224 protein-coding genes, 1 tRNA gene, 1 other RNA gene, 1 pseudogene and 1 riboswitch (1 of these 228 cut by a window edge) are annotated in these 226,204 nt (G+C 60.6%); of the genes and pseudogenes, 101 read left to right on the forward strand and 126 right to left on the reverse strand.

Annotated features, from left to right (window positions below; translation table 11 throughout):
• Window positions 1–30 precede the first annotated feature (30 nt).
• Both H7H48_RS16235 and H7H48_RS16240 read right to left on the reverse strand, forming a co-directional pair.
• Entirely contained in the window at window positions 31–279 is a 249-nt protein-coding gene (locus tag H7H48_RS16235) for a hypothetical protein (protein ID WP_229450106.1), read from the reverse strand.
• Window positions 280–708: 429 nt separating this feature from the next.
• A complete protein-coding gene (locus H7H48_RS16240; protein WP_255664013.1) occupies window positions 709–1,500 on the reverse strand; it encodes an IclR family transcriptional regulator in 792 nt (263 codons plus the stop codon).
• Between the two features lie 194 nt (window positions 1,501–1,694).
• Between H7H48_RS16240 and H7H48_RS16245 the strand changes: the two genes are divergently transcribed.
• The 8 genes from H7H48_RS16245 to H7H48_RS16280 all read left to right on the forward strand — a co-directional run bounded on the left by H7H48_RS16245 (window position 1,695) and on the right by H7H48_RS16280 (window position 10,790).
• Complete coding sequence (locus H7H48_RS16245) at window positions 1,695–3,266, forward strand: ABC transporter substrate-binding protein (protein ID WP_370633422.1); 1,572 nt, start codon at window positions 1,695–1,697, stop codon at window positions 3,264–3,266.
• Between the two features lie 100 nt (window positions 3,267–3,366).
• A complete protein-coding gene (locus H7H48_RS16250) occupies window positions 3,367–4,218 on the forward strand; it encodes an alpha/beta hydrolase (RefSeq protein WP_229450109.1) in 852 nt (283 codons plus the stop codon).
• The gene (gene ggt, locus H7H48_RS16255; protein ID WP_229450110.1) at window positions 4,215–5,828 is read left to right on the forward strand and encodes a gamma-glutamyltransferase; all 1,614 of its coding nucleotides are present in this window, start codon (window positions 4,215–4,217) and stop codon (window positions 5,826–5,828) included. The genes H7H48_RS16250 and ggt overlap by 4 nt, the downstream gene beginning before the upstream one ends.
• 21 nt (window positions 5,829–5,849) lie before the next feature.
• Window positions 5,850–6,824 (forward strand): ABC transporter permease, encoded by a 975-nt coding sequence (locus H7H48_RS16260; protein WP_229450111.1) that lies wholly within the window; start codon window positions 5,850–5,852, stop codon window positions 6,822–6,824.
• Window positions 6,825–6,830: 6 nt separating this feature from the next.
• Window positions 6,831–7,763, forward strand: a complete 933-nt coding sequence (locus H7H48_RS16265) for an ABC transporter permease (protein WP_229450112.1) — start codon at window positions 6,831–6,833, stop codon at window positions 7,761–7,763.
• Window positions 7,760–8,734 (forward strand): ABC transporter ATP-binding protein, encoded by a 975-nt coding sequence (locus tag H7H48_RS16270; RefSeq protein ID WP_229450113.1) that lies wholly within the window; start codon window positions 7,760–7,762, stop codon window positions 8,732–8,734. The genes H7H48_RS16265 and H7H48_RS16270 overlap by 4 nt, the downstream gene beginning before the upstream one ends.
• Complete coding sequence (locus H7H48_RS16275; RefSeq protein WP_229450114.1) at window positions 8,731–9,759, forward strand: ABC transporter ATP-binding protein; 1,029 nt, start codon at window positions 8,731–8,733, stop codon at window positions 9,757–9,759. Before H7H48_RS16270 ends, H7H48_RS16275 begins: the two co-directional genes overlap by 4 nt.
• On the forward strand, window positions 9,756–10,790 hold the full coding sequence (locus H7H48_RS16280) for an AbrB family transcriptional regulator (RefSeq protein WP_229450115.1): 1,035 nt from the start codon (window positions 9,756–9,758) through the stop codon (window positions 10,788–10,790). The genes H7H48_RS16275 and H7H48_RS16280 overlap by 4 nt, the downstream gene beginning before the upstream one ends.
• A gap of 77 nt (window positions 10,791–10,867) precedes the next feature.
• On the opposite strand, the gene H7H48_RS16285 is transcribed toward H7H48_RS16280, so the two are convergent.
• The 9 genes from H7H48_RS16285 to H7H48_RS16325 form a co-directional block, all read right to left on the reverse strand.
• Window positions 10,868–11,212: a RidA family protein gene (locus tag H7H48_RS16285; RefSeq protein ID WP_229450116.1), complete on the reverse strand. Its 345-nt coding sequence runs from the start codon at window positions 11,210–11,212 to the stop codon at window positions 10,868–10,870.
• Window positions 11,209–12,369 carry an FAD-binding oxidoreductase gene (locus tag H7H48_RS16290; RefSeq protein WP_229450117.1) on the reverse strand — a complete coding sequence of 387 codons (1,161 nt, stop codon included), beginning with the start codon at window positions 12,367–12,369 and terminating at the stop codon, window positions 11,209–11,211. Before H7H48_RS16290 ends, H7H48_RS16285 begins: the two co-directional genes overlap by 4 nt.
• Before the next feature lie 9 nt (window positions 12,370–12,378).
• Window positions 12,379–13,764, reverse strand: a complete 1,386-nt coding sequence (locus H7H48_RS16295) for an NAD(P)/FAD-dependent oxidoreductase (RefSeq protein ID WP_229450118.1) — start codon at window positions 13,762–13,764, stop codon at window positions 12,379–12,381.
• Window positions 13,761–14,060 (reverse strand): (2Fe-2S)-binding protein, encoded by a 300-nt coding sequence (locus tag H7H48_RS16300; RefSeq protein ID WP_229450119.1) that lies wholly within the window; start codon window positions 14,058–14,060, stop codon window positions 13,761–13,763. The genes H7H48_RS16295 and H7H48_RS16300 overlap by 4 nt, the downstream gene beginning before the upstream one ends.
• Window positions 14,044–15,150: an FAD-binding oxidoreductase gene (locus H7H48_RS16305; protein ID WP_229450120.1), complete on the reverse strand. Its 1,107-nt coding sequence runs from the start codon at window positions 15,148–15,150 to the stop codon at window positions 14,044–14,046. The genes H7H48_RS16300 and H7H48_RS16305 overlap by 17 nt, the downstream gene beginning before the upstream one ends.
• Window positions 15,147–15,947 carry an ABC transporter permease gene (locus H7H48_RS16310; protein WP_229450121.1) on the reverse strand — a complete coding sequence of 267 codons (801 nt, stop codon included), beginning with the start codon at window positions 15,945–15,947 and terminating at the stop codon, window positions 15,147–15,149. The genes H7H48_RS16305 and H7H48_RS16310 overlap by 4 nt, the downstream gene beginning before the upstream one ends.
• A complete protein-coding gene (locus H7H48_RS16315; RefSeq protein ID WP_229450122.1) occupies window positions 15,944–16,804 on the reverse strand; it encodes an ABC transporter permease in 861 nt (286 codons plus the stop codon). The genes H7H48_RS16310 and H7H48_RS16315 overlap by 4 nt, the downstream gene beginning before the upstream one ends.
• Window positions 16,801–17,859, reverse strand: coding sequence for an ABC transporter ATP-binding protein (locus H7H48_RS16320; RefSeq protein WP_229450123.1), 1,059 nt, complete (start codon window positions 17,857–17,859; stop codon window positions 16,801–16,803). The genes H7H48_RS16315 and H7H48_RS16320 overlap by 4 nt, the downstream gene beginning before the upstream one ends.
• A gap of 148 nt (window positions 17,860–18,007) precedes the next feature.
• Entirely contained in the window at window positions 18,008–19,057 is a 1,050-nt protein-coding gene (locus tag H7H48_RS16325) for an ABC transporter substrate-binding protein (protein ID WP_229450124.1), read from the reverse strand.
• A gap of 109 nt (window positions 19,058–19,166) precedes the next feature.
• On the opposite strand from H7H48_RS16325, the gene H7H48_RS16330 reads away from it, so the two are divergent.
• Window positions 19,167–20,096, forward strand: a complete 930-nt coding sequence (locus tag H7H48_RS16330; RefSeq protein ID WP_255664021.1) for a LysR substrate-binding domain-containing protein — start codon at window positions 19,167–19,169, stop codon at window positions 20,094–20,096.
• A 63-nt stretch (window positions 20,097–20,159) separates the two neighbouring features.
• Window positions 20,160–21,263: a LacI family DNA-binding transcriptional regulator gene (locus H7H48_RS16335; protein WP_229450126.1), complete on the forward strand. Its 1,104-nt coding sequence runs from the start codon at window positions 20,160–20,162 to the stop codon at window positions 21,261–21,263.
• On the opposite strand, the gene H7H48_RS16340 is transcribed toward H7H48_RS16335, so the two are convergent.
• Window positions 21,235–22,098 (reverse strand): PfkB family carbohydrate kinase, encoded by an 864-nt coding sequence (locus H7H48_RS16340; protein WP_229450127.1) that lies wholly within the window; start codon window positions 22,096–22,098, stop codon window positions 21,235–21,237. The two genes, H7H48_RS16335 and H7H48_RS16340, sit on opposite strands and share 29 nt — an antisense overlap.
• Window positions 22,099–22,198: 100 nt before the next feature.
• On the opposite strand from H7H48_RS16340, the gene H7H48_RS16345 reads away from it, so the two are divergent.
• The 16 genes from H7H48_RS16345 (at window position 22,199) to cydX (ending at window position 40,294) form a co-directional block, all read left to right on the forward strand.
• Complete coding sequence (locus H7H48_RS16345; protein ID WP_229450128.1) at window positions 22,199–23,200, forward strand: SIS domain-containing protein; 1,002 nt, start codon at window positions 22,199–22,201, stop codon at window positions 23,198–23,200.
• A 114-nt stretch (window positions 23,201–23,314) separates the two neighbouring features.
• Entirely contained in the window at window positions 23,315–24,313 is a 999-nt protein-coding gene (gene dctP, locus H7H48_RS16350) for a TRAP transporter substrate-binding protein DctP (RefSeq protein ID WP_229450129.1), read from the forward strand.
• Window positions 24,314–24,479: 166 nt separating this feature from the next.
• Window positions 24,480–24,953: a TRAP transporter small permease gene (locus H7H48_RS16355; protein WP_229450130.1), complete on the forward strand. Its 474-nt coding sequence runs from the start codon at window positions 24,480–24,482 to the stop codon at window positions 24,951–24,953.
• Window positions 24,950–26,224: a TRAP transporter large permease gene (locus H7H48_RS16360; RefSeq protein WP_229450131.1), complete on the forward strand. Its 1,275-nt coding sequence runs from the start codon at window positions 24,950–24,952 to the stop codon at window positions 26,222–26,224. The genes H7H48_RS16355 and H7H48_RS16360 overlap by 4 nt, the downstream gene beginning before the upstream one ends.
• An 8-nt stretch (window positions 26,225–26,232) precedes the next feature.
• On the forward strand, window positions 26,233–27,168 hold the full coding sequence (locus tag H7H48_RS16365; protein WP_229450132.1) for an ornithine cyclodeaminase family protein: 936 nt from the start codon (window positions 26,233–26,235) through the stop codon (window positions 27,166–27,168).
• A 110-nt stretch (window positions 27,169–27,278) separates the two neighbouring features.
• Window positions 27,279–27,477: riboswitch (cobalamin riboswitch) on the forward strand.
• Between the two features lie 157 nt (window positions 27,478–27,634).
• Complete coding sequence (locus tag H7H48_RS16370; RefSeq protein ID WP_229450133.1) at window positions 27,635–28,693, forward strand: LLM class flavin-dependent oxidoreductase; 1,059 nt, start codon at window positions 27,635–27,637, stop codon at window positions 28,691–28,693.
• Window positions 28,690–29,679, forward strand: coding sequence for an ABC transporter substrate-binding protein (locus tag H7H48_RS16375; RefSeq protein ID WP_229450134.1), 990 nt, complete (start codon window positions 28,690–28,692; stop codon window positions 29,677–29,679). The genes H7H48_RS16370 and H7H48_RS16375 overlap by 4 nt, the downstream gene beginning before the upstream one ends.
• 21 nt (window positions 29,680–29,700) lie before the next feature.
• Window positions 29,701–30,870 carry an iron ABC transporter permease gene (locus H7H48_RS16380; protein ID WP_229450135.1) on the forward strand — a complete coding sequence of 390 codons (1,170 nt, stop codon included), beginning with the start codon at window positions 29,701–29,703 and terminating at the stop codon, window positions 30,868–30,870.
• Entirely contained in the window at window positions 30,867–31,658 is a 792-nt protein-coding gene (locus H7H48_RS16385; protein ID WP_229450136.1) for an ABC transporter ATP-binding protein, read from the forward strand. Before H7H48_RS16380 ends, H7H48_RS16385 begins: the two co-directional genes overlap by 4 nt.
• A gap of 191 nt (window positions 31,659–31,849) precedes the next feature.
• A complete protein-coding gene (locus H7H48_RS16390; protein ID WP_229450137.1) occupies window positions 31,850–33,169 on the forward strand; it encodes an O-antigen ligase in 1,320 nt (439 codons plus the stop codon).
• A gap of 169 nt (window positions 33,170–33,338) precedes the next feature.
• Window positions 33,339–33,911, forward strand: a complete 573-nt coding sequence (locus H7H48_RS16395) for a GbsR/MarR family transcriptional regulator (protein WP_065817386.1) — start codon at window positions 33,339–33,341, stop codon at window positions 33,909–33,911.
• A complete protein-coding gene (gene cydD, locus H7H48_RS16400; protein ID WP_229450138.1) occupies window positions 33,908–35,668 on the forward strand; it encodes a thiol reductant ABC exporter subunit CydD in 1,761 nt (586 codons plus the stop codon). Before H7H48_RS16395 ends, cydD begins: the two co-directional genes overlap by 4 nt.
• The gene (cydC, locus tag H7H48_RS16405; protein WP_229450139.1) at window positions 35,665–37,356 is read left to right on the forward strand and encodes a thiol reductant ABC exporter subunit CydC; all 1,692 of its coding nucleotides are present in this window, start codon (window positions 35,665–35,667) and stop codon (window positions 37,354–37,356) included. The genes cydD and cydC overlap by 4 nt, the downstream gene beginning before the upstream one ends.
• Window positions 37,357–37,402: 46 nt before the next feature.
• The gene (locus H7H48_RS16410; protein ID WP_229450140.1) at window positions 37,403–38,980 is read left to right on the forward strand and encodes a cytochrome ubiquinol oxidase subunit I; all 1,578 of its coding nucleotides are present in this window, start codon (window positions 37,403–37,405) and stop codon (window positions 38,978–38,980) included.
• Window positions 38,981–38,985: 5 nt separating this feature from the next.
• Window positions 38,986–40,143 carry a cytochrome d ubiquinol oxidase subunit II gene (cydB, locus tag H7H48_RS16415; protein WP_229450141.1) on the forward strand — a complete coding sequence of 386 codons (1,158 nt, stop codon included), beginning with the start codon at window positions 38,986–38,988 and terminating at the stop codon, window positions 40,141–40,143.
• Between the two features lie 31 nt (window positions 40,144–40,174).
• Window positions 40,175–40,294: a cytochrome bd-I oxidase subunit CydX gene (cydX, locus tag H7H48_RS16420; RefSeq protein WP_229450142.1), complete on the forward strand. Its 120-nt coding sequence runs from the start codon at window positions 40,175–40,177 to the stop codon at window positions 40,292–40,294.
• Window positions 40,295–40,337: 43 nt separating this feature from the next.
• On the opposite strand, the gene H7H48_RS16425 is transcribed toward cydX, so the two are convergent.
• Entirely contained in the window at window positions 40,338–41,636 is a 1,299-nt protein-coding gene (locus H7H48_RS16425; protein WP_229450617.1) for a mechanosensitive ion channel family protein, read from the reverse strand.
• A 119-nt stretch (window positions 41,637–41,755) separates the two neighbouring features.
• Here H7H48_RS16425 and H7H48_RS16430 point away from each other — a divergent pair, with 119 nt between their 5' ends.
• The 5 genes from H7H48_RS16430 (at window position 41,756) to H7H48_RS16450 (ending at window position 48,092) form a co-directional block, all read left to right on the forward strand.
• Entirely contained in the window at window positions 41,756–43,783 is a 2,028-nt protein-coding gene (locus H7H48_RS16430) for a hydantoinase/oxoprolinase family protein (RefSeq protein WP_229450143.1), read from the forward strand.
• A 100-nt stretch (window positions 43,784–43,883) separates the two neighbouring features.
• Window positions 43,884–46,067 carry a malate synthase G gene (locus tag H7H48_RS16435; RefSeq protein ID WP_229450144.1) on the forward strand — a complete coding sequence of 728 codons (2,184 nt, stop codon included), beginning with the start codon at window positions 43,884–43,886 and terminating at the stop codon, window positions 46,065–46,067.
• 62 nt (window positions 46,068–46,129) lie between these two features.
• Complete coding sequence (gene tsaB / locus H7H48_RS16440) at window positions 46,130–46,810, forward strand: tRNA (adenosine(37)-N6)-threonylcarbamoyltransferase complex dimerization subunit type 1 TsaB (protein WP_229450145.1); 681 nt, start codon at window positions 46,130–46,132, stop codon at window positions 46,808–46,810.
• Window positions 46,810–47,295 (forward strand): GNAT family N-acetyltransferase, encoded by a 486-nt coding sequence (locus tag H7H48_RS16445; RefSeq protein WP_229450146.1) that lies wholly within the window; start codon window positions 46,810–46,812, stop codon window positions 47,293–47,295. The genes tsaB and H7H48_RS16445 overlap by 1 nt, the downstream gene beginning before the upstream one ends.
• An 11-nt stretch (window positions 47,296–47,306) precedes the next feature.
• Window positions 47,307–48,092: a 1-acyl-sn-glycerol-3-phosphate acyltransferase gene (locus H7H48_RS16450; RefSeq protein ID WP_229450147.1), complete on the forward strand. Its 786-nt coding sequence runs from the start codon at window positions 47,307–47,309 to the stop codon at window positions 48,090–48,092.
• Between the two features lie 40 nt (window positions 48,093–48,132).
• Here the strand turns inward: H7H48_RS16450 and H7H48_RS16455 are convergent, their stop codons facing one another.
• The gene (locus H7H48_RS16455) at window positions 48,133–48,879 is read right to left on the reverse strand and encodes an alpha/beta hydrolase (RefSeq protein WP_229450148.1); all 747 of its coding nucleotides are present in this window, start codon (window positions 48,877–48,879) and stop codon (window positions 48,133–48,135) included.
• A gap of 102 nt (window positions 48,880–48,981) precedes the next feature.
• Between H7H48_RS16455 and H7H48_RS16460 the strand changes: the two genes are divergently transcribed.
• The 9 genes from H7H48_RS16460 (at window position 48,982) to H7H48_RS16500 (ending at window position 58,389) form a co-directional block, all read left to right on the forward strand.
• Window positions 48,982–49,905, forward strand: a complete 924-nt coding sequence (locus tag H7H48_RS16460; RefSeq protein ID WP_229450149.1) for a LysR family transcriptional regulator — start codon at window positions 48,982–48,984, stop codon at window positions 49,903–49,905.
• 26 nt (window positions 49,906–49,931) lie between these two features.
• Window positions 49,932–51,344, forward strand: a complete 1,413-nt coding sequence (gene miaB / locus H7H48_RS16465; protein WP_255664028.1) for a tRNA (N6-isopentenyl adenosine(37)-C2)-methylthiotransferase MiaB — start codon at window positions 49,932–49,934, stop codon at window positions 51,342–51,344.
• A gap of 59 nt (window positions 51,345–51,403) precedes the next feature.
• Window positions 51,404–52,372, forward strand: coding sequence for a PhoH family protein (locus H7H48_RS16470; RefSeq protein WP_007010171.1), 969 nt, complete (start codon window positions 51,404–51,406; stop codon window positions 52,370–52,372).
• Between the two features lie 13 nt (window positions 52,373–52,385).
• Window positions 52,386–52,889 carry an rRNA maturation RNase YbeY gene (ybeY, locus tag H7H48_RS16475; RefSeq protein ID WP_229450150.1) on the forward strand — a complete coding sequence of 168 codons (504 nt, stop codon included), beginning with the start codon at window positions 52,386–52,388 and terminating at the stop codon, window positions 52,887–52,889.
• A gap of 162 nt (window positions 52,890–53,051) precedes the next feature.
• Window positions 53,052–53,972, forward strand: coding sequence for a hemolysin family protein (locus H7H48_RS16480; RefSeq protein WP_229450151.1), 921 nt, complete (start codon window positions 53,052–53,054; stop codon window positions 53,970–53,972).
• Window positions 53,973–54,062: 90 nt separating this feature from the next.
• On the forward strand, window positions 54,063–55,646 hold the full coding sequence (gene lnt, locus H7H48_RS16485) for an apolipoprotein N-acyltransferase (protein WP_229450152.1): 1,584 nt from the start codon (window positions 54,063–54,065) through the stop codon (window positions 55,644–55,646).
• A gap of 132 nt (window positions 55,647–55,778) precedes the next feature.
• Window positions 55,779–56,192 (forward strand): helix-turn-helix domain-containing protein, encoded by a 414-nt coding sequence (locus tag H7H48_RS16490; RefSeq protein ID WP_229450153.1) that lies wholly within the window; start codon window positions 55,779–55,781, stop codon window positions 56,190–56,192.
• A gap of 184 nt (window positions 56,193–56,376) precedes the next feature.
• Window positions 56,377–57,657 carry a methionine adenosyltransferase gene (gene metK, locus H7H48_RS16495; protein ID WP_229450154.1) on the forward strand — a complete coding sequence of 427 codons (1,281 nt, stop codon included), beginning with the start codon at window positions 56,377–56,379 and terminating at the stop codon, window positions 57,655–57,657.
• A 30-nt stretch (window positions 57,658–57,687) separates the two neighbouring features.
• Window positions 57,688–58,389: a tRNA (guanosine(46)-N(7))-methyltransferase TrmB gene (locus tag H7H48_RS16500; protein WP_229450155.1), complete on the forward strand. Its 702-nt coding sequence runs from the start codon at window positions 57,688–57,690 to the stop codon at window positions 58,387–58,389.
• Between the two features lie 7 nt (window positions 58,390–58,396).
• On the opposite strand, the gene H7H48_RS16505 is transcribed toward H7H48_RS16500, so the two are convergent.
• Entirely contained in the window at window positions 58,397–58,561 is a 165-nt protein-coding gene (locus tag H7H48_RS16505; RefSeq protein WP_229450156.1) for a hypothetical protein, read from the reverse strand.
• Between the two features lie 264 nt (window positions 58,562–58,825).
• Between H7H48_RS16505 and rimP the strand changes: the two genes are divergently transcribed.
• The 10 genes from rimP (at window position 58,826) to H7H48_RS16555 (ending at window position 71,796) form a co-directional block, all read left to right on the forward strand.
• Window positions 58,826–59,515 carry a ribosome maturation factor RimP gene (gene rimP / locus H7H48_RS16510; RefSeq protein WP_229450157.1) on the forward strand — a complete coding sequence of 230 codons (690 nt, stop codon included), beginning with the start codon at window positions 58,826–58,828 and terminating at the stop codon, window positions 59,513–59,515.
• A gap of 1 nt (window position 59,516) precedes the next feature.
• Complete coding sequence (gene nusA, locus H7H48_RS16515; RefSeq protein WP_229450158.1) at window positions 59,517–61,172, forward strand: transcription termination factor NusA; 1,656 nt, start codon at window positions 59,517–59,519, stop codon at window positions 61,170–61,172.
• Window positions 61,173–61,308: 136 nt separating this feature from the next.
• Window positions 61,309–61,944 carry an RNA-binding protein gene (locus tag H7H48_RS16520; RefSeq protein WP_229450159.1) on the forward strand — a complete coding sequence of 212 codons (636 nt, stop codon included), beginning with the start codon at window positions 61,309–61,311 and terminating at the stop codon, window positions 61,942–61,944.
• The gene (infB, locus tag H7H48_RS16525) at window positions 61,941–64,526 is read left to right on the forward strand and encodes a translation initiation factor IF-2 (RefSeq protein ID WP_229450160.1); all 2,586 of its coding nucleotides are present in this window, start codon (window positions 61,941–61,943) and stop codon (window positions 64,524–64,526) included. Before H7H48_RS16520 ends, infB begins: the two co-directional genes overlap by 4 nt.
• A gap of 137 nt (window positions 64,527–64,663) precedes the next feature.
• The gene (rbfA, locus tag H7H48_RS16530; RefSeq protein WP_229450161.1) at window positions 64,664–65,068 is read left to right on the forward strand and encodes a 30S ribosome-binding factor RbfA; all 405 of its coding nucleotides are present in this window, start codon (window positions 64,664–64,666) and stop codon (window positions 65,066–65,068) included.
• Window positions 65,068–66,003, forward strand: a complete 936-nt coding sequence (gene truB, locus H7H48_RS16535) for a tRNA pseudouridine(55) synthase TruB (RefSeq protein ID WP_229450162.1) — start codon at window positions 65,068–65,070, stop codon at window positions 66,001–66,003. Before rbfA ends, truB begins: the two co-directional genes overlap by 1 nt.
• Before the next feature lie 138 nt (window positions 66,004–66,141).
• Window positions 66,142–67,821 (forward strand): sensor histidine kinase, encoded by a 1,680-nt coding sequence (locus H7H48_RS16540; RefSeq protein WP_229450163.1) that lies wholly within the window; start codon window positions 66,142–66,144, stop codon window positions 67,819–67,821.
• 156 nt (window positions 67,822–67,977) lie between these two features.
• Entirely contained in the window at window positions 67,978–68,247 is a 270-nt protein-coding gene (gene rpsO / locus H7H48_RS16545) for a 30S ribosomal protein S15 (protein ID WP_007010185.1), read from the forward strand.
• Between the two features lie 309 nt (window positions 68,248–68,556).
• Window positions 68,557–70,710, forward strand: coding sequence for a polyribonucleotide nucleotidyltransferase (gene pnp / locus H7H48_RS16550; protein WP_229450164.1), 2,154 nt, complete (start codon window positions 68,557–68,559; stop codon window positions 70,708–70,710).
• Between the two features lie 72 nt (window positions 70,711–70,782).
• Entirely contained in the window at window positions 70,783–71,796 is a 1,014-nt protein-coding gene (locus H7H48_RS16555) for a class I SAM-dependent methyltransferase (RefSeq protein ID WP_229450165.1), read from the forward strand.
• A 19-nt stretch (window positions 71,797–71,815) separates the two neighbouring features.
• Here H7H48_RS16555 and fabI read toward each other — a convergent pair whose 3' ends face one another.
• The 3 genes from fabI to fabA are packed head-to-tail and all read right to left on the reverse strand — an operon-like array spanning window position 71,816 to window position 74,427.
• On the reverse strand, window positions 71,816–72,634 hold the full coding sequence (gene fabI, locus H7H48_RS16560; protein WP_229450166.1) for an enoyl-ACP reductase FabI: 819 nt from the start codon (window positions 72,632–72,634) through the stop codon (window positions 71,816–71,818).
• 9 nt (window positions 72,635–72,643) lie between these two features.
• Window positions 72,644–73,864, reverse strand: a complete 1,221-nt coding sequence (gene fabB, locus H7H48_RS16565) for a beta-ketoacyl-ACP synthase I (protein WP_229450167.1) — start codon at window positions 73,862–73,864, stop codon at window positions 72,644–72,646.
• A 50-nt stretch (window positions 73,865–73,914) separates the two neighbouring features.
• Window positions 73,915–74,427 carry a 3-hydroxyacyl-[acyl-carrier-protein] dehydratase FabA gene (fabA, locus tag H7H48_RS16570; protein WP_229450168.1) on the reverse strand — a complete coding sequence of 171 codons (513 nt, stop codon included), beginning with the start codon at window positions 74,425–74,427 and terminating at the stop codon, window positions 73,915–73,917.
• Between the two features lie 263 nt (window positions 74,428–74,690).
• Here fabA and irrA point away from each other — a divergent pair, with 263 nt between their 5' ends.
• Complete coding sequence (irrA, locus tag H7H48_RS16575) at window positions 74,691–75,119, forward strand: iron response transcriptional regulator IrrA (protein WP_255664029.1); 429 nt, start codon at window positions 74,691–74,693, stop codon at window positions 75,117–75,119.
• A 14-nt stretch (window positions 75,120–75,133) separates the two neighbouring features.
• Here irrA and H7H48_RS16580 read toward each other — a convergent pair whose 3' ends face one another.
• Window positions 75,134–75,688, reverse strand: coding sequence for an SH3 domain-containing protein (locus tag H7H48_RS16580; RefSeq protein WP_229450169.1), 555 nt, complete (start codon window positions 75,686–75,688; stop codon window positions 75,134–75,136).
• 162 nt (window positions 75,689–75,850) lie between these two features.
• Here H7H48_RS16580 and H7H48_RS16585 point away from each other — a divergent pair, with 162 nt between their 5' ends.
• Window positions 75,851–76,852, forward strand: a complete 1,002-nt coding sequence (locus H7H48_RS16585; protein ID WP_229450170.1) for a D-glycerate dehydrogenase — start codon at window positions 75,851–75,853, stop codon at window positions 76,850–76,852.
• A 244-nt stretch (window positions 76,853–77,096) separates the two neighbouring features.
• On the opposite strand, the gene H7H48_RS16590 is transcribed toward H7H48_RS16585, so the two are convergent.
• The 10 genes and pseudogenes from H7H48_RS16590 to H7H48_RS16635 all read right to left on the reverse strand — a co-directional run bounded on the left by H7H48_RS16590 (window position 77,097) and on the right by H7H48_RS16635 (window position 87,179).
• A complete protein-coding gene (locus H7H48_RS16590; RefSeq protein ID WP_229450171.1) occupies window positions 77,097–77,867 on the reverse strand; it encodes a molybdopterin-synthase adenylyltransferase MoeB in 771 nt (256 codons plus the stop codon).
• Window positions 77,868–77,898: 31 nt separating this feature from the next.
• Complete coding sequence (gene recF, locus H7H48_RS16595; protein ID WP_229450172.1) at window positions 77,899–79,068, reverse strand: DNA replication/repair protein RecF; 1,170 nt, start codon at window positions 79,066–79,068, stop codon at window positions 77,899–77,901.
• 23 nt (window positions 79,069–79,091) lie between these two features.
• Entirely contained in the window at window positions 79,092–80,210 is a 1,119-nt protein-coding gene (dnaN, locus tag H7H48_RS16600) for a DNA polymerase III subunit beta (protein ID WP_229450173.1), read from the reverse strand.
• 282 nt (window positions 80,211–80,492) lie between these two features.
• A pseudogene (dnaA, locus tag H7H48_RS16605) lies at window positions 80,493–81,926 on the reverse strand (chromosomal replication initiator protein DnaA); the annotation flags it as partial.
• A gap of 972 nt (window positions 81,927–82,898) precedes the next feature.
• Entirely contained in the window at window positions 82,899–83,165 is a 267-nt protein-coding gene (gene rpsT / locus H7H48_RS16610) for a 30S ribosomal protein S20 (RefSeq protein WP_223019305.1), read from the reverse strand.
• 162 nt (window positions 83,166–83,327) lie between these two features.
• Window positions 83,328–84,101: an enoyl-CoA hydratase gene (locus H7H48_RS16615; protein WP_229450175.1), complete on the reverse strand. Its 774-nt coding sequence runs from the start codon at window positions 84,099–84,101 to the stop codon at window positions 83,328–83,330.
• Window positions 84,102–84,133: 32 nt separating this feature from the next.
• Window positions 84,134–85,027 (reverse strand): bifunctional DNA-formamidopyrimidine glycosylase/DNA-(apurinic or apyrimidinic site) lyase, encoded by an 894-nt coding sequence (gene mutM, locus H7H48_RS16620; protein WP_229450176.1) that lies wholly within the window; start codon window positions 85,025–85,027, stop codon window positions 84,134–84,136.
• 338 nt (window positions 85,028–85,365) lie between these two features.
• Window positions 85,366–85,998, reverse strand: a complete 633-nt coding sequence (locus H7H48_RS16625) for a TadE/TadG family type IV pilus assembly protein (RefSeq protein WP_229450177.1) — start codon at window positions 85,996–85,998, stop codon at window positions 85,366–85,368.
• A gap of 32 nt (window positions 85,999–86,030) precedes the next feature.
• Window positions 86,031–86,579, reverse strand: coding sequence for a TadE/TadG family type IV pilus assembly protein (locus H7H48_RS16630; protein ID WP_229450178.1), 549 nt, complete (start codon window positions 86,577–86,579; stop codon window positions 86,031–86,033).
• Window positions 86,580–86,738: 159 nt separating this feature from the next.
• A complete protein-coding gene (locus tag H7H48_RS16635) occupies window positions 86,739–87,179 on the reverse strand; it encodes a pilus assembly protein N-terminal domain-containing protein (protein WP_255664031.1) in 441 nt (146 codons plus the stop codon).
• 312 nt (window positions 87,180–87,491) lie between these two features.
• Here H7H48_RS16635 and H7H48_RS16640 point away from each other — a divergent pair, with 312 nt between their 5' ends.
• From H7H48_RS16640 to H7H48_RS16680, 9 genes are all read left to right on the forward strand, one after another.
• The gene (locus tag H7H48_RS16640; protein ID WP_223019311.1) at window positions 87,492–87,662 is read left to right on the forward strand and encodes a Flp family type IVb pilin; all 171 of its coding nucleotides are present in this window, start codon (window positions 87,492–87,494) and stop codon (window positions 87,660–87,662) included.
• A 143-nt stretch (window positions 87,663–87,805) separates the two neighbouring features.
• Window positions 87,806–88,327 (forward strand): prepilin peptidase, encoded by a 522-nt coding sequence (locus H7H48_RS16645; protein WP_229450179.1) that lies wholly within the window; start codon window positions 87,806–87,808, stop codon window positions 88,325–88,327.
• A 225-nt stretch (window positions 88,328–88,552) separates the two neighbouring features.
• Complete coding sequence (gene cpaB / locus H7H48_RS16650; protein WP_229450180.1) at window positions 88,553–89,368, forward strand: Flp pilus assembly protein CpaB; 816 nt, start codon at window positions 88,553–88,555, stop codon at window positions 89,366–89,368.
• A 47-nt stretch (window positions 89,369–89,415) separates the two neighbouring features.
• Window positions 89,416–90,957, forward strand: coding sequence for a type II and III secretion system protein family protein (locus H7H48_RS16655; protein WP_370633423.1), 1,542 nt, complete (start codon window positions 89,416–89,418; stop codon window positions 90,955–90,957).
• Window positions 90,958–90,986: 29 nt separating this feature from the next.
• The gene (locus H7H48_RS16660; protein ID WP_229450181.1) at window positions 90,987–91,715 is read left to right on the forward strand and encodes a CpaD family pilus assembly lipoprotein; all 729 of its coding nucleotides are present in this window, start codon (window positions 90,987–90,989) and stop codon (window positions 91,713–91,715) included.
• 14 nt (window positions 91,716–91,729) lie between these two features.
• Window positions 91,730–93,010 carry a CpaE family protein gene (locus H7H48_RS16665; RefSeq protein ID WP_229450182.1) on the forward strand — a complete coding sequence of 427 codons (1,281 nt, stop codon included), beginning with the start codon at window positions 91,730–91,732 and terminating at the stop codon, window positions 93,008–93,010.
• Between the two features lie 19 nt (window positions 93,011–93,029).
• On the forward strand, window positions 93,030–94,547 hold the full coding sequence (locus H7H48_RS16670) for a CpaF family protein (RefSeq protein ID WP_229450183.1): 1,518 nt from the start codon (window positions 93,030–93,032) through the stop codon (window positions 94,545–94,547).
• 41 nt (window positions 94,548–94,588) lie between these two features.
• Window positions 94,589–95,602: a type II secretion system F family protein gene (locus tag H7H48_RS16675; RefSeq protein ID WP_229450184.1), complete on the forward strand. Its 1,014-nt coding sequence runs from the start codon at window positions 94,589–94,591 to the stop codon at window positions 95,600–95,602.
• A gap of 3 nt (window positions 95,603–95,605) precedes the next feature.
• On the forward strand, window positions 95,606–96,595 hold the full coding sequence (locus H7H48_RS16680; protein WP_229450185.1) for a type II secretion system F family protein: 990 nt from the start codon (window positions 95,606–95,608) through the stop codon (window positions 96,593–96,595).
• A gap of 60 nt (window positions 96,596–96,655) precedes the next feature.
• Here the strand turns inward: H7H48_RS16680 and H7H48_RS16685 are convergent, their stop codons facing one another.
• A complete protein-coding gene (locus H7H48_RS16685; protein WP_229450186.1) occupies window positions 96,656–97,480 on the reverse strand; it encodes a tetratricopeptide repeat protein in 825 nt (274 codons plus the stop codon).
• Between the two features lie 121 nt (window positions 97,481–97,601).
• On the opposite strand from H7H48_RS16685, the gene H7H48_RS16690 reads away from it, so the two are divergent.
• The 3 genes from H7H48_RS16690 to H7H48_RS16700 all read left to right on the forward strand — a co-directional run bounded on the left by H7H48_RS16690 (window position 97,602) and on the right by H7H48_RS16700 (window position 100,279).
• Window positions 97,602–98,981, forward strand: a complete 1,380-nt coding sequence (locus H7H48_RS16690) for a M17 family metallopeptidase (protein WP_229450187.1) — start codon at window positions 97,602–97,604, stop codon at window positions 98,979–98,981.
• 96 nt (window positions 98,982–99,077) lie between these two features.
• Entirely contained in the window at window positions 99,078–99,428 is a 351-nt protein-coding gene (locus H7H48_RS16695; RefSeq protein WP_229450188.1) for a MarR family winged helix-turn-helix transcriptional regulator, read from the forward strand.
• The gene (locus H7H48_RS16700) at window positions 99,425–100,279 is read left to right on the forward strand and encodes an NlpC/P60 family protein (RefSeq protein ID WP_229450189.1); all 855 of its coding nucleotides are present in this window, start codon (window positions 99,425–99,427) and stop codon (window positions 100,277–100,279) included. The genes H7H48_RS16695 and H7H48_RS16700 overlap by 4 nt, the downstream gene beginning before the upstream one ends.
• On the opposite strand, the gene H7H48_RS16705 is transcribed toward H7H48_RS16700, so the two are convergent.
• From H7H48_RS16705 to H7H48_RS16745, 9 genes are all read right to left on the reverse strand, one after another.
• Window positions 100,276–101,226 carry a glyoxylate/hydroxypyruvate reductase A gene (locus H7H48_RS16705; protein ID WP_229450190.1) on the reverse strand — a complete coding sequence of 317 codons (951 nt, stop codon included), beginning with the start codon at window positions 101,224–101,226 and terminating at the stop codon, window positions 100,276–100,278. The two genes, H7H48_RS16700 and H7H48_RS16705, sit on opposite strands and share 4 nt — an antisense overlap.
• Window positions 101,227–101,243: 17 nt before the next feature.
• A complete protein-coding gene (locus tag H7H48_RS16710; RefSeq protein ID WP_229450191.1) occupies window positions 101,244–102,875 on the reverse strand; it encodes an ABC transporter ATP-binding protein in 1,632 nt (543 codons plus the stop codon).
• Window positions 102,872–103,372 (reverse strand): PIN domain-containing protein, encoded by a 501-nt coding sequence (locus H7H48_RS16715; protein ID WP_229450192.1) that lies wholly within the window; start codon window positions 103,370–103,372, stop codon window positions 102,872–102,874. Before H7H48_RS16715 ends, H7H48_RS16710 begins: the two co-directional genes overlap by 4 nt.
• Window positions 103,372–103,617 (reverse strand): hypothetical protein, encoded by a 246-nt coding sequence (locus H7H48_RS16720; RefSeq protein WP_229450193.1) that lies wholly within the window; start codon window positions 103,615–103,617, stop codon window positions 103,372–103,374. Before H7H48_RS16720 ends, H7H48_RS16715 begins: the two co-directional genes overlap by 1 nt.
• Before the next feature lie 46 nt (window positions 103,618–103,663).
• Window positions 103,664–104,815, reverse strand: a complete 1,152-nt coding sequence (locus H7H48_RS16725) for an ABC transporter permease (RefSeq protein WP_229450194.1) — start codon at window positions 104,813–104,815, stop codon at window positions 103,664–103,666.
• Window positions 104,815–105,927, reverse strand: coding sequence for a microcin C ABC transporter permease YejB (locus tag H7H48_RS16730; RefSeq protein WP_229450195.1), 1,113 nt, complete (start codon window positions 105,925–105,927; stop codon window positions 104,815–104,817). The genes H7H48_RS16725 and H7H48_RS16730 overlap by 1 nt, the downstream gene beginning before the upstream one ends.
• A 54-nt stretch (window positions 105,928–105,981) precedes the next feature.
• Complete coding sequence (locus tag H7H48_RS16735; protein WP_229450196.1) at window positions 105,982–107,859, reverse strand: extracellular solute-binding protein; 1,878 nt, start codon at window positions 107,857–107,859, stop codon at window positions 105,982–105,984.
• Window positions 107,856–109,736 carry an extracellular solute-binding protein gene (locus H7H48_RS16740; protein WP_229450197.1) on the reverse strand — a complete coding sequence of 627 codons (1,881 nt, stop codon included), beginning with the start codon at window positions 109,734–109,736 and terminating at the stop codon, window positions 107,856–107,858. Before H7H48_RS16740 ends, H7H48_RS16735 begins: the two co-directional genes overlap by 4 nt.
• Before the next feature lie 152 nt (window positions 109,737–109,888).
• Window positions 109,889–110,656, reverse strand: a complete 768-nt coding sequence (locus H7H48_RS16745; protein WP_229450198.1) for a cytochrome c family protein — start codon at window positions 110,654–110,656, stop codon at window positions 109,889–109,891.
• Window positions 110,657–110,853: 197 nt separating this feature from the next.
• On the opposite strand from H7H48_RS16745, the gene H7H48_RS16750 reads away from it, so the two are divergent.
• Window positions 110,854–111,600 (forward strand): 3-deoxy-manno-octulosonate cytidylyltransferase, encoded by a 747-nt coding sequence (locus H7H48_RS16750; protein WP_229450199.1) that lies wholly within the window; start codon window positions 110,854–110,856, stop codon window positions 111,598–111,600.
• Window positions 111,597–112,472: a prephenate dehydratase gene (locus H7H48_RS16755; RefSeq protein ID WP_370633411.1), complete on the forward strand. Its 876-nt coding sequence runs from the start codon at window positions 111,597–111,599 to the stop codon at window positions 112,470–112,472. The genes H7H48_RS16750 and H7H48_RS16755 overlap by 4 nt, the downstream gene beginning before the upstream one ends.
• 17 nt (window positions 112,473–112,489) lie before the next feature.
• Here the strand turns inward: H7H48_RS16755 and nudC are convergent, their stop codons facing one another.
• Window positions 112,490–113,434 (reverse strand): NAD(+) diphosphatase, encoded by a 945-nt coding sequence (gene nudC / locus H7H48_RS16760; RefSeq protein WP_229450201.1) that lies wholly within the window; start codon window positions 113,432–113,434, stop codon window positions 112,490–112,492.
• Between the two features lie 30 nt (window positions 113,435–113,464).
• Window positions 113,465–113,884 (reverse strand): HIT domain-containing protein, encoded by a 420-nt coding sequence (locus H7H48_RS16765; protein WP_229450202.1) that lies wholly within the window; start codon window positions 113,882–113,884, stop codon window positions 113,465–113,467.
• A 130-nt stretch (window positions 113,885–114,014) separates the two neighbouring features.
• On the opposite strand from H7H48_RS16765, the gene ffs reads away from it, so the two are divergent.
• From ffs to H7H48_RS16790, 5 genes are all read left to right on the forward strand, one after another.
• An RNA gene (gene ffs, locus H7H48_RS16770) (signal recognition particle sRNA small type) lies at window positions 114,015–114,111 on the forward strand.
• 72 nt (window positions 114,112–114,183) lie between these two features.
• The gene (locus H7H48_RS16775; RefSeq protein WP_370633412.1) at window positions 114,184–116,070 is read left to right on the forward strand and encodes a DNA polymerase III subunit gamma/tau; all 1,887 of its coding nucleotides are present in this window, start codon (window positions 114,184–114,186) and stop codon (window positions 116,068–116,070) included.
• 17 nt (window positions 116,071–116,087) lie between these two features.
• The gene (locus H7H48_RS16780; RefSeq protein ID WP_229450204.1) at window positions 116,088–116,411 is read left to right on the forward strand and encodes a YbaB/EbfC family nucleoid-associated protein; all 324 of its coding nucleotides are present in this window, start codon (window positions 116,088–116,090) and stop codon (window positions 116,409–116,411) included.
• 48 nt (window positions 116,412–116,459) lie between these two features.
• The gene (gene recR, locus H7H48_RS16785; protein ID WP_229450205.1) at window positions 116,460–117,065 is read left to right on the forward strand and encodes a recombination mediator RecR; all 606 of its coding nucleotides are present in this window, start codon (window positions 116,460–116,462) and stop codon (window positions 117,063–117,065) included.
• 59 nt (window positions 117,066–117,124) lie between these two features.
• On the forward strand, window positions 117,125–118,315 hold the full coding sequence (locus H7H48_RS16790) for a lytic murein transglycosylase (protein ID WP_229450626.1): 1,191 nt from the start codon (window positions 117,125–117,127) through the stop codon (window positions 118,313–118,315).
• Window positions 118,316–118,836: 521 nt separating this feature from the next.
• Here H7H48_RS16790 and H7H48_RS16800 read toward each other — a convergent pair.
• On the reverse strand, window positions 118,837–119,502 hold the full coding sequence (locus H7H48_RS16800) for a GntR family transcriptional regulator (RefSeq protein WP_229450207.1): 666 nt from the start codon (window positions 119,500–119,502) through the stop codon (window positions 118,837–118,839).
• A gap of 312 nt (window positions 119,503–119,814) precedes the next feature.
• Here H7H48_RS16800 and H7H48_RS16805 point away from each other — a divergent pair, with 312 nt between their 5' ends.
• The 6 genes from H7H48_RS16805 (at window position 119,815) to H7H48_RS16830 (ending at window position 126,040) form a co-directional block, all read left to right on the forward strand.
• Window positions 119,815–121,272, forward strand: coding sequence for an aldehyde dehydrogenase family protein (locus tag H7H48_RS16805; RefSeq protein ID WP_229450208.1), 1,458 nt, complete (start codon window positions 119,815–119,817; stop codon window positions 121,270–121,272).
• Window positions 121,273–121,288: 16 nt separating this feature from the next.
• Complete coding sequence (locus H7H48_RS16810; RefSeq protein ID WP_229450209.1) at window positions 121,289–122,548, forward strand: FAD-binding oxidoreductase; 1,260 nt, start codon at window positions 121,289–121,291, stop codon at window positions 122,546–122,548.
• A 12-nt stretch (window positions 122,549–122,560) separates the two neighbouring features.
• Window positions 122,561–123,562 carry a 4-hydroxyproline epimerase gene (locus H7H48_RS16815; RefSeq protein ID WP_229450210.1) on the forward strand — a complete coding sequence of 334 codons (1,002 nt, stop codon included), beginning with the start codon at window positions 122,561–122,563 and terminating at the stop codon, window positions 123,560–123,562.
• Window positions 123,563–123,571: 9 nt separating this feature from the next.
• A complete protein-coding gene (locus tag H7H48_RS16820; protein ID WP_229450211.1) occupies window positions 123,572–124,684 on the forward strand; it encodes a cis-3-hydroxy-L-proline dehydratase in 1,113 nt (370 codons plus the stop codon).
• Window positions 124,685–124,687: 3 nt separating this feature from the next.
• A complete protein-coding gene (locus H7H48_RS16825; RefSeq protein WP_229450212.1) occupies window positions 124,688–125,716 on the forward strand; it encodes a proline racemase family protein in 1,029 nt (342 codons plus the stop codon).
• 120 nt (window positions 125,717–125,836) lie between these two features.
• Window positions 125,837–126,040, forward strand: coding sequence for a hypothetical protein (locus H7H48_RS16830; protein ID WP_229450213.1), 204 nt, complete (start codon window positions 125,837–125,839; stop codon window positions 126,038–126,040).
• A gap of 104 nt (window positions 126,041–126,144) precedes the next feature.
• On the opposite strand, the gene rpsU is transcribed toward H7H48_RS16830, so the two are convergent.
• The 6 genes from rpsU to cysG all read right to left on the reverse strand — a co-directional run bounded on the left by rpsU (window position 126,145) and on the right by cysG (window position 131,362).
• Window positions 126,145–126,372, reverse strand: a complete 228-nt coding sequence (gene rpsU, locus H7H48_RS16835; protein ID WP_007010888.1) for a 30S ribosomal protein S21 — start codon at window positions 126,370–126,372, stop codon at window positions 126,145–126,147.
• A 296-nt stretch (window positions 126,373–126,668) separates the two neighbouring features.
• Window positions 126,669–127,190 (reverse strand): DUF934 domain-containing protein, encoded by a 522-nt coding sequence (locus H7H48_RS16840; RefSeq protein WP_229450214.1) that lies wholly within the window; start codon window positions 127,188–127,190, stop codon window positions 126,669–126,671.
• A 10-nt stretch (window positions 127,191–127,200) separates the two neighbouring features.
• Window positions 127,201–127,965 carry a phosphoadenylyl-sulfate reductase gene (locus H7H48_RS16845; RefSeq protein WP_229450215.1) on the reverse strand — a complete coding sequence of 255 codons (765 nt, stop codon included), beginning with the start codon at window positions 127,963–127,965 and terminating at the stop codon, window positions 127,201–127,203.
• Window positions 127,940–129,610: a nitrite/sulfite reductase gene (locus H7H48_RS16850; protein WP_229450216.1), complete on the reverse strand. Its 1,671-nt coding sequence runs from the start codon at window positions 129,608–129,610 to the stop codon at window positions 127,940–127,942. Before H7H48_RS16850 ends, H7H48_RS16845 begins: the two co-directional genes overlap by 26 nt.
• Window positions 129,611–129,626: 16 nt before the next feature.
• A complete protein-coding gene (locus H7H48_RS16855; RefSeq protein ID WP_229450217.1) occupies window positions 129,627–129,935 on the reverse strand; it encodes a DUF2849 domain-containing protein in 309 nt (102 codons plus the stop codon).
• Complete coding sequence (gene cysG, locus H7H48_RS16860; protein ID WP_229450218.1) at window positions 129,935–131,362, reverse strand: siroheme synthase CysG; 1,428 nt, start codon at window positions 131,360–131,362, stop codon at window positions 129,935–129,937. Before cysG ends, H7H48_RS16855 begins: the two co-directional genes overlap by 1 nt.
• 226 nt (window positions 131,363–131,588) lie before the next feature.
• Here cysG and H7H48_RS16865 point away from each other — a divergent pair, with 226 nt between their 5' ends.
• On the forward strand, window positions 131,589–132,035 hold the full coding sequence (locus tag H7H48_RS16865; protein ID WP_223019348.1) for a host attachment protein: 447 nt from the start codon (window positions 131,589–131,591) through the stop codon (window positions 132,033–132,035).
• An 84-nt stretch (window positions 132,036–132,119) separates the two neighbouring features.
• Here H7H48_RS16865 and H7H48_RS16870 read toward each other — a convergent pair whose 3' ends face one another.
• The 6 genes from H7H48_RS16870 to H7H48_RS16895 all read right to left on the reverse strand — a co-directional run bounded on the left by H7H48_RS16870 (window position 132,120) and on the right by H7H48_RS16895 (window position 139,007).
• Window positions 132,120–132,863: an SDR family NAD(P)-dependent oxidoreductase gene (locus H7H48_RS16870; RefSeq protein ID WP_229450219.1), complete on the reverse strand. Its 744-nt coding sequence runs from the start codon at window positions 132,861–132,863 to the stop codon at window positions 132,120–132,122.
• Between the two features lie 75 nt (window positions 132,864–132,938).
• Complete coding sequence (locus H7H48_RS16875) at window positions 132,939–135,170, reverse strand: transglycosylase domain-containing protein (protein ID WP_229450220.1); 2,232 nt, start codon at window positions 135,168–135,170, stop codon at window positions 132,939–132,941.
• A 111-nt stretch (window positions 135,171–135,281) separates the two neighbouring features.
• On the reverse strand, window positions 135,282–135,899 hold the full coding sequence (locus H7H48_RS16880; protein ID WP_229450221.1) for a ribonuclease D: 618 nt from the start codon (window positions 135,897–135,899) through the stop codon (window positions 135,282–135,284).
• Window positions 135,900–135,915: 16 nt separating this feature from the next.
• The gene (locus H7H48_RS16885) at window positions 135,916–137,298 is read right to left on the reverse strand and encodes a dipeptidase (protein ID WP_229450222.1); all 1,383 of its coding nucleotides are present in this window, start codon (window positions 137,296–137,298) and stop codon (window positions 135,916–135,918) included.
• A 128-nt stretch (window positions 137,299–137,426) separates the two neighbouring features.
• Entirely contained in the window at window positions 137,427–138,419 is a 993-nt protein-coding gene (locus H7H48_RS16890; RefSeq protein WP_229450223.1) for a BMP family protein, read from the reverse strand.
• Window positions 138,420–138,695: 276 nt separating this feature from the next.
• Window positions 138,696–139,007: a hypothetical protein gene (locus H7H48_RS16895; protein WP_229450224.1), complete on the reverse strand. Its 312-nt coding sequence runs from the start codon at window positions 139,005–139,007 to the stop codon at window positions 138,696–138,698.
• 230 nt (window positions 139,008–139,237) lie between these two features.
• Between H7H48_RS16895 and H7H48_RS16900 the strand changes: the two genes are divergently transcribed.
• Window positions 139,238–139,327: transfer RNA gene (locus H7H48_RS16900), tRNA-Ser, on the forward strand.
• Between the two features lie 128 nt (window positions 139,328–139,455).
• On the opposite strand, the gene H7H48_RS16905 is transcribed toward H7H48_RS16900, so the two are convergent.
• The 8 genes from H7H48_RS16905 to H7H48_RS16940 form a co-directional block, all read right to left on the reverse strand.
• Window positions 139,456–140,274, reverse strand: a complete 819-nt coding sequence (locus H7H48_RS16905) for a DNA adenine methylase (RefSeq protein WP_229450225.1) — start codon at window positions 140,272–140,274, stop codon at window positions 139,456–139,458.
• A gap of 130 nt (window positions 140,275–140,404) precedes the next feature.
• Window positions 140,405–141,379: a phage late control D family protein gene (locus tag H7H48_RS16910; RefSeq protein ID WP_229450226.1), complete on the reverse strand. Its 975-nt coding sequence runs from the start codon at window positions 141,377–141,379 to the stop codon at window positions 140,405–140,407.
• Complete coding sequence (locus tag H7H48_RS16915; RefSeq protein WP_370633413.1) at window positions 141,379–141,639, reverse strand: tail protein X; 261 nt, start codon at window positions 141,637–141,639, stop codon at window positions 141,379–141,381. The genes H7H48_RS16910 and H7H48_RS16915 overlap by 1 nt, the downstream gene beginning before the upstream one ends.
• On the reverse strand, window positions 141,636–142,064 hold the full coding sequence (locus tag H7H48_RS16920; RefSeq protein WP_229450227.1) for a phage tail protein: 429 nt from the start codon (window positions 142,062–142,064) through the stop codon (window positions 141,636–141,638). Before H7H48_RS16920 ends, H7H48_RS16915 begins: the two co-directional genes overlap by 4 nt.
• Window positions 142,065–142,080: 16 nt before the next feature.
• Entirely contained in the window at window positions 142,081–144,429 is a 2,349-nt protein-coding gene (locus H7H48_RS16925) for a phage tail tape measure protein (RefSeq protein ID WP_229450228.1), read from the reverse strand.
• 83 nt (window positions 144,430–144,512) lie between these two features.
• A complete protein-coding gene (locus H7H48_RS16930; protein WP_229450229.1) occupies window positions 144,513–144,986 on the reverse strand; it encodes a hypothetical protein in 474 nt (157 codons plus the stop codon).
• A 5-nt stretch (window positions 144,987–144,991) separates the two neighbouring features.
• On the reverse strand, window positions 144,992–145,510 hold the full coding sequence (locus H7H48_RS16935; RefSeq protein ID WP_229450230.1) for a phage major tail tube protein: 519 nt from the start codon (window positions 145,508–145,510) through the stop codon (window positions 144,992–144,994).
• Window positions 145,511–145,524: 14 nt separating this feature from the next.
• A complete protein-coding gene (locus tag H7H48_RS16940) occupies window positions 145,525–146,799 on the reverse strand; it encodes a phage tail sheath subtilisin-like domain-containing protein (protein WP_229450231.1) in 1,275 nt (424 codons plus the stop codon).
• A gap of 123 nt (window positions 146,800–146,922) precedes the next feature.
• Here H7H48_RS16940 and H7H48_RS16945 point away from each other — a divergent pair, with 123 nt between their 5' ends.
• Together H7H48_RS16945 and H7H48_RS16950 are read left to right on the forward strand one after the other, a co-directional pair.
• Window positions 146,923–147,768 carry a glycosyltransferase family 25 protein gene (locus tag H7H48_RS16945; RefSeq protein ID WP_255664034.1) on the forward strand — a complete coding sequence of 282 codons (846 nt, stop codon included), beginning with the start codon at window positions 146,923–146,925 and terminating at the stop codon, window positions 147,766–147,768.
• Between the two features lie 54 nt (window positions 147,769–147,822).
• Window positions 147,823–148,587, forward strand: coding sequence for a hypothetical protein (locus H7H48_RS16950; protein ID WP_229450233.1), 765 nt, complete (start codon window positions 147,823–147,825; stop codon window positions 148,585–148,587).
• A 4-nt stretch (window positions 148,588–148,591) separates the two neighbouring features.
• On the opposite strand, the gene H7H48_RS16955 is transcribed toward H7H48_RS16950, so the two are convergent.
• The 30 genes from H7H48_RS16955 to H7H48_RS17100 form a co-directional block, all read right to left on the reverse strand.
• A complete protein-coding gene (locus H7H48_RS16955; protein ID WP_229450234.1) occupies window positions 148,592–149,092 on the reverse strand; it encodes a hypothetical protein in 501 nt (166 codons plus the stop codon).
• 11 nt (window positions 149,093–149,103) lie between these two features.
• The gene (locus tag H7H48_RS16960) at window positions 149,104–150,072 is read right to left on the reverse strand and encodes a hypothetical protein (RefSeq protein ID WP_229450235.1); all 969 of its coding nucleotides are present in this window, start codon (window positions 150,070–150,072) and stop codon (window positions 149,104–149,106) included.
• Between the two features lies 1 nt (window position 150,073).
• The gene (locus H7H48_RS16965) at window positions 150,074–153,346 is read right to left on the reverse strand and encodes a DUF4815 domain-containing protein (protein WP_229450236.1); all 3,273 of its coding nucleotides are present in this window, start codon (window positions 153,344–153,346) and stop codon (window positions 150,074–150,076) included.
• Between the two features lie 9 nt (window positions 153,347–153,355).
• The gene (locus H7H48_RS16970) at window positions 153,356–153,841 is read right to left on the reverse strand and encodes a hypothetical protein (protein ID WP_229450237.1); all 486 of its coding nucleotides are present in this window, start codon (window positions 153,839–153,841) and stop codon (window positions 153,356–153,358) included.
• A 2-nt stretch (window positions 153,842–153,843) separates the two neighbouring features.
• A complete protein-coding gene (locus H7H48_RS16975) occupies window positions 153,844–154,644 on the reverse strand; it encodes a phage tail protein (protein WP_229450238.1) in 801 nt (266 codons plus the stop codon).
• Window positions 154,641–155,501, reverse strand: coding sequence for a baseplate J/gp47 family protein (locus tag H7H48_RS16980; protein ID WP_229450239.1), 861 nt, complete (start codon window positions 155,499–155,501; stop codon window positions 154,641–154,643). The genes H7H48_RS16975 and H7H48_RS16980 overlap by 4 nt, the downstream gene beginning before the upstream one ends.
• A complete protein-coding gene (locus H7H48_RS16985; protein WP_229450240.1) occupies window positions 155,498–155,884 on the reverse strand; it encodes a GPW/gp25 family protein in 387 nt (128 codons plus the stop codon). The genes H7H48_RS16980 and H7H48_RS16985 overlap by 4 nt, the downstream gene beginning before the upstream one ends.
• Window positions 155,885–155,887: 3 nt before the next feature.
• Window positions 155,888–156,094 (reverse strand): hypothetical protein, encoded by a 207-nt coding sequence (locus tag H7H48_RS16990; protein WP_229450241.1) that lies wholly within the window; start codon window positions 156,092–156,094, stop codon window positions 155,888–155,890.
• 12 nt (window positions 156,095–156,106) lie between these two features.
• Window positions 156,107–156,634, reverse strand: coding sequence for a phage baseplate protein (locus H7H48_RS16995; protein ID WP_229450242.1), 528 nt, complete (start codon window positions 156,632–156,634; stop codon window positions 156,107–156,109).
• Window positions 156,627–157,160: a hypothetical protein gene (locus tag H7H48_RS17000; RefSeq protein ID WP_229450243.1), complete on the reverse strand. Its 534-nt coding sequence runs from the start codon at window positions 157,158–157,160 to the stop codon at window positions 156,627–156,629. Before H7H48_RS17000 ends, H7H48_RS16995 begins: the two co-directional genes overlap by 8 nt.
• Complete coding sequence (locus H7H48_RS17005; protein ID WP_229450244.1) at window positions 157,157–157,636, reverse strand: phage virion morphogenesis protein; 480 nt, start codon at window positions 157,634–157,636, stop codon at window positions 157,157–157,159. The genes H7H48_RS17000 and H7H48_RS17005 overlap by 4 nt, the downstream gene beginning before the upstream one ends.
• The gene (locus H7H48_RS17010) at window positions 157,633–158,052 is read right to left on the reverse strand and encodes a gp436 family protein (protein WP_229450245.1); all 420 of its coding nucleotides are present in this window, start codon (window positions 158,050–158,052) and stop codon (window positions 157,633–157,635) included. Before H7H48_RS17010 ends, H7H48_RS17005 begins: the two co-directional genes overlap by 4 nt.
• Before the next feature lie 124 nt (window positions 158,053–158,176).
• The gene (locus H7H48_RS17015) at window positions 158,177–158,530 is read right to left on the reverse strand and encodes a hypothetical protein (RefSeq protein WP_229450246.1); all 354 of its coding nucleotides are present in this window, start codon (window positions 158,528–158,530) and stop codon (window positions 158,177–158,179) included.
• A 95-nt stretch (window positions 158,531–158,625) separates the two neighbouring features.
• Window positions 158,626–159,600 (reverse strand): capsid protein, encoded by a 975-nt coding sequence (locus H7H48_RS17020; protein ID WP_229450247.1) that lies wholly within the window; start codon window positions 159,598–159,600, stop codon window positions 158,626–158,628.
• Window positions 159,601–159,629: 29 nt separating this feature from the next.
• Window positions 159,630–160,004, reverse strand: a complete 375-nt coding sequence (locus H7H48_RS17025) for a hypothetical protein (protein ID WP_229450248.1) — start codon at window positions 160,002–160,004, stop codon at window positions 159,630–159,632.
• A complete protein-coding gene (locus tag H7H48_RS17030; RefSeq protein ID WP_229450249.1) occupies window positions 160,001–161,089 on the reverse strand; it encodes a phage protease in 1,089 nt (362 codons plus the stop codon). The genes H7H48_RS17025 and H7H48_RS17030 overlap by 4 nt, the downstream gene beginning before the upstream one ends.
• A gap of 227 nt (window positions 161,090–161,316) precedes the next feature.
• Complete coding sequence (locus H7H48_RS17035) at window positions 161,317–162,057, reverse strand: hypothetical protein (RefSeq protein ID WP_229450250.1); 741 nt, start codon at window positions 162,055–162,057, stop codon at window positions 161,317–161,319.
• Between the two features lie 126 nt (window positions 162,058–162,183).
• Window positions 162,184–163,389 (reverse strand): phage minor head protein, encoded by a 1,206-nt coding sequence (locus H7H48_RS17040; RefSeq protein ID WP_229450251.1) that lies wholly within the window; start codon window positions 163,387–163,389, stop codon window positions 162,184–162,186.
• Between the two features lie 3 nt (window positions 163,390–163,392).
• Window positions 163,393–164,982, reverse strand: a complete 1,590-nt coding sequence (locus H7H48_RS17045) for a DUF935 domain-containing protein (protein ID WP_229450252.1) — start codon at window positions 164,980–164,982, stop codon at window positions 163,393–163,395.
• Window positions 164,982–166,631: a hypothetical protein gene (locus H7H48_RS17050; RefSeq protein ID WP_229450253.1), complete on the reverse strand. Its 1,650-nt coding sequence runs from the start codon at window positions 166,629–166,631 to the stop codon at window positions 164,982–164,984. Before H7H48_RS17050 ends, H7H48_RS17045 begins: the two co-directional genes overlap by 1 nt.
• Window positions 166,624–167,238 (reverse strand): DUF3486 family protein, encoded by a 615-nt coding sequence (locus tag H7H48_RS17055; protein ID WP_229450254.1) that lies wholly within the window; start codon window positions 167,236–167,238, stop codon window positions 166,624–166,626. Before H7H48_RS17055 ends, H7H48_RS17050 begins: the two co-directional genes overlap by 8 nt.
• Window positions 167,239–167,240: 2 nt before the next feature.
• Window positions 167,241–167,537 carry a hypothetical protein gene (locus H7H48_RS17060; protein WP_229450255.1) on the reverse strand — a complete coding sequence of 99 codons (297 nt, stop codon included), beginning with the start codon at window positions 167,535–167,537 and terminating at the stop codon, window positions 167,241–167,243.
• Window positions 167,537–167,872, reverse strand: a complete 336-nt coding sequence (locus tag H7H48_RS17065) for a DUF2730 family protein (RefSeq protein WP_229450256.1) — start codon at window positions 167,870–167,872, stop codon at window positions 167,537–167,539. The genes H7H48_RS17060 and H7H48_RS17065 overlap by 1 nt, the downstream gene beginning before the upstream one ends.
• Window positions 167,872–168,189 carry a TraR/DksA C4-type zinc finger protein gene (locus tag H7H48_RS17070; RefSeq protein ID WP_370633414.1) on the reverse strand — a complete coding sequence of 106 codons (318 nt, stop codon included), beginning with the start codon at window positions 168,187–168,189 and terminating at the stop codon, window positions 167,872–167,874. Before H7H48_RS17070 ends, H7H48_RS17065 begins: the two co-directional genes overlap by 1 nt.
• Window positions 168,093–168,626: a hypothetical protein gene (locus tag H7H48_RS17075; protein ID WP_229450258.1), complete on the reverse strand. Its 534-nt coding sequence runs from the start codon at window positions 168,624–168,626 to the stop codon at window positions 168,093–168,095. The genes H7H48_RS17070 and H7H48_RS17075 overlap by 97 nt, the downstream gene beginning before the upstream one ends.
• On the reverse strand, window positions 168,626–169,579 hold the full coding sequence (locus H7H48_RS17080) for a glycoside hydrolase family protein (protein ID WP_229450259.1): 954 nt from the start codon (window positions 169,577–169,579) through the stop codon (window positions 168,626–168,628). The genes H7H48_RS17075 and H7H48_RS17080 overlap by 1 nt, the downstream gene beginning before the upstream one ends.
• A gap of 150 nt (window positions 169,580–169,729) precedes the next feature.
• Window positions 169,730–170,128 carry a helix-turn-helix domain-containing protein gene (locus tag H7H48_RS17085; protein WP_229450260.1) on the reverse strand — a complete coding sequence of 133 codons (399 nt, stop codon included), beginning with the start codon at window positions 170,126–170,128 and terminating at the stop codon, window positions 169,730–169,732.
• Window positions 170,125–170,328: a hypothetical protein gene (locus tag H7H48_RS17090; RefSeq protein ID WP_229450261.1), complete on the reverse strand. Its 204-nt coding sequence runs from the start codon at window positions 170,326–170,328 to the stop codon at window positions 170,125–170,127. Before H7H48_RS17090 ends, H7H48_RS17085 begins: the two co-directional genes overlap by 4 nt.
• Before the next feature lie 42 nt (window positions 170,329–170,370).
• A complete protein-coding gene (locus H7H48_RS17095) occupies window positions 170,371–170,634 on the reverse strand; it encodes a hypothetical protein (RefSeq protein WP_229450262.1) in 264 nt (87 codons plus the stop codon).
• Window positions 170,631–171,263, reverse strand: a complete 633-nt coding sequence (locus H7H48_RS17100) for a gp16 family protein (protein WP_229450263.1) — start codon at window positions 171,261–171,263, stop codon at window positions 170,631–170,633. Before H7H48_RS17100 ends, H7H48_RS17095 begins: the two co-directional genes overlap by 4 nt.
• Window positions 171,264–171,331: 68 nt before the next feature.
• Here H7H48_RS17100 and H7H48_RS17105 point away from each other — a divergent pair, with 68 nt between their 5' ends.
• Window positions 171,332–172,126 carry a hypothetical protein gene (locus H7H48_RS17105; RefSeq protein WP_229450264.1) on the forward strand — a complete coding sequence of 265 codons (795 nt, stop codon included), beginning with the start codon at window positions 171,332–171,334 and terminating at the stop codon, window positions 172,124–172,126.
• A gap of 2 nt (window positions 172,127–172,128) precedes the next feature.
• Here H7H48_RS17105 and H7H48_RS17110 read toward each other — a convergent pair whose 3' ends face one another.
• Genes H7H48_RS17110 through H7H48_RS17165 form a run of 12 tightly spaced genes read right to left on the reverse strand, consistent with a single transcriptional unit; the run spans window position 172,129 to window position 179,018 of the window.
• Complete coding sequence (locus H7H48_RS17110; RefSeq protein WP_229450265.1) at window positions 172,129–172,782, reverse strand: DUF3164 family protein; 654 nt, start codon at window positions 172,780–172,782, stop codon at window positions 172,129–172,131.
• 4 nt (window positions 172,783–172,786) lie between these two features.
• Window positions 172,787–172,924, reverse strand: a complete 138-nt coding sequence (locus H7H48_RS17115) for a hypothetical protein (protein WP_229450266.1) — start codon at window positions 172,922–172,924, stop codon at window positions 172,787–172,789.
• A 27-nt stretch (window positions 172,925–172,951) separates the two neighbouring features.
• Complete coding sequence (locus H7H48_RS17120; protein ID WP_229450267.1) at window positions 172,952–173,095, reverse strand: hypothetical protein; 144 nt, start codon at window positions 173,093–173,095, stop codon at window positions 172,952–172,954.
• On the reverse strand, window positions 173,095–173,397 hold the full coding sequence (locus H7H48_RS17125) for a hypothetical protein (protein ID WP_229450268.1): 303 nt from the start codon (window positions 173,395–173,397) through the stop codon (window positions 173,095–173,097). The genes H7H48_RS17120 and H7H48_RS17125 overlap by 1 nt, the downstream gene beginning before the upstream one ends.
• Window positions 173,394–173,684 (reverse strand): hypothetical protein, encoded by a 291-nt coding sequence (locus H7H48_RS17130; RefSeq protein ID WP_229450269.1) that lies wholly within the window; start codon window positions 173,682–173,684, stop codon window positions 173,394–173,396. Before H7H48_RS17130 ends, H7H48_RS17125 begins: the two co-directional genes overlap by 4 nt.
• 2 nt (window positions 173,685–173,686) lie before the next feature.
• Complete coding sequence (locus tag H7H48_RS17135) at window positions 173,687–174,730, reverse strand: AAA family ATPase (RefSeq protein ID WP_229450270.1); 1,044 nt, start codon at window positions 174,728–174,730, stop codon at window positions 173,687–173,689.
• 36 nt (window positions 174,731–174,766) lie between these two features.
• Window positions 174,767–176,773, reverse strand: a complete 2,007-nt coding sequence (locus H7H48_RS17140) for a transposase domain-containing protein (RefSeq protein WP_229450271.1) — start codon at window positions 176,771–176,773, stop codon at window positions 174,767–174,769.
• A complete protein-coding gene (locus H7H48_RS17145; protein ID WP_206994396.1) occupies window positions 176,770–177,234 on the reverse strand; it encodes a hypothetical protein in 465 nt (154 codons plus the stop codon). The genes H7H48_RS17140 and H7H48_RS17145 overlap by 4 nt, the downstream gene beginning before the upstream one ends.
• Window positions 177,231–178,049: a ParB/RepB/Spo0J family partition protein gene (locus H7H48_RS17150; protein WP_229450272.1), complete on the reverse strand. Its 819-nt coding sequence runs from the start codon at window positions 178,047–178,049 to the stop codon at window positions 177,231–177,233. Before H7H48_RS17150 ends, H7H48_RS17145 begins: the two co-directional genes overlap by 4 nt.
• The gene (locus tag H7H48_RS17155; RefSeq protein ID WP_229450273.1) at window positions 178,049–178,417 is read right to left on the reverse strand and encodes a hypothetical protein; all 369 of its coding nucleotides are present in this window, start codon (window positions 178,415–178,417) and stop codon (window positions 178,049–178,051) included. The genes H7H48_RS17150 and H7H48_RS17155 overlap by 1 nt, the downstream gene beginning before the upstream one ends.
• Window positions 178,414–178,728, reverse strand: coding sequence for a hypothetical protein (locus H7H48_RS17160; RefSeq protein ID WP_229450274.1), 315 nt, complete (start codon window positions 178,726–178,728; stop codon window positions 178,414–178,416). The genes H7H48_RS17155 and H7H48_RS17160 overlap by 4 nt, the downstream gene beginning before the upstream one ends.
• The gene (locus tag H7H48_RS17165) at window positions 178,725–179,018 is read right to left on the reverse strand and encodes a helix-turn-helix transcriptional regulator (protein ID WP_229450275.1); all 294 of its coding nucleotides are present in this window, start codon (window positions 179,016–179,018) and stop codon (window positions 178,725–178,727) included. Before H7H48_RS17165 ends, H7H48_RS17160 begins: the two co-directional genes overlap by 4 nt.
• A gap of 195 nt (window positions 179,019–179,213) precedes the next feature.
• Between H7H48_RS17165 and H7H48_RS17170 the strand changes: the two genes are divergently transcribed.
• Entirely contained in the window at window positions 179,214–179,687 is a 474-nt protein-coding gene (locus tag H7H48_RS17170) for a helix-turn-helix domain-containing protein (protein ID WP_255664094.1), read from the forward strand.
• A 428-nt stretch (window positions 179,688–180,115) separates the two neighbouring features.
• Here H7H48_RS17170 and H7H48_RS17175 read toward each other — a convergent pair whose 3' ends face one another.
• Window positions 180,116–181,000 carry a serine protease gene (locus H7H48_RS17175; RefSeq protein WP_229450277.1) on the reverse strand — a complete coding sequence of 295 codons (885 nt, stop codon included), beginning with the start codon at window positions 180,998–181,000 and terminating at the stop codon, window positions 180,116–180,118.
• 1,136 nt (window positions 181,001–182,136) lie between these two features.
• Between H7H48_RS17175 and H7H48_RS17185 the strand changes: the two genes are divergently transcribed.
• From H7H48_RS17185 to H7H48_RS17200, 4 genes are all read left to right on the forward strand, one after another.
• Window positions 182,137–185,217, forward strand: coding sequence for a hypothetical protein (locus tag H7H48_RS17185; RefSeq protein WP_229450278.1), 3,081 nt, complete (start codon window positions 182,137–182,139; stop codon window positions 185,215–185,217).
• A 206-nt stretch (window positions 185,218–185,423) separates the two neighbouring features.
• A complete protein-coding gene (locus H7H48_RS17190; protein ID WP_229450279.1) occupies window positions 185,424–189,242 on the forward strand; it encodes an autotransporter domain-containing protein in 3,819 nt (1,272 codons plus the stop codon).
• Window positions 189,243–189,272: 30 nt separating this feature from the next.
• Window positions 189,273–189,878, forward strand: a complete 606-nt coding sequence (locus H7H48_RS17195) for an invasion associated locus B family protein (protein WP_229450280.1) — start codon at window positions 189,273–189,275, stop codon at window positions 189,876–189,878.
• Window positions 189,879–189,909: 31 nt separating this feature from the next.
• Window positions 189,910–190,275 (forward strand): hypothetical protein, encoded by a 366-nt coding sequence (locus H7H48_RS17200; RefSeq protein ID WP_370633415.1) that lies wholly within the window; start codon window positions 189,910–189,912, stop codon window positions 190,273–190,275.
• Window positions 190,276–190,548: 273 nt separating this feature from the next.
• Here the strand turns inward: H7H48_RS17200 and H7H48_RS17205 are convergent, their stop codons facing one another.
• The 7 genes from H7H48_RS17205 to dctP (H7H48_RS17240) all read right to left on the reverse strand — a co-directional run bounded on the left by H7H48_RS17205 (window position 190,549) and on the right by dctP (H7H48_RS17240) (window position 196,853).
• Entirely contained in the window at window positions 190,549–191,133 is a 585-nt protein-coding gene (locus H7H48_RS17205; RefSeq protein WP_255664035.1) for a TetR/AcrR family transcriptional regulator, read from the reverse strand.
• Complete coding sequence (locus tag H7H48_RS17215; RefSeq protein ID WP_229450281.1) at window positions 191,130–191,666, reverse strand: dihydrofolate reductase family protein; 537 nt, start codon at window positions 191,664–191,666, stop codon at window positions 191,130–191,132. The genes H7H48_RS17205 and H7H48_RS17215 overlap by 4 nt, the downstream gene beginning before the upstream one ends.
• A gap of 87 nt (window positions 191,667–191,753) precedes the next feature.
• Window positions 191,754–192,653, reverse strand: coding sequence for a hydroxymethylglutaryl-CoA lyase (locus tag H7H48_RS17220; protein ID WP_229450282.1), 900 nt, complete (start codon window positions 192,651–192,653; stop codon window positions 191,754–191,756).
• Window positions 192,650–193,927 (reverse strand): hydroxymethylglutaryl-CoA reductase, degradative, encoded by a 1,278-nt coding sequence (locus H7H48_RS17225; protein ID WP_229450283.1) that lies wholly within the window; start codon window positions 193,925–193,927, stop codon window positions 192,650–192,652. The genes H7H48_RS17220 and H7H48_RS17225 overlap by 4 nt, the downstream gene beginning before the upstream one ends.
• Before the next feature lie 14 nt (window positions 193,928–193,941).
• Window positions 193,942–195,255, reverse strand: a complete 1,314-nt coding sequence (locus H7H48_RS17230) for a TRAP transporter large permease subunit (protein ID WP_229450284.1) — start codon at window positions 195,253–195,255, stop codon at window positions 193,942–193,944.
• On the reverse strand, window positions 195,252–195,755 hold the full coding sequence (locus H7H48_RS17235; protein ID WP_229450285.1) for a TRAP transporter small permease subunit: 504 nt from the start codon (window positions 195,753–195,755) through the stop codon (window positions 195,252–195,254). Before H7H48_RS17235 ends, H7H48_RS17230 begins: the two co-directional genes overlap by 4 nt.
• A gap of 63 nt (window positions 195,756–195,818) precedes the next feature.
• The gene (dctP, locus tag H7H48_RS17240) at window positions 195,819–196,853 is read right to left on the reverse strand and encodes a TRAP transporter substrate-binding protein DctP (protein ID WP_229450286.1); all 1,035 of its coding nucleotides are present in this window, start codon (window positions 196,851–196,853) and stop codon (window positions 195,819–195,821) included.
• Between the two features lie 128 nt (window positions 196,854–196,981).
• Between dctP (H7H48_RS17240) and H7H48_RS17245 the strand changes: the two genes are divergently transcribed.
• Window positions 196,982–198,388, forward strand: a complete 1,407-nt coding sequence (locus H7H48_RS17245) for a PLP-dependent aminotransferase family protein (RefSeq protein ID WP_229450287.1) — start codon at window positions 196,982–196,984, stop codon at window positions 198,386–198,388.
• A gap of 36 nt (window positions 198,389–198,424) precedes the next feature.
• Here the strand turns inward: H7H48_RS17245 and H7H48_RS17250 are convergent, their stop codons facing one another.
• The 3 genes from H7H48_RS17250 to H7H48_RS17260 all read right to left on the reverse strand — a co-directional run bounded on the left by H7H48_RS17250 (window position 198,425) and on the right by H7H48_RS17260 (window position 201,885).
• Window positions 198,425–199,522, reverse strand: coding sequence for a Xaa-Pro peptidase family protein (locus tag H7H48_RS17250; protein ID WP_229450288.1), 1,098 nt, complete (start codon window positions 199,520–199,522; stop codon window positions 198,425–198,427).
• 89 nt (window positions 199,523–199,611) lie between these two features.
• On the reverse strand, window positions 199,612–201,198 hold the full coding sequence (locus tag H7H48_RS17255) for an ABC transporter substrate-binding protein (RefSeq protein ID WP_229450631.1): 1,587 nt from the start codon (window positions 201,196–201,198) through the stop codon (window positions 199,612–199,614).
• Window positions 201,199–201,219: 21 nt separating this feature from the next.
• The gene (locus H7H48_RS17260) at window positions 201,220–201,885 is read right to left on the reverse strand and encodes a helix-turn-helix domain-containing protein (protein ID WP_229450289.1); all 666 of its coding nucleotides are present in this window, start codon (window positions 201,883–201,885) and stop codon (window positions 201,220–201,222) included.
• Between the two features lie 232 nt (window positions 201,886–202,117).
• On the opposite strand from H7H48_RS17260, the gene H7H48_RS17265 reads away from it, so the two are divergent.
• The 8 genes from H7H48_RS17265 (at window position 202,118) to H7H48_RS17300 (ending at window position 209,562) form a co-directional block, all read left to right on the forward strand.
• Window positions 202,118–203,194 carry an ABC transporter permease gene (locus H7H48_RS17265; protein WP_370633416.1) on the forward strand — a complete coding sequence of 359 codons (1,077 nt, stop codon included), beginning with the start codon at window positions 202,118–202,120 and terminating at the stop codon, window positions 203,192–203,194.
• Entirely contained in the window at window positions 203,191–204,087 is an 897-nt protein-coding gene (locus tag H7H48_RS17270; protein ID WP_223004617.1) for an ABC transporter permease, read from the forward strand. The genes H7H48_RS17265 and H7H48_RS17270 overlap by 4 nt, the downstream gene beginning before the upstream one ends.
• Window positions 204,084–204,929 carry an ABC transporter ATP-binding protein gene (locus H7H48_RS17275; RefSeq protein WP_229450290.1) on the forward strand — a complete coding sequence of 282 codons (846 nt, stop codon included), beginning with the start codon at window positions 204,084–204,086 and terminating at the stop codon, window positions 204,927–204,929. The genes H7H48_RS17270 and H7H48_RS17275 overlap by 4 nt, the downstream gene beginning before the upstream one ends.
• Window positions 204,926–205,678: an ABC transporter ATP-binding protein gene (locus H7H48_RS17280; RefSeq protein ID WP_229450291.1), complete on the forward strand. Its 753-nt coding sequence runs from the start codon at window positions 204,926–204,928 to the stop codon at window positions 205,676–205,678. The genes H7H48_RS17275 and H7H48_RS17280 overlap by 4 nt, the downstream gene beginning before the upstream one ends.
• A 12-nt stretch (window positions 205,679–205,690) precedes the next feature.
• Window positions 205,691–206,188, forward strand: a complete 498-nt coding sequence (locus H7H48_RS17285) for a GAF domain-containing protein (protein ID WP_229450292.1) — start codon at window positions 205,691–205,693, stop codon at window positions 206,186–206,188.
• Between the two features lie 90 nt (window positions 206,189–206,278).
• Window positions 206,279–207,610, forward strand: a complete 1,332-nt coding sequence (gene hisD, locus H7H48_RS17290) for a histidinol dehydrogenase (RefSeq protein ID WP_229450293.1) — start codon at window positions 206,279–206,281, stop codon at window positions 207,608–207,610.
• 102 nt (window positions 207,611–207,712) lie between these two features.
• On the forward strand, window positions 207,713–208,885 hold the full coding sequence (locus H7H48_RS17295; protein WP_229450294.1) for a transporter substrate-binding domain-containing protein: 1,173 nt from the start codon (window positions 207,713–207,715) through the stop codon (window positions 208,883–208,885).
• Between the two features lie 98 nt (window positions 208,886–208,983).
• On the forward strand, window positions 208,984–209,562 hold the full coding sequence (locus H7H48_RS17300) for an AAA family ATPase (protein WP_229450295.1): 579 nt from the start codon (window positions 208,984–208,986) through the stop codon (window positions 209,560–209,562).
• Here the strand turns inward: H7H48_RS17300 and H7H48_RS17305 are convergent.
• The 6 genes from H7H48_RS17305 to H7H48_RS17330 all read right to left on the reverse strand — a co-directional run bounded on the left by H7H48_RS17305 (window position 209,519) and on the right by H7H48_RS17330 (window position 213,725).
• A complete protein-coding gene (locus tag H7H48_RS17305; RefSeq protein ID WP_229450296.1) occupies window positions 209,519–210,208 on the reverse strand; it encodes a class I SAM-dependent methyltransferase in 690 nt (229 codons plus the stop codon). The genes H7H48_RS17300 and H7H48_RS17305 overlap by 44 nt on opposite strands.
• 7 nt (window positions 210,209–210,215) lie before the next feature.
• Complete coding sequence (locus H7H48_RS17310) at window positions 210,216–211,103, reverse strand: NAD(P)/FAD-dependent oxidoreductase (protein WP_229450297.1); 888 nt, start codon at window positions 211,101–211,103, stop codon at window positions 210,216–210,218.
• Window positions 211,104–211,106: 3 nt separating this feature from the next.
• A complete protein-coding gene (locus tag H7H48_RS17315; RefSeq protein WP_229450298.1) occupies window positions 211,107–211,550 on the reverse strand; it encodes an Rrf2 family transcriptional regulator in 444 nt (147 codons plus the stop codon).
• Window positions 211,551–211,649: 99 nt separating this feature from the next.
• Window positions 211,650–212,045 (reverse strand): Fur family transcriptional regulator, encoded by a 396-nt coding sequence (locus H7H48_RS17320; protein WP_229450299.1) that lies wholly within the window; start codon window positions 212,043–212,045, stop codon window positions 211,650–211,652.
• On the reverse strand, window positions 212,042–212,863 hold the full coding sequence (gene znuB / locus H7H48_RS17325; protein ID WP_229450300.1) for a zinc ABC transporter permease subunit ZnuB: 822 nt from the start codon (window positions 212,861–212,863) through the stop codon (window positions 212,042–212,044). The genes H7H48_RS17320 and znuB overlap by 4 nt, the downstream gene beginning before the upstream one ends.
• Window positions 212,856–213,725: a metal ABC transporter ATP-binding protein gene (locus tag H7H48_RS17330; protein ID WP_229450301.1), complete on the reverse strand. Its 870-nt coding sequence runs from the start codon at window positions 213,723–213,725 to the stop codon at window positions 212,856–212,858. The genes znuB and H7H48_RS17330 overlap by 8 nt, the downstream gene beginning before the upstream one ends.
• Window positions 213,726–213,865: 140 nt before the next feature.
• On the opposite strand from H7H48_RS17330, the gene znuA reads away from it, so the two are divergent.
• Complete coding sequence (gene znuA, locus H7H48_RS17335; RefSeq protein ID WP_229450302.1) at window positions 213,866–214,930, forward strand: zinc ABC transporter substrate-binding protein ZnuA; 1,065 nt, start codon at window positions 213,866–213,868, stop codon at window positions 214,928–214,930.
• A gap of 174 nt (window positions 214,931–215,104) precedes the next feature.
• Window positions 215,105–216,328, forward strand: coding sequence for a zinc metallochaperone AztD (aztD, locus tag H7H48_RS17340; RefSeq protein WP_229450303.1), 1,224 nt, complete (start codon window positions 215,105–215,107; stop codon window positions 216,326–216,328).
• A gap of 70 nt (window positions 216,329–216,398) precedes the next feature.
• On the opposite strand, the gene H7H48_RS17345 is transcribed toward aztD, so the two are convergent.
• Entirely contained in the window at window positions 216,399–216,596 is a 198-nt protein-coding gene (locus H7H48_RS17345) for a CsbD family protein (RefSeq protein WP_229450304.1), read from the reverse strand.
• 165 nt (window positions 216,597–216,761) lie between these two features.
• On the opposite strand from H7H48_RS17345, the gene H7H48_RS17350 reads away from it, so the two are divergent.
• Entirely contained in the window at window positions 216,762–218,132 is a 1,371-nt protein-coding gene (locus H7H48_RS17350; RefSeq protein WP_229450305.1) for a cytochrome P450, read from the forward strand.
• A gap of 95 nt (window positions 218,133–218,227) precedes the next feature.
• The gene (locus tag H7H48_RS17355) at window positions 218,228–221,635 is read left to right on the forward strand and encodes a DNA methyltransferase (RefSeq protein ID WP_229450306.1); all 3,408 of its coding nucleotides are present in this window, start codon (window positions 218,228–218,230) and stop codon (window positions 221,633–221,635) included.
• A gap of 811 nt (window positions 221,636–222,446) precedes the next feature.
• On the opposite strand, the gene H7H48_RS17360 is transcribed toward H7H48_RS17355, so the two are convergent.
• Entirely contained in the window at window positions 222,447–222,815 is a 369-nt protein-coding gene (locus H7H48_RS17360) for a YraN family protein (protein WP_229450307.1), read from the reverse strand.
• Window positions 222,805–223,713 carry a 16S rRNA (cytidine(1402)-2'-O)-methyltransferase gene (rsmI, locus tag H7H48_RS17365; RefSeq protein ID WP_229450308.1) on the reverse strand — a complete coding sequence of 303 codons (909 nt, stop codon included), beginning with the start codon at window positions 223,711–223,713 and terminating at the stop codon, window positions 222,805–222,807. Before rsmI ends, H7H48_RS17360 begins: the two co-directional genes overlap by 11 nt.
• A gap of 88 nt (window positions 223,714–223,801) precedes the next feature.
• Here rsmI and H7H48_RS17370 point away from each other — a divergent pair, with 88 nt between their 5' ends.
• Window positions 223,802–225,019, forward strand: a complete 1,218-nt coding sequence (locus tag H7H48_RS17370) for a penicillin-binding protein activator (protein WP_229450309.1) — start codon at window positions 223,802–223,804, stop codon at window positions 225,017–225,019.
• Between the two features lie 3 nt (window positions 225,020–225,022).
• On the opposite strand, the gene hemW is transcribed toward H7H48_RS17370, so the two are convergent.
• Window positions 225,023–226,186, reverse strand: a complete 1,164-nt coding sequence (gene hemW, locus H7H48_RS17375; RefSeq protein WP_229450310.1) for a radical SAM family heme chaperone HemW — start codon at window positions 226,184–226,186, stop codon at window positions 225,023–225,025.
• Window positions 226,183–226,204 carry the 3' portion of an RdgB/HAM1 family non-canonical purine NTP pyrophosphatase gene (gene rdgB, locus H7H48_RS17380; protein WP_229450311.1) on the reverse strand. 626 nt of this gene lie beyond the right edge of the window, so 22 of the gene's 648 nt are visible here — the last part of the coding sequence; its start codon lies off the right edge, out of view — the gene reads right to left on this strand; its stop codon occupies window positions 226,183–226,185. The genes hemW and rdgB overlap by 4 nt, the downstream gene beginning before the upstream one ends.

Consider the following 226,204-nt stretch of genomic DNA (forward strand, 5'->3'; position numbering starts at 1 on the left):
CCAGCCCCCCCGGGTAGCCTCACGCCAGCTTCATTCAACCACGTGCAACAGTGAATTGCTCACCTTGTGCTCGATCCCCCGTGCCTCCACGGCCAGGGGCAGCTGTAAGACAAATGATTCCGAACAAACGAATCGCGAAGGCCCACCGTTGAATGTGTTGATGAAGCCGTATTGCGCGGGTTTGCCGAGCCCGGTGTCGTGCCACTCGACACCACGACGCCGTTGCCAAACGAGGATGGCACTCGATGTCAGTTCCGACCCATTGTCGCTGACCACCATGCAGCATAGCCGCGCTGTTCTGCGATGGCATCCAGTTCCTGAGCCACGCTTTCGCCCGACAGCGCGTTGTCGATGATCGTTGCCCGTCACGCGTGGCGGAAGCTTTCGATAACGCACAGGATACGGAAGCGTCGTTCGTCAAAACGCGTACAGGACACAAAGTCGAGTGACTATCTCTGGTTCCCTTCTTCCGGGATCGCCATGGATCCCCGTGGGCCCAAGCCCCGCTTACGGATGCCGGGTTTGCAGCAAAGAACAACCGCCGACATAGCGGCTTGGTATTCGTTCAAGATACCGATGTTCTGTTCTTCCGAGAATAGCGAGCGCTTGATGAACTGTCTCCTTCATTGAGGAACAGGCTTGCGCATAATCGAGAACATCTCAGGCGAGCAGGTCATAAGCGTCCGCGCCCGGCGCTGTCCGCACTGCCTAGAAAGACAAAGGCTCCCGCGCCCGGCCCGCGCCATCGTCTTCCCTCCAGCCCAAAGCATGTGAGAGCCGCGATGCCGACATCGTGGTCAGCCGGATAATGTGTTCAAGTTCAGATTCCTGAATCCTGAACGCCGGAGCTACCACGTGCACCGTTGCGACCACTGAATTGTCCAGAGTAAAGACGGGGGCGGCGCACGATACCTGATGGTCGCTGACCTCACCGCGGCTGACACAATAACCCTGGCGGCGAATCCGTGTGAGCTCGGCAAGAATGGCTTTGCGGGAGCGTGGCGTGTTTGCAGTAAGCGCGGCGGGTCTCAAGGGAACGCATTTATCGATGAACGCCTGTGGCTGGAAGGCCAACAGACACTTGGGCGAACCTGCATAGAGAGGACGACGGCGTCCCACATTCGCGTGCACCCTCAGGTCCCGCGAAGGCTCGGCCTTCGCGACGCACAAGGCTTCCATGCCATCGATCGTCCTCAGCTGCACGGTCTCGTTCACCCGCTGGCACAGTTCTTCGAGAATGGGCGTTGCCAGGCGGATCATATCAGTTTGCGAGCTGGCGGTGATTCCCAGAACCAGCATGGCATCGCCCAGGCCATAAGCGCCGTCTTTCGTCCGCTTTACGATCTGACGCTGTTCCATTGTATGCAACAATCTATAGGCGCGTGACTTGTTGAGCCCTGTTTTTCGGGCGAGATCCGTCACGCCGATGTTCGGCTTTCGGGCCACTTCCATAAGAAGGTCCAATGCCTTATCAACTGATTCTACTATATAATTTTGCATAGCGCTCTTAATCGAAGTCGATCTCTTTCAGGGTATTTTATGCGTTTTATCTGACGAAACAAGTGCAGAATAAGTTTGACAGCCTCGTTTGCTCGACTGTTTACTCAGGCCTGTTGAAGAACACGAAGTTCAAAAAATCGCGGCCGGTCGAAGGCCACCGCGAAACAACCAGGGGGAAGAGATTGACCAAATTCATGACCCGGCGGAGTTTTCATGCCTCGGTGATTGCGCTGATCGCTGCTGGCGCCATTCCCGCATCCGCTCAGGAGGCCGCGCTTTCAATCGGCATGGCCGCGCCCATCACCTCGCTTGATCCGCATGAGGATTCCAACTCACCGAACAACGCCACCAGCCGCCACATCTGGGACAGTCTGATCAATCGCGGCGGCTCGGCGGAAAACAAACCCCAGCTCGCAACGGAGTGGGAGGTCGTCGACGACACGCACTGGCGTTTCAAGCTTCGCGAGGGTGTTACCTTTCACGACGGCTCATCCTTTGACGCTGAGGACGTCGTGGTTTCGCTCATCAGAGCCCGCGACAAGGAGAGCCAGGCCTTTGCCTCCTACACCCGCAACATCGCCAACGTGACTGCCGAAGACGACCACACCGTCGTGGTCGAAACGACGGTCCCGGATCCGATGATCCTGAATTCGCTCAGCCGCATTCGCATTATCAGCTCGGAATTTGCCGACGCACCGGTTTCCGATTTTGAGAACGGTCCCGCGGCAGTTGGTACGGGCCCCTTCAAACTGGTCTCCTACACACCGGGGGACCGGATCGAACTGGAGCGGAATGAGGATTACTTCGCCGGCCCGGCGGACTGGTCCCGTGTGACCCTGCGGCTTGTACCCGACGATGGTGGCCGTCTCGCGTCCCTTCTGGCCGGGGATCTGGATCTGATCGAGAACCTTCCTGCAGAGGGTGTGGCGCGGGTCGAGTCCAATGATGATCTGAAAATCATCCGCGGTCAGTCCACCCGCCTCGTTTATCTTGGTATGGATGTTTCGCGCGATCAAACACCCTTTGCCACCGCAAAGGATGGGTCGCCACTGGACAGCAACCCCTTCAAGGATGCTCGCGTACGCAAGGCGCTGCTGATGGCGATGAACCGCGAGGCCATCGTTGATCGTGTCATGCAGAAGAACGGCACGGTTGCCCATCAATTCGTTGCCGAGGGCTTTTTCGGACATTCCGACGAGGTTGAGGAGGTCGGCTACGACCCGGAGGCTGCGAAGGCCTTGCTTGCCGAAGCTGGTTATCCAGACGGTTTTGCCCTTACCATTCACGGCCCGTCCGGACGTTATGTGAATGACAGCGAAGTCTTGCAGGCCGCAGGCCAGATGTTCTCGCGCATCGGCATCGACACCAAGGTGGAAGTGATGCCCTGGTCGGTTTATTCAGGCAAATATTCCGATGGTGAGTATTCGCTCTTCCTTGGCTCCTGGGGCGTGAACACCGGAGAAGTCTCCAATCCGGCGCTGGCTCTTGTGGCAGCACGGAACGCTGACAAGGGCACCGGACGCTACAATGGCGGAGGCATCGATGTTCCCGCGATCAATGAGCTTCTGGATCAGGCGACGTCCACGCTCGATGAAGAGGCAAGAGAGCCTCTCCTTCAGAAAGTCTCGGCGGCGACGTTCAACGATGTCTGGCTGTTGCCGATGCACTACGAGAATGTGGTGATGGGTGCGAAGAACGGCATCGAGTTCAAACCGCGCGGGGACAAATACACGCTCGCTTATGAAGTGCACAAAGCAGGCGAGTGACGCACACTTCGCGGGAGGCGCCTGGTTCGCCTCCCGCATAGCTCTCCCATTATAGGGCGTTCCTTCGGGCCCGCCTGCATTAAACATCTCAGGAGTACACATGCAGGAGCTTGCATCCAGCGGTGCGGCTTTGCGCGCGCGCGCCATCTATGACTATGGTGAGACCGCAATCATAGCGTCCAGCATCGATCCCCGGTTCCACATGATGCTCTACGTCCCCCCGGCGGCGGCCGAGGGGAAAAAGGTCGATTTGCTCGTTGCCGTCCACGGAACCGGCCGAACCTCGGCTTTCGAGTTTCGTGACGGGTTCGCGGAATTCGGTCTTTACAATGACTGCGCGATCCTGTGCCCGATCTTTCCGGTCAATGTGCGCGGTGATGGAGCGCGCTCGGGCTACAAGTACATGCAGGAAGGCGACATCCGTTACGACAAGGTTCTTTTGTCCATGGTCGAAGAGATGTCCGGGAAGTATGGGCAGGACTGGTCGAAGTTTGCGATTTTCGGCTATTCGGGTGGCGGTCATTTCGCGCACCGCTTCGCCATCCTCCATCCAGAAAAACTATGGGCTGCAAGCATCGGTGCACCTGGATCAGTGACGCTCCTCGATCCGGACCGCGATTGGTGGGTTGGCGTGCGGGACGTGGCCGAACGCTTCGGCAAACCCTTCGATGCATCAGCCCTCGCACGCGTCGCAGTTCACATGGTTGTCGGTGATGCAGATCTCGAAACCTGGGAGATCGCCCATGCACCCGGCTCGGCCTATTTCATGGAAGGCGCCAATGACGCCGGTGCCACCCGACCCGAACGGCTGCGCAGTCTCAAGGCTTCCTTCGAGGCGGCCGGGGTAAATGTGACTTTCGACCAGCTTCCGGGCGTGGCGCATGATCGGATGAAATGCATCGGCCATACGAAAGCTTTCCTGACCCGCACTCTCAAGGATATGCGCGCATGAACCGCAACGCTACGATTGTTGCTCCGCAACCAGAGGCAGTCGAGGCCGGCGCCGAAGTGCTGGAACGTGGCGGAAACGCCATTGATGCGGCACTAGCATGTGCGTTCGTTCAGGGCGTTGTCGATCCGCAGATGTGCGGCATTGGCGGCTTCGGATCGATGCAGGTCTACATGCCGGATCGCGGCATCCACGAGATGCTGGAATTTTATGCGCTCGCCCCCTCCGCGGCGACACCCGATATGTGGCTCGACAAGCTTCTGGGCCAAAGCCGGGACGGGTTTGGCTTCATCCTTGAAAACAACATCTCCGAGATCGGCTATCTGGCCTGTTGCACCCCTGCTTCGCTCAAGGGATATGAGCGCGCCCTGAAAGATTACGGCACCTGGGATTGGGGCGACCTCATTGCGCCAGCCATCAAATATGCCGAAGAGGGCTTCAAGATTCGGCCGCACATGCACTGGTACTGGACCAAGGACCAGACTGGTGACGGGCAGGTGAACACGCTGGACAAGCTGCGATATTCGCAAACCGGTCAGCGCGTCTATTTCCACAGCGACGGCAGACTTCGCGAGGTCGGCAACATACTGACCAATCCTGATCTCGGGCGTACACTGCGACGGATCGCAGAAAGCGGCTCTTCAGACATATTCTATCACGGTGAGATCGCCGAGCAGATTGCGGCGGATTTCGCGGCCAATGGCGGATTGATCGCGATGGATGATCTCGCACAGTACGAAATCACCAAAGCAGCGCCGGTTTGGGGCAGCTACCGCGGTCGCCGGATTGCCTCCAGCCCTCCGCCGGGTTCCGGCTTTCCCATGATCGAATTGCTGCACATTCTGGAAAACTTTGATCTCGCCGCGATGAAGCACGGCTCCACAGACTATGTGCGCACGCTGTTCGAGGCGATGAAACGCATGACCATCGACAAGGACAAGCATATGGGCGACCCCGCCTATGTAGATGTTCCGGTGGAGGAGCTGCTGTCCAAGGAGCACGCTGCGGAACTCGCCGCGCAGATCAAGCGGGGAGAGCGCGCCAGCGTGGAACGGCTTGATATGTCGCAGCGGGACACCACGCATATCTCGGTGGTGGACAAGCAGGGCAATGCCGTGGCTTTGACCCATTCGCTGGGAAGCCCCTCCGGCGCCATCACGGAGGGGTTGGGCTTCATGTACAACGGCTTGATGAGCCGCTTTGATCCGCGACCGGGCAAGGCCGCATCGATTGCACCCCGCAAGCGCAGGGCGAGTTCAGCGGCACCGACGATCGTGTTTGAAGGCGACAGTCCCTCGATCGTCATTGGTGCACCCGGCGGCAGCTACATTGCGCCGACGGTTGCCCAGGGGATCATCAACATGATCGACTTCGACATGAACATCCATGCCGCGGTTTCCGCACCGCGTTTGGTCGGCGTGTCCAACAGCATAGACATCTGCAACCGCATCCGGCGTTCGGTGGCTGAAGAGCTGCGTGAGCAAGGCTATGAAGTGTTGCGCTCGCCACAAGCTTATGCGTTCGCCGCGCTGCATGGTATCCGGATAACGGACGGGGTCTCTTCCGGCGCTGCAGATCCGCAGCGTGACGGTATGGCGATCAGCGTCGACTGAGCCGGAAAGCGACAACAAACCATGGTCACCACCCTCATACGACGTATAATTCAGGCTGGGTTCGTCATTCTTGCGATGACGGTAATCGTTTTCCTTGGTGTGAACGTTATCGGCAACCCGGTCGACATTCTCATCAACCCCGACCTGAACCAGGCTGAGCGGCTGCGTGTGATCGAGAGCCTGGGGCTGGACCGCCCGTTGTGGCAGCAATATCTGAGCTTCCTGCACGGTCTCACGGAAGGGAATTTCGGCAACAGCTTTGTCTATTCCAAGCCGGCGCTCGATGTGATTCTTGAGCGCTTGCCCGCGACGCTGGAGCTGGCGCTCTGTGCAATGGTGATCGCGATCGTCGTTGGCCTGCCTCTGGGGCTCTATGCCGGCCTTTATCCGAACCGGGTCTCCTCACGGGTTATCATGACCGGCTCCATTCTCGGCTTCTCGCTGCCCACCTTTTGGGTGGGGCTCATGCTGATCCTGCTGTTTGCCGTCCAGCTCGGCTGGTTGCCGTCCAATGGGCGCGGCGAGACCGCAATGTTGTTTGGGGTTCGCTGGTCTTTGCTCACGTGGGATGGGCTCTCGCACCTGCTGCTGCCTGCATTGAACCTCGCCCTGTTCAAGACGTCGCTCATTCTCCGGCTTACCCGGGCGGGCGTGCAGGAGGTCATCATGCAGGATTACGTCAAGTTCGCCCGCGCCAAGGGTTTGCGGGAAAACCGCATCATTCTGGTGCACATACTGAAGAACCTGATGATACCTGTCGTAACGATCATCGGACTGGAGTTTGGCTCTTTGATCGCGTTCTCCGTGGTGACCGAGAGCATATTTGGCTGGCCGGGCATGGGGAAGCTCATCATCGACAGCATCAACCTGCTCGATCGCCCGGTAATCGTCGCTTACCTGATGATGATGGTGGTGCTCTTTGTCTCGCTGAATTTCATCATTGATGTCTGTTATACACTGCTGGACCCGCGGGTTCGGCTGGATGGCAAAGGCTGAAGCGCCATGGAGTCGAAAATCGCCACTGAAGCTGAAAGCCCCACTGCACAGACTGGTCAGCGCCCGATCAGCAGGCGTATCTGGCCCGCGCTGCGTCACTTCTTCTCGTCGCCGGCGGCACTTGTCGGATGCATCGGTTTGGTTGTCGTGCTGTTCACCGCCATCTTCGCGCCGTGGATCGCTCCCCAGAACCCCTATGATCTGCTGCAACTCGACATTATGGACAGTCGTCTGCCCCCCGGTTCGGAGAGTTTCTCAGGTGTGCCCTATCTGTTGGGAACCGACGGCCAGGGCCGCGATATCCTTTCCGGCATCATGTACGGGCTGCGCACCTCCCTGATCGTCGGCATTGCGTCGGCATTCGCGGCCGCACTTATCGGCACCACTTTGGGGCTCATGGCTGCTTATCTTGGGGGACGTACCGAGAATTTCATGATGCGCCTGGTGGATCTGCAATTGTCCTTCCCCACCATTCTCATGGCGCTGATGGTGCTTGCGATCCTGGGCAATGGCGTGACGAATGTCGTATTGGCAATCATCGTCGCGGAATGGGCGACCTATGCCCGCACGGCGCGTGGGACGGCGCTGGTAGAACGGGAGAAGGAATACATCGATGCGGCGCGCTGCTTGCGCGTTCCCGGTCGTCGCGTGCTCTTGCGCCACCTTCTGCCCAACTGTCTTGCCCCGATCATCGTGATCGCCACCATGCAGGTCGCCCGCGCCATCGGGCTTGAAGCGACCCTTTCCTTTCTGGGGCTGGGCGCATCAGTCACCCAACCCTCCTTGGGAATGCTGATCTCCAACGGGTACCAGTATCTTCTCTCTGGTCTCTACTGGATCAGTTTTTACCCTGGCATCGCCCTGCTCATCACGATCGTATCCATCAATCTGGTGGGTGATCGGCTTCGCGATGTGCTCAATCCGAGGAATGCCCGATGACCGCGCTGCTTGAAGTTCGCAACCTCGTCACCGAATTTCCCGGTGAGGCGGGAAACGGCCTGCGCGCGGTGGATGACGTGTCGTTTCGTCTGGGGCGCGGTGAGGTGCTGGGGCTGGTGGGCGAGAGTGGTTCCGGCAAAAGCGTCACGGGGTTTTCCATCATGGGGCTGGTGGACTGGCCTGGGCGTGTGACGGGCGGGCAGATCCTGTTTGATGGTGAGGATATCGCCAATGCTGACGCGGAAACCCGCCGTTCCCTTAGGGGCCGACGTATCGCCATGGTGTTCCAGGATCCCATGATGACGCTCAATCCCGTTTTGCGGATCGGCACGCAGATGACCGAGGCATTGCATGCCCATGAACGCATGAGCAGCGCGGCTGCGCGTGAGCGGGCCCGTGATGCGCTGGGGCTTGTGGGTATACCCAGTCCGGAGGAACGCCTGGACGCCTATCCTCACCAGTTCTCGGGCGGTATGCGTCAGCGCGTGGCGATCGCGATTGCACTGCTTCATCGACCCGATCTCATCATCGCGGATGAGCCGACCACCGCGCTCGACGTCACCATCCAGGCACAGATCATTTCCGAGTTCCAGAAATTGACGGAAGATCAGGGGACGGCGGTCATCTGGATCACCCACGATCTCGCAATCGTTTCCGGTCTCGCTGATCGCATTGCGGTCATGTATGGCGGCCGCATTGTGGAGACGGGCAATATCGAAGATGTACTGGTCGCGCCCAAACATCCTTACACGCACGGTTTGATCCGCTCTGTGCCTTCACAAAACAGTCGCGGCCACAGATTGGCGCAAATTCCCGGGGTGACACCAAGCCTCGCGCGGATGCCCGAAGGATGCGCGTTCCGCACCCGTTGTGAGCGCGCAACAGACGCCTGCACCGCGCGGCCGGGACGCTTTGGGGACGTGCTGGCCTACCACCGCTGCTTTCATCCCCACGAGGAGGCTTTGGTATGACAATGGCAGAGACCGTCGCCGGCGCCTCCACGCCGCTGCTTGAACTTCGCCAGGTGTCCTGCCGTTTTGGCGCGCGACCTGACCTTGCTGCCCGGATTGCAATTGCACTCGGTGCGGCCAAACCTTTCCCGATTATCCATGCGCTGGACAAAGTGGATCTGACGATCCGCAAGGGGGAAGTGCTGGGTCTTGTCGGAGAGTCCGGTTGCGGGAAGTCGACGCTCGGCAGAATCGCCGCAGGAATATTGCCGCCATCGGCGGGACAGGTTTTCTGGAAGGGTGAGGACCGGGCCACGTTGCGTGGAAGCCGGCAGCGGGATGCCGATCTCGAAGCGCAGATGATCTTCCAGAATCCGATGGCAGCGCTCAATCCAAGGATGACGATCGAAAAACTGGTGGCCGAGGCCCCAAGCATCCATGGCCTTATCAAAGGCAGCACCAGCAGCTATGTGGATGACTACCTGACCAAGGCGGGGTTTGATCCGGCGATGAAGAAGCGCCTGCCGCACCAGTTTTCTGGGGGGCAGAGGGCGCGGGTCAACATTGCGCGTGCGCTTGCGGTACAGCCGGATTTTCTTGTCTGCGATGAAAGCGTCGCAGCGCTCGATGTGTCCATTCAGGCGCAGATACTCAATCTGTTCATGGATCTGCGAGAGCAGCTGGATCTGACCTATCTGTTCGTCAGCCATGATCTGGGGGTCGTGGAGCACATCTCCGACCGGGTTGCGATCATGTATCTTGGACGGGTCATTGAGGAAGCGCCTGTGGCCGAGATTTTCTCCCGGCCAAACCATCCCTATACCCAGCAATTGCTGGCTGAGGTGCCACGCATCAGACCAGGAAAACGACGCTTTGCTGCAATGAAGGGGGAGCTGCCGAGCCCCCTCAATCCGCCGAAAGGCTGCCACTTTCATCCGCGCTGCCCGCACGCACATGAGCGATGCAGAGTAGAAGTTCCTCAAAAGCGCGAGATTGCCCCGGGGCACGTTTCGGCATGCCATCTGAACGACAAGCAGGCGGTATGAGCGGAACAGGACGCATTCCCGGCTTCATCCTTGCCTTGCTGCTTGGCGCCACGGGCGGAGCGCTCTTCACCTGGATCGGGATGCCGCTTTCCTGGATGCTTGGCTCGATGACCGCCTGCGGCATTGCATCAATCATGAGTCTGCCGGTTCGCGGTTCCACTCTCGCCCGCCCGCCCATGTCGGCCGTGATCGGAACCATGCTGGGTTCCCAGTTCGGGCCGCACACTCTGGAGAGTGCAGCGATGTGGTGGCCGGCACTCCTCGCATTGGCCGCTTATCTCGCGGTGGCGGCTGTTCTGTGCAATGTCTACCTGCGCCGCGTCATTCATCTCGATCGGCGCACGGCCTTCTTTTCGGCAATGCCGGGCGGGCTCGTTGATATGGTGTTGCTTGGCGCGGAAAAGGGCGGTGACGAGCGGACCATCGCTTTGATGCACTCTTCACGCATCTTTCTGGTTGTGCTGAGCCTTCCGCCACTGATGACGTTGATTACGGGAGCTGATCCGGGCGCACGTGTGGCAACCTGGCGACCACTCTCCGACATGGGATCGGCTGATGTGTTCTGGTTCATCGCAACACTCGGGGCCGGGATCGGGCTCGGAAAATTGCTGCGATTGCCGGCGCCATATCTGATAGGTCCAATGCTGGTGAGCGCGGGGCTGCATTGGACGGGTGCCTCTGGTTTCGTCGTGCCAAGCACGGTTATGGCCGTAGCGCAGGTGGTTCTTGGAACCGTCGTCGGTTGCCGCTTCGCCGGCACCGCGCCAAAGCGCATTCTGCATATTCTGATGACCTCTGCCGGCGCTACGGCAATCCTGCTTTCGGTGGCCGTCATCTTTGCTTTCGCACTCCATCGGATCATTGAAGTGCCGGTCGAAGGAATCCTGCTGGCTTTTGCACCCGGTGGGCTTGCTGAGATGAGTCTGGTTGCGCTCGCGTTGAATCTCGAGGTGGCGTTTGTGGTGGTCAGCCATATAAGCCGCATCGGTATGGTCATTCTTGCGGCGGGCCTGCTCGCATCCAGGGATTGAACATGGTCTGGTTGAACCACTTCCGGCCATCATTATGGCCGGAAGGTTTCTCCAGACAGTCTAGCGGCAGAACACGTTTAGCGTGCCGCTGAGACCACCACTTCGATCAAGGTGTCCTTGCCCAGCTCGGCCACCCCGATCGTCGCTCTCGTGGGCAGGTGTTCCGCCGGCATCCATTCCAGCCAGGCCTCGTTCATACCCTCTTTTTGCGAGAAGTCGGAGATGTAGATCATTGCGGTGAGAAGGTTCTCCTTCGAAGATCCCACCTGTGCCAGGAGGGCATCGATCTTGGCGCAGATCTGTTCTGTCTGCCCTTTCATATCCAGCGACTTGTCATCGGCGACAAGGCCTCCGAAATACAAGACGCCATTGTGCTCGACGACCCGATGGTTGATGCGGGTCTGAATATGTCTCTTGATCATGAGAGTTCCTTCTGTGCTCTGGTTGGATCTTGCGGAAAGCGCTTGATTGAAAATGGCTTGATCGGAGCCTGGGTGCTGCCGGTGGCGATCAATTCCGCCATGATGTCGCCGACTCCCGGTCCGAGCTGAAATCCGTGAGCGGAGAAGCCAAAGGCGTGGAAAGCACCCGGCGCGTGTGCCGCGGGCCCGATAACCGGTATGCCATCCGGCATCAGCCCCTCGATTCCCGCCCAGGAGCGAACGATCTGTGCGCCACGCATCACGGGGAAGATGTCCATCGCGGTCTGCGCGGAATGACGCAATTCGGACATCTGCATATGTGTTCGATTGTTTGCCGGCTCCGGCACTCCCGGTCGGCCACCGCCGATAACGACTGTGCCGTTTGGCATCTGTTTGAAGGAGAGCGGACGGCCCGCCGCTCCGACGACCGCGGTACAGAATGGGCGCAGTCGTTCCGTGACGATCATCATTGGAGCATAGGCTCTTACGGGGGCATGATCGCCGATCTGCCGTGCGATCTCGCCTCCCCAGGCCCCGGCGCAATTCAGAACGAAACGCCCTGTAAACTCCTGCGCTCCAGCTTGCACCTTCCACTCCTCTCCGGACCGGGAAACGCGTTCGACAGGCGTGTGCTCCAGAACACGCACGCCCATCTGTTGGGCCTTGCGCTGAAAGGCGAAGGTCGTTTGGTATGGCTGGGCAAATCCGTCATCGAGAGATGCGATGGCACCGACACAGTGTTGGGCGACCGCCGGCAGATACGTGCGCATTGTCTGCCGGTCCAGTATCTGCTCATGGGTGTAGCCCAGGCTGTTGAGTTCCGCGACGCGCCCACGCAAGGTTTCGAGCTCTTCTGCAGTTTCTGCGACCTTGATCTGCGGAGACGGTTGAAAACCACAATCGTCATCCAGCAGGTCCGCGATGCGGCGCCAGATGGACATGGAATGAAGCGAAAGCGGAATTTCCGCGACGTGCCTGCCGAGCTTTCGCACGCCCCCGGCGTTCACTCCCGAAGCGTGCCGGGCCACCGTGTCCTTCTCGAAAACGATGACCTGAAGACCGCGCATCGCTGCGTGCAGAGCTGCGGAGCAGCCATGAATACCGCCGCCGATCACAAGAAGGTCGGCGGTCCTATGCTGAAGTGATGCCATCGCCATGATGTAGCCTCAGAGCGGTTCGTCACGCGTCGGTTCGCGTTCGAGCTGAGCCAGTTCGGAAAGGAGAAGTGGTTTCAGCGGTGGGCGCAGGCGATAATATCCGATGGACTGCGGGTTCTCCTTCCGCCGCTCCGCTATGATGGAGCTGACCGCGAGCCCGCACATCCGACCCTGACAAGGTCCCATGCCGCTTCTCAGGAAGGATTTGATCTGGTTGGGGCCGGGCGCTCCGAGATCGACAGCTTCGCGGATGGCCCCGGCGGTCACTTCCTCGCAACGGCACACGAGAACGTCGTCGTGAGGCACCATGACTTCGTCAGACGGCGCGTAGAGCGTCTCCAGAAACGGCCTGATGGCTTCGTCGCGGCTGAGCTTTTTCTGCAGCGCCCGGATTTGGGTGCCTTTGTCGTCCCCCAGCTTCTGCGCAACACGAAGGGCGACAATCCTGCCTCGGATTTCTGCGGAGTTCGCCCCGGCTATTCCGGCTCCGTCGCCTGCGACGAAGACGTTCTCCACGCTGCTTTCGAAAAACGCGTCCAGTTTTGGAATGAAACAGCGCTGGCTCTCACTCCATACATGGTCGCAGCCAAGCAGACGCGTTGCCTGCTGATTGGGGACGACACCCTGGTGCAGCGCGACGCTGGTTGTCTCAATACGGTGTGCCCTGCCGTGGGCGGAAAAACACACTGCCTCGGCGCGTTGGGCGCCTTCTATGCGAATATCTCGGGCGCCGGTGTAATGCGGCACGCCAGCGCGCCGGATTTGCCGCATCATCGCCATGCCCTTGCGCAAGTAAGAGAGCGCCGAGAGCGCACGCGGAAGATGCCGGGCAGCCTTGAGGTAGTGGCTTCTGTCGATGGTTTCGATAATGGCCTTCGGTGGCCCGCCCGCCTCGATCATCTGTTGTGCAAGCAGGTAGAGCAGAGGCCCGCTTCCGACGAGCACGACATCGTCGCCCACACCGCCATGAGCCTTGAGGAGGATCTGCAACGCACCTGCTGTCGTAACGCCCGGGAGGGTCCACCCGGGCATTGGCGTGGGGCGTTCCACCGCGCCCGTTGCGATGAGGAGATGCCGCGTTGAAATCTGGGAAGAGCCGCCATTACGCGAATAATCGATGCTGAGATCGGGGTTTATGTTCCAGACAGTGGCTTCAGGAATGTAAGTGGCGTTGGAGGCGCGAAACGCCTGAGCGATCGACAAGCCTTTCCCGTAATCCGGGCCCAGCAATTTCCGACGTTCCTCCGGCACGGTTTCAATCCCGCGGTAGATTTGGCCGCCGGGAGCGGGCTGTTCGTCAAGCAGGATGACGGAAAGGCCGGCATTTGCGGCTTCCGTCGCAGCCGCCATTCCCGCCGGGCCGGCACCGATAATGGCAAGGTCACACGCATTCATTCGATTTCAACTCCAATGGCACCTTTCTGGCGGCGCACTGACATGCCTTCGCGCACGGCCACCATGCAGGCCTGGCGGTTCGGAACCCCGTCAATCTCGACCAGGCATTCAAAGCACACGCCCATCAGACAGAAGGGGCCGCGCTGGCTTTGGGAAACTGGCGTGTCGCGGAAGTGGGTTTCACCTGCAAGCATCAGCGCGGAGGCGACGGTGTCCCCGGGGGCTGCATCGATGGAACGGCCTTCGAAGGTGAAGGAGACCTTTCCGTTTTTGGGGGCGTTAATGCGCTTGAACATTCAGTCTCTCTGTAGAAAAGGCAGACATGGGTTCTTCCAGCCGGCCGCGAGCGATCATGGGGGCGAGCGTGCGTGCGTGCGCACCCGCCAGGGTGACGCCGGAGTGGCAATTCACCGAGAAAACGCCTGGATGGCTGTCGGATTGTTGGTAGATGGGAAAGCCATCCGGGCTCATGACGCGCAGCGCCGCCCACGAGCGCACAAGCCGCAAATCCTTCAGAAAGGGGAAGGAGCGGATTGCCCGGGTCGCGATATCCGCCATGATGCCGGTGCGCGAGGTCAGGTCAAAACCTGCATCCTCGTGGCTGTCGCCGAGAAGGAATGAGCCCTCGTCAGTCTGCCGGATGAACACAGTCGGCATGGAGAATTTCATCTCCGTGCGCTCGGTTACCAGGATCTGCCCTTTCTGAGGAAAAACCGGAACCTCCAGGCCGACGAGAGGGCCAAGTTTGCGGTTTCCAAGGCCTGCAGCCAAGACAACCTTGGCTCCTTTGAAGGAGCCCGCCGCGGTGGTTACGCGGTAACCGGAGCCATCTTTTTCAATGTTCTCGACGCGTGCCTCGTTTCGATAGGCCCCGCCGAAACGCGTGATGCTTTCGTGCAGTGCTCTCAAAAGGTAGAGCGGACTTGCATGTCCATCATGGGGTGACCAGCTTGCGCCCACGACCTCCGGGCCGATGCCGGGCAGCATCTTTATCAGCTCGTCACGCTTGATCATCACTGCCCCGTAATCGGAGCCGTGGACATTGTGCATGCGCTTGATGAGAGCGGATTGCCGCTCCCAGGCTTCCTCTGAGAGGCAGAGATGGACACCACCGGCCTTGTGATAGGCGGTGTCGACGCCGGTCTGTTCCTGAAGCTCCTCGGAAAAATCAGGCCACACGTCCGCCGAATGCCGGCTCCACCGTGCGTATTCGGGCATGCCTTCGCCTTTGGACTGGACCCAGACAAGACCAAAATTCCCGCGCGAGGCCCGGAATGCCACATCGCCTTCGTCCAGAACCAGAACCTTTTCGCCAAGCCTGCCAAGCCCGTGGGCCACGGCTGCGCCGACCAGGCCACCACCGACAACGATTGTGTCGTAGTTCATCGCGCTTCTCCTCCGATCAGCAGCCTGTCCAGTCCGTAGAGCTTGTTGACTGCGAGCATCAGCAACACCGTCAATAGGATCACCATTGTTGATATCGAGGCGATCAGAGGATCAGTCGTCTGGGTGATGTGCGAGAAGAGTCGCACCGGCAGTGTGGTGGTTGACGGGTTCACGATGAACACTGTCACGGTGAGTTCGTCAAAGCTGGTTATGAAAGCCAGCACCCAGCCTCCCACCACGCCCGGCAGGATGAGCGGCAGTGTCACACGGCGAAACACTGTCCAGTGCGATGCACCGAGCGAGGTTGCGGCCATTTCAATGGATCGATCGACCCCCGTGACGGAGGCTAGCACCAGCCGCAGCACGAAGGGCGTAACGATCACGGCATGGCACAGAACGAGCCCTAAAAAAGTGCCGTTGATATCGAACAGGCTCAGAAAGCGCAGGAACGCGACACCAAGAACCACGGTCGGCACCGTGAGCGGCGACAGGAAAAGCGCCTGCAATGCGTCGCGCCCGCGGAAGCGCTCCCGCCCGATAGCGAGTGCCGCCGGCACGGCAAGAAGCGTCGACAATGTGGCTGATGCCAGTCCAAGCTCCAGGCTGATCCAGGCCGCGTCGATGAAATCGGGATTGTCGAGGATCGCCTTGAACCAGCGAAGCGAAATCGCGCTCGGGGGGAACTCCAGATAGCCCGTGGGCGTGAAGGAAACCCCGATCACCACGAGGAGCGGGCCCATCATGAACAGTGCGAAGAGGGCATTGAAACAGAGGGCCAGAAAGCCATTGCGATTCATTCGAAGACCCCCGAATAGCGGCGTTCCACCAATTTGTTCCAGGCGATCATGATGGTCAGGACCGACACCAGAAGCAGGATCGCGATAGCGGCACCCAACGGCCAGTTGAGCGTGTTCAAAAACTCGTCATAAACAGTTGTCGAGACCACCTTCACGCGCCGCCCACCCAGCACTGCCGGGGTGGCGAAGGCGCTGGCAGAAAGCGAAAACACGATAAGCGAACCGGACAGAACGCCAGGCATGGCCTGCGGCAGAACGATGCGCATGAAAATGGTGAATGGCCCCGCGCCAAGCGATTCCGCCGCCCGCTCGGTGGCGGGATCCTGGCGCTGAAGCGCGGCCCAGACTGCGAGGATCATGAACGGGATCATGACATGAACCAGGGCGACGACAATCCCGGTGGATGTGTACATCATGCGGATGGGTGAGGTGATAAGCCCGATGTCACGCAGGAATTCGTTGATAACCCCCTTGTTGCCCAGCAGGATCGCCCAGCCCAGCGTGCGCACCACAACAGATATGAGAAGAGGACCGAGCACGATGAGCAGCATGAACGAACGCCAGGCGGGTTTCATGCGGAAGAGAATATATGCCTCCGGTAGCCCGAGCACGGCGCAGATGGCCGTGGTGATGAAGGCAATCAGAAAGGTGCGGCCGAAGATCTCGTAGAAATAGGTGTCGCTCAGCACCTCGGCGTAGTTCTCCAGCCCGAACGTGTTCTCGATGCCTCCATAGAAAGAGAAGCTGTTGAAGCTGAGCAGGAAAGTCATCGCCAGTGGCGTAACGAGCAAGGCCGCGAAGAGCGTCAGTGCCGGAGCACTGAGAAACCAGGGTGTCGCTTTGCCGGAAACCGTCATGATGCCTCTCCGCGTGGTAGGAGCCGCATGGCCTCCGGCTTCCAGGAAAGGTGAAGGCGTTCGCCTATGCCGGCCTCGCGTCGACCCAGATTGCGCTGCATGACAAGCAGTTTTCCGATGGGCGTATCGACCCGGAAAAGCCAGTGATCCCCCAGGAACACCCGCTCGACCACGTCGCCGGAAAGGGTTGCCTGGACCTCATCGGTCAACTCGATACGTTCGGGGCGAAGTGAAAGCTCGACAGGCCCGTCCGGCAGATCAGTGTCGGGACCTGGAAGGCGGACATCGTCAATGATGATGTCTATCTTCTTGCCCTTTCTCCGCAGAACGGCCGGAAGGCTGTTTGTCTTGCCGAGAAATGTCGAGATGAATGACGTTGCCGGCTTCTCATAGACGTCGAACGGACTGTCTTCCTGAATGAGGCGTCCGCTTTGCATGACCGCGACCCGGTCGCTCAATGCCATGGCTTCCGATTGGTCGTGCGTGACGAGGAGAGTGGTGACCCCGGCCTCCTGTTGAATTCGGCGGAGTTCAAGCTGCATTTCCTCGCGCAGCTTCGCGTCGAGATTTGAGAGCGGCTCATCGAGCAGAAGGAGCTCCGGCTCGATCACAAGCGCGCGGGCGAGCGCCACACGTTGCCGTTGTCCACCACTCATATTACGCGGGAAGCGGTCTCCCAGGTGTGACAGGTGAACAAGGTCGAGCGCATCGGAAACGCGCCGCCGCCGCTCGTCGGCTGGCACATTGCGCATCTCCAGTCCGAAACCCACATTCTGTTCGACCGTCATGTGGGGGAAAAGTGCGTAGGTTTGAAACACGATGCCAAGCCCACGTTTCCGCGCCGGGACGGCGCCGAGATCACGGCCGTTCAGCATGATCTTGCCGGAGGTGGGTTGGGTAAAGCCTGCGATCATCTGCAGCGTGGTCGTCTTGCCGCATCCCGAAGGCCCTAAAAGCGAGACGAACTCTCCGCGCTCGATGCTCAGATTGAAGTCCTCGACGGCGACCACCGCATTGTAGCGCTTGTTTAATGCTTGAAGCTCAAGAAAAGCCATTGTCAGCCCGTGATTGAAAGCTGGTTGATCCATCATCGCCGCGCCCGCAGGGCAACGTCAGCCCCGGGGGCGAAGCCACCCGGTCTCCGCCAGATGGCGGCAGCGGTAACTTCGCCCGGAACGGGGATGACGATTTCCAGGGTTGCGATCAGCGTTCGATTTCGCGTGCCCAACGCTTGGTCCACTCTTCGCGGGCCGGGTTGATCGTGTCCCAGTCGACGGCAATCAGCTTGCCGATCTGCTCAGGCCCGTAAGGAAGCGAGGCAGCCAGCTCCTCCGGCAGCTCGGCATTCTTGTTGACCGGACCAGAGCCCATGGCATCGGCGAGGCGCACCTGGATTTCCGGTTCTAGCAGGAAGTCAACGAAGGCGTTGGCCAGATCGGACACATCGCTTTCGACCACTGGACATGCAGCCAGCATAAGAGCGACAGCGCCCTCCTTGGGATAAGCGAACTTTGCCGGAAAGCCTGTGTCGGCAAGGGACTTTGTACGGCCCGAACCCCAGATCGAGAGGGCGATTTCCTCCGATTGGAAGAGCTCGGACATCTTGCCGGATGAAGGCTCGAACACCAGGATGTTGGGCGCGACCTTTTCCGCCATGGTGCTGAAGCCAGGGTCGATATTCTTTTCCCCGCCACCATTCAGGCGCGCCATCATCACAAGCGTGTGCAGGCCATATGTATTCGAGATCGGCGGGATGGACAGGATCTGGCTGTATTTTTCGTCCGCCAGGTCCATCCAGCTTGACGGCGGCTCCCAACCTTCGCGTTCAAACCACGCGGTGTTGTAGGTAAAGCCGGTGGCCACAAAGCCGATCCCGATCGAATTGGGCCCAAGCTTCGCGATGTCATAAATGTCATCGCCCGGTGTGGAGGATGTCATGGGCGCGCAGAAGCCGAGAGCGTCGGCCTGATACATCGGACCGTCGTCAAGAATGACAACATCCAGCTCCTGATTGCCCTTCTGCGCTTGGAGTCGTGCAAGGTTCTCCGTGGAGTTTCCTGGCACGAATTGGATCTTGACCTCATGTCGGCTTTCGAATTCAGGGATGATGAGTTCCTTCATCAGCGTTTCGAAAGACCCTCCATACCCCCCGACGGTCAGCGTCTTCTCCTGCGCCAGTGCAGCCCCGGTGGCCAAGACCGAGCAACTCGCAGCCAGCATTCCATGCGCCAGCGATCGCCAAATCCTATTCATTGTCTTCCCCTTTGTTCTTGTGCGGTGGCGCGCCTATTCAAAGGAGACGGCATCTGAATTTCAAATCATATTATTTGCCCTCGGTATTCCAAAAGGTTATGTCTTTGCGATGCGCAAAACCAATGTCCGACAAATCGAAGCCTTCAATGCTTTCATGACGAGTGGCTCTGTGACCAAAGCCGCAGAGGCGTTGCATGTCAGCCAGCCGGCTGTGAGCAAGCTATTGAAACTTTTCGAGGATTCCTGCGAGATAAGGCTGTTCAATCGCGAGACGGGCCGTCTTGTTCCGACACCCGAGGCACGGGTGCTCTACACGGAAACGGCCAAGCTGGAGGCAGGTGTGCTCCGGGTGCACAAGGCTGCGCGGGAGATTCGCGAGTTCGACCGGGGGCAGCTAACGATTGTCGGGTTCCCTGCCATCGGTCTTCAGCTCATACCGCGTGTTGTGGCCGACATGCTTGGTCGTGACACGGGGCTTAAAGTCACCCTCCTGACGCGCACTTCACCCAGCATTGCGGATGTGATGCTCACGCGATCAGCGGATTTCGGCCTTTCGCTGGTGCCTGCCACCCACAGCATGCTTCACTGCGAACCCTTTGCGCAGTTGCCGATGATCTGTGCGCTTCCGGCAGACCATCACCTGGCCAGCAAGCAGGTGGTTTCACTGCGGGATCTTTGTGACGACCCGTTCATCGCGCTGGGGCGAAGCGACATGTCTTACCCGGCAATCTATGAAGCCTTCCACGCAATCGGGATCAGTCCACGTGAGGTTGCCGAGGTTCAAATGCTGGAAGCCGCCTGCGCCATGGTGAGTGCCGGTTTTGGTGTCTCGATCATCTCCAGTCTGGCCCTCGTTGCGCCCCAGGACCCCAGAGTCGTCTTCCGCCCGCTCGCCGAGCGCATTGAAACGTCCATCTGGCTGATCACGTCGCACGTGCATGAGTTGCCGCTCGTGGGACGCGAGGTGATCAACCGCATACGGGATGCGGTTTCCCGGATAGACATATCCCAAACGCTCATTCCAGCTTCCAGGAACTGATTGATGAAAGAGGTGGCTTGCCGGAGCGGCGGCTTTGCGAGATAGAGGGCCCGGAGGGTCGCTGTGACACAGGATAAAAGCCGCAAGGTTACGATCGCGGAGGTTGCCAGACTGGCAGGGGTGGGCACGGCCACCGCCGGCCGGGTTCTGGGCGGCTATGGCTACAGCAGCGAGGATGTGCGCAATCGCGTTCAGGAAAGCGCCCGCAAGCTCGGCTATCGACCCAACCAGCTTGCGCGCAGCCTGATCACCGGCGTGACCAAGACGATCGGTGTCGTTGCCGGGGATATCCAAAGCCCGTTTTATTCCAGCGTTCTCCGTGGGATCTACGATGTTTCGCGTGCCGAGGGCTTCGGCATTCTGCTGACCGGCAGCGATGAAGACCCCCAGAAGGAGATTGAGGCCGTAGAGCTGCTCATCCAGAAGCAGGTGGATGGTCTGATTGTTGCCCCGGCTCAATTGTCAGGCGCGAAACACCTTCAGGCTTTTGTCGCCACAGGGAAGCCCCTGGTCCAGATCGACCGTATTGTCGAAGGATTGGACACCGATGCTGTGACTGTCGACAATGTGTCGGCGTCCAGACGCTGCACGGCTGAGCTTATTGCGGCCGGCCACCGGCGCATCGGTATCGTGGCCGAACTCGAATGGTGGCAGGGCGGGAATCTCGAGGATTTTATCGCCGGCGTCTTGGCGGGCACGGTCTTGCCGGATCATCTGTTTCCCAGTTGGCAACGCCTGCTTGGCTATCTGCAGGCGCATCTGGAGGCCGGAGTATCCGTCGATCCGGCACTTGTGGCACGTGTCGGCACCTATTCGGTCGATGCTGCCACTGAAGCCATAGCATCCTGTTTCCGAAACACTGCCCCCCCCACCGCGTTCTTCTCCACCGATGGCCTGATGTCTGCTGCGCTGATGGGCGTATTGAAGGAAAAGCGGCTTTCGATTCCGGAAGACATCTCACTGGTGTGCTTCGACGACCTCGACTGGATGCAATTCCACGAGCCGACGATCAGCGCCGTTGTGCAGCCGACAAGAGAGGTCGGTGAAAGAGCCGCGCGGCTGGTGCTCGACCGCATCGTCGATGGCGCGCGGTCGCCATCCCGTTCTGTGTTGAAGGCCGACCTGATTCGGAGAGAGTCTATTCAGCCGCCGGCGAGCTCTGGTTGAGCGTGGCTCGCGCCATCTCGAGTTGTACCGGGAGATCGATGGGCACCCCATAGCCGACGGCCCCATAGTAGGAGCAGGTTTTGGCAGCCGCCGCGGCAGCGGCCGACAGCGTGTCGCCTGGATTTTCCTTCGTCATGAGACCGACCAGGGTTCGGGCGATGAAAGTGTCGCCGGCGCCAAGAGTGTCCACCGCCTCAACTGAAACAGCTTGCATGTCGTATTGCGTGTCGCCGTTAAGGAGAACGGCGCCATCGCGCCCTCGGGTTGCCAGCACCCATTGCGCGCCTGCATTTCTTATCGTTCGGGCAAGCTCCACCGCATCCTTCTGTGAGAGATGGCTGGTGGAAACGGACGCCAACAGGCACAACGGAGCGACTTGAGCGATATGGTCCGCTTCGTGACGAACGGCAAAATCATAGGAAAGAGCTGTTCGCTGAGCGATCTCCGGAAGCCATGGGTCAAGCGCGCTGCTTTGGCCCACATGGGCAACGTCAAATCCTGACAGGAAATCGAAATCGTCCATATCGGGGATGAAGCGCGAGACGCCGAAATCATTGTTGAGGAACACCCTGTCCCCGTCCACATGGCCGATGACACAATAGGCCGTGATACCTTCGACAGTGCGCAGTCGTTCTATGCCAACGCCTTCCTGCAGCAGAACATCGCGCATATGCCTCCCCGCCGCGTCGTCGGCCATAGCGCCGACATAGGCGCTATCGGCGCCGAAGCGGCGGGCAAAGACGGATACATTGTAGCAATTTCCTCCCGGATACATCAGCCCGTTGGAGAGGTAGCAGTCGACATCATTGTCTCCGATCGCCGCGATTCGAACCATTTTTCTCTATTCCGATTGACAAGATGTGAGAACGTTCCCACAATGGCCCCATGGTGTCAACAAGGTCTCCGGTAAGGGGAGGCTGTGCAGAGGAATTGGTATGAAGCGTGAATTGAGCCCGGATGTGCAGATGGCCCTGGAGGCGATCGGGCAACGCGAGATCACCCATGTGTTTCTGGTTGCTTGCGGTGGATCCCTGTCGATCATGTACCCGGGAAAATACTTTATCGATCGGCATTTCGAGACGATCACGTCCGATCTCTACAATGCGGATGAATTCATTTGCCGCCATCCCCGTCATCTGGGCGAGAAGGCGCTGGTGATCCTCTGCTCGCAGACGGGCACCACGCGGGAAACCGCGAACGCTGCCAGGTTTGCGCGTGAGAACGGCGCTGTGACCGTGGCCATGACGCTCGATCCTCAATCCCCTTTGGCCGAGGCGGCAGACCATGTGGTGCGCTACGATGCGCCCTACACAACTGGTGTTCCGATCGACCCTGCAGACAGCAATTACGCTGTTCTCTACATGATTTTGGCGGGCCTTTTGCGCCAGCGGGAAGGGCGCGATGTTGTCTCCTCGCTTTTGTCCAGTCTCGGCAATCTGCAGTCGGCCATCGATCAGGCAAAGAGCGTCTATGAAGATCGCTTCGAAACCTATGCGGACCGGTTCAAGGACAGTTCGGTCATCTACACCGCGGCCAGTGGCGCCGATTATGGGGCGGCTTACTCCTTCGCCATCTGCGTGTTGATGGAAATGCAGTGGATCAACTCGCAGGCCATTCATGCGAACGAGTTCTTTCACGGGCCTTTCGAGGTCGTCGATGAAAACACCAATGCCATTCTTCTCATAGGGATGGATGAGACGCGGCGCATCGAAGAGCGCACGCGCGACTTTCTCTACCGGTTCGGTGATCGCGACAGGATCATGGTTCTGGATGCAGCCGAGCTCGATCTGAATGGGATCGACGCGGCGTTCCAGGGCTATCTCGTGCCACTGATCTTCTTCGATGCCCTTTGGGGGTTTGCCTACAAGCTCGCCCAGCGCCGCAATCACACCATGCTCGAAGCGCGGCGCTACATGAAGAAGATCCACGATTACTGAGGGGAAAATCTGAGCGCGGCGGTGGAAACATTGCCGCCGCGAACGCAGGGAGAAGGCGCTCATTGCATGAGACGGGCGCGCCAAAACGGAGGAGCAATCATGGGGAACAGAAACATGAACTTGATCAAACGTCGAACCATGCTGGGCAGCATGGCAGCTGGCGTGGCGATGGCGGTTTTACCTGCCGCTCATGCCGCGGAAGTCACCTTGCGCATTGCCTCGGTCAATCCGCCCACAGCGGATTCGGTTGTCATGGTGGAAAAGGTAGCCGAACGCATCACCGAGCGTACTGAAGGCCGCGTCGCCTTCCAGCTTTTTCCTTCGGGGCAGCTTGGCTCGACCAGTGATTCACTGGAGCAGGCAAGCCAGGGACAGCCCATAATCACCTTTACCTCGGCCTCCTTCATGGCCACTTTCGGCGTACCGGAACTGTCCGTCGTTGAAGGCCCGTTCATCATTGACGACAGTGAACAGGGGGAGCGCCTCGCCAATTCGGACCTGATGCAGGGCTACTATGACCAGTTGGCTGAAAAGGCGGCAATCCGGGTTCTTGCGATCAACTGGTTCGATGGGCCCCGTCACATGATCGGTGATGCACCCTATGTGGAGCCGTCCGATCTGAAAGGTGTGCGGATGCGGGTGCCACCGGTGGAAACATGGCTGAAGACATTCGAACCCCTTGAGGTCATTGCGACGACGGTCGAGGCGGCGGAGGTCTACTCGGCTTTGTCGCAGGGCGTTGTGACAGCTGCCGAGGCGCCATTGACCGGCCTTCGTGCGAGCCGCTGGTATGAACCGGCAAAACACCTCACTTTGACCGGGCATTTCAACCTCTTCACTGGATGGGTGATGAGTGAGGCTGCCTATCAGTCGATCAGCGATGAGGACCGCGCGATTCTCGTGGAGGAGTTCCGTCAGGGCGGGCGCGAGTTGACAACTCTGTCGGAAGAGAAGGCCGCGGAGATCCGCAAGGAGTTTGAAGCCGCTGGCGTCACGTTCCACGAGGCCGACATCGATGCCTACCGCAAAGCGACGGCTGGCTTCTACAATAGCTTTCCGCAATGGCCTGAAGGGCTCTACGACAAGGTCCGTGCCGCCGCTACCGGAAATTGACTTGAGGGTCGCTTGAGGGTCGGTGGTGTGTTGGGGCAATCCGTGATTGCCATCGACCCCAAGTGAACGGCGGTGGTGTTCTCAACAGCGGGACATCGTCGCCGATCACTTGACCTGACAACATAACAATGCGGGCGAGGGGATCCCGGGAGGAAAGGTGAGGGGAGTGCTGCACAGGTTCTTTTCCGTTGTTGGTTCGGTCATCCCGGCCATTCTGCTGGGCGTTGTTCTGCTGGTCGTAAGCGCCAATGTTCTCGCGCGCGGCTTGTTTGGCCTCACCTTTCACGCAGCGCATGATCTCGCGCTGGTGGCCTTTGCCGGTGTCGTGTGGTTCGGCGTCGTCGGGGCGGCCCTCAATGGCCAGCTCTTTGGGGTGAGCTTTTTCTCCAACCGCTTGCCACCCCGTTGGCGCCTTGCTGTGCAGTTGCTGGTCCACGTCATTGTCACCGTCATTGCACTCGCGGTGATCGATGCCGCACAGGCACAGATCGCCACGGCGCGCTTTACACGCTTTCTCGCTCTGGGTTGGCCAAAATGGATCGTCTCTGCAGGACTCCTGGCAGCCATGGCCGTGCTGATCCTCGTTCAGATCACACAGGCGTGGGAGCGTTTGAAGGCGGGTCCGGAGGATCGGCCTTGACCCTCATTGCGATTGTCTTCCTGCTGCTTCTTGTTCTCGGAACACCGATCGCCTTCGTTCTGCTGGGAACATCGGTCGCCTATTTCGCCGTGAACCCGATGATGGCGAGCATTGTGGCTCAACGCATGTCCTCGGCACTGGAATCCTTTCCGCTTCTGGCCGTCCCCTTCTTCGTGGTCGCGGGCGCCGCCATGGCCCGTGGCGGCATTGCCGAGCGCCTTTATGGTTTTGCCAATGCGCTGGTGGGGCATTGGTGGGGTGGTCTGGCGCAGGTGGCCGTGATGAACTCCCTGTTTCTGGGTGCGATGTCGGGATCATCCAATGCCGACGCCGCGATCGATGCACGCACCATTGCTCCGATCATGCGCGACAAGGGCTATTCCAACGGTTTTGCCTCCGTCATCAGTGCGGCATCCGGCGCCATTGCGCCGATCATGCCGCCAAGCATTGGCCTCATCATCTACGGCTTGCTCACCAACACTTCGATCGGGCGGCTTTTCCTTGGTGGGGTCGTTCCGGCCTTCCTGATCACGGGCGCTTTGTTGCTGACGGTGCGGCTGATTGCCAAGCGCCGCGGATACCGGCCGGAACGCGAGACGAGGGCACCCGCGACCGAAGTTTTCAGCCGTGGCCGTGCTGCCCTGTGGGCGCTCGCCATGCCTGTCATGCTCATCTTCGGTTTGCGAACCGGATGGTTCACACCCACGGAGCTGGGCGCGATCGCGGCCATCTATGCGTTCGCCGTCGGCCTCGTCATCTACCGGGGGATAGGCCTCGGAGATACTTATGCATTGCTTCGCGAATCCGCCCACACCACTGCCAGCGTTCTGTTCATCGTCGCCTCTGCAAGCGTGTTTTCGATGATCCTTGCCCTGGAGCAAATTCCCCAGCAGATCGTCGGTGCGCTATTGCTTGTCTCCGACAATCCGCACGTGGTCCTTCTAATCATCATGCTGGGGCTGCTTGCTCTTGGAACGGTTCTGGAAGGGTTGGCTCTGCTCGTCATTCTTGCGCCATTGCTTCTGGAGGTCACGCGCCTGCTCGGGATCGATCCCGTCCATTTCGGCGTGCTCCTCGTTTTGAACACAACCATCGGGTCGCTGACGCCGCCGGTTGGAACGGTTCTCTATACGGTTTGCGCCATCACCCGTTGTTCGGTGGAGGAATACACCCGCGAGGCCTTACCGTTCCTGGCGGCGCTTATCGCGGTTCTGCTTCTTCTGGCCTTCTTTCCGCCGCTGGTCACAGCCCTGCCCAACCTCCTGTTCTGAGACGTCTCATGCGATACATCGATGCTCAATCCGTGCACGAAACCCTCGACTACGCCTCCTTGATCGATGCGCTCGAACAGGCGCACCGCGGCGTCATGCCGGAGACGGCAAACCTGATTGCGGACGAGCCGAACGGCGGTGCGAACAAATTCGTGACCCTTGTCGGCTGGCAGCAGAAGGATGTCATCGCAGTCAAGATGGTCGGGGTATTCCCTCAGAACCTGTCCCTCACGCCGCCACAAGCCTCGGTGCAGGGCCTCGTATGCGTGTTTGATGCCCGCACCGGTACCCCCCTTCTGGCCGCCGATGGCGAGGCCATGACCTTTCGCAAGACAGCCGCCGATTCCGCCCTGGGCGCTCGGCTTTTGGCAAGGCAGGATGTAGAAACGCTGCTGGTCGTCGGGGCAGGCGGGCTTGCGCCACATATGATCGAGGCCCACTGCACTGCCCGGCCCGGCATAAAGCGTGTCCTGATCTGGAATCGCACGCATGAGCGGGCGAAAGCGCTTGCCTTGTCGATTGAGGGCCCGACAAGCGCCGAGGCTGTCAACGACCTCGACGAAGCCGTCCGCCTGGCCGACGTCATCTCCTGCGTCACAATGGCGGAGGAACCGCTGGTGAAGGGGCGCTTGCTGAAACCGGGTGCCCATCTTGACCTCGTGGGCGCTTACCTTCCGCACATGCGCGAAACGGATGATGATGCCATGAAACGCGGCACGATCTTTGTTGATACCAGGCAGGGCATGGAGGGGGCGGGCGATCTGGCGCGTCCGGTCCGCGCCGGCGTGATTGGCTGGGAAGACGTGCAGGCCGATTTCTTTGATCTCTGCGCCGGCCGGAAAACCGGACGACAATCACAAGAAGAAATTACTGTGTGCAAGAATGTCGGCGGGGCCCATCTGGATCTGTTTACCGCCCGGCTTCTTGCAGACCGCGCCGGCTGATTGACGCATCGTTTCTCTTTCGCAGAACCTGCTTGTCCCTGGTGACAATCCATGGCGGGATAACCGCTTCCCGATGGTTGAGCGTGTTGCGCTGCGCACGCTTCGCCGGTAGGGTCACTGGTGCATGCGGTTCCGCATTCTGCGGATGAAAAGGGAACCCGGTGCGATCTCCCTTGGGGGATCAAATCCGGGGCTGCCCTCGCAACTGTAAGCGGCAAGTTCTTTCCAATGCCACTGGCGCAAGCCGGGAAGGCGGAGGGAACGTCCGAGCCGCAAGCCAGGAGACCTGCCTCATGCATTGACCATGAACGCCGGACGAGGTGCGCCGGCAGGAGGACCAGCATGCATGCAGGCACGGCCTTGCCGGCGACAAAACGGTGTTTCACGTTCGATTTGACTCGATATGTTATACCATTTCGGATAAACGATCCCCGATCTCGTGATTTTCTCTCTGGGGGTGCCTTGAATGCGCGTTGATCTGGCCGGGTTCGCCCGCGAAGGGACGCTGGGCGATCATGCCGCCCTGATGCGCCTCGTAGAGCGCGCCGACGCGCTGGGCTTTGGCGGTATCTGGTTCAATGAATTCCATTTCTCCCGCGACAGGCTGCCCTATCCCTCCACGCTGCTGCTGGGGGCAGACATTTTGGCGCGGACCGAGCGCCTGCGGTTCGGCACGTCGATCCTCGTCCTGCCGCTCTATCACCCGCTTCTTCTGGCAGAACAGATCGCGCAGCTCGACTTTCAGAGCGGCGGTCGGATCGATGTGGGCATTGGACGAGGCACGGAACCTTCAACATTCAGTGCGCTGGAGATTGAGCGGGACGAAGCGCATCCGCGCTTCTGCGAAGCACTGAGAATCATGATTGAGGCATGGACAAAGCCACATTGCTCCGCCGATAGCGGTCCATGGACATTCTCCAATGTCGCAGTGGGGCCACCTCCGGTTCAGAAGCCGCATCCACCCATCTATGTTGCTGGCGTCTCGGAGGAAACCGTCGACATCGCCGCGCGGCACGGCTTTCCGCTGCTTCTCAGCCTGGAGCCCAATGAGGCGCGGCAATTGCCCGTGCTTCATGCTGCGCTCAAACGGCATGGCGGGTCGCGTGCGGTCCTCAAAGCCTCCTCGCTTTCGCGATACGTGGTGATCGCACCGACGCGTGCTGAGGCCAACGACCGGGTCGACACACTCCTGGAGGTGCTGAACAGGCGCCGCGCCGAACGGGCACTGTCGCGCGGGCTCAAGCCGCCAAAGCCACGCAGCCGCACTGAAATGCTGGCCGATTTCACCATCGCGGGAACGCCTGAGGACTGCCATTCACAATTGCAGGCGCTTTCCGCACGCACGGGATCGCAAAGCATCCGCTGCCTTTTCAGCGCCAACGGCCTGATCGCCAACGATGTGGCGCTCCAGGGGATGGAGCTCTTCGCCAGAGAGGTTCTCCCGCATCTGGAAGGGCAGTTGCCCTCTACAACCCAATCCGACAACGCCGCCTATGAGCCGGCTTTCCAAGGAGTTTGTTCATGAACCGTATTGCGGGTTTCCGCGCGCTTGCTGCCGCAGGCGTCTTCATCATTTCGGCCCCTGCGCTCGCAGGCGAACCCGGTTTTCCCTATACGGATGAGAATTGCGGGGTCACCACAGTCTATGAAGCACCCCCGACGCGGGCCGTGACGCTCAGCAACAATGCCACGGAGTTGATGCTTGCTCTTGGTCTTGAGGAACGCATGGCAGGCACTTCCTACATGGCAAACCTGAAGATCAGCCCGCAATATGAGGAAGCCTATAACCAGGTTCCGGTGCTGTCGCCGCTCGTCGCCACCACGGAGCAACTCATCGAGGTGGAGGCCGACTTTGTTTATGCCGGCTATCCTGACGGGTTCAGCGAGAGCCGGCATACGCGCGACCAGTTGCACGATCTGGGAATGAAAACGCGGCTCAACACCGAAGGGTGCAATCTCGGAAAATTCGGTTTCGATGAGCTCTATGAAGAGATCCGATCCGTGGCGGCCATATTCGGCGTTCGGGAGCGTGGCGAAGCGCTGATCGCCGACATCGAGGAGCGGCTTTCCGCCGTGGAAGAGAAGCTTGCTGGCGTGAAGGCCTTGCCGGTGTTCATCTTCAATGGCGGCGAATCGGCGCCCCGTGCTGTTCTCGGAAACACCATGCTGTCGCATGTGGTGTCGCGGGCCGGTGGTGAAAACATCTTTGGCGACGTGGCAAATCGTTATGGGCAGGTCTCCTGGGAGCAGATTGCCGAGCGCGCGCCGGTTTATATCGTGGTCTATTATTCCGGAACCGCCGGCGGGCAGGTGGTGGGAGATCCGGCCGGCGAACTGGGCAAGGGCCGGATCGAGACCCTGAAAGCCAACCCGACGGTGAAGGGTGTGCCGGGCATTGCCGGCGAACACTTCGTGACGATCGATTCCGTCTGGGGACAGCCGGGGCCGAGCTCCATTGATGCGGTGGAGAAGCTGGCGCGTGCCTTCCACCCAGACCGCATGGGCGATTAACGGGCCGGGCGGAACCGAAACATGCACGCACCCGTCCCGAAGCAGAACGATCCGGACAGCCATGAAGCGCTGCTGGCAGTATTGCAGTCAGCGCCACCCACCCATGGGGTGAATATTCGTTCAATGAGTGTCGCACCCTCAGTGGTTGGCGGGGCTTCGGGCTACGCTCTGGTCATTCTCCTTATGGCGACGTTGCTTGCAACTGTGGCCGTTGCCGGGTTGATGCTCGGTTCCGTGCCCATTCCCGGCGGGACGGCCGTTGCCATCCTTGCCAATCTCGCTCTCGGCGACACTCTGGTGGAGCCCTACTGGCGCGCCGTCCATGAGACAATCGTTGTCCAAACCCGCATGCCGCGCGTCGTGCTTGCTGCTCTGGTTGGTGCAAGCCTCGGTGTTACTGGAATGACCATCCAGTCAATCGTGCGCAACCCGCTGGCGGGCCCGAGCATTCTGGGTGTTTCGTCCGGTGCGGCAACGGGAGCGGTGGTGGTGATGCGTTGGGGGCTCTTGGGCTTCGGCGTGTTCACACTGCACATTTCGGCCTTTCTGGGCGGGCTTGTCACGCTCTTTGCTGTGTTCTGGGTGGCCCGAACGGGCGGACACATAACGCCGACCCGCCTTGTGCTGGCCGGTGTGGCGATGAGCGCGATCCTCAGTGCGCTTACAAGCCTGATCGTGCTTACATCACCCGATCCACAGCTTGCCTCACGGGTGCTTTTCTGGACGCTGGGCGGGTTTGGCACGGCACAGTGGAAACTGATCCCCGTTCCACTTGCCGCACTGGCGATTGGGCTTGGCGTGATGCTGGTGCAGGCCCGACGGCTCAACCTCCTGATGGCGGGAGACGAGAGTGCGGTGGCGCTCGGCCTCAATGTCCAGCGCTTTCGCCAGACCATGTTCGTGCTCGCGGCAGCGCTTATCGGCATCACCGTCGCCGTGGCCGGGGTCATCGGTTTTGTCGGCCTCATCATGCCGCACATCGTGCGGTTTCTTGTCGGGGCGGATCATCGACGCGCATTGCCTGCGGTGGCACTGCTGGGCGCAAGCTTCACTATTGGTGCCGATCTCGTCGCCCGGACGGTGATCGCACCACTGGAACTGCCTGTCGGGATCGTCACGGCGCTGGCGGGCGGTCCCTTCTTCATCTGGCTCTTGCGGCGCGATGCGCGTGGACTGGGCGGTTCACGATGAGTGTTCGGCCCGGCACGCTCGATCTGCGGTCAGTCACCGTCAAAGCCGGCAGAAAAACTTTGGTGGACCGTGTGTCGATCCATGTTCGCGAAGGCGAGATGGTCGGCCTCATCGGACCGAATGGGGCGGGAAAATCGAGCCTGTTGCGCACCGCTTATCGCATCAACAAGCCCGCCTCAGGCACGGTCCATGTGAATGGGGAGGACGTCTGGCGCCAACCCACAGAATGGGTGGCGCGCAATGTGGGTGCCGTTCTTCAGGACATGCCGGCAGACTTTCCGTTAACGGTGCGCGATGTGGTGGCCATGGGGCGCTCGGCGCACAAGAAGCTCCTGGAGCCAGATACGGCCCATGACCACGCACTTCTTGCGGCGGCGATTGCGCTGATGGGGCTGGCTCCGTTTCAGGATCGCGCTTTCCGCACACTCTCCGGTGGCGAACGTCAGCGCGTTCTCGTTGCACGAGCCCTGGTGCAACAGCCGAGCATCCTGGTGCTTGATGAGCCGACGAACCATCTCGACATTCACCACCAGCTCCAGCTCCTGCATTTCTTGCGTGGGCTCCAAACCACTGTGGTGGCCGCGCTCCACGACCTCAACCTTGCCGCCATGTTCTGCGATCGTCTTTGTGTGCTCGATCAGGGCCATCTGGTGGCTGAGGGAACACCTGAATCTGTTCTCACATCGGATCTGCTTCGGCGCGTCTACCGCATCGAAGCGACCATCGCTCGGCATCCGGAGACGGGAAATGTCTGGGTCATGCCATCGGCAGCGCCGCCCATTGGATAGGCGCGAGGGGTTGGCCGGGTTTGGATTGGACGACCCAACTCCTGGTATAATTAACGCTGTCTTAAGCGCTGCCACGCTTTATGGAACAGGCGCAACAGGTTTCGCCTTTACAATGACGCACGAGCAAGACTTCCCTACCTTTCACGGCGCAGCGCGCATGGTTCGCCGCCCGACAGGATATGTGTGAAGCGATGAACAGCGTTGCAGAACAGCGTTGGCATGGATCGTCATCCCTGGCGCGTATGGTCGCGACAGGTCAGCCCTCAACTGTCATCGCAGCGGTGCTGCTCACGGTATTGATGGTTTCATTTCGGCCGTTTCAGCCTTCTGGTGCGCAACTCGCCGGGGATGGTGGTGACATCGTCAATCAGCTCGGTTTCGGTGCGCTGGGTGGGATCGCCGTGATGTCACTTCTGATGCTGGTGGACCGACGGGTGCTGGTATCGTTGCTCAGCCCCTGGTGGCTATTGCTTCTGGGGTTTGTGGGCCTTGCCACTCTCAACACTCCGGCGCCGAGTGACACGATCCGTACGGTCGCCTTCTCGATCATTGGAATTGTCACGGTAGCAGCGGTCCTGACACTGCCGCGCGATGCGGATGCGTTTTCGAGTGTTCTGGCATGTGCGGGTTTTGTGATCCTCGGCCTTTCCTACTTCGGTGTTATCGCTCTGCGCGACGTGGCCGTTCATCAGGCCTATGATCTGGAAGCACAACATGCCGGCCTTTGGCGGGGCGTCTTCACACACAAGAACATCGCCGGGCCAGTAATGGCTGGTTTGGCCTTTGCCGGCCTTTATCTTTGGCGACGCGGATGGCGCTGGTCTGGCGGCTTAATGGCTCTTCTGGCGATGATCTTTGTCTTCCACACCGGGTCCAAAACAACCACCGCCACCGTTCCGTTGGCGGGGATGCTGATCGCGTTGCCTGGCATATTTGGTCTCCGGTTTCTGGTGCCGCTCCTCGTGGTCACTGCAGTCAGTGCGCTAGCGGTCGCCACCCTCGGCATCGTCTTTATCGGCCCGGTCAGGGAACTGGCCGCGACACTTGCGCCTGACCTGACCTACACCGGACGAACACCGGTCTGGGATTTTGCCGGCGACATGATCGCCCAGAGGCCGATCTTTGGATACGGTTTCGACAATTTCTGGCTGACAGAGCTCGTTTTCACCTCAGACCAGCCGTTCGACCGACCTTGGGATATTCGCGGCATTGTGCATGGCCACAATGGCTATATCGATATTGCTCTCGGTATGGGGCTTCCCGCCCTTGCTGTAGCTGTTTGCGCTTTTCTTCTCGTGCCGCTCCGCGATTACATGCGCACACCGCATTATCGCGAAAACATCTTTCTCGCCGACTTCTTCATGATGGTGGTGACGTTCAGCATGTTCAACGCATTCCTCGAAAGCTTCTTCTTTCGCCGGACGGACCCGGTGTGGATGTTCCTCGTTCTGGGCGTCTTGGGGATGCGGCTCGTGGCACGTTTCAAGGTACCCACGCGTTCAGCGCGCTGACGAGGTCTTTCACCTTTCCGGTATCGCGTCGCATTGCCGTTGCTCGCGTCGGATGCCAGACCTTGCCTGCTGCATAACGGCGCACCATTCCATCCACGCTTGTCAGAACACATGCGCGCTCGTACATGAATTTCAGTAATTTCTGAAATTCATGTCAGGATGGCACGTTATGAACCTCCCACCCCTCCTGCAATCCTTCGTGTTGCACTTTGGAGAAATGGGCAGCCGCTGGGGCATCAACCGCACGGTGGGGCAGATTTATGCGCTGCTTTACGCGTCTTCCAAGCCTCTCTGCGCGGATGACATCGTCGATGCATTGTCCATTTCGCGGTCCAATGTCTCCATGAGCCTGCGCGAGCTTCAGGCTTGGAATCTCGTTATCCTGAAGCATATTCCCGATGACAGGAGGGATTATTTCACGACACCGGACGATGTCTGGCAGATTCTGCGGACGCTGGCTGAAGAGCGCAAGAAGCGCGAGGTCGATCCCACGCTTTCGGTCCTCCGCGAGCTTCTGATGCAGACACCCGGCAGCGAGGAAGAGCGCCACGCCCAGGCCCGCCTCGCCGAGATGCAGACCCTCATCGAGCAGTTGACGAAGTGGTATGACGATGTGAAGCATCTGGAAACGGAGCAACTGGCGACCTTGCTGAACCTCGGTGCAAAGGTAACAAGACTGCTCGACGCCAAGGACCGCATTGTCTCGCTCGGCCGCAAGCGCACGGAGCCGAAGACGTCATGACAACGCTCGACGCCGGCATTGGAAGACGCCCCCAGCGGGCATCCGGGCGTACCGCAGCGGTGATGCCGCAGGCCCAGCCGGGCAAGGTTGCGGAAACCTTGTCTGCACGCGGTGGGATCAGCAGAGCTGCAGTGTTTCTTCAAGGGGCTGCGTCGCTGCTCTGGCTTCCGCAGGCGGGTCTGCTGGCGCTGGCGGTCGGAGGCATTGCCGCCGGTAGAGACGCTTCCACGGCATGGCTGCCGGCCCTTGGCATTCTTGTTCTCGGCATCGCGCGTGCGGTGATGGATGGCGCGGGCAGTCGGCTGGCATTTCGTCAGGCGCGGAGCCAGTTGAGCGTGTTGCGCAACGAGGCGGTCGCGGCCCTTGCCGAAACCTCGCCGCTCGATGCTACGCGGCCGTCATCCGGGCTTGCCGCAAGCATCCTTGCCGAGCAGGCTGAGGCCATTGTGCCCTATTTGGCCCGCTTCCGTCCGGCGCGCTTCAAGGCGATAATCGTGCCCTTGGCGACCCTTGCCTGCGTTTTGGTGTTTTCGTGGGCGGCGGCGCTGGTGCTGCTCATCGCGGCACCGCTGATCCCGATCTTCATGGCTCTGGTCGGCTGGCGCGCCAAGCAGGCAAGCGAAGAGCAACTCGCCGAGATGGGCAGTATGAATGCCTTCCTCATGGACAGGCTGCGTGGACTGACAACGATCCGCAGTTTCGACGCCGTGGATCGCACGGCAACGCAGCTGCGTGCCAGTGCCGAAGACCTTCGAAGCCGCACGATGGCCGTGTTGCGCATTGCGTTTCTTTCCTCCGCCGTGCTGGAACTCTTTGCCGCACTCGGCGTCGCCATGGTTGCCGTCTATGTTGGGTTTCACCTGCTTGGTGAACTGAATTTCGGCGCATGGGGCGGCAAGCTCTCTCTGGCCGAGGGGCTGTTCATCCTGCTTCTGGCGCCGTCCTTCTTCGAGCCGCTGCGCGATCTCTCCGCTGTCTGGCATGACCGGGCATCGGGCGAGGCTGCTTTCGACGCGTTGAAGAAGCTGGCCGCGTCGGGGCGAAAGACCCTCGTCGCGTCTTCCGCGAAGGGCGGTCGGATCGGGACTGGCGGGGCGCTGTCGCTGTCCGTCGAAAAGCTTGTCTTCCACCACGCGGAAGGGGCCGCCCCGGTCTTTCACGATTTCGACCTTGAGGTGGAGCCCGGCGAGCGCATCGCGCTTGTTGCGCCGAGCGGCGAGGGAAAATCCACACTGCTTGCGCTCATTGCGGGACTGGTCGTGCCGGAGAGCGGGACCATTCGCATCGGCGGACTGCTCGTGGATGGCGCAAATGCCGCACACCTGCGCGCCTCCATCGCCTGGATCGGGCAGGATCCGCACATCTTCCCCGGCACGATCAGGAGCAATGTAACAATGGGCCGCGCCGATGTGGATCCGGCGCGCGTTTCGGCGGCGCTCGAGGCGGTAAGCCTGTCGGACCTTGCGGCTCGGCGCGGGCCGGCGATGATCGGCGAAGGCGGCTTTGGCCTTTCCGGTGGCGAGGCACTCCGGTTGGCGCTGGCGCGCGCTAGCGCGACGCCGCAGGCCGGTTTGGTTCTGGCCGATGAACCGACCGCTCATCTCGACCGTGAAACCGCGCGCGAGATCAACGAAAGCCTTTTGCGCGTTAGCAGCGGCAAGACGCTGGTCGTTGCCACGCATGATCCCGTGCTTGCCGCCCGCATGGATCGCGTCATCACACTGAACGCACCCGAAACGGCAGGAGCCAGGTCATGACCGGCAATCGCAATCTTCGCGCTGTCGCTTCGCTCTTCTGGTCCGGCAACCGCAACAGGCTTCTGGCCGGCGCACTCCTATCGCTTGCCACCGTTTTGTGCGGCATCGCGCTTCTTGGGCTCTCGGGCTGGTTCATCACGGCGACGGCCATCGCCGGGCTTTCGCTGGCGACAGCCCTCGCATTCGATGTGTTTGCACCATCCGCCGGCATTCGCTTCCTGGCGCTCGCCCGCACGGCATCGCGCTATGGCGAACGCATCGTCACCCATGATGCAACGCTGGAAGTGCTGGCCGAACTGCGCGAAAGGCTGTTTCGCGGCTGGGCGGTCGCAGGTGCCGCGCGCGCCATGGCAGCGCGGCCGGCCCGTCTACTTTTCCGGCTGACCAACGACATCGACGCGCTGGACTCGCTTTACCTGCGCGTGCTCGTGCCGCTGTTCTCGGCAGCCGGTGCGGCCGTTGTCGCCGGGCTGGCGCTTGGGTTCATCGACATCCGGCTTGGCGTCGCTTCTACCCTGTTCCTGCTGGCGGTTGGGATCGGTGTCCCGGCGCTCGCTGCGCGCCGCGCCAAAAAGCCGGCACGCCGCCGCGCGCACGCGCTTGAGGTTCTTCGTGCCCGCAGCATTGACCTTGTGCGCGGGCAAAGCGAGCTCGCCATGGCCGGGCGGATCACGGCCCAGCGTGAGGCAATTGCCAAGGCCGACCGGCGCCTGGCCGAGGCCGACGATGCGATGAACAGGACGGAAACGAGCGTCAGCATCACGCTCGGCATCGCTGGCGCGGTGCTGATCGCCGCGATTCTGGTCGCCGGCGCGGGACTCGCGGAGGCCGGGCGCATCAGCGCACCCGTCGCCGCACTGGCACTGCTCATCGGCCTGACCGCGACAGAACCGTTTGCTGCCCTGCGGCGTGGTGCTGTCGAGCTTGGTCGCACACTGACAGCCGTCCGCCGTGTCGGGCCACGGCTGAGAGCACAAGATAATACGCCGGCAAATAATGAACCGGACGCCGCGCAGGCGGCGGCATATCTGACGCATGTTACCGCGGCGCACCCGGGTGCGGCCTATCCGGCGCTTGCCGGTGTTTCGCTGCAGATCGAACAGGGTGAACGCATCGCGGTGATTGGTGCTAGCGGGGCCGGCAAGTCATCGCTGCTGGCGGCTCTCGCCGGCGAGATGACGCTCGTCGATGGCGCGGTCGCCAGCCTTCCCTCAATCCTGTTTACACAGCGCACGGAGCTGTTCAGCGACACGCTGCGCGGCAATCTCGCGCTGGCCAACCCAAGGGCCAGCGACGACGAGATGCATGCCGCGCTGGAAGCGGCAGGCCTGTCACGTTTGCTGCAACGCTTGCCGAATGGGCTCGACACCATGCTGGGCGAGGGCGGGGCGGGTCTTTCCACCGGGCAGGCCCGGAGGCTTGCGCTGGCCCGGCTGTTGCTGCGGGACGCGCCGGTCTGGTTGCTCGACGAGCCCACCGAGGGGCTGGACCGTGAAACCGCCAACGACGTGATCGCGCGGGTAGGACGATTTGCGGCCGGCAGAACGCTCGTGGTGTCGACACACATCCGCCGTGAGGCCGAAGGCGCAGACCGCATTCTGCGCATGGAACGAGGTCGCATCCTTGCCGAGGCGCGCCGCGGCACCGCTGAATACAGTTTTCTGCTCGACGGTCTGAGACCGGAATGAGCGCTTCCCCCCGACGACCAAAGGAGCCGGACAGCCGGATGGTACAATGGAACTGAACATCGTCGATCTCTCGCGGTTGCAATTCGCGATCACCGCGCTCTACCACTTTCTGTTCGTCCCGCTGACGCTCGGACTGTCGGTGCTGGTCGCCATCATGGAGACGGTTTATGTGATGACGGGCCGCACCATCTGGCGGCAGATGACGAAATTCTGGGGCACGCTCTTCGGCATCAATTTCGTGCTCGGCGTCGCCACAGGCATCGTCATGGAGTTCCAGTTCGGCATGAACTGGAGTTATTACAGCCACTATGTCGGCGATATCTTCGGTGCACCTCTGGCCATTGAGGGCCTCATGGCCTTCTTCCTGGAGGCGACCTTTGTCGGGCTGTTCTTCTTCGGCTGGGACAAACTCTCCAAGCTTGGCCACCTTGCCTCGGCATGGGCGGTCGCCATCGGCTCCAATTTCTCGGCACTCTGGATCCTGATCGCAAACGGCTGGATGCAGAACCCCGTGGGTTCAGCCTTCAATCCACAGACCATGCGCATGGAAGTCACGGATTTTTACGCCGTGCTCATGAACCCGGTGGCGCAGGCGAAGTTCGTTCACACCGTCTCGGCCGGTTATGTCACGGCCTCGGTTTTCGTTCTGGGCGTCTCCGCCTGGTACGTGCTCAAGGGCAGGCATCTGGAGCTTGCCAAGCGCTCAATGACTGTTGCTGCTTCTTTCGGTTTGGCGGCTGCTCTCTCGGTCGTGGTGCTGGGCGATGAAAGCGGCTATCTCGCCACCGAACATCAGAAGATGAAGCTCGCCGCCGTTGAGGCCATGTGGGAGACGGAGCCGGCGCCGGCTTCCTTCACGGCGTTCGGCTTCCCGGACCAGGAAGCACGCGAAACGCACTATGCCGTACACATCCCCTGGGTGATGGGCATCATCGCGACGCGCTCGCTTGATACGCAGATCCCGGGCATCGATGAGCTGGTCGAACACGCGGAAGAGCGCATCAGAAACGGCATCGTCGCCTATGATGCCCTGCAGAAAATCCGCGCCGCCGGCAGCACGGATGCCATTCCCGACGATGTGAAAAATGCATTTGAAGAAAGCGGTGCGGACCTCGGATACGCGCTGCTTCTGAAGCCCTATCTCGATGATCCGCGTGAAGCGACGGACGCGCAGATCGCGCAGGCGGCAAACGACACGGTTCCAAACGTGCCGACGCTGTTCTGGACCTTCCGCATCATGGTTGGTCTGGGCTTCTTCTTCATCCTGTTGATGGGAGTGTTCTTCTATCTGTCGGCGCGGCACAGGCTCGACCGCTATCCCTTCCTCCTGCGCATCGCGGTCTTTGCCATCCCGCTTCCGTGGATCGCCGCCGAATGCGGCTGGATCGTCGCGGAGTTCGGGCGTCAGCCATGGATTATCGAGGGCGTTCTGCCCACGGCCGTGGCGGTATCGAACCTTGGCGCTTCCACGGTGCTGATGACGATCATCGGCTTCTCGCTGATCTACACCGTGCTGTTCATCGTCGAAATGACGCTGATGCTGCGCGCCATTCGCAAGGGGCCTGAACCAGACGAAGAGCCCGAGGCCGAGTTCGGCCCCCGCGCCTTCGTTCCGGCGGAGTAAGAACAATGATCCTGCACACTCTTATCGACTATGAAACGCTGCGTGTGATCTGGTGGGGGCTGCTCGGCGTGTTGCTGATCGGCTTTGCCGTCACAGACGGTTTCGACCTTGGGACCGGAACGCTCCTGCCCTTCGTGGCGAAGACCGACACGGAGCGCCGCGTCGTGATCAACGCCGTCGGCCCCGTCTGGGAAGGCAATCAGGTCTGGCTGATCCTGGGAGGCGGCGCCATCTTTGCGGCCTGGCCGCCGCTCTATGCGGTGTCCTTCTCGGGCTTCTATCTGGCCATGTTCGCCGTGGTCTTCGCGCTCATCCTGCGTCCCGTGGCGTTCAAATATCGGTCGAAGCGCGAGAACCCCGCCTGGCGAACCACCTGGGACTGGGCGCTGTTCATTGGCGGATTCGTGCCCGCGCTGATCTTCGGCGTTGCGGTGGGCAATGTCCTGCAGGGGGTGCAGTTCCGGCTCGAGAATGACCTGCGGATATTCTACGAAGGCACGACATTGTTCGAGTTGCTCAACCCGTTTGCGCTCCTGTGCGGTCTGCTCTCGGTGGCGATGCTCATCATGCATGGCGCATCCTGGCTGATGGTGAAGACCGAGGGACCCGTTGCCGCGCGCAGCCGCACATTCGGCAGCATCGCTGCCATTGCCACGATCGTGATCTTTGCGCTCGGCGGTCTCTGGCTTTGGGCTGGCATCGATGGTTACCGCATCACCAGTGCCATCGTCACCGACGGCCCGTCCAACCCGCTTGCCAAGGCCGTTGTGCAGGCAGAGGGGGCATGGTTCGACAACTACGCAGAATATCCATGGATGATGATCGCACCGGCCCTCGGTTTTGCCGGCGCGGCCCTCGCGCTCGTTCTGTTCCGCGCGCGGCGTGAGGTGCCGACACTTCTGGCCAGCGCGATGTCGATCATCGGCATCATATCCACCGTCGGCCTGTCGATGTTCCCCTTCATCCTGCCGTCTTCCATCGCACCGGGAGCCAGCCTGACGGTGTGGGACGCCTCGTCGAGCCACCTAACCCTGTTCATCATGCTGGTTGTCACGGCGTTTTTCATTCCCTTGATCGTCGCCTACACGAGCTGGGTCTACAGGGTGCTTTGGGGCAAGGTAGACAAGAACGAAATCGAGCAAGGCAAGGGGCACGCTTACTGAGCGCTGCCGTGAGACAAAAGGAGTTCACGACATGTGGTATTTTGCATGGTTGCTTGGCTTCCCACTCGCCGCAGCTTTCGCTGTGCTCAACGCGATGTGGTATGAGCTGATGGACGACGCGGCGAAGAAAAAAGAAGCCAAAACGCAATGAACCGCCAGACGCCGGCCTCGCGCCGGCGTTTTGCACTCTGCGCTCAGTCGGCGATCTGTCCGCCTGCCGGGCGTTTCATGATCACTTCGCGGTGCGGATAGGGGATCTCGATCCCGTTTTCCTTCAGCGTGTCCCAAAGCGCGAGCAACACTTTGCCGCGCACATTGGTGAGCCCCTGCTGTGGATCGCGGATCCAGAAGCGCAGCACGAAATCGAGCGAGGATTCACCGAACCCCGTCAGCCAGCAGACCGGCCTCCGGTCCGCGTCCACACGGCCGACACTCATGGCCGCTTCGATGGCAAGGGCCGAAACCTGATGCGGGTCGGCCTCGTAGGAAACGCCAAACGGCACGTCGAGGCGCACCATCTCGTCGCTGAACGACCAGTTGATCACCTGCTGGGTGATGAAATCCTCATTGGGAATGAGATATTCGCGACCGTCGCGGGTGATGACCGACACGAACCGCGCCCTGAGCTCGCGGATCCAGCCGAATGTATCGCCGAGCGTGATCGTGTCGCCCGGTTTGATGGACTTGTCGAGCAGGATGATGATGCCCGAGATGAAGTTGGAAACGACCTTCTGCAGACCGAAGCCAAGCCCCACGCCGACTGCGCCGGAAAAGACGGTGAGAGCGGTCAGGTCCACACCGACGGTGGATAGCGCGATAGCACCGGCGGCGATGACAAGACCGATCTTGACCAACTTGCCCAGTAGCACGCGGATGGATGGGGTGAGCTCGTCGGATCGTTGAACACGCTCATCGAAATAATTGCCAAGTGCGATGGCGAGCCAGACCGTGCCCGTGAGAAGCACGGCCGCTTTGAGCAGCACCAATGCGCTCAAACGGGTCGTGCCGAGTGGCAGGGCCAGCGTGTCAAGAAATGCGGCTGCCTCGTCGTCGACGCCGAGAATGACAATGGCCGCATAGGTCCACGCGATCCAGCCGATGGTTCTGGCAAGCAGCCGGTTGCGGATGATGCGCGACACCACCGAGGTGAAAAGCCAGGCGAGCGAGAGCGAGAGGGCAAGCGAGAGCAGCAGGGTCCGGCTCGGCCAGGTGAGCGAGCGCAACACCGTCAGCACCACGAAAAGCAGGATAACAAACAGGATCCAGTCGGTGCGCCGCATCAGCGCCACGATGACGCGCAGGAGACCCTGATGGCCCTTGATGCGTCGAGCGCGCGCTTCAAGGCTGTTTTCCAATCTGCGTGACGCCAGCTTTGCGACAATGAACAACAGCCCAATGATCGCGAGCTGGTAAAAGGTCCAGGGATTGGCGAGATTCACGAGCTTGGCTTGCACCCAATTCGCAATCTCGATCAAAAGGTCCACGAACGCCATCCCTGCAGTGTAGAGCAAATTCTGTCGGTGTGGAAACAGAGCGCGCCGCAAAACTGCGGCTAAAACAATCAGATGGCGTTATGGTGCCAAAACGCATTGTCGCGTGGCCGGGGCCTGTCATGATCCAAAAGGGGACATCGGACGAAGCGCTGTTGCTGGGGATAGACACCGGCGGCACCTACACAGATGCTATTCTGTTCTGCGAGCGATCGGGGGTTGTTGGCAAGGCGAAAGCGTTGACGACACGGCACGATCTGGCAGAAGGCATCGCGGGTGCTGTTGATGCCGTGCTGGCGAAGGCGTCCGCACCTGTGCGCCGGATTGGCCTCGTCTCCATGTCGACGACCCTCGCCACCAACGCGCTGGTGGAAGGTCAGGGCGGCCGCGTCGCGCTGGTGATGGTCGGGTTCTCGGAAACCGATCTTACCCACGCAGGGTTGCGCAATGCACTGCGGTCCGACCCGGTAATATTTTTACCGGGCGGACATGACGTGCACGGCAATGAAACGCCGCTGGAGATGGGGCGGCTTGAAGCTCAAATTGATGCGCTGGCAAAAAATGTGACGGCCTTTGCCGTCTGTGCCTATTTCGCGGTACGCAACCCTGCTCATGAGATTGCTGTCAGGGACTTCATCCGTGCTCGCACCGATCTGCCGGTCACGATCAGTCATGAGCTTTCCGCCCAGCTTGGCGGCCCACGCCGCGCGCTGACAACCCTTCTCAATGCGCGGCTCATCGCATTGATCGATCGCCTTGTGGTTGCCACTGAGAGTTTTCTCAAACAGCGTGGCATTCGCGCTCCGCTGATGGTGGTGCGGGGAGATGGCGCGCTCGTTTCGGCGGAGTTCGCCCGCAGCAGGCCCATCGAGACCATCCTGTCCGGCCCGGCTGCCAGTCTGGTCGGCGCGCGGTACCTGACAGGGCTCGACCGCGCCATCGTTTCCGATATCGGTGGTACGACCACTGACATTGCCGTCCTCGAAAACGGTCAGCCACGCATCGATCCGCAGGGGGCGACTGTGGGCGGTCATCGCACCATGGTCGAGGCGGTGGCAATGCGCACGTTCGGGCTTGGCGGAGATTCCGAAGTGAGCATCGAGGAGGGCGGGTTGAGCGGTCGCCTTGTGCTCGGACCACGCCGGTTGATCCCTTTATCACTGGCCGCTCATCTTCATCGAGAGCAGATCCTCAACGTTCTCCAGAAGCAGCAGAGCAGATCTCTCACCAACCGTCTGGATGGGCGGTTCGTGTGCCAGAGTGGTATGCCGGCGCGCCACGCGGCGGGCCTCTCGCAGAACGAGGGTGCCCTCTATGCTCGGTTGGGGCAACAGCCGGTTGCGCTGGAAACAGTCCTTCATTCGAGCGCACAGCTGGCGCCGCTCAACCGCCTCGTCGCGCGTGGTCTTGTCTCCTTGATCGGCTTTACTCCGACCGATGCCGCCCACGTTCTTGGGCAGCAGACCGGATGGGATGCGGAGGCGGCGCGTCTTGGCGCAGCGCTCTTCGCCAGACGACGCGATGGCAGCGGGCAGCCGCTCGCATTGGATGCGGATGCCTTCTGCGAACGTGTGCTGGCGCTTCTTGCGCGCCGCTCTGCCGAAGCTGTTCTTGAAACGGCTTTATGTGAGGCCGGACTCGACGGCAGATCGCTCATCGAGCACGAGCTTTTACGCCGGGCGCTCGACGGGGAGCAGAGCGTTGCGCGTTTCCAGGTTTCGCTCGACCGTCCCGTAATTGGCTTGGGAGCCTCTGCACCCTTGCATTACTCTGGGCTGGGAAAATTGCTCCGCGGGGATTGTGTGCTGCCAGAGCATGCAGATGTGGCCAATGCCATTGGCGCTGTTGTTGGCCGTGTGAGTGTGAGATGCGAAGCGCATATCGGGCAACCGCGAGAAGGCGTCTACCGGGTGCGCGTTGCGGAAGAATTGCATGATTTTGCAGATGAGGAAGAGGCAATGGCCTTTGCCGAGCAGGTGCTGAAGCGCGATCTGCGCGACAGGGCACGTGGAGCGGGCGCTGAACAGGCCGAAGTGCACGTCACCCGAGAGGTCAATGCAGTTGATGTCGAGGGCGTGCGTCGGTTTCTGGAAGCGCGGATTGTCGCGTTGGCCTCTGGGCGTCCGCGAATGACACGCAACCGCGTCTGAGATTGAAACTTCTTTCGCCATCCGACGAATTGACCCCGTGCCGCTGGCGTGGTGAAAGCAGTGCATCATGTCTGACATCGGGAAGAGGAGTGTCTGCCAAATGGAAAATCGCGTTGAGCTTCATGGGTTGAAGGTTGCGGAAGAGCTGCGTGATTTCGCCGTAAAAGAGGCGCTCCCCGGCACGGGTGTAGACCCCGACAAATTCTGGAAGGCGCTTTCGGATATCGTCCGCGATCTGGCGCCGAAAAACCGCGCCCTGCTCGCAAAACGCGATGCGCTGCAGGAAAAGATCGACGCTTGGTACAGGGAAAACGGCGCACCTGCCGATCAGGAAGCCTATCAGGCCTTCCTGCGCGAGATCGGCTATTTGTTGCCGGAAGGTGAGGCCTTCTCCGTCTCAACACAAAATGTCGATCCGGAAATCGCCAGCGTCGCCGGTCCTCAACTCGTCGTGCCGGTTATGAATGCGCGCTATGCGCTCAACGCGGCCAATGCGCGCTGGGGCTCGCTCTACGATGCGCTTTACGGCACAGACGCCATTTCCGAGGAGGACGGCGCGGAAAAGGGCAAGGGTTACAATCCCAAGCGCGGTGAAAAGGTCATCGCCTGGGCCCGCGCCTTCCTCGATGGCAGCGCGCCGCTCGATGGTGTTTCCTGGACGGAAATTACCGGTCTTTCGGTCGTCGATGGCCAGCTTGTTGCCAAGACCGATAGCGGTGAAGCGCGCCTGAAGGATGCTTCGAAATTCGTCGGTTATCGGGGTGGGGCCGATCAGCCGACCGCCGTTCTGCTCGCCACCAATGGCATGCATGCGGAGGTCGTGATCGACCGCAACCACCCGATTGGCAAGACCGACAAGGCGGGCATTGCCGATGTGGTGCTGGAATCGGCTCTGACCACGATCCAGGATTGCGAGGATTCCGTTGCCGCCGTGGATGCGGAAGACAAGGTTGTCGTCTATCGCAACTGGCTCGGCCTGATGAAGGGCGACCTCGAAGAACAGGTAACGAAGGGCGACAAGACCTTCACCCGCCGCCTCAACCCCGACCGCGAATACACCGCGCCCGATGGCGGCACGCTCACGCTGCCCGGCCGTTCGCTGATGCTGGTGCGCAATGTCGGTCACCTGATGACCAATCCGGCCATTCTCGACGCCGATGGCAACGAGGTGCCGGAAGGCATTATGGACGCGCTCTTCACCGCCGCCATCGCGCTGCACGATGTCGGGCCGAATGGCCGCCGCATGAACAGCCGCGCGGGCTCCATGTATGTGGTGAAGCCGAAGATGCACGGGCCTGAAGAGGTGGCCTTCGCGGTGGAATTGTTCGGCCGCGTCGAGAAAGCACTCGGCATGGCGCCCAACACCATCAAGATGGGCATTATGGACGAGGAGCGGCGCACCACGGTGAACCTCAAGGAGTGCATCCGCGCCGCGCGCGAGCGGGTCGTCTTCATCAACACCGGCTTCCTCGACCGCACGGGCGACGAGATCCACACCTCCATGGAAGCCGGCCCGATGATCCGCAAGGGCGACATGAAGCAGGCCGCCTGGATCTCGGCCTATGAGAACTGGAATGTCGATATCGGCCTTGAGTGTGGTCTTTCCGGCCACGCCCAGATCGGCAAGGGTATGTGGGCCATGCCCGATCTGATGGCGGCGATGCTGGAGCAGAAGATTGGCCATCCGAAGGCCGGTGCCAACACGGCATGGGTGCCGTCACCCACGGCGGCCACCCTCCACGCCACGCATTATCATCAGGTGGATGTGCATGCGGTGCAGGCCGAGCTGAAGAACCGCAAGCGCGCTGCACTCTCCGACATCCTCTCGGTGCCGGTGGCCACGCGGCCCAACTGGACGCCTGAGGAAATCCAGAAGGAGCTCGACAACAACGCGCAGGGCATTCTGGGCTATGTGGTGCGCTGGATCGATCAGGGCGTCGGCTGCTCCAAGGTGCCGGACATCAACGATGTGGGCCTGATGGAAGACCGCGCGACGCTGCGCATTTCCGCCCAGCACATGGCAAACTGGCTGCATCACGGCGTCGCCAGCAAAGAGCAGGTCATAGAAACGATGAAGCGCATGGCGGCGGTCGTCGACCGGCAGAATGCCGACGATCCGCTCTATCGCCCGATGGCGCCGGATTTCGACAAATCCATTGCCTTTCAGGCGGCATGCGACCTTGTGTTCAAGGGGCGGGAACAGCCCAATGGCTACACCGAGCCGGTTCTGCATGCACGCCGCCTTGAACTCAAGGCGCAAGACAGTGCAAGTAGAGCATCATGACCCGCTGATGGCGCATCGGATTCGCCGGCGGTAACAACAACAGGTCGCCGGGCAGTGCCTGAATGAAGATTCTTGCAATCGATACCGCGGCGGCGCTCTGCGCCGCCTGCGTTCTTGAAACCGATACGGATGAAGAGCTCAGTCGGCACGTGCTGGACCTGGGCAAGGGGCATGCCGAGCATGTCATGTCGGTCATCGAAGGTGCGCTGAAGACTGCCGGTCTCAGCTATGAGGCACTTGGGGCGGTGGCCGTTTCGGTCGGTCCGGGCTCCTTCACCGGCGTGCGGGTCGGCGTATCCGCCGCACGCGGTCTGGCGCTTGCGCTCAATGTACCGGCCATTGGCGTTTCCACGCTGGAAGCACTTGGCGCGGAAGCGCGCGAGACGTTTCCCGGGCGTGCCCTCCTCGTGGCGCTCGGGCAGAGGGCACCAAACCTATTTGCCGCAGGCTTCGACAGTGAAGGGCGCGTTCTCCTCGAACCTCAGAGCCAGTCAGCTGAGAAGTTGGCGGAATGGGCCTTTGCCGAGAATGCAGTCGTCTACGGCGTCGCCGCAGAGCTTGTGGCCGCGGCGGGCTCGCCGGCGCTCGACATCCAGCCAGCCGGCGCGACAGCGGATATTCTGACCTTCGCGCGGCTGGCGGCTGCGAAGGGGGCGGGCAGCGAGCCGCCAAAGCCTCTCTATCTGCGCGCACCCGACGCTGCCCCGCAGCGGAATTTCGCGCTCCCGCGGAAGGAAGGCTGATGGCGCTCTTTCCGAGAAAGCGAGAGTTTGTCGTGCGACCGCTGGAGGTCGCGGACAGCCTCGTTCTGGCCGACATGCACGCCGAAGATTTTGCTCGCCCGTGGAGCGATGCGGAGTTTGAAGCGCTGCTCACACAGGAGGGTGTTTTCGGTTTCGCCGTCTCCGAACTCGGCAGAAAGCCGCCGCAGCTCGCCGGGTTCGTGCTTGCGCGACAGGCCGCGGATGAGGGCGAAATCCTCACCATTCTCGTGACGCGCAACCAGCGCCGCCACGGCCTTGGTCGTCAGTTGATGGATGCGGTGCTCTTCAGGATGCACAGCGACCGTGCCGCCGCCCTGTTCCTTGAAGTGGACGAAACCAACATGCCTGCCATCGCGCTATACCGTCGCCTCGGCTTCCGGCAGGTCGGAGGGCGGCCCGACTATTATCGCGATGCGAACGGCAGGCCCACAAGTGCGCTGGTGATGCGCCGCGACCTGCGGTAGCCTGCAACCTGATGTTCAGCACGCTACATTTCCTCATCGCAATCGTCATTGTCACGGTCTACACACTGCCGCTCATGGTGGTGCAGGAGATCGCGCTCAGAACCGGATTGTTCAGTGACCGCATCGTGCCGCGCCTCTGGCACAGGCTCACCCTGCGTGTCCTCGGTGTGCGCGTGCGTATGGAAGGGCGTCCGTCGCGGGCGCGCCCGCAGATGATCGTCGCCAACCATGTCTCCTGGCTCGACATTCTGGTGCTCGGGTCACTTGATGGCGTTCATTTCATTGCCAAGTCGGACATGCGGAACTGGCCCATTCTGGGCACATTTGCCCGCCAGCAGCGCTCCGTTTTCGTGGAGCGCGAGCGCCGCCGCACATCGCCGGAGCAGGCGCGGGAGATTGCCGAACGGCTTTCCGACGGGGATCCGATGGTGCTTTTTGCCGAGGGCACGACCGGTGATGGCAACAAGGTCCTGCCATTCAAGAGCACGCTTTTCGGCGCAGCGCAGCTTGCTCTCGGGAAGGATAAAAGCGGGCAGGTGACAATCCAGCCTGCAGCCATCGTCTACCTGGCAAGCCATGGGTTGAAGCTGGACCGGCGCGAACGCTCGACCATTTCATGGATCGGCGACCTGGATCTGGTGCCCCATCTCCGTCTTGTCCTTGCCGCGCGGCCTCTCGATGTGGAGGTCCGGTTTGGAGCGCCTCTCCCATTCTCTGCCGCAGGCGAGCGGAAAAAAATCGCGCGTGAAGCGGAAGACCAGGTCCGCGCAATACTCGTGCAGGCGCTGCGGTCGTAAGCCGCAGCGCCCGAAATATCTGGTAGCAAGATAGCTGCGCTTATTGAACGGAAGCGACGGCGCGCTCGATCAGTTCGGCAACCTCGTTCGGGTGGCTCATTTGAACAAGATGCCCGGCGGCGATCTCGATCGTTTGCGCGCCCGAGCGCTCGGACATCCATTTTTGCAGCTCCGGTGAGACCGTGCGATCCAGCGTCGCAACAGCCGACCAGGCTGGCAGATCATGCCATGCTGCTATTTTTGCCGTCTCGGTCATGATCTCAGCGTTCGCCGCAGCCTGCGCCCTGACCGTATAGGCTGCGTCCGCAGGTGAAATCCCGTTTGCCACGTCCTTCAGCCAGACATCGTGTTTCACGGTAAAGTAGCCGTCTTCCGAGATCGTCAAAGCATCTGCGGCCATGGCAGATGGCATCGACGCATTCAACGATGCAAGGCTGTCGCCGACCTCAGGCTGGAATGCGGCGACATAAACAAGCGCCTTTGCAGCCGGGTCCTGAGCGGCCTGGGTGATGACCATTCCGCCGTAGGAATGGCCGACAAGAACCACCGGCCCCTCTACCAGTTTGATGGCGCGCCGTGTTGCCGACACGTCGTCCGACATGGACGTGAAGGGCAGTTGCACAATCCGTGCCTCCAGCCCCTTTTCCACGAGCTTTTCCAGAACGGGACGCCAGGCGGACCCTTCCATCCCGATCCCGGGGACAAGAAGCACCTTTGGGGTGTCGGCCAGCGTTGGAGAAGCGGTCATCACGGCAAGCGCGACCATGGCGGTCTTTAGAAGTTTCATGGGACACATCCTTTCGCAAAATTGTCTGCGTGCTGGATAGAAGTCCCGCGCAAAGAGCACTACACTGATAAATCTGATATGGTTATTCATATGAGATGATAAATGGATCGCCAGGATCTGTCCGCTCTGATCGTGTTGAAAGCCGTGGCGGAAGCGGGAAGCTTCACGCGGGCCTCTCGACAACTCAACCGGGCGCAATCAGGTGTCAGCCAGACGATCCGGGAGCTCGAGGCCCGGCTTGGCATCGCGCTTCTGGCGCGCACCACACGCAGTGTGCGCCTCACGGAGGCCGGGAGCAGGCTTCTCGAAGATGTCGGCCCGGCGCTGATGCAGATATCCGACAGTCTCACGCGCGCAAAGAGTGGAGCCACCGAGCCAGCGGGCACGGTGCGCATAACCACGTTGGAACATCCCGGACAGACCATTCTCGTTCCGGCAATCGCCGAACTTCAGAAACGTTATCCTGCAGTCGAGGTCGACCTGCATGTGAGTGACCGGCTTACAGATATCGTGAATGGCGGTTTCGATGCCGGTGTTCGGTTGGCGGGTCATCTGGAAAAGGACATGGCAGCGCTCCCCATCAGCCCCGATCTCCGTGGCGTGGTGGTGGGATCGCCTCGCTATTTCGAACGCCATGGAAAGCCACGCGAGCTCGAGGATCTGAGACGTCATGATTGCATCAATTATCGGCTCGCCACACATGGGGTTCGCTATCGGTGGCTGTTTCAAAAATCAGGCAGGCCGATAGAGGTTGCCGTGTCGGGTACGCTCACCGTCAATGGGACGGCGGTTCTGCTTGAAGCGGTGCGCCGTGGCATAGGCCTCGGATATGTGTTCGAGCCGCTGGCTGCAGCGGATTTGGCGGAAGGGACCCTTGAAACCTGCCTCGAACCCTATGCGCCATCCTGGAGCCGTTATCACCTTTACTATCCTGACCGGCGCCAGAAATCTCCCGCATTGAAGGCGTTTATCGAGGTGCTTCGGCGACACAGGCGCGCCACATGGCAAAAACCGTCTGTTTTTTGACATGCAAAAGCGTTAGGAAGCGCGGTATGGAACAGAATTCTTTGCATCATTCCGGCGCAGCCGCTTCCGATGGAGAGGCCGTCGCCGCCCCGGCAGCCAACAAGAAGGTTTTCGTGAAAACCTATGGCTGTCAGATGAATGTCTACGATTCACAGCGCATGTCCGATGCGCTGGCGGCAGATGGCTATGCGCCAACGGAGCAGATCGAAGAGGCGGACCTCGTTCTTCTCAACACCTGCCACATCCGCGAAAAGGCGGCGGAGAAGGTGTATTCCGAGCTCGGCCGCATTCGCCAGCTCAAGGAAGAGCGCAGCCTGGCCGGTCGCGAAATGGTGATTGGCGTGGCCGGATGCGTGGCACAGGCCGAGGGGCAGGAGATTCTCCGCCGTGCGCCTGCCGTGGATCTGGTGATCGGGCCGCAGACCTATCACCGCCTGCCCAAGGTGGTGAAGCGGGCGCTCGGCGGTGAAAAGATCGTCGAGACCGAATACGCCATCGAGGACAAGTTCGAGCATCTGCCGCAGCCACAGAAACGCGTGGTGCGCAATCGCGGCGTGACGGCATTCCTCACTGTTCAGGAAGGCTGCGACAAGTTCTGCACCTTCTGCGTGGTGCCCTATACGCGCGGTTCGGAAATCTCACGCCCCGTGGCGCAGATCGTCGCCGAGGCAGAGCGCCTGGCCGAGGGCGGCGTACGCGAAGTGACGCTGCTGGGGCAGAACGTCAACGCCTGGCATGGCGAGGGTGCCGATGGACGCGAATGGGGGCTTGGCGAGCTTCTGTTCCGGCTGGCGGAAATCCCCGGTCTCGACCGTCTACGCTACACGACCAGCCATCCGCGTGACATGGACGACGCGCTGATCGCCGCCCACCGCGATCTGCCCAAACTGATGCCTTATCTCCACCTTCCGGTGCAGTCCGGTTCCGACCGCATCCTGAAAGCGATGAACCGCAAGCACACGGGCGATGATTACCGGCGGCTGATCGACCGCATCCGCAACGCGCGGCCAGACATCGCCATGTCGGGCGATTTCATCGTCGGTTTTCCCGGTGAGACCGACGCTGATTTCGAGGACACGATGCAGCTGATCCGCGACGTGACCTATGCGCAGGCCTTCTCGTTCAAATATTCGCCGCGTCCGGGCACGCCGGGAGCGGATCTGGGCGATCAGGTGCCCGAAGCGGTCAAGGATGAGCGGCTTCAGGCGCTGCAGGCACTGCTTGTCGAACAGCAGCGCACTTTCGTTCAGAGCTTGGTCGGCAGCGAGATGGACGTGCTTCTGGAAAAGCCCGGCCGTCAGCCGGGGCAGCGTGTTGGCCGTTCGCCTTGGCTTCAGCCTGTGATTCTTGATGAAAAAGCGGGCGAAATCGGTGACATTATTCATGTTCGAATCACGCAGGCCGGCCCAAACAGCCTGTTTGCAGAGCCGGTGTCGTAAAGGAGAGGCGTTTGACCGCCAGCACTGAGTTGAAGAACATGCCCTCCGGGGCCTCCGACATGGCACATATCGTGCTGACCTTCGATGACAACAAGCTGGCCAGCGCCCTTTACGGGCCCTTTGACGAGAATCTGGCCCAGATTGAGCAGCGGCTCGGCGTCGATATTCGCTCCAAGGGCAATCAGCTCACCGTCAAGGGGGAGAGCGTTGCTGCCGCACAGGCGCGCCGCGCGCTCGATTATCTCTACGATCTCCTTCAAAAGGGGACAGAGCTTGCCCCCTCCGATGTGGATGGCGCCGTGCGGCTTGCCATCGCCGCCGATGAGCAGCTCACCTTTCCGACCATGGAGAGCAAGGGAAAGCTCGCCGCTGCACAGATTTCCACACGTAAGCGCACGGTGCATGCGCGTTCGGCCAATCAGGACGCCTATATGCGGGCGCTGGAGCGCTCGGAGCTGGTGTTCGGCATCGGCCCCGCCGGTACGGGCAAGACCTTCCTTGCGGTGGCCTACGCTGCCATGCTTCTGGAGCGCGGTGCGGTGGACCGCATCATCTTGTCACGGCCGGCGGTCGAGGCCGGCGAGCGACTCGGCTTTCTGCCGGGCGACATGCGCGAAAAGGTCGATCCCTATCTGCGCCCGCTCTATGACGCGCTTTACGACATGATCCCGGCGGAGAAGGTCGAGCGCGCTCTTGCGGCTGACGTGATCGAAATCGCGCCGCTCGCATTCATGCGCGGACGCACGCTGGCCAATTCGGTGGTGATCCTCGATGAGGCACAGAACACCACGCCGATGCAGATGAAGATGTTTTTGACGCGGCTTGGCGAGAACGCCCGCATGATCGTCACCGGCGACCCGAGCCAGATCGACCTCCCGCCCAACACGAAATCGGGCCTGGTGGAAGCGCTTGAGGTTCTGGGCGATGTGCCCGGCATCGTCACCGTCCGCTTCGACGAGAAGGATGTGGTACGCCATCCGCTGGTGGCTGCGATTGTCCGGGCCTATGACAAGAAGGCGCGGGGCTGATCCGCGCAGGCTGATGGACGATATTCCTCCTGCCGGTGAAAAGCCGGAAATCGTTGTGGACGTCGCTATCGAGGCGGGTAGCTGGGCATCGGAAACTGCGCTTCAGGCGCTGGCCGGGCGAGCCATTCGCGCCGCCGTATCCGTGATTGGATCTGAGCCGGATGAGGGCGGTGCGATCAGCCTGCTCTTTACCGGCGACGCTGAAATCCAGGTGCTGAACCGGGAATGGCGCGGCAAGAACAAGCCCACCAATGTGCTTTCTTTTCCAGCGCCTGAGCTGATCAATCCGGGAGATGAATTGCAGCCCCTTGGTGACATTATCCTGGCGTATGAGACCGTCGCGCGGGAAGCAGCAGAAGAGGGCAAGCAGTTCGATCATCATCTGACGCATCTGATTGTTCATGGTTTTTTGCATATCATGGGATATGACCACGAGACCGATGAAGAGGCTGAAGAAATGGAAGAATTGGAGCGCAAAGCGCTGCGAACACTTGCCATTTCCGATCCCTATGCATAACTGAAAGGCTCAATTGAACAGACGGCCATGACAGAGAACACGATGATCGCGACGGGGGACATGCCCGCCAGCGAGACAAAGTCCCCCGAGGAGGGGGAGGAGGGGTCTAGTTGGCCTCCCCAACGAAACACCGGCAACCGCCAGTCCCTTTGGGAGAGAATGATGGCAGCGCTGGGCATTCGAAATGGTTCCTCGCTGCGCGACGATCTCGCGGACGCGCTGGACGAACACACACACGATACGGCGGCCTTCTCCCCTGGTGAAAGGGCCATGCTCAAGAACATTCTTCGACTGCGAGAACTGCGTGTCGAGGATGTTATGGTGCCGCGCGCCGATATCGAGGCAGTGGATCTCAATACAACGCTTGGCGAACTTTTGAATGCGTTCGAGCGGTCGGGACATTCCCGCATGCCGGTGTACGGCGAGACGCTCGACGATCCACGTGGCATGGTGCACATCCGCGATGTGGTAACCCACATCACCAAGACGGCAAGAGCCAAACGAGGCCGGGCGAGAAAAACGCCTGAACCGGCAGCGTTTGATCTAGGTAAGGTGGATCTCGACCGCTCTATCGGGGAACTCAGCCTCCCCCGTTCCATTCTTTTTGTGCCCCCTTCCATGCTCGCATCGGATTTGATGGCGCGCATGCAGGCGTCACGCACGCAAATGGCTCTCGTGATCGATGAATATGGGGGAACCGACGGACTCGTTTCGCTGGAAGACATTGTTGAAATGGTCGTCGGCGATATCGAAGATGAGCACGACGATGACGCGCCCCTGATCGAGCAGGTTGGCGAGGATGTTTTCGTTGTGGATGCCAAAGCGGAGATCGAAGATGTGGCCGAAGTGATCGGCGACGATTTTCATGCTGAAGAGCATTCTGAAGACGTGGACACGATTGGCGGCGTGATTTTCAATGTTCTGGGGCGGGTCCCGGCACGAGGCGAGGTGGTTCAGGCCATTCCGGGATTTGAATTTCAGGTCATGGATGCTGATCCGCGTCGGGTAAAGCGTGTGCGCATCGTGCATAATCGGGCGTCTGAACGTCGGAGAAGATCGCTGCGAGCCGGCGACAATTTGTAGCTCCTGACTTCCAAACCCGCGATACGGTTTCAAAGCGCGGCAAACTGCTGATACTGCTTGTCGTGTGATTCGGGTTTCGCGGATGGGTGCATGGAGAGCCTTGCCGGACGGGTTGTGTTGCTGAGTGGATGGCGCCGGTCGCTCGTCGCCTTTCTCGCGGGCGGGTTTGCGTCGCTGGCGCAACCGCCATTTGACTTTTTCGCTGCCTGCTTTGTGTCCTTTCCCGTCCTGGTTTGGCTGCTGGACGGCGCGGTCGGTGAGGGGCGCGGCCTGCGTGCGCTTGTAATTCCAGCGTTTAAGACGGGTTGGTGGTTCGGATTCGGATATTTTATGCTTGGGCTCTGGTGGATCGGCAATGCATTGCTGGTAGACGCCGGAAATTTTGCTTGGGCTGTTCCTCTTGCAATTGTTGGATTGCCTGCTTTTCTTTCGATATTCTACGCAGTTTCTGCGGTTTTCGCACGCTTGTTCTGGCATGATGGAATTCTGAGGATAATTTCTCTTGCATTCTTTTTTGGTGTTTCTGAATCGATAAGAGGGATAATCTTCACGGGATTTCCTTGGGGCGCGATCGGCTATGCCGCCATGCCCACCCTCCTGAGTATGCAGTCGGCTAAGGTATTTGGGCTGGCAGGTATGAACTTCTTGGCAGTCCTGGTGTTTTCAATGCCAGCCTTGCTGGGGACACGTCGGCATCTTCTGATTGGCAGTATTACGGCTATCGGTTTGGTCTCAATACAGTTTGCTTATGGTTATCTAAGTCTTTCGAGAGAAGTTAAGGCTAATGATTTTTTGCCGGTACGCATCGTTCAGCCGTCCATCAAGCAGACCGAGAAATGGGATTCTTCAGAACAAACACGCATCTTCAACATCCTGCTGGACCTTACCCAGCGTCAGGTCGCGAGTGGGACGGAGAAGCCCGAGCTGATCGTCTGGCCGGAAACAGCCGTTCCATTTCTGTTCACTGAGCGGCCTGAAGCCTTGGTCCAGCTTGGCGAAGCGCTGGACGAGGGGCAACTTCTTCTGACCGGAGCCGTTCGGGCTGAGGGCGATGATGGTCTGGGGAGAACCCGCTATTACAATTCGGTTGTCGCAATCGCTCAGGACGGAACGATCGTTGACGCTGTCGACAAGGTCCATCTCGTTCCTTTTGGCGAGTATGTACCGTTTGCCAACCTGTTGAATAACCTGGGTATTGAAGAAATCGTGCAGTCGGCAGGGCCGTTCACGGCGGGTGGCGCGCGCCGCCCTATCAACCTTGCCGAGGGCGTTCGTGTGATGCCTTTCATATGCTACGAAATCATTTTCCCGCACTTGGTCTCTGCGGTAGCGGATCAGTCGGATGTTCTTCTCAATCTCACGAATGATGCCTGGTTTGGGATGACACCCGGCCCATATCAGCATTTTAGACAGGCCCGCATACGCGCTGTTGAAAACGGCCGTCCGCTGCTGCGCGCGGCCAACGCCGGGATTTCCGCTGTGATCGACTCTTCAGGCCGCATTATCGATGCTTTTGACCTCAATGTTGTGGGTAGCCTGGACGTCCAAGTGCCTATTCAGAAGCCTGAGAAACTTTATTTTGAAAATCCGGGAACCAATGGAATGTTTATTGCGTTTGGTTTTGGGGCCGTGCTTTTCGGTTCAAGTATTGTTCGACGTCTGAGAGCGAATTGACATCGTCCCTTTCGGCTACGCATAGTGTGTAAGCCGACTACATCGGAATTCGATTTGACAGGCTTGGGGCTCTGGGAGGTCGAAGAGGTAGATCGGTCAATGGCAACCCCGTGCCGGATGGCGAGGGAATATATGAACAAGAACAAGAAAAAACCGAATCCGATCGACATTCATGTTGGAGGTCGGATCAGACTAAGAAGAAACATGCTTGGCATGAGCCAGGAAAAACTTGGCGAAAGCCTGGGTATAACTTTCCAGCAAATACAGAAATACGAGAAGGGTACGAATCGCGTCGGCGCGAGCCGGCTGCAAGCAATCGCATCGGTTCTCAGTGCTCCCGTGTCGTTCTTTTTCGAAGGGGCGCCAGGCGAGGAAAGCGAGGCCGGAAGAGGCATGGCGGAGGACGGTGCCGATTTTGTCGTCGACTTTCTCAACAGCAGCGAAGGCGTTCAGTTGAACAGGGCGTTTGCAAAAATTTCTGATCCGAAGGTACGCCGCCGTATCATCGATCTGGTTAAGGTTCTGGCTGTCGAAAACCAGGATTGAAGGTTTGCCTATTCAACGATGAACGCTCTCCAAGGGCGTCGCTGATGCACAGGGAACGGGTAAATCCGTTCCCTGTTTTGCTTTGTGCCGCAACCGTTGTGCTTGACCTGACACAGTGAGCTTGGCTAACAGGGAGGCGCCTGTTGCCGACAGATTGATCGGCTTCTTCTCAGAGGGGATACCCGTGGCGCGCAAGAACTATCTCTTTACAAGTGAATCCGTTTCCGAAGGCCATCCCGATAAGGTCTGTGATCGCATCTCCGACGAGATCGTCGATCTGGTCTACCGGGAAGCCAAGAAATCTGGCATGGACCCATGGAAGGTCCGTGTCGCCTGCGAAACTCTGGCCACGACCAACCGTGTCGTGATCGCCGGTGAGGTGCGCGTTCCCGAGACGCTCCTCAAGCGAGACAAGAAGACCGGCGAGATCGCAAAGGACTCGCAAGGCAATCCGCTTATCAATCCGTCGCGTTTTCGCTCGGCTGCGCGCCGGGCTATCCGCGCCATCGGCTACGAACAGGACGGCTTTCACTGGAAGACGGCGAAGATTGACGTGCTTCTGCATGGCCAGTCGCCGGACATCGGCCAGGGTGTCGACAACGCAGCCGATCGGCAGGGTGAAGAAGGTGCAGGCGACCAGGGCATCATGTTTGGGTATGCATGCCGTGAAACGCCCGACCTCATGCCGGCGCCCATTTATTACTCGCACAAGATTCTTCAGCTTCTCGCTGATGCGCGCAAATCCGGTAAGGGTGACGCGGCAAAGCTTGGCCCCGATGCCAAGGCTCAGGTCACTGTACGCTACGTCGACGGTGAGCCGTCCGAGGTAACGGAGATCGTGCTGTCCACCCAACATCTCGATGCGTCCTGGAACAGCACCAAGGTGCGTCAGGTGGTCGAGCCCTACATCCATGAAGCGCTGTCTTCGGGTGGAATCAAGGTCGCAGAAAACTGCAACTGGTACATCAATCCGACTGGGAAATTCGTTATCGGCGGTCCCGATGGAGACGCGGGTCTGACGGGCCGCAAAATCATCGTCGACACCTATGGCGGCGCAGCCCCGCATGGCGGCGGCGCTTTCTCCGGAAAGGATACAACCAAGGTGGATCGTTCGGCAGCCTATGCCGCTCGCTATCTCGCGAAGAACGTGGTTGCGGCCAATCTTGCTGAGCGTTGTACGATCCAGCTGTCCTACGCTATCGGCGTAGCGCAGCCGCTTTCGGTCTATGTGGATCTGCACGGCACCGGCCGGGTGTCCGAAGAGGAGGTCGAGATTGCCATTCGTGAGGTGATGGATTTGTCACCCACCGGCATTCGTCGCCACCTGGATCTCAATCGCCCGATCTACGCCAAGACAGCTGCCTACGGTCACTTCGGCCGGAAAGCCAGCCGCGATGGTTCTTTCTCCTGGGAGCGCACCGACCTGGTGAAGACCCTCAAACAGGCAGTCGCAAAAGCCGCGTGAAGCGGCTTTTACCAGCACCGGAAAAACCGAATGGCTGAAGAACGGCGCAAACGGGCTACCGAAGCCTTCTTCGGCCGTCGGCATGGCAAGCGCCTGCGTCCAAAACAGGACGCGGCGCTTACCGCACTTCTTGAAAACGCTCTGATAAAGCTCGACGCTCCCTCACCGGATCCCGCGGCCTTGTTTCGCGCCCCGGTCGAGCAGGTCAGGCTTGAGATCGGCTTTGGCGGGGGCGAGCATCTGCTCAACGAGCTTTCCCGTTTTCCTGGCACCGGATTTATAGGGGTAGAGCCCTTTGTCAATGGCATGGCCAAGCTGGCCGCCGCGGTGGAAGAGCAGGGCGGTGTGCCAGCGAATCTAAGGGTTTACAACGATGATGCGACGATGCTGCTGGATTGGCTTCCCGAGGCATCCATCGCCGGAATAGATCTGCTTTACCCCGATCCCTGGCCCAAGAAAAAGCACTGGAAACGGCGCTTCGTGAACCGCATAAATTTGGATCGGTTTGCCCGGGTGTTGAAACCGGGTGCGCGCTTTCGCTTCGCGTCCGACATCGACACTTATGTCGACTGGACACTGCAGCATTGCGAGGCGCATCCCGCGTTTTTCTGGCAGGCAGAATCTGCAGATGACTGGCGCCTGGCTTATGAAGGCTGGCCTGGTACGCGATATGAGGCGAAAGCTATCCGCGAAGGGCGGACTCCCGCCTATCTGACATTTTTGCGGGTCTGAGAAGGGCCTATCGGCCGCTCATCCCGTAAAACCGCTCCGGGTCGATACCAAGCCGGCGCAGGTCGGCATCTTTTGCGCGACGGCGATTTCGCACTGCAGCAGAAACAGCCACCGCGCTTTCGATCACGCCGAAAAACTCACCAATTCCTGAGATGAACTTGCGGGTAGACATGGGGTTACCTCTTATTGTGCATTGCAGCACAATCTAGCGCGGAACGTAGTTGGAAAGAAGCTATGTTCCGGCAAGGCTGCTATGCATTTGTGCGCTGCATCATATCGCGGGCGAATGGTTCCTCTTCGGCTCTCGTCATGAGCTCTGCTCTTGAAAAGAATTGCCATCTCGGCTATATCCAGCTCAAATTCTTGGTCGCTATGACGGAGAGTGGGTCCCGCCGGTCCCGCTCTTTTTTGTTAGATGCGGCCGTCCGGAGGTTGGATGACGGCAGTTTCAGAAGACAGGAACGGCGATGATCGCCTGATCCGCGAGAGCGGAATCGAGGCGCGTGTCGCCGCGATCATCATTCCTGTTCTTGGAGCAATCGGTTATCGGCTTGTGCGCGTCCGCATGACGGCACAGGACGGGGCCACGCTGCAGATCATGGCTGAACGGCTCGATGGCACCATGACTGTCGAGGACTGCGAGGAAGTCAGCCGCGCGCTGTCACCCGTTCTTGATGTAGAAGATCCGATCGACACTGCCTATCAACTCGAGATTTCCTCGCCTGGTATCGACCGTCCGCTGGTGCGCAAGGCAGACTTTGCGGCCGCCCAGGGGCACTTGGTGAAGATCGAGACCTCGGTGCTGCTGGACGGGCGCAAGCGCTTTCGCGGCTTCGTGGTCGAAAGCGACGAAGAGACTGTGACAATCGAGCCGGAAACGGCCGAGGAAGAAGGGGATGAAGATGTCCTCTTCGGAATTCCCTTCGAGGCAATTGCCGAGGCGCGGCTGGTCCTGACGGACGAGCTTGTGCGCGACGCCTTGAAGCAGGAGAAGGAAGAGCGCCGCGAACGCAAGCGCAATCGCCGCCCTTCTGCATCGGAAAGGGCCGCACAGCGGTCCGCAAAACAAAACGCAACTGAGCCGGCCGGGAACGAAGAACCCGGATCCCACGCCGAAGGAGAGTGACATGGCAGTCAGTGCGAACAGGCTGGAGCTTCTCCAGATCGCCGACGCGGTGGCCCGCGAGAAGTCCATCGACAAGCAAATCGTCATCGCCGCCATGGCCGACGCCATTCAGAAGGCAGCGCGGTCGCGTTATGGTCAGGAGACCAACATCCGCGCCGACATCAACCCGCAGACGGGTGAGATGAAGCTTCAGCGCCTGATGGAGGTTGTGGAGAACGTCGAGGAGCCGGCACGCGAAATTTCTGTCAAGGATGCGCGCACGCGCAACCCGGATGCTCAGCCCGGCGACTTCCTTGCCGAGCAGCTTCCGCCGATGGATTTCGGTCGCATCGCCGCCCAGTCCGCCAAGCAGGTCATTGTGCAGAAAGTGCGCGAGGCCGAGCGCGACCGTCAGTATGACGAGTACAAGGACCGCATCGGCGAGATCGTCAACGGCACGGTCAAGCGCGTCGAATACGGCAATGTCATTGTCGATCTGGGGCGCGGCGAGGCGATCATTCGCCGCGACGAACTGATACCCCGCGAAATCTTCAAATATGGCGACCGCGTCCGCGCGTATGTCTACGATGTGCGGCGCGAGCAGCGCGGCCCGCAGATTTTCCTGTCGCGTACGCATCCGCAGTTCATGGCGAAGCTCTTCACCATGGAAGTGCCGGAGATTTATGACGGCATCATCGAGATCCGTTCGGTGGCTCGCGATCCGGGCTCCCGCGCGAAGATCGCGGTCATCAGCCACGATTCTTCAATTGATCCGGTTGGCGCATGTGTCGGCATGCGTGGTAGCCGCGTTCAGGCGGTTGTTGGTGAGCTGCAGGGCGAGAAGATCGACATCATTCCTTGGAACGAGAATGCGGCCTCCTTCATCGTCAACGCGCTACAGCCCGCCGAAGTGGCCAAGGTTGTGCTGGATGAGGATGCTGAGCGTATTGAGGTCGTGGTGCCGGACGACCAGCTTTCGCTGGCCATTGGCCGCCGTGGCCAGAACGTGCGTCTTGCCTCGCAGCTTACAGGCTGGGACATCGACATCTTGACCGAGGAAGAAGAATCGAGCCGCCGCCAGAAGGAATTCACCGAGCGCTCTTCTCTCTTCATGGAGGCCCTCAACGTCGATGAGATGGTGGGTCAGGTGCTGGCTTCCGAAGGTTTCACCAGTGTCGAGGAAGTCGCCTATGTGGACTCTGGCGAGATCGCATCGATCGACGGCTTCGATGAGGAGACCGCCGAAGAAATCCAGACACGCGCGCGCGAATACCTCGAACGCATCGAGGGCGAGCTCGACGCAAAGCGTCAGGAACTGGGCGTCGAGGATGAATTGCGCGAAATCCCCGGCATGACGACCGCCATGATGGTGGCTGTCGGCGAGGATGGCGTGAAGACCATCGAGGATTTCGCCGGTTATGCGGTGGACGATCTCGTCGGTTGGAAAGAACGGAAGGATGGCGAGACGACGTTCGAACCGGGTGTTCTTTCCAAATTTGACGTTTCGCGCGCGGAAGCCGAGCAGATGGTCGTGGCCGCGCGTCTCAAGATGGGCTGGATCACTGAAGAGGACCTCGCTGCCGAAGCTGAAGCCGAAGAGGCTGCCGAGGGTGAGGAAAGCGCAGATGTTTCCGAGGGTGCACAGGCCCCTGAAGCAGCAGAAGGCGCGGAAGCCTGATATGGGCGTTGTCGAGCGCTTGGCGGTCGTCCGCGTGACGTCTCTGGTGCGCTCGACAATTCTTGTTTCGCCGCATCTGTGTGGGGCCGCGTGATGGCGCGCGGCAGCTGGATGCTCTGGAGTTGTTGTGGACGATATGAACGATCGCACATGCATTGTCTCGCGCAAGGCGCGGCCCGCGGAGGACCTGATCCGGTTCGTCGCGGGACCGGACGGCATGGTCGTACCCGATCTGAAGCGGAAACTCCCCGGGCGCGGTTGCTGGGTCACGGCTGATCGGGCTCATGTCGATAAGGCGGCGGAGAAGAACCTCTTCGCCCGAGCTCTGAAAACATCGGTTACGCCACCAGACAATCTGGGCGAACTGGTCGATGTTTTGCTTTCAAAAGCCGCTCTGGGTGCTCTTGGGCTTGCGCGGAAGGCCGGAGCCGTGGCATTGGGTGCAGCGAAGGTCGAGGCATCGGTGCGCAGCGGCAAGGCCTATGGTGTGCTGCACGCTCGCGAAGCCTCACAGGACGGGGTTCGCAAGATCACGGCCGCTCGTCATGCAGTGGCCCATTTGGGCGGACCAGCTATCCCGGCATACAAACTCTTTTCCGAAGAAGAAATGAGTTTGGCATTGGGGGCAACAAATGTGATACATGCTGCCGTGTTCGGGCGGGACGCGGGCAAGGCGGCGCTGAAACGCGTTAGTGCGCTCGAGACTTTTCGAGGCGAATGCGCGGACAAACCGGCAGCGGTTGCAATGGGCACCGCAGAGGATGTGGAATGACGGATACGAAAACCGGTGACGACAAGACGCTGAGCGTCGAGAAGAAGAAGACGCTGACGCTGAAGCGACCCTCCGTTGAGCAGGGCACTGTGCGGCAGAACTTCTCGCATGGACGCTCGAAGTCTGTCGTTGTCGAGACGAAGAAGCGCAAGTTCTCGCGGCCGGATGAGCGCCCCGAGACAACACCTGCGCCGGCGCCGGCTCCAGCAGCGGCAAAGCCGAAGCCTGCCGCACCACAGCCTGCGCCGCAGCGTCAGCGCGAGCGTCCGCGCCCGGCATCGGGTGGAAACCGTTCTGGTGTGGTGCTCAACGAGCTTTCCAAGGACGAGATCGAAGCACGGCGTCGCGCTTTGCAGGATTCCAAGGTGCGCGAGGCGGAAGAGCGCAAGCGCGCTGAAGAGGAAGCAAAACGCCGCGCTGAGGAAGAAGCACGCCGCGAGCGCGAGCGTGAAGAATCCGCACGCCGCCAGGCCGAGGAAGAAGCGCGTCTGAAAGCGGAGGCGGAAGCACGCCGTCAGGCAGAAGAAGAAGCGCGTCGTCGAGCGCCGACACCGGTTGAAACCAAGCCTGAGCCGGAGGAAGATTCGGACGATGAAGGCCGCTCGAAGAGCAAGGGCGCACCGGTCAAGCGCGCGGCACCAAAACCTGAGACCCCACGCCCGGCAGCCAAGCCCCGTGGAGACGATCAGCGTCGCCGCGGCAAGCTGACTCTCAATCGCGCTTTGTCGGACGATGGCGAGACACGCGGACGTTCACTCTCTTCCATGCGTCGTCGTCAGGAGAAGTTCAAGCGCGCGCAGCACCAGGAGCCGCGCGAGAAGATCTCTCGTGAGGTGGTGCTTCCTGAAACGATCACCATTCAGGAACTCGCTCAACGCATGACCGAACGCGCTGTGGACGTGATCAAATTCTTCATGAAGCAGGGCCAGATGCTGAAGCCCGGTGATGTGATTGATGCGGACACCGCCGAACTGGTGGCCGAGGAGTTCGGTCATACCGTGAAGCGCGTTGCCGAATCCGACGTGGAAGACGGCCTCTTCAACGTTGAGGACAAGGCAGAGGATCTGAAGCCGCGTCCGCCCGTCGTGACCATCATGGGCCACGTCGATCACGGTAAGACGTCGCTGCTCGATGCCATTCGCCATGCGAATGTGGTGTCTGGCGAAGCTGGAGGTATCACGCAGCATATCGGCGCTTACCAGGTCGAGCAGGGCGGCCAGACGATCACCTTCATCGATACTCCCGGCCACGCCGCATTTACGGCGATGCGTGCACGCGGTGCAGAGGCAACCGACATCGCCATTCTCGTGGTGGCTGCCGACGACAGCGTGATGCCGCAGACCATTGAGTCCATCAATCACGCCAAGGCGGCAGGTGTTCCGATCATTGTGGCGATCAACAAGGTCGACAAGCCGGAAGCCGATCCCAACAAGGTTCGCACCGAACTTCTTCAGCATGAAGTGTTCGTCGAATCCATGGGCGGTGAGGTGCTCGACGTGGAGGTCTCCGCCGTCAAGGGAACCAATCTCGACAAGCTGCTGGACGCGATCCTGCTGCAAGCCGAGGTGCTGGAGCTCAAGGCCAACCCGGACCGCTCCGCGGAAGGCGTTGTCATCGAGGCCAAGCTCGACCGTGGCCGCGGTTCGGTTGCTACGGTTCTGGTGCAGGCTGGCACGCTTCGCACCGGCGACATTATCGTGGCTGGCAATGAATGGGGCCGTGTACGCGCGCTCGTCAACGATCGCGGTGACCAGCTGAAGGAGGCTCCGCCCTCCATGCCGGTTGAGATCCTCGGTCTTCAGGGCACACCGCTGGCGGGTGATCGCATTGCCGTTGTCGAGAGCGAGGCTCGCGCCCGCGAGATCTCGGAGTATCGCCAGCGCCTTGCTCGCGAGAAGTCCGTTGCCCGCCAGGCCGGTCAGCGCGGCTCGCTCGAGCAGATGATGTCGCAGCTCCAGGATTCAGGCCTGAAGGAGTTCCCGCTCATCGTGAAGGGCGACGTGCAGGGCTCGATCGAGGCCATTGCCGGTGCGCTCGACAAGCTCGGCACCGACGAAGTCCGCGCACGCATCGTCCATTCGGGCGCCGGCGCGATCACCGAGAGCGACGTGTCTCTCGCCGAGACCTCCGAGGCCGCGATCATCGGCTTCAACGTCCGCGCCAACAAGCAGGCGCGCGATGCGGCTGAAGCTGCCGGCATAGAGATCCGCTACTACAACATCATCTACGATCTCGTGGATGACATCAAAGCGGCCATGTCGGGCCTCCTGTCGCCGGAGCGCCGCGAGACCTTCCTCGGCAATGCCGAGATCCTCGAGGTCTTCAACGTGTCCAAGGTCGGCAAGGTCGCCGGCTGCCGGGTCACCGAGGGCAAGGTCGAGCGTGGTGCCGGCGTGCGTCTTATCCGCGACAGCGTGGTGATCCACGAAGGCAAGCTGAAAACGCTCAAGCGCTTCAAGGACGAGGTGTCCGAAGTGCCGGCCGGTCAGGAATGCGGCATGGCGTTCGAGAACTATGAAGACATTCGCCCCGGCGATGTTATCGAGGCCTATCGCGTCGAAATGGTCACGCGCACGCTATAGTGCACGCACGTCCTGGTTTCACGGGATGGGGCACCACCTGCCTCATCCCGCATACCGGCGTCTGGCGCTCCAGTTTCCATAATTTGCCGATATCCGCGATGCGGATACAATAGGGTTTTCCCGCAAGAAGGTGCTCCATGCCGTCTTCCGCCCCCTCTCAACGCCAGCTTCGCGTCGGCGAGCAGGTGCGTCATGCAATCGCGCAGGCTCTCCAGCGCGGCGATGTAAGTGACGATGCGCTCGCAAACACCGTTGTGTCCGTGTCCGAAGTGCGCATGTCACCGGACCTGAAGATCGCCACTGCCTATGTGTCGCCGCTCGGTGCTGCCGACAAGGAGGCGGTCGCCGCGGCGCTCAACCGCCATGCGCGGTTTATCCGCGGGCGTATCACTCCCGCTTTGCGTCAGATGAAGTACATGCCGGAATTGCGCTTTCGGGTTGACGACAGTTTCGAGAATTTCAACAAGATCGATCGCCTTTTGAAGTCGCCGGAAGTGGCTCGCGACCTCACTGACGACAATAAAGACGAGGGTGACGATTGATGGCGCGGCGCGGCAAGCGGAAGGGACGCCGTATCAACGGTTGGCTGATCCTCGACAAGCCGGCGGGTATGGGGTCGACCAACGCCGTTTCAAAGATCAAATGGTTGTTCAATGCGGAAAAGGCGGGCCATGCAGGCACGCTGGATCCGCTTGCCTCGGGGATGTTGCCGATCGCGCTGGGAGACGCGACGAAAACCGTACCGTTCGTGATGGATGGAGCGAAGGTTTATCGTTTCAAGGTAGCATGGGGTGAGGAGCGCGCGACGGATGACCTGGAAGGCCCGGTGACAAAAAGCTCAGACGAGCGTCCCACAGAAGAAGCCATTCGTGCTCTCCTGCCCAACTACACCGGCATCATCATGCAGACACCTCCACAGTTTTCAGCCATCAAGATCGATGGCGAACGTGCCTATGACCTTGCACGCGAGGGCGAAACGGTCGAAATCGCCGCGCGTGAAATCGAGGTGGGGCGGCTCGATCTGGTTTCTTCCACCCCCGATGAAGCGCTGTTTGAAATCGAGTGTGGCAAGGGCACTTATGTACGCAGCATCGCCCGTGATCTGGGTCGAGACCTGGGTTGCTTTGGTCATATCGCCGAGCTGCGACGCATGGAAGTTTATCCCTTTCTCCCCGCGCAACTCGTGGAACTCTCCGCATTGGAAGATGCGGCAAGAGAGGGGGACCGGGAAGCGGGCGATTTTGCTGCGCTTGATGAATATCTTCTCGACATTGCCACTGCGCTCGAAGGTTTGCCCGAAGTGGCGGTCAACGACGATGCCGCGGCCCGGCTGCGTCTGGGCAATCCCGTGATCGTGCGCGGCCGTGATGCTCCTGTAGAAGCTCCGGAGGCATGGGCCAGCGCGCGGGGCCGCCTGGTGGCGCTCGGGGTGGTCGAGGCAGGGATGTTCAAGCCCAAACGGGTTTTTGCCGCATAAAATAGTTAGCCAAGTGATTTCTTACGATCGGCGAGGCAACCCTTGGCCGTTTTGTGCATTATGTACCGAGATGATCAACGGGACGGGTACTGAATGCAAGCGAGAGATGATGCGCTTCCGGAAACGTGGTCAGAGCGCATGAGGGCTTTCGCATCGGGCCCGAAATCCATTGGCTTTTTTCTGTTTTTGCTGATTGCGGTGACGGTTATCCCCGCGATTGGCGTTTCAGTTGTTCTGCTTCAGCGAAACAACGAGGCGCAGCGTGAGGTCGTAACAACGCTTGCTGAAGCCATGGCCGGTTCCATCGCCGAGGCCATAGACCGCGAACTGAGCGGTATGGCGACAACCCTGCGTGTGCTTTCGACAACGCCTTCGCTTTCCAGCGGCGATATGAAGGATTTTTACGACCGAGCGAGACTCGCCCTCGCCGGCAGTGGCTCTTATCTGCGGGTGCTTGATGAGAACTACAGGCTGCTGATCAATACGGGCGTCCCCTATGGCGAACCGTTGGAACCCCTCAAGGAGCCTGAAACTGCCAAGGCGGCGCTGGAAGGAGGGGTAACCCTCACCTCCGGTGTCTTCTTCGGCAAGCTGGACGGGAAGTGGAGTTTCAAGGTCGTAAAGCCGTATTTCCCAGAGAGCGGCCCGCCCCGAATCCTCGTAATGACGCGCAATGCGGATTCACTGGTTGATGTTCTGTCTCAGCAGATGCTTCGCGGAGGCTGGAACGCTTCTGTGGTTGATAAGAACAACATCGTCGTTGCGTCATCCTTGATGACATCGGATGTCGGAAAGCCCTTCTTTCTGGATCTCGAGGGCACCGGCATTTATCATGAGGCCGAGCCGGCAGAAGAGCGCGAAGGCGGTACCTACACCACGATTGTCGATGAATCTGGTGTCAGCGGCTGGAAGGCTGTGGTCTGGGCTTCGACAGCGTCTATCGAAGAACCCATGCGCCATTCATTGCGCATGCTGCTGGCCGGGGGACTGCTTGTGATCGCCATCGGCGCTTTCGCTGCCTGGTTGCTCGGTCGACAGATTGCAGGTCCCGTGCGTCGTCTTGCACGCGATGCCCGCCGGCTGGGCGCCGGAGAGCCGGTTCACGCGATCGAATATCCAATTGCGGAAGTTGCGACCGTTTCCACGGCTTTGGCAGAAGCGGCTCTCGACCGCGAGCAGGCGGAGAATGAAATCCGCCTCCTTATGCGCGAAGTGGCGCATCGCTCGAAAAACCAGCTTACGGTTGTTTCGTCCATGGCCAAGCAAACCGCTCGCAGTTCGCGCACTTTTGCCGGATTTCAGGATGCGTTTCAAAAACGGCTTTACGGTCTTGCGCGCTCGACCGATCTGCTCATTGCCGGCGGTGCCGCGGGTGTGGAGCTGCGTGAATTGCTGGCGGCACAGGTCGATCCTTTCCGGCCGGACAGCGCCGAGCGTTTCAAGATGAGCGGTCCCAAATTTCGGCTTGCCAATCAGCCCGCGCAGACAATCGGCCTTGCCGTGCATGAGCTCGCGACCAACGCGTCCAAGTACGGCGCGTTTTCAAGCGATACCGGCAGTCTCGAGATCTCATGGAAGATCAAGGACGATATGTTCATCCTGACTTGGCGCGAGTTTGTGACGAAGGGCCGTAGACGCAATGTGCGTCGACGCGGATTCGGAACCGAAATTATCGAACGTATGGTCGGCGGTACGCTCGATGCAGAGATTTCCCGCGTCTTTCACCGTGATGGGCTCGAATGCGTGTTCAAGATTCCGGTTGACAGGCTTGTTCCGGATTTTCAGAAAAAGGCCATGCAGGCGGAAGAAGCCGGCTGAGAGCCGCACTGGATAATGTTTGGGCTGGTAATTCCATGCGATTTCGCATATATGCCAGCCATCATTGCGCTTTGACTGCGCATTGTTACATGGCCCCGGCTGGACGACATCCCGGCTGAGGGCGTCCCTTTTCCCCAAATTCGAGAAAGGAAGCCGATGTCGGTTACTGCAGAGCGCAAACAGGATTTGCTGAAAGAATTTGCCACCGCCCAGGGCGATACCGGTTCGCCGGAAGTCCAGGTCGCTATTCTGACCGAGCGGATCAAAAACCTCACCGAGCACTTCAAGGACCACAAGAAGGACAACCACTCCCGTCGTGGTCTCCTGAAGCTCGTTTCCCAGCGTCGCCGCCTCTTGGACTATCTGAAGAAGAAAGACGAAGGCCGCTACAAGACGCTGATCGAGAAGCTCGGACTGCGGCGCTAAGCTGATTTGGCCGGCGGACATCAAGGGGTGTCCGCCGGTCTCATTTGGGCATGCAGTCTATATGTGTGCCCGACGGCTCCGGCCAGATGCGAAAGTGACAGCGGCTGTGCCGCCGTCCCGCATCCGATAGCCGGATAGCCGGGGCCCCAATGGACAGGTCATGGGGCAGGATTGCAGGATGCTTGCGGTCAGATTGGCCGAGACCGAGCCTCCCGTTGTCTTGCCCGTGGCTCGTTCGAAAAATGAAGCCAGACCGAAGGGCAAACGCGGCCAGACAATGGCGCGCCCTTCGGCGTAAAAGGACAAGATATGTTTAAAGACCACAAAGTTGAGATCGAATGGGGTGGGCGTCCGCTGACCCTCGAAACCGGCAAGATCGCCCGTCAGGCTGATGGAGCGGTTCTGGCCACCTACGGAGAGACAGTGGTTCTGGCCACGGTCGTTTCCCAAAAAGAGCCGAAGCCCGGCTTCGATTTCTTCCCGCTCACTGTGAACTACCAGGAAAAGACTTTCGCCGCCGGCAAGATCCCGGGTGGCTATTTCAAGCGCGAGGGGCGTCCGAGCGAGAAGGAAACGCTCGTTTCTCGCCTGATCGACCGTCCGATCCGCCCACTCTTCGTCGATGGCTACAAGAACGACACCCAGGTGGTTGCCACCGTTCTTCAGCACGATCTTGAGAACGATCCCGACATCGTCGCCATGGTCGCCGTATCGGCTGCTCTGACGCTTTCCGGTGTGCCCTTCATGGGCCCGATCGGAGCTGCACGCGTTGGCTACATCAATGGCGAATACATTCTGAACCCGCATGTCGACGAGATGGAAGAGACCAAGCTCGACCTCGTCGTTGCCGGCACGGGCGATGCCGTTCTCATGGTCGAGTCCGAGGCTCAGGAGCTCCCCGAGGATGTGATGCTTGGTGCGGTCATGTTCGGCCACAAGGGCTTCCAGCCGGTGATCGACGCGATCATCAAGCTCGCCGAGGTTGCTGCGAAGGAACCGCGCGAGTTCACGCCGCCGGATCTCTCCGAGCTGGAAGGCGAGATGCTGAAGATCGTCGAGAACGAGCTTCGCGAAGCATACAAGATTACTGACAAGCAGAAGCGCTACGACGCTGTTGACGCTGCCAAAGCCAAAGTTAAAGAGACTCTTCTGCCGGAAGGCGAGGAAGAGACCAAATGGTCGGCCGAGCAGGTCAATACCGTCTTCAAAAGCCTCCAGGCCAAGATCGTCCGCTGGAACATTCTTGACACCGGCGGCCGTATCGATGGACGTGATCTGAAGACGGTTCGGCCGATTGTCGCTGAGGCCGGGATCCTTCCGCGCACCCACGGTTCGGCCCTCTTCACCCGTGGTGAGACGCAGGCCCTTGTGGTTGCCACGCTCGGCACCGGCGAGGACGAGCAGTATATCGACTCGCTCACCGGCACCTACAAGGAGACCTTCCTCCTTCACTACAATTTCCCGCCCTATTCCGTGGGCGAGACGGGCCGCATGGGTTCGCCCGGCCGCCGTGAGATCGGTCATGGCAAGCTTGCATGGCGCGCCATCCATCCGATGCTGCCGGCCGCGGATCAGTTCCCCTACACGCTGCGGGTTGTCTCCGAGGTCACCGAATCCAACGGTTCGTCTTCCATGGCGACCGTCTGCGGCACCTCGCTCGCCCTTATGGATGCCGGCGTTCCGCTGGCCAAGCCGGTTGCGGGCATTGCGATGGGCCTGATCAAGGAAGACGAGCGCTTTGCCGTGCTCTCCGATATTCTGGGTGATGAAGATCACCTCGGCGACATGGACTTCAAGGTCGCCGGCACGGATGAGGGCATCACCTCGCTGCAGATGGACATCAAGATCGATGGCATCACCGAGGAGATCATGCAGATCGCCCTCGACCAGGCCAGGGACGGGCGTCTGCACATTCTCGGCGAGATGGCCAAGGCCCTTTCGGAAAGCCGTGGCGAGCTGGGCGAGTTCGCTCCGCGCATCGAGGTCATGCAGATCCCGACCGACAAGATCCGTGACGTGATCGGCTCCGGCGGCAAGGTGATCCGCGAGATCGTCGAGAAGACCGGCGCCAAGATCAACATCGAAGACGATGGCACGGTCAAGATCGCTTCGTCCAACGCCAAGGAAATTGAGGCGGCGAAGAAGTGGATCCATTCGCTTACGGCAGAGCCGGAAGTGGGCGAAATCTACGAAGGCACGGTCGTCAAGACCGCCGACTTCGGCGCATTCGTCAATTTCTTCGGTCCCAAGGACGGTCTCGTTCACATCTCCCAGCTCGCTCAGGAACGCGTCGGCAAGACCACCGACGTCGTCAAGGAAGGCGACAAGGTGTTTGTGAAGCTGATGGGCTTTGACGAGCGCGGCAAGGTTCGCCTCTCCATGAAGGTTGTCGATCAGGAGACCGGCCAGGAGATCGTTCAGGAAAAGAAGAAGAAGGAAGAGGCTGAGGACGCCGAAGGCTGATCCCGCTTCCCCTTGAACATCGAGCGGGCGCGCGTCTTCATGGCCGCGCCCGTTTTCACATCCGGAACCCACATGAACGATACGCCGCTTCCAACACTTCTGTTTCCTTTTGATCGCGGGCTTCTCGATCCGCCAGGCAAGGATGATCGCATTCTTTTCCTGGGCGCGCCGGGGGCGTTTCATCTTCCTTCCGATTTTGCCGGAGACATGACAGCCGTCCAGGGCTATCGACCCGACTTTCTCGCCTTGCAAAGGTCAGGAATCCCGGTTTGCCCAGAGCCGGAAGGGGAGGGTTACGACATGGCACTGGTGCTGCTTGGCCGTCACCGGCGCGAAAACGAGCACAGGCTGGCCGAAGCGCTCAAACGGACCCGATCGGGCGCCTGCATCGTGGCCGCCTGCGCCAAGAAGGATGGTGGCGGCAGCGTGCGCAAGCGCTTGGGCAACCTGCTTGGCCTCGAGGATCATGCCTCCAAACATCACGGCGTCGTCTTCTGGCTGCGCCGCCCGGACGAGGTTGCCGAGGCTCTCGACGCACTCGATGGGGGTGATGAGGTGGCAGACGGGTACATCACGGCAGCTGGCGGCTTCTCTGACGATGGCATCGATCCCGGCTCGGCCTTGCTGGTGGAATGCCTGCCGGAAGATCTGTCGGGCGCAATTGCCGACTTTGCGGCCGGCTGGGGCTATCTATCGGTTGCGGCAGCTGAGCGCGCTTCGGGTGTGAAAGGCATCGATCTCTATGAGGCGCATCATGCTTCGCTGGGGGCGGCCCGGCGCAATATGGCCGGGAAAGCACCGCAAGTTCCGGCGCGCTTTTTCTGGCATGATCTCTTGGGGGAGCCGGTCGACGAGCGCTACGACGTGATCCTCATGAACCCGCCTTTCCATCGCAGCCGCGCAGCGGAGCCGGATATGGGGCATGGCATGATCGCGGCAGCGGCAAAGGCGCTCAAGCCACGCGGGCGGCTCTTCCTCGTTGCCAACAGGCAGCTCCCCTATGAAGAGAGCCTTGAAAAGCATTTCGCGGCACAGGGTGAGCTGCGCCGCGATACGGTCTTCAAGGTTTTGTGGGCCCGGAAATAGCGGACCAGTCTCATCGACCTCAGTCGTCGCCGGTGGCCGCACTCAGTCGTTTCAGCTCTTCCATGGTGGGCATGGAAACCGTGTTGTAGCCCGAATCCACATAGTGGATCTCGCCGGTGACACCCGATGAAAGGTCGGAAAGCAGGTAGAGCGCCGAGCCGCCGATTTCGTCGATCACCACGGTGCGCCGCAGCGGTGCATTGCGCTGCTGGTAGGAGAACATGTAGCGCGCATCGGAGATGCCGGCCCCCGCCAATGTACGCACCGGGCCAGCCGAAATCGCGTTGACGCGAATATTGCGCGGACCGTAATCGCTCGCCAGATAGCGCACGCTCGCCTCGAGTCCGGCCTTGGCCACGCCCATCACGTTGTAATTGGGCATCACGCGGGTGGAACCGGCATAGGTGAGCGTCAGCATCTGCCCGCCATTGTCCATCAGCTCCGCCGCCTTGCGGGCGACTTCCGTGAAGGAATAGCAGGAGATTACCATGGTGCGCACGAAGTTCTCGCGCGTTGTGTTCGCGTAGAGACCCTTCAGCTCGTTGCGGTCGGAAAAGCCGATCGCGTGAACGATGAAATCCAGCGAGCCCCACTCGTCCTTAAGCCCATCGAACACGGAGTTGATCGAGGCGCTGTCCTCCACATCGCAAGGGAAGAGGAGCTTCGAATTCACCTTCTCGGCCAAGGGCTTCACACGGCGTCCAAACGCCTCACCCTGATAAGTGAACGCCAGTTCCGCGCCGTGCTCTGCAAGCTTCTTGGCAATGCCCCAGGCAATCGAGTGATCGTTGGCGACCCCCATGATGAGGCCGCGCTTTCCTTTCATCAAACCGTCCATGGACCTAAATCACCCTGCGTAACGCTGGAACACGAGCGTGGCGTTGGTACCGCCGAAGCCAAAGGAATTGGAAAGCACCGTGTCGATCTTTGCATTGTCGATACGGCTGCGAACGATCGGTGCGCCCTCGAACTCCGGATCAAGCTCGGTGATATGCGCGCTTTCGCCGATGAAGCCCGCCTGCATCATCAGTATCGAGTAAATCGATTCCTGCGCGCCTGCTCCGCCAAGCGAGTGGCCCGTCAGCGATTTGGTTGACGCAATATGCGGCATTTTCTCGCCGAAAACCTGCCGGATGGCGTCGATCTCGCGGGAATCACCCACAGGCGTCGCTGTGCCATGCGTGTTGATGTAGTCCACATCGCCCTTCACCGTTGAGAGCGCCTGTTTCATGCAGCGCACCGCGCCTTCACCCGAGGGAGCCACCATGTCGTATCCGTCGGAGGTCGCGCCATAACCGGTCAGTTCGGCATAGATCTTCGCGCCGCGTGCCTTGGCGTGCTCCAGCTCTTCCAGAACGAGAACGCCAGCACCACCGGCAATCACGAAACCGTCACGCGAAACATCATAAGCGCGCGAGGCGGTCGCCGGCGTGTCGTTGTGTTTTGAGGACATGGCGCCCATGGCGTCGAACAGGTTCGACATGGTCCAGTCCAGATCCTCATGCCCGCCGGCGAACATCACGTCCTGTTTGCCCCACTGGATCATCTCCGCGGCATTGCCGATGCAGTGCGCCGAGGTCGAGCAGGCCGACGAAATCGAGTAGTTCACGCCGTGAATCTTGAACCACGTCGCAAGTGTGGCTGAAGCGGTGGAGGACATTGCTTTCGGAACGGCGAATGGCCCGATGCGCTTGGGCGAGCCCTTCTCAAGCGTGGTTTGCGCGGCTTCAAATATGGTGCGGGTGGAGGGGCCGCCAGACCCCATGATGATGCCGGTGCGCTCATTGGTGATGTCGCCCTCTTCGAGGCCGGAATCGGCAATCGCCTGTTCCATGGCGACATGGTTCCACGCACCACCCTTCGAAAGGAAGCGCATGGCGCGCCGGTCGACCACTTCGGCCGGGTCGAGCGTTGGCGCACCCCAGACCTGACAGCGGAAGCCGTGCTCGGCAAAGTCTTCCGAAAACGAGATACCCGATTTTGCTTCACGCAGGGAGGCGGTGACCTCCTCTGCGTTGTTGCCAATCGAGGAAACGATGCCGAGACCGGTAACGACGACGCGTCTCATAATGCTCTCCTTGGGCCACTCCAGGTGGCCGCCAGTCAATTGGTTGAAACTCAGGCTTCCTGTTTGGCCAGCCCGACACGGAGGTCCGTGGCAGTGTAAATCTGCTCGCCGTCAGCCTTCAGCCAGCCATCGGCGGTGCCGAGAACGAGGCGGCCTTTCATAACGCGCTTGAAGTCTACGCCGTATTCGACGAGCTTCGTCTCCGGCGTCACCATCCCCTTGAACTTCACCTCCCCGGTAGAAAGCGCCATGCCCTTTCCAGGCAGACCCAGCCATCCGAGATAGAAGCCGGTCAACTGCCAGAGCGCATCAAGCCCAAGGCAGCCAGGCATGATGGGGTTGCCGGGGAAATGGCACGGAAAGAACCAGTGGTCAGGCTTGATGGCGAATTCAGCCCGAACATAACCTTTGCCGAACTCGCCGCCTTCTTCCTGAATATCGGTAATGCGATCGAACATCAGCATGGGTGGAGCGGGCAATTGCGCATTGCCGGGGCCAAAAAGCTCACCCTGCGCGCAGGCCAGAAGGTCTTCGTAATCGTAGCTGTTTTTCGTTTGCGCCATCAATCGCCATCCCGTCGGAGGCCCAGGTTGCCCCGGGGCCGTGCTTTTCATTCTCCGAACTCCCTATCACAGCTTGTTTCTTGCTGGAAACCGCAGTTGTGGGAATCTGCGGTGCCTCTTTTGACTGCAGCCGGAAAACTGTCGCCGAAAACCGGCGCTATTGATCGCTTTGAATGGAGCGAATATATGTCAGAAAGCAAAGACTGCAGCGAGAGCCCCGCCATGGGGCGGGTTTCGGGCAACAGGAAAGACGGACGGATTCATTGTCGATCTCGAATGAAACGCAGAACATTTCGCTCGAAGAGCGATTGAGGGATGCGGGCCTGCGTCCCACACGCCAGCGTGTGGCACTGGCCGATCTTCTGTTCGCGGCTGGTGACCGTCATGTCTCTGCTGAAGCGCTGCACGAGGAGGCACAGAAGGCTGGCTTCTCCGTGTCATTGGCCACGGTTTATAACACGCTCCATCAGTTCACGGATGCGGGCATGTTGCGCATCGTCCAGGTAGAGGGCGCACGCACCTATTTCGACACCAATGTCTCGGATCACCACCATTTCTTCTACGAAGATGATGAAACGGTGTTCGATATCCCCTCAGGACAAGTCGAGGTTCGCCACCTTCCGGAGCCGCCCGAAGGCACGGAAATCGCCAACGTGGATATTGTGGTGAGATTGCGCCGCAAGCGCCACTAAGACAGGCTGCGTCGTCAGTCTTTTACGGTTTCGCCTGGATAAGCGCCCCAGATCAGCGACTGGTCGACCCAGCCGGAATGGCCTGCGAACTCCATCTCGCACCAGTCACCGTTGCAGGCCTTGATCGAGCCAATGGCACCGGGTTCGACGCGCGCAACGAGGCGTGCATCCTCGCGGGGATCGGCTCTGAGTTCGATGTCGGCCTCCTTGCCCTTGAACCATGGAGCAGCAATCCCGGTACGACGCCCGGAAAGAAGAGCCTGGTTGATCCAGCCTTCTGCCCCCTCGGCATCGCGCACGCGCCGCCAATTGTCATATTCCTGAATGATCTCCATCGGCAGACCGGATTTCAGATACATCCAGTTGACGGCGTAGTTGAGCCCCGGGCCGATACGCATGTTCACACGGCTCGATTTCAGGCTGACGAAACGCGGCAATGGGAGGCCGCTCGGGCCCACCTTTGCATTCTGTTCGGTGTTTGCCTGCGCTTGTGTCGAAATCGGCATTGCGGTCAGCATTGCAGCGAAGAAGGTGGCAAACAGCAAACGGAATGGCGCCTTGGCCGGCATTACAAACTCCCGGTACCCGTGTTTTGGCGGAACGAGCTCTTCCACCCTTTTTCTTTGTCTTGGCGGCCCCCGCTTGATAGAGAGAGGGCAGCCTGGCTCGGCATTGCAGTGTCGCGCATCTTGGTTAAAGAGGTATCAACAGGGCGTTATTTTGGAGACCATATGACCGTCAGGAAGAAGCCTCTCGTCGTCATCACCCGAAAACTTCCCGACCAGGTTGAGACACGCATGCGCGAGCTGTTCGACGCGCGCCTCAATCTCGACGATAAGCGCATGACGCAGCCCGAACTCGTGGCCGCAGTCAAGGAAGCCGACGTTCTTGTTCCCACGATCACCGATCGTATCGACGCAGCACTCATTGCGCAGGCTGGCGAGCGGCTGAAACTCATCGCCAATTTCGGCAATGGCGTCGATAATATCGACGTGGCAGCGGCGGCCAAGAAAGGCATCACCGTCACCAATACGCCCAATGTGCTCAACGAGGACACTGCGGACATGACCATGGCGCTTATGCTCGCTGTGCCGCGTCGCTTGACAGAAGGTGCGGAGCTCCTGCGCAGTGGCGAAAAATGGGGCGGATGGTCTCCCACCTGGATGCTCGGGCATCGCATCTGGGGCAAGCGTCTTGGCATTGTCGGCATGGGCCGCGTGGGGACTGCTGTCGCACGGCGCGCCAAGGCTTTCGGTCTCTCGATCCACTATCACAACCGTCAGCGTGTGGCGCCTTCCATTGAAGATGAACTGGAAGCGACATATTGGGACAGTCTCGACCAGATGCTTGCCCGCATGGACATCATCTCCGTCAATTGCCCTTCGACACCCGCCACCTTCCACCTTCTGTCCGCGCGACGGCTCGAGCTCATGCAGCCGCGTGCCTACCTCGTGAACACGGCGCGCGGAGACGTGGTGGACGAGGATGCACTGATCCGCTTGATCGAGGAAGGCAGGCTCGCGGGCGCAGGGCTCGACGTGTTCGAGCATGAGCCTTCAGTCAATCCCAAGCTCCTGAAACTCGCTCAGAAAAACAGGATCGTCATCCTGCCCCACATGGGATCGGCCACCATCGAAGGCCGCATCGATATGGGTGAGAAGGTGATCATCAACATCCGCACCCTCTTCGATGGCCACCGCCCACCGGATCGCGTCCTGCCCAGAAACGTCTGATCGCGGGGCGCATGCGATCTGGTAACAGTGGCATTGTGCGTGGTTCGACAAGCTCACCATGACGGAGGCTGTGTCTGGCAGAAAACCGTTCTTCTGAGGCGCTTCTGGCGCGCCTTGGCAGCGCATTGTCCCTCCATGCAGCCATTGCCATCCCTCATGGTGAGCTTGTTGAACCACGCACAACGCCACTGCAACGGGTCACGGTGCGAGCAAAGCCCGTTCCCACCCGCAGCAAAAAACGCCCTCAGCCGGTGCGCCGTCTGTATTTTACTGTTTCGAAACGGGCCGCCAGCGCATCATAGAGCAGCAGGCGCGCTGTGAGCGGTTCACCGATACCCGTCACCAGCTTGATGACCTCCATGGCTTCCAGCGTTCCCATCACGCCGGTCAGCGCGCCGACAATGCCTGCTTCCGCGCAGCTGGGCACGAGGCCGGCGGGTGGTGGTTCGGGAAAGAGGTCACGATAGCCCGGCAGGAAATTGCCGTCGGCGTCGGCTTCGTACGGTTTGAGCACCGTCAGCGACCCGTCGAAGCGGCCAACCGCGGCCGTCACGAGGGGCCTTTGCACCGCCTCGCAGGTATCGGCGAGCAGATAGCGCGTGTCGAAATTGTCCGATCCGTCCACCACCATGTCGTAGGTGGCGATGATCCCGGCAGCGTTCTCCGCATCAAGCCGGATAGGATGGGTCTCGACCACAACGTGCGGGTTGATGCGGAGAACGCTCGCCTTGGCGCTCTCAACCTTCTCCATGCCGACACTGTCCGTGTCGTGGATCACCTGTCTCTGCAGGTTGGAAAGCGAAACCGTGTCGTCGTCAATCACGCCAAGTGTGCCGATGCCGGCGGCGGCGAGATAGCAAAGCACCGGCGCGCCAAGCCCTCCGGCACCGATCACCAGAACACGGGCCTTCTTCAGCTTTTGCTGGCCCGCTCCGCCGATCTCGGGCAACACGATATGGCGGGCATAGCGTTCTAGTTCGCTTTCGGTAAGGGGAAGGGGAGATGCTTCGGCCATGCGGTGATCTTATCCAGAGACAGGGAACGTGTCAGCGTTGTTCGTGGATCGAGCCGGCTGATACGGACAAGAACTGGGCGCGCCCTTCAAGCGCGGAAAAGAGATTGGCCTCAGTGCCTGTCATGAAGGCCTGGCAGTTGAGTTCTTCAAGAATCGAAAAGAGCGCTGCCCGCCGGTCGGGGTCAAAATGCGCGGAAATCTCATCCAGAAGCAGAATGGGAGCGGTTCCCGAGAGTTCGCCCGTCAGCCGGGCATGGGCGAGGATCAGCCCCACAAGCAGCGCTTTCTGCTCTCCCGTCGAGCAGCGCGCCGCCGGCATGTCCTTGGGCACGTGCCGCACCATCAGGTCACTGCGATGTGGACCCTCAAGCGTACGCCCGGCGGCACGATCGCGCGGCCGCTGGTCGCGCAGAACGGCGCGGAATTTCTCCTCCACATCGACGGCGGCATACTGTCCGATTGCGTGGTCGATGGTGCCCTCCAGGGCAATCCCGGCGGTGGGAAACGGGCCATCTTCGGGCAGGCGTTCGTTCATGGCTGCGAGAAGACGCACCATCTCGGCGCGCGCGGCGGCAATCGCCACGCCGGTTTCGGCCATCTGCGTTTCTATAGCGTCGAACCAGCCGCTATCGCGCGAGTCTTCCGCAAGCAGCCGGTTGCGTGCGCGCATCGCCTTCTCATAGTCGAGAGCGCGCCGGCCGTGCGCCGGGTCTATTGCCAGCACCAGACGGTCGAGAAAGCGCCGCCGGTCGCCGGCAGAACCGGTGAAGAGCGCATCCATGGCCGGTGTCAGCCACAGGACGCGCACCCATTCGAGCATGGCATCGGCAGTCCGCGCGTTCTCGCCGTTGATGCGCAGGCGGCGTCCACCCGTTTCCGCTCCCGGCTGCAGGCCTGCAGTGCCGGTTCCGATCTCGCATTCGCCGAACGGGCCTTCGAGCTTCGCATGGATGGCAAAGCCCGTTCCGGCACCTTCGCGCGCGACATCGTCAAGCGTGGCGCGGCGCAATCCGCGACCCGGGGAGAGAAAGGAAACGGCCTCGAGCAGGTTCGTCTTGCCTGCGCCGTTCTCGCCGGTCAAAACCACCGCCCCCGGCGAAAGATCGAGCGCCAGGGCATGATAATTCCGAAAGTCGGTGAGGCTCAGCCTGGTAACGTGAACCTGGGCTACGGCCTGCCTGCCGGGTGTCTGGGCGACCAAGGGGAAGCCAATGCCGGCGCGCTCTAGACGCGCATCGGCATCAGAACGTAGAGCGTGCTTTCGTCGCCTTCGTCCTGCACCAGTGTGGGCGATCCGGCGTCAGCCAGAAGGAAGCGCGCCTCACTGCCCGAAAGCTGTGCCGCCACATCCAGAAGATAGCGGGCGTTGAAGCCGATCTCGATCGGGTCGGCTTCGTAGTCGGCTGCCAGTTCTTCCGTTGCCGAACCCGAGTCCGGATTGTTCACCGTCAGCGTCACCTGTCCTTCGGCAATGCTTAGCTTCACGGCTCGCCCGCGTTCCGAAGAAATGGTCGACACGCGGTCGACAGCCGACGCGAAGGTCTGACGGTCGATCACCAGCTTCTTGTCATTGCCGGTCGGAATGACGCGCTGATAGTCGGGGAACGTGCCGTCAATAAGCTTCGAGGTGAGAATAACGCTGCCAATGGTGAAACGGATCTTCGTGTCGGAAAGCTCGACGGTCACGGCCACATCCGGGTCATCGACCAGTTTCTGCAGTTCACCCACTGTCTTGCGTGGAATGATGATGCCCGGCATGCCTTCGGAACCGGCCGGAGCTTCCATTTCGGCGCGCGCCAGACGGTGACCGTCCGTCGCAACCGAGCGCAGCTTGAGACCGCCATCGGCTTCGATCGTGTGCAGGAAGATACCGTTCAGATAGTAGCGCGTCTCCTCGGTGGAGATGGCGAACTGGGTCTTTTCGATCAGCCCTTTCAAGGCCTCTGAATCGAGCCGGAAAATGTGTGAGAAATTGCCGGCAGAAAGTTCCGGAAAATCCGATTGCGGCAGACACTGAAGGCGGAAACTGGAGCGCCCCGCGACCACGGACATGGCGTTGCCGTCCTCATCGGTCTTCAGCATCACTTCCGCGCCATCGGGCAGCTTGCGCACGATATCATAGAGCAGGTGGGCGGGCACTGTCGTAGCACCGGCCTGTTCGATGGTCGCGCCTGCAGCCTCGGTCACTTCCAGGTCGAGATCGGTCGCCTTCATCTGCAGGCTTGCGCCGTCCGCATTCAGAAGCACGTTCGAGAGAATCGGAATCGTGTTGCGGCGTTCCACCACGCGGTGAACATGGTTCAAAGATTTCAGGAGGGTGGAGCGTTCGAGAATAACACGCATGACCAATCAATCTCACTTGAATGAAGAAAAGCCCTGCAAACATGGCGCATGTTCAGGACAGCCGTGAACAGGCTTCGATTTCCGTCAAAATGACAGGAAATCGACAAGAAACGCAAGCCTTTCACGGCGTTACGTCCCGGTTCCACCGGGTTTTTGGGGAAAACACGCCGCCCGGTGGAAGGCAGGACGGAATGGGAACACAAAAAGACCGGCGAACTTGCCGCCGGTCTCTCAAAATCACGCCGTCAGGGGGCATCAAAGGATGCCGCAGCCCTGATCGCCTTAAGCCTGATCGCTGATGAGGCGTTTCAGAAGCTCGATTTCCTGCGCGAGCTGCCTGTCACCGTCGGTCAGCCCTTCGATCTTGCGCACTGCATGCAGCACCGTCGTGTGATCGCGTCCGCCGAAACGACGCCCGATCTCCGGCAGGGAGCGCGGGGTCATGACCTTGGAAAGATACATGGCCACCTGGCGTGGCTTGACGATGGTGCGTGTGCGGCGGTTCGACAGTAGCTCCGTCTTGGACACATTGTAGTGTCGCGCGACGATCCGCTGAATATCTTCAATGCGAACCCGCTTTGGCTCTCCGGCCCGGCAGACATGCCCGAGTATCTCGTCAATCCGGTCGATGGTGATCTGCGGTTCAAAGGAATGACGGAAAAGGAGCTGGTTGAATGCGCCCTCCAGCTCGCGGCCGCTTCCCGTCACCGAACGCGCCACATGCACCAGGATCTCTTCGGGAATTTCGAGCGAGCTATCCTCTGCCTGTGCGCTTGCAAGGCGCTGCTTGAGAATCGACAACCGCATGGCGAAATCGGGCGCCCCGATCTCAAGCGACACGCCACCGTTGAGGCGGGATTTCACGCGCGGTTCGAGCGATTCCAGTTCTGAAGGCGGCCGGTCAGCCGCGACCACGACCTGTCGCGCGCTGTCGAGCAACATATTGAGCAGATGGCAGAACTCGTTCTGGATGGACTTGCCCTGCAGGAACTGCATGTCGTCGATGATGAGAAGATCGATGTCGCGGAGTTGCTCCTTCAGGGTGAGAGCGTTGTTGTCGCGGATCGCGGTGGCGAAACGCCACATGAAATACTCTGCGGTCAGATAAACGACACGCGCCTGCGGCTTGCGGCGCAGCGACTCGGCTGCAATCGCCTGCAGCATGTGCGTCTTTCCGAGCCCCACCGAGGCATGAAGAAAGAGCGGGTTGAAGCGGATCGCGTTGGAGTCCGATTCCGCTACCGTCCGCGCAGCGGCGCAGGCGACGCGGTTGGAGGCGCCTTCAATCAAGGAATCGAACGTGTAGCGACTGTCCAGCGGCGAGCCCAGAATGTTCGAGCGTCCGTCTGCCTCGGGGAGTTTTGCAGGATTTGCGCGAGCGGAAGGGTTTCCTGCCAGAGTGCCGGAAGCAAGCGCTGTTTGCGGTCGGGTCGAAACCTTGCGGGCCGCAGCCGGCTTGCTCTCTTGCGTGGCCCGCACATTGCGTGTGGCGGTTCTCACGACAATCTCGACCTTCAGGGTGTCGGGTGCTTCCTGCTTCCACAGCTCGGTGATCAGGTCGAGATAGTGTCCGTTGATCCAGGAGCGCAGGAAAGCCGTGGGAACGGAAATCCGCACGCTGCCTTTGGATGCCTCCATCAGCTTCATACGGCCGAACCAGCTGGAGTAGACCTCGCTTCCAAGACGCGCACGGAGCTGCGTTTTCACGCGCTCGAAGATCGCATCGGATGGACCCGCCTTACTCTCGTTCTTTTTAGTCTCTGCTGTCTCTTTGCCCTCCTGCTGAGACATCTGCTCCTGAAAAGAAAATCCCCCCGTCGTTTCCCTTTCCGCGCCGCTTTGCATTCCTCGTGTCCCTGTCGTTTTGAGTGGTGTTTTTTACGGATGGGTCCGCGCCTTTCGGCGATTTACCCCTACCCAGTCCGCATTTTTATGATGATCGTATGTCCGCCTGGCCTCTGCCCAAAAACTCTCCTTCGCTCTCTACAGCCCTAAGGTCGCTGTTGAAATACAATATTTCAATCACCGGTTGTTTTTTGCCCGGCGATCATGCCACTTGTGCTCGTCTGATCTTGACGCGAATGCGCCATCAGTGGATCCCCGACAAGCGAGCTGACGAGGCAGCTTCCGAGAGCGCACGAAACACCCGCGCGGAAAAAAAACCGCGTCGCAATAGGTGCCGATTTGGGCTTAAGTCGCCGGGCTTTTCCTGCCCTCTCGATGGCCTGACATTACCGAAATCCTTGTGGAAAGGGCAAGGGCAGGGCTGCCGCTTTTTTCTCGAATCTGGTCTTGTGCGGAGCGCAAAAATAGGCATCGCCCGCGGGCCGGCTGGATAAGCCTTTTGGATTCAAAAGCCTTTTCCAGATAAGTGTGTTTGAAGAGCGCGGCGAAAAAAAATCATAAAAAAACACTTGACATTTCAGCCCGCATTTCGCGCTCGCCGTGACATGAGCAACCTGTGGATAAACCTCTGTAACCATCGGAAATGTTTCAGGAAAATCACCTGGCGCAAAAATTAACGTCCTGCTTATGTGACGAAAATAATACGATTCTCAAACACTTACGGTCACATATCAAAAAAGGCCACCCCGCAACAACACAGGGTTGTCGAAAGGCGGCCTTTCTGAAGGGCAAAGAAAAACCCGGCTGGATGGCCGGGTTCATCGAAACGCTTAATGAGGCGTATTAGGCGCCAAGTGCCTTCACGCGCTGGGCAAGGCGTGAAACCTTGCGGGAAGCCGTGTTGCGATGCAAGACGCCTTTGCCGGCAGCGCGCATAAGCTCGGGCTGAGCTGCCTTGAACGCGCTTTCAGCTGCTGCCTTGTCGCCGGAGGCCAGAGCTTCTTCGACCTTGCGAACGAAGCTGCGCACACGCGAGCGACGGTTCTTGTTAACCGCAGTGCGGCGAGCAATCTTGCGCACCGCCTTCTTGGCCGAAGTCGTGTTGGCCATGTTTCCTCTCTTGTATCTACAGATCCTGCCGCGATGAATGCCTCGCGGGCGCAAAACAAAAAGGGCAGCCGCAGGGCCACCACAGTCGTGGCGGCTTATAGTGGAGCTTTCGGCCAACGTCAACGCCTATTGGCGTCTATACCCTCCACCTTGCTTCCGCGCTCAGCGATTCTTGAAATTGGCAGAGCGCTTTTCTGTAAATGCTGCCATCCCTTCCTTCTGGTCGTCCAGTGCGAACATTGCGTGGAACACCCGTCGCTCGAAGCGCAGGCCCTCGGCGAGAGTGGTTTCATAGGAACGGTTCACGGCCTCCTTGGTCATCATCACGGCCGGTAGAGAGAACCCAGCGATGGTTTCTGCCGCCTTCAAAGCCTCTTCAATCAGCTCTCCGGGGGGCACGACCCTCGAAACGAGGCCGGAGCGTTCCGCTTCCTCCGCCTCCATGAACCGGCCTGTCAGGCACATGTCCATGGCTTTCGACTTGCCCACAAAACGGGTCAGCCGTTGCGATCCCCCCATCCCGGGCATGACACCAAGCGTGATCTCGGGCTGACCGAATTTCGCGTTCTCGGCTGCAATGATGAAGTCGCACATCATCGCGAGCTCGCAGCCCCCGCCCAGCGCATACCCCGCAACCGCAGCGATGATCGGCTTGCGCACGCGCGTCAGCCCTTCCCATCCTGCGAAGAGGTCTTCCATATAGGCGTCCACATAGGACTTCGAAGCCATTTCCTTGATATCGGCGCCAGCCGCAAAGGCCTTTTCCGACCCGGTGATCACGATGGCGCCTATTCGGGGGTTCTCGTCGAACGCCTCCAGTGCACCCACCACTTCCTCAAGCACTTTGGAATTGAGCGCATTCAGCGCCTTCGGTCGGTTCAGCGTGATCAGCCCGACCCGCTCCCGCGTTTCAACCAGAATCGTCTCATATGCCATGATCTGAATTCCTCTCCGTTTTCCTTGAATTGCTAGCGCTGGCAGGTCGGACAATAAAAGGTAGACCGCCCGCTCTGCACAATGCGGCGAACGGTGCCGCTGCATTCCTCATGAGCGCATAATTGCCCCTCTCGGCCATATACCTTGAAGGAATGCTGAAAATACCCCAGAGATCCGTCTGCTTTCACATAATCACGCAGGGATGACCCGCCTGCCGCGATCGCCTCGGCAATGACAGCCCGGATCGAAACCGCCAGTCGCTCGCATCGTTCGGATGGTCCGCGTTGGGCGACGATTGTGTCGGCGCTGCGTTTCGGTGAGAGTCTTGCCCGCCACAATGCCTCGCAGACATAGATATTGCCGAGCCCGGCAATCACGCGCTGATCCAGCAAAACCGCCTTCAGCGGTGCTCGCTTCCCTCGCAGACGCTCAGCAAGCAACGCACCATCCAGAGTGTTTCCAGTTGGTTCGACGCCGAGCGTGGCCAAAAGCGGATGGCTGTCCAGCGGCCCCTCCTCATGCAGAAGCATGAAACCGAACCGACGCGGATCGTTGTAGATGACACGAAGACTGCGCCCGTCGCCCGCCGTCAGATGAAAGACCGCGTGGTCGTGCTTCTCCGCTTTCGAGCGCGGATGATGAAACGCGCCGGGGGTATGTTCCCTGTCGTCATCCTCATCGACACGAAACGATCCCGACATGCCCAAATGGCAAACCACCACCTCGGAGGTTTCGAGATGGATCAGGAGGTACTTTGCCCGCCGGCCAAGCGCGATGATCTCCTGTCCGCGAAGCCGCTCGGCAAATCCCCTGGGAAATGGAAAACGCAGATCCGGACGCCTGAGCTCCAGGGAATCGATATGCGCTCCCTCCATGATCGGCTGCAGTCCGCGGCGGACGGTTTCGACCTCGGGCAACTCAGGCATTTCGGGTAAGCTCAATCAGCAGAGATCGCCCATGAGGCGCGGTGAGGAAGGCGGTATGCGGCTCAAATTGACCAACCAAGCTGACCGGTTCTTGGGCTGGGGAAAGCTGTTTGCCGAGAGGCTTCGGTACAAAAAGGAATGCGCCCACCATATTCGCTCACTGTTGCTGGCCCTCGTCAAAGACATAGAGCATTTCACAACCGGGTGGAATGACCCGATCTCTCCATACATGCTGACATTCCAGGTGAGCGAATGTTCCGTTCAATCTTCTCGGGATGAGACGGATATCGGAAGGGCTGTTTGCCAGGGGCTTGTTTTTGCGGGTGATCCCTTACCCGTTAGCAATCGTCGCAGGGCACAGTGCTGCTCATGCGCGGACGAAGGTAGAAACGTTCGCTCATCTGCAGATTGTCGAGACCAGCCATTGCCGTCAGACCGGTCGTTTTGGTGCCGTCCTTCGACCAGGCGAGAATGGGTTTATACCCGAGCGCAGCGGTCGCACGGATGTAGAAAGCCCCCTTGATGTTCAGTTCGGCGGGCAGTGTGGTGGTGCTGCCCTTGGGCAGACCGGTGGATGCGGTTCCATTTTTGAGTTCACGCGACCAGACAACCTTGATCTTCGGGGTGGTCTCGTCGGTGACCTGGATCGCGGTGAGCGTCATGGTCGGCATCGTACGATTGTAGGGCTTCAGAATGGCGCTACCGATCTTCATCACGGCATCGATCTCACTGGCTGTGATCGATGGCTGTTGCGCGACAAGGTCACCCGCCATGTTGGCAGCGCGACTGAGCTTCTTGTTGACGTCGATTGCCTGACTGAACTCCAAGGTCAGAAAGTACATCGCAAAGAGGATGGGCGCGATGATGGCGAATTCGATTGCAGCAACGCCCCGCTTGTTGCGCGCGAAGGCCCCCAGAGTGGATAAGAATCCGCCCCGTATGGCGCCCGTTGTTTTGTGATTGATTGTCATTGCCTGGTCCCCCAACGACCTATTGCCAACAGTTAGAACGGCTCGTTTTGCCAGGTGTTCGATGAGAAAAGCAGAAGCTTGCCGTCAGGAAGCCGATCTGCCAGCAGGTTTGTTACCACCGGCCAGCGGTAGTAGACGCGCATCATGTTCTTCGTGAGTGCCGGACCCAGATCGGTTTTCGTATCGATGCTTCCGTCGTCATTGAAGCCGAGGCTCGATTTGGCGGCGTCTTCGAATGTGTCGAATTGCCTTAGATCGACTTCGAGCCCAGGACAGGTCTCCGACATCAGTATGGACATGCGGTCGCACAGCAGGTCGCGCAGTTTCGTCTCGTTCAATTCGCTGGCTCGTACCTGGCCGGTACGAAACAACCGAGCAACGTCGTCCGTTGCGTTGGCAAGCAATTGCTGCGCTGCAAAGCCTATGCAGGCCTCCAGGATCACGAAGATCAGGAAAAAGAACGGAAGACCGAGAAAGGCAACCTCGATGGCTGCCACGCCTTCCTCGTTCTTGATAAAACGGCCCAGCACACGGCGCCGATTTGGCGCGCTGCGCGCTTTGCCTTTTGTCTGATCGCCCATAACCGACCCCTGAAGTGTGCGTTGTCAGGGAGGACTATAACCAGCCCCGGTTGCATTCCGGTTTTGACGGCAGGTCAAATTGCAGAGTTTTTGTTTACGCTCTGCAAACCTTCTCCCGGACTGGTCCGAGCGCTCATCAAGCCCGCATCGTCGTGCGCCCTATTGGTTGGCGCTGATCTCGGCTTCCGAGGCCCGCTCAGCGTCGGTCTTGTAGGAACTCTCGCAGTAGGGGGTGCAGGAAAGCGTCTGGACATTGGCACGGCGGTAAATGCGCACGGAACTGGCCGACTGCCGGCTGACCATAACCTGTTCGTCGACGATCGGCTGGCCGTCGATGTCGAGTACGACGAGATTGGTCACGCCGAAACCCTTCCCCGTGAGAACGATGGTGGTCGCGTCCTGCACGGCTGCGTCAGCGATTTCGGGGTTGCCGATCACGATCGTGTCGGCTTCACGCGCGAGTTTGACGATTTTCGCCTGGTTCATCACAACTTCGATGGCTGCCTCGTTTGCCGAAGTTATTCCCGGCAGCGCAATCAGACCAGCGGTCAGGAACACTATTTTCAAGGCAGTTCCGGTTTTGGAAAATACGGCGCGCATCACCCTGCTCCCCACGTCAAGCTGAAGAGAGTATGAACCTGATTGGTGAACCAAGGGTTAAGTGCCCGCTGAGCGAGTGGGAAAGTTCTCGGATTCTCGTTGTTATATATAAAGAGTTCCGGCGAACCATCCGCCGCCGTGTACTTTATGAACGTGTTAACCAACACCCGCGCTTTCAGGCGGCAAGGTTTTGGTAAGGGTGTTTCTTAAGCAGGTTGAAAGAGCTCCCTCGTATGGTCAGGCCATCCGATCAACACAACAAAAAACGTTGACGGTCTTGCTGAACAAAACGCGGAAGAGGAGTTTTCCCAAATGGCTAATCTGTTTGCACGTTTCATGAAAGACGAGTCCGGCGCAACCGCTATCGAGTACGGCCTTCTGGCTGCTCTGATCGCTCTCGGTATCGTTGCTGGCGCCACTGCACTCGGCGGCAAGCTGAGCGACACCTTCCAGGGCATCGCAGACGACCTGCCGGGCAACTAAGAACGTCCGACTGGATTGTTCCAGAGATTGGGGCCGCTTCTCTACTGGAGGAGCGGCCTTTGTCGTTTCGCGTCACAAATCGTCAATTCATCAAGTTTTAAGCGGCGATCGGGATAATCCAAGGGAAACTGAGGTGTCATGGCATGCTTGAAGCAATCGTTCTTGTGGTGTTTCCCTTCTGTATGGTTTTTGCCGCGGTCTCGGACCTGCTGTCCATGACCATAGCGAACCGTGTGTCCGTGTTGCTTCTTGCCACTTTCGCTATCGCCGCGCCGATGATCGGCATGGACTGGGCACAAATCGGATTGCATCTGGCGGCAGGGGTGCTCGTTTTGGCGGTGACGTTTGCCCTTTTTGCCTTTGGCGGCATGGGTGGCGGAGATGCAAAACTGATGGCAGCCACCGCAATCTGGTTCGGCTTCAGTCCGGTTCTCATACAGTATTTTTTGACCGCAGCGCTGCTGGGTGGTGCTCTCACGCTCCTGATCCTCAAATTCAGGAACTCGTACATAGGCTACGTCTCGGTCAACAACGTCCTGTTGCGGAACCTCGCGGATCACAAGGCGGGAATCCCCTATGGCATCGCGCTGGGCACTGCCGGTCTTTTCGCCTATCCCGAAACGCCGTTTGTTCAATGGGCGCTCGCCAGTCTGGCCGGGGTCTAGCAACCTGACCTGGACATCCAAGGCGGTGTCCTCGGAAACGGCAGAACTTCAAACAGGTCTATACGCCCCGATCTCCGGTCGGGGCGTTTTCGCGTTTCGCAATCCCGGAAAATAGCTCAACTTTGAATTAATCATTTTTGTAAGGTTCGCGTTAACCATAATTTGACGATTGACACTCCATTCTCCGCTTCACGCAACGGAAGTCCGAGTACAAGGGGCGGAGTCATGAGCAAATCCCGGATCGTCATTTTAGGTGTGGCCGTGCTGGCTGCCCTTGGCGCCGGTTATGTCGCCAAAAATCTGACGGCACCGGCTCCGCAGCAGCCCGTCGCAAGCGCGGGGCCAGAAGAGCCGGCGATCGATCTGGTCGATGTTCTCGTCATCGGACAGGATGTCCCGATGGGAACCGAGCTCGGCAGCGCCCTGTCCTGGCAGTCCTGGCCTGCGGACAACATCAACGCCAACATGATCACCAGAAACGATAGCCCCGAGGCGCTGGAAGAGCTGCGCAGTTCCATTGCGCGCGTGGCACTCTATACGGGGGAGCCACTCAGGCGTTCCAAGCTTATCGGCGAGGGGATGAGCTTTATGTCGGCGATCCTGCCTGCGGGCAAACGTGCCGTGGCAACCCAGATTGCTGCTGATACTTCAGCTGGCGGGTTTATCCTTCCCAATGATTACGTCGACGTCATCATGACGCGCCGCTCGCAGGAGAACGGCACCGCGAACGGTTTCATCACCGAGACCATCCTCAAGAACATCAAGGTTCTGGCGATCGATCAGACCATTCAGGAAGACGAAGAGGGACGCCGCGTCAAGGTGGGCGAAACCGCGACACTCGAACTGACGCCTGAGCAGGCGGAGATCATCACGGTTGCGCAGCAGATGGCTGATCGTCTCACGCTTTCACTGCGGGCAATTACCGATACGAACGAAACATCGGAGAATGACGGGTCCTACCTCGTTTCAGGCAGAGGCAGGGGCAACAGCGTCCGTCTGATCAAATCCGGTGAAGTCACCGAAGTGGGGACCCGGAAATGACGAACCGCATGGATGATGCCAGGGCTGTGAAACTGTCGGAGCGGGGTATGGGCAGCACTCTAAAACTGACCGCGCGTCTCCTGTTGGGGTGCGTCACGGTGTTGGCCGCACAAGCCGCTCTGCTGGATGGCGCGGCCTTTGCCCAACAGAATGTTGTAAAGGCGCGTGGCGGCCCCAGCGTGAACCAGCGGGTAAAGCTCGGTCTCAACAAGTCGCTTGTGCTCGACCTGCCGAGCGACGCCTACGACATTCTGGTTGCAAATCCGTCGGTCGCCGACGCCGTGACCCGCACCGCACGGCGCATCTATCTGTTCGGCAAGCAGGTGGGCGAGACCAACATCTTTGTGTTTGGCGCCAATGGCGAGCAGATCGCAAGTCTGGACCTTGCGGTGGAACGAGATGTCGCCGGCCTTGAAGAGTATCTCAAGCGTTTCATTCCCAACTCCGATATCGATGTGGAGTTGATAAACGACAACGTGGTCCTCACCGGAACGGTTGAAACACCGCTGGACGCCGCTCGCGCCGCGCAACTTGCGCAGATCTTCGTTACCGGCGGTGAGGCCACGACCGGTCAATACTCGCAAAGCGCGGCCGCACCCACCGATGGCGGCGGCGTGGCGATCAACAACCCGGATCAGAAGCGCCAGACGAGCCGGATCGTGAACATGATCCAGATCATTGGCGAAGACCAGGTCACGCTCAAAGTCACGGTGGCCGAGGTCAGCCGCTCCGTCATGAAACAGCTTGGCGTGAACATGATCGGCTCGGGCAGTGCCGACGGGATCTCCTGGGGCGCTGTGGTGGACAATGCCTTCGGGCTCGGCAAGCCGCTTTCCCCCACACAGTTTTCGGTCGGCGGATCGCTTATTGACGCCTATATCAATGCCATGGAGCAGGCGGGCGTGATGAAGACGCTGGCCGAGCCGGCGCTGACAGCAGTCTCCGGCGAAAAAGCCACTTTCCGCGTCGGTGGCGAATTCAACATCGTCACCTCGCAGGAAATCGATCCCGATACGAACGCGTTGAAATACGAGGTCGAAAAGATCGATTATGGCATTGGTCTGGAGTTCCTTCCGACAGTTCTTTCTGCCGGCCGCATCAGCCTGAAGATCCGCACTCAGGTTTCCGAACCCACCATGCAGGGATCCCAGACCTTCTTCTCTGGTTTGGGACGCGGCCAGCGCTACCGCAACGCTTCGAGCATGAACGCGATCTCGATCCGCAAGCGTTTGGCGGACACCACGGTCGAGCTGCCGTCCGGCGGATCGATGATGATCGCCGGCCTTGTACAGGACGACGTCCGCCAGGCGTTCAATGGGGTTCCCGGACTGTCTAAGGTCCCCGTCCTTGGCGCCTTGTTCCGAAGCCGGGATTTCGTTCGCAATGAAACGGAACTGGTGATCATCGTAACGCCGTATCTTTCCAAGCCGACGGCCCGCAACGCATTGGCGAAGCCGGACGACAATTTCACACCCGCCAGCGATGGCGCGGGAATGTTCCTTGGCCGGGTCAACCGCGTCTATGGAACCATGAAAACCAACCTGCCCAATGGCCGCTATCACGGCGTTGTCGGCTACATCTACAAATGAGCTGGGGAAGGGTTATGCCGGGGGTGGTCATGATGAAGAACACGACACGGAACGCATATCGGGCCAGGCTCGCCGGCACGGCAATTGTTATCTGCGCGGCTGTAGCCATGGCCGGCTGCGCCGCAAAGCGGGACTCGGTCATTGTGGGTTCCATACCGGATGACTATCGCACCAATCACCCGATCGTCATCTCGGAGAAGGCGCAGGAAATCGATCTGCCGATTGCCGCTTCAGCGCGTAAGATGACACGGGACCAGATGGGCACACTGGCAGGTTTCATGAATGGATATGACCGCCGCTCCGGCGGCACGGTTTCCGTGCTTGTGCCGTCGGGTTCCGTCAACGAGCTGGGCGCCTCCAACGTTGCGTCTCAGATCACCCGTTTGCTTCAGAAGCAGGGGGTTCCGCCGGAAAATATATCGGTGATCTCCTATCAGGCGCTTGCGCCGGACACGGCCCCGCCGATCCGGGTCTCCTATCCTGTCGTCAAGGCTTCCACCACGCCGTGTGGCCGTTGGCCGGAAGACATGCTGGAAACGACAGATAACAAGCACTACGCGAATTTCGGCTGTTCCTTTCAAAACAACCTCGCCGCACAGGTCGCCAACCCCAATGATTTCCTTGGGCCGCGCAAGCAGGGCGAAATCGATGCCGAGAACCGAATGGGCGTGATCGACAAGTATCGTGGCGCTGAGAGCATTTATAAACCTGGCCAGGTGTCCGAAGACTTCCGGGCCACCAGAGAGATCGCGTACTAGGCGAGGGGCATGACATGAGCAATCTGGCCTATGAAACGGACCACGAGGATCTCGCTCCCGAGGATGGCGCGTCGCCAGCGCTTCAGAAGTTGCGGCCGATCCCGAGGATCTCGATCCAGGCATTCTGTGAGACGGACAGCGTTGCCAATCCGATCGAGCGGGCAGGCGAAGACCGCCGCATGGCGAAAACCCATCTCAAGGTGCACATGGGTGGTGTCGCGACGGCCGTTGAGTTTTATCAGACAGCGGCGACGCCGAACCTGGTTATTGTAGAATCCTCCAGCGAGCCGCGAGAATTGCTTGCCTCGCTGGAGCAGTTGGCGACGGTCTGCGACCCCTCCACGAAAGTCATCATCATCGGTCACTACAACGATGTCTGGCTGTATCGGGAGCTGATCCGAGCAGGCATTTCCGAATATGTGGTCGCGCCGATCTCGATGGCGGACATTGTCAGCGTGATCGCGAACATCTTTGTCGATCCAGAAGCCGAGCCGCTTGGACACTCCATTGCGTTTATCGGTGCAAAGGGTGGGGTTGGTTCGTCCACCGTAGCCCACAATGTGGCGTGGTCGATTTCCAACCTGTTCGAGAACGAAGTCGTGGTCGCCGATTTGGATCTGCCTTTCGGCACGGCCAACATCAACTTTGATCAGGATCCTGCACAGGGCATCGCTGAAGCGGTGTTTTCGCCTGAGCGCATCGATGAGGTCTATCTGGATCGCTTGCTCGCCCAGTGTGCGGAAAGACTCTCCCTCCTGGCGGCGCCCTCGACACTCGACCGCGTGTATGATTTCGATCCCGAGGCTTTCGCGCAGATCATCGACACCACGCAACGCACGGCGCCGGTCCTGGTTCTCGATGTGCCGCATGCCTGGAATGGCTGGACGAAGACAACCCTGGCGCAGGCGGACGAGATCGTCATCACGGCCACGCCCGATCTCGCCAATCTGCGCAATACGAAGAACCTGATCGACACGCTGAAGAAGCTGCGGCCCAACGACAAGCCGCCCGTTCTTCTGCTCAATCAGGCCGGCATCCCGAAGCGGCCCGAGATATCGCTGGAAGACTTTGCCGAACCGCTTGGCGTGACGCCGGCCGCGACCATTCCCTTCGAGCCGCAGCTGTTTGGCAATGCGGCCAACAACGGTCGCATGCTCGGCGAAATGGACGCCAACAGCCCGATTGTCGAGACAATCAATGAACTCGCCCATGTGCTGACGGGTCGGCGTGATGTGAAGCCGAAGAAGAAGAGTGGCTTGTCCGGCATCCTGGGCAGGTTGAAACGCAAAAGCTGATACGGATTGGTAGCGTCAGATGTTCGGAAAGAGAGGGGCAGGCGTCCCGCATACCACAGCGCCGCACACCGAAACCCCGAAAACCTTTTCGGGCGGCACCGACGTATTGACGCCGGAACGGCCAGCTCCCGCGAGCCTGCAGAACACGGCGCCAGCGCCGCAGGAACCACCTCGGCCGCGTGTGGAGGCCCCCAGACCCACTCCATCCGCGCCACCCCCGCCGGCACGATCGCCTCAGCCCCCCCGCGTGCGCAGCGAATCTTATTACGACACCAAGAGCCAGGTGTTCTCGGCGCTGATCGAGACCATCGATCTCTCGCAACTCGCCAATCTCGATCCTGATAGCGCGCGCGAGGAAATCCGCGACATCGTCAACGATATCATCGCGATCAAGAATTTCGCGATGTCCATCTCCGAGCAGGAAGAACTGCTCGAGGACATCTGCAACGATGTGTTGGGTTATGGTCCGCTCGAGCCGCTCCTGGCGCGAGACGATATCGCCGACATCATGGTCAACGGTGCCGAGCATGTTTACATCGAGGTGAACGGTAAGGTCGAACAGACCGGCGTACGCTTTCGCGACAACCAGCAGCTGCTCAACATCTGCCAGCGCATCGTCAGCCAGGTCGGCCGCCGCGTCGATGAATCAAGCCCGATCTGCGATGCGCGCCTGCCCGATGGTTCGCGTGTCAACGTCATCGCACCGCCACTTGCCATTGACGGCGCGTCGCTGACCATTCGTAAGTTCAAGAAGGACAAGCTGACGCTCGATCAGCTTGTGCGCTTCGGAGCCATCTCGCCGGAAGGCGCCGAGATTTTGAAGATCATCGGTCGCGTCCGCTGCAACGTTTTGATCTCGGGCGGCACGGGTTCGGGCAAGACGACGCTGCTGAACTGTCTGACCAGTTTCATTGATCTCGACGAGCGCATCATCACTTGCGAGGATTCCGCGGAGCTGCAGCTGCAGCAGCCGCATGTGGTCAGGCTAGAAACGCGCCCTCCCAACCTCGAAGGCGAGGGCGAGGTCACCATGCGCGACCTCGTACGCAACTGTCTGCGCATGCGCCCTGAGCGCATCATCGTGGGCGAGGTGCGCGGTCCAGAAGTCTTCGACCTGCTGCAGGCGATGAACACGGGCCATGACGGTTCGATGGGCACCATCCACTCCAACAATCCGCGCGAGTGTCTCAATCGTATCGAATCCATGGTTGCCATGGGCGGTTTCACGCTGCCGCAGAAAACGGTGCGCGAAATCATCGTCGGCTCGGTCGACGTCATTATCCAGGCAACGCGTCTGCGCGATGGCTCGCGCCGCATCACGCACGTCACCGAGGTGATCGGGATGGAAGGCGATGTGATCATCACGCAGGACCTCGTTCTCTATGACATGAAGGGCGAGGACGCGAACGGCAAGATCATTGGCGAGCACGTGTCGACCGGTATTGCACGGCCGCATTTCTGGGATCGTGCCCGGTATTATGGTGAAGAGCAGCGTCTGGCGAATGCGCTGGAAGCGATGGAACGGAAGACCGACTAACGTGCCGGTGGCTTTCTGTTCCGGTTTGGGCAGGTAAATCCATGTTTGGAATGGACATCACACTGATTGCGTTTGTTCTACTGGCCGGCTGCAGTGCCGGGGCGGTGGCTTATGCGCTGATGTTCAACAACATCACGGCAGAGAAAAAAGTCGGGCGCCGGCTGGACTCCGTCAAGCGGGCGCAGACTGATCAGGTCTCCATCAAAGCCTCGCGTGACCGTGTTGCCGAAACGGCGAAGCGCCGCAAATCCATTCAGGACTCGCTGAAGGATCTGGAAGAGCGGCAGAAGAAACGCGACAGCAGGGTTCGCAAGCCCCCGCTCAAGATGCAGCTCAAACAGGCTGGGATGAATGTGACACCGGAGCGGTTCTACATCATTTCGGCCATCTGCGGGTTGGTGTTCACCCTGGCGGTTTTCGTCATGGGTGCTCCGCTGCTTGTGCTGCCGGGGGCCTTGATTGTCGGGGCGCTGGGCTTGCCGCGCTGGTTTGTGTCCTGGCGCCGCCGTGGTCGCGTGAAGGCGTTTCTGAACGAGTTTCCAAATTCGCTCGATGTGATCGTCCGTGCTGTAAAGTCGGGCTTGCCGATCAATGATGGCATACGCTTGATCGCCAGTGAGGCTCAGGAACCTGTGCGCACCGAGTTTCGCCGGATCGTGGAAGCCCAGCAAATGGGCGTTTCAACACCGGAGGCTTGCGTACGCATGGGCGAAACGATGCCGTGTCCGGAAGCGAACTTCTTTGGCATTGTCATTCAGATTCAGTCTCAGGCGGGCGGCAATCTCTCCGAAGCACTGTCAAACCTGTCTCGCGTTCTCCGCAACCGCAAGAAAATGAAGGCGAAGGTGCAGGCGCTGTCGATGGAGGCCAAGGCATCGGCCGTAATCATCGGGGCTCTGCCTTTCGTCGTCGCTTTCCTCGTCTACCTAACCAGCCCGAGCTACATCATCCCGCTCTTTACCACCAGCGCGGGGCATCTGATTCTCGGCTTCGCTGCCATGTGGATGACGATCGGCATTCTCGTGATGCGGAACATGATCAATTTCGAGGTTTAGACAATGCCTTCAAACGTCATCGGAAGTATTATCGAACCGAGTTTCCTGATCGCGCTTCTGGTCGCGGTGGCGGTTTTTGCCACTCTTTTCACGCTCCTGCCGGCTTTCGGCGGCGACCCGCTGAAAGCGCGCATGAAAAGTGTCGCGCTTGAGCGCGAGGAATTGCGGGCGCGGCAGCGCGCGCGTCTTGCCGCCGAAGCTGACAAGCGTCGCCGGGGCCTGCGCGAGCATCAGTCGGAAGGCATGCGCGCCATCGTCGACCGGCTCGATCTGCGCCGTGCGCTGGCCGATGACGCGGCGGTGGCGAAACTGCGCACGGCAGGCTTTCGAGGCCAGAATCCGCTGACGAAGTTTCTCTTCTTCCGGCTTATTCTCCCCTTCGTCACGCTGCTTCTCGCAATCGTCTATATTTTCGTCCTCGGAGGGCTTCCCGAACAGCCCTTGTTCGTGAAGCTTTTCGTTTGTGTTATTGCTGCCTATGCAGGCTTTTACGCACCTGTGCTCTATGTCAGCAATCTGGCTTCGAAGCGAAAGAAGTCGATCCAGATCGCGTGGCCCGACGCCCTTGATCTGATGTTGATCTGCGTTGAATCGGGCATGTCCATCGAAGCGGCTTTTCGGCGCGTGGCAGACGAGATCGGCATTCAGTCGGTCCCGTTGGCCGAGGAGCTGGTGCTGACGAATGCGGAACTCTCCTTCCTCCAGGAACGTCGTCAGGCCTACGAGAACTTTGCTTCTCGTACAGGGCTCGAAACGGTGAAGAGCGTTACGCAGGCTTTGATCCAGGCCGAGCGCTACGGCACGCCGGTGAGCCATGCCCTTCGGGTGCTTGCAGACGAAAGCCGGGAAATGCGGATGAACGAGGCGGAAAAGAAGGCTGCGGCTCTACCGCCGAAACTCACCGTTCCCATGATCCTCTTCTTCATTCCCGTTCTGTTTGCCGTAATTCTCGGGCCGGCAGGCATCCAGATCAAGCAACAGGGGCTGTTCTAAGCGCACCAAAAAGGCCGCTCGAAGCGGCCTTTTTAATTCTGTTCTCATTTGAAAGCGTTGCTACTGGCGCTTCTTTTTTTCGTCGTCCGAGATCTGGCTCCACGCATTCTGCTGCGCGAGCATGGAACGAAGATATGCAACATTGGCCTCGGCCTGCTCGGGCGAAAGCTCCTGCCGAGCCAGCTGTTCTGCTTCGTCAAAACGCCCCTGAAGCCCGACGACGAGCGCCAGGTTCTGCCGTACACGGCTGTCGGCACCGGAAGCCTGTACGGCTTGGCGCATATAGTGCTCGGCTGATTTCAGGTCACCTTCAAGCAGATACGACATGCCCATGTTCGAAAGCACGGAGGGTTCACCCGGCTTGAGGTTGAGAGCCTGACGATAAAGCGTCCGGGCTGCATCTTTCTGTCCGAGTTGATCCAGAATAGCACCCTCGGCTGATTGCAGCCGCCAATCGGGGTATTCCGGGGTCTGTGCCCGGCGTACCGCGTCGAGCGCTGGCTGAAGCTCACCGGCGGCAGCCAATGCCTTGCCATAAGCGGCCAGAACGTCGCGGTCCTTGGGGTGGTCGATCGCAAGTTTGCGCATCACCGCGAGAGACTGGTCGACCCGCCCGGTCATCTGAAGGACAGAAGCGTATTGCAGTGCGGTGCCTTTGTCCTTGGTGTTCTGGGTGTAGGCGCGCCCAAGCGAATCGGCGGTGCCCCGCAGCTGCGATTCGCTCATCGCTGCAACATTGGACACCGGCTTGGGCGTACTGCGGCTAATCGAACCGGTTGTGATCCGATCCTTCGCGCAGCCAGCCACTGACACCGCCATGATCAGCGCAATCGCCGTTGTGGTGATCCTGTTTACGGTTGCATTCGTGCGCCGTTCGGTAAACATCTGCGCGCGCCCTCCGGTTGGCTTCGGCCGTTTCCCGGCCCACTCTCACCAGAGAGAAATATTCTGTTAACCCTAACGGAGCGTTAAAACGCGCCGCAAAACGCAAATGAGGAGACACCAAATGCCCGTCACGCTCCTGAACTCGCCAGAGGCTTCATCCTTGCCCGTATACGCGGTAGAGGCGGATGCCCTGGACGCCTGCCAGGCGCCAAAGGCAGCGATCGCCTGGGCGAAGGCAAACGGCTTTTCAGGGGCTGCAGCCACGGTTTTGACGATACCGGGCGAGAGTGGCGCTTTGGCCGGTGCATTTTTCGGGCTTGGCAATTCAGATGCAGCCAACCCGCTGGCTGCCGGAGCGTTGGCACGGCAACTGCCGGAGGGCGATTGGCACTTTGCTGATGTGCCGAAACAGGCGGAACTTGCACTCCTCGGCCTGTTGCTCGGGTCCTATGCATTCACACGCTACGGTAAAAAGCCGCGCAATACACTTCGCTTCCGCGTGCCCGAAGGGGTTGATGCAAGTCGCGTCGAGCGGTTGGCCAACGGCTGCATTCTCGCACGCGATCTCATCAACACGCCTGCAGGCGATATGGGGCCTGATGCGCTTGAAGATGCCACCCGCGCACTCGCCTCGGAACATGGTGCGACGCTCTCAGTGACGCTTGGTGATGACCTTCTCAAGGAAAACCTGCCCATGATCCATGCGGTCGGCCGCGCTGCTGAAGCCGCACCACGTCTCCTCGATCTGAAATGGGGGCGGGAAAATGCGCCCAAGGTCACTCTTGTAGGCAAGGGGGTCTGTTTCGATACAGGCGGTCTCGATCTCAAACCCGCCGCCGGCATGTTGCTCATGAAGAAAGACATGGGCGGCGCCGCGAATGTGCTCGGCCTCGCTTCGATGATCATGGCGGCAAAGCTCGATGTTCGCCTTCGTGTCCTCATCCCGGCAGTGGAGAACGCAGTCGCAGGAAATGCTTTCCGTCCGGGCGATGTGCTGACCAGCCGTAAGGGGCTCACCGTGGAGATCGGAAACACCGATGCCGAAGGGCGGCTGGTGCTTGCTGATGCGATGGCCCTGGCAGATGAGGAGGAACCGGAACTTCTGATAGACATGGCGACGTTGACCGGTGCGGCGCGCGTCGCGCTCGGGCCCGATGTGCCGCCTTTCTACACCGACAATGAGGCGCTTGCAGACGCCTTGGCCCAGGCCTCCGAGAGCGTTGCCGATCCACTCTGGCGCATGCCGCTGTGGAAGCCCTATCTCTCGCGTCTGGATTCTAAAATCGCCGACATCAACAATGTCTCACTCGATGGCTTCGCGGGCTCGCCCATTGCCGGCCTTTTCCTTGGCCGTTTTGTGGAGAAGGCGAAGAGCTGGGCGCATTTCGACATTTATGGCTGGAATCCGGCCGAAAAGCCGTATGCGCCGGTCGGCGGGGAGGCGCAGGGCATCCGCGCCATCGAACGCGTGCTTGTGCAGCGCTACGGAGCTGGAGCCTAGCGAAGAAGCGGCCGGCGCTTGCGCCGGCCTGTCTTTCACGGCATGAATGGAACGGAGCCGAAACGGTTATTCTCTCCCGCAAAGGCAGGCCCTGAAATGTCCATCCAGCTGAGGCCAAGCCAGGCATTGCGTCTTTGGCAGCAGGTCAGCCTCGCCGAGGTTCGCGCCAAGGAACCGGACCTCACCGAGCGCCAGCTTGCCATCCTTCTTACGATCTATCTGGATCCGCCTCCGCACACCGTGCGCGGCCTGGCCGGGAAACTGGATGTCTCCAAACCCGTCATCACCCGCGCCCTCGACACGATGGGCGCGCTCAAACTCGTTTCCCGCCACCGCGACCCGAATGACCGCCGCAATGTCCTGATCAAGCGCACCGTCGAGGGCGCCCTGTTCGTGGAGCGGTTCGGCGATGTGGTGGTGGCAAAATCCGCGGAGCTACCCTTATGACGACACTCGACCGCCGCCTGCACGCCCACCGACCGGATCTTGCCGATGCCCGCTTGGAGGGTAAGGTCGACGCAACCCGTTTCACGGCCGGCACACCCGCCCGCATTGGGACACCCGTTGCCGATGTGCACAGCGCTCCGCGTTCCGACGCAGGCATGGACACCCAGTTCCTCCACGGGGATGCGGTGCGCGTGTTCGAACAGCGCGAAGGCTGGGCCTGGGTGCAGGCAGAACACGATGGTTATGTCGGCTATGTAAGTACGAATGCACTTGCCGACACCGATTTCACGCCCACGCACCGCGTCACCGCCCAGCGCAGTTTTGTCTATCCCGAGCCGGAATTGAAGAAACCCGCAATCGCCGCTCACAGCATGGGCGCCGCTGTCAGCGTGAGCGAGATTGTCGAAAACCGGGGTACGCAATATATGCTTCTCGCATCGGGTGGCGCGATGATTGCTGGCCACCTGCAACCTCTCGCCTCACACCAAGAGGACTACGTTACGGTCGCAGAAATCTTTCTGCACACACCCTATCTGTGGGGTGGAACGAGCGGTTTCGGCATTGATTGTTCCGGTCTGGTGCAGCTTTCCATGCGCATGGCCGGAAAAACCGTGCTCCGCGACACGGACATGCAGGCCGACAGCATCGGCACGCTGATTGATCCTGCCGAGACCGCGGTTCAACGCGGCGATCTCGTTTTCTGGAAGGGCCATGTGGCCATCATGCTCGATCACGAGATGATGCTTCATGCCAACGGCAACACCATGACCGTCGCACGTGAGCCGCTGAGCGATGCCATCGAACGGATTGAACGGTTATACGGTCGTCCAACGCATTACCGTCGCCCTTAATACCCGGCGTTGCGGTCGACGAGGTTTTTCAATGCCTCACCACGCTCAAAGGCGTCCATTTGTTGCAACATGGGAGGCGCCAGATGTGCCGGGTCTGAAGTGGCCGCCGCATGCGGCGTCACGAAAACCCTGGGGTGCGACCACAGGGGGCTTTCCGGTGCCAGCGGTTCGCGCTCGAACACGTCGAGGCTCGCTTCCTTCAGCACGCCCGCTTCAAGCGCCTTGAGGATGTCGATCTCGCGCTGCAGGCCGCCGCGTCCAGCATTGATGAGGCAGGGGCCGCCCAGTGGCCCGTCCTGTCGAAGCCGCGAGAGCAGTGAATAATTGACGATGCCGTGGGTTACGGCTGTCAGTGGCAACAAGACCACCAGGATGTCGGTCGCGTTGAGGAAGGGGGTCAACCCGTCCTCTCCATGAAAGCCCCTGACACCCTCCACGTCCTTGGGTGTACGGCTCCAGCCATTCACCGAAAAACCAATCGCACGCAGTGCCTTCGCGGCGCGTGTGCCGAGCTGACCGAGCCCCATAATGCCGACCGAAACCTCGTTGGCTGGTGGCTGCCGCGGCTCGTGCCAGACCTTCCGGACCTGTTGTTCCCGGTAGACGGAACCCTGCCTGTGATGATCGAGCACACGCCACGTCACATACTCGCACATGTACTGCGTGAGATTGTCCGCCACCACACGCACGATGGGCACATCCGGCGCCTGATCATCGGCGAAGATGTGGTCCACACCCGCGCCGATCGAGAAGATGACTTTCAGGTTCGGCAGTCTGGCAAGTACGCCGGGCTGGTGCTTCCATACCACAGCGTAGTCAATGGAAGGGTCCTCCGTGCCATCAGGCTCCAGAACGACCTCTCGCTCTTTCGAGAGAAGGTCGTACCAGCGTTGAGGATTGAACCCTGTCACGGAAAGAAGGACGCGACCGCGTTCCGGAGTGCTCATCGTTTGCCCCTCGATATTTATTCGCTGACCACGCCTCCGGGCGTGGCTTCGATGTTGAACGCGGCTGCGATCAGCGCGCGTGTGTAGTCGGTTTGTGGCGCATCAAAGATCTGCTCCGCCGGACCGGCCTCCACCACCTTGCCGGCGCGCATGACGATCACCTCATTGGCAAGCGCGCGCACCACTTTCAGGTCATGACTGATAAAGAGATAAGCCAGATTGTGCCGCTTCTGCAAATCACGCAGAAGGTCCACCACCTGCGCCTGTACGCTCATGTCGAGCGCCGAGGTGGGCTCGTCCAGCATCACGAAACGCGGTTTCAGTACCATGGCGCGGGCAATGGCGATACGCTGGCGCTGACCGCCGGAGAATTCGTGCGGATAGCGAAACCGGCTGTCGGGGTCGAGATCGACCTCTTTCAGAACATCGACGACCATCGCGTCGCGTTCCTCGGCCGAGAGGCCAGGCTGGTGAATGCGCAGCCCTTCCTCGATGATTTCGGCGACGGACATGCGCGGGCTGAGCGAACCGTAGGGATCCTGAAACACCACCTGCAAGTCGTGCCTGTAGGGACGCATTTGCCGAAACGAGAGTTGATCGATCTCCGCGCCCGAAAACTGAATATGTCCCTCGGAGCCGATCATGCGGGCAAGCGCCAGGCCGAGTGTCGTCTTGCCGGAGCCCGATTCCCCCACCACACCGAGCGTTTGGCCGGCACGTACTGTCACGTCGACGCCGTCGACACCCTTGATGTAATCCACCGTGCGGCGCAGCAACCCTTTTTTTACAGGGAACCACACCTTGATCTCGTCGCCTTTCATCACGGTTTCTGCAGTCGGATCCGCCTTGGGCGGGCGGCCCTTCGGTTCGGCTTCGATAAGGTGGCGTGTGTAGGCATGTTGTGGGTTGGTGAATATTTCTTCCGTCGGCCCGCTTTCCACGATCTTGCCGTCCGTCATCACGCAGACCCGGTCTGCCACCTTGCGCACGATGCCCAGATCATGGGTGATGAACAGCATCGACATGGATTTCTTGCGCCGCAGATCGGCCAGAAGCTCCAGGATCTGCGCCTGCACTGTCACGTCGAGCGCGGTGGTCGGTTCATCGGCGATCAGGAGGTCGGGCTCGTTGGCGAGCGCCATGGCGATCATCACGCGCTGGCGCTGGCCGCCGGAAAGCTGGTGCGGAAAGGAATCGAGCCGCTTTTCCGAATCGCGAATGCCCACTTGATTGAGCAATTCGAGGGTCCGCTCCCGCGCCGCCTTGTCGCTCATTCCGCGATGCAGTTTCAAGACCTCACCCACCTGGCGCTCGATGGTGTGCAGCGGGTTGAGCGAGGTCATCGGCTCCTGGAAGATCATGGAGATCTCGTTGCCGCGCACCTTGCGCTGTGTCGCTTCATCGGCGGCAAGGATGTCCACCCCATTGTAAAGGATTTCGCCGGAGGGATGGCTCGCCGCGGGATAGGGCAAAAGCCGCAGGACCGAAAGCGCCGAGACAGACTTGCCGGATCCCGATTCACCGACCAGAGCGACGGTCTCGCCGCGCGCGATGTCGAACGAGATATGATCGACCGCAAGTGTCTCCTGAGCCCCTTGCCTGAAGGCAACGGATAGATCGCGGATCGAAAGGAGAGGGGCTGATGTCATGGTCGCGATTCAATGATTGCGCGGAGATTTTCCGCTGTAGGCAGGATGACCGAGAGCTCGGGAGAAAAACGCTCTCCACGCCAGCGATCGTTCTTTAACCGAACCTGGCCGGGTATACGCTTGTCGGCGGTCAGGAAATGGCTGCACTCGAATCCGATCGCCGAAGCGAGATGGATCGCATCGGGCAGCTTCACGGATTTGAACTGTCGGCGCACGAGGGCAGCGCTCCACAGGACCTCCCGTGTAACAGGCCTCACATCCAGCCAGGAATTATCCTCCACGATCCAGTTGTCGTAGAGCTGAATGAGGTCATCATCCTCGTCCCGGTAGGGCCCAACCAGAAGCTCCGCCAGCGCCAGTTCGCTCGTACATAGAAAGCGTTCGCCGCCCTGCATCTGTTTCTCGATCAGATTGTAAAGCAGTGTCTGTATTTCGCCCTGCACTTCGGCGAGTTCGATAAAGATTGCGGTGTCGAGATAGAGCCTGGTGAACTCCATCAATCGTCCCACTCATCGCGCAGCGCCCGAATGCGTCTTGCCGCGTCTTCGCTGGAAACGCGTCGGGTCTGGCGAGCGCGAACGCGCTCGATCTGCGCCAGCAGTTCCTCCGGCGTGCGTGGTGGAGCTTCTCGCTTAACTTCTTCTTCCACGGTCACTTTCACCAAAGCGTCGTGGGGAATGTCCTTGCGCAGCTCCTTGGGCAATTTGGATGCCCTATAGTGATTGACGGTGACCACACCCATTGTCATCTCCTGCATCCAGCCCGTTCAATATAGGTCATCCGGCCCATCATTTGAACGTCTTCCGCGGGTCGAAGGCGTCGCGCACGGCTTCGCCGATGAAGATCAGGAGCGATAGCATGATCGAAAGGCTCAGGAAGCCGGCGATGCCGAGCCATGGCGCGTTGAGGTTGCGCTGGCCCTGCCGCAGAAGTTCACCCAGTGATGGCGAGCCCGGCGGCAGGCCGAAGCCCAGAAAGTCGAGCGATGTCAGTGTCGTGATCGAGCCGTTCAGGATGAAGGGCAGGAAGGTGAGGGTGGCCACCATCGCATTGGGCAGAAGGTGGCGGAAGATGATCGTGCGGTTGGAAACGCCAAGCGCCCGTGCCGCACTTACATATTCGAAATTGCGCGCGCGCAGGAATTCGGCGCGCACCACGCCGACGAAAGCCACCCAGGAAAAAAGCAGCATGATGCCGAGCAGGATGAAGAAGCCCGGCGGCAGAACGGCGGCGATGATCAGGATCAGATAGAGCACCGGAATGGAGGACCATATCTCGATGAAGCGCTGGAAGAGAAGGTCTGTCCAGCCGCCGAAATAGCCTTGTATCGCGCCGGCGCTCACGCCGATCAGCGCCGAGGCACCGGTCAGGATCAGGCCGAAAAGAACCGAGATACGGAACCCGTAGATCACCCGCGAAAGCACGTCCCGCGCCTGGTCATCCGTGCCAAGCCAGTTCCAGTTGCCGGGCGTGCAGGCCGGGTCGTCCACCCCCTGCAGATAGCGCCCGCAACGCTCTTCCTTGGTGTACATCCAGGAAGGCTTGGCAGGTGCAGCTTCGGGAATCTCGTTGTTCACCGTTCGGTAGGAATAGCGGATGGGCGGCCACACCATCCACCCATTGGCCTCGATCTCCTCGGAGATGATCGGATCGCGGTAGTCGGTTACAGCAAGGAAGCCCCCGAATTTCTCTTCCGGATAATCCACCATGACCGGGAACAGAACTTCACCCTTGTAATAGGCGAGGATCGGCTTGTCGTTGGCCAGGAATTCGGCAAACAGCGACAGCACGAACAGGATCAGGAAGATCCAGAGAGACCAGTAGCCGCGCCGGTTGGCGCAAAAGTTCTGCCAGCGGCGCTTGTTGATCGGCGAAAGCCACGGCCTTCTGCCGGGGCGACGCACCGCCGCCACTTCGCTTTGCACCTGAATATCGGACATCACACATCCCTCCGCTCGAAGTCGATGCGGGGGTCGATCAGCGTGTAGGTCACATCGGAGATCAGGCTGATGACCAGACCGAGCAGCGAGAAGATGTAGAGATTAGCGAAGACCACCGGATAATCGCGGTCGATCACCGAGCGGAAGCCCAGCAGGCCGAGCCCATCAAGGGAGAAGATGCTCTCGATGAGCAGCGAGCCTGTAAAGAAGGCGGAGATGAATGCACCGGGAAATCCGGCGATGATGATCAGCATGGCGTTGCGAAAGACATGGCCGTAGAGCACCTGCCGTTCGGACAGCCCCTTGGCGCGCGCGGTCACCACATACTGCTTGCGTATTTCATCGAGAAACGAGTTCTTGGTCAGAAGTGTCGTCGTGGCAAAGGCGGAAAGCACCATGGCCGTCAGCGGCAGGGCAAGGTGCCAGAAATAATCGAGAATGCGCGCCGGCCAGGAAAGGCTCTCCCAGTTGTCGGAGGTCAGGCCGCGCAGCGGAAACCAGTCGAAGAAGGAGCCGCCGGCGAAAAGAACCATCAGGAGGATGGCGAACAGAAAGCCCGGAATGGCATAGGCAACGATCACCACACCGCTGGTCCACACGTCGAATGCCGATCCGTCCTTCACCGCCTTGCGGATGCCGAGCGGAATGGAAATCCCGTAGGAGATCAGCGTGATCCAGAGGCCAAGCGAGATCGAGACCGGCATTTTCTCGAGGATCAGGTCGATCACCGAAATGTCGCGAAAATAGCTTTCGCCAAAATCGAACCGCGCATAATTCCAGATCATGAGCGCGAAGCGCTCGAGCGGTGGTTTGTCGAAGCCGAACTGCTTTTCAAGCGAGGCGATGAACTCCGGATCGAGGCCCTGCGCGCCGCGATATTTCGAGGTCACGCCGCTGCCTTCGACAGACCCACCGTCAAACCCCTGATTGCTGAAATCGCCGCCGCCGCCGGAAATGCGTGCATCCGCGCCGCCCGCCTGTCCGGTGATCTGGGCGATCACCTGTTCCACGGGGCCACCGGGTGCAAATTGCACGACGATGAAGGAGATGGCCATGATGCCGAAAAGAGTCGGGATCATAAGAAGCAGTCGACGGAGGATATAGGCGCCCATCAGTCAGCCGCTCTCTTCACGTTGGGGATTGAGGAAAAATCTGCCACGCCGCCCTTACGCCTTGCCAATCGCTCTCGCCTTTTCTTCCTCGAACCACCACAGAGATTCCACCGGGAAGAAGTAATCCGGCTTGTTCTCGCTGTAGCCGAACATGTCCCAGTGGGCCACGCGGTGATTCGTCAGGTGCCAATTTGGAATCCAGTCGCGCCTTGCACGCAAGACCCTGTCCAACACCTTTAGCGTGACGGTCAGTTCGTCGCGGCTTTTCGCCTTACCGGCAATTTCGATCAGTTCATCGACCACCGGATCGGCTGTGCCTGCAAAATTGTAGGTCCCTTCGACACTTGCCGTGCGGGAGTGGAATATCTGTTCGAGCCCGTTTGCATCCGGTGTGGCGGTCAGCCCGATCGCCATGGAGATCATGTCGAAATCGAATGCACTTTGCCGGCTTTGATATTGCGAGGCATCCACCACACGGGTGGACGCATCGATGCCGATGGCCCGCAGGTTCTCGCCGAAGCTCGCATCCTGCCGCAGGAAGAGTTCATCCCGCACCAGATATTCCAGTGTGAAGCGCGTGCCCTTTTCATTGTGGAGAACACCGTCACGCGGGGTCCAGCCGGCCTCCGTCAGAAGCTGGCGCGCGCGTCTCAGATTGTTGCGGTCGCGGCCGGATCCGTCGGAGACCGGTTGCTTCACCGCCTCTCCAAACGCTGCCTCCGGCGCCTCGCCGCGAAAGCGGTCGAGCAGCGCCTGCTCCTCGGGCGAGGGATCCCCCTCGGCCATGTAAGGCGAGCGTTCGAAAAACGAGTGCGACCGCGCATAGGCGTCGTAGAACAGGTTTCGGTTGGTCCATTCGAAGTCGAAGCACAGGCTGATGGCTTCGCGCACCCGCACATCCTTGAATTGTTCACGTCGCTGGTTGAGCACGAGGCCATAGAGTTGTGGGCGCTTCTCACCGGGGATTTCGGTTTGAAGCACGCGGCCATCGCGAATGGCGGGAAAATCGTACCCCGTCGCCCAGACGCGCGATGTGAACTCCTCGCGCCAGTAGACATCGCCCTTCTTGAAAGCCTCGAACCCGGCATTGCGGTCGCGGTAGAAGTCGATGCGGATCGTGTCGAAATGGTTGAACCCCTTGGCTGGGCCGAGATCGCGCGCCCAGTAGTCTTCCACGCGGTCGTATTCCACGTAGCGCCCGGCCGAAAAGCGCCCCACCTTGTAGGGGCCTGAGCCGAGGAGGGGCATCAGACGGGAGCTGTCGAAACCGTTTTTCTCGACAAACGCCTTTGAAAAGATCGGGAAACCCGCAACGGTGAGAATATTACGGCGTGATTGCGCACCGGAAAACCGCAGATGAACCAGATCGGACCCTTCGGCCGAGGCCTCTGTCATCTCGGTGAGTGGCAGCTGCAGCTGCGGGTGACCCTTCTCCTTCAGCAGGTCGTAGGTAAAGGCCACGTCTTCGGCGGTGACCGGTGAGCCATCATGAAACCGGGCCTCCGGGCGGAGTTTGAAGGTGAACCCGTTGCGGTCGTCGGAAAGCGTCACGCTCTCGGCCAGAAGCCCGTATATTGCATCGGGCTCGTCATAGGCCCGCACCATGAGGGAATCGAAACAGATCTCCATGCGCGGTGGCGCATCGCCGGTGCGAACAAAGGAATTCAGCGTATTGAAGGTCAGGACGTTTTGATTGAAGAACCAGTACCCGGGCTGAAAATTGAACGTGCCGCCTTTTGGTGCATCTGGGCTGGCGTAGTCGAAATGGTTGAAATTCGGCGCATATTTGAGGTCGCCGAACGCAGATAGCCCGTGCAGTGGCGATCCGGTCTCCACATCGGCAAACACGTCGTGCGGTAGCAACGGGAGGGCGATCGCCGCACCGGCGAGCGACAGGAAGTCCCGGCGCGGTAGCTTTTCGCGCCCGCTCAATTCTGGCTCCGGTATTTCGCGGCCAGCGCTTTTTCGCGCTCCGGATCGATCCACCAGGAATCAAGGTCGACGCCGGCATATTCGGGCTGCTTATCCGGCATGCCGAACTTGTCCCAGTAGGCGATGCGAACATAAGGCGCATGCCACTGAGGCACCCAATAATAATTCCACAACAATACCCTGTCGAGCGCCCGGCTTGCCGCAACAAGCTCTTCGCGGTCCTGCGCGTAGATGATCTTTTCAACGAGCGCATCCACGATGGGGCTCTTGACCCCTGCAAGATTGCGAGTGCCGGGGGTGTCTGCCGCCTTCGATCCCCAGTATTCGCGTTGTTCGTTCCCTGGTGAGAGCGAGTTGACGAAGATGCTCGCCACTGCGTCGAAATCGAAATTGCGGATGCGGTTCACATATTGCGACGGGTCGATGATGCGCAGCGACACGTCGATACCGATCTTGCGCAGTGCCGCCATGTAAGGCCCGGTCGTGATTTCGTCAGTGGGGCTGTTCCCAAGAAACTCGATGGTGAATTGCTGGCCGGTGCCATTGTTCGTCATCTTGCCGCCCTTGATGCTCCATCCCGCTTCGGAAAAGAGCTTGATGGCTTCACGCAGATAGGTCCGCTCCGCCTGCGGATTGTCATAGACCGGGAGCTTGAACGCGTCGGTAAACACTTCCGGCGGAAGCTTGTCCTTGAATTCCTCGAGAATCTCCAGTTCGCGTCCCTCTGGCAGGCCGGTCGCGGCCAGCTCGGTTCCTTCGAAATAGCTGTCCGTACGGGTATAGCTATCGAAGAAGAGTGTGCGGTTCATGTCCTCGAAGTTGAAGGCGAGCGTCAGCGCTTTGCGAATCCGGCGGTCCTGAAATTTGGGGCGGCGCGTGTTGAGAACGAAGCCTTGCATCGGCTCCGCTCCGCCCGTCGGAAATTCTTTCTTGATGACGTCGCCATCCTTGACCGCCGGAAATGTGTATTCCGTCGCCCAGCGGCGCGAGCGGTTCTCCACGCGAATATCCTGCAGGCCACCCTTGGTGAAGGCGAGCCAGGCGGCATTCTCGTCCTGAATATAGGTGTATCTGCGGCGATCGAAATTGTAGCGCCCGACATGCACAGGCAGATCAGCGGCCCAGTAATCCTCCACCCGCTTCCAGACAATCTCTGAGCCGGGTGTAAAGCTCTCGATCATGTATGGGCCGCTTCCAAGCGGCGGCTCGAGTGTGGGCTGCGTAAAGTCACGCTTTTTGCCCTCGGCGTCTGTGCCTTCCCACCAGTGCTTCGGCAGCACGGGAAGATCGCCCATAATGTGCGGCAGTTCCTTGTTGCCCGCCTGGTCGAAGCGAAATTCCACCTCGCGTTCGGACAGGGCCACCGCTTCCACAACGCTGGAAAAATACCGCGTGTGTTGCGGACTGTGCTTCTTGAGCATGTTGAGAGACCACACCACATCGTCTGCCGTAATCGGCGTACCGTCATGCCAGCGCGCCTTGGGATTGATGCGGTAGGTGGCGGATGAGTTGTCCTCGGGATGTTTGAACGCTTCGGCAACGAGCGGGTAGCTCGTGCTGGGCTCGGTCAAAGACTGCTGCATCAGCGTGTCCCAGAGAAAACCGCCGAAATAGTTGAGACCGGCTGCCTGGGTACCACGCACGATGAACGGGTTGAAACTGTCATAGGTGCCAAGCGCAACGGAATTCAGCGTTCCACCCTTGGGCGCGTCCGGATTTACATAGTCATAGCGCTCGAACGTGCCTTCTTGGCTTTCGGACTTTATAAGCGACGAACTGGTGAGCCATTCGTCTTCGGCGCTTGCGGGATGGCTGGCGAACAGAAGAGCCGTGGCGAGGCAGACCGCCCTGGTTGCTCTTGCACCGATCACCCGCATGGCATTCTCCTCATTGTGTTTTGGTTCCCAGCCGAAAGGTAGACCATCCCCCACGCATGGCAAGGGCCTAAGCTCTCTCCATGAGATGCTTTCGGGCAACAAAAAAGCCGGTCGAAACCGGCTTTTTCAAGCTCTGCAAAATTAAATTTTCGTTAGTTGCCGGATGTAGCGTTTTCTTCGCCTTCGGCGGGAGCTTCTTCTGCAGGCGCCTCATCCGTGGAGGTTTCCTCTGCAGGAGCAGCTTCTTCGCTGTTCTGCGTCTCAGCCGGAGCTGTTGTTTCTTCAGCCGGGGCGGCCTCGCCTTCGGCGGCGGGAGCAGCCTCCTCGCCTTCCGCCGGGGCGGCCGCAGCATCATCGCCACTTTCAGCTTCAGGCTCTGGCAAAGGTGCAGGGCTGGAAGCGTGCTGGCGCAGATAGGCGATCAGATCGGCCCGGTCTTCGATTTTCTTCAGACCGGCGAACGCCATCGCGGTTCCCGAGATGAAGCCCTTGGGGTTGGTCAGGAAGTGATCCAGGTTTTCGTAAGTCCAGGTCACGCTACCGCCCTGCGCGAATTCCTGCATGGCTGCAGAGTAACCAAAGCCTTCATGGCTTGCGACCGGCCGGTTCACGATCTCCCAAAGGTTGGGACCAACCTTGTTTGCCCCACCTTCATCGACCGTATGGCATGCCTGACAGCGCTTGAAGATATTCTCGCCTTTGCCGGCGTCAGCGGAGGCGAGAAGCGGCGCAATGGATTCCGGCTCGGCCGGCCCCTCGGATGCGCCTGCACCAGCGTCCTCGGCCACCTCGATCGCATAGCCCGGTGTAGCAGGTGGCGGCGACGAGAAAATCGCGTCCGAAAGAATGCTGACCGAGAAGATGACGAAAACGGCGCCCAGAAGCGCGCCGAGGATTTTGTTGAGTTCGAACGAGTTCATACGCCCTGAGGCTCCCTATTCCGGACGCTCGCGGCGGCGAGAAGAAAGAAACTTCAGCGCCAATGTCCCCCGCGTTCGGCCGTTGCCGGTAAAATCGCGCGGAAACTAGGTCTTTTGCTCCGCGCATGCAACACATATAAGGCACTTCCCAGTGAGACTTTTTGCCACTTTAGCAATTCAAAAGAGTTCCGGCCTCCATGTCCAGCCTGATCATAATTCCCGCGCGTATGGCCTCGACCAGATTGCCGGGCAAGCCATTGGCCGATATCGCGGGCGCGCCGATGATTGTGCACGTCGCTCGCCGCGCAAGCGAGAGCGAGGCCGGCGATGTGGCTGTCGCAACCGATTCGATGGAGGTGGCCGTGGCAGTCCAGAAAGCCGGTTTCACCGCCATCATGACGCGCACGGATCATCAGTCCGGTTCCGACCGCATCTTCGAGGCGCTGGGCAGCCTTGATCCGGACGGTCGCTTTGAGCGCATCATCAATCTGCAGGGCGATCTGCCCACCATCGCCCCGGAGGACATTCGCGCTGTCGCAGGCCCGCTGAGCGACCCGCAGGTGGATATCGCCACCCTCGGCGTGGAGATTCGGGATGAGGCAGAAAAAACCAATCCCAACGTGGTGAAGATAGTGGGCGCCCCCCTGGACAGCGATTCGTCCCGCTTGCGGGCGCTTTACTTCACCCGTGCGACCGCCCCCTGGGGAGACGGACCGCTCTATCATCATGTCGGCATCTATGCCTATCGGCGCGCGGCGCTGCAGCGTTTCGTTTCTCTGCCCCCCTCTGTCCTGGAAACGCGCGAGCGGCTGGAGCAGTTGCGGGCGCTGGAGGCGGGTATGCGCATTGATGCGCAGATCGTCGCATCGGTGCCGCTGGGTGTAGACACCCCTGAAGACCTGGAGAGAGCCAGGCAAAGACTCGCATTGAAAACGGACACATGATCATGGCAGCCAACACAAACAAAATCGCTTTCCAGGGCGAGCCCGGTGCAAATTCCGACACAGCCTGCCGCAACATGTTTCCTGACATGGAGCCGCTTCCCTGTCCGACCTTTGAGGACTGCTTCACCGCCGTCGAGACCGGCGCGGCCGATCTGGCGATGATCCCGATCGAGAACACGATCGCCGGACGGGTGGCGGATATCCATCATCTTCTTCCGCGTTCGAAACTTCATATTGTCGGTGAATATTTCCTGCCGATCCACTTTCAGCTCATGGTGCTGCCGGGTGTGAAGACCGAGGAGATCAAGACGGTCTACAGCCACATTCACGCGCTCGGACAATGCCGCAACATCATTCGCAAGAACCGCTGGAAGGGCACGGTCGCCGGCGATACCGCAGGTGCCGCCCGCCTCGTCGCAGAGTTGGGCGAGCGCTCCAATGCCGCACTTGCGCCACGGCTGGCATCCGAACTCTATGGTCTCGACATCGCCATGGAGAATGTCGAGGACACCGACAACAACGTCACCCGCTTCGTTGTCCTGTCCAAGGAGGAGAAGCAGGCAGCGCGGACCTCCTCCGAGCAGCTCATGATGACCACGTTCATCTTCCGGGTGCGCAACGTTCCCGCCGCGCTCTACAAGGCCATGGGCGGTTTTGCCACCAATGGCGTCAATATGACGAAGCTTGAGAGCTATCAGCTTGGCGGGAAGTTCTTTTCCACCCTGTTCTACGCCGATGTAGAAGGGCATCCGGACGACCGCAATGTCGCTCTGGCTCTTGAGGAACTCAGCTTCTTCTCGCGCGAAGTGCGCATCCTCGGCGTTTATGAGGGGCATCCCTTTCGTGCCACGCAGACGGAAGATGACGATTAGTCATCGGGGCAATATGTTCACCCTGCGAGCACCCAGTCGCGTATGAGTGTGTTGGCTATCGCGCCCGTGGGCGGCACGCGGTAGCCCTCCGGATGCTTGTTGTCCAGCATGAGCCGGACCTCCTCGCGGGAAAACCAGCGGCATGCCTCCAACTCGTTTTCGTCCATGGTGACCGCCTCGCTCTCGGCCTTTCCATAACAGCCGATCATGAGCGAGTAGGGAAACGGCCAGGGCTGGCTGGCATGGTAGGCGACAGAACCCACAGTTATGCCGGCCTCTTCCTGCGTTTCGCGCCGCACCGCAGCCTCGATTGTCTCGCCGGGTTCCACAAATCCCGCAAGACAGGAAACCATGCCCGGTGCGAAATGAGGGCTGCGGCCCAAAAGGCAATGCTCGCCACGCACCGCAAGCATGATCACCACCGGATCGGTACGGGGAAAATGATCACGACCGCAAGCCGGGCAATGTCGCTTATAGCCACCGTCGCGCATCTCGGTCTCGCTGCCGCAGCGACCACAGAACCGATGGCTCTCGTGCCAGGCTAGCAGCGCTGCTCCCTGCGCCAGCGCGCCAAGTTCAGAGGGCTGCAAAAGTCCCTGCGTATAGATGGAACGATAGTCGATTGCCTTGAGAGGCCCAGGCAGGTTTTCAATATCTGCCGTCGAGGGTACGGCCAGAACCGGCTTTCCGTCCTCATGGCCAAGAAGCACCGCACCCTTCAGGTCGGCTGCTAAGCGAGAGGCTTCGTCTCGTGGAAAATAGGGATTGAACGCCTCGTCACCGTCCACACGCATGAAAAGCCGCCCTTGCGAAAACAGAAGCAGGCGCGCGTTCGGGCTCTCCAGCGCGCGTTCCCCGGCATCGTCTGTACGGGCTTCAGCCTGTCGGTCGATGCGGTTTCCGGAAAAGGCGACGCGTTGGCTCGCTTCGTCGCGTGGGGTGTCGAAAAATGGAAAGGTCATGAAGGGCGATCTACCGGGTTTCAGGAAAACTCATAGCTTGCCGCGAATCGTCTCGGCGAACTGGTGCAGGTCTTCGCGGCGATAGGGCTCACGCACGCCATGTCCCCAGACAGGGCCGGGCCATCCGGGGTCATCCTCGCTGCGCGCCACCACATGGATGTGCAACTGCCGAACCACGTTGCCGAGTGCGGCGCTGTTGATCTTCGTGCAGCCGGTCAATTCTTTCAGCATCTGCGCGACCATGTTGGTCTCGAAGCTGACCATGGCCTGATCGAGAGGTGTCAGGTCATGGATTTCCTCCGCACCGGGGCGCTGCGGAACCAGAATGAGCCAGGGCCATCTCCTGTCATCGCACAGGCGCAATTCACACAGGCCGAGCCACATCACATGCAGGCTTTCAGCCTCCAGCTTTGGATCAAGCTCGAAACCCTGTTTTGCGTCTGGTAGCATCGGCTCTCCTCATTTTGCTCGTCAACGCTAGATGCAGCCGCCTGCGCCTGCAAGCGAATGATTGGCCAAGGTCACGAAAGCGCGTCTCTTGCCCTTGCATTTGTTCTCACAATTTCCGATATGGGGGCCGGGAGGTTGGTGGTGGACGCGCCACTCGCCAACCGGGTCAGGTCCGGAAGGAAGCAGCCCTAACGAGCCAGGCACGGGTCGCCGTGCCAGCCTCCCACCTTCTTTTCTTTCTCAGGCCGCATTCACCGGATATCAGCCTTGCCGTCCACATTGTCCATTGACGCAGAACCTTGTCCAAGGGGACACTGCCGGCGTCAGGACAAAACACGGAGCGCGAGAAGGCAATGAGCGAGGCCGGCACCAAGACAAGCGAAAAGGCCGGCGGCGCCTACCGGGTTCTGGCGCGCAAATACCGCCCCAGCGATTTCACCGGACTGATCGGCCAGGAGCCGATGGTGCGCACCCTCACCAACGCTTTCAATGCCGGGCGCATCGCGCAGGCATGGATGCTGACCGGTGTGCGGGGCGTGGGAAAGACGACGACGGCGCGCATTCTGGCGCGTGCGCTCAACTACAAGACCGATACGATCGACAAGCCGACGGTTGACCTCTCCACCGAAGGCGAGCATTGCCGCGCCATCCTCGAAGGCCGCCACGTGGACGTGGTGGAGATGGATGCCGCTTCGCATACCGGCATCGACGATATTCGCGACATCATCGACCAGGCACGCTACGCACCGGTTTCCGCGCGCTACAAGGTGTTCATCATCGACGAGGTTCACATGCTCTCCAACCAGGCCTTCAACGGCCTGTTGAAGACGCTTGAGGAGCCGCCGCCGCATGTGAAGTTCATCTTCGCCACCACGGAAATCCGCAAGGTTCCCATCACGATCCTCTCGCGCTGTCAGCGCTTTGATCTGCGTCGCATCGATGCGGCAATGATAAAGGCCGATCTCGCCCGCATCGGCGGGCTGGAGGGGGTCGAGGCCGAAGACGAGGCTCTGGCCATGATCGCGCGCGCCTCCGAAGGCTCGATGCGCGATGCCCAGTCGATCTTCGATCAGGCGATTGCCCATTCCTCCGGCAAGGTGACTGCGGAAACCGTGCGCGACATGCTGGGGCTGGCCGACCGAAGCCGCATCATCGGCCTGTTCGAACATCTGATGAAGGGCGATGTGGCGGCCGCCCTCGCCGAATTCCGTGCGCAGTACGATGTCGGGGCCGACCCGGCGACAGTGCTCAACGATCTGGCCGAGTTCAATCATCTGGTCACCCGTCTGCGTTTCGTGCCGGAAGCTGCCGAAGACGCAGCACTTTCCGAAGACGAGCGCACGCGCGGTCTCGAATTCTCCAAAACGCTGTCCGTGCGCGTTCTCTCGAGGACCTGGCAGATGCTGCTCAAGGGCATTCAGGAGGTGCAGACCTCCGGCCGGCCCATGGCTGCTGGCGAGATGGTGCTGATCCGCATCGCCCACGCGGCCAGTCTTCCGACACTCGATGAGGCGCTAAAACGGCTCGACGATATGCCGGCGGGCGCAAGCAATGGTCAATCCTCGTCACCAACCGGAGTGTCTCCCTCAGGGAATGGCGGCGGTGGCGGCGCCATGGCTTCTGCCGTCGCCACGCAACACGCCCCCGTGTCCGGCGGCGGTCAGACAATGCGCCTGGTTCAGCCCGAATCGGCGGCGGTGCCGATGCAACAGCCGGCCGCGGTGCCCGAGGAGATGGACGCCGTTCCGCTCAACTCGCTTGAGGACATCGCCAAACTCGCCGATGCAAAGCGGGACATGGCCTTCAAGGTGCTGCTCAAGCGGTGTGTCCGGCTTGTCTCTATCGAGCCTGGCCGCCTCGACATCAGTCTAACCGAAGATGCCCCCAAGACGGTCATGGGCGACCTGACCAACCGGTTGAAGGAGTGGACCGGCCGTCGCTGGATCGTCTCGCTTTCGAGCGAGGCTGGCGGGCCGACGCTCGCCGAGCAGGAAGAGGGGCGTCGCGAGAGCGCAATCGCCGATGCAAAGGCTGATCCGGCGGTTGCGGCGATCCTCAACAGCTTCCCCGGTGCGAAGATCATCGATATCCGTATCCCTGACGCAACCGACCCTGATACGGTCGATGAAACAGCCGATGCCATCGATCCGATAGACCCGGACGATGATGACGACGACGATTTTTGAATGAATTGGAGATCAAAATGCGCGATCTGATGGGCCTCATGGGCAAGGCCAAGGAAATGCAGGCCAAGTTTCAGGCCATGCAGGAAGAAATGGCCGAAATGGAAATCGAGGGTCAGGCTGGCGGCGGCACGGTCAAGGTGACGCTGAGCGGAAAATCCGAGATGAAGGCGCTGAAAATCGACCCGTCGCTTTTCAAGGAAGACGATGTGGAAATTCTCGAAGACCTCATCCTTGCTGCGCACAATGATGCCAAAACGAAGCTCGAAGCGGCCATTCAGGAGAAAACCCAGGAAATGACCGCCGGCCTGCCGATCCCGCCCGGCATGAAGCTGCCTTTCTAGCAGCAAGAGTGGCCGGCCTCGTCTTGGCCATGTGTGGGCGGAACAGTCATGTCAAAATCCATCGCCGGACCGGAAATCGAACGTCTTATCCAGCTTCTGGCCCGCGTGCCGGGGCTTGGGCCGCGTTCGGCCAGGCGGGCAGCCCTTCATCTGATCAAGAAGAAGGATCAACTCTTCGCCCCGCTTGCGGCGGCGATGGCCGAAGCCGTCGACAAGGTGCGGATCTGCTCCACCTGCGGCAATGTCGATACCAGCGATCCCTGCACCCTGTGTACCGATCCGCGCCGCGATAATAGCACGATCATCGTGGTGGAAGACGTGTCCGATCTCTGGGCGCTGGAGCGCGCCGGCGCCATGAACGCGCGCTACCACGTTCTCGGCGGCACGCTCTCTCCGCTTGATGGTGTCGGTCCGGATGATCTCAACATCAAGGGGCTGGTCAGTCGTGTGGCCGAAGGCGGCGTGTCGGAGTTGATCCTCGCCGTCAACGCCACGGTCGAGGGGCAAACCACGGCCCACTACATCACTGATCAGCTTGCCGGGATGGAGGTGAAGGTCACACGCCTTGCCCATGGCGTTCCGGTGGGCGGCGAACTCGACTATCTGGATGAGGGAACGCTCTCGGCGGCGCTGAAGTCGCGCACGAGCTTTTGATCAACGGGAGAAACGCCTTGAGATTTTGTCACGCGATCCGCCTCACCACCTTCCTGCTCATGAGTCTGATCGCCCTGCCAGCCTTTGCCCAATCCATCGAGGCGCAGTTCCGCAACTGGTTGACGAGTGATCTCTGGCCCGAGGCGCAGCAGCGCGGCATTTCTTCTGCCACTTTCAATGCAGCCTTTGCCAATGTTTCCCCCAATCTGAAACTGCCTGATCTCGTTCTTCCGGGACAGGGCAAGCCACGGAGCGACACCCAGCATCAGGCCGAGTTCCGTGCTCCATCCGCCTATTTCAAACATATTGGCGGCGTTGTTTCGGGTGGCCGCTCCCGCGCCGGTCAGCTTTCCGGCGTTCTTGCTGCGATCGAGAAGCGTTATGGCGTTTCTCGCGGCATCCTGCTCGCCATCTGGGGGCGTGAATCCGGCTTTGGTCGCGCCAAGATCCCTTACGACGCCTTTGAGGTTCTCGGCACCAAGGCGTTCCTCGCCACACGAAAAGAGATGTTCCGGCAAGAGGTTCTGGCGGCACTCGAAATGGTGGAGCGCCGGGGCGTTTCACCACGGACCATGCGCTCCTCCTGGGCCGGTGCGATGGGGCAGCCACAGTTCATGCCCTCGTCCTATCTGAAATACGCGGTGGATGGCGACGGCAATGGCACGGCCGACATCTGGAATTCCGACGCAGACACTCTGGCCTCCATCGCCAATTATCTGGCGCAGCATGGTTGGGTTCGGGGGCGTGACTGGGGTTTTGAAGTCACTGTCCCGCAATCCGTGTCCTGCGCTCTCGAAGGGCCGGATCGCGGTAAGCGCATAGCAGACTGGCAGGCGCTCGGCATTCGGCGTGTCGGTGGAAAGGCTTTCCCCGAGCACGAGCTCACGGGCGAGGGGTATCTCATGATGCCTGCGGGACGCTACGGCCCCGCCTTCATAGTCACGCCGAATTTCTATCGCCTCAAGGATTACAATGAGAGCGATCTCTATGCGCTTTTCGTTGGCCATGCCGGCGACCGTATCATGTATGGCAACAGCGAATTCGCCACATCATGGGGCCGGGTTGGCGGGTTCAGCCGCGGTGATGTTGCCGGAATGCAGCGCGGCCTGGAACGGCTGGGATATGATGTCGGCGGGGCAGACGGTCTCGTGGGTTTCAAGACGCGCCGTTCCATCGGTGACTGGCAGCAGAAGAACGGGATGTCACCCACTTGCTTTCCCGCAGGAGATACGATTCGTCGCCTGCGTTGAAGATGGGTCTTCTGTTTACGATCTTTGTACAACGGGATGGAATCGTTCCACAAATCGGCTAATCTGCTTTCGGGGATTGAGCGGAGTTTCCGCACCGAAAGTCGAGAGAGGGTAGACCGTGTTCATTGCAAAGATCATGTCCCGGATGGGCGCACTCGCGGGCGCCGCGATTATTCTGGCGAGTTGTACCGTCGTAGTCGAGGAAGGCCCCAATCGCCCTCGTCCTCCGCGGCCGGATCGGCCACAGATGTGTACGATGGAATACAACCCCGTCTGCGCACGACGCGGCGGAGAGCAGCGCACCTTCGGCAATGCGTGTTCGGCGCGCGCGCAGGGTTTCAGGATCGTGCGCCCAGGCACCTGCCGGCCTCAGTCGAACCGGCCAGGCCGTCCGCAGGCCTGCACGCGTGAATACAGGCCTGTTTGCGCCCGCAAGGGCGGCCAGCGTCGGACATTCGGCAATGCGTGCAGCGCGCGTGCTGCCGGCTTCCGGGTCGTTCGTCCCGGTCAGTGCTGACCATCTAGCCGCGCCGCTTCTCCAATATTGAAAGGAGCGAGCGGCCGGCATCGAGAATGTGGGCGCGGGTGAGGTCGGCAGCCTCAGCCGCGTCGCCTTTCCTGCAAGCCTCGAATATTGCCATGTGCTCCCGGTTTGCGCGCTGCGCGCCGTCGGTCAGGGTAAGCTGCGCGCGAAGATAGCGGTCGACCCGGTCGAGTGAGGAGCGGATGATTTGCAGATGGTAGGGGCGGTCTGCAGCCTCGTAGAGCCCGTAGTGGAAGTTACGGTTTGCTTCCCCCCAGCTTCCGGGATCGGTGGTCTCGGCAAACGCCTGCAGGTTTGCCCGGGCGGCCTCCAGCTGCTCGCGTGTGAGGCTTGGAACGGCAAGTCGGATCATTTCGCTCTCAAGCAAGGCACGAAACTCGAATATCTCTTCGATCTCTGAGACCGAGAGCGCCGCCACCACCGTCCCCTTGAAGCGCTGCGTGGTCACCAGGCCGTCCTGTTCCAGGCGCTGAAGAGCCTCGCGCACGGGAATGCGGCTGGTGTTGAACATCTGCGCGATGTGATCCTGCCTCAGATGTTCTCCCTCTGCCAGTTCACCCTCGATGATGGCTTTGCGCAGGGCTTCGAAGACCAGATCGGTGGCCGAGGCCGTTTGTCTGATGTCGATTCTGTCCAGCTTCATCGTGTCGATCCCGCCTGAGGCATGTTGGCATCCACCGTCTCCGTGTCTGTGCGTTTGAGACACGCAAACGCGAGTCCTGCAGCTGCCGATTTTACAATTGTATATTGGATCCAATCTGAGTTAAAGATTTCTCCGCGATGTTTGGTTGGGTTCTCATGATCCGCCGGTAGGTGGCCCGAGAGATGTCTTATGTGCAAACGGCAGGCTGGCATAACGAACCATCGCATGACTGGCAGACCACGTGTGCGTTAGGCTGCCCGTTGAAGTGAGACGGCCAAACAGAAACTGATTGAATTCGGGGGTATTCCACCAATGGCGCTGAGTGAAACAGGCACCAACCATTTCAAGAACTACATTGCCGGCGAGTGGATCGAGGGCAATAGTCAGGTTGAAAACATCAACCCGTCTGACACGCGCGATGTCGTTGGGCTGGCAGCGCGCTCCGGCGCAGCCGACCTCGACCGCGCCATCGATGCGGCACATGACGCGGCGCCGGGCTGGGCACGGTCTACCCCGCAGCAGCGCTATGACATTCTCGATGCCGTCGGCAATGAGATCATCGCCCGCAAAGACGAGCTTGGCCGTCTGCTTTCGCGCGAGGAAGGCAAGACGCTGGCAGAAGGCATTGGCGAGGTGGTGCGTGCCGGCCAGGTGTTCAAGTTTTTCGCAGGAGAGGCCGTCCGCCTGCCGGGCGAACGTCTCGATTCCATCCGTCCCGGCGTTGAGGTGGACATGCGCCGCGAGCCCATGGGCGTCATCGGCATGATCACCCCGTGGAACTTCCCTATCGCCATCCCGGCGTGGAAGATTGCCCCCGCACTCGCCTATGGCAATGCGGTCGTGCTGAAGCCGGCCGAACTCGTGCCGGGTTCCGCCTGGGCGCTGGCGGAAATCCTTTCGCGCTCCGGTCTGCCGGAAGGCGTGTTCAATCTGGTTGCGGGCCGCGGTTCCGAGCTTGGCCCGCGCATGATCGAAAACCCCAAGGTCCGCGCAATCTCCTTCACCGGCTCCGTGCCCACCGGGCGCGGCATTGCCGCAGCCTGTGGCGAGCATCTGAAGAAGGTGCAGCTCGAAATGGGCGGCAAGAACCCGCTTGTGGTTCTGGACGATGCCGATCTCGACGTGGCAGTGGGTGCGGCACTCAACGGTGCATTCTTCTCCACCGGGCAGCGCTGCACGGCCTCCAGCCGCCTCGTCGTAGCGGAGGGTATTCACGACCGCTTCGTCGCTGCCCTGACCGAAAAGCTGAAGACCCTCGTCGTCGGCGATGCGCTCGACCCCAAAACCCAGATGGGCCCGGTGGTCGATGAAAAACAGCTCGAACAGAACCTGTCCTATGTCGAGATCGCCGGCCAGGAAGGCGGAAAGCTCGCCATCGGCGGCGAGCGCCTGACGCTGGACAAGCCCGGCTTCTACATGGCGCCCACACTCTTCACCGAGACCAGCAACGATATGCGCATCAACCGCGAGGAGGTCTTCGGGCCTGTCGCCAGCGTTATCCGCGTCAAGGATTACGAGGAAGCGCTGCACGTCGCCAACGACACGAGCTTCGGCCTCTCTTCGGGCATCTGCACCACCTCGCTCAAATATGCGAGCGATTTCAAGCAGAAGTCGGAGGCCGGCATGGTCATGGTCAACCTGCCGACCGCCGGTGTCGACTACAACGTGCCTTTCGGCGGCACGAAGGGCTCGAGCTTCGGTTCGCGCGAACAGGGGCGCTACGCCGTCGAATTCTACACGACGGTGAAGACTGCCTACACGCAGCCCTGATCGGAAGGAGCGGAGGATGGGCAAAGCCCGTTCGCAAGGAAACGCCGATGTCGCCATCATAGGCGGCGGGATCATCGGCATCGCCACTGCGTTCCGCCTGGCGCAGGCCGGCCGGCAGGTCGTACTCATAGAGCGCGATGCGCCGGCCAATGCCGCGAGCCGGGGCAATGCCGGTGCTTTCGCCTTTCCTTCCATCCTCCCGCTGGCGTCACCCGGCATTCTCTTCAAGGCGCCCAAATGGCTGTTCGATCCACTGGGGCCGCTCTCCATTCCGCCGGCGGAGTTCCCAAAGGTTCTGCCCTGGCTTCTGCGCTTCTTCCGCGCCTCCATGCCAGACCGCATCGAGGCCAGCACGGCGGCGCAGGCGGCCCTGAACCGGCTTTCCGAAACAGAAACCGCAACCCTCACGCGGGAAGCCGGGCTCGACCATCTGGTGCGCCATGATGGCGCTCTGGAGCTTTATGAGAGCGAGGCCGCATGGCGCGCCTCGCTGAAAAGCTGGGAACGTTGCGAAAAGGCCGGCGTCGAGATCGAGCACGTGGAAGGCGCACGCCTCGCCGAATTGCAGCCGGGCCTCTCGCCGAGATTGGTAAAGGGCGTGTTCCTGCCGCAGTGGAAAACGGTCAGCGACCCGCGCGACTATGCGCTTGCCCTGCTGGAAGCCGCCCGGGCGCGGGGCGTCAAGCTTGTCGCGGGAGCGGTCTCTCACCTTGCTGTTAGCACCGAAGGCGTCATGGTCACTCTTGAGGGTGGTCAAACCCTCAAGGCAGCCCATGCCGTTCTCGCCGCCGGGCCGTGGTCGAGCAAGCTCACTGCCCTGCTCGGTGACAAACTGCCCGTCACACCCGAACGCGGCTACAACACCACGCTGCCGCCCGGCAGCTTCGACCTGAAACGGCAGGTCATCTTTCCCGCGCACGGCTTCGTGGTCACGCCGCTTGCCACAGGCATCCGCGTTGGCGGCGCGTCCGAGCTTGCCGGCTTCGATGCCCCGGTCAATTACAAGCGCGCACGGAACATGCTCGACAAGGCCGCCGGTTTCCTGCCGGGTCTGAAACGCGAAGGGGGAACGGAGTGGATGGGCTCGCGCCCCTCCATGCCCGATTCGCTTCCGGTCATTGGGCGGGCCTCCTCCAGCCCCCGCATCCTCTATGCCTTCGGCCACGGCCATCTGGGGCTCACCCAGTCGGCCGCCACGGCTCGACTCATCACTGATCTCATCCTTGAACGAACCCCACCCATCGACATATCGCCCTTCCGGCCCGGCCGGTTTTGACAGGAAAGCATCATGGCGGTCAGCACCTTCACCTGTATCGACGGCCACACCTGCGGAAACCCCGTGCGTGTGGTGGCCGGCGGCGGCCCGCAGCTCCAGGGTTCCACCATGCTGGAGCGCCGCGCGCACTTCCTCGCCGAATATGACTGGATTCGCACCGGCCTGATGTTCGAGCCGCGCGGCCACGACATGATGTCCGGCTCCATCCTCTATCCGCCCACGCGGGAGGATTGCGACATCGGCATCCTCTTCATCGAAACGTCGGGCTGCCTGCCCATGTGCGGGCATGGCACGATTGGCACCATCACCATCGGCATCGAAAACGGCCTCATCCGTCCGCGCGAGCCCGGCGTGGTCCGTCTCGACACGCCGGCGGGCCTTGTCGTTGTGGAGTACGAGCAGAACGATCGTTTTGTCGAAAAGGTGCGCCTCACCAATGTGCCGGCCTTCGTTCATGCGACCGGTCTCACAGCCGAGGTCGAGGGGCTTGGCGAAGTCACGGTCGATGTCGCCTATGGCGGCAATTTCTACGCCATCGTCGAGCCGCAGCCTGCCTTCGAGGATATGGCGAACCACACGGCGGGCGAGCTCATAGGCTGGAGCCCGAAACTGCGCGCCGCCCTCAACGCGAAATACGATTTCGTGCATCCTGAAAAGCCCGACATCAAGGGCCTGAGCCACATTCTGTGGACCGGCAAACCCACTCGGCCTGAAGCGCACGCGCGCAATGCGGTGTTTTATGGCGACAAGGCCATCGACCGCTCACCCTGCGGCACGGGCACCTCGGCGCGTATGGCGCATTGGCATGCGAAAGGGCTCCTGAAACCCGGCGACGATTTCGTCCACGAAAGCATCATCGGCTCCATGTTCGAAGGCCGTGTGGAGGCCGAAACGCAGGTTGCAGGCAAGCCCGCCATCGTGCCTTCGGTCGCCGGCTGGGCGCGTGTCACGGGCTACAACACGATCATGATCGACGACCGCGATCCCTATGCCCACGGCTTTGTTGTCGTTTGAGGAGAGACCATGAAAATCACAGCTATCCGCGCCTATCAGGTCGACCTGCCGCTGAAGGAAGGGCGCTATTCATGGTCGAACGGAAATTTTGTCGAGGTCTTCGATTCCACCGTCGTCGCCATCGAGACGGATGAGGGCATCACCGGCTATGCCGAATGCTGCCCGCTGGGTTCGGCCTATCTGCCGTCCTATGCGCGCGGCGTGCGGGCCGGACTTGAGGAAATCGCACCAAAGCTGATCGGCCTCGATCCCACCAATCTCGGTCTCGTCAACCGCAGCATGGATGCGGCACTCAACGGCCACCCCTATGTGAAAGCGCCGCTCGACATCGCCTGCTGGGATCTTCTCGGCAAGGCAAGCGGCCTGCCGCTGGTCACGCTTCTCGGCGGCAGTGCGCAGGACGAGGTGCGCCTCTACCGCGCCATCTCGCAGGAAGACCCGGATCAGATGGCAAAGAAGATCGCCGGCTACAAGGCCGAGGGCTACACCAAGTTCCAGCTCAAGGTCGGCGGCAATGCGGATGACGACATCGCCCGCATCCGCGCCTGCCGCGAAATCCTCGACGACACGGACATTCTCGTGGCCGACGCCAACACCGGCTGGACGCGGCACGAGGCAGCACGTGTGGTCGATGCGGTGGCCGATCTCGATGTCTATATCGAGCAGCCATGCGCCACCTATGACGAGTGCCTGTCGATCCGCCGCCGCACGGCAAAGCCTTTCGTCATGGATGAAAACATCACCGGTCTGGATATGCTCGTACGCGGCCTGGCCGACGACGCATTCGACGTCATCAACCTGAAAATCTCCAAGGTCGGTGGCCTTTCGAAGGCGCGCACCATGCGCAATGTGTGCGTGGCACACGGCATCCCCATGACCATCGAAGACACATGGGGCGGCGACATCGTCACCGCCGCGATTGCCCATCTGGCGCAGTCGACCCCGTCCGATTTCGTCTTCTCGGCAACGGATTTCAATTCCTACGGCACAAAAGCCATCGCCGCCAACGCGCCGAAGCGCGTCAATGGCGGCATGAAAGCGCCGTCCGGGCCGGGCCTCGGTATCGAGCCTGATTTCGAAGCGCTCGGCGCGCCAGTCCTGTCGTTTGACAAAGGCGCTTGAGCCATGCGCTCCAGCCGGGTCATCCACATCGTCTCCTGCCATGCCGAGGGCGAGGTGGGCGACGTCATTGTCGGCGGGGTGCTCCCACCGCCCGGGGATACGCTGTGGGAGCAGCGCAGTTTCATCGCCCGAGATCAAAACCTGCGCAATTTTGTGCTCAATGAGCCGCGCGGCGGCGTCTTCCGCCATGTCAATCTTCTCGTCCCGCCAAAGAATCCGGCAGCCGATATGGGCTTCATCATCATGGAGCCGGAAGACACGCCGCCCATGTCTGGCTCCAATTCCATCTGCGTCGCCACCGTGCTGCTCGACACGGGCATCGTGCCCATGACCGAGCCCGAGACGAAGCTCGTTCTGGAAGCGCCGGGCGGTCTCGTTCAGGTGGTTGCCGAATGCCGCAACGGCAAGGCAGAGCGCATTCGTGTCACCAATGTGCCCTCCTTCGCTGACCGTCTGGACGCGCCTCTGGAGGTCGCGGGTCTCGGCACGCTCACGGTCGATACCGCCTATGGCGGCGACAGTTTCGTCATCGCCGATGCTGCCGCACTCGGCTTCTCCGTCACGCCGGATGAAGCCCGCGATCTGGCCGAAACCGGCGCGAAGATCACAAGGGCTGCCAATGAGCAGCTTGGCTTCACCCATCCCGACAACCCGGAATGGGATCACATTTCCTTCTGCCAGCTCGCCCTGCCGGTCGAGGAAACCGCGGATGGTCTTGTCGGGCGCAACACGGTCGTCATTCGCCCGGCCAAGCTCGACCGGTCGCCGACCGGCACCGGATGCTCCGCCCGTATGGCCGTGCTCTATGCGCAGGGGCGCATGAAGGTGGGAGATCGGTTCACAGGCGTGTCTGTGCTCGGTTCTCGTTTTGAGTGCAGCATCGTGAGCGAAACATTCGCAGGAGATAAGCTGGCTATCATACCTGAGATCGCCGGACGAGGGTGGGTCACGGGGACCCACCAACTGATGCTCGACCCGTCCGATCCATGGCCGCACGGATACCGGGTTTCAGACACTTGGGCAGACAATTAAAGTTTTAGGAAAAATTTACCCTGTTGCTCAAACATGGCCGAAGTGCCTCATTTCTCGGAACAAATCCTCATCTGGCGGTTTAACTCCATAAGTGCGATTTGAAACGATTGAGCAAGGACAATGACGCGACACGAAAAACGACAGGAGCGCCAGAGCGACGCAAATCGCGCTGACACTGCGCGCAGTGTCAGACAGCGTCTTGGCCACCCTGAAAACACGCGGTTTCTGAACAGGATGCCGCATTTCTCGCTGGACACCGACATGCCCGAAGAGTTTCACGACCTTCTCGGCAAGCTCGATGAAGCCGAGCGACGCGCCGGCTGATCCATTTCAGACCGAAACGGTGAATCAAAACAGGGACGGGGCCTGAGCCGCACCGTCCCTGTTTTCAAATCCGATAAAATCAGGCGATGCCTGATCGTCAGCCCTCAGGCTGCGCGGCGCTTCTTCGGCAGAAGGCCTTCGCGCTGGGCCTGTTTGCGGGCCAGTTTGCGTGCGCGGCGGACAGCTTCGGCACGCTGGCGTGCGCGCTTTTCCGACGGCTTTTCATAAGAACGGCGGGATTTCATCTCCCGGAAAACACCCTCGCGCTGCATCTTCTTCTTGAGCACTTTAAGGGCCTGATCGACATTGTTGTCGCGAACGATAACCTGCAATGGACTTCCTTCTTCAGTTGGCGTTTCAGTGGTTGAGCGTGGCCAATGCGCTGAAAAGCGCGAAGAACAGCTCTCGATCAATCTTATTCTACATCGGTGCAAGGGCCTGGCATCAGCCGGCGCAAAGATGCAAAGGCGCCCAGGCGAAGGGGCGACTCAAGATGGGGCGCACCATAACAGAAGTTATGCGGAATGCACCCCTTGGCAGAGATATAGGTCAGAAATGGGAGATTTCGAGATGAAATGACGCAGAATGCCGCGCAAATCCCGTGAATTCTTTGGATTTCCTTGGAAAATCACGCGGAAATACGCCTCCACGCATAGGAACCGGGCGCGGCCGCTGCCTTCGCCGCAGGTTGATAGTAGAGCGGAATGCCGGCTTCTTTCCCGGCCTCCAGTTGGCTGATCGTGAAGGCATTGACGATCTCGAGTGTGGAAAACCCGACCCGGAACATGTGTGCGACCTGATCTATCAATACGTCGCCTGTTGCCCGGATTTCCCCACGATACGCGTGGCGGCTGCGCAAGAGTTCCGCCTTGGAATAACTGCGCCCGTCGTTGAAAGCAGGAAAGGCCAGCGCCACAAGCGGGAGGTGCTCGAGATGCGGCAACAGTAGATCCAGTGGTTCGCCCGGCTGCAGCTCCACACCAATCCGGCCCGCGGCTTCCTCGCGCGCCTCTTCCTCAAGTTCGAGGTAAGCAGCCAGCGGCACGATAAAATGCTGGCCGTCGCCCGGCACCGCGGCCTCTCCACGCCTCTCCCAGATGTTCTTGCGAAATGCCCTGCCGTCCCAGAGCTTCGGATGCGGTTCATTCATGAAGCTGTTCCTAACGCGATGGAGAGAGCGCGGCCTCGAGGCCGGGCAGGTGAATACCGCATTCGATCTTGGCTTGCCCCGCCCAGCGCCCCGCACGCGGGTCTTCTCCCGGGCTGACCGGGCTGGTGCATGGAAAGCAGCCGATGGAAAGATAGCCGAAAGCCACCAGCGGGTTCTGGCGCAGCTCATTCTGGCGCATGTAGTTGGCCTGATCCTCAGTGGTCCACCGCGCCAGGGGGTTTACACGAATCCGGGGTCCCACCGCCTCGAACACGGGCATCTGGGCGCGGGTCGCAGCCTGAGCGCGCTTCCGGCCGGTAAACCATGCGCGATAAGGCTCGACCGCACGTGCCATCGGCTCCACCTTGCGGATGTCGCAGCAGAGATCCGTGTCGCGTTGGTGAAGGGTCCCATCCGGGTCCTGCTCGGCGAGCGCCTTGGCGCGCGGAGCGACGATCTTGAGATTGGTCAGCCCGAGGTCGGCGACCAGCTGATCACGATAGTCCAGCGTTTCACCGAAATGCTGGCCCGTGTCCAGAAACGCCACCGGAATCCCCGGATCGACTTTCGCGATCAGATGCAGCAAGGCGGCCGAATCCGCCCCGAAGGAAGACGTCGCTCCGATGCCGCCCGCATCCCGAAACAGATCGATCGCGACGGCGATGATTTCTTCGGCGGGAAGATAGCCATACCTATCGTTCAGCGCGATAGCGAGTTCGGTCGCATCGCCACTGGCGGCGAAATCGCGATCAAGCTGCCTTGGCTTCGTGGCCATAAAGGGCCTCCTTGAATGGTGCGGGGCCAAGCCTGCGATAGGCGTCGAGGAAACTCTCATTGCTGTTTTCGCGTCGTGCGAGATAGGTGTCGACAATGGTCTCCACCGCGTCGGTGATCTCGTCGGGCGCAAAGCCACGCCCGATGATCTCGCCGATGGTCGAGCCCTCACGCGCCGAACCGCCAAGGGTTACCTGGTAGAGCTCCGTGCCCTTCTTCTCGACACCGAGAATGCCGATATGGCCGACATGGTGATGCCCGCAGGCATTGATGCAGCCGGAGATCTTGATCTGCAGATCCCCGATTTCGTCCTGCCGGGCCTGAGAGGCAAAGCGCTCAGAAATTTCCTGCGCCACAGGGATGGAGCGGGCATTGGCCAGCGCGCAATAATCGAGCCCGGGGCAGGCGATGATGTCGGTGATCAGCCCGGCATTGGAGGTTGCCAGCCCGATCTCGACAAGTGCGGCATGAAGCGCAGGAAGATCGGCCCGCGCCACATGCGGCAGGATCAGATTCTGCTCATGGCTCACGCGGATTTCGTCATTGCCATACTGCTCTGCAAGGTCGGCAATCGCGTCCATCTGTACGTCAGTCGCATCGCCCGGCACCTCGCCGATACCCTTCAGCGAAACGGTCACGGAAGCATAGTCGGGGTTGCGATGCGTGTGCGCGTTGCGGCGCAGCCAGTCGGCAAAACCGGGGTTGGCCTTGACCGCTTTGCTCACCACCGCGTCGCCTTCCGGGCGTGCTTTCAGCTTTGGCGGTGCGAAATAGGCTTCTATGGCGCGAATATCGGCCTCGGGCAGCTTCAGCTCGCTTTCGCGGAGCTCGTCGAACTCCTTCTCCACCTGCGCCTTCAGCTCTTCCGTGCCGGTCTCGTGCACGAGGATCTTGATCCGGGCCTTGTATTTGTTGTCGCGCCGTCCGTTCAGATTGTAGACGCGCAGGATCGCCGTCACATAGGTGAGCAGGTCGCGCTCCGGCAGGAAATCGCGGATTTTCTTGGCGACCATGGGTGTGCGGCCAAGACCGCCGCCGACAAACACGGCAAAGCCGAGCTCGCCTCTGTCATTCTTCTTCAGATGCAGGCCGATATCGTGCACTTCGATAGCCGCACGGTCACGTGCCGCGCCCGTCACGGCAATCTTGAACTTGCGCGGCAGGTAGGAGAATTCCGGATGCAGCGATGACCATTGCCGCAGGATTTCGGCATAGGGGCGGGGGTCCGCCACTTCATCGGCCGCCGCACCGGCAAAATGGTCTGCTGTCACATTGCGTATGCAGTTTCCGGAGGTCTGGATGGCGTGCATCTCCACCTCGGCGAGCTCTTCCAGAATGCGTGGAATGTCGACCAGCTTCGGCCAGTGAAACTGCAGGTTCTGACGCGTGGTGAAGTGGCCATAGCCCTTGTCATAGGTGCGCGCGATATGCGCCAGCTTGCGCATCTGGCGCGGCGAGAGGGAGCCATAGGGAATGGCGATCCGCAGCATATAGGCGTGCAGCTGCAGATAAACGCCATTCATCAGCCGGAGCGGCTTGAACTGGTCTTCCGTCAGCTCACCCGACAGGCGGCGCTTCACCTGGTCGGTGAACTCCGCAACGCGGGCTTTCACGAAGGCTTGGTCGAATTCGTCGTAACGATACATGAAACGTGACCTGGCTTTAGGCGGCGCTGAGCGCAGCATTGCGCGCTTGCTTGCCGATCTCTGGATGAATGGAAGGCCCGCCGGCGCGGATGCGCTCGCGCAGGCGTTTGGGGAGGATGCGGCCCTCGACGATCTCCACGTCGACCAGCGTGACGTCGATCACGATGTTGGCGGCAAGAGCGAGGTTCCCGGCAGCGGCAATGCGCGCCTCATCCTCGGGATCCCTGGCCACATGGGCGGCATCGATCGTGTCGACCCAGCGGTCGCCGGCTCCCAGCCACACGGTTTCACCATCGGTCAGGCGATTAGCGGCTACAATCTTCATCACGCGCGCTCCAGCTGGTGCTTGTGGGATGCGAGCGCTTCCGAGCGCTCGAAATTCGCGCCGGCCACTGCATCGCCGATCAGCGTCATCACGGGGCCGGTCAGTTCGTTGCGGTCTGCAAGCGAGGGCAGGTCGTGAAGCGTTCCGTGCAGGAGCCGCCTGTCGTTGCGACTGGCGTTCTCGATCACGGCCACGGCGGTGTCCGGCGAAAGTCCTGCCTCGACGAGACGGCCCGCCACATCGGCAGCCACCGAGCGCCCCATATAGACGGCGATGGTCGCGCCGGAGACGGCGAGGCTCGCCCAGTCGGGCAGGGTGCGGCCCTTCAGGTCATGGCCGGTGGTGAACACGATGGAGGAGGCAATGCCGCGCAGCGTCAGCGGCAGCTCGAAATCGGCAGCGGCGGCGAAGGCGGCGGTCACGCCCGGCACAACTTCATAGGAGACAGCCGCTTCACGGAGTGCCGCCATTTCCTCACCCGCGCGCCCGAAGATCAGCGGATCGCCGGATTTCAGCCGTACAACGCGCTTGCCCGCGCGTCCCAGCGCCACGAGCAGATCGTTGATCTCCTCCTGGCTCTTGGAGTGGCAGCCCTTGCGCTTGCCTACGGAGATGCGCTCTGCATCGCGTCGGCCCATCGCCACCACGGCCTCCGGCACCAGCGCGTCATAGACAATGACATCCGCCTCCATCAGAAGGCGCTGTGCGCGCAGTGTCAGAAGGTCTTCCGCGCCGGGACCGGCGCCCACCAGCGCGATGTGGCCCGGAATGTCTTCACCAGCCGCCAGAAGGCTGGAGGCGCTGCGGCGGGCAGCGGCCACGTCTCCCCGCTCGACCGCGCGGGCTGTGTCGCCGGTGAAGAAGGCTTTCCAGAACCGGCGACGCGCTAGGCCGCGGGGCACCAGCCGGTCGACGGCGTCGCGGTATTGTGTGCCAAGTTGGGCGAGTACGCCAAGCGATGGGGACAGCATCTGGTCGACGCGCGCCCGCACCATTTGCGCCAGCACCGGTCCGGCCCCCTCGGTCCCGATGGCCACCGCGAGCGGAGCCCGGTTCACAAGGGCCGGTGTATAGAAATCGCAAAGCTCGGGCCGGTCCACTGCGTTGACGGGGATGGAGCGAGCCCGCGCATCCGCGACAATGACGCGATCCTGCGCCTCGTCGTCGGTTGCGGCGAAAACAAGCGCTGCGTTTTCGATGTAGCGCGGAGCATAGGGCGCGCGGATCAGATGGGCTCCATTTTCCGCCGCCCATGCGGCGAGCGCTTTCTCGGGCGCGTCTGCAACCAGCGTGAGCGCCGCTTTCGACTGGCCCAGCAACCGCGCCTTCGCAAGCGCCTCATCCCCATTGCCGACAATGACGACAGCACGGTTCTCTACCCGCAGGAACACGGGGAAAGCGGCAAGCTTTTGGGTCTTAGTCGTCATGGTTTGCGAGCCTTCTCGAACGATGCCCGCAATAATGGCGGTTTGCAGCGTCGCCTGAGAAGAAACACACTCGCTGCCGCATGAATGTGACAAGATTGCTTTTTCACCGCACCGCTTCGCGGCAGCAAATCCTTCCCCGAGCATATGAGGATCCCCATATCCGGTGTGTGGAACGGGAAGCGAGAGGCTGCGTTTCCTCAGGACCGTAGAAGCAATGGAGATTGATATGGCTGAGTTCCGGCTCGTACACGATGCTTGGGTTGTCGTCGCCGATGGCGAAAAGGCGCTGTTTCTTCGCAATGAGGGCGACGCGACTTATCCCAATCTTCAGGTGGTGCGAACGATCCATGAAGAAAATCCGCCAAGCCGTGAGCAGGGCACCGACAAGCCGGGACGCTTCAACGACGGCCATGGGGTTCACCGCAGCGCAGTGGACGAAACCGACTGGCACCGTATCGAGAAGGAGCGTTTTGCCGCCGACGTCGCCGAGCGGCTATACAAGCTCGCGCACAAGGGCAAGTTCAGCAAGCTGGTGCTCGTCGCCCCGCCGCTGGTGCTGGGCGAGTTGCGCAAGGAGATGCACAAGGAAGTGGAAGACAAGGTGATCGGCGAGGTCGCCAAGACGCTGACCAATCACACGGTCGGCGATATAGAAAAGGTGCTGATGCAGTAGATGAGGTGGGTTGGGCGGCGCCAACAAACGCGCCGCCGAAGCGCCATTGAGGGGCACCACCAAAATCGATCACGCTCAAAGGTATTAAACGTGCTGGCCGCCGTTGATGTGAATTTCCGAGCCAGACACATAGGACGACTGATCCGAGCAAAGGAAATAGATCGTCTCAGCCACTTCCGACGTCTGCCCAAGCCGGCGTAGCGGGATGGTCTCGACGATCTTTTCCGTTCCGGGGGAGAGTATGGAGGTTTCGATCTCGCCCGGTGCGATGGCGTTGACGCGAATGCCATGCGGACCGAAATCGGCTGCCATCTCCCGCGTGAGCGCCACGAGCGCTGCCTTGGAGGTCGCATAGGCGGTTCCGGCGAAAGGGTGCACGCGGCTGCCGACAATGGAAGTGACGTTCACAACAGAGCCCTTCGCGTTGCCCAACTCCTTGAAGAGCCCGCGCGCAAGCATGATCGGTGCGAAGAAATTCACCTGAAACACATCGCGCCACATATGCATCGGCGTTTCGATGGAGTTCATCCTTTTGCCGCCTTCGAGCTTGGGCGAAATGGCGGCGTTGTTGACCAGCGCGTCCAGCCGTCCGCCATTCGCTTCCAGCCGGTGGCGAATTTCGGCGATGGCAATGCCGACGTCTTCCTGGTCGGAAAGATCGACTTTGATATGATCTTCCGGCCCGGCAGGCCACGGGCAATCCTCCGCAAAGGCCTGTCTTGAGCAGGTGATCACCCGCCAGCCTTCCCGAGAAAAACGCTTCACCGTCGCGTGGCCAATACCTCGGCTCGCACCTGTCAAAACCAGTGTCTTGCGTTCGTCGGCCATGCCCTGCTCCCTGTTCCGCTCCTATGTAAGCGAGAGTGGAGGCGAATGCGATAGGCAAAAGCGGACTGGCTGGCTCTAATTTCCGAGAATGATGTCGAGGATGGAGGTCTGCTTCCTCTGCACGCCACCCCCCACATTGGCAGGCGGTACGGGGCGGCGAACGGAAGCGGTGTGACCCGGATCGCCGCCGGAAGGCACCGCAGCGGGCGGTGTCGGGTGCCCCTGCGGGGCCTGCGTCCCGCCACCAACGGATGCCTGCGGGACCGGGGGTGTCTGCGGTTCCCTTGCCGCAATGCCGGGCGCCGGAGCGCCAGGGCTCCAGGAGCCTGGCAAGCGTTTCACCGGTCGTCCCTTTTCCGCTTCCTCCATGAATGCCTTCCAGGCAGGAACAGGCATGGAGCTGCCGGTTGCCTTCGTTGCCTTGGAGGCGTCGTTGCCAAACCAGACGCCCGTCACCAGATCGGCCGTATATCCGACGAACCATGCGTCGCGCGATTGCTGGGTGGTTCCCGTTTTGCCTGCCGCCGGGCGACCGATGTTCGCCGCGCGCGCACTGCCATATTCCACGGTTTCTTGCATCATCGCATTCATCATGCCGATGATCTCCGGGCTTGCCACCCGTGTCATGCGCGGGCGGTCGTGCTGGTATAGCACCTTGCCGGACGATGTGGTGATGCGCTGCACGAAATAGACCTCTGGCCTGTAGCCGCCGGTGGCGAAGGGCAGATAGGCCGCGGTCAGTTCCAGCGGCGTTACCTCCGAGGTCCCAAGCGCGATGGAGGCATTGGCTTTCAGGTCGGATTCGATGCCCATTCGGTGCGCGAGCTCGACCACGGATTTGGGTCCGACTTCCATGGCGAGCTGGGCGGCGACCGAATTGAGCGAACGCGCGAGGGCTTCTGAAAGCGTCACCGGACCATAATACTTGCCTTTGTAGTTTTCCGGCGTCCATTTGCCGATCTTGATCGGCGCGTCGTTGCGCACGCTATCAGGCCGCCGGCCCTGCTCGAGCGCGGCCATGAAGACGAAGGGCTTGAAGGCCGAGCCCGGCTGCCTGCGCGCCTCGGAAGCGCGGTCGAACTGGCTGTTGGCATAGTCATAGCCACCCACCATCGCCCGCACCGCTCCGGTGGTGTCTATGGAAACGAGCGCGCCCTGGCTGACGGCGAGCTTGCCGCCTTTCTCGTCGATCAGGCTGCGAATGGTCTTTTCGGCCTGCTTTTGAAGACGAAGATCGACCGTGGCTTCCACAATGATGTCGCTCTTCACATCGCCGATGAGCGCCGGCAGTTCCTCCATCACCCGGTCGGCGAAATAGTGCTCCGAGCCGGTCCAGTAGGCCGCAGCGCGCGTGGCGGGTCGGCTCATGGCGGTGGTCATCTCGCTGTCGCCGATCATGCCCTGGTCGCGCATGGCGGTCAGCACCACCTGCGCCCGTGTTTCGGCGGCCTGTGGGTCGCGCGCGGGCGACAGGCGCGAGGGGGCTTTCAGAAGGCCGGCCAGGAGCGCGGCTTCCGAGAGCGTGACATCCCGTGCGGACTTGTTGAAATAGCGCCGCGAGGCCGCCTCCACACCATAGGCGCCCGAGCCGAAATAGACACGGTTCAGATACATTTCCAGGATCTGGTCCTTGGAATGTTTCTGCTCCAGCCACAGCGCCAGAAGCACCTCCTGCACCTTGCGCTCAATCGTCCGGTCGGGCTTCAGAAAGAGGTTCTTGGCGAGCTGTTGCGTCAGAGTGGAGCCACCCTGTGTCAGCCGTCCAGCCATCACATTCTCCGCCATGGCGCGGGCAAGGCCGATCGGGTCCACACCGAAATGCGAGTAGAATCGGCGGTCCTCGATGGCGATCACGGCCTGCGGGATGAAGGGCGACATTTCGTGCAGGCCCACCGCCTCGCCACCTGTCATGCCGCGATTGGCAATCATGTCCCCGTCAGCCGAAACAATTTTCACATTGGGTGGTCGGTCGGGAATTTCCCACGTGGTCGCTGAGGGCATCTTGGCGCCATAGTAAGCGGTGATGCCGGCAGCGGCGATACCGCCCCACAGGGCCAAAACGAGCGACCAGTAGACGGCGGTGCGCAGGAAGCTGAAGAAGCCAGCGCCCCCGCCATTCTTGCGCCGCGGGCTGGCGCGGCGAGCGGTTTTCGCTCCCTTGGCGCTCTTGCCTTTGCCCGGCCTGCGCCGCTGGCGTGAAGGCACGACGCGGTCGCCGTCACCGAGTTTCAGATCGTCGCTGCCCCGGCGCGCCGCTGGCGCGTCGAAAGTCGGCTCGATCCTTCGGTTTTTCGTCCTGCGCGCCATACGTTCACAAACCCCGCAACCCTGCACCCGCACATCTCATTGCGGGCACAGTAAAAGGCAGCGGTTTAAGGCGCAGTTAAGTCAAATTAAACAAAATCGGCCGGGCAGCGCTCAGCTATGGGCGAAAATGTCTGCCTCTTCCCAGCCCATCAGGTCCAGTTTCGCCCGTGTCGGCAGAAAGCGGAAACAGGCTTCCGCCTCGCGTGTGCGCTTCTCGCGCTCAAGCCGTACGATCAGCTTTTCGCGCAACTGATGCAGGTAGAGCACGTCGGACGCCGCATATTCGAGCTGCTCGGGCGAAAGCTCCTCGGCTGCCCAGTCGGAAGACTGCTGCGCCTTCGAAAGCGACACTCCAAGCAGTTCGTTGCAGAGATCCTTTAGCCCGTGGCGATCCGTATAGGTACGGGTGAGGCGCGAGGCGATCTTGGAGCAGAACACGGGCTCCGGCATCACGCCGAAGCTGTGATAGAGCACCGCCAGATCGAAACGCGCAAAGTGAAACAGCTTGGTGATTTTGCGGTTCTTCAATAGCGCGACGAGGTTCGGCGCCTTTTTCTGCCCGGCATCGATCTGCACCACATCGGCCGTGCCGTCGCCCGGCGAGAGCTGGACCACGCACAGCCGGTCGCGGTGGGGCTTCAGTCCCAGCGTCTCCGTGTCGATGGCAACGGCATCAACATTGTAGTTGCTGAGATCGGGCAGGTCGTTCTTGTGAAATCGGATCGTCATGGCGTGTCTTCCAGGCTTACTTGCTGCTCAGGGCATCGAGAATGCGGACCCAGGAGCGCTGGCCGCGATGGAACGAATTCAAATCGTATTTCTCATTCGGCGAATGGATACGATCATCCTGAAGGCCGAAGCCGACCAGAAGTGTTTCCATATCGAGCATACGGCGGAACTCGCCGGCAATCGGAATGGAACCGCCCATGGCGATTGCCACTGCGGGCTTCGGCCATTCGTCGCTCAGCGCACCCTGCGCCTTCGTCACCAGCGGCATGTCATAGTCGAGCTGGAAGGCGGGCGAGCCGCCATGCGGATGAAATTCCACGCGGCAATCGGCCGGCAGGCGCTCTTCGACGAATTTGCGGAAGGCGGTGCGGATCTTGTCCGGGTCCTGCTTGTGCACCAGCCGGAACGAGACCTTGGCGGAAGCCTCAGCCGGAATGACAGTCTTGAAGCCTTCGCCGGTGTAGCCGCCGGTAATGCCGTTCACTTCCGCGGTTGGGCGCGCCCAGACGAGCTCGAGTGCCGAGCGGTCCTTCTCGCCAAAAAGCTTTGAAAGCCCGATCGGACCGAGAAAGTTTTCGGTCGTCTCGCCCAGCCCTTCCCAGCTTTTCAGGATTTCCGCCGGTGTTTCCTCAACGCCCTCATAGAAACCGGGCACGGTTATGCGCCCGTTCTCGTCATGCAGGTCGCCCAGAATGCGGGCCAGAACCGTGATCGGATTGGCCGCCGCGCCGCCGAAAAAGCCCGAATGCAGGTCGCGGTCAGCCGCCTTTATGGTGATTTCCTCGCCGACAAGCCCGCGCAGGCCGACGCAGACGGCGGGCGTCTCCGGGTCCCACATGGCGGTGTCGCACACCAGCGCGTATTCGGCTGAAAGCTCTGCGCGGTTTTCTTCCAGGAAGGGACGCAGCGAAGGCGAGCCGGATTCCTCTTCGCCCTCGAACAGAATGGTGATCCTGCAGGGCAGCTTGCCATGCACCGCCTTATAGGCGCGGCAGGCTTCCACAAAGGTCATGAGCTGGCCTTTGTCATCGGAAGACCCACGCCCGATGATCGCCTTGCGGCCGGGTTCGATCTCTTTCACCGACGGGTCGAACGGATCATTGTCCCACAGGTTCAGCGGGTCGACCGGCTGCACGTCATAATGCCCGTAAAAAAGCACGTGCGGCCCTTCGCCGTCATGATGCGCCACCACCATCGGATGGCCTGCCGTGTCACGCACGCTGGCCTCGAAGCCGATTGTCTTCAGGTCTTCCACCAGCCATTCGGCAGCCCTCCGGCATTCTGCCGAGAAGGCCGGGTCGGTGGAGATCGATTTGATCTTCAGGAGGTGGAAAAGCCGCTCCAGACTCTGATCGATGGAACGATCGAGCTGATCGAGAACCGGGGCGATATCGGACATGGAAAGCTCCTGAAGACTGTTCGGAGAAGATATTGAAGCGACCTAACACATACCGGCAGTGATGAGGAAAGGAAAAAGGGCCGCACAGGCGGCCCTTCGGATTGGTTCAGTCGAAAACGGGCACTGCCTCAGTAAGGGCAGGCGTTATCGCTGAGGAAGTTGTGCACTTCGATCTCGCCATCGATGATCTTCTGCTTGGCCTCTTCAACCGCGGCCTTCATCTCGTCCGTGATGAGATCCTTGTTGTTGTCGTCCATCGCATAGCCGACGCCGTCCTCGGCTAGGCCGAGATCCTGGAGGCCGTAGCTGAACTCACCGTTTTTGGCGTCCATGAAGGCATTGTAGACGGCGACGTCCACCTGCTTGACCATCGAGGTCAGAACCTTGCCCGGATGCAGGCCGTTCTGGTTGGAATCGACGCCGATGCCGAGCTTGCCGGCATCCGCTGCCGCCTGGAGCACGCCAACGCCCGTGCCGCCCGCGGCGTGATAGATCACATCCGCACCCTGGTCGATCTGCGTGCGCGTGATCTCACCGCCCTTGGTCGGGTCGTTCCATGCGGAAGGCGTGTCGCCCGTGTAGTTGCGGATCACCTTGGCGTCGGAGCGTGCAGCCTTTGCGCCGCCCACATAGCCGCACTCGAACTTGCCGATGAGCGGAACCTGCATGCCGCCGACGAAGCCGACCGTGCCCGTTTCCGAGGCGAGTGCGGCGAGCATGCCGACGAGATAGGAGCCTTCCTGCTCCTTGAAGGTCACGGAGCGCACATTGGGCGCGTCGACTGCGTCATCGATGATGGTAAAATCGGTATCGGGATATTCCGGCGCGACCTTCTTCAGGTAATCGACCCAGGTGAAACCCGCCATGACGATCGGGTTGCGGCCGTTCTCGGCGAAGCGGCGCAGGGCCTGCTCGCGCTGGGCGTCGTTGGAGATTTCGAACTCCACATATTCGATCCCGGTTTCTTCCTTGAACCGCTCGGCGCCGTTATAGGCCGCCTCGTTGAACGATTTGTCGAACTTGCCACCCAGATCGTAGATGAGAGCCGGAGCGATCTCATCCGCAAATGCGCTTGCGGACATCGCGGTAGCGGCCAGAAGGCCGAGAACAATACGCTTCATGTGATCCACACCCTGTCGGTTGTCTTGTGTTTCCGTCTACGCCGCACGAGCGGGCAGCCTCGAATGGCATATCCGCTCAAGCACTCTTGCGAGCGTCCCGCAACGGCCGTGGACCATCGGGAACGGCATGGAGAAAGTCTTCCGCTCTCCCCTTACGGGCACTCTTGCACGGCTGAAATGAAAATTCACGCGGAATTTTGACCGTTCGGAAAAACGACTTGAGATGGTCTTGCAGGCTGCGCAGCACGCGAAGCAGCGTCAGTCTGTTTGCTGCATTCAGGCAAGAACAGTCCGCCGGCGTCGGTATCCGACAATGTAGAAAATGAGAGAAAGAGCGAAGAAGACCAGCCAGCCCGGCAGGGTCAGGATCTGGATGATCACAGGGTCCCAGATGAAGGGAAATGTATAGCGCTGGATGACTGCCTGCGCGAGATTGAGTGTGTCGGGCGATACAGCGTACCAGCTTTCGCCCAATGGCGTGAACGTCAGGGCGTCAGCGGCGATGGAGCGTGTGGCGTCGATCACGGCCATGACAACGGCGATTGCAAGAGCGAAAACAGCCAAAATCCGAAAGAACAGACGAAACATTCAGGCCTCACCTCTGTGCCGCTGCCGGCATGGGCCATCAAACCACAAAACGACCCGTGCGAGACATAGGCCGGGCGACCCGACTTGGCAATCACCTTACGGAAAGTTGAGAGTAAGAGAGGGCCAGGCGCAGGAAAGTGCGGCAAATTGCAAAACTGTCACAGACTGGACTTGGCATTCTCGATCAGATCGACTAGATGACCCTCGCGCAGCCGATAAAGCTGTGCCGTGGAGAGGTGGCCGAGTGGTTGAAGGCGCACGCCTGGAACGCGTGTATACGGGAAACCGTATCGAGGGTTCGAATCCCTCTCTCTCCGCCATTTTCCAATCGAGCCCTGAAGCGCACCCGGTGTAGCCGGTCGCCGCTTTTTGGATTTTTGTCAGCGCTTTTTAGACCAGTCACAATTCTTCGAAGCCCCGTCAAAGGGTGTTTGAAGGGGCTTCTGGCTCAGTCCTGATCTTCGGCCGAGTAAATAATCAGTTCCTTCGCCCTCGTACCGTTGCCGGCTGAGATGGAATAGGTCAGCTCGGCGCCCTCCATATCAAACCCTGAGAACAGTTCCCGGATCTGCGGCACATCGTTGATCGAGAGGATGAACCGTCCCTTAAGCTGGCCGAGCCGATCGGCCATGAGGGCGAACTGGTCGCGGTCGAACAGGGCGCGGCCGTAGTCGCCCTCCGAGCCGTAATAAGGCGGGTCGAGATAGAAGAGCGTATCCGGCCGATCATAGCGCTCGATGAAGTCCAGCCAGTCCAGGTTCTCGATGACGACGCCCGCCAGGCGCTCATGCGCCTCTTCCAGCATGGGAGCCAGCCGAGTGAGGTTGAAGCGCGACGGGCCGTCCCGGTTCACGCCGAAGTTCTGCCCAGCCACCTTGCCGCCGAACGCCAGACGCTGGAGGTAGAGGAAGCGTCCGGCACGCTCCAGATCAGTCAGCGTGGCGGGGTCGCTCGCCTTCAGGCGTTCAAACTCACGGCGCGAGGTAATCTGGAAGCGAAGCGTGTCCATGAACTGCGGATAATGGCGCTGAAGGATGCGGAAGAGGTTCACCACTTCGCCATTGCGGTCGTTGATGATCTCGGCTTGGGGCATCTGCTGACGGCGGAAGAAGACGCCGCCCATACCGACAAACGGCTCCGCATACAGCGAATGAGGCGTAGCGGCGATGCGTTCGCAGAGGCGGCGGGCGAGAGCGCGCTTGCCGCCGATGTAGCCGGCCACGGGCCGGACGGGAGTGACGGGTGAGTGGTCTTTGTTGTGAGGCATACTTTGTTAGGAAGAATCAGCCACATTGCCTCCGCTCGAAAGAGCGGCGGGTGCGACGGTTATGCTTATTCGCTGTCGGGCGGGATTGGTTTGGCGATCGACCCGCTGCCGGGGCTTTCCGGCCCCCGTCTTACGTCTTTCCGGTTTCCGGTGCCTCCAGCTCGATTGTAGTCATGTATGTGTCATCGTAGCGATGCTCGACGCTGGCCGCGCGCCACTCGCCATTGGCTTCCCTGCGCATGCCCGTGATGATGATCGGCGTGTCGGCCATCACCTCCGGCATGCCGGCAAGCGTGATTGAGCCCGAGCCGGTGGCGCGGCCGAGGCGGCTGCCTTCGGCACTGGCCGCTTTCTGTGCCTCGGCCGCGTTGGCGAAGGTCGTTCGAAGGCGCTTCACGGGGCCTTTGAGGCCGGTTTCAAAGTCTTCGTATTTGATCTCGTTTCGCGCCCGGTCGTACCAGCCCGCCTGTGTCTTGCCGTAGCGCGGCCGGGGCTCAATCGAGAAGGTGCCGCTCTCGCAGTCGCTCTTGTCGATGGAAATAGGCGGCAGAACACCACGCTCCAGAAAGAGGAAGCGGTTTCCCTTGACCGAGAACTGGCCGCCGCAGCGGTCAGCCAGGCGGGTGAGGAAGTCCACGGTCGATTGCTCGGTGCGGGCGATATAGGGCAGCTGCAGCCCGGCAAGGCCGGGGCTGATCTTGGCTTCATAACCATGGCGGCCAGCCAGCTCCTGGACGATGTCTCCCACACTCTTCTCGTCAAAATGTTCAGACAGGGGTTCCTTCACATCGGAACGCATGTCGGCCGAGCGACAGGAGAAGCGGAGAAACTCGCCGCGCGGGCCGAAGGCGTAATCCGCCTTCTCGAAAATGAAGACACCCATCTTCCATGTGCTGGCACCGCGAAAGCCGAACCTAACCGAGATCTCGGCACCCATCTCGGGAACCTCGATCAGGTTGTTCTCGTCATCGAACTCCAGCTCGCATGTGTCGGCTTCCTGGCCGGGCGCGTCGTAGATCGAGGCAGAGACCAGGAGAGAATAGAAGGCATCGCTCACAGTGCGGCCGGCGACGCTCACTTCAATGAATGGATGCGTGCGGATCATCAATCCCAGAGCCTCACGGTTGCGGCTTCCTGGATGATGACGAACTCCGGCATATTGATCTCCGTGCCGCGCGGCAGCACCGGACCGAGGCGCGCAAGGCCCGGATTGGCCACCAGCGTGGCCTCCATAAAGCCGGGCAGCTTGCCGGCTTGCCGGCGGTCTCGCAGATGCGCCAGGGCGTATTCAAAGCACACCTGATCGAGCATCATGTCTTCGAGCGGAACCCGAACACGCCCTGCAGGGATGATACGGGCGCTCATGAGAACAGACCCACTGGCGAGCCGCTGCCAGGTGCGGGCGCGACCTCGATATCGAAGCTCAGCCGCCGCCCATAACCTTGCCGGTTGATGCTTGTCTGCCGGTCACGCACCGAGAGGATCACCACGCGGCCGAACACCTGCGCGGCTGTGGCGACAGCGATCGACCAGCCGATCATGAGAACCGGGTGGGCAGCGGCCTGGGTGGCGCGGATCGCTTCGAACTCCTGCCGGCCGCCGAACTCGTCCGGATAAAGAAGGCCGGAGATCCTGATCGGATCCTCGCCATAGCCGGTGAACTGCCGGCCTGGCCGGTTGCCAAAGCGGGGAATGGCCGGCCAGTGCGTTTCAGTCTGCCGCTCGATCTCCTGAAAATTGAGCGGCGCGATCTCGAAGATGTGCGGGCCAAGGGCAAGCAGTGGTGTCATTCCTCTGTGCCTCCCATTACTCAGTGCCTCCATGCAATGCGCCGGTTCGCGCGGTGGCGATCGAGCTGCCCACGCCGCTGCCGGCGCTCGCGCGGGCTGGCTGGGCTGAAGAGAGCCTTGAGGCTGCGGCACCGATGGCGCGGGCGGCTTCTTTCAGCAGGTCGGCAGACTGCGCCGCGCCCTGTTCGAGCGCGGAAGCGGCTTTCCGGCCTCCCTGCTCGACGGCCGTGCCGCCGCGCGCCAGACCATAGGACGCCTGCGAAGCGGCCCGATCCATCCCGGCAAGCATCTGGTCGAATGCGCCGCCGCTCGCGCCCTGACCGGCATCTGCGGCATTGGCCGTGTTGGCACGGCCGCTGATGGCTTTGGAGCGCTTCTGTGCAGCAGCGTCTTCCGGGCTCTCGTTGGTCATCCAGGACGGCAGGGACGGCAGTGTGAATTCGAAGGAGAAGGCATTCTTCAGCCACTCGACCTTTGACTGCACCCATGCCTCAAGCTGCGCCCAGCCCTCGGTCAAGCCGGCAAGTGTTCCATCCACGGCGTTGCCTGCAAGCCCCGATGCGACGGCAACCAGGTCCGAGGCCCATTTGCCGACATCGATGGTGGCCTGTGCATACCAGGCCTCGACCGCGCCCCAGCCTTCAGTGATGCGCGCGAGAAGCACCTCGGCTGGAACCTCACCAGCCTCCATGCCCATCTGCTCGTTCGACCAGTCTTTCACCGACTGCCACAGCTTGCCGAACGAACTCTGTTCTACGCTCTCTTCAAGCTTCTTGAACGCGGCCTGGTTCTGCCGGATTTGCTCAAGCCGCTCTTCAGGTGTGCGGCCCATGTCGTCGAAGAACTCGAAGGCCAGCGGGATCACCCAGCTCGCTGCCATCCCGGCGCGCAACGCGTTGGGCAACCCGCCGACCTTCGACACGAGTTTGTCGACGCCACGCCATGCGAGACCGGCGGCGCGGCCGACACCCCGAATTGAACCTGAAACGAGACGCCAGCCGAGGGCCACGTTCCGGCCCGCCTCGTTGAACTTGAGGAAGAAGCCAAGAAGCCTGATGAGGGGCAGGCGCACGGCGGCCACGGCAAAGCCGATCAGGCGCGCGCCAATCGCGAAGGCCATCAGCGCTGCAATCGTCTTGACGATCGCGCCGGTCAGCTCCGGGTTGGCAGCGGCAAACTCTGCAAATCTGTCGATGAGCTGGCCGAGTTGATCAGCCAGCGCCAGAGCCTGTGGCAGAAGCTGATCGCCCAGGACGATTGCCATGCGGGTCAATTTGCCAACGAGCAGATCCCACTTCTTCTCTGCGCCTTCGGCCTGCTTGGCTGCTTCCTCGACCGCCGATCCGGCATAGGCCGTCTTGTCTGCAACCAGGTCTAGCGCCTGTGCGAGCAGATCAGGGTTGCCGAGCAGCTTTGCGAAATCGTCCGCGAAGTCACGGCCGACCAGCTCGATCAGGGCCTCCATGCCTTGCGGTTTCTTGGCCAGCGTTTCGAACAGCTGGATCAGCGCGGCCGGCGCGTCGGTCTCCATCGACTTCAGGAAGGCTTCGCGGTTCATCCCGACCGATTGGAACGCCTGGTCGATCTTCTTGCCGCCCGACAGGATCCGGGTTGCCATGGCGGTGAAACCGCGCGCTGCTGTTTCGGGCACGATGCCGGCGGCGATCATGGAGGCACCGACAGCGGTTGCCTCGGTTGCCGTCAGCTTGAAGATGGCTGCCGCGCCAGCGGAACGGTTGGTGAAGTCGGTGAGCTCGCTGGCCTTCGCGGCCATGTTGTTGGAGAGGTGGTTCGTGGCGTCGCCAAGATCCTCGATCCCGTCCTGGTTCAGCTTGTAGACGTTGCGCAGCTTGGCAAAGCGCTCACCGATCAGGCCGCCAGCCATGTCGAAGGCCACGGCCGCGTTGGCAACGTATGTGGTGAAGGCTTCCAGATCGCTTTCAGGAACACCGCCCTGTGCAGCCTCGGACATCAGCTCGACCAGCTCGCTCGCCGCGATCGGGATCAGCGCCGAGGTGTCGAGCGCGAACTTGCGAAGCTGGCTCAACCGGCTTTCGGTGACGTCGAGCACCTTGTCCAGGCCACGCATGGACTGGTCGAACTGCCCGGCCTTAACGATGGGGGCGGCAAGTGTCATCGCCATGCCGAACGCACCGAGCAGTCGACCGCGTGCGTTGTTTAGCGCCGTTTCGGCATTCCTGGTCGCGGTCTCGATGTTGTCTACGGAGAAGCCCTCGCGGATCGCTCCGCCGAAGCCGCGCTTGAACTCGTTTGCCTTCTCACGGATCCCGCCCAGCGCGCCCGCGATCTTCTTCGCGGGCGCGGATGCCTGGTCAATGAGGCGGATGAGAAGGGAGACGTCCATCGATCAGGGCTCCGGGAAGCGGGCTTGCAGATGCCGGGCGAGATGCGCGTGAGCGATGACGAGTTCGATCCAGTCCGTCTCGTCTAGCTCGTGAGGGAGTTTCCGGAACTGGTGTCCGATATCTGCCGCCACGCCGTAGACGCTGCGGACTGGAGTCCCGGAAAAAAACCGAGAAACGCGGTCCCAAGCGCCGGCAGGTCGATCACGTCGATGTCATCGATCACGGAAGCGGGTTCCTCGCACATGTCGGCGATGAGCTCGGTCAGTTCGTCCAGGCGCTCCACCGTGAAAAGCCCTGCGACCAGCTTGGCGAGCATTTCCCGGCCGCCGCTTTCCACCTTCGCCTGGATGCTGGACGCCGCATCATCGCCATCAGCCAGGAGAAGCGAAAGAAGGTCGCCGCCGACCATGGCGGCAAGTCGTTTGGTGTGCCGCGTCTTGGGGCGGCGGATGGTGATCGTGCTGCGCTCGGCTTCCTTGCCGTCAGCGTCCTTCACGGTCACCGGAACCTGAAGGGGAACTTCGATCTTCAGTTTCAGGGCGTCATTCTTGCTCATGGCGCTCACCCGAACAGGATACGGCGGCGGGTTTCGTTGACCGGCGCGAAGTTGCGGATGTCCCACCCACCCTTCTTGAAATTGAAGCGGTGCATGACGCGGCTGTCCCAGTACTCGGTGTAGCTCCAGATCGATTTGATCTCGTGGTCATAGCCGGTGGCCTTGCCGCCTTCGAGCTGCTCGCCCTCGATCTTCGACAGGCGACCAGTGATGTCGACCGCATGTTCGTGTTCGGTGCCGTCCTCTTCCGAGATCACCAGTTTCTTGCCGGTGAAGTTGTTCCGGACACCGGGAGCGCCGCCGAACAGGCCGAGCGTTTCCGGCGTGTGGCTCTTCAGCTTGAAGGGCATGGTGAGCGCTTTCGTGCCGAGCCCGGCGACCTCGATTTCGAGGTCGGAGCCACCGGGCTGAAAGTTCTCCATGATCTCTTCCAGCGTGGGCAGTTTCAGCGTCTCGATGTCGAGCGCCAGGTTGGTGTTGTCGTTGACGTAGAGCGTGAAGCCCCGGACGATGCGAAGGGTCATGAAACGTGCTCCCGTTAGCCGGAGATGTAGTCGGCGATGCTGCCGGAGAACTCGACCGAGATGCGGCGCTGGATGTCCTCGGCGAGCGTGTCGAAATAGTCTTCGTTGCGGCGCGAACCGAAGATCAGGTCTTCGAGTGGCGGCGTCTCTTCCGCATCGAATTCAACACGCAGCTTGCCATCGCGCAGCGAGGCGTTGGAGTTGAGACCGCGATCCCAGAACACATTGCCGCCGAGGATCGCGCCGACCACCGTCAGTTCATCGAGGAACGCTTGCAGAGAGCGCATGACCGCCAGGACATGCTGCGATGAAAGGTTCTCATCATTGGCCCAGGGGCGGAAAGACGCGACAATCGCCTTCTCGATGGTGGCGCGGGTGCGCACGACATTGATGAACTTCCAGAGCGGATCATCCGACGCCGTGCGGTTGCCCCACAGGATCCGGCCATTGGCGGCATACTGGCCACCGACGCCCTGGACGACGCGCGCGGGAATGAACGTGGCGATGCCGGCCTCATTGAGGAGGTTCGCCTCGTGATCGATCTCGCCGTCGAAATAGGTGATGGGACGGGCCGTGCCGAGAACGCCGAGCGCCTCCTGGTTGGACGGTGACCAGTAGGGACCGCCCTTCAATTTGTCCTTCTTCACGATCAGGCCGGCCGCGAAGGGAGAGGCGGGTTTGGAAACAATGGTTTCGCCGCTTGCAACCCGCACGAACGGGTCCAGTAGGTAGGTGTAGCGCGATGAGAAGTCGGCGCGGTAGGCGAGGCTTGAAGCGCTGTCGGTGCCGCCCGTATCGATCACAGCCACCGCCTTTAGCTTCGCGGCCACTTGCTCAAGGGCATCTGCCACCGGGTTCTTTGCGTCGGCCACGCGGCCGGCCGAGTATCCCGGTGCGAGCAGAATATCCGGCTCGACCCCGACGTGCCCTGATGCGTAGGAAAGTGCGTGGACGCCGGTCATGGACGCGGCCGAGCCGATCAGGTTTGCCCTGGTGGCGTCTTCATCGGCCCCTTCCTCGACACGGACAAAGACCATGTGACCTTCCACACCCTGGGCGCGGACGGCGTTCACGATGTCGATCGCGTTGCCAGTTGCGCCCAGGGCGGCAACCTTGTCGGTCTCATGCGTGAAGAAGGCAACGGGCTCGTCGGGCGGGAACACGTTCGCGTCGGCATCCGGCGCGACAACGGCCGCGCCGATGGACGAGACATCAGCTACGGCAATCGGGCGCGGCTCGTTTCCGGACTGGATGACGCGGACGCCGTGGTTGAAGGGGGCAGTGGCCATAAATCGCTCTCCAATGCCGTTTGAGACGGGTTCAAAGGCTTTGAGAGAGGATAGGTTTTGGTTAAAGAGAAGCGCCCCTGACAATGTCAGGGGCGAATATAGGCGCGAAAGCTTCTTCCCCGCATGTTAGCGGCAATTCAGCTCCACGCCAAGTTTACATACTGTGCTTATTTGCGGAGTGGTGCGTTGAACTCGGGACATGATCTAAAGACGTATCTAATCAATTTGGACCGCTCGCCGGAGCGATTGAAATTCATGAAGGAGCAACTGGTTAGGCAGCATGTTGATTTCGAAAGGATACGAGCTGTTGATGGCCGGAAGCTTGACATGCATCAATACCAGAATGCTTGCATAACGCCGGGAGAGATCGGGTGTTTTCTTAGTCACCGCATTGCTTGGCGCACACTGTGCAACAGTTCAGATGCGTTCGCCTTAGTGCTCGAAGATGATGTGCATCTCAGTGACGATTTTGCTCACTTTGCAAAACATGCTGCTTGGATCCCCGACGATGTAGCGTTCATAACGCTGGAAACTACACATCAGTTAATTGATGTTTCACGGAAATCTAAACCCGCCACTGGGGGGCGGATACTTCAGCGAATCATAAAGAATGGAACGTGCCTCGGCGGGTACATCATCAGACGAGATTTCGCCGAGTATCTACTCAGTGATGAAGGGTTCTCAATGCCTGTTGATGATTGGGTTTTTCTACAGCGCACGATGAACGCCCACAGCCTCTATCAGCTTAACCCGGCAATTGTTATCCAGAATCGAGCGTATGAAGGGCCTTCACAATCCGTTTTAAAGAGTACCATTGCCGGAGAACGGATGCGGAGAGTATGGCCTCAACAATCGTTCTGGAAACGCCTCAACCGCATGCTATCCAAGCCGGTTGAGCAGAACATTAAGAAGCTGGTCGACCTTTTAATGCGCCGTGAAACCGTGAAAAGGAAGATTGGCTTTCACTAGCTATGTCTGAGACTTCCAAAGTGCCGTAAAAACTACAAAAAGGTAACATTTCACATGAAAATTGCCCAACGTTCAGGTCTTGAGAACTGGCACAACAGAATCTTCGTTTTCTGGTTCGGCTCTTCAACGATGTCCGACCAACGCGCACGCTGTTTCGAAAGTTTAAAAAATACTGAATGTGAGATCGAGTTTGTCGATAAGCATAGCTTGGAAAAATATATTCTTCCTGGTCACCCGTTACACCGGGCATTCGCGCATTTGTCACCGGTTCACCAGTCCGACTATCTCCGAGCATACTTTATGCACCACTTTGGTGGAGGGTACTCCGACATTAAGATGACATCTCAATCGTGGCGGCCAGCGTTTGATGTGCTCGGCCATTCCGATGCATTCGGGGCCGGCTATCAGGAGGTTTTTGGGGGTATGGCGAGGTTTCACAAGAACCGTGTCAAAGGACATGTGTTCTACCTTGGTCGCCGGTTACCAAGTCTTGTCGCGCTGGGAATATACAAACATCACAAACGCAATCGCAAACGTGCAATCGGCAATGGTGCTTTTATTTTTCGACCTGGGACCATGTTCACCAGCACTTGGTTGTCGCACGTGGAAACCCGACTGACCTTACTTTACCCGCTGTTGCTGCAAAACCCGGCAAAGAATGCGAAGGAGCGCCCCGGTGAAGATTATGGCGATGGTCCCTCTCGCTACCCAGTGCCTTGGTCATTTCTTCTTGGTGATATTCTTGGCCCGCTCAGTATCAAGTTTTCAGACCGGCTTCTTCAAGTAGTTCCAGCACCTTCCTTTGTGAACTACGAATAGTTGTTCACGAAGCAGAGGCCAACCACATAGCGTCGACCTGCTCAGGCGTAAGAGCCAAATAATCTGCGATCTGCGCAATCAAAGCGTGCGTCCGCTCGAATGAGCCGGCATACTCCCATTCCACCTGCGCTTTCTCGCGTTCCGCCAGATCGGTGATGGCATCTACGGCCTCTTGAACAGATGCGAGCGCGATACCGTTCGCTATAAGTCCTAAACGGAGTTCGCGCGCCGACAGTGAAGGCATCATCGCGCGAAGCTCTTCAGAAGTCGGTGAGGAATAGGGTGTGATGTATCTACCTTGGGCGATCCATTCCGCAACCGCCAGAACAACCTGTGGTGACAGACCGAAGGTATCTTCCGGAACAACTCCATACTCGGCATCGGTCACAGTCTCGATGAGTTCTCCCGTTTGCGGGTCTAAGAGCTCGAAATCTAGCGTGGCCACAAAAACATCAGCCTTGTCTGTGGCGCGCACAGCCTTCAGGGACAGGAGATTGGGCTTCATTTTTTATACTCCTATGCGACTCTCTGCGCCATTATGCTCCAAGCACCACCGCCAGCGTATTCGCCGCGCGAACGCCATGTACCGCTAAGAACGGCACCGCCGCCATTTGTCGAAAACCGGTTGTCACCCCACAAACGGACTGACACTGAAGAGTTCCTTATTGCGCCAGCATCGTGGAGCAGCAAAACTTGGCCGACTGGAAAGTTAGTGTTGTTCTTAGCGCTGCCGGAATACATCAATTCAGGCGCCAATGCAGAGGCAACTTGAGCAGGTGTCGACGGTCGAATGTAGTTGTTCGAACCGGTGTCGATCTGCGTCATGAAGAACCCAATGTTTCCGTTCGTGCTGTCATATTCCGAACGGAAGAGGCGAGCAGAAATATCACCTGAACTGTCGCGTTGCGCGTAAGTGTTTCCACTAGCGCTGGTGGAGCCGGATATACCGTTAAGCTTGGCGCTATCGGCTGCTTTACCACCGGCAGGTAGAAAGGCAGATGCGCTCTCAACGGCGGCAGAACCAAGACCTAGGTTCGAACGGGCTGTGGCCTTGTCAGGCAGATCCGAAAGGTTGAGCGACTTCACAAGCTTGGTTGCCAGTGAATTCGTTACCGTGGTGGCGAAGTTTGGGTCGTTTCCCATCGCCGTGGCGAGTTCCTGTAGCGTGTCGAGTGCACCCGGCGATCCGTTGATCAGCGCATTGATTGCGGCATCGATGTCGGCCGCCATCTTCGTGTCGATCTCGGTTTTCGTGTAGGCGTCGGTGATCCCGAACCCGGCGACTGTCGTCGGCCGCCCTGTCAGGTCACCATAAGCGTGCGTGTGCGCGTCGTAGGCCGCATTGAGCGCCGCCAGGGCATCGCTGATTTCCTTTGCCTTGGTGTCGGCCTGATCCAGCGCGGTTGCCACGCGCTGGATCTCGACAATCTGCGATGCGCCGGGCGTTCGGGGTTTCGGCCAGTTGTAGTTTGCGGTGTTGGACACCTTACACCTCCGTTGTGACCATGCGCAGGCCGCTCAGATACGGGCGCGCCGCCGGCGTGCCGGTCAGCGTGATCCGCGTCTTCGCGTCCTGCGGCGCATAAGGGGTTCGTTGATAGGTCTGCTCCACCACGCCGTCGCCAAGAGGGCGCGCACTGGAGACAGAGGCCGCTACGAAGTCACCGGGTTCTCCGATCTCCACGGTCACCGTGGAGCCGGTAGGCAGGAACGCATCGAACGTCACCGACGTTCGGTCGGCTCCGTCAGCCTCGACCACGCGGCTTTCATAGTTGGCCGAGGTCTGCAGCTCTCCTTCGATTAGCTGCACGTCTGGGAAGAGAAACGGTGTCGTCACTTCGGTTCCCGTCAACACGGCCGCCACCTGGATGGTTTCATTCTCGATGAACTCGTCCAGGCGAATGCGCTGTCCTGGCGTTGCAGTGATCACCTCCCCATTGGGGCGCGTCAGGCGGATGGTGACATCCGCTTGGTTGTCTGGATACTCGACCCCGGCACTTACGATGATGTCGGACATCTTCGTCGCCGTGAACGCGCCAACCGGCACTGTTTTCTCTACAGGATTGAACCGCGCTGCGAGCAACTGGAACCACAGGTCCGTCTCGTTGTGGGGTGTCCATGTCGAAGCGTTCGAGGAAGAGAGCAAAGCGCCGACAACGAAGGGCTGTTCGGTTACAACCTCGCCGCTTTGATCGATGCGCCCAACACTGGCTACTGCAAGTGAATGCTCAGGGTCGTCTGTCAACACAACGAACGCAAACTCGCGACCCCGCTCGAGAAAAACTGGAACGGAGAAGGAGGCAGTGAAAATCTCGCCTTCTTCGATGTCCGTGCCGGGCACGAATGCCTCTGCCAACACGATCCGGTTGGGAATGCCCACATCTGTCTGACGGAGCTGGACCAGTATTGCGTTCGTAGCAGACCCCTTCTTTGCACACCTCAGGCGGACACCCGTGATGCAGCGGTCATTTGCGAGCGTGAATGTCTGAGCGAGCGGGTCGTTGCTGCCGTTGTCGCGCTGGTTTGGATCGACAGAACGGTCCCAGCCAATCGTAGCAGTGGTATTGTTGATCACCTGCGGTGGATTGATCGGCTGCGGCATGTCCGCTGTTGTCGTGCCAAGGGTGGAAACCAGGCGCCATTCCTCAACGGTGATCGTGCCCCGGCCGACATAGGTCGTTGATGCCCGCGTGCCAGCGCTCCCGAAGAACCGGACGAGCTTCGCGCCTGCGGGAATGTCTGCTGGAATGTCGAAGCTCCCGGTGACAACGCCATCAGCATCGGCAGGCGTGTGGCCCGTCAATGCGATCTCGACATCATCGAATGTCGCGCGCTCGATGACTTCGTCTTGGATGAACCCTTCCAGCCTGAAGTTGACGGCTCTTTGCCTGATCATGCCGGCCGGGCGCGTGGTCGTTCGGACAAGCTCCACTTCCTGTTCGAGCGAAACGCCTGTGATGGCCTCGCCCTCTGCGGCCTCAAACGCCTGGGACTGCGGGGACGTCCATTGAGTTTCCGTTTCGGTCCAAATGTCCGACGATGGCTCAAGGGTAGCGCGACCCGGCATCGGCGTGAACGTCGCATAAGGGTTGATATTCATCCCGTGCGTGTGGCGGAGCTGCGAGATGATCGCTTCATTGGTGAAGTCCAGGTGCTGGACGGAGATCAAGGCGGGAAACTCATGGACCTGGGCAAGAACCGGCAAGCGAAGACGCCCGCCAAAGCTCGCAGCTGTCTGTGCTACACCCTGATCGCGCATGTCGTCGTCGAGGAACGGATCAACGAAGACACCACGTTTGGCGGAAACCTCACGAGCCGTCACGTCTGCTTTCAGGCGCTCCTGCGCTACCAGATCATAGATGTCGAGCAACGCCCGCTTCATGGCGTTGATCTCGCTATAGGGGACGTTGCGAACCGCCGACTGGACGATGGTCGGTGCGATGCCCCAGCGATTGATTACGCGCGCCAGTTCCAGGTGCGTCGAAGGGATGATCGCGGAACGGGGACGGGAGAGCGCGGAATTGCCTTTGACATAGGTGAGCAAACCCGACTGATCCATTGCGATCACGTCAATGCGCGGCAGCTTGTAAGTGTAATCGACCAGCGCGTTGGTGCCCTGTGTCGCGCCGGTGACTGTCACGGTGTCGCGGGTCACGAGGTCGGGAGCGACGTTCTGGTAGTAGCGATATTTGACAGTGTAGGATGAACCGGGGTTTGGCTCGGCACCGCCTGGCGACCAGTCGATCTCTCCAGCGGACAGCAGCCAGTCTGCCGGAGAGGTGTAGGTCGTGCCGCCCTGTTTGATTTCAAGAACGCTCTCGACCGAAGCGTTAGTCAGGGCGTCTGAAGCCCCGGAAAATGCACCGTGAACCACCGTTTCCGTCGTCTCCACGATGATGGTGATTTTCGAGACATCTGCGATGGGCGAACGCGAGAGCGTGAATGTCTGTGTGCCGCCGCTTGGCTCGGTGAATGCATGCGGCTCGGCCGAGACCTCGCGCAGGTCAGGTTCTTCAGGCACACGAAGTCGCAGGCTTTGAGAACGCGGCAAGCGTCGGCCACCCACATAGGCGACACCTTCCGAAACAGTGAAGACCTGTTCGCCCTCTCCGTTAAGACCGAGTGCACCGACCTCGCAGCCGGAGAAAACATAGGCGCCATTGCTTTCCGAACTGTACGCAGCGAGCGCCTGGTAGATTTCCGAATATTCGGTGTTGGTCTCGTTGGTGATGATGGTGCCGTCTTGCATGTTGAAGACGGAAACCAGAGGAGCGCTCTCTCCATCCACCGACGTTCCCCAAAATGCATCGAAGCGGATCCGCGCTGCGCCGGGTTCCACGTAGGACTCACTGCCCTGCAGGTGACCTTTGAGGCCAGGGTCTTCGACATCGGTGACCACGCTTTCCGTAAGGCGAATGCCGATCATCACGGTCCCGGTGGCGGGCAGTTCAAACTGCGCGGCTTCGACATCGTGAACGAGACCGCCGACATAGATCGCGCATTCGGGCAGACGCACAGTCACGCTGATTTCGCCCTCACCTACGGGGGTGACGACCGGATCGTCACCACGCACAATGCGACCATCCTGAAGGATGTATTCGGCGACACGGCGCAGCTTGTCATCAGCCTGCGATTGCATTTCGTTGAGTTCGGCCGATTGCAGATATCGCTGCTCATCGGGGAACGCGACCGCGAAGTGCTTTGTGCTTCTGTCGAAGCGGTCAGTGTATCCGGGGCGCTTGATCAAGCTCTGAGTCATGAGGCGGGCCTATAGCGTGATGATGTAGGTGAAGCGCTGCTCAAGCGATCCGTCCCGGATCACCGAGTTGAACCGATCGACCTGCATGAGCCGGCCATAGTCGACGATGTCCGCATCGGGGATGTACATCTGACCGGCCGGCACGGCCGGGGCGAGTTCGGTTCCATGGAAAAGGCCGGTTTCGCGCAGGGTGTGGCCATCGCCGTCAGCAAGGTCGAGCTTGAAGTCAAGGAATACGTAGCGCGTCGGTTGTGCAGAGAACGACCATTTGGAACCGTCCGCCATGGTGATGCCACCGGCCGGATCCTCTGCGGCGAACTGGATGTCGCGAAGGCGCGTGACGCCGACCCGGTCAACAAGGTTTGTGTCAGTGGGGGAAGGCGGGACAGGTACCGTGTCCCAGGCCACGTCACCTTCTCCCACGCCGAGAAAGAAGGTCTCGCCAAGAAGCAGCTGTGCAGCTACCTGTCGACCACCGAGTGTCCATATTGCCATATCTAGTACCTCACTTGCACGCGCGGTGTCGGCTGCTCGAAGGGCAACTCGACGAAGGGCGCATTCTGGAAAGAGATGTTCTTTGTGGTGTCGGCAGGCTGTGTTGAGTAGCTAAGGCTAAGTGAAGAGCGCTGCTCGGTACCGGCGGCCGCGTTGGTGCGCCGCCGCCGCCAGTGGAACGTGGCCTTCAGGCCGGCCAAGCCGATACCTGTTTCGGCGTCAGTCCTCTCTCCATGGCTCACCCGAAGAGAAAAGACAGGACCGCCATCATGGATGCGGACGCCCGACCACGAGTTGAGAAGGGCACCGCCGTTCAGCCGCGATCCGTTGAGAAGGAAAGCGCGCTTGTCGAAGCCGGCCGTGACGCGGGCGAGTTCGGAGCGCAGTGGCTTGGTGGCGCGCGCCACTTCCGTCATCGGTCTGGCGAATGCGGTGGAACGACGCTCGTCCGGAAGATGGACCTGGAACCACCACCATTTGAAACGAAGAGGCGACATCTCCTCGATCTCGCCGTCGCAGCCGACCCATCCGAGCGCTCGGTGCATGGCAGAAGGAGTTCCCCGGCTGCGCTGCCAGAGAATGCCTTCGGAAAGCGCAACACGCAGATCCGGCAGATAGTCGGCAATCTCGGTAAGCCCGTACTCCTCGATCATGTAGGGCAACAGCGCATCGGTCGGGTTGAATTTGAAACCACGTAGTGCCTCAATGGCAGGAGCGAGCTCCGGCGAGCGATCGAGCGCTTCCGACAACGCGCGTTCGTACCGCGTCGCGTTGTTTGGTTGAAGGTGGCGGCGCTCGCTCAATAGTCCCGCCCCATGAATGTCAGATCGATATCACCGAGCGCGATGGCGGTTCCCGGCGCAGCGACAACCGGGGAGGAGGGAACCTCAATCTCGACCCGTTTGACGCCGGAAACGTGGAGCCGGGCCTCGATCCAAGATGGTTCAAGGTCAAAGCCGATACCGGTCTCCCGCTCCCAGGCCGCGCGCAACTCATCGGCAAGTCGATCGAAGGTCGCCATGGGAGCGGAAGGCAGCAGCCAGATGCCCGCTTTCACGGGAAGGGTCTGCGACACCGCCGACTGCACCACGATCGTGTCATTCAGGAGCCGCACTCGGTCGCTCTGCACTTCGGCGCTCACGGCATCGAGCATTGCCGCATCCGGGACACCGCCGGCTTCGCTTGAAAGGACGGCGACATGAATGATCGGCAGGAATACATCGCGGAACACGGCGACATCGCGGATCCGGACGTCCGCGCGCCTGGCGGCCTGAGCATACCAGAAAGATGAGCCACCAGGCGAGCGCGCCTGAATGGCAAGGCTGGTGCGCAGGCGAAGCGCGTCGTCGCGCTCGTCAGCAAGCCGGGTCACGTCATAGAACGCGGCCACGTGATCGAGGTCGGAGCCGCTTGAGAAGGCAACGAGATTGGCCTTCGCCGCGTCATTGATTGCAGCCCGGAGAAGGTTTTCCCTGAAGCTGTTTGTCTCGCCCTGAATAACGGCCGGCTCATAGGCCGTGTTCTCTACATCGAAAGGAATGCCGGCGGCCCGAAATCGCGCCTTCATGTCCGCCAGCACTTCCGTAAGAATGGCCTCGACATCGAGCGCTTTGATCATCTCGGGTGGTGGTAAGTGCGAAAATGGGTTTGCAGTCGTCATGCGATTGCTCCCTGAATGTCGAGCCGCGCCTGCCGATCTTCGCGGATCGAGAAATCGCCGAGATGGCCACGCGGGAAAAAGACGCCGTCAAGCAGGAAGACAAATCGGCCGGAGCGGCCGGCTTCGACAAGCTCGACGGTGCGCAGACCGAAGCCGGGTTCGCCGCTGTCGGGATCCGCGAGCGCTTCGGCGATGGCTACGTAGACTTTGAAGATCGTGCGCGGGTCGGCATTCTGGTCCTGGAGTTCCGGAACGAGGCAGCCCAAGTGCCGGCGAATGACACGGGACGCGATGCGGGTGGTCAGGCACTTGCGGATCGACTGGACGCAATGGTCCCAGCCGGTCAGCAGCATGCCCGTCTCCGCATCGGTTCCCGTGCGCATCGATCAGTCCTTCTTAGTCTTGGAGTTTGAAGTCGCGGCGGGCTTGGCCTCCTGCGACTTCTTCTCGGGCCGGCGCAGTTCGCCGAGGATCAGCGGATAGCGCGCCTGCTCTTCCGTCAGCTGCAGGGTCTCGCCCGCGCCGGGATTGCGCATGCCAGCGACGAACGCGCCGGCCTTTTCGGTGACTTCAAAGGGCTTTTTATTGCTCATTTAAGGGACCTTTCAGTGCGGTGTTGAGGTGTCAGCAGCACCGGGTTCCACGCCGCCATGAACGTGCGTGTCGCCAATGTTGCGCTTGTTGTGGAAAAGGTTTTTGCTCTTCAGCGTGATGTCGTTTGCGTCGATCTCGACTGCGCCGTTCTTGAAGCGGATCGCGCAATTGCCGTGTGCCAGGACGAACTCCCCGTCTTCGGCGGGGTTCTTGGCGTCGTCGGTGTAGCCGTCGCGGATGGCGATGGATTGCGGGCCAAGCTCGCCATTGGGAGAAAACAGCCGCAGAGGGTCGCCGACCGCGACCGGGAAATGCGAGCCGGTCGAACCGGCCGCTTCCTGAACTTGCACCCATGGCGAAAGGAACGGCTTGCCGGTGCGCCCATCTGGCGGCAACAGCTCCAGGCGCACGCGGTCACCGTCGATCTCTGCCACCTTTCCGGTCATGTGCGCGGCGGCGTGCCGGCGCTGCAGGTCGTCTATCGCCTTGTAGATATGACGGAACTCTCCGGCGAGGATCCGCAGGTCGCGCCTATCCATTCGACCCTCCCGCTTCGGGGATCCAAAGTTCGTCGTTCACATAGAGCTCGGTCAGCAGGTGCTGCTCGTCATCAAAGATGCCGTCGCCCAGATTGCGCAGACGCTGTGTCCACTCTACGGCTATGATCGCTGCGCCGCGCTTCTTCAGCTTGACGGTGACAAGCGGCTGGATCTCGACTTTCTCGGGTGCTCCGAGTTTGGTGAGACCCCAAATCTGCGCCGAGTGCAGGAGCACCACGAGCGCCTCGGCGATGGTCCATGCCTGCGCGTCGCGCTCTCTTCCATCGGTGATAATAAAGGCGGCGCAGGAAAGGTTCGCCTCGACCTCACCACCGGCCTGGTCACTTATACCCGCCTTCAGGACCGCTATCCGCACGGCCGGTGAAGGGATGATGTTGGTCTCCAGATCATCCAGGTTGAAGCGGCCGAACTGCTCTTCGCATTGGCGCAAGGCTGGCATCGCAGTCTTCACCGTTGTGACCACGGCGGCGCGGAACGCATTGATGCGGGCGGCAGCGTCGCTCATTGCAGCAGCCTCCCGACCCAGTCTTCTGCGGCCTCGACGATGTCACGCTGATTGTCGGCCGACAGACCGAGATATTGCCTCCTCGGCATGGTGACGCGGCTGGTCATCACAAACTTGTTGCCAATCTGGAAGGCCAGCGCGTCGGCATTCTTGGGCGTGATGACGCCGCCGTCCTGGTGGATCCGCGCATAGATCAGGCCAGTGCCGACAAGCGAAGTGGTCTCTGTTGCTCGATAGTCGATCGAGGCCGAAAGAGCGCCGCTTTGGTAGAGGATCGACGTGCCGGCGTGGTTGGGCTTCCAGGCCGAACCGTCCGGAGCTGTCTTCTCTTCCTCAATGCGGCGGCGGGTTTGCTCCTGGACGAGACGGCCAATGCCCTCCATCAGCTCCAGGCGCGGCGCATCGGCGATGCCTTCGATGGCAAGAATGGCTTCGTCGAGACCGTGAGCGGTGACGTCCAGGACGGCATTGCTCATGGCAGGTTCTTCCGGGAGAAGACGCGCTCATTGGCCGTGAAGGCAGCGCCGCCTGACGATGTGGTCGGATCGGTGGAGACGGATGGTTCGTCTGCGCCGAGACCGGCTTTGCCGTCCGCTATCCGCTCAAGCATCTTGATCGACTGCTTGTAGCGGTCCTCGATCGTGGTGGTCAGCGAGGTGTGCCGGATCGCAAGGTTGTAGACGGCGATGTTGACCGCCGGCATGACAAGCGCGGCGGGATGGCCTTCCAGTGGCGTCTCGTAGCGCGCAGAGAGGTGAACGTCGATCTCCGCGCTTGCCTGGGTAAGTGCGTTGCCGATCGCTTCGGCCGCATCGACATCGAGCGGCAGAAGATCGATGACGAACTGTTCGCCCCAGATCTGTTCGATTTCTGCGCGGGTCGCGTAAGCCATGGATCAACTCGTCTGAAGTGCGGGTTGGAGCGGCTACGGCGCCAGCCGCTCCTGCGGTCGATGAGCCCACCGTAAGACGGCTGCAGGCGATGCGCCGGACGCCTGCGGGGCTCTTTCTCGGGAGTTATTCGATAGCGCCGAGCGCTCTGAAGCTGGCGAGCGTGTCTTCACCGATGTCTGCAGGAAGCTCTGTGCCGGCGCTTTCGCCAGGGCCGTAGGTCTTGCCCTTGTATCGAACGAGCTGCTTGGCGATCGGGCCGGATCGCTTGCCGCTCGCTTTTGCGGGCGGGTTCGGCTGTGGCGCGGGCGTGGTCTGTTCATTCTCGCCGCCGGCGTCATTGGCTGACTGCCCGCCCGCCTGACCTTCGCCCGGCTCCGGCTGTGCGGTGGGTGTGACCTGATTGTCGGACGTCTCAGCGCCGGCTCTGGCCACTTCGGTCTCCTTGCTGCTGGTCGAACGGTTTCTGCGGTTGCTCATCATCTGCCTCCGGGGTTTGCGAAAAGCCTCGTTTGAGGCCATTCGGAAATCCCGGCCGCGCCATCGGCGGCGCGGCCGGCAAGTGAGTTGGAACGTCAGCTCACGGCGTTCTGGATGAGGTAGCCGACATCTTTGGCCACCGTCAGTTCGCGGACACGTTCACCGACGCGCACGCGTTCGCCGCCTTCAAGGCCGATATCCTTGTCGACCTGCGATCCCGCGATCCGACCGCCATACTCGGCGGTGAAGCCCCATGTGATGACATTGTCGTTGGATGCGCGCTTCGACGGGTCCAGGTAAAGGAGCTGGATAGACTTGCCCCAGACACGGCTGAGCGAGACTTCCTTGCCCTTTTTGGCAGCGTTGACGAAGGCCGCTCCGATCAGGACGTTCTCCGGCTCGATCTCGAAAAGGTCGGCGAACTGCGCCTTCGTGATCGCACCGTCTTCCGTGAGCCCGCCTTTCACCGCTTTGATCAGGCGCGGGTGACGCTTGAGCTTGGACCAGGCCGGCTGCCCCATCACAATATGATTGGGCCGATAGACCAGCGTCTTGTCCATGCCCTCGTCGATCACGCCATAGGGGTCGGAGCTGTTGCTTCCGTAGTTGTCGAACTGGTCGGAAGCGGCCAGCGCGATCTTCTTGTCGGCAGCGTAGTTTTCCGGATCCTGCACCACGGCGGCGGCGCGAATCTCGCGACCGAGTTCGATGAGGTCGGTCAGGCCCTCGGTTGCAGCCGCGCGCGGATCGAACTTCGAACGCTTCTCGGCACGGGCACGGGCGGCTTCGCGGATGTCCGAGAACGGGATAGCATCGTCCAGGCCATAGTCTCTGACGGATGCATCCTTCTCGGTGGCCGTGAACTCAACCTGATTGACGCGACCCTTACGGCCGACCTCGGTTTCCGGAACGGTGAACCGCTCGCCGAGCGGGAACTCCGTCCACTTGAAGCTCTCCGAAAGGACCGGAAGCGGCGGCAGTGCGCGGCGGCCGATAAGCGTGTGCGCAGGGTTGCGATAGCCAATGGCGATCGCCGTCAGGGTGGGGTCTGTGGGAAATGGGCGGTTCATGTGTGAGTGTCCTCGTTGAGAATGCTGGCTCAGGCCGGCGTTGCCAGAATGCTCGGCATGACGAGGACGGGGATAACCTCATCCACCTCGCCGTCAGCCATGGCGATGGCAGCCACACGGACCACGGTGCCGGTGACCGGCGTTGCCTCGACACCACGGCCTTCGGCATCGCTCGTCAGCGGATCGCCGAACGACACCGTCCCGCCGAGCTTCAGCTCTGCCCAACCCACCTGTGTCAGGTCGACCATGCTGCCGGCCTCTGCGCCCATTGCATTGCTGATGCCGATGGAGGGATCGGTGTTGGCCGAGGCGGTGTTGACCTCGCCGTCAGCGGCGGCGGATACGATGCGATTGCCGGCGACGATCAGCGCGGCACGGAAGCTCTTGATAAGCAGCGGGGTCATGCGCGCTTCTCCTTCTTGTCTTTCACCGCGAAGACCGCCTCGAAATAGGAGAGCGTCACGCCTGCGGCGCGCTGCTCTGCCTGGTACCGGGTGGCCTCAGCCGCGAGTGCGGTTGCGTCGACTTCCTCTTCCTCGGTCTCGGCAGCTTTCTCTCCCAGCCGGGATGGCTCGCAGATGACCGGAAGCGTGGCAGCCAGCGCCTTGAACCGCTCAAGACCGCCATCGGCCTGGCACATGGCGCGATAGGTGTCGCGGGACGCTGGCGTGATCTTGCCGGCGCTCGTTGCTTCGTCGAGCGCGATATCGATATCGCGCTCGACATCCTTTTTCTGGAGGGCGGCCAGGGCCGTCTTGGTGTCCTCAAGCGACTGCTGCAGGGCCGCGACTTCGGTCTCGGCCGGCGCGTTCTTCAGGGCGGTGGTTGCGGTCTCGACTTCACCCTGCAAGGAGGCGATCGCGGCGAGCGCATCCTTGTGTGCCGCCTTCTTTGGATCGAGCTTCAGTTCCTTCAGCAGCGCCGTGCGCTCGCTGTCACGGGCTGCGATCGCGGCGAGAACTGCCTTTTCGTCAGCATCCTCGTCGAGGCCGAGCGCCTTGGCGATAGCCTTCATGTCTTCTTTCTCCTGGTTGTTTGCCTCACGGCTGAGTGCGGTCATCTCTAGGGCAGGCCGATTGACGAGGCCCGCACCGAGGAGACGCGTGATCTTTCCGTTCTTCAGGTGGTTGAACGCCGGTGAGAGGAAGCGGTACTCGCGCGCCGCCACCATGGCGGCCGCCTTGTCGGTCCACTCAACCTTGCCCCATACGGCACCGCCCCGGTTCTCGACCTGGACGATCCAACCTGCGGCCGGTGCTTCGAGCCCTTTCGTCGCCAGATGGTCCTGGGCGTGCTCGTAGTCGATCGGGAGAGGGGCGCGGTTTGACGCAAAGGCGGCAATCACTGCGTCGGGATCCGCAATCCAGCGACGGCCGTCACGCGCCTTCAGCTCCGGGCCTGCCGGAAACAGTTGCACCCACTCTGGAGCCCCGTTTATCGAGGCTGCGAGATCGGTTTTGAAAATTGCTGTTGCGGTCGCCGTGTTCATGGGCGACAAATTGAATGCTTCGCGGTTCCGTGCCGCCCCTGACAATGTCAGGCCGACGCATCAACTCACGATCAAATTTGAGGGGTGTTCAAAGCCCGCTGACGCGCGTCAGGGGTGTTCCGCGTGTCACTGGCCGCTTCAGGCGTCCACGCGCGCCTGTGACGCTGGAAATCGAAGGTGCCATATGGCGGCGGCAGAACGGCCAGCCAAAGGCGCTTCCTCGTTGTTTAACTAGATGCTGGAGATTTCAAGTCTTTCGTCGACCTTGTTTCGGGGAACCGTATATCCAGAGCCCTGCTGAGCTCCGCATGTAGCTTCTCCTCGTCGCGGTCGGGCGATAGCTTCTTAAAAAGGATCACCTGCGCAAAGATTTGACACAGGTCATGACGGGTTGGGGGTATGTAGGGGAGCTTCTCAACTCTCATTCTGCCGAAATCGTATAGGCGATCCGCTAGGTAGTAGAACGTCATTAGGTCGACGCCCATTGTGCCTCGATAGTTCATCGGCCTCGAGAACACTGGTTCACTCACTCGGGCATCAAACGCTTGCGCATGGAAAACCAACTCTTGGATGCTCTCGTATGATTGCTCGTCCACATCGACGGCACCCTCCATGAGCGTATTTAGAGCGCTAAAGGGCGGGTCAACTCTTTCTGGTGGGGCGGTTGCGATCCATTGCTCCAAACAAGCGTCAAGATAATTGTGTATCTCTTGCAGAGCATGAGGCGTACGGATACGGGCTGCCTTTGTTCTTCGTTCCCGTTCCAAACGGTGTCGCCGGCGCTCATCTAGCAACTGGCGATAGACGAACGACGCACCAATTAGTGCTAAGCCACCAGCAATTAGGGTCTGCCATTCGTGCAGAAATGCGATGATCGCATTTTGCTTCTCGGGACCAACGAGTAATTCACCCAAAGTGCCGGCGATTTTACCGATCTGGACATGCAGTGCACCAATAATTTCAAGCAACTGTGGCTCCATCAGAACTTGAAAACCCGCAAGGGGTAGCGCATATTCGTTTCAGGCGCGAGCCAGTTTCACCAGGACGGCCTTGCCGGATCTGTGAGGGATTGACGACCCTCCGCGCCTTTTCCCTCACTCGATCAGTTTCCCACGCTTCTTCGCAGCTTCGACCACATCGTCGATGTCCTTCGCACTCTTGCGATGGAACGAGGTGAGCCACCATTCCCGACCCTGATCAGTGGATTTGATGACGACGCGCCACCATTGCTCCGATGCGATGCCGAGAAGCACGAGGCTATTGCGTGAATGAAACACGTGCTTCGGTTCAATGATCACCGATATCGCATCGCGGAAACTCTGAATGCCGAGACTGCGCTCCGGGTCATCATTGAGAATATGGGCGGCGCTGGACGGCGACAGGCGGATGGTGGAGGTTTTCGAGCCGGCCACTTCCATGAGCTCACGGCCGAGCTGAGCGACGGGAAGGAACGCTCCTTTCGGTAGCCTTTCTTCGACAATGGCGCGCATGAGGGTGGAACCGACAATATCCTCGATAGCGACCCGGCGGCGGTTCTCGGTGAGACCCGCCAGCTTCCCATAAAGGAACTCCGACGCATTGCGGGCACGGTGCTTCCCCGGATTGCTTGCCCAGCCGGGATCGATCCCCAAGGGAACCATCTCGGTCGTTCCGCTTCGCTTGTTCTTCCAGGACCGCATGATCACCTGCGGGCCTTCCATTCCATCTTCCCAGCCGAGCCTGCGCGCCTCGCGCTCCGAGATCTGGCGCACGCCGCACTGGCAACCCCAGCCGTTGGGCGGATAGTGCGTGTTCCACCACGGATCATCGACCGGCAGAACGATGCCGACCCAGCCTTCATGTTCCTTGCGCCGGCGCTCCGCCCGGCTGAGCGTGTAGAGAAGGAACGGCAGAAAGCGCTTGTTGCGTTGCGTGCGCTCCCATTCGCCGGCCGCATGAGCCGTGCGCGTGTTTGCCCAATAGATGGTGCGCAGCCGGCGCGGGCTTCCCAACTGGACGACTTTCAAAGCGCCGTCTTTCGGATCTTCCTGGACGTGCCGGCCCCACCAACCTTTCTGCTGAAGGATCGGCGTGAGCTGCTGCTGAAATGTCTCGAAGGGGACGCGATTGACGATCGCGTCATCGACGGCCGACCGGATGTCTTCGAGAATGTCGTTTTCCATGGACTTGGCAACCGTCCAGGAGAAGGCGTGTTCTTCCGGTGCAACGTCACGCCAGTCGAAGGATGGCAGCGAGCGCTTGGCCCGAAAGTATCGGACAACCTCGTCCGGGGCTGTCTTGAACAGATCGTCTGTCGACATCCTCTAGCGCCCCTGGCCGATGTCTCCGAGGCCACGCGCTTTCATCGTGAGTTCTGCCAGGCGCTTGGCAAACTCGCTGCCGGCATCGCCGGACATGAGTGTGTCCAGGCCCTCACGCAGCTCATCATAGTTCCCGGCCTCTTCAATGAGGCTTCGAAGGGGCTTCAAGAGTGGGTCGAGATCCATTTGCCAATGGTTGAGCGCATCCTCGATAAGAAGGTCCAGCTCGTCGCGTTCGTCTTCAGCAAGCGCGTGATAGCCGCCACAATGGGCGCAGGGCGTCTGTTGCCGTGCGGTGGCCTCTTCTGGTTTCTCTGGCGGCTCTTTGCCAGGCGCGCCGGCCGCTGCCGGGTGAAGGAGCTTCTCCCCCTTTTCGGGAGCCTCGAAGCCGAGCCGCTCGCGCATGCCGTTCGCACCAACCTCGAGCCCCAGCGGAACAAGCCGGTCGATGACGTCTGCCAGCGTCTTGATGTCTTCATTCTCGGTGATCGGGATTACGACAACCGGATAGCGATCCTGCGGTCCGTAGTTCAGATCGACATAGGGGCGGATCAGATCCCGGTTCATCGTCACGCAGGTCTGGCGGGCATCGGCACGGGCAATGTCGTGGCGCACATTCTCGTGCACCTCCGCCTGCGCGCGGGACGAGCCGTCATCTGTCGACATGGTCTGGCCGAGGACGCCCTTCGAAATCTGCTTGTCCAGGTAATCCGTCATCGCCGAGAACAGATTGTTCCCGGAGGAACCGCTGACCGCGACGAACTCGATGTCCATTTCCTTCGGAATGATCGCGGCCGCATCCGTGGAGATGTCACGCACCGCCTGTAGCAGAACCCGGCGATCATCCATGCTGGCGCCACGGCCGAACTTGCCGACGCGCAGCGGCATTCCGTAAACCTCAAGAAACGCCATCCAGTCTTTGAGGCTATAGTGCTTGAACAGGAAGGCCCAAGCGACCAGGCGTGCCAGGCCGCCACGGATCGGCAGGCCGGATTTCAGCTTCGGCCTATGGATCGAGAATTGGTAGGGGGGAAGTTCCAGTCCGCGATAGTGGTCGGGATGCTTGAGGCGCAGTGTTCGGCCGTCGATCTCGTCAATCAGAAAGTGGCGCTGGTCACGCCATTCATACCGGATCGGCGACCACTCCTTGCCTGCCCGGTCCCAGATCGTCTCAACCACTGAATAGCCCTTGCCCAAGCCATCGAGCAGGTCGGCCGTGTAGTCGTCGGGAAATGCCGGTTGCTCGATCAACTCCTTGACGGCCTGGGCGATCTTCTTCGACTGAGCATCGTCACCGCCGGCGACCACGATCGGTTCGACACCAGTTATAGCGAGCTTGCGGGTGCCGAGAACGGAGCGGTAGTGGAGGTCGCGCTCTTCCATTTCATCGGCGAGCGTGAAGAACCGATCGGGCCAGCCTCGGCCAGCCTGGTTGAGAACACTTGCCATACCAGCTGGGTCAAGGCCGGCAATGATGGTCTCGCTCCAGACGCTTCGAACGCTGCCCATAGTTGGGGCAGCGACTTCTTCTTTCAGATTGCGGGTCGAAACGGGATTGCCCCACTGGTCGATGATCCTGGGCGGACTGGCCATCAGAAGAGACCTCCCTTGAGAGTTGGAACAAAGCCGCTGCTGGAAGCCTGTTCGAACATGTCGACGCGTTCGTCGGCGCGCTCGCCAACGGGGACGTAGGCGAACTCTTCCAGGTCGGCGCGAGAGGCGTAGTAACCGAGCGCTCCGGCAATCGCTGTGTCGCCGTGGCGATCCAGTCCGTCCGATCCTTTGAAGCGGTGATTGTCTGGCACCTTGATGATGCCGTTCACATAGGACAGCGATTGATGATCGCGGAGCACGTCCTCGTGGCGGGGCAACAGGATCGTGCCGTCAGAGAACGCTTCGACATAAGCCGGCATCTCTGTGCGGTACCAGCTTTCCGAGAGCTTCACCTCGACCACGGTCGCACCGTATTTCTGTGCGGCCTTCTCTGCGAGATAAGCGCCGTTGCCGGTCGCATCGAGCGCGCCGCCCACGAGACGCGGCAACCGGTCCACCACGTAGTAGAGGATCTCGCGCTGCTGATCGAAGGGCACGTTGCGCAGCTCCAGGACAAAGCAGGTGCGGCGAACGAGATCGCTCCCGATCTCCAGCGGCAGGATGACTGTCGCATCGCCCGAACGGGCAAAGTCTTCTCCAAAGACATGCGCTCTTCGCGGGTTGAGCGCTTTCAGAAGCGGGGCCAACTCGCGCTCGCAGAAGTCACGCGCATCGGCCGTCCGGACATGCTCCGGCGCATTCTTGAAGTCGTCATCACAGACCCAGCGGACAATGGGAATGCCGGACGTCATACAGGCTTCGATCTGCACGCGGGTCAGTGCCGCGCCCTCCGCCTCGGTCGGTATGGCGTCCAGCTCCTGGCGCATTTTTGCCTTGCGTGCACCGTAGGATGCACGGATCTTCCGCTCCCATTCCGCCTCAGCCTCAGGAGACCACTCTTCACCCTTGATCAGGCATACGCGTTTGAACAGGCCATTCTCCACGGCCTTGGCAAACGGAACGTGATGGATGCTGTAAGGCGGCTCTCCCGTTGCGCGGACTTCGCGGATAAGTTCATTGAACGCATTCAGAACGCCGTTGTGGGTGGAGATGATCCGGATGCGGCCGCCCCAGATCAGCAGGGCGTTGACCGCATCCAGGACGAGGCGGACATCCTTGTGGAACGCCGCCTCATCGATGACGACGACACCCTGAAGGCCGCGAATGTTGTCGGGTCTGCTCGAAAGGGCCTCGACCCTGAAGCCGGATGCGAACTGGATGCGATACGCGGCGATGTAACCGGTGGAACCATCTTCACGCCGGTCCTCGAACATGAACTCCTGTACCGAGACCAGCTCCTTCGCCACGGTCTGCGCGAAATGCTTCACATAGCCGATGAACTCGCGGCCCTTGTCCTTGGTGTCGCCGATGTAGAAAACGTTGTCGCCACCGGCCGATCGTTTCGCGGCTGCAATCAACGTGTCGTCAAGTGCTTCGGCAAAGGTGATGCCGGTGCGCCGCCCCTTCTCGCAGATCTTCAGGTCACTTCGATCTTCGAGCCACTCGGCTTGATGCCGCATCAAGACACCATCGGCGAGCGCGTCGAGATCAGCAGGGATCTCCGCACCGCGCGGCAGCTCTTCCGGTAGATCATCTGGAGACCGCGGGATGACCGGGTCCACCCATTTGGTTTCCATCGGGTCAGCCATCGTTGTTCGCCTTGCCAGTGGGCTTGTCCCGTACACCGAGGAAGTCGCGGCGCAACTGTCCAATGGTGTCTGCCGAAAGGCCGGTCTCGCGCCCAACCTTCTCGATGGCCTTTGTCGCCTTCTCTGCGAACTCCTTCTCGACCTTCTGCCGCCGCGTGGTTGAAACGGATTGGGCGGCGGTCGCAGCGCGCAGTGCGTTCGCCAGTTCCATGGCTCCCTTTGGATTGACGCCTGCCTCACCGGCCTGCTGCAGGGTTTCGAACACGAGCGTCTTGATTGCCTCGGCCGCGATGAGCGTCAGGTCGTCAGACGCTTCTGCGTCCATGCGCTCGGAGATCGTGGCAGCAATCTCGCGGGTCTGTTCCAGGCGGCGTGACATCTGCGCCACGCGGATCGAATAGCGATTGAAGGCCGAGAAGGACGGGATGCTGAAGCCGAGGCCGGTTTCTCCCTGCAGGGCGATGAGCTTTTCCTTGAACTCGGCATAGATGTCGAGCTGCGTTCTATCCCGGCCGGCGAGCTGCTCGGCCGCCCACGAGATCGCCTCGGAACATTCCTCCGGCAGGAGGTCGATTGCCGAAAGTCGGCCACGGCCCTTGCGCGCCATGCTCAATGCTCCGGCGAGGGCTTCGCAATCCCCTCGATCACGATGCGCCGTTCGACGTGATCGAGACCGGCACGCGAAATGGAGGCGATGAGAACGGTGCCGGCCTCAACGAGCGTGACCGCGCCGAGTTCTTCCAGCGCCCGCAGTTGCGTGCGGACCCAGTCTCGTGAACGGCGGTGACCGAACGTGTCGAGCACGGAGGTCAGCATGGTCTCGTTCATGCGGCCGTCGGTCTGGCGCGACAGTTCCTTGAGGATGATGAGCCGGGCATCGGCCTTGGCGAAAGCAGCGTAGTTCATCAGGCTCTGCTCTTGTTCTGTTCAAGCAAGTAGGCTTCGACACGCGCTGTGGTGCGTGCCGACTGCTCGGCTGATGTGCCGATCTTTATGATCTCCGCCGACATGTCTTTCAGCGTAAGCTCCAGGCGGTGGACGGCATCCTTGTCCGGTAGATGGCGCATTTCCGTCTCGATCTCCTGGACGCGGCTCTCAAGTGCCTTGGCCGCTTCGTCCAGGTCGGCAATCTTCTTGGAATTCTGCTTTGCGCCGGACGTCAGGAAGGTCGAAACCGAGGTGCCAAGCGAGATGATGAGTGCAGTCGCCGACAGCCATGGCATGAGGTCTTGCAGATCCATCAGCCACGCCTCCCGCGCTGACGCTCTTTTTTAGTCTGGCAGGCGAGGCATCGGTCTGCGGATGGCATGGCCTGCCGTCGCGCGGAGGAAATCGGTTCATCACAGTCGACACAGAAGGTCCGCCCCCTGGCATTCACGGCGGCGCGTGCCCGGCTGATCCCGGCATCCCGTTCCTGTGCCGTTCGCAGCTCGGCGAGTTCGAAGGCAGCATTGCCGAGCTTCATGGCTGACGACCTCGCATGGACTTTACCGCCTCGATCGCGCTCGACCCCAACGCCTTTACCGTATGGCCGCCCATGTAAAGCGAGATGAACCATGTGGTGAGCGTGAGCAGGATTGCGTGATCGACCAGTTCGATAGGCCAGCCCCAGGCATTCATCGCCGGACCGACAACAATGCGCCAGATCCAGAAGAAGGCCAGCAGATACATCCAGCCCCAGCGCCAGGCGCTTTGCCAAAACCCCTGTTCGGTTTCTGCCTGGAGAAGCGCGAACTGACCGTCGAGCCCCTTCGCCCAAAGGGCTATGATTTCGGGCATGGTCGTTTCGACGTTCCGAACGGCGTCTTCCAGTTCCTTCTCATTGGCCTCCGGGAGCTGTTCGACAGGCACGCCGACCCGCTTAGCGACTTCCTTGACCACCGTTTCGGCTAGTTGCCCGCCGGCCGGGCCGAAACGATCTCCGAGTACCTTGCCGACCAGTTTGGCCCCGACCTTGCTGGCGATCCCGGCGATGACGCCACCGATAAGGTTCATCAGAAGCTCCTCAGAAACTTCGCGGTGCGCGGGAGGTGATTGGCAATGCGGGCCGCGATCATGTCGCGATAGTGCCAGGCGAGATAAAGCAGATAGACACCCGCGATTGCGCCGCCGACCGCGCCAATCCACTTCAGGAGCGCCGGATCGAGCGTGGTCGGATCGGGAAGGCTGGTGCCGGGTGACACGGCTTCACCGCCGCCCGCCACGACCGCTCCACCGGCCGCGCCACCGGCACCTTTTTTCGCGCTCTTGCGCGCATCCAGCTCGCGCTGCAGCGTGGAAAGTGTGGCCTTGCCGATGACTCCATCGACTGTGAGATCGTATTTTCGCTGGAAGTCGGAAACAGCGATGAGACTGATCCGGCCGGGGGTCGTACCGGGGTCGTAGCCAATGCTGCGGAAACCTTCCGCGATCTTGTCGATTTCGCCCGGCGTCAATGCGATGGCCACACCGGCAAAAGCCACGTTCGGTTTTGCCGGGTTTCTGGCGATCGAGATGTGCGCCGGCCACTTGTCGAGCAGAATTATGTCCGCCTCCTCACGGCGACGACGCTTCAGGCCCGGCAACACGCGCCCGCCCCCCTTCACCCAGAGCATGATTTTCGCACGGGCTTTGGCGGGATTATTGTTCCGGAACGCTTTCACCCAGGAAGCGCGATGGATGGCGCCGGTGTTGTAATCGAACGAGGTGGAACCGTCGAAGACATGCTGCGCCACTCTGCCGAGAGCCTTGCGGACGCGGGGCTCGTAGTTGCGCTTCAGCGCCAGGGCAAGAAGGCGAGAGGCTTCCTTTCGGGTGATTACCATGCCGGCCCTCGGAGTGACGACACCGCTGGCGGCGGTCAGTCCTCCGCCAATCGTCCAGATGCCAACCGGATCACGGTAAGCTTTGAGAACGACCCCTTCGGCGCTTTCGAGGTATTCGATCCCTTTCGGGCTAATCGACTGCATGGTGAGCTCCGGCACGTTCGAACGAATTGGATTTCGTGCGAATGTGCCAGCCGAGCGCAGGCATTCACGCCCTGACAGCGTCAGTGGGAAGGCGGGTGTTTTGAAGAAATCATGATGGGCAGCGCGATGTGTGATCCATCGCTGAGGATCTTAGAGCAGCTTTCCCTGCCGATCGTCAATCTCGTCGTCATCGCGCATCCGGGCACGTGCACGAAATGCGGACCTTTCGTGCATGCCGGCCGCGCGCGCTGCCTGCGGTGCGGACATACCGGCCTCCAGCGCCCTGTGCAAGCGAAGTCGCTGTTCGCTCTGTTTCGCCAGCGGGATCGGAATGCGCGCGCCTGTGTTGCCGACGCGGAAATGGTTGCAGATTTTCGAGGCTGCTTCCTTGCCAACCAGTTCGGTGAGCCAGTGGCCGTCTTCCGCTTCGCGTGGGATGTAGATCGTGGTGCCGCCCTGTGTGCGGGCAAGCGCCCAGGCAGCCTCTGCGCCGGCCACGTCCGCAATCTCGGCGAGGATGGAAGGAAGGCTCGATCCAATGCTGCTCATCGTTCGGCTTTCATCTTCAACTGGAGGGCTATCTGTTGCGTGGTGAGGGTTCTAAGCCGGGCCGTGAGCTCGACGCGGCGGTGACTGTTCGGACGCATACGGTCGATGCGCTCCCGCAGTGACTGGCGCTGTTTCTGGATCACGTCGATCTCGTGCCAGTTGAACAGCGGCAGGTTGTCTGCCTGCGGGAGCTGTTGCATTTCAACCTCCTGCCCGATCAAGGGGGATGGCGGTGCATGGTTTCATGACCAGAGGCTCGTGCGGGTGAGTGTGCCGATCACACGTTCACCAAGGCCCCTGCCGAATGCTCTAGCCTCGGCATCGTCGATTGATCCGCAGATGATGCTGCCGCCATAGGTGCGTTCATCTGCACGGAACTCCGTGAGTAACATGACCTCTCGCGCAGCCAGAGCATTCATGCGCTCAAGGGGTATGCCGAAGAGGTCGTCAAACGGAACGCCATCAGCAACCGGCCGGTCAGGATCGACGCGCACTTCATCGCTCATTTGCCCTGCGCCTCCCGGATCTGAACGCCGAGTCGGTTCATCACCGAGATCCAGTCGTCGCTCTGCATGAACCTGGCATCGAGCTGAAGCTCGGTCGCCATCCAGTTCTGCACGCTCCGATTTTCGGCGAAAGACGGATCGAGCTTCTTCAGTATGAAGAACTGCGCTGCAGCGATGCGATATCCATCGCACTGCATCCAGTCGGGGAGAAATCTCTCCATCAGCCAGTTGACGCCCGCCTCGCGCGCCATCCAAGCCTTGATGCCCTCAATCGCTTTTCGGGCATCTTCTGGATGGTGCACAAACCTGACGTGATCAATTCCGGCCTGACGCTTCACAAAGGCGATAAGCGCGCGGTCGCTCCGGTCACGGACGATGCCAAGGTTCCATGCGGCGATCCAGAGCGCCTGCAGCTTCTTCGCATATTTGCCTTTGAGGCCCTTTTGAGAGGCGCTCGAACCGGGTTTGAAACCCTGATTGCGGAGAACCTCAATCACGCGGCGCTGCTCGTTTGGGGTCAGCTTGGCTGCAGAGTTCTTTCCCGTCTCGCGCATCAGCAGTGCGCGATAGGTGTCATCGTCGAGACCGAGCTGTTTCTTGGCAACATGGATGGCTGCAAGCGCATTCATGATGTCCATTCCTTGTCAACGCCGGAACCAAATGCGAGAAGAAGTCTGTCGTGATGATTGAGGTCGTAATGAACGATACTGTTTTCATGGCGGTGAGCTGTCTTATGTTCACCATCGTTGGCATCATAATTGGATTGGCGTTGGCTGACACCAGTTCTGGAACAACGTTTCTCAAAGATTGGCAACCTTTGGTGACAGGTATTCTCGCGGTTGCTGCCGCGATTTTTACAATCGTCCAAATGCGACGCTCTGATCGCCTGCAGGGGCGACGTCACGAACAGGTGATCGCGTTGAGCCTCAGAAGCGATGCATTGAAGATTCAGCAGGCTTCCGATCCTCTTGCAAAGTTGCTGAAGGGCTGGGCGGACGAGACCCAAAGTAGACTGGAGGCGATCAAGAAGGAGATTGACTCCGATGATCCGCAACCGCCCAGGTGGGAAAGCATAGACCTTTTCGAGAGCAAGGTACGGCAGATTGAGGGGATAATTGCTTGCCCCGAACTTGATTATGCCAAAAGCCTGCTTGATCCGAGCACCCTCAATCTTATTGAAAATATCCGCGCTAAAGCACCCTCGTTGGCAAAGCGGACATCCAAGATTATGAAATTGCAGCGGAATGGCAGCTTGCTGGGGAACGCAAAGGCGAACATTCGTGCGAGGCAGGGGAGAGCGGAGAAAGGCGAGCAATTCGAACCTGCTCCGCCCAGCTCGGACGAACTGGATCAAATCAGAGCCGATTTCCCATTTGTTTTGCCAGTGATCGAATACGCGCAAAAACTCAGCGAGCAACTCGAATTCACTAACGGAGAGTACTCTAAGCATTTGCCGAGGTCTTGGATGAATGAGGTTTCTGACGAGAGGTGAACTCATGCTTTTGCCAGATCAATCGTGACCGCCTCCCATCTGTCTTGGACGGTTTGACGGCGATAGAACCGCACATACTCCTTCGATCCGGTAACGCGCATGGCTTCACGAATGGCACGCATGGCTTCCATCCAGCGTGGATCATCGATGTCGAGCCGGAGCAACATGAAGATCTCGGCGCGGTTGACCTTGCCTTCCTTATCAGTGTTGAAGGCGCGAGTGATGATCGCACGGATCTTCGGGTCGCTGTCAGCTGCCCACTCGATCAGACATTCATCCAGGAGCTTCTTGGCCACCTGTAGCTGCGGCCCGAAATCGATGAACTCTGAAACCTGCACGCTGACCTTCATCAGTCCGTCAAACGTCTGATAGGTCCGGTTGCCCTTCGGCCCGCCTTTTGTGGAGTTGTACTCCTGCTCCAGCAGGGCATCGAACTCGCCGAGGTCAGTCATGGTGTGACCACGGAACCGCGAGATCTGCGCCGACAGTTCATCCGCAAAGGCCATTATCTTTCGGACGGTCTCATCTTCGAGCCGATCGGCAGGTCGGATTGTTTCAATCGGGACCAGGTTGCCCTTGGCGTCAGGCATATAGCGCTTGCCCTTGACTAGCACTTCGCCGGTTTCAGGGCGTTCTTCGAGAATGACAGCTTCCATTTTTCTACTCCGGGTGCGTGTTGTTCTGATCGCGCAGCGCGATCATCAAATCGGTGATGCGGTCGACCTGCGTCTGGATGGCGTGTTCCCGCTTATTCTCCTGCTGGTCATCGCCGCTCTGCTCTCGCTTCAGTGCACGCACGAGCGTTTCCGCTTCGATGGCCACTTCCTAAAAGCGCTCGGTGGCATGAGCAAGCGCGACCACTTCGGACGTACTCGCGGCGACGGCATTGCGGCGCGGGTTGGAGATGATCTTCCCAGCGAGGTCGATGATGTCGACCTGCGATGCGAGTGAGAGAAGGGGCTCGGTCATTACGCTGCTCCTTCAGGGTCTGACGTGGGAACCGGTCTCGGAATGATCGGGAAGAGCGCGAGATTGGTACCCGGCCTGTCGACCTCCTGGGTGATGTTCCACCACGCCGCAGCCGAATTGCGGACATGACGGGCAATCTCGATCTCTTGATGCTTCGCGGCCTGGAACAGCAGGTCGCAACACACCTGAAGCGCGCGCGCATGGGCAGGCTCCAGGACGCGGCGTGAATGGCAATACGGCGTGAGTTCGGCCTTGAGTTCCCGAATGCCGTCTGAGACTTCCATCCGACAGAGTTCGCTCATGACTTTCTCCTAAAATCAGGACGGATGATCACGCCGCAAGGGTCGGTGACGAGGCCCCGAAGGGCCTCATCAGCTTCGCTCTCCATAATCTCACGACCGAGCCGCTCGCTTTCTCCGAGCCGATGCACGCGCAGCTCCTGCTCCTGGCTGGCTGTAAGGTCCGAGATAAGCCGGAGTTGTTCGGCAAGCTGCGCGGTCACGGCGGGCGTGAGGCGAACTCCGCTTTTGGAGTGCTGGCGGAAGTAATCGGCGAGCCGCGAAAGCTCTGTTGAAGCTATAGCCGCCATGATCACACCATGTCCTCGACGTCGCGGTTCTTCCAAGCGGCTCGAATGTGATCGATAGACAGTGTCTGCCCGCTGCCGATGGAAAGCATCGAGGCGAGTTTCATGGTCTTGTCGATCTGCCGCATGGCGCCACCCTTCATGCCGATGGCGACCAAGAGGTTAACGGCGTCGGGGTCCTTGACCTTCCATGCTTCGATGAACGCCTGCAGATCCTCTTTCCTTGGCTTGTCGCGTTTGAGGCGTTTCCCGAGCCGGCTCTTGAGCTGTGCATAGGAAGGACCGTCACTGCGCTTGGCAAAGCGGCCATAGATCTCGCTGTTGCCGACCAGCGCGATACCGCAATGATGGTTGTCGGCGAAGTGGCGCAGCTGGTTGATCGCGTCATCGACAAGGTTCTGAGCTTCGTCGACGATAAGCAGGGTCTCACCACCGGCGCGCTCAAGGCGTTTACCAATGGCGCGTGTCAGGCGTGCCGGGTTGTGGACCTGGACGTCTAGCTCCGAGGCAAGTTCGACCAGCATGCCGTGAACCGTCTTCGTGTGTGGCGACATCGTGGCCATGAAGACATTGGCGCGTGTGTCGCAATAGTGTCGGCAGGTGGCCGTTTTCCCCGATCCGGCATTCAGCGTAATCATGACGAGGTCGCCTGTGGCCTGCGCCCAGGTGAGCGTTTCCATGATCTCGAAAGCAGTTCGCGTCTTGATAAACGGAGGAGAGGACGGAATGCCGGACGTCAGGTCACCAGCTTCCGCCACGGCGTCCAGCCACTTGGCGACTAGAAGGTTCTGGTTCTCCAGACGACCGGCATATTTGCCGGAGTACCATTGCGAGAAGGTACCTTCGGCCATGCCGATGCGACGGGCGATCTCAGCCTTCGAGAGCTTCATCGACGTAGCAGTTTCAATCACTCGGTTGATTAGCGTGCGCCACTCCTCGATATCGCTGGCCGTTCTATTGGAGAGCGATGCATCAGGCTCTGCGCGTGGTGGCTCCCAATTGGTGGCCGTTGCCGTTTTGAGTTGGCTTGTGCCCAAGAATTCATTCATCTAAAAGGTTCCTGTACATTTTGGCCTTTAGGCCGGTTATTGGGCGGGATTTCTCCCGCCCTTTTTTTCGGAACCGTACTCACTACACTGCGGTTCATTCCCTTTCGGGAATTCGAGGATCGAGGCGTTGCGCGTCATTCGCAGCGCCCGAGAAAGACTATCTTCAAACTCATCTTCGCTGATGGCTGGCGCTGCCGCGCGAACGGCGAGATTGCCGGTTGCGATGCGCGTGACCTTCGGGCGTGGAGCGGGCGTTTCCCGCTCCTCGCGCTCTGCCGGGCCATGGGCGAGGATTGCCGCGAGCTGCTCGGCCGACAGGCGCGCATGCGCCCGGCGTTCAGCTGCGACGGCCTTCTGGTAATCGTTGCGCGCCTTGGCGTGCGTTCGAGCGGCCTCAGCATCGTAGAAGCCGGCATCTTCAATGCACTCGGCCTCACAGATGAGTGCGTTGCTTTCGTCATAGACCTTGAGCGGCCGGGTCAGGTGATCCGGGTCAAAGCGGACGGTCAGGTATCGGCCGGCATACGCATTCAGTTCACGGCTCCAGTACCGGTTGCCGTAGAAGTGGATTTCGCCGCTGCCCTTCTGTGCTCGGATACGATCTGCTGCCAGAAGCCAGAGGGCACGCTGTGCCGACGTCGGCCAGCGCACAATGGTGGCCGGGTTTTCGAGGCTCGCCTGAAAGGTCTCATCGAAGCTTCGGCCCGCGCACGAGCGCGCCGTGCGGCCGGGGCGAGCGTTGTGTTCCGCGATCTGTTGATCGACATGCTCGCGGAAGGCTTCGAGTGGAACCGCGCGCGAGGCGTAGTTCTCGGGCTTCGCGTCCGGCTTGTTTCCGGTATATGCACCCGCGCAGAAGGGGTGCCTGGCGATGTCGTCGGCCAGATCCCGGAAGGCGCGCTCGATCGGCTTTGACTGGCCGGAGAATGGCTGCGCCCACTTGAGCTCGATGCCAAGCGTTGTGATGAGGCCCTGCGGTTCCTCCTCGCGGACCTTGTAGCGATAGCGGGTGCGCGAACCACCGGTGATCCACTTCGATGCAAAAGCCCGGCCATTGTCGAGCGTGATCATGTCGGGGATGCCGTAGCGCTCCACCATGTCGCCGATGACGAGACGCACGGTCTCTTTGTTTTCGCTTTCGGAGATGCGCCACGCGACGAACTTGCCGGAGAAAATGTCCTGAAGCGCGATCAGCATGACGCGGGTGATCCGGTCATCTGGCATTTTCACGAACACGTCGAGCTTGTGGCCGTCCATGTTCACGGCCTGCATTGCGTGCAGGTCGGTGCGGGAGCGGCGCTGTGCGGGATACAGGGTTTTGACCTTGTCCTTTCCCGAACGCGCCAGCACCTGAACCGCCTCTGGCACTTCGGCATCAAGCCGGCGGCGCAGAGAACGCTCGGATGGTATTGGCGACCAGCCTTCCTTCTTGGCGGCTTTCTGGAGCCGCCGATAGCAACTAGAGAAGGTCGGTCTCTCAGGCCGCAGAAAATCAGATTTGATGTAGTCCCAAGCGCGCTCGTCGATGCCGGACTTTTGGGAGCCGTTTCCGTGCGTGGGGGCCAGCGCTGCGAGCCAGTCGGAGCGATCATAGCCGAGGCACATGCCCTGCCAGTTGTAGAGTGTGGCTCGGCTGACGCCGGCCTGCCGCGCCGCGACGCTGACAGCAACAGCCGGAGCGATGCCCGCATCTTTCAGCTCGACCACTTGGAGGACAGCCTTCAGGCGGCGTTCACACTCATTTTTCGCTTCTCTTGAGAGGGCTTCGAAGAACGACCAGATCCGCGCCCGGTTCTCTGCTTGAGCGTTGGTGTCATCATTGGCCGTGGCAGAGTGGATGATCGTCAGCCGGGTCTGCGCCGCTTTAGGAAGAAGCAGGATGCTGTACTCCCATCCGCCGCCCCGGCGAGCGACCTTGCGGGCCAGTCCTTCCTTCGAGCGCCAGCCCTCCGCCTTGGCGAGTGCATCCAGCCCCTGCCGGGTCTGAGGCATGTCGGGCAGGCGGGCCGCTGCGAGTTCGGGGATCGTGAACCAGTCCTTCATGGACGCCCCCGTCTTTTGATGGCCACTGGCGTGGAACGCAGTGTCTTGATGGAAGCTGCGATCTCGCGCTGCTCCTGCTGAAGGCGTGCAATCTCGGCGAGGCGCGCCTCATCCCCTTCAAGCAGCGTCAGGCCATCTTCGGAGACCACCATGTCCCATAGCCAGACCGCTCCGGTCGCGCGGACGAACGCCTTGAACCGGATGAGGCTAATGTCATGGCCCTCCTTGCTCTCAGCCGTGTAGGCGTCGAGTGAGGCTTTGGAGATGCTGGCTAGCCCGAGATACTGCGCCATACGGGCGGCGATCGTCGGCCGATCATATGGACACTCACGGATGGCTTGAGCCATGGCGCGCTTCAGCTTCGAGCGAAAGCGCGCCATGTCGATCTGCTCGGCTCGCGCACGTACTGGAAACAAAGGCGCTTGGAACAGATCAAACTGGTCAGGATGCCGCTTGCTCATGCGGCATCTCCATCATCAGCCCCGATATGCTCAATAAATCGCGCCTTGGTGGGGGCGCTGGCTCGCTCCCATGTGCCAACGAGCCGCGCGAAGATCTCTTCCTGCGGGTCAGCTTTCTTCGGTGGAGTTGGATTGCTCGAAATGAGCTGCAATGCCTGCTTCAGGTCGCCGGTTTCGCGAAATGCAACCGCTGCGCTGCGCTGCAGCTTTGGCTCAAGTTTCGCAAGCTTGAGAAGGGCAGACTGGTTGTCGGCCACTGGCGTGCCCCGCACGGCGTGGCGCACATCAGGGTGCAGGTTTCTGGAAATCTGGCCGAGCAGCTCAACCGAGCGGGGTGAGAACCCCATGCGTTCGGCGACATGGGTTGAGAAGCCAGCTCTTGCTTCATCTTCGATCAATTCCGCAATGTTTGCGGATTTGCGAAGATCCGGGTTTCCGCGCTGGACCTTCCCGTGTTTTCTTTCCCATGTGTCTCGGTAGGTCTGAACAAAGATAGCGCGGTCGAGGGCTGACAGATCGTTGCGAAAGAGGTTCTCTTCGACCTCAATCAAAACCGCCTCGTCCTTATCCGCTGACACAATGATCGCCTCAATTTCGGCGTCATCGAGCAGCTGGATCGCGCGGAGCCTATGCGCACCAGCCACCAGTGTGTACTTCCCGCCTTTGGATGCAGGCGTTGCGCGAACGGTAATAGGGTTCAGCAACCCGTGCTCGACGATAGAGGCCTGAATAGCCAGTGCATGGTCGTCTTCCACGGCCCGTAGCCGTTCCGGAACGATGATCTCAGAAATCGGGATAAGCTTGTAGTCGGCCATTATGCAGCGTCCTTCAGCTTCATTATTTCGCGGTGGTAGATGTGGAGCGCCCGGTCGGACATGCGCTGATAAGCATGATTGAACACCGGGCACTGCCGGCGCTTCGTGACGGTCCACATGGCGAATGCTATGCGGCCGCGATTGCGGTCGACGAGTTTGGACGTCCGCCGCTGTGGCACGTCGAAAGCGTCACGCATCAGGGTAAGTGCTACCTGGCGGGCGAGCGCTGCATCGAGCTTCTCTCGCGGCGGCGCAACGATGTCCCTTATGGCGAGGTGCGAGAAGTGCTGCTGCGAAGCCCGGAAGCAGCAAGCCAGCATCAACTGGAGCCGTTCATTCTCGGAGTGGAGATTGATGCTGCGGGTCATTGTGTCACCACGAACATGAGAATGCCGAAGCTGGCGCAGAGGGTTGCCAGAGCGACCACAAGCGATTGCACAAAGCGGCGCTTCGCATTGTCCGCCGCGTCGAACGGTGTGAACGGGTTTGACCTGTCGAAATTGGCCGAACGATTAGACGTTGCCGCAAAGGTCGCGTTCACCGAGGATCGTGGTGTGACGCTGACAGCAGGCGAGCGGTCGACAGCCGGGGTGAGGGGAACTCCCGCGACCACCTTGCCGGATAGGTCCGGACGCAAAAGGCTAGAGCGGCCCCGTGTGTTGAAAGTGCCACAAGTCATGCAACCGCCCTCCGGTCCTTGTCGGAGGTCGCTTTGCGAGATGACGTGGAGCCAAACTCTGGTTTGAAGATGCGATTGCGGGTTTTGGGATACCTGTCGGGAAAAACCTTCTCGACCGGCTCCTCCAGGAAGTCAGCTATCGCCCTTTCTGCTGGCTCGTTGGGCCGTGTCCAGATATTCTTTACGCCAGAAGTGCTAAGACCATAGCGCTCGGCAAGGCCGGTGAGGGTCATGCCTCTACGGCGCATATGGGCAAGGATAGAATGACGGTCCCACCTGGGAATTGTCATCGGCTTCTCCTCAAGGAGCGGATGCTGCAACATCCGCTTTTTGTTGGTTTGTGTTGTGCAATTGCCGCCTGAAAGATCAGGCGACTTAGATAGGGGTAAAACGGATATTCGTTTTTGTAAAGCGGAAATTCGTTTTACGAGGGTATAGGATTGGCGAGGCCTGAGTCTAAGCCGAAAACGCCGGTTGCTGCGCGTTTGAGAGAAGTTCGTCGATCGCTTGGAGATCCCGATCGTGAGGTGATCGCCCAAGCTGTAGGCGTTAGCAAAAGCACTCTTGCGTCGTATGAGCGAGGTGAAAGTGAACCGCTGGCTTCTGTCTTGCGTGCCTACAACGAGAAGTTTGGTGTGAACCCGACTTGGCTTGTGCTTGGCGCAGGCGATATGTTTGCCGTTCCACCAACGCGCATGGAGAGAGACGCGCTAGAGCCTGCATTTATGAAAAGGCTCGCGGGTATCGTTAATCGCATTCACCGGGAGGCTGGCATCCGACTACGGCCCGAAGACGTCGCGTCCGAAACGACCAGTTTTTACAATGAGCTCGCCCGACGCGTAGACGACCTTAGCGATCATGAGGAGGTTGAGGTGGTGTTGAAACAGGTGGAGCATCTTCTTAAGAAGCGCTTGTCTGAAGCAGTGGCCAGTCCAGGCACTGGTAAACGCTCGGCCTGATGATAGTAAATGCGTGCGCGTGTGCGCCTATGGGCGCGCTGGAGTCGCCATGGAGCCAATTCTTCTGTTGTTAGGTTGAGTGGAGAGACGAGCCGGCTATCTTGTCGGCGGCAACTCGTACGGAGGCACCAGTGTCCCGGTGTGCGAGAGCGTTCGACGATCTTCGGTTTCGTAGAACTGCGGAGTGTTTGTCATTTCAGAAAGCTGCCTTCATCCCTAATGGTGGAACGTTATTGGTGCAGATATTCTGTTGTAAATGGATCGCAATTATTTGGTTCAATAGTTCAGATAGGCCGCAGGAGATTGTTTAAAGTCCTCAGGTGCAAGTCGACGCACGGCACGGATACCGGATCAGTCGATTGGGCGTAGCCGAAAATAGGCGGATCTGAGCTCAAAACTACGGATACTGCATGAAACTTGAATGCCTGCTACTGGTGAGACGCAACCGGCAGCCCCTTTCTAAAATGCGCCGAGCAAACCTGAGCAATGGCATCTTTTGTCCAACACAATCCCAAAGCGGCTTCACCTTCGCTTTCTGGGATGCGTCCACTATAAATTCCGATGAACTCCGTTGCTTCAGACCCGAAGATGTTCACATCGTCTCGGTACCAGAAGTCCGGGTCGTCAAGATCGATTGCTTTGTAGGGATCTTTGGCGTCCCACATGCCTCTAAATCGCGCGAATACAGGTGAACCAGACATTCCCTGGCGAGTGTAACCGTCTAGAAAAAACGCTGGAACTCTACGCCCGCCCACATCGACGTTGTAGAATGGCTCCGATGCAATGAATGTAGATTTCCAAATAGGAAGTCCAAATCCCGTTTGGAGCCCCCGAGGAAAACCTATGACAAAAGCTAGTTCGCCCGGAAGAACCGGCACCCGAGCGCCACTGATCATGTTCACGCTATTGTGCATGAACTCCGGTTCTTGGTCGGGTTTCGGGTGAGCAATAGCGACAACGTCACAACGCTGATGAGGATGCTCAAGCCATAATTTGTCGAGTTGTGCTTCAGGATCACCATAGATTTCTACCCTTCGGCTAACGATCCCAAAATTTCGCGTGTGATTGGTGGTGGAGGATTGCCACGACGCAGTATGGACCTCGATCCATAACGGCGTCCGCCCTGATTTGTTGAGATTGTCCCCGCTGAAGAAGTCTTTACCTGTTAGATTATGCCAGTTAGTCACGATGAAACGCGTTTCATTGTGCAGGTAATGGAATGCTGTCCCTGTCGATATCTCGCCGCCCAAGTCATGCATAGAAATTTTGAAAGGGGCCTGTGAGTAGGTTGATCTCACTCCGTTCTCTGGCATTAGACTCTCCGTCAATAGTTGGACACTCGACAAGGAGAATTGTCTAACATTGCCTCGAAAAGTTTCAGCAACAATTATGGTATGGGCGCGCAGACCAATACGTCATAGCTGCTCCGGCTAAGATTGGGCGTAAGCTACATTGTCGTTGTCGCTCAAAAAAACGCAGCTTGTTGAGCTTTTCTCCAAACCGGAAATTGGCGCACATCCATGGTTGTGACAGTCATGTGTTCGGTAGCATTATGAGAGTGACTTTTGCTTCTTGAAATCAAGCTTCTCACCGGGGTCATAGGGCGTATTCCTTTGGATTGTATGGAGATTTCTAGCTATCTCCGCCAAGACTCCCGGCATTTGCATCTAAAATTTGCCTACTGCCCTATTGGCGCTGCCTCAGTGCCAGAACTGGGTTCTTTTCTAAGAGCGCCTTAAAAGGCGCTTCTACAACGGTTTGAGGGCTGTCGAGGTTTTGCAAGCAGGCGTTTTAAAGGCGAATTGTCGAAGTGCCCGAAACTCTCCGCCATCGCCTCCAGATGTTGCAGCTTTCGGCACGCACTCTGTCAAAACGATGTGTAGCTCGATCGCGCAACTGTACCCGCAAAGCCTTGAGTTTCCGCCATTCCCCGGCCGTTCCCGCTTCATCCCGCAATTCCCCGTATTGTCTAATGGCTGGTGTCAAACAACACCCGGCGCCTGATCGAACTAAGCCTCCTCGTCCTCAAGGCGGGCCTCGTCCAACGCGGCGACGATAACCGCGAGATGATCTAAGGCGCGCTCATTTGGATGGCAGAAAAGCTCCAAAGCGCGGACGGCGAACGAGCGCGAGAATTGTGGGCGGGAAACAGGAAGCAGGTGTTCGAGGCAGGCCTGCCAGGGGCAACACTCCCCGCGCCTGATAGCAACAGGCAGACCAATTGCAGGCCTGTGAAAACCAGGTAGAAGCATTGCGTCCGGAAGACGACGTTTCGCCTTCCATGATGAATCCGCGACCGATCTGCGACCATAAGTATTTACAACCCGCTGTACGCGCACGGGATCCGGCCGGCTCCCGGCGGCTTTAAGTCTATGCTTGCAATTTGCATCGGCCTGCGGATGGCGGCAAGTTTGCAGGAGAGGCAAGCCGGTTTGGGGGACAACTGGACGTGACAAGAAAGTCTGCGGGCACCGCCAGGAGACAATCGAGGACAACGATATCGCGCCAGTCAGGTGATGTCCTGGCCGCAGAGCACAAATCGGTCGTCTGGATCACCGCGCCCGCGGGGAGCGGAAAATCCGTCTTTGCCATGCAGATGTGCCGCCGGCTCGGCGGGGCATTTGTGTGGCTGCGTGCCGAGCCGCGCATGGCCGATATGGGCGCGTTCCTGACCTCTCTCGAGTCGGCGTTCCGCAATGCGTTTCCGAAATACGATCTGCCCGCTCTGGCTTCGCAGGACATCGCATTCCCCGTGGACTACCTGCGGCGCTTGATCGCCGCCGGTGGCTGCGGCAACCGTATCACCGTTGTGCTGGACGATCTCCACGTTTTGCCTGCCGAAGCTGCCGTGCATCAGGCGCTTGCCGATGCGGTCAGTGATGATACCGGCGACATCCGAGTTGTTCTGGTTTCGCGTGAGGCCCAACATCCTGCATGGTTGAGGCTCAATGCCATCGGCAAGGCGATGGTGGTCGATTTCGACATGCTGAAACTTAACGAAACCGAAGCAGATGAACTGATCAGCGCGTTCGATGGCGATTGCAGCCGCTGGTCGGCGCCGGAACTGGTCCGCGCCTCCGGCGGGTGGATGCTCGGTGCATGCCTGCTACTGCAATCTGCGATGTCCAGGGCTGACGATGCCGCCGACCGACTTGCGCCCGATTCAACGGATCTGCTCGATCTCATTGTCCATGAACTCGTTGAGCCGCTCTCCGAGCCGGACCGCATCATGCTTTGTCGGGCCGCACGGTTGCCCAACCTGCCGGTCAGGATTGTCGCGCACGCGCTCAATCTGCCGCGCGGCGACAAACGGTTGGCGAGGCTGGCGGACAGATTGCTGTTCGTCGAACGGGACGGCAGCGACCGGTTGCAGATTCACGACCTTCTCAAGGCAGCACTTCACCACCATTATTCAGACCTCGTCGACGCAGCCAAGACTGCCGAACTCGGCTCAAGGGCCGGTCAGGCGCTGCTTGAAAACGGGGACGTGGGCGAAGGATTGTTGCTCTTGTCGGCGTCGGGCGCATGGGATGCCCTAAGGGATGCGATCGCTGAATATGCGCCGTCGCTTGGCGAACAAGGTGAACTCGGCGTCATCCTGGCCGCGCTGGAACCTATGCCGGAAGCGGAATTGGAAACCAGCCTGGCACTGCGCTACTGGTATGGCGAATCCCTGCTCGGCGTTAATCCGGCCAAGGCGTGCGAGGTCTTATCGGCCGCGCTTGATGCGGCACAGCAATGCCATCAGCAGGAGTTGTTGATCCCGATCTGGACAGCACTGATAGATTCCATATGGTTTAAATGGACAGATCTCCACCTGCTGGATGATCTGATCGTCATGCTGCCGCAGTTAACGCAATTGGCGAGAAAGCTTGGGCCGCGCAGCGAGGCATCTCTGGCACGCGGGGCGTTCGTCGCAATGCTGCTCCGCCGACCCGATCATCCTGATTTTCCGTTCTGGGAACAGTGTAATCTGGACTTCTATTTCCAGACCTTGCCCCGTCACGAAACCATCAGGCGCGGCATTCAATTGATGTTTCGTTATTGCTATTGCGAGGGCCATCGCTGGAAAGCCGCTCAGGTCCGGACGCGACTGAACCAGGTCTTTGACGAGGAGTTGGCGCCTGCTGTCGACATCTGCGCGCGTCACTTTGTTGCCGCCGAGTTCCTGTCGATTTTCGATGCTTCGGGTGACGAGACATTTCGCGCAATGGAGAGCGGAATCGAAGCCAACGCGAAACATCAGCAGCAGTTTTTCGATGGCGCGCTCCTGAATGCTGCCCTGTATAAGGCGCTAACCCTGGAAGATCGCGATAGAACGCGGCGTTACCTGACCATGCTTTCCGTTCGTGTCGGCCCCCAAGCTCCCCCGCCTTACGTCGCCTTTCATCAGCACTTTATTGCCTGGGATCATTGGCTCAGCGGAGAGTATGATGCAGCACTCGCGGTTATTCTGGGCGCGCACCGTGCAGGTGAACGGATCGGGATGGCTTTGTTCCCCGTTCTCTATGGCAATGCCGTTGCCGCCGTCCTCCAAAGCTTGGAGCGCCGGCGCGAGGCCCTGGCATGGCTGCGCCGTGCACGCCGGGCTGCGGCCAGGCAGAACAGTCCGCTGCTCGTCTTTCTAAGCGGGCTGCGCGGGGCTTTCCTGGCGTTGAAGAGCATCAATCCTGATCGCGCGCAGCCCTATCTGCGTACGGCGCTCGCGGCGGGCGCCACAATGCGGTTCTATCTTCATGCCTGGACGAGCCGGGCCGAAATGGCCGAATTGATGCGCTTTGCGATCCTCAACGATATCGAGACCGACTACGCCAATGAATTGATCCGTGTGCTTGGTCTTGCCGGAGAAATACCGTCCGAGGCAGATGGTGCCCGGATACAGATCGTTTCGCTCGGACGTTTCGACGTTTTGGAGGGCAGTATATCGCGCCTGACTTCGGGCAAGCTCCCGCGCAGCCCCATTGCGCTCGCCGTGCATCTGATTGCGGCGGGCCAGGATGGCGAGTCCAGCGAGGCCCTGGCCGACCGGCTCTGGCCGGAGCTCGATGCGACCGACGCGCGCAAACGGATGAAGTCGACCGTCTACCGCTTGCGGCAGATGATCGGAATATCTGAAGCCATTGTCACGCAGGGCGGCCGCATCGCGCTCGATCCCGATCATGTTTCCATCGACGCGTGGGATCTGATGGCGCTGGCAACGGCGCCCGGCTGGACAGCGGAAGCCCGCTATACGGAGGCGCTCCGGCTTTATCGCGGACCATTTGTCTACCACTATGCCGACGATACGGGATTGATCGCATACGAGCACAAGCTTGAGGAAGCGGCGATAAACGCTTGCGCGGCCTTTGTCCGCTCGCTCAACGTCTCGGGGGACTGGCCGCGCGCACTGCGCGTATCGAGGGAGGGGTTGGAGCGCCTCGGCTTCCGTGAAACCCTCTACGACTTGGCCACCGAAGCCGCCGAACACCTCGGCGTCGAGCTGGATGTCGACGCGCTGGAAGCAGATGCAAGGGCCGGCGATCAAGCGTAACAACACGTTCGCAACTCTGTTGCCAGTTCGCAACATCCAGCCGCAAACCTGAGAAAAATCCGGCCCATCGAATGGGCGGCTCGATCCGCGACCCATCCGCGACCCCGGCCCTCTATGCCTCAATCAACCGGATTCGCCGCCTACCGCAGCGAATGGATTGAAGCATTGAAGAGGGGCACCGGATGGTGGTGAAGGTGATCGCAAGAATGAGTTTCAATGAATTGCCCAGGGCGCTGCTTTGCTCGACGGCAATTGCGGGCTGCCTGCTTGGCGCCAACGTCCCGGCCCTGGCGCAGGTCATCAATTGGGAAGGGGACACCTCCTCCGACTGGGGCACCGCCGACAACTGGGATCTGGGAACGGTTCCGACAGGGAGTCTCGACGTTTACCTCAACGGCCAGGGTATTGATCCGGTTATCGATGGTGGCGTGATGGGGGGACCAGCCTATGCGGATGACATCTTTTTCGGAACTGTGCCAGGAGGGGCGGGTAGCCTGCTTATCGACAATGCTGGCCAGTTGCTGAGTGCCACCGCTCGTGTCGGGGAAGCGGCCAGCGCCCAGCATGTCATCGCGCTGAGAGGCGGTTCGTCCTGGAGCGTTTGGGGGACGATCTATCTCGGCACCGTGTCGCAGGGCAACCTTGTTGTCAGCGATGGCAGCACCATGACGAGCTCCGATGCTGTATTGGCTGAGGGGCCGAATACGTATGGCATCGCGTCTGTGTCGGGTATCGGCTCGTCTTGGAATGCCGGCGAGGATCTGATTGTGGGACGGCGTGGGACGGGCCAGCTCTTCATTCAGGATGACGGACAACTCCAAGCAGAATATCTCACCATTGGCGAGAATTCCGATGGCGTCGGTACGGTCGTGGTCCACGGAGACGGCGCGCAACTGCTTGTCGACTATAGCATTGATGTCGGCGAAGAGGGGCAGGGGCTGCTGACGATTGCCAATAACGGCTATGTGTCCAGCACCGATATTGCCAGGATAGGCCGGGAGGCCGGTTCTTCGGGCGCGGTCGAACTTTTGTCCGAGGGGCGTTGGGATCACGCGGGCATGCTCGTCGTCGGCGACCAGGGGGAAGGCTATCTGACCATCGACGCTGAAAGTGAGGTGAACAGCGCTTCCGCCGTAATCGGGCGGAACCTCAATTCCGCCGGCGTGGCCACGGTTGAGGGCACCTGGGTCAATACAGGCTACATCACTGTCGGCCAGTCGGGCTTGGGCGAGATGCGTGTTCTGAATGGACAGGTCGAGAGCCAGTACGGCATCATCGCTGACAACGCCGTCGCAAACGGCAGCTCGGTCTCTGTGGTTGGAGATACCGCCTCCTGGAATGCCAATGATGCGCTCTATGTCGGTCAGGGCGGTACCGGCCGACTTTACATTTACGACGGCGGCACTGTGACAGCCGACGAGGTCGAGATTGGCGAAGGCAGTGGCACGGAGGGCACTGTCCTTGTCGCGGGAACAGACTCGCTTCTCGATGTCGGCTTGGTGCTTTCGGTTGGCGTTGATACCGTCGGCGGACTGCGTGTCGCCAGTGGCGGCAGGGTCACCACCGATAGGGCCCGTATCGGATGGGACGTAGACGGGCAGGGCACGGTGGTGGTCGATGGAGACGGCTCGACCCTGGATGTGGGCGAGAACCTGTACGTAGGGTGGAGTGGGACTGGCCGTGTCGAAGTGTTGAACGAGGGGCAGGTCGAAGCCGACTTCCTCATCATTGCCGAGAACCCCGATAGTGCCGGTCATGTTTTGGTCGATGGCGCGGGATCAGAACTCAGTGCCGACGAGGTGCTGATTGGCTGGGAGGGCGCCGGCGAACTGACGATCAGCAATGGCGGTCGGGTAACCAGTACGCGCGGCTATGTCGCCCAACTGGCCACTTCCTCCGGTTCCGTGACGGTGACCGGTCCAGGCACGTCGTGGTGGTTGACCGGTGCGGGTGGCAGTTTGTTCGTCGGTGAAGAAGCGGCGGGCACACTGACCATCGCCGACGGGGGATTGGTGAATCAGAATTCCGGCGATGCACATATCGGCGCCGGCACCAACCCTGCCGGTTCCGGCAGCGTTCTGGTTACGGGAACCGGTTCGCAATGGATGACGACAGGGACCATCTATGTCGGATCGACCAATGACGGCTCCGTCACTATTGCCGATGGCGGCGCTGTGACAAGCGGAGGGCTGGTCATCGCCTCTGACAGCGGCGTTGCCGGAACCCTCAACATCGGTTCGGCATCGGGCGATGCCGCCGCCGGCGCGGGCACGCTTGCCGCAGGCATGGCCTTCGGCAATGGCGACGGCACGCTGGTATTCAATCACACCGACACGGGCTACAATTTCAACACCTTTCTGGCTTCTTCCGGCGCCGGGATGCACCGTGTTCTACACGAGGCGGGCGAATCGATCTTTGGTGGTGATTGGTCGGCCTTCAATGGCACCACGACGGTCTCGGGCGGCACCCTCCTGGTTGACGGCGCGCTCAACGGCACCATCGATGTGGATGGAGGCGTTCTTGGCGGCTCCGGGGACATCGGTGATCTGGCGGTGAACGCCGGGGGTACACTGGCGCCGGGCAATTCCGTTGGTACGATCCATGCGACGAATGCCACCTTCAACGCGGGCTCGACCTATACGGTCGAGCTCAACGATGGCGGGTTCGTTGAAGGAATCAACAACGATCTGCTGACCGCGACAGCTGCGGTGACGATCAATGGCGGCACTGTGCATGTAACGCCGGAGAACGGCACCGATGATGGCTCGACCTATACGCCGGGCACCTATACCATCCTCGCTGCCGGCACTCTGACTGGAGCTTTCGACAACGTAATCGACGACTTCGCCTTCCTCGACTTCGTGGATAGCTATGATTACGCGCGCAACGAGGCCTACCTGACCTCACGTGTCGCGGTGACATCGTTCTGCCTTTCCGGGATGAGCCCCAATCAATGCGCGGCTGGCAAGGGTGCGTTCTCGCTCGGCAGCGGCAATCGTGTGTTTGATGCGGTGCTCGGTGTCTCCAACGCCGAAGCACCCATCGCCCTCGACCACCTTTCCGGTGAAATCCACGCCTCTGCCCAGACCGCACTCCTGGAAGACAGCCGGTTCCCGCGCGAGGCGGCGATGGACCGGATGCGTCTCGCACTGGGCGGTGTGGCGGCCGACAATAGCGCACAGATCGAGGATCGGATTTCCGAAAGCTTTGGCCTGTGGGGCCAGGGCTTCGGATCCTGGAGCCGGTGGGGCAGCGACGGCAATGCCGCCGCGTTGGACCGCACCATCGGCGGGTTTCTGATGGGCGGCGATGCGCTGGTCTGGGACAATGCGCGCATTGGTGTGCTGGGTGGCTATTCCCGCTCAAGTTTCAGCATCGATGACCGGTTGTCCTCGGGCACGGCCGACACCTATACGCTGGGCGTCTACAGCGGCGGGGAATGGGGGGGCTACACCCTCACCGGCGGGGTCGCTCATAGCTGGCACAGCCTCGACACGGTGCGCTCGGTGGCCTTCACGGGGTTCTCGGATAGCCTTTCTGCATCCTACGGCGCCCGGACCCTGCAAGCCTGGGGGGAGGCCGCCTACAAATTCGAGGTGGGCTCTGCCCGATTTGAACCCTTTGCCAACCTCGCATACGTCAACCTGTCAACCGATGGATTTATTGAGACCGGTGGTGCTGCGGCACTCACGACCGCTTCCAATGGTGTCGAAGCGACCTTCACCACGCTGGGCGCGCGCGCTGAGACCGACGTGGCGCTCGGTGACATGGAGGCCACACTGAGCGGCATGCTGGGCTGGAGGCATGCCATCGGCGGCGCACCGGGTGCGCAGATGGTCTTTGCCTCGGGTGGCAATGGCTTCTCCATTGCGGGCGTGCCGCTGGCACAGGACAGTCTGGTGCTCGACGTCGGGTTCGCGGTGAACTTCACCGAGGATGCCACGCTGGGCCTCGCCTATGGCGGCCAGTTCGGCTCCGGTGTTCAGGATCACTCGGCTAGCCTGAGCCTGAACGTGCGGTTCTGATCGCCGGCGTTGTTGTTCAGAGGTACGCCCATGAATACTGCATCCGCCGCCGAAGACCCCAGGCGACGGCTGCATTTCTTTCTGCCAACAAAGACCATCACCATGTCCCGTATAAGATCCGGCCTTTCTGCCACGACCGCTGTCGTCATTTCCACCTCAATGGCCTTCGCACAGGAGACGGGCCTGCCCGGCAATGCCTCCAGCCTGCGCGAGGGCCATGGCGACTGGCAGGTGGCCTGCAAGGTGCCCGGAGGCAGCGTGCGGTGCGTAATGTCACAAACCCAGGTAAGTGAGAACCGCCAGAGGGTGCTCAGCATCGAACTGACCGGTGCTGGCGACAGCAGCGCGGCGCGCGGTGCGCTGGTCCTGCCCTTCGGCCTGGATCTCGCCAGCGGCATCACCTACCGGCTCGACGAAGGAAGCGCCGGTGCTATCCAGCCGTTTCGCACCTGCCTGCCGGCGGGCTGTATCGTCGATGTTGCATTTGACGCGGGCACCGTCGCTTCGCTGCGGGACGGCAACCAGCTCAACGTGATCGCCACGGCCGATGGCGGTCAGGAGCTCATCTTTTCCGTCTCGCTCTCCGGGTTTTCGAGTGCCTATGATCGCGTGGTCGCTTTGGTCGAAGACGAATAGACAATCCCCAATACGAACGGAGGAAATGGATATGATGCGATTTGGCTTGGGACTAAAAACAGCACTTTTGTTCATGACATTGACGGCGCCCGCGAACGCACAGTCAATTGGCGGCGTTTATGAGGCCGTAGGGACCAATCTCGATGGCTCATCCTATCGCGGCACGGCAACCATCACGCTGACCAGCTCCACCACCTGCAAAATCAGATGGCAGACCGGAGGGACAACGTCGCAGGGCATCTGCATGCGCAACGGTTCCGCATTCTCCGCAGCCTATGTTCTGGGTCGGGCGATCGGACTCGTTATCTACAACGTACAGCAGAACGGTACGCTCCAGGGAATATGGACGGTCGCCGGATCGGAGGGAGTGGGTACCGAGATCTTGACGCCCAGATAAGCGGCAGTCATGCTCAAGGTTCAGATTGGCACGGGGTTCACGGCCACCTGAGCGAGCTTCACCGGGAGTGTTGGCATCGAAGAAGCGGTTTGGCGGCCGATCATCGGTCCGGGCACCGTCGGGTTGCACAGCGCTATGTGGCCGGACTCCAATCCCAGACACGCCCTCCTGCGCCTCCTCGGTTGCGGCCCGCCACTTATCACCGTGTCCTTTCCGAATCCAACCCGTAGCCTATGCCGGTCGAGTGCAGCGACGCTTCTTGCAGCGGGCGCGCTAGGCGGTGTGGCGTCTCAGCGATTTCCCAAACGCCGCCAGAAGTTCAGCAAGTCCGCATTCAAAGTCGTTGAGCATTGCTTGCTTGGAGCGCTGCTGTCCTGCGGATCCATCCCGGCTGGCCACCGCGAGAGCCGCACCATGCGTATAGTCGACGAGTATGTGCGTCCAAAGCAGGGCATTGTCGTGTTCGTTTAGCAAACGGGTCAGTTCATCGGTGATCCGCCGGGCGTGTTCGGGAAAAATGGCTGGCTGGGCAAAGATCGCCAGGGTCAATGCCGGATAAAGAACAACTTTGGAGTAGTAAGCCGTGAGGAGAGCGTGTGCGCGGGCAAGATCATCACCCGTTTCGGGTGTTGCCACGTCCGCATATGCATGCTCTGCCAACGCCTTGATCAGACCATCGCGATCTTTGAAGTGGTGGTAGATGGTCATGGGGTTGATGCCCGCGCGCGTTGCCAGAGCACGCATCGTCAAGCCGGTAAGGCCCTCGGCATGGAGTATTTCCAAGGCTTCCGAGAGAATGCGATCGGGAGAAACAGTCCTTCCGTCGGCGGGTGGCCGACCGCGCCGCCTTGCGATCATTTGATGACCTCATAGCGAGACTGAACCAGTCCGGAAGGGAAAGATCTTGTACCCTTGTGTGCCAGAGCCACATCGCGGGGACCACCGCCAAATAGAGGCCGTCCCTTACCCAGAAGGATCGGCACGCGCGTGATCACCATGTCGCTGATCATGTCGCGTTCGAGAAAGGATTGAATGACCTGCCCGCCATCCACATAGGCACGGCGTGCACCCTCGGATGTCAGCATCGCCATCGCCTCTTCAGGGGATTTGTCCGAAAAGCGTACCTTTCCGCTGAGTTCATGCGGCACGTCTTGTGGCGCAAGCCGTCTCGAAAGAACCAGCACCGGACGGTTGTAGAACCACGCGCCCATGCTTCGGACTGCTTCATAGGTGCCGCGCCCCATCACGATGACGTCGATGTCTTTTATGAAGTCATCATAGCCATGATCTTCCTCAGCCTGGTCGTGCTTGAGAAGCCAGTCGATATTCCCGTTTTCACGGGCAATAAAGCCGTCGAGGCTGGTGGCAATGAATACGTGACCAGTGACCATTCGAAAACTCCCTAATTATACAATGTATAAATAAAGAAAGTTCCATATGTGTCAATCAGCCCGCCTGGATGTGCTCTCCCGTTCAACTCAGGAATCGGCAGAGCGCAGCGCCTTGTAGACCCTGCTTGTTGGGGCGATGCCCATCGTGTTCGCGCAGAAAGCGACGGCATCAAGCAGCGGATCGAGCGCGATGCCGGTTTTTATGCCCTGGCCATTCAGAAGATAAACCACATCCTCTGTCGCCACATTGCCTGCAGCGCCGGGCGCGAACGGGCAGCCGCCAAGGCCCCCCGCCGCCGCGTCCACCGTGCGGATGCCCAGCCTCACCGCCTCCCAGACATTGGCGATACCCATGCCGTAGGTGTCGTGGAAATGCGCTGCCATCTCATTTATCGGAATGTCGGTTGCCACCGCTTCGACCACGGCGGCGATGCGCGCAGGCGTCGCCTTTCCCAGTGTTTCGCCGAGAGCGATCTCCTGGCAACCCATGTCGCGCAGCGCTTTGGCCACCGGCGCAACGGCCGTGGGATCCACCGGGCCGGCATAGGGACAATCGGTGATGGTGGAGACGTAGCCGCGGACGAAGACACCCGCATCGCGCGCCCGCGCGACGATGGGTGCAAAGCGTTCGAGGGAGGCGGTCACGGTAGAACCGATGTTCTTCTCGGCGAAAGCATCGCTCGCCGCCGTAAAAACGGCGATGGCGCGCGCGCCTTCCAAAAGCGCCTGCTCAAGCCCGCGCTCGTTTGCCACCAACACCATGTCGCCTGTGTGTCGTGATGCGGACACTGCCTGCATGACCTCCGCCGTGTCCGCCATGCGTGGCACACGCTTTGGCGAAACGAACGCGCCCACTTCCATCCGTGTTACGCCGGCGCTGCGCAGCCGCTCGACCAGTTCGATGCGGTGGGCGGTTTCGATATGCTCGTTGCGCGCCTGCAATCCGTCGCGGGGAGCCACCTCGACGATGGAGACCTGTGTGCTCACCGTTCGCCCCGAATGCGGTTGAGGATCTCTTCGGCCAGATCCTGCCGCACCTTGCCGAGGGCTTTGAGTTCACTTGCCACCAGATCGATCTCGTCACCGACCGCACCGACCATCAGCGCGACATTCTGCGCGTGCAGCGCCATGTGCCCCTTCTGAATGCCGGTCGTGGCAAGCGCGCGCATGGCGGCAAAATTCTGAGCAAGACCGATGGAAACGATGATGCGTGCGAGTGCGTCGGCGGTTTCGACGCCGAGCAATTTCAGATGGGCCTGCGCGGTCGGGTGCACCTTGGTGGCGCCGCCGATCAGGCCGACCGCCATCGGCATTTCCAGTATGCCGACCAGGTTGCCGTCCTTGTCCTTTTCCCAGCGCGACATGGAGCGGTAGCGGCCCTCGCGCGCGGCATATGCGTGTGCGCCGGCCTCGATGGCGCGGGTGTCGTTGCCGGTCGCCAGCACGACAGCGCTGACGCCGTTCATGATGCCCTTGTTGTGGGTCGCCGCGCGGTAGGGGTCCGCATCGGCGAAACGATAGGCGGAAAGCATATCGTCGCGCACCTGTGCGCCGCCGATCTCGTCGAGTGTCCACACCGCACGTGCGCGCACCACGCGACGGTCTGCCAGATTGGTAAGAATGCGCAGCAACGTCCGGGCGCCGGTCCATTCGGCGAGCCTTGGGGCAAGCGCCTCGGCCATGCTGTTGACCGCATTGGCGCCCATCGCGTCGCGCGTGTCGACGATGATGTGCACGATGGTCATGGGCCCTTCGACGCTGTCGATGACGCGCACGTCGATGTCGCGGAAACCACCGCCGAATTTGACGAGAAGCGGATCGGTTTCGTTGCAGATCGCCCGGATTTCATCGATCTTCTCATAAACCTTGAGACGGACATTCTCGGGGTCGCTTGCGCCGAGAAGCTGGATCTGCGCGGCCATGACGGGTCCGCTGCCCGAGGTGAAGAAGCCGCCGGTGGAGCGGCATCGCTTGGCCGCGTTGCAGACGGCGGCCACGACGGAGGATTCTTCCGTCGCCATCGGCACCAGCACCTCGCGTCCGTCGACGATCATGTTGGTGGCGATGCCTACCGGAATCGCCATGGTGGTGATGGCGTTTTCGACGAGGCGATCAGCAAGCTCGATTTGTCCTTCGGCTGCTGCCGCGAGGCTCGATACGGCCTCGTTGCCGAGCTGCGCCTGTCGCGCAACAGCCTGAAGCCGCTCCGCTGGTGACATCTTGTGAAGGCCTTCAATACGGGACGATTGGGCGTCGCTCATTATGTGTCCTGTGGTTACTGAATCATGGTTTTGGGAAGCCAGAGCACCAGCTCCGGGAACAGTGCGCAGATCAGGATGCCGAACGCCTGAAGCAGCATGAACGGGATGATGGCCCGATAGACCGTCCCCATGCCGATCCCGGCCGGCAAAACGCCCTTCATGTAGAAGAGCGTGTAGCCGAAGGGCGGCGAGATATAGGCCATCTGCGCGGAGACCAGGAACAGGATGCCGAACCAGAGCCGGTCGAAATCCAGAAAGTCGATGACCGGCAGGAAGACGGGCACGCAAAGGAGGATGATGCCGATCTCGTCAAGGAACATGCCTAGAAAGAACAGGATCGCCAGCATGACGGCCAGCACGATCCATCGATTGGCCTCCATGTCCTGAATGAAGCCGAGCAGGAAGTCGGCACCGCCGGTACCGGTGAAGATCGCGACAAAGGCCCGCGCGCCGATGGTGATCCAGAGGATCATGGTCGTGACCTTGACCACATCCATGCCGACCCCGCGCAGCAGTTCCCAGCCGAAACGGCGCTCGATCAGGGCGGAAACGAAGGCCAGCGCCACACCCACGGCGGCAGCTTCGGTCGGTGTCGCAATGCCCATATAGATGGTGCCCAGAACGCCGATGATGATCAGCATTGGCAGGATGAGCGACTTCAGCGCCGCGATGCGCATGGCCCAGGTGATGCCCTCATTCTCTTCCGGGCGCGGCGCAATAGTCGGGTTGAGTGCGGCCCGCAGCACGATGTAACCGATGTAAAGCGAGGCGAGCAGAAGGCCTGGAACGACACCGGCGATGAACATCTGGCCGATCGAGGCTTGCGCGGTGACGGCATAGACGATCGTGATGACGGAAGGCGGAATGAGGATACCGAGTGTGCCGCCGGCGCAGATCGTTCCGATGGCCAGCTCCGGCTGGTAATTGCGCTTGAGCATGGAGGGCAGGGCGAGCATCCCCATGGCGGCCACGGCCGCGCCGACAATGCCGGTCATCGCCGCGATGATCGTGCAGATGGCGATGGTGCCGACGGCAAGCCCGCCGGGCAGGCGGCGCGACCACAACTCCATTGCCTTGTACAGACTTTCGATCACGCCGGAACGCTGCAGCACACTCGCCATCATGACGTAGAGCGGAATGGCGAGCAGCGATTCCGACTGCATCGTGTCGAAGAGGTTGAGGACGGTAACAGACAGGGCTGCCGGTCCCCAAAGGGTGATCGTGAAGACAAGGGCGAGCGCGCCCAGCGTGAAGGCGAGCGGAAGGCCGGTCAGAAGCAGCCCGACCAGGCTTGCGAACATGATGAGCAGAACGAGTTCGGAGCTCATGGACGCGCCTCCGGGCGTTCATCATTGCGCAGGGCCGACACTGCCTCGACAAGCGCCTGGGCGCACAGCATGACAAAGGCGAAAGGCACCACGAATTTCAGCCACCAGATGGGTGGGTTCCAGGCAGAAAAGCTCGTCTCTCCAAGCGACCAGGCGTTCATCGCCAGCGGCCAGCTCACGGCAGCGAAAACCGCCGCGAATATGGCGATCACGAGAAAGGCGAAGACATCAAGCATGCGGCGCGCCGGCGCAGGGGCCTTCTCGCTCACAATGTCGACCGCCACATGGCCGCGCAGATGCAGCAGGTAAGGTCCGGCCAGCATGAAATGGGGGCCGAAGACAAGCGTGCTCGCTTCCATGGCCCAGACGGTGGGCGCATCAAAAGCATAGCGCGCGATCACCTCGTAGAGGAGCATAGGCACGACCGCGAAGATGATCACCGCGGCGACAACGAAAAGAACCCGGTTCACACCGGTGACAAAGGCGCAAACTGCCTGCATGGAACTGATATTCAGCCTGGGGTTGGTAGCGGGCGGCGTTTGGCCGCCCGCCTGAAACAAGGGTCAGATGAGACCGAGTGACTGCATGAAATCAATCTGGCTGTCGACGATCTTTGTCGCCAGCGGGTCTTCCTTCGTTGCAGCTTTCCAGGAATCAACCGCCTTGGAGCGGGCCTCGGCCACATCGGCCGGATCGAGATAGATCACCTCGACCCCCTGTTCGCGGTATTTGTCGAGCACCTGGCTGTTCTGCACGATGATGCGCTGGCGCAGGGACCCGGAAATCTCGCGGGCCGCGACGGCGAGAGCCGCCTTGTAGTTGTCCGGCAATGCGTCATATGCCGCCGAATTCGCCACGTAGCTGGTCGCCGTGGTCGGCTGGTGGACACCGGGCAGAATGATGAATTTCGCGACTTCTGCGAGACCTGCCTCATAGTTGGCAGTGAGATCGCCGCGGTCGGCGAAGTCGATCAGGCCCTTTTCGAGGCCGGAATAGACTTCCGCCGTCGCCATCGGCGTCACCGCCACACCGAGGTCCCCCATGACGGCGGAGGCGAGGCCGACAAAACGGCCCTTCTTGCCGGCCATGTCTGCAATGCTCTCGATCTTGACGGTCGAATGCATCGGCTCTTCGCCATAGACGGTCGGCGCGACGTAGGTGAGTCCGGCCTTGCCATAGGCTTCACGGGCCATGTCCAGGCCGCCGAGTTCATAGAACCAGGCTTCATACTGGTCGGGATCCGGGAAACCGAACGGAATGGTCGAGGTAAAGGCGAAGGACGGAATTTTTCCGGCTTCATATCCGTCAAAAGTCTTCATCATCTGAAATGCGCCGCTGCGGACCGCATCGAATGCCTGATTGGCCGGCACGAGCTGGCCTGCCGAGAACAGCTTGATGTCGAACTTTCCTCCGGTAAGTTCGGCAACCCGTTCGACGAACTTCTTCTCGAACTCAAAGGGTGTGGTTCCGCCGTCCCACAGCGCTTGCATGCGCCATTGCACGGTCTCCTCTGCGCGTACCACTGCCGGCATTGCCAGCGTTGCTGCGCCACCCAATGCAGAAGCCGTCAGAAAACGGCGCCTCTTCAAATCTGTCATTGCTTCCTCCCAAGACAGCAAGTTTGATCATAAAGCCAAATTGTCATAAAATTTATTGGGACAATCAAGGGACAGTTTGGCGCAAATTGGCGATGACTGTCCCAGTTTTGAAAGTGGGACAATACCTGATGACCGCCACCGATACACGCTTCTCTCGTGTCGATCGCATTGTCCAGCACGTGAGTGCGCTTCTCTCCGCGGGTGCTTATAAGCCGGGTGAGCGGTTGCCCTCCGTGCGCCAGGCTGCCCGTGAGCATGGTGTTTCCAAGAACACGATGGCGGAAGCCTATGACAGGTTGGTTGCACGGGGGCTTCTCGAGGCGCGGCCGGGGTCGGGTTACTACGTTGCCCAGTTCCAGCTCGACCGGCCTTCGCCTCCCGCCCCGCATGTCGCTGCGGCGGTGGATGTGGTTTCTCTCCTGCGGGAGCAGCTTGACCAGCACTATGAGGTGCGCCCGGGTGATGGCAGGCCGCCGGCCTCGTGGATGGAGGGCGCGGAGCTCAAACGATATTTTTCCAGCTTCAGGACGGCAGACGTCGACACGGTGGATTTCGGTTACGGCAGTTCCTGGGGGTATGCGCCCCTGCGCGAGCGTCTGCGCGTCCTGCTTCTGGAGCGGTCGATCACCGCCCAGCCAGACGGGCTTCTCCTCACACACGGGGTCAATCACGGGCTCGACCTGATCATCCGGCATCTTATTGAGCCGGGCGATACGGTGTTTGTCGATGATCCGGGCTACTATCCGCTGTTTGCAAAGCTGACGCTTGCCAAGGCGAAGATCATCGGCATCTCCCGTGGTCATGACGGGCCGGATCTGGAGGACCTGGCAGCGAAGCTTGCGCTTCACAGACCAAAGGTGTTTTTCACCCAGTCGCTGGCTCACAACCCCACCGGCAGCACCTTGTCTCCGGCGGTTTCGTTCGGCCTTATGCAGCTTGCCGAGCGCTGGGGGTTTCTGCTTGTGGAGAACGACGCTCTGGCGGATATCTTGCCCGCGACACTGCCGCGCCTCGCATCCCTCGATCAGCTCAACCGGGTTCTGTATGTCGGCACCTTCTCGAAAACGCTTTCAGCCAGCCTGCGCTGCGGTTTCGTCGCCGGCGATCCCGCGATCATCAGCGCTCTAGGCAATCTGAAGATGCTGACCACGGTGGCCACCTCCGACTATGTCGAGCGGTTTGTGTTTCATCTCATTCAGGGCGGCCAATATCTGCGGCATCTGCGAAAGCTGAAATCCCGCGTCGAGGAGGCACACAAGACCTCGCTCGCGCGACTTGAGGCGCTGGGCCTGACGGTCCGCAAGAGTGTCTCGCCGGGCTTCTACCTTTGGGTGGAGTTTCCCGATTCAATAGACGAGATGGCGCTGTGCCGCGCAGCATCGGAACAAAGCATATTCCTTGCACCTGGCAGCGTCTTCCGTCCGGGCAAATCGGTAAATGGCAAGGCAGCGATCCGGGTGAATGTTGCCTACGGCGCGCATCCGCGCTTCCTTGCCTTTCTGGCGGACCAGTTAAAAAACGCGCCTCGTGGCTAGAGGCGCGTCATGCAGACAGGGGCTGTCCCGCGGTGCCTACCCCCGGATCTGCGCCTTGCGCGGCAGGTCGGAGAGGATCTCCGCACCGTCGGCGCGCATGATGACGATCTCTTCCAGCCTGAGGCCGAATTTTCCGGGCAGGTAGATGCCGGGCTCGATGGAAAACACCATGCCTTCGTCGAGAACGGTCTCGGAGGTAGCGGTCATGTAGGGCGGCTCGTGGATGTCGATGCCGAGCCCATGGCCGGTGCGGTGGGTGAAGTATTCGCCATAACCGGCTTCTGTGATCACGTCGCGTGCGGCCTTGTCGATGGCTTTCGCGGCAATGCCCGGTTTTGCGGCGGCCAGCGCAGCGGCAACTGCCCGCTCCACGATGGCATGGACCTTCTCAAACTCCGCATCGGGCTTTCCGTAATAGCCGACGCGCGTCATGTCGGAGGGGTAGCCGTCCAGCCGCCCGCCCGTGTCGATCAGCACCGCGTCGCCTTCCTTCAGCTTCGTGTCGCCGGTGTGGTGATGCGGGAACGCGCCATTGCCGGCAAAGCAGACGCTGGTGAAGACCGGCACCGCACCCGCCGCCTTGTAGACGTCGCGGATGGCTGCCGCCACTTCCAGCTCGGTGACGCCGGGCTTCAGCGCATCGAAACCGGCCATGGCGGCGCTGTCGTTCAGCACCGCGCTCGCCTTCAGGCGCCTGTATTCGTCTTCGTCCTTGCGGGCGCGCAGGTGGCCCACCGTGTCGTCGGTGAAGCGGCGCTTTGCACCCGGCAGCGCGTCGAGCAGAAGCAGCGCGAAATCGGCGCGCATCGTCTCGTCGATCACGACGCTGGGAGCCTCCGGCAGGTTCGATGCCTTCAAAAGCGCGGCAAGGGCGGCGTCCGGGCCGTCATCGTCGCGCCAGGGGAAGAAGGGCAGGTCGGTCTTCTGGCGCGAGCTGTCGACATTGAGCGCGGGCATCAGGAAGCCGGCATGATCCTTCGAGACCAGCAACATGACAGGGCGTTCATCGCCATGCGGATCGAGGCCCGCCACATACATCATGTGGCTTGAAGGGCCGATGGCGACGAGATCGGTCTCGGTTGCGCGCATGCGCTCGCGCAGGGCCTCAAGCCGCCGGTTGGAGGTGGTGGACATGGACAAACTCCAGAAATGAGAGAGAGGCGCTTTGAAAAGAAGAGAGGCCGCCACGGCTGGCGGGGCGGCCTCGAATGATGCGGCTTTGATCAGTCTTTCGTGACGAGCCGGTAGTAGACGAAGTCGGAGGTGGCGCCGTTCACATAGCCGTTCACCTTTTTGTCCATGGCGACCTGATAGGCAGCCTGGAACATGATGACGATCGGCGACTTGGCCTGCACCTCCTTCTGCAGCTCGACATACATCGCGTTGCGCTTGTCGGCGTCGGATTCGGCCAGTGCTGCAGCGGTCTTGTCGTTCATCTCCGTCGGCACGGCCCAGGCGTTCCGCCATGTGGTGGTGGCCTGGTAGTTGTCGTCGGAATTGTCGCGGTTATAGGCGAAGGCCTTCGCGTTGGAGTGCGGATCCATGAAGTCCGGGCCCCAGTAGAGCAACATCGCCTCGTGGCTGCGCTCGCGATACTTGGTGATGACCTGCGAGCCCGTGCCGGGGATGATGTCGAAATTGATGCCGGCTTCCGCAAAGCTTGCCTGCAACGACTGCGCCATGTCGGTGAACGGCGTCGAGTTGATGACGTCGAGCGTCACGTTGATCGGCGTTTCCACACCGGCGTCGGCAAGGATCTGCTTCGCCTTCTCCGGGTCATAGGTGTAGGGCGTCTCGTCATAGGAGCCGGGAAAGCCCTTCGGCCAGAAGGCCTGATGGATTTCCATCTGTCCCTTGAGGAAGCTTTCGGTCATGCCTTCGTAGTTGACGAGGTAGCGCGCGGCCTCCCAGACGGCCTCCGGCTGCAACGCTTCCGTCTTCTGGTTGAAGGAGACGAAATGCACGGCGGCCTGCGGATAAGTCTCGACCTTGATGTTGTCGGCGCTGATGCCGTTGATCTGGTCCGGCGTCAGGTTGCGGGCCATGTCCACATCGCCCGACTGAAGGAGAAGCTGCTGGGTTGCTGCTTCCGCCACGTGACGGATGATGACGTTCTCGACCTTAGGCGCACCCTTGAAGTAGTCGGCATTGGCGCCCATGCGCACCAGCTCGCCTGGGCGATAGGCCGTCAGCTTGAACGGGCCGGAACCGGCAGAGTTCGAATTGAGCCACTTGTTGCCCATGTCGCCGTTTTCTTCATGCTCCATCACCGTCTTTTCATCGACGATGGAAGCCGGGCGGGCGGCCAGCACGTTGAGCACGAAGGCAGGCGAGAAGTCGCCTTCATATTTCACGACAACCTTGTTGCCGTCGACGGTGACCATCTGGTCCACATTCTCCGCCGTCCAGCCGAGCTGGGCGAGAATGAACGCCGGGGTGAGGTTCAGCTTGATGACGCGGGCAAAGGAAAACGCCACGTCTTCCGCGCGCACCGGGTTGCCCGAGTGGAAGGTCGCGCCGTCGCGCATGGTGAAGGTGATGGTCTTTGCTTCCGCATCGGCATCCCACTCGGCTGCAAGGCCGGGAGCGAGCACCGTCGGGTCTTCGGCGTCATACTGAACGAGACGGTCATAGATGTTGGTGACCAGCTCGCCCGACGAGAACTCGTAGGCCTGTGCTGGATCGATGGCGACGATGTCGTCGATGTTCTGCGCGACGACCAGCACATTGTCCGGCGTGGCTGCGAGCACATGCTGCGAAAGCGGCATGGTGAGGGCGGCGGCAAGGAGCGCCGTCTTGAAGAGCTTCATCATGTTCTCCTCCTTTTTGGATCAGGAATTGCTCTTGGTTTTTCTTGGTGGTTTGCCGGAGGCCTTGTCCGGCGAAACCAGTTCGATGCGATTGTTGGCCTGGCCATTGGCGCCGAACACGGTCAGCGTGCCGGTCCACAAAAGGCGGGCCGGTGTATCGGTGGTGTTCTTCCAGGCATGCGGGGTGTTGCCGCGATAATGCAGGCTGTCGCCGGCCTTCATCACCATTTCCTCGCCGTCGAGATACTGGGTGATGGTGCCTTCGAGAATGTAGATCAGCTCTTCGCCCTCATGGCTCACTGTCTCCGAGGAATAGCCGGGAGGCACGGTAAGCACGAAGGAGGATAGCTGGCTGCCGGGAAACTCCGTCCCGAGCCGCTCATAGATGATAGAGGAGCCGGCGATTGAAAACTGCTGGCGGCTTTCAGCCCGCGTCAGCCCGTCCTCGGCGCGGGGCTGGGCGACGAAATAATCGAGCCCGACACCCAGCGCGCGGGCAATACCGGCGAGCGAACCGAGCGTCGGCGTGGCGTTGTCGCGCTCCACCTGGCTCAGATAGCCCACGGAGAGGCCGGACGCCTCTCCCAGTTGCTGCAGGGTAAGGCCGAGCTGCTTTCGGCGAGCGCGTATCAGCACACCAATTCGGGTGTCGACATCGGGTGTGGCGCGGGCCGGCTGCGTGCTCAAAGATTTTTCCCCCACAAAAATTTTTTTGATGTAACCAGATTTTTTTGTATGATCCAAGCTCTTTTTTAAAGGTTCTGCAGGGCGCGAGACGGGTTTTTGCGCCGCAAAACTGCATGAAAACAGGATGTTGGCTTCTTGGTGGTGCGCGCGCCGGCTTGCAGGTCAGCTAGGGGAGAGGGGGCGCGTTTGGGGCATCCATTCAAAGAAACCGCGGCCAGAGAGCGAAAAAGCCATGGCGTTTGAACCATCCACCGGGGCTGCCGGCGCACGCATGGGCATGCTGGCCGGCCGTGCCTTTGAGGGCGTTGCGAGCGTTCTGCGTTTCGTGGTCGTCGTTGCCGGCACATTTCTCGGCCTTCTGGCCATCACCTTCTTCATCGGTCGTGTCGTCCCGATCGATCCCGTGCTCTCGGTCGTTGGCGACCGGGCGACACAGGAGGTCTATGAGGCAGCACGTCAGGCCATGGGCCTCGACCGCCCGCTCATCGTGCAGTTCTTCGCCTATGTGGGTGATGTTCTGACAGGCGATCTCGGCATGTCGATCTCCACCGGGCGTCCGGTGGTCGACGATCTGGCGCGCGTCTTCCCCGCGACGCTGGAAATGGCCACCATCGGCATCATCATCGGTGTCGTCTTGGGCGTGCCCATGGGCGTGGTAGCCGCCACGCATCAGGGCAGCTGGATCGATCAGGTGATCCGCGTGCTCGGTCTGCTCGGCTATTCGGTGCCTGCCTTCTGGCTCGGCCTTGTCGGTCTCGCCGTCTTCTATGCGGGGCTTGGCTGGGTTGCCGGTCCGGGCCGCGTCGATATCTTCTATGACGGCCTGCTCGATCCCGTGACCGGGCTTTATCTCATCGACAGCGTGATCGCCGGCGAGTGGGACATCTTCTGGAACGCGCTCGACCATCTGATGCTGCCGGCATCGATCCTCGGCTTCTTCTCGCTCGCCTATATCGCCCGCATGACGCGCTCCTTCATGCTCGACCAGCTCGGGCAGGAATACGTCACCACGGCGCGCGTAAAGGGCGTGTCCGAGCGCCGCGTCATCTGGCGGCATGCGTTCTATCCGATCCGCATCCAGCTCATCACCGTGATCGGCCTGTCCTATGCAGCACTTCTGGAAGGGTCTGTGATGATCGAAACCGTGTTCTCGTGGCCGGGCATAGGCAACTATCTCACGACCGCGCTTCTGACCGCCGACATGAACGCCGTTCTCGGCGCGACGCTGGTGATTGGCGCTGTCTTCATCATGATCAACAAGATTTCCGATGTGCTTTACCGCATCCTCGACCCGAGGGCACGCCGATGATTGACTGGCTTCTCGACGATTCCCCCACCTCGCGCCTGCAGGCCAATATGGGCCGCGCATGGCGCGTCTGGACCGCACTGTTGCGCAATCCGCTCGCCGTTGTCGGCGCGCTGATCGTGCTGGTGCTGGTCGTCATGGCGATCTTCGCACCGCTGATTGCGCCCTACTCCCCTATTGGGCAGGATCTCGCAAACCGCCTCATGCCGCCCTCCGCCGAGCACTGGATGGGCACGGATGAGCTTGGCCGCGATATCTATTCGCGCGTTGTCTATGGTGCGCGCATCACGCTTCTGATCGTCACCATGGTGGCCGTCATCGCCGCCCCCATCGGCCTCGTGGTCGGTGCGGTGTCCGGCTATTTCGGCGGCTGGGTCGACCGCGTCCTGATGGGCGTGACCGACATCTTCCTCTCCATGCCGAAGCTCATTCTGGCGCTTGCCTTCGTGGCAGCACTCGGGCCGGGCATCGAAAACGCCATCATCGCCATCGCCATCACCGCATGGCCGGTCTATGCGCGCATCGCTCGCGCCGAGACGATCACATTTCGGGATTCGGAATTCATCTCGGCGGTCAGGCTGCAGGGCGCTTCGGCGACGCGGGTCATCCTGCGTCACGTGCTGCCGCTCTGCGCGTCCTCCACCATCGTGCGCGTCACGCTCGACATGGCGGGCATCATTCTCACCGCCGCCGGCCTCGGCTTCCTCGGTCTCGGTGCGCAGCCGCCGCTTCCTGAATGGGGCGCGATGATCTCGCGCGGACGCAACTTCATCCTCGATCAGTGGTGGGTCGCCACCATGCCGGGCTTTGCGATCATTCTCGTCAGCCTCGGCTTCTGCTTCCTGGGCGATGGTCTGCGTGATGTGCTCGATCCCAAGCAGGGAGAAAAGCAATGAGCGCACCGCTGCTTGAAATCGAAAACCTGACCGTCACCTTCCCGACGTCCAGGGGACCGGTCGACGTGGTGAAGGGCATTTCCTTCTCGCTTGGCCGTGAGCGACTGGGCATCGTCGGCGAGTCCGGTTCCGGCAAGTCGATGACGGGTCGCTCCATCCTGCGGCTCATCCGCAAGCCGGGCCGCGTGACGGCGGACCGGATGACCTTCGACGGCATCGACCTTCTGTCGCAGAGCGAACGGCAGATGCGCGAGCTTCGCGGCGCGCGCATCTCCATGGTGATGCAGGACCCGAAATTCTCGCTGAACCCGGTGATGACCATCGGCGAGCAGATCGGCGAGGCGCTGCTTACCCACAAAAAGCTGCCGCGCAGCGAGCTGAAGGCGCGGGTGCTTTCCATGCTGGAAGCCGTGCGCATCAACGAACCGGAGCGGGTGGCGAACCTCTATCCGCACGAGGTTTCGGGCGGCATGGGCCAGCGCGTCATGATTGCCATGATGCTCATCCCCGAGCCCGACCTTCTGATCGCCGACGAGCCGACGTCCGCGCTCGACGTCTCGGTGCAGGCGCAGGTGCTCGACATCATCGACGATCTGGTGACCGGCAAGGGCATGGGGCTGATCCTCATCAGCCACGATCTGAACCTCGTCTCGCGCTATTGCGACCGCATCCTCGTGATGAACAGCGGCGAGATCGTTGAAACCTGCAAGGCCAGCGATCTCAACCAGGCGACGCACCCCTATACGAGGGGGCTTCTTGCGGCCATGCCGCGCATGGACGAGAACCGCGACGAACTGCCGGTGCTCGACCGCAGCACCTGGACCACGGGAGCGGGCACATGAAGAACGCCGCAATTCATCTCGAAAACCTGTCGATCAGCTACGGCAAGACGCCGGTGGTGTTCGATGTCGATTTCTGGGTCGCCGAGGGCGAGAGCTTCGCGTTGGTGGGCGAGTCGGGCTCCGGCAAGTCGACCATCCTGAAGGCGATCAGCGGGCTTGCGCCCGACTGGACCGGCAAGATTTCCGTGCTTGGAAAGCCGCGCGGCCATGCGCCGGACCGGGAGTTCGCAAAAGTCTGCCAGATGGTGTTTCAGGATCCGTATGGATCGCTGCATCCGCGCAAGACGGTGGACGATTGCCTGGCCGAACCGCTGGCCGTGCACGGCATCGGTGGACGCGACACGCGCGTGAAGGACATGCTCGACGCGGTCGGTCTCGACCAGCGTTTCCGCTTCCGCTTTCCGCACCAGCTTTCGGGCGGCCAGCGGCAGCGCGTGGCGATTGCCCGCGCGCTGATGCTGGAGCCGCGCGTGATGTTGCTCGACGAGCCCACCTCGGCGCTCGACGTCTCGGTGCAGGCGGAAATCCTGAACCTCCTGAAGAAGCTTCGCCGCGAGCAGGGGCTCACCTATCTGATGGTAACCCACAATCTGCCCGTGGTTTCCTTCCTCTGCGACCGGATGGCGGTCATGCGTCATGGCCGTGTTGTCGAGATCGCAGAGGTGGATGCGCTGAAGACGGGTCGGCTTTCCGATTCCTATTCGCGCGAACTCTACGCCGCCAGCGGCGGCACGCTCCAACCCGCATAACAGAGACTGAAAATGACCGACTACACCGGCCCGCTGGCCGAATTCGACCGAGCGCTTTCACGCGCCACGACCCCGGATGCCCCCTTCGATGCGCTTTTGGAGCTGACGCGTGCCGTGGTTGGCACGAAGCTGTTCACCTTCATGACGGCAGACATGAAGACGGAAACGGCAAGCCGTTCCTATACCTCGCATCCAGAAGAATATCCGGTCTCCGGCACCAAGCCGATCCATTATGACCGCTGGTTCGAGACGGTGCACAAGAAGCGCGAGTGCTTCGTCGCCAACACGCTGGCCGACATCGACACCGTGTTCCCCGACGCCACGCTGATCGGCAAGCTCGGCTGCGGCTCGGTCATCAACCTGCCGGTGGTGCTGGGCGATACGCTGGTCGGCACCGTCAACATGCTCGATGTCGAGCATCACTACACGCCCGAGCGCGTGGCGTTGGCGAAGGCCTGGCTCTCGGTGCCGGCAAAGGCTGCCTATCTCGCCAGCCGGGCATTGAGCTAAGCCGTTTCCCACCTTTGCCTTGGGGAAAAATAGGGTATACGTGCCGCGGGCGGCAAAGCCGCCTGTCGCACAACCCGAGGAAGAGTGAAGATGTCGAACCGCGTTGCCTGGCACGAATTGTCGAAACTGTCCGCTGACGAGCGCAAGACGCTGCTGACGCGAACGGAAGACGATCTCACTCATTTCCTCGAAAATGTCGCTCCGATCATCGACGCGGTCCGGCAAGAAGGCGATGCGGCGCTTTCCCGGTTTGCGCGCCTGTTCGACAAGGCGCAGGTGGACCCTCACGAAATTGCGGCGACGGAAGAGGATTTCGATGCCGCCTTCAAGGCGCTCGATCCCGAGATGATCGAGACGCTGGAATTCTGCGCCGACAACATCCGCCGCTTTCACGAGGCACAGCGGCCTGAAGAAATGTGGATGAAGGAAATCCGCCCCGGCGTTCTGGTCGGCGAGCGCGCCACGCCCATCGACAGCGTCGCGCTTTATTCACCGCGCGGCAAGGGCACATTCCCTTCGATGACCCTCATGACAGCGATCCCCGCCGTGGTGGCCGGCGTACCCATGCCCATCGTGCTCACCCCGCCCGGGCCTGATGGCAAGGTGGATGCGGCGACGCTGGTTGCCGCGCGCATTGCCGGTGTCAGGCATGTCTACAAGGCCGGTGGCGGTCAGGCCGTCGCCGCCGCCGCTTATGGCACGGCCACAGTGCCGCGTTGCGCCAAGTTCGAGGGGCCGGGCAGCCCGTGGATCGCGGCAGCCAAGCGCCTTCTTCAGGGGCAGATCGCCTCGCGCCTTCCTGCCGGCCCCACCGAGAGCATCGTGCTTGCCGATGAGACAGCTGATCCCGAAATCGCAGCGCTTGATCTCCTGGTCGAGGCCGAGCATGGCAGCGACAGTTCCAATTTCCTGGTCACCTGGTCCCGCGAGATCGCGGAAAAGGTGCGGGAGGCATTGCCAAAATACTGGGCCGAGATGAATGCCGAGCGCGTGCGCTATTCCTCCGATGTGCTGGGTGGAACGAGCGGCGGCATCGTGCTCGCGGACACGCCCGAACAGGCGTTCGACTTCATCAACGACTACGCGCCGGAGCATTTGCAGATCCTCTCGAAGACGCCGTTCGAATATCTGTCCCGGGTCCGCAACGCATCCGAAATCCTTCTGGGCGAGTATGCACCAGGCTCCATGGCCAATTATGCGATGGGTCCCAACGCGGTTCTGCCCACTTCGGGCATGGCGCGTGCGCATTCGCCGCTCGGCGTGCACGATTTCATGAAAACCTCGTCCATTGGCCATGTGACGGCGGAAGGCTATGCCGAATTCGCCCCCCACACCCTGCGCTTTGCCCGCTACGAAGGTTTCGACGCGCACGGAAACGCGGTGACCAGGCTCAGGAACAATCACGTGGAGAAGAAGGGCTAGAGCAGGCGCTTCGGCAGAAAACGGTAAAAAACGTATTATAAAGGTCTCCGGGTCATCCTCTTAGCCTCCCGTTGAGTGACGACATACAAACAGGAGGCTCTGATGTATTGGAGGGGCGGCCATCCGTTTCAACACGGCGCAGTTGATGAGACGCTCAGAACGTTGCTTTGGAAAGCGTTATCGCTGGTCCGTTATTGCCTGCTCCCGGTTCTGCTGTTGGTGCAGCCGGCTCCCGCGCAGGAGCCTGCCCCGGAAATCGTCCCCCAGGCTGAGATCGCCCCCCAAACTCAGATAGGCATCTTTCAAAGTCCACCCTTCGTTTCCGGCGCACCCGGCCGTTATGAGGGGATGGCGATTGAACTTTGGGAAATGGTGTCTGCCGAACTTGGGCTGACACCCCGTTACACAGCCTATCCAACCCTGCGCGAACTGGTTGCGGCGGTCAGTAGCGGGGAGGTCGATGCTGCGGTCACCAATCTCACCATCACCCGGCGGCGTGCCGAGGCAGTTTCATTCAGCCAGCCCTGGTACGATTCGGGAATGCGCATCATGGTTCCCGACGAGGGAACGTCCAGCTTTGGAAGCGTCGTGTCGGGCTTGCGCAATGCGGGCCATTTGCGTGCCTACGCATGGCTGGTGTTGGTGATCGTGGTGTCCACCATTCTGTTGACCCTGTTCGACCGCCGTTTCGACAAGGACTTCCCGCGTCGATGGAGGGAAGGGATCGCAGAGAGTTTCCACCATGTGATGTCCATTGCGACCACTGGCAAGGCTTCGCGAAAAAACCTGTTTGGTTGGGTGGGGCGGATCTGGTCCGCTCTCTGGTTGGTCTGCGGCGTGGCGGTGGTTGCATATATTACATCGTCTGTAACGAGCGTCATGACCGCGGTTTCTCTCGAACAGCAGATTGATTCTCTGGCTGATCTTCCCGGAAAAACCACAGGTGTCATTGCCGATAGCTCGGCTGAGGACTATCTCGCCGAACTCGGCATTGCGACACGCCCCTACAAGGATCTCGACGCAGCCGTTGCGGCGTTGAAAAGCGGCCGTGTGGATGCGATCGTCGGCGATGCTCCCGTTCTGGAGTATCACGCACACCACAATCCGGACGACGAAATGACGGTGGTGGGCAGTCTCTTCCACCCCGACAAATATGGCTTCGCTTTCCCTCATGAGAGCGCGTTGGCGCGCCAAGTTACCTTGAAGATACTCGCATTGCGGGAAAGCGGAGAATTGGAGGAACTGCGCCTCAAATATTTCGGCAGCACGCCCTAGATCGGCCGGGCCTTGTTGTGCGCATTCAATGGCGGTTGACATCGGCATGAGCAAGGCGCATTTCAGCCACCCCTCGCACGCAACTCACCGGTGATCCTATGCAGCCTCTTGCTTCGCTCGGCGAGCGGATTGTCATTCTCGGCCCGTCCAACGCTGGAAAATCAACGCTGGCTCTCGCCCTGTCCGCAAAACTCGGTTTGCCGGCGGTCCATCTCGATCAATTGCAACATTTGCCCGGCACCGACTGGCAACCCCGGTCGGAGGCCGAGTTCAAGGCCCTGCATGACGCAGCGATCGAGAAAGACCAATGGGTGATGGAGGGCAATTATTCCCGTCTCATGCCGCAGCGCCTGGCTCGTGCCACCGGCATCATTCTCATCACATCCAGCCCGTGGCTGCGCATCGGTCGATATCTGAAGCGGACCCTGATCAACCGGGCTGATCGCGCCGGGCATCTGGAAGGCGCCCGGGACAGCATCAAATGGGAGATGATCCACTGGATCCTCGTCAAAACCCGCGACAGCGACAAAAAATATGCGGAAATTGTCCGCGCCTCGGGCCTTCCGGCCGTTGAATGCCACACAGCCCGCGCGCTGAACGAACTTTACCGCGTCTGGGGGTTGTCCTCTCCGGTCATGAAACCGGAAGCGCGCGGCACACCCAACCCCGGAAGCTGAAGCCTGCATAGAACAGTTCCACATCTCCAAAGCCCGCTTCCTGAAGCAGGGCTTCATCTTCTTCGGGTGACAATGCCGGCAAGCTTTTCCGCATGGCTTCGATCTGCGCAATCACACGGTTTGACGCCTCCCCCGAAGCGGCGTGAAAGCGGGCATTGCGTCTTAGCCATTGTTCGCCGGCAGATGTGTCTATGGGAAAGGAGTGGTGCGCCACCACAAGCGGTGCGCCTGGTTTGAGCCGGTGACGCAGCGCCCGCAGCGTGTCGAGTCGGGCAGCGCGCGGCAGGAAATGAAGGGTGAGAAAGCAGGACGCGCCGTCAAAGCACCCATCGGGCGCGTCTTCGATATAGCCTTGGTGAAAGGTGACCCGGTCCTGCAGAGGACCGAGCGTGGTGCGGGCCAGCGCCAGCATATCCGCGGAGGGGTCGACCCCCTCGAAGCGCCAACCGGGATACGCCCGTGCGAAACTGCGCAATTCAAGCCCGCCGCCCGCACCGAGCACGAGGATGTGCCCGTTCCACGGGGCATGCTCCGCCAGAAGAATGCCTGCCATCCGGTGCATGTCGGCGAGACCCGGCACCTGGCGCGTCACGCGCTCCTCATACCCCTCCGCCGCAGTGGTGGCTATCATGTGTGAAGGAGGCATGCAGGTCCTATCCGGGCCAGACCAGCGAGCGGTGAACCTGTGCGCCGGCCATCGCGCCGTCTGCCACGGCAAGCGATACGGAATGCGGTGCCAGCGCGACATCGCCACAGGCAAAGACGCCCGGAATGCTGGTTTCCTTGGATGCATCCGTTTTGATTTGCGTCCCCATGGGCGTCTCCTGAAGCGCGCAGCCGAGCGCCACCGGAAGGTCGCTTGCAGGCTCTACACGCGGCGCGACAAAGAGACCGGAAAAGGAGAGCTTCCGACCATCTCTAAGTTCCACATCCGCTTGCCCGGCAATCCGTGAAATTCCGGCTGTTTCGATGTTCACGCCGCGCTGGACGAGCCGGTCGCATGTTTCAGGGTCCAGCGTCAGCGCATCGTTGGGCAGGAAGGTGACGGCCCCCCACTCGGTCAGAAGCTCGGCCTGATGGGTCGACATGGCACCACTGCCGATCACGCCGATACGACCCCTGTTCAACTCATAGCCATGGCAATAGGGGCAATGGAAGATACTCCTGCCCCAGCGCTCCACCATCCCGTCGATGGCCGGCAGATGATCGCGCACACCCGTGGCGAGAATCACGCGGCGGCCGGTATGGTGCGCCCCATCCGCGCATTCCACCACAAAACGGTCGCGCTCGCCGGAAACGGCAGTAGCGTTTCCGGTAAGGATGCTGATGGTCTGATAGGCTTCAAGTTGCCTTCGGGCCTCCAGTGCGATCTCCGCCGCGCCGGCACCGTCGCGGCTCAGGAAGCCGTGGGAGTGGTTTGCAGTTCTGTTTCGTCTTCGGCCCGCATCGACGATCGTAACCCTGCGTCGGGCTCTTGCAAGTTGAAGTGCCGCAGCCATGCCTGCATAGCTACCGCCGATGATGATGACATCCTGATCCATCGTCTAGCGTCCTTGTTTTCGCTGCTCGGCGTATCGGCGCGAGAAATCGGCGGCGAGATCGGCGAGCGTGATTTCTGAAAAGCGTTCCAGGAGAAGGGCTTCTGCCTTGATGAACGTGTCGTCGAGTGCTGCGTTGACTGCCTGTTCCACCAGGCATTCGGGTGTCTCATTGCGGTTTCCCATCGCAAAGAACGCCGGTTCCCCAAGGGCTGAATGAAGCTGGCGCAGCGTCACGGTGTTGAGATCGACCGCGATACGCCACCCGCCAGAATGCCCACGATCCGACGTCACAATCCCTGCTTCGCGCAGAAGCCCCATGGTACGTCGCACAACCACGGGATTGGTGTGCAGACACTCGGCAAGCTTGTCGGATGTCATCGGCCCGTCCTCTTCGGCCATGTGAAGAAGCGCGTGCAGAACGGAGGAAAGGCGGCTGTCTCGTTTCATGTAACTTATGTAGTTACGATTCGAGGCGCGCGTCAAGGAGCGGGATCTGAAATACGTTTAGAAAATGTTTGAAGACGTGAGCAGCTTGTGGAACGACGCTCAGGCCTTGCCCACACACCCGCCGCAATTTCCGCGGATCTCGATCGTCGTCTTGGCCGGTCTGAAACCGTGTGCGCGCGTCCAGCCGTCGAGGCGGTCCTTGACCACATCGTCGGAAAACTCCTCCACCTTGCCGCAGGCCTCGCAGATGGCAAAGGCGATCAGCTCCTGTTCATGGCAATTGGGGTGCGCGCAGGCAACAAAGGCGTTGAGACTTTCGAGCCGGTGCACCAGTCCCATCTCCGTCAGCTTGTCGAGTGCGCGATAGACTTGCAGAGGCGCGCGCAGCCCGTCATCGCGCAGCCGGTCGAGGATCGTGTAGGCACTGAGCGGCGCCTCGGCGCCCGACAGCGTCTTCATCACCAGCGTCTGGTTACGGGTCAGATCGGCACTCATGGTTTGGTCTCCGCGGAGGACGTTTCCGTTTTCATCACGGGGGAGGGCGCGAGGCTGAGCACAAAGAGCGCGAGCGCCGCCACCACGATGGACGGACCCGAAGGTGTATCGAATTGCAGCGAGGCCGTCAGCCCGCCGGCCACGGAAATTGCGCCGATCAACGCGGCAAGCACGGCCATGATTTCGGGGCTGCCCGCAAAGCGTCGCGCGGTGGCGGCCGGGATGATCAGCAACGCCGTGATAAGCAGGATGCCCACCAGCTTCATGGCGATGGCGATCACCGCTGCCATCAGCAGCATGAAGATGAGGCGCGAGCGTTCCGGTCGCAACCCTTCGGCCTGAGCGATATCAGGATTGACGGTCGCAGCCAGCAATGGTCGCCACAGCCAGACAAGCAGGGCAAGAACCAGGCCGCCGCCGCCGTAAATGATCGCGATATCCGTTCTCGATACGGCAAGAATGTCGCCGAACAGAAAGCCCATGAGGTCCACCCGCACCCAGGTCATGAAGGCGACCATGACAAGACCGAGCGCAAGGGTTGAATGCGACAGGATGCCGAGCAGAGCGTCCGTGGAAAGCGCGCGACGGCGTTCCAGAAGGATAAGCGCCAGCGAGGCAAGTGCAGCCACCAGAAAGACACCCACCATAAGGTTGATCTCCATCACCAGCGAGAGCGCCACGCCCAGCAGCGCGGAATGCGCCATGGTGTCGCCGAAATAGGCCATGCGCCGCCACACGACAAAACAACCGAGCGGACCCGTGACAAGCGCAAGCCCGATACCGGCAAAAAGCGCGCGGATGAAGAAATCGTCAAGCATCGCGGCCTCCCTCTACTGACGGTTCGGTATCCGCATGATCATGATGGTGGTGGCCGTCGTCGGGATGGCAATGCGCGGTTATCGTCCCATCGGCGTGGCGCACACGGCCATCGGCCAGATGCGTGTGGTCATGATGGTGGCGGTAGAGCGCCAGCGATTCTGCGGCGCGCGTTCCGAACAGTTTCCTGTATTCGGGACTGTCCATCACGCTTTGCGGTTCCCCGCGGCAACACACATGGCCGTTAAGGCAGATCACCGTATCGGTATCGGCCATCACGATGTGCAGATCGTGCGAAATCATCAATATGCCGCAACCGGTCCGGTCCCTGATGTCGCGGATCAGCTCATAGAGCGCCACTTCTCCGGTAAAATCCACGCCCTGTACCGGCTCATCGAGCACCAGAAGATCCGGCTTGCGAAGCATGGCCCGCGCCAAAAGCGCTCGCTGAAACTCGCCGCCCGAAAGCGCTGCCACCTGCCGGGCGGCCAGATGCGCCACGCCGGCCGCCTCGAGCGCCCCGGAAATCTCCTTTCGGCCTGCCGAAGCCGTGAGCGTCATCAGTCGCTCCACGCTGAGAGGCAGTGTCCAGTCGAGCGCAATTTTCTGTGGCACGTAGCCGATCCGAAGGGCGCTTGCGCGGTGCACATGCCCCTCGTTCGGCTGAATGACGCCGATCGCTGTCTTGGCCGTCGTGCTCTTGCCGGATCCGTTCGGGCCGATCAGCGTGACTATCTCGCCCCTTCTAACGGCAAGATCCACGCCGCGCACCAGCCATCGCCCACCGCGATTGACGCCAGCATTGTGCATCTCCACCAGCATGTCGCCACTGGGTTGGGCATGTGTTTTTGATTTTTCCAGCATGGTCATTTTTCCGACTTGTCAGCGGATATGGCACACGTTATAGCGTAACGCAAGGATGTGTAATGTCATAACATTATTGTTAAGATTGCATTTGCGATCATGCATTCGCCCGTTCGTTCGACGCCTGACAGGAGCCAGCCATGAAATCCTTCCGCCTCTTACTCGCCGCTGCATCCTCCCTTGCGCTGCTGGCACCGGGAGGGGTCACGGGCGCGTTCGCAGCCGATCAGGAAGTTGTGACTTCCATCAAGCCGGTTCACTCGCTGGTGGCCGGGGTGATGGAAGGTGTCGGCGAGCCGCAGCTCATCCTGCAGGGCGCCGGCTCGCCGCACACCTATTCCATGCGCCCCTCCCAGGCGCGCATGCTGGCCGCTGCCGATGTCGTGTTCTGGGTCGGCCCCAATCTGGAGGTCTTTCTGGCAAAACCGCTTGAAACACTGGCTGGCGAGGCCAGGTTGGTGACGCTCTCCGAAAGCGAGGGCATCAAGCTGCTCCACATGCGGGAGGGCGGTGCGTTCGAAGCGCATTCCCATGGCGATGAAGACGGTCACGGTGATCATGAGGAAGGCCATGGTCACGAGGAGGGTGAGAAGGATCACGCCGAAACGGACCATGCCCATGACGACCATGCAAATGACGACCATGCACATGACGACGATGCACATGAGGGACACGACCACCACGATCATGGCCCCGACGCCCACATCTGGCTTGATCCCGAAAATGCGAAAGCCATCGTCAGCGCCATCGCCGAGGCCCTGAGCGAAACCGATGCGGAGAATGCCTCAGCCTACGCTGCCAATGCGGCGAAGCTCAACGAGCGCATCGATGCTTTGAGCGCGGAGATTGCGGACGAGCTCGAGCCCGTCAGGAACCGCCCCTTCATCGTCTTCCACGATGCCTATCAGTATTTTGAAAAGCGTTTCGGCCTTGCCGCTGCCGGCTCGATCACCGTCAGCCCCGAGGTCATTCCCGGCGCGCAGCGCGTGGATGAGATCCGAACCAAGGTTCGTGAACTCGACGCCGCCTGCGTCTTTGCAGAGCCCCAGTTCGAGCCGAGGCTCGTGGAGGTCGTGACCGAGGGCACCAATGCCAGATCCGGTGTTCTCGATCCGCTGGGCGCCGAGATCACCGACGGACCAGACCTCTATTTCGAATTGATGCGCGGCATGGCGTCGTCGTTCAAGAGCTGCCTCGCCAAGTAGCCGGTTCTCCGGCCACCGCCAGCGATCTGCCAGCAAAGCTGCCGTCGCCCTCAAATGCGGGCGCGGGAGCTGGCATCAGCCGCCACGTCGGCTGACCTGCCGCGACAGACCGCCTGGACGAGACCAAAACACTCAACCCAAGCTTGTAATGTTATAACAAACAGGAGAATAGTAATGCGCCCATTCTATCATCTCATGAAACCGGGGGTGCTTGCCCTTGGCACCGCACTCGCCACCATACAGCCCCTTCACGCGGATGAAAAGGAAGCCTGGCGGCTGTTCATCGCCGATCACAGCGAACCGGTTCTGCGCGCCCTGGACGCGGAGAAAGGGGAGGTGCTCGAAACCTTCCGGCTCAAGGCCCCGGCACGCATCTATGCGACCGAGAGCAATGAAACCGTCTTTGCCGTGCAGCGCGATGCGAACACGGTTACGGCCTTCTCCACCGGCATCCATTTCGATGATCACGGCGATCATGCGGATATGGAGGTCACGGCACCCAGGGCGCTGGAGGGCTCGATCAATGGCGATCAGCCAGTGCATTTCGTCGCGCATTTCGGTGAGATCGCGCTCTTTTTCGACGGCGAGGGTGTCGCGCGCCTCGTATCGGAAAAGGCGGTTTCCGAGGGAAAGCCCGACATGCGCGAAATCAGGACCTCAGCCCCTCATCACGGCGTTGTCATCCCCTATGGCGCACACGCGATCGCAACGGTGCCCAACAGCAAGGATCCGAGCGAATTACCCGAGGGTGTTCAGGTGGTGGATGCAAAGGGCGCAGCCATCGGCGAGCCCGCTGCCTGCCCCGGTCTGCACGGTGAAGCGACCTCCGGCAACATCACGGCAATCGCCTGTGATACGGGGCTACTTCTCATCACGGGAGGCCGCAACGATGCCCCGGAAATCCGCCACATCGCCTATAGCGATGGCCTCCCGGAAGACCTCAAGGTCTCGACCCTCGCCGGCGGCAAGGCGCTGCAGTATTTCCTTGGAAATTTCGGCAAGTCCAATCTCGTGCTGATCGACCCCGAGGATGAAGACGCCTTCCGTCTGATCGAGCTCCCGGTACGCGCCGTGCATTTCGTGGTTGATCCGGTGCGGCCCAAATTCGCCTATGTCTTCACCGAGGACGGCAATCTCAACCGCATCAATGTCCTGTCCGGCAAGATCGACCGGTCGCTTGAGCTCACGGAACCCTACTCCATGGACGGGCACTGGTCCGATCCACGCCCGCGCATCGCTGTCACGCATGACGAGATCATGGTCACCGACCCGCTCAAGAGCGTTGTCCATGCCATCGATGCGGTTAGTTTCGAGAAGGCCCGCGACATCGCGGTGGAAGGCATGCCCTACAACATCGTCGCCGTCGGCGGCTCGGGCGAAAGCCACGAAAACCACTGATCGCAGATGATTGCAAAGACAAAGCCCCGCTGTTTCCGGCGGGGCTCTTCATTGTCATGCCGCGTTGCGGTCAGTGGCGGGAAAGCCAGTCGTCGATCTCGCGCTCGGCCTCTTCCTCGGCCTTGCCATAGCGTTCCTGCAGCTTGCCGGCCAGCTCTTTGCGATTGCCGCGAACGACATCCAGGTCGTCATTGGTGAGCTTGCCCCACTGCTGCTGGACTTTGCCCTTGAACTGTTCCCAGTTCCCTTCGATCTGATTCCAATTCATGTCGGTATCCTTCCGTTTTGGAAAGGAGTGCACTCCGGTTGAGATCATCGGCCTAGGTGCCTCGATAATGCTTGAGCCATCATGTGGTTCCCGCCTTGTTTTCGCCATACGCCGATTTGAACGCCGGGGCTCCCGTCCCTAGATTAAGCGGGAAAGGAACCTTTGATGGAAAGCCAGCCCGCGCCTTTCGTGCCGCCTGCGCCGCGCCCGCGCACCAGCCCACCCTCGACCCTCCAGATGATGCGGATCGTCTATCGCAATCCGCTCGAACTGTGGGGTGAGCCCTCCTACAACGAACCGTGGATTTCCATCGACAACACGATCGGCGGCCCGCTCGTCATCGCCAATGATCCGGGCCTCATCCGCCATGTCCTCGTCGACAACGCGAAAAACTACCGGATGGCCCGCGTGCGCCAGAAGATCCTGCGCCCGATCCTGCGCGATGGCCTCTTAACGGCCGAGGGTGCGGTCTGGCGCCGTTCACGCAAGGCCATGGCTCCGGTCTTCACCCCGCGCCACATCGCCGGCTTCGCTAAGCCGATGCTCGAGCGCACCCAGGCCTTCGTCGCACGATACGAAAACGTGAACCAACCGGTCGATGTCTCCCGCGACATGACGCTCCTCACCTTCGACATTCTCGCCGAGACGCTCTTTTCCGGCGAGATCGCCGGCGAGCCCGGCAGTTTCGCCCATCAGGTGGATCGCCTGTTCGAGACCATGGGCCGCGTCGACCCGCTCGATCTTCTGGGCGCACCCGACTGGCTCCCGCGCATCACGCGTCTTCTGGGCCGCAATTCGCTAAAATTCTTCCGCGACATCGTTGCCGAGACGATGGCCATGCGCCGCGAGAAGATGGCGTCCGGCCACGACGTGCGGGAAGACTTTCTCACGCTCCTCCTGCGCGCCGAGGGGCCGGAAGGCCTCACCCGTGCGGAGATCGAGGACAACATCATCACCTTCATCGGTGCCGGCCACGAAACCACGGCGCGCGCTCTCGGCTGGACGATCTATTGCCTCGCCTCAGCCCCGTGGGAGCGTGAAAAGGTCGAGGCCGAGATCGACGCAGTGCTCGCACACGAACCCGACCCGGTGAAATGGCTCGATGCCATGCCCTTCACCCGCGCCGCCTTCGAGGAGGCGATGCGCCTTTATCCACCCGCGCCCTCGATAAACCGCGAAGCGCTCGCGGAAGATGGCTACCGCGATTTCACCATCGTCAAGGGTGCACAGGTGCTCGTCATGCCGTGGACGGTCCATCGCCACCGGCTCCTGTGGGATGAGCCGGATGCCTTCATGCCGTCGCGTTTCCACCCCGGGAACCGCGAAGAGCTCGACCGCTATCAGTATCTGCCCTTCGGCGCCGGCCCGCGCGTGTGCATCGGCGCCAGTTTCGCCATGCAGGAGGCCGTCATCGCGCTCGCCATCCTCCTCTCCCGCTTCCGCTTCGACACGCTGCCGGACACGAAGCCCTGGCCCGTCCAGAAGCTCACCACCCAGCCCCAGGGCGGCCTGCCGATGCGCGTGTCGCGGCGCTGAAACGCGCGCCCCCCATTCACCATTCACTCCCCCATCACCGCCTTGCCTTTCAACGGCGGTTGCATAAAGTGCAACCCGTAGCGACCGGGGGAAGCATGGACGTCGAGGCATTCATAGAGCGCTGGACCGCGCGCGAGGGCGGGGCAGAGCGCGCCAATTACGCCATGTTCATCACCGAATTGTGCGATGTGCTGGGCCTGCCCCATCCCGATGTCGCCGGCTCCGAAACCGCGCTGAATGACTATGTGTTCGAGCGCGCCGTGAAACCGCGCCGGAGCGAAGGCACCACCGCCCCAAAGCGCATCGACCTTTATAAGAAAGGCGCCTTCATCCTGGAGGCCAAGCAGTCGCGCATGAAACAGGGGCGCGGCGCCGAGCAGCCGGCACTCTTTGCCGAAGAGCCCGCCCCGCGCGGCAAACGCACCGTCGCCCGCGGCTGGGACCGCATGATGCTGGAGGCGCGCCGTCAGGCCGAGGATTATGTCTTCCGCCTCGATGCCAGCCATCCCGCGCCGCCCTTCATTCTCGTCTGCGATGTCGGCCACGCCATCGAGATCTTTGCCGATTTCACCGGCACCGGCCGCGCCTACGACCAGTTTCCCGACCGCCGTGGCTTCCGCATCTATATGGAAGATCTGCGCGACGAGGCGATCCGCGAGCGCCTGCGCAAGATCTGGACCGATCCCGAAGCGCTCGACCCCACGCGCGAATCCGCCCGCGTCACCCGCGAGATCGCCGAAAGGCTCGCCGCCGTCAGCAAGGCGCTGGAGAAGAAGCACCCGCCCGAAGAGGTGGCGCATTTTCTCATGCGCTGCATTTTCACCATGTTCGCCGAGGATGTGGCGCTCCTGCCGGAGGCCTCCTTCACCGGCCTTCTGGAAGACTGCACCAAATCGCCCGATGCCTTCGTCCCGCTGGTCGAGGACCTCTGGAAAAAGATGGACGCGCCAAGGCGTGACGACCGTTTCTTCTCCGCCTTCCGCACCCATCTGCGCCATTTCAACGGCAATTTGTTCAAGAATGCCCGCGCCTTCCCGCTGGGGCGGGAAGAGATCGGCGAGCTCTGGCAGGCGGCAAAAGCAAAATGGACCGAGGTCGACCCCGCCATTTTCGGCACGCTGCTCGAACAGGCGCTGGAGCCCACCGAGCGGCGCAAGCTCGGCGCGCATTACACCCCGCGCACCTATGTGCAGCGTCTGGTGGAAGTCACCGTCATGGAGCCCCTGCGTGATGACTGGCGCAAGGTGCTCACCCGCGCCGAAACCGCCAAGGAGAGCGGCAAGGAAAAGGATGCCGTCAAGCTGGTCAAGGCGTTCCACCATCAGCTTTGCGAAACCCGCGTGCTCGACCCCGCCTGCGGCACGGGCAATTTCCTCTATGTCAGTCTGGAGCTGATGAAAAAGCTCGAAGGCGAGGTGCTGGAAACACTGGCCCGCCTTGGCGAGACCGAGGCGCTGGGGCTGGAGGGCGAAACCGTCGATCCGCACCAGTTTCTGGGTCTGGAGATCAACCCGCGCGCCGCGGCCATCGCCGAGCTTGTCGTGTGGATCGGCTATCTGCAACAGCATTATAAAAACCGCGATGGCCACCCCGCCGAGCCGATCCTCAAGGCGTTCAAAAACATCAATTTCGGCCGGCGCGAGGGCTATGACGCGGTGCTGACATGGGATGGCCATCCCGTGCCGACAATCGTGGAAAAGGATGGCGAGCGCGTGGAAACCTGCCCCAATCCACGCCGGCCCGACTGGCCAGAGGCGGAGTTCATCGTCGGCAACCCGCCCTTTGTCGGCGGCAAGGACATTCGCTCGCGCATGGGCTCGCTCTATGCCGAGGCGCTGTGGGCCGCGCACAAACACATGAATGAGAGCGCGGATTTCGTCATGTATTGGTGGGACCGCGCCGCCGAGCTTCTGACGCGAAAGAAAACCCCGCTGCGTCGTTTCGGCTTCGTCACCACCAATTCCATCAGCCAGGTGTTCCAGCGCCGCGTCATGGAGCGCCACCTCAATGCCAAAAAGCCCATAAGCCTCATCTATGCCGTGCCCGACCACCCCTGGACAAAGGCAACCCGCGACAGCGCGGCGGTGCGCATCGCCATGACCGTGGGCGCAGCCGGCAGCCATGAGGGGCTTTTGCGCGACGTGGTGCGCGAGGCGGCGCTGGACACCGACGAGCCGAGAATCGTGTTTGAAAACCGGGTGGGGAAGATCAATTCGGATTTGAGCGTGGGGGTGGATGTGTCTGCTGCGGAAGCTCTGTTGTCCAACACTGGGCTCAGCTCTCGCGGCGTTATGCTTTTTGGTGCGGGGTTCATCGTTTCCCCACAAGAAGCGCAGCATTTGGGTCTGGGCGAAATAGAGGGTCTGGAGAAACACATACGAGAGTACCGCAATGGGCGTGACCTTACCTCCAAACCTCGTGGGGTTATGGTGTTGGATTTCTTCGGCCAAACTCCAGAGGAAATCCGTTCTCGCTATCCTCGCTGCTACCAGCACCTACTTGAGAAGGTGAAAACCGAAAGAGATCACAATCGTGATCGCGCAATTCGGGAAAGTTGGTGGGAGTTCGGCCGTCCCCGCAGCGAGATACGCCCGGCACTCGAAAACCTCCCCCGCTACATCGCAACCGTCGAAACCACGAAACACCGCGTTTTCCAGTTTCTCGATGCCTCGATCTTGGCGGACAACAAAATTGTTGTCATCGCCTTGGCATCCGCCGTCGAACTGGCGCTTCTTTCTTCGAGGTTACATGTCCATTGGGCTACCACCTTGGGAGGTTGGTTAGGATATGGAAACGACCCCGTTTACATAAAATCCCGCTGCTTCGACCCCTTCCCATTCCCCGATCCCTCCGATGCCCTGCGCGAAAAGCTCCGCGCTGCCGGAGAAGAACTCGATGCCACGCGCAAAAAGGTTCTGGCCGAGCATCCCGATCTCACCATGACCGGGCTTTACAACGTGCTGGAAAAGCTCAAATCCGGCGAGGCGCTTTCGGATAAGGACGAGGATGTGAAGACGCGCGGCCTCGTGCTGATCCTCAAAGAGCTGCACGAAACCATCGACCGGCTCACCGCCGAGGCCTATGGCTGGCCGCACGATCTCTCCGACGAGGAAATCCTCGAACGTCTGGTCGCGCTCAATGCCGAGCGGGCGAAGGAGGAGGCGGCAGGGCATGTTCGCTGGCTGCGGCCGGAGTATCAGATCCCCCGTTTCGCAAAGGGCGCTGCCGCAAAAAGCGGCGAGCTGGCGCTCGATGCGCCGGTGGTCGCCATCGACAGGGACAGGCCCTCCTTCCCCACCGATGCCTACGAGCAGCCGCTTGCGGTGGAGCGTATTCTTGCCGTCGAGGCCCGCCCCATGGCGGCAGCCGAGATCGCCCGCCAGTTCAAGCGCGGCGGCAAGCGCATCGAGGGCAGGGTGGAGCAGCATCTGCGCACGCTGGCCGCCTATGGCCACGTCACCGCGCTGCCCGACGGCACCTACGCCGCCCGCCGCGCAGCCTGAGCCCCCCCACTGCTTCGTCGTCCTCGGGCCCGACCCGAGGACCCATGCCGCAACACCGGGGATAAACGAAGCCCTGCAGGGAAATGCGCAAATTTTTCTCACCCGCCCCCCGTCACCCTCGCAACCGCATGGCTCCCATGGTCAAACCACGGGACGACCACGCGGTTGAAGCGCGTTCCCTACTCGCTATTCGCTACTCGCTCTTTTCTCCCCACCCCCAAAATCTCCACTACACTCCCCCCATCGCCCCTGTCGGGAACCGGGTCCGGAGCCGGGGATCAGGAGGGGCGACGGCAGCCTCCCCCTCGGGTTCGGTGACCCGAGGCCTGTGAGGGCCCGCGAAAGGCCGGCGGCCGGCATCATGTCGGTTGCGGAAAAGCCGCTAGGGCAAAGTTTGCCCGAGTGACCGGCCGGCAGTCGGGACAGCGGCCGGCGGGGCGCGCTTTTCGCGCCACTTATTTCACAACAGAGAGGCACGAAAAACGCGCCCCGTTTCCCGAACGATGCAAACCCCGGCGGAACCCCGCGCGGCAACGATGGAGCATGCCTTGAAATGCCCGCGCCACACCCCCCCCCCCGTCATCCCGGGCTTGACCCGGGACCCATTGGAAGAATGTGCAGGAGCACGGCCCGGTCCTCACCCCGGCACCACCAGCCGCACCCTCTGCGGCACCCGGCCACGCCTCTCAATGGGTCCCGGCTCTCGCTCCGCTCGGCCGGGATGACGACGATGAAGCGCTCACCCCACTCCCGTCATCCCGGACCTGACCCCGAACCCATTGGCAGAGCGTGCAAAAGCACAGCCCGCTCCTCACCCGCGTCCCTGGAACAGATTCTCCACATGCACCGGCCAGCGGCGGGGGAGCACGGCGACGAGGTCGAAGCGCAGCGAGAGGCGCGCGTGGTCGGGCTGGCGCGCAAGCCAGAGGTCCGCCGTGCGCTCGATACGGATCTGCGCATGATAAGACACCGCATCCATCGCCGCCTCCACGGTCGGGCGTGCCTTCACCTCGACAATCGCCACCACATCGCCGCGCCGGGCGATCAGGTCGATCTCGCCGAGTTTCGTTCGGTAACGACGAGCCAGAATGCGATAACCCTTCAGCCGCAGCGCCATGGCCGCCAGCCACTCGCCGCGATGGCCGAGCCGATAGGCCTTCTGCCGCGCCTCACTCTGCATCGCGCTCGGCCTTCAGCGCAAGAAGCCGCTGATAGAGCTCGGACTTGCGCCCTCCGGTCATGCGGGCAGCCTCGCCGGCGGCTTTCGAGGCGGACATCTCACCGGAGAGCGCCATGAGCAGCCGGTCCATATCTTCCGCGCTTGTTTCCTCCTCATCCAGGGGCGGCGCCACGCACACCACCACCTCGCCCTTGGGCGCACCGGTGTCGGCATAATGGGCAGTAAGGTCGGAAAGCGCGCCACGCCGCAGCTCCTCGAAGGTTTTGGTGAGTTCGCGCGCCACGCAGGCCTGCCGCGTGCCGCCGAGCACCTCCGCCATGGCGGCCAGACTGTCATCGAGGCGACGCGGCGATTCAAAGAACACCAGCGTCGCCGGCGTCTGGCGAAAGGTTTCAAGCCGCGTGCGGCGCTGCCCATCCTTCACCGGCAGAAAGCCGGCAAAAAGAAAAGCATCCGTCGGCAGGCCGGAGGCCGAGAGCGCTGCCAGCACCGCAGAGGGGCCGGGGATGGGCACGACGCGCAGACCCTTTTCGATTACCTGATCCACGAGACGATAACCGGGATCGGAGACGAGCGGCGTGCCGGCGTCGGAGATGAGCGCAACGCTCTGCCCCGCCTCCAGTGCGGAAAGAAGGCGCGGGCCGGCCTTGTCCGCATTGTGCTCGTGATAGGCGGTGAGGTTCTGGCCGATGCCGTAGCGGGCAAGAAGCACGCGCGAAACGCGGGTGTCCTCGCAGGCGACGATATCCGCCCCGGCAAGCACTTCGAGCGCGCGCAGCGTGATGTCGCCCAGATTGCCGATGGGCGTCGCCACGAGATAGAGCGCCGGCTCGAGCGGCCCGGCACCGATGCGGGCGCTGCCAACGACGAAACTTTTTTCCCCGCGCGGGTTATCCATAACTCTTTGATCCTTATTCGCTCATCTCTTTGACATGGAGGCATGTGGGTTGCAAAGTCGCGCGCTGAATTTGGGACGGAAGCGACATATGAAAGTTTGGACATCGCCCGGTCGCAGAGCCGGGATCCTCTCGCTGGCGCTTGCCGGTCTTCTGGTGCTCGGTGGCTGCGTGGCGGGCGATGTGCCCTACGGCATGCCGCAGCCGGGCGCTCAGACCATTGCCACGCAGGCGGTCGTGGACAATGCGCCGCGCGTGCCCGCCTCGGGCGAGGTGATCGGTACGGGAGAGACACGGGTCGCGCTGCTTTTGCCGCTAACCGGCGAAGGCAATGCCAGCCGCATCGCTGCCGAGCTGAAGAACGCCGCGCTGCTTGCGATGGACGACGTCGGTCTCAACGCGCTTGAACTGGTGGTGAAGGACACGGGCGGGACCACGGAGGGCGCTGCAATCGCCGCTGCCCAGGCCTCCGCCGAAGGTGCGGCTGCCGTGCTGGGTCCGCTCTTTTCGGCCAATGTGCGCGCCGCTGCCCAGGCGCTCGGAACATCGCAGACCCCGATGGTCGCGTTCTCCTCCGATCGCGCCGCGGCAGCGCCCGGCGTCTATCTCAACTCCTTCTTGCCGCAGGGCGTGGTTCAGCGCACGCTCTCCTATGCGGCAGGGCAGGGCGTGCGCAGCGTGGTGGCGATCCTGCCCGAAGGGGCTGCCGGCGATATTGCGGAAGCTGAAGCGCGCCGCACCATGCTGTCCATGGGTGGCGAGGTGACGGCGGTTGCCCGCTATGCCTATGACAACATGTCCGTCTATGAAGCGGTGCAGGGCGTTGCCGATGCGGTGCGCGCAGCGGATGCCGTGTTCATCCCCGATGGCGGCACGAGCCCGGCGACCATCGTCTCCACCATGACCGAATCCGGCATCGACATTTCGGGCAAGAAGCTTCTGGGGACCGGACAATGGGCGAGCGCCAATCTGGCGGATCCTGCCCTTCAGGGGGCATGGTTTGCCGATACGGATCAAGGGCGGGTAAGCACCTACAAACAGCGCTATCAGGCACGGTTCGGCGCCGAGCCGTCATTGACCTCCGCGCTTGCGTACGACTCCGTTGTGCTTGTCGCCAACATTGCCAAGGGCGGCGGCGGAATCCCGCGACATGCCTTGGAAACGCCGGTCGGGTTCAATGGCTATACGGGCCTTTTCCGCTTTCTGGCCGACGGCACGACCGAGCGCGGATACGCCATCTATGAGGTGCGGGAAGGCAAGGCCGAGATCATCGATGCTGCCCCGTCACGGTTTGGTGGAGGCAGTTAGGCGCTATCGGGCCAGATCGGCGACAACCGCATCCAGAACGATCATGCCCTTCGGCGTCGCGCGCAGCCGGGTGTTGCCGACAGGCTCGACAAGGCCTTCCTCCTGCAGCACCGCGATGCGCGCATTGGAGAGCGCCCGGCCCGAAAGCGCTTCATAGCGCGGCAGGTCGATGCCCTCGACGAGCCGCAGCCCCATCAGCAGGAACTCATCGGCTTCCTCCTCATGGGTCAGCACCTCGCCGCCGATCACGCCATGACCCTCGGTCTCGACGCGTTCGAGCCATGTCTCCGGCATCTTTTCGGTAAACGTCACATGACGGCGGCCATCTTCGACAAACCGCCCATGGGCGCCGGGGCCGGCGCCGACATATTCGCCATAGCGCCAGTAGACGAGATTGTGCCGGCTCTCCGCACCCGGGCGGGCGTGGTTGGAAATCTCATAGGCCGGCAGCCCCCGTGCCGCCGTCACTTCCTGAGTGATCTCGTAAAGTCGCGCGGCATGATCCTGATCCGGCATGGCAAGCTTTCCTGCCTCATGAAGAAGCTGAAAGCGCGTGCCTTCCTCGATGGTGAGCTGATAGAGCGAGAGATGATCAGCCGCGTGGCCGATGGCCTGTTCGAGCTCGCTGGCCCAGGCTTCCTCGCTCTGATGCGGGCGGGCATAGATCAGGTCGAAGGAGAGGCGTGGAAAAATCTCACGGGCAAGCCCGATCGCCTTCAGAGCTTCCTCGACATTGTGCAGCCGTCCGAGAAATTTCAGATCCCGGTCGTTGAGCGCCTGAACGCCGAGCGAAACACGGTTGACGCCGGCCGCGCGGTAACCGCGAAAGCGATCCGCTTCCACGGAACTCGGATTGGCCTCCAGCGTCACTTCGATGCCGTCGGGCACGCTCCAGTTGGCTGCAACGGCATCGAGCAGCGCACCGACCGTTCCGGGTTCCATCAGCGAGGGCGTTCCCCCGCCGAGGAAAATGCTGGTAACGGTACGGGGGCCGGTTCGCGCACGCATGGTGGCGAGCTCGCGCTCAAAGGCGGCGGCAAAGCGGCCCTGGTCCACCGGCTGGTGACGCACATGACTGTTGAAGTCGCAATAGGGGCATTTGGCCGCGCAAAACGGCCAATGCAGATAGACGCCGAACCCCGGGCTATTGTCAGGCGCGGAAATCACACCGCGCCCAGTCTGGCG

The organism is Nitratireductor sp. B36, assembly GCF_020833685.1.
Lineage (GTDB): Bacteria > Pseudomonadota > Alphaproteobacteria > Rhizobiales > Rhizobiaceae > Nitratireductor.

Coding starts and splice junctions, on each gene's coding strand:
- fabB (WP_229450167.1), bottom strand. CDS start 73,864: ATGAGACGCGTCGTCGTTACCGGTCTCGGCATCGTTTCCTCGATTGGC.
- H7H48_RS16300 (WP_229450119.1), bottom strand. CDS start 14,060: ATGTTCAAGCGCATTAACGCCCCCAAAAACGGAAAGGTCTCCTTCACC.
- H7H48_RS16310 (WP_229450121.1), bottom strand. CDS start 15,947: ATGAATCGCAATGGCTTTCTGGCCCTCTGTTTCAATGCCCTCTTCGCA.
- H7H48_RS16640 (WP_223019311.1), top strand. CDS start 87,492: ATGGCTAATCTGTTTGCACGTTTCATGAAAGACGAGTCCGGCGCAACC.
- H7H48_RS16800 (WP_229450207.1), bottom strand. CDS start 119,502: ATGAAGCTGGACAGAATCGACATCAGACAAACGGCCTCGGCCACCGAT.
- rimP (WP_229450157.1), top strand. CDS start 58,826: ATGACGGCAGTTTCAGAAGACAGGAACGGCGATGATCGCCTGATCCGC.
- znuA (WP_229450302.1), top strand. CDS start 213,866: ATGAAATCCTTCCGCCTCTTACTCGCCGCTGCATCCTCCCTTGCGCTG.
- H7H48_RS17275 (WP_229450290.1), top strand. CDS start 204,084: ATGAGCGCACCGCTGCTTGAAATCGAAAACCTGACCGTCACCTTCCCG.
- dctP (WP_229450286.1), bottom strand. CDS start 196,853: ATGACAGATTTGAAGAGGCGCCGTTTTCTGACGGCTTCTGCATTGGGT.
- H7H48_RS16830 (WP_229450213.1), top strand. CDS start 125,837: ATGACGCGACACGAAAAACGACAGGAGCGCCAGAGCGACGCAAATCGC.
- H7H48_RS16645 (WP_229450179.1), top strand. CDS start 87,806: ATGCTTGAAGCAATCGTTCTTGTGGTGTTTCCCTTCTGTATGGTTTTT.
- H7H48_RS16945 (WP_255664034.1), top strand. CDS start 146,923: ATGTTAGCGGCAATTCAGCTCCACGCCAAGTTTACATACTGTGCTTAT.
- H7H48_RS16670 (WP_229450183.1), top strand. CDS start 93,030: ATGTTCGGAAAGAGAGGGGCAGGCGTCCCGCATACCACAGCGCCGCAC.
- H7H48_RS17000 (WP_229450243.1), bottom strand. CDS start 157,160: ATGAGCGACGCTGCCGCCCGCATCAATGCGTTCCGCGCCGCCGTGGTC.
- H7H48_RS16925 (WP_229450228.1), bottom strand. CDS start 144,429: ATGGACGTCTCCCTTCTCATCCGCCTCATTGACCAGGCATCCGCGCCC.
- H7H48_RS16895 (WP_229450224.1), bottom strand. CDS start 139,007: ATGTTTCGTCTGTTCTTTCGGATTTTGGCTGTTTTCGCTCTTGCAATC.
- znuB (WP_229450300.1), bottom strand. CDS start 212,863: ATGCTTGACGATTTCTTCATCCGCGCGCTTTTTGCCGGTATCGGGCTT.
- H7H48_RS16790 (WP_229450626.1), top strand. CDS start 117,125: ATGAGTCTGATCGCCCTGCCAGCCTTTGCCCAATCCATCGAGGCGCAG.
- H7H48_RS16865 (WP_223019348.1), top strand. CDS start 131,589: ATGGCTGAGTTCCGGCTCGTACACGATGCTTGGGTTGTCGTCGCCGAT.
- H7H48_RS16365 (WP_229450132.1), top strand. CDS start 26,233: ATGCGATACATCGATGCTCAATCCGTGCACGAAACCCTCGACTACGCC.
- H7H48_RS16910 (WP_229450226.1), bottom strand. CDS start 141,379: ATGATCCGCACGCATCCATTCATTGAAGTGAGCGTCGCCGGCCGCACT.
- H7H48_RS16985 (WP_229450240.1), bottom strand. CDS start 155,884: ATGCGCACGGGAACCGATGCGGAGACGGGCATGCTGCTGACCGGCTGG.
- H7H48_RS16810 (WP_229450209.1), top strand. CDS start 121,289: ATGGGCAAAGCCCGTTCGCAAGGAAACGCCGATGTCGCCATCATAGGC.
- H7H48_RS17355 (WP_229450306.1), top strand. CDS start 218,228: ATGGACGTCGAGGCATTCATAGAGCGCTGGACCGCGCGCGAGGGCGGG.
- H7H48_RS16880 (WP_229450221.1), bottom strand. CDS start 135,899: ATGACGATCCGATTTCACAAGAACGACCTGCCCGATCTCAGCAACTAC.
- H7H48_RS16450 (WP_229450147.1), top strand. CDS start 47,307: ATGTTCAGCACGCTACATTTCCTCATCGCAATCGTCATTGTCACGGTC.
- H7H48_RS16965 (WP_229450236.1), bottom strand. CDS start 153,346: ATGACTCAGAGCTTGATCAAGCGCCCCGGATACACTGACCGCTTCGAC.
- H7H48_RS16265 (WP_229450112.1), top strand. CDS start 6,831: ATGGAGTCGAAAATCGCCACTGAAGCTGAAAGCCCCACTGCACAGACT.
- H7H48_RS17285 (WP_229450292.1), top strand. CDS start 205,691: ATGACCGACTACACCGGCCCGCTGGCCGAATTCGACCGAGCGCTTTCA.
- H7H48_RS16705 (WP_229450190.1), bottom strand. CDS start 101,226: ATGAGCACTCCGGAACGCGGTCGCGTCCTTCTTTCCGTGACAGGGTTC.
- H7H48_RS16490 (WP_229450153.1), top strand. CDS start 55,779: ATGAACAAGAACAAGAAAAAACCGAATCCGATCGACATTCATGTTGGA.
- H7H48_RS16585 (WP_229450170.1), top strand. CDS start 75,851: ATGACCGTCAGGAAGAAGCCTCTCGTCGTCATCACCCGAAAACTTCCC.
- H7H48_RS16260 (WP_229450111.1), top strand. CDS start 5,850: ATGGTCACCACCCTCATACGACGTATAATTCAGGCTGGGTTCGTCATT.
- H7H48_RS16325 (WP_229450124.1), bottom strand. CDS start 19,057: ATGAATAGGATTTGGCGATCGCTGGCGCATGGAATGCTGGCTGCGAGT.
- H7H48_RS16875 (WP_229450220.1), bottom strand. CDS start 135,170: ATGGCGCGCAGGACGAAAAACCGAAGGATCGAGCCGACTTTCGACGCG.
- H7H48_RS16950 (WP_229450233.1), top strand. CDS start 147,823: ATGAAAATTGCCCAACGTTCAGGTCTTGAGAACTGGCACAACAGAATC.
- H7H48_RS17190 (WP_229450279.1), top strand. CDS start 185,424: ATGAGTTTCAATGAATTGCCCAGGGCGCTGCTTTGCTCGACGGCAATT.
- H7H48_RS17060 (WP_229450255.1), bottom strand. CDS start 167,537: ATGAACTACGCTGCTTTCGCCAAGGCCGATGCCCGGCTCATCATCCTC.
- H7H48_RS17075 (WP_229450258.1), bottom strand. CDS start 168,626: ATGAACCTTATCGGTGGCGTCATCGCCGGGATCGCCAGCAAGGTCGGG.
- tsaB (WP_229450145.1), top strand. CDS start 46,130: ATGAAGATTCTTGCAATCGATACCGCGGCGGCGCTCTGCGCCGCCTGC.
- H7H48_RS16720 (WP_229450193.1), bottom strand. CDS start 103,617: ATGGGTGTGGTCACCGTCAATCACTATAGGGCATCCAAATTGCCCAAG.
- H7H48_RS16725 (WP_229450194.1), bottom strand. CDS start 104,815: ATGTCCGATATTCAGGTGCAAAGCGAAGTGGCGGCGGTGCGTCGCCCC.
- H7H48_RS16660 (WP_229450181.1), top strand. CDS start 90,987: ATGATGAAGAACACGACACGGAACGCATATCGGGCCAGGCTCGCCGGC.
- H7H48_RS16970 (WP_229450237.1), bottom strand. CDS start 153,841: ATGGCAATATGGACACTCGGTGGTCGACAGGTAGCTGCACAGCTGCTT.
- H7H48_RS17010 (WP_229450245.1), bottom strand. CDS start 158,052: ATGGCTTACGCGACCCGCGCAGAAATCGAACAGATCTGGGGCGAACAG.
- H7H48_RS17055 (WP_229450254.1), bottom strand. CDS start 167,238: ATGGCGCGCAAGGGCCGTGGCCGACTTTCGGCAATCGACCTCCTGCCG.
- fabA (WP_229450168.1), bottom strand. CDS start 74,427: ATGGCGCAAACGAAAAACAGCTACGATTACGAAGACCTTCTGGCCTGC.
- truB (WP_229450162.1), top strand. CDS start 65,068: ATGGCGCGGCGCGGCAAGCGGAAGGGACGCCGTATCAACGGTTGGCTG.
- hisD (WP_229450293.1), top strand. CDS start 206,279: ATGTCGAACCGCGTTGCCTGGCACGAATTGTCGAAACTGTCCGCTGAC.
- rpsT (WP_223019305.1), bottom strand. CDS start 83,165: ATGGCCAACACGACTTCGGCCAAGAAGGCGGTGCGCAAGATTGCTCGC.
- H7H48_RS16390 (WP_229450137.1), top strand. CDS start 31,850: ATGAACAGCGTTGCAGAACAGCGTTGGCATGGATCGTCATCCCTGGCG.
- H7H48_RS16455 (WP_229450148.1), bottom strand. CDS start 48,879: ATGAAACTTCTAAAGACCGCCATGGTCGCGCTTGCCGTGATGACCGCT.
- H7H48_RS16700 (WP_229450189.1), top strand. CDS start 99,425: ATGACGACACTCGACCGCCGCCTGCACGCCCACCGACCGGATCTTGCC.
- H7H48_RS16555 (WP_229450165.1), top strand. CDS start 70,783: ATGAACGATACGCCGCTTCCAACACTTCTGTTTCCTTTTGATCGCGGG.
- H7H48_RS16615 (WP_229450175.1), bottom strand. CDS start 84,101: ATGGCATATGAGACGATTCTGGTTGAAACGCGGGAGCGGGTCGGGCTG.
- H7H48_RS17040 (WP_229450251.1), bottom strand. CDS start 163,389: ATGTCGACAGACGATCTGTTCAAGACAGCCCCGGACGAGGTTGTCCGA.
- H7H48_RS16870 (WP_229450219.1), bottom strand. CDS start 132,863: ATGGCCGACGAACGCAAGACACTGGTTTTGACAGGTGCGAGCCGAGGT.
- H7H48_RS17265 (WP_370633416.1), top strand. CDS start 202,118: ATGGCGTTTGAACCATCCACCGGGGCTGCCGGCGCACGCATGGGCATG.
- H7H48_RS17215 (WP_229450281.1), bottom strand. CDS start 191,666: ATGGTCACTGGTCACGTATTCATTGCCACCAGCCTCGACGGCTTTATT.
- H7H48_RS16765 (WP_229450202.1), bottom strand. CDS start 113,884: ATGCTACCAGACGCAAAACAGGGTTTCGAGCTTGATCCAAAGCTGGAG.
- dctP (WP_229450129.1), top strand. CDS start 23,315: ATGAACTTGATCAAACGTCGAACCATGCTGGGCAGCATGGCAGCTGGC.
- H7H48_RS16315 (WP_229450122.1), bottom strand. CDS start 16,804: ATGACGGTTTCCGGCAAAGCGACACCCTGGTTTCTCAGTGCTCCGGCA.
- H7H48_RS16850 (WP_229450216.1), bottom strand. CDS start 129,610: ATGTATCGTTACGACGAATTCGACCAAGCCTTCGTGAAAGCCCGCGTT.
- H7H48_RS16235 (WP_229450106.1), bottom strand. CDS start 279: ATGGTGGTCAGCGACAATGGGTCGGAACTGACATCGAGTGCCATCCTC.
- H7H48_RS16740 (WP_229450197.1), bottom strand. CDS start 109,736: ATGCGGGTGATCGGTGCAAGAGCAACCAGGGCGGTCTGCCTCGCCACG.
- H7H48_RS17350 (WP_229450305.1), top strand. CDS start 216,762: ATGGAAAGCCAGCCCGCGCCTTTCGTGCCGCCTGCGCCGCGCCCGCGC.
- lnt (WP_229450152.1), top strand. CDS start 54,063: ATGGAGAGCCTTGCCGGACGGGTTGTGTTGCTGAGTGGATGGCGCCGG.
- H7H48_RS16990 (WP_229450241.1), bottom strand. CDS start 156,094: ATGAGCAATAAAAAGCCCTTTGAAGTCACCGAAAAGGCCGGCGCGTTC.
- H7H48_RS17110 (WP_229450265.1), bottom strand. CDS start 172,782: ATGGAAGCTGTCATTCTCGAAGAACGCCCTGAAACCGGCGAAGTGCTA.
- H7H48_RS16690 (WP_229450187.1), top strand. CDS start 97,602: ATGCCCGTCACGCTCCTGAACTCGCCAGAGGCTTCATCCTTGCCCGTA.
- H7H48_RS17135 (WP_229450270.1), bottom strand. CDS start 174,730: ATGAATGAATTCTTGGGCACAAGCCAACTCAAAACGGCAACGGCCACC.
- H7H48_RS16250 (WP_229450109.1), top strand. CDS start 3,367: ATGCAGGAGCTTGCATCCAGCGGTGCGGCTTTGCGCGCGCGCGCCATC.
- H7H48_RS17050 (WP_229450253.1), bottom strand. CDS start 166,631: ATGGCTGACCCGATGGAAACCAAATGGGTGGACCCGGTCATCCCGCGG.
- H7H48_RS16240 (WP_255664013.1), bottom strand. CDS start 1,500: ATGCAAAATTATATAGTAGAATCAGTTGATAAGGCATTGGACCTTCTT.
- dnaN (WP_229450173.1), bottom strand. CDS start 80,210: ATGCGTGTTATTCTCGAACGCTCCACCCTCCTGAAATCTTTGAACCAT.
- miaB (WP_255664028.1), top strand. CDS start 49,932: ATGGAACAGAATTCTTTGCATCATTCCGGCGCAGCCGCTTCCGATGGA.
- H7H48_RS17020 (WP_229450247.1), bottom strand. CDS start 159,600: ATGAACCGCCCATTTCCCACAGACCCCACCCTGACGGCGATCGCCATT.
- H7H48_RS17025 (WP_229450248.1), bottom strand. CDS start 160,004: ATGACCCCGCTGCTTATCAAGAGCTTCCGTGCCGCGCTGATCGTCGCC.
- nusA (WP_229450158.1), top strand. CDS start 59,517: ATGGCAGTCAGTGCGAACAGGCTGGAGCTTCTCCAGATCGCCGACGCG.
- H7H48_RS17310 (WP_229450297.1), bottom strand. CDS start 211,103: ATGGATCAGGATGTCATCATCATCGGCGGTAGCTATGCAGGCATGGCT.
- rbfA (WP_229450161.1), top strand. CDS start 64,664: ATGCCGTCTTCCGCCCCCTCTCAACGCCAGCTTCGCGTCGGCGAGCAG.
- H7H48_RS17175 (WP_229450277.1), bottom strand. CDS start 181,000: ATGCCAGAGAACGGAGTGAGATCAACCTACTCACAGGCCCCTTTCAAA.
- H7H48_RS17200 (WP_370633415.1), top strand. CDS start 189,910: ATGATGCGATTTGGCTTGGGACTAAAAACAGCACTTTTGTTCATGACA.
- H7H48_RS17160 (WP_229450274.1), bottom strand. CDS start 178,728: ATGACTTGTGGCACTTTCAACACACGGGGCCGCTCTAGCCTTTTGCGT.
- H7H48_RS16540 (WP_229450163.1), top strand. CDS start 66,142: ATGAGGGCTTTCGCATCGGGCCCGAAATCCATTGGCTTTTTTCTGTTT.
- H7H48_RS17095 (WP_229450262.1), bottom strand. CDS start 170,634: ATGAGCGATGAAGTGCGCGTCGATCCTGACCGGCCGGTTGCTGATGGC.
- cydB (WP_229450141.1), top strand. CDS start 38,986: ATGATCCTGCACACTCTTATCGACTATGAAACGCTGCGTGTGATCTGG.
- H7H48_RS17230 (WP_229450284.1), bottom strand. CDS start 195,255: ATGAGCTCCGAACTCGTTCTGCTCATCATGTTCGCAAGCCTGGTCGGG.
- H7H48_RS17360 (WP_229450307.1), bottom strand. CDS start 222,815: ATGCAGAGTGAGGCGCGGCAGAAGGCCTATCGGCTCGGCCATCGCGGC.
- H7H48_RS17090 (WP_229450261.1), bottom strand. CDS start 170,328: ATGCAACAGCTCCCGCAGGCAGACAACCTGCCGCTGTTCAACTGGCAC.
- H7H48_RS16410 (WP_229450140.1), top strand. CDS start 37,403: ATGGAACTGAACATCGTCGATCTCTCGCGGTTGCAATTCGCGATCACC.
- H7H48_RS16245 (WP_370633422.1), top strand. CDS start 1,695: ATGACCCGGCGGAGTTTTCATGCCTCGGTGATTGCGCTGATCGCTGCT.
- H7H48_RS17080 (WP_229450259.1), bottom strand. CDS start 169,579: ATGCAGTCGATTAGCCCGAAAGGGATCGAATACCTCGAAAGCGCCGAA.
- H7H48_RS17125 (WP_229450268.1), bottom strand. CDS start 173,397: ATGAGCGAACTCTGTCGGATGGAAGTCTCAGACGGCATTCGGGAACTC.
- H7H48_RS16340 (WP_229450127.1), bottom strand. CDS start 22,098: ATGGTTCGAATCGCGGCGATCGGAGACAATGATGTCGACTGCTACCTC.
- H7H48_RS16930 (WP_229450229.1), bottom strand. CDS start 144,986: ATGAGCAAGAATGACGCCCTGAAACTGAAGATCGAAGTTCCCCTTCAG.
- cydD (WP_229450138.1), top strand. CDS start 33,908: ATGACAACGCTCGACGCCGGCATTGGAAGACGCCCCCAGCGGGCATCC.
- pnp (WP_229450164.1), top strand. CDS start 68,557: ATGTTTAAAGACCACAAAGTTGAGATCGAATGGGGTGGGCGTCCGCTG.
- infB (WP_229450160.1), top strand. CDS start 61,941: ATGACGGATACGAAAACCGGTGACGACAAGACGCTGAGCGTCGAGAAG.
- H7H48_RS16855 (WP_229450217.1), bottom strand. CDS start 129,935: ATGAAGATTGTAGCCGCTAATCGCCTGACCGATGGTGAAACCGTGTGG.
- H7H48_RS16995 (WP_229450242.1), bottom strand. CDS start 156,634: ATGGATAGGCGCGACCTGCGGATCCTCGCCGGAGAGTTCCGTCATATC.
- H7H48_RS17250 (WP_229450288.1), bottom strand. CDS start 199,522: ATGTCCACCACCTCCAACCGGCGGCTTGAGGCCCTGCGCGAGCGCATG.
- H7H48_RS16980 (WP_229450239.1), bottom strand. CDS start 155,501: ATGACGACTGCAAACCCATTTTCGCACTTACCACCACCCGAGATGATC.
- ybeY (WP_229450150.1), top strand. CDS start 52,386: ATGGACGATATTCCTCCTGCCGGTGAAAAGCCGGAAATCGTTGTGGAC.
- H7H48_RS17270 (WP_223004617.1), top strand. CDS start 203,191: ATGATTGACTGGCTTCTCGACGATTCCCCCACCTCGCGCCTGCAGGCC.
- H7H48_RS17015 (WP_229450246.1), bottom strand. CDS start 158,530: ATGAGCAACCGCAGAAACCGTTCGACCAGCAGCAAGGAGACCGAAGTG.
- nudC (WP_229450201.1), bottom strand. CDS start 113,434: ATGACCTTTCCATTTTTCGACACCCCACGCGACGAAGCGAGCCAACGC.
- H7H48_RS17165 (WP_229450275.1), bottom strand. CDS start 179,018: ATGACAATTCCCAGGTGGGACCGTCATTCTATCCTTGCCCATATGCGC.
- H7H48_RS17100 (WP_229450263.1), bottom strand. CDS start 171,263: ATGAATGCGCTTGCAGCCATCCATGTTGCCAAGAAACAGCTCGGTCTC.
- H7H48_RS16345 (WP_229450128.1), top strand. CDS start 22,199: ATGAAGCGTGAATTGAGCCCGGATGTGCAGATGGCCCTGGAGGCGATC.
- ggt (WP_229450110.1), top strand. CDS start 4,215: ATGAACCGCAACGCTACGATTGTTGCTCCGCAACCAGAGGCAGTCGAG.
- cydC (WP_229450139.1), top strand. CDS start 35,665: ATGACCGGCAATCGCAATCTTCGCGCTGTCGCTTCGCTCTTCTGGTCC.
- cydX (WP_229450142.1), top strand. CDS start 40,175: ATGTGGTATTTTGCATGGTTGCTTGGCTTCCCACTCGCCGCAGCTTTC.
- H7H48_RS16630 (WP_229450178.1), bottom strand. CDS start 86,579: ATGGGCGATCAGACAAAAGGCAAAGCGCGCAGCGCGCCAAATCGGCGC.
- H7H48_RS16295 (WP_229450118.1), bottom strand. CDS start 13,764: ATGAATGCGTGTGACCTTGCCATTATCGGTGCCGGCCCGGCGGGAATG.
- H7H48_RS16750 (WP_229450199.1), top strand. CDS start 110,854: ATGTCCAGCCTGATCATAATTCCCGCGCGTATGGCCTCGACCAGATTG.
- H7H48_RS16320 (WP_229450123.1), bottom strand. CDS start 17,859: ATGGCTTTTCTTGAGCTTCAAGCATTAAACAAGCGCTACAATGCGGTG.
- H7H48_RS17320 (WP_229450299.1), bottom strand. CDS start 212,045: ATGAGTGCCGATCTGACCCGTAACCAGACGCTGGTGATGAAGACGCTG.
- H7H48_RS16935 (WP_229450230.1), bottom strand. CDS start 145,510: ATGACCCTTCGCATCGTCCGGGGCTTCACGCTCTACGTCAACGACAAC.
- H7H48_RS16290 (WP_229450117.1), bottom strand. CDS start 12,369: ATGGCGATGGCATCACTTCAGCATAGGACCGCCGACCTTCTTGTGATC.
- H7H48_RS17105 (WP_229450264.1), top strand. CDS start 171,332: ATGAACGATACTGTTTTCATGGCGGTGAGCTGTCTTATGTTCACCATC.
- H7H48_RS16520 (WP_229450159.1), top strand. CDS start 61,309: ATGAACGATCGCACATGCATTGTCTCGCGCAAGGCGCGGCCCGCGGAG.
- H7H48_RS16280 (WP_229450115.1), top strand. CDS start 9,756: ATGAGCGGAACAGGACGCATTCCCGGCTTCATCCTTGCCTTGCTGCTT.
- H7H48_RS16890 (WP_229450223.1), bottom strand. CDS start 138,419: ATGAAGCGTATTGTTCTCGGCCTTCTGGCCGCTACCGCGATGTCCGCA.
- H7H48_RS16685 (WP_229450186.1), bottom strand. CDS start 97,480: ATGTTTACCGAACGGCGCACGAATGCAACCGTAAACAGGATCACCACA.
- H7H48_RS16730 (WP_229450195.1), bottom strand. CDS start 105,927: ATGGGCGCCTATATCCTCCGTCGACTGCTTCTTATGATCCCGACTCTT.
- H7H48_RS16430 (WP_229450143.1), top strand. CDS start 41,756: ATGATCCAAAAGGGGACATCGGACGAAGCGCTGTTGCTGGGGATAGAC.
- H7H48_RS16815 (WP_229450210.1), top strand. CDS start 122,561: ATGGCGGTCAGCACCTTCACCTGTATCGACGGCCACACCTGCGGAAAC.
- H7H48_RS17085 (WP_229450260.1), bottom strand. CDS start 170,128: ATGAGCAGCATTGGATCGAGCCTTCCTTCCATCCTCGCCGAGATTGCG.
- H7H48_RS16385 (WP_229450136.1), top strand. CDS start 30,867: ATGAGTGTTCGGCCCGGCACGCTCGATCTGCGGTCAGTCACCGTCAAA.
- H7H48_RS16695 (WP_229450188.1), top strand. CDS start 99,078: ATGTCCATCCAGCTGAGGCCAAGCCAGGCATTGCGTCTTTGGCAGCAG.
- H7H48_RS16680 (WP_229450185.1), top strand. CDS start 95,606: ATGCCTTCAAACGTCATCGGAAGTATTATCGAACCGAGTTTCCTGATC.
- H7H48_RS17120 (WP_229450267.1), bottom strand. CDS start 173,095: ATGACCGAGCCCCTTCTCTCACTCGCATCGCAGGTCGACATCATCGAC.
- H7H48_RS16655 (WP_370633423.1), top strand. CDS start 89,416: ATGGGCAGCACTCTAAAACTGACCGCGCGTCTCCTGTTGGGGTGCGTC.
- fabI (WP_229450166.1), bottom strand. CDS start 72,634: ATGGACGGTTTGATGAAAGGAAAGCGCGGCCTCATCATGGGGGTCGCC.
- H7H48_RS17305 (WP_229450296.1), bottom strand. CDS start 210,208: ATGCCTCCTTCACACATGATAGCCACCACTGCGGCGGAGGGGTATGAG.
- H7H48_RS16500 (WP_229450155.1), top strand. CDS start 57,688: ATGGCTGAAGAACGGCGCAAACGGGCTACCGAAGCCTTCTTCGGCCGT.
- H7H48_RS16435 (WP_229450144.1), top strand. CDS start 43,884: ATGGAAAATCGCGTTGAGCTTCATGGGTTGAAGGTTGCGGAAGAGCTG.
- H7H48_RS16825 (WP_229450212.1), top strand. CDS start 124,688: ATGCGCTCCAGCCGGGTCATCCACATCGTCTCCTGCCATGCCGAGGGC.
- H7H48_RS16940 (WP_229450231.1), bottom strand. CDS start 146,799: ATGGCCACTGCCCCCTTCAACCACGGCGTCCGCGTCATCCAGTCCGGA.
- H7H48_RS16905 (WP_229450225.1), bottom strand. CDS start 140,274: ATGCCTCACAACAAAGACCACTCACCCGTCACTCCCGTCCGGCCCGTG.
- H7H48_RS16285 (WP_229450116.1), bottom strand. CDS start 11,212: ATGATCAAGAGACATATTCAGACCCGCATCAACCATCGGGTCGTCGAG.
- H7H48_RS16445 (WP_229450146.1), top strand. CDS start 46,810: ATGGCGCTCTTTCCGAGAAAGCGAGAGTTTGTCGTGCGACCGCTGGAG.
- H7H48_RS16505 (WP_229450156.1), bottom strand. CDS start 58,561: ATGTCTACCCGCAAGTTCATCTCAGGAATTGGTGAGTTTTTCGGCGTG.
- H7H48_RS17155 (WP_229450273.1), bottom strand. CDS start 178,417: ATGACCCGCAGCATCAATCTCCACTCCGAGAATGAACGGCTCCAGTTG.
- cysG (WP_229450218.1), bottom strand. CDS start 131,362: ATGACGACTAAGACCCAAAAGCTTGCCGCTTTCCCCGTGTTCCTGCGG.
- H7H48_RS17370 (WP_229450309.1), top strand. CDS start 223,802: ATGAAAGTTTGGACATCGCCCGGTCGCAGAGCCGGGATCCTCTCGCTG.
- rsmI (WP_229450308.1), bottom strand. CDS start 223,713: ATGGATAACCCGCGCGGGGAAAAAAGTTTCGTCGTTGGCAGCGCCCGC.
- H7H48_RS16955 (WP_229450234.1), bottom strand. CDS start 149,092: ATGAAGCCCAATCTCCTGTCCCTGAAGGCTGTGCGCGCCACAGACAAG.
- mutM (WP_229450176.1), bottom strand. CDS start 85,027: ATGCCTGAGTTGCCCGAGGTCGAAACCGTCCGCCGCGGACTGCAGCCG.
- H7H48_RS17245 (WP_229450287.1), top strand. CDS start 196,982: ATGACCGCCACCGATACACGCTTCTCTCGTGTCGATCGCATTGTCCAG.
- H7H48_RS17205 (WP_255664035.1), bottom strand. CDS start 191,133: ATGATCGCAAGGCGGCGCGGTCGGCCACCCGCCGACGGAAGGACTGTT.
- H7H48_RS16270 (WP_229450113.1), top strand. CDS start 7,760: ATGACCGCGCTGCTTGAAGTTCGCAACCTCGTCACCGAATTTCCCGGT.
- H7H48_RS17330 (WP_229450301.1), bottom strand. CDS start 213,725: ATGCTGGAAAAATCAAAAACACATGCCCAACCCAGTGGCGACATGCTG.
- H7H48_RS17315 (WP_229450298.1), bottom strand. CDS start 211,550: ATGAAACGAGACAGCCGCCTTTCCTCCGTTCTGCACGCGCTTCTTCAC.
- H7H48_RS17235 (WP_229450285.1), bottom strand. CDS start 195,755: ATGCAGGCAGTTTGCGCCTTTGTCACCGGTGTGAACCGGGTTCTTTTC.
- H7H48_RS16305 (WP_229450120.1), bottom strand. CDS start 15,150: ATGAACTACGACACAATCGTTGTCGGTGGTGGCCTGGTCGGCGCAGCC.
- H7H48_RS16845 (WP_229450215.1), bottom strand. CDS start 127,965: ATGGCCACGAAGCCAAGGCAGCTTGATCGCGATTTCGCCGCCAGTGGC.
- H7H48_RS16840 (WP_229450214.1), bottom strand. CDS start 127,190: ATGAATGAACCGCATCCGAAGCTCTGGGACGGCAGGGCATTTCGCAAG.
- H7H48_RS16635 (WP_255664031.1), bottom strand. CDS start 87,179: ATGCGCGCCGTATTTTCCAAAACCGGAACTGCCTTGAAAATAGTGTTC.
- H7H48_RS16380 (WP_229450135.1), top strand. CDS start 29,701: ATGCACGCACCCGTCCCGAAGCAGAACGATCCGGACAGCCATGAAGCG.
- H7H48_RS17045 (WP_229450252.1), bottom strand. CDS start 164,982: ATGGCCAGTCCGCCCAGGATCATCGACCAGTGGGGCAATCCCGTTTCG.
- H7H48_RS16780 (WP_229450204.1), top strand. CDS start 116,088: ATGCGCGATCTGATGGGCCTCATGGGCAAGGCCAAGGAAATGCAGGCC.
- cpaB (WP_229450180.1), top strand. CDS start 88,553: ATGAGCAAATCCCGGATCGTCATTTTAGGTGTGGCCGTGCTGGCTGCC.
- H7H48_RS16755 (WP_370633411.1), top strand. CDS start 111,597: ATGATCATGGCAGCCAACACAAACAAAATCGCTTTCCAGGGCGAGCCC.
- H7H48_RS17195 (WP_229450280.1), top strand. CDS start 189,273: ATGAATACTGCATCCGCCGCCGAAGACCCCAGGCGACGGCTGCATTTC.
- recR (WP_229450205.1), top strand. CDS start 116,460: ATGTCAAAATCCATCGCCGGACCGGAAATCGAACGTCTTATCCAGCTT.
- H7H48_RS17280 (WP_229450291.1), top strand. CDS start 204,926: ATGAAGAACGCCGCAATTCATCTCGAAAACCTGTCGATCAGCTACGGC.
- H7H48_RS17145 (WP_206994396.1), bottom strand. CDS start 177,234: ATGAGCAAGCGGCATCCTGACCAGTTTGATCTGTTCCAAGCGCCTTTG.
- H7H48_RS17295 (WP_229450294.1), top strand. CDS start 207,713: ATGTATTGGAGGGGCGGCCATCCGTTTCAACACGGCGCAGTTGATGAG.
- H7H48_RS16805 (WP_229450208.1), top strand. CDS start 119,815: ATGGCGCTGAGTGAAACAGGCACCAACCATTTCAAGAACTACATTGCC.
- H7H48_RS16920 (WP_229450227.1), bottom strand. CDS start 142,064: ATGACACCACTGCTTGCCCTTGGCCCGCACATCTTCGAGATCGCGCCG.
- H7H48_RS16470 (WP_007010171.1), top strand. CDS start 51,404: ATGGCACATATCGTGCTGACCTTCGATGACAACAAGCTGGCCAGCGCC.
- H7H48_RS16370 (WP_229450133.1), top strand. CDS start 27,635: ATGCGCGTTGATCTGGCCGGGTTCGCCCGCGAAGGGACGCTGGGCGAT.
- H7H48_RS16425 (WP_229450617.1), bottom strand. CDS start 41,636: ATGGCGTTCGTGGACCTTTTGATCGAGATTGCGAATTGGGTGCAAGCC.
- H7H48_RS16665 (WP_229450182.1), top strand. CDS start 91,730: ATGAGCAATCTGGCCTATGAAACGGACCACGAGGATCTCGCTCCCGAG.
- rpsO (WP_007010185.1), top strand. CDS start 67,978: ATGTCGGTTACTGCAGAGCGCAAACAGGATTTGCTGAAAGAATTTGCC.
- H7H48_RS16885 (WP_229450222.1), bottom strand. CDS start 137,298: ATGTCCGATATCGCCCCGGTTCTCGATCAGCTCGATCGTTCCATCGAT.
- H7H48_RS16275 (WP_229450114.1), top strand. CDS start 8,731: ATGACAATGGCAGAGACCGTCGCCGGCGCCTCCACGCCGCTGCTTGAA.
- H7H48_RS16395 (WP_065817386.1), top strand. CDS start 33,339: ATGAACCTCCCACCCCTCCTGCAATCCTTCGTGTTGCACTTTGGAGAA.
- H7H48_RS17150 (WP_229450272.1), bottom strand. CDS start 178,049: ATGGCCGACTACAAGCTTATCCCGATTTCTGAGATCATCGTTCCGGAA.
- H7H48_RS17005 (WP_229450244.1), bottom strand. CDS start 157,636: ATGAGCAATGCCGTCCTGGACGTCACCGCTCACGGTCTCGACGAAGCC.
- H7H48_RS16330 (WP_255664021.1), top strand. CDS start 19,167: ATGCGCAAAACCAATGTCCGACAAATCGAAGCCTTCAATGCTTTCATG.
- H7H48_RS16820 (WP_229450211.1), top strand. CDS start 123,572: ATGAAAATCACAGCTATCCGCGCCTATCAGGTCGACCTGCCGCTGAAG.
- H7H48_RS17255 (WP_229450631.1), bottom strand. CDS start 201,198: ATGAAGCTCTTCAAGACGGCGCTCCTTGCCGCCGCCCTCACCATGCCG.
- H7H48_RS16625 (WP_229450177.1), bottom strand. CDS start 85,998: ATGACAATCAATCACAAAACAACGGGCGCCATACGGGGCGGATTCTTA.
- H7H48_RS16745 (WP_229450198.1), bottom strand. CDS start 110,656: ATGAACTCGTTCGAACTCAACAAAATCCTCGGCGCGCTTCTGGGCGCC.
- H7H48_RS17130 (WP_229450269.1), bottom strand. CDS start 173,684: ATGGCGGCTATAGCTTCAACAGAGCTTTCGCGGCTCGCCGATTACTTC.
- H7H48_RS16715 (WP_229450192.1), bottom strand. CDS start 103,372: ATGGAGTTCACCAGGCTCTATCTCGACACCGCAATCTTTATCGAACTC.
- H7H48_RS16675 (WP_229450184.1), top strand. CDS start 94,589: ATGTTTGGAATGGACATCACACTGATTGCGTTTGTTCTACTGGCCGGC.
- H7H48_RS17030 (WP_229450249.1), bottom strand. CDS start 161,089: ATGAACACGGCGACCGCAACAGCAATTTTCAAAACCGATCTCGCAGCC.
- H7H48_RS17070 (WP_370633414.1), bottom strand. CDS start 168,189: ATGGTTCATCTCGCTTTACATGGGCGGCCATACGGTAAAGGCGTTGGG.
- H7H48_RS16460 (WP_229450149.1), top strand. CDS start 48,982: ATGGATCGCCAGGATCTGTCCGCTCTGATCGTGTTGAAAGCCGTGGCG.
- H7H48_RS17345 (WP_229450304.1), bottom strand. CDS start 216,596: ATGAATTGGAATCAGATCGAAGGGAACTGGGAACAGTTCAAGGGCAAA.
- H7H48_RS17300 (WP_229450295.1), top strand. CDS start 208,984: ATGCAGCCTCTTGCTTCGCTCGGCGAGCGGATTGTCATTCTCGGCCCG.
- H7H48_RS17065 (WP_229450256.1), bottom strand. CDS start 167,872: ATGGATCTGCAAGACCTCATGCCATGGCTGTCGGCGACTGCACTCATC.
- H7H48_RS16580 (WP_229450169.1), bottom strand. CDS start 75,688: ATGCCGGCCAAGGCGCCATTCCGTTTGCTGTTTGCCACCTTCTTCGCT.
- H7H48_RS16480 (WP_229450151.1), top strand. CDS start 53,052: ATGGCAGCGCTGGGCATTCGAAATGGTTCCTCGCTGCGCGACGATCTC.
- aztD (WP_229450303.1), top strand. CDS start 215,105: ATGCGCCCATTCTATCATCTCATGAAACCGGGGGTGCTTGCCCTTGGC.
- H7H48_RS16375 (WP_229450134.1), top strand. CDS start 28,690: ATGAACCGTATTGCGGGTTTCCGCGCGCTTGCTGCCGCAGGCGTCTTC.
- H7H48_RS17225 (WP_229450283.1), bottom strand. CDS start 193,927: ATGAGCGACGCCCAATCGTCCCGTATTGAAGGCCTTCACAAGATGTCA.
- H7H48_RS16915 (WP_370633413.1), bottom strand. CDS start 141,639: ATGAGCGCCCGTATCATCCCTGCAGGGCGTGTTCGGGTTCCGCTCGAA.
- H7H48_RS16710 (WP_229450191.1), bottom strand. CDS start 102,875: ATGACATCAGCCCCTCTCCTTTCGATCCGCGATCTATCCGTTGCCTTC.
- H7H48_RS17140 (WP_229450271.1), bottom strand. CDS start 176,773: ATGAAGGACTGGTTCACGATCCCCGAACTCGCAGCGGCCCGCCTGCCC.
- H7H48_RS16590 (WP_229450171.1), bottom strand. CDS start 77,867: ATGGCCGAAGCATCTCCCCTTCCCCTTACCGAAAGCGAACTAGAACGC.